Source organism: Clostridium neonatale (assembly GCF_900465025.1).
In the GTDB taxonomy this organism is placed as follows: Bacteria; Bacillota; Clostridia; order Clostridiales; family Clostridiaceae; genus Clostridium; species Clostridium neonatale.
Genome location: NZ_UICR01000003.1, coordinates 1 through 230686, shown reverse-complemented (window position 1 = coordinate 230686; position 230686 = coordinate 1). Strand labels below are relative to the sequence as shown.

Here is a 230686-nt window from a genome sequence, read left to right as displayed (position 1 = left end):
ACATCAAAGGCAACTGACATAAATAAGATGAGAGAAAAAATGGGAATGGTATTTCAACAGTTTAATTTATTCCCACATAAAACAGTAAAACAAAACATCTGTCTAGCGCCTATGAGAGTTAAAAAGATGTCTAATGAACAAGCAGAAGCAAAAGCAAAAGAGCTATTAAATAAAGTAGGGCTAATTGATAAAATAGATGCATATCCAGCATCACTTTCAGGTGGTCAAAAGCAAAGAATAGCTATAGCAAGAGCATTAGCTATGGAGCCAGACGTAATGTTGTTTGATGAACCAACATCAGCATTAGATCCAGAAATGGTCGGTGAGGTTCTAAATGTTATGAAGGATCTTGCAAAAGAAGGGATGACAATGGTAGTTGTTACTCATGAAATGGGGTTTGCAAGAGAAGTTGGAGATAGAATATTATTTATGGATGGTGGAAAAATCGTAGAACAAGGTACACCAGATGAAATATTTAAAAATCCTAAGAATCCACGTACAATAGATTTTTTATCAAAGGTGCTTTAAAATAAAGATTTATAAACAGAGAGAGTTATATTTAAATTTTAGATATAACTCTCTCTGTTTTTTTGCAAGTATAAGTTCAGAAGTTATAGTTTTGAAATTTTATAATATATATTTTTGCTTGTAAAATTTAATGATATAATAATAATCTATTATGTAGTTAAATAAAACGATAAAAGAAATATGGAAGGAGAGAATTATCATGGGAGCACTTTTAATTTTATTTATATCAATGACTGTAATTAGTATTTGTGCTGCATTAATGTTATTTATAACTAAAGAAAAAAATAAACAAAATATAGCATTTATTTTTGCAGGAGCAGTTAGTGTTATTATAACATTATTGAATGTAACATCTTTACCTACAAATTGGGTTATGGAAAAATGTATTGCTTGGTTGATGGGAGTACCAGCTATTATTGGATTAGTACTTTATTTTGTAGTAAAAAAATATTATATGTTAAGTAAAATTCTTATAGTATCTTCAATGATACTAGGAATTATAAAAATATTCTTCTGATTTTTAAATATTAATGTAACTTATGAAAACAAATAATATATTTGATTTTTATTTATTAACAAAAGCTTTATGAATTAACTTAGTAATTTATAAGCACATATTTGTAAAAGATTTAAATAGCAAATAAATAATCTAAAATCCTAGAGCAAAAAGACTCTAGGATTTTTGCATTATAAAGATAAAAATATAGATAATAGAAATATTAAGTTCTTTTTAATAGAAGTTATGAATATAAAGATGTTATACTATATATACAAGCTTAATTTAAGAAGATGAAGGGAGATGGTTAAAGCCTATGATTAATTTAAAGAGAATGGTTAAGGTAATATCATTTACCATGGCTTTTATGACAACATTTACGCTATTTTCAACAGATGCCAAAGCCGCTAATGAGAATATTAATAATTCTTATATAAATAAGCAAGGGATTCCATATGATTTTGAAGATATCATATGGAGTAAATATAAGCCGCCTGCAAGCTCAAGCAGTAATAGGACAAGATCTGTTTTAGATAATGGAAAAGAAACAAGTTCAGGATACCAAGATGATTTTTATGGTTCTATCAATAATGATTGGATTAATGGAGTAAATCAATATATTACACCTGATCTTCAGGAAATCAGTTATTATACGTATCTTACAGCGAAAAGTACTGTAGACGTGAGAGACATATTTAATGAAATGTTGAAGGAACAGTCTAATTATTCATCAGATACTGTTGAATGTAAGATGATTAATTTATATAATAACATACTTGATACAGAAGCAAGAAATAGACAAGGTGTAGATGGTGCCCAAAAGTATGTTGATAAAATTAAAAATGTGAATTCAATTAATGAGTTAACAGAACTTTTATCTACTAATGAAATGGACATATTTAATAATTTATTTAGATTTAAAGTATCACCTTTATATACAAATAAGAGTCATCAACTATATATACAGCCAACTTTACTTGGATTAGTTAATAGTAACGATTATTTTAGTGATACTGAAGAAAGTAAAGAAAGAAAAGAAAAATATATTAATTATATAGAAAGTACTTTAAAACTAAGTGGATATTCTGAAGATGAAGCTAAAAAGAAAACTGATGATCTTATATCGTTTGAAGAAAATATAGCAAAGAGTATGATAGGAATGAATCAGTTATATGGAGGAGAAATTGACTATCAATCACTTAATGTCTCTGTGACTATGGATGAATTAAATAAAATGGCTCCTAATTTACAATTGTCTAAGGTTATGAATGGACTTGGTATAGATAAAAGTAAGAATACGATAATAGTTCAGCAGAAAAAGTGGCTTCAAAGTCTAAATGCTTTATATACAGAAGAAAATCTTCCGAAAATAAAAAATTATATTGAAATTACAATACTACAGGCATTAGGTAAATTTCTTGATGATGATTTTGTAAGATTAAATGATGAATATATAGCTTATTTAAACCAAACTGAAAGTAATAGTACACAATCGGCTGAAAATGATGCTTACGAGACTATATATGCTAATTTTACAGAAGCACTTGGAAAGTTGTACACTGATAAATACTGTAATGAAGAAGAAAAAAGAGATGTTGAATTATTAGCAAAGGAATTAGTTTCAACTTATAGAAAGAGAATAAATAATAATGATTGGATAAGTGATTTAACTAAGAAAAATGCATTAAATAAGTTGGATAAATTGAAATTTAATATAGGATATCCAGAAACTTATGAAGATTATTCGGGTGTAGAAATTAAATCATTTGCTGAAGGTGGTTCATTAGTTGAAAATATGATGAATATTACTGAACATCAAAGGAAAAAAGAATTTGCTGAACTATACGAGCCTTTAAATGATGAAATTTTTTCGGGAACAGTTACGCCACAAGGAGTATTTGCAGAATATCATTTTGAAACTAATAGCTTAGTTGTTACAGCGGGTCTTTTAGAGCCAGATTTCTATAATATTAATGATTCTAAGGAAAAAAAATTAGCAACTGTTGGGTTTGTTTTAGGTCATGAAATTAGCCATGCCTTTGATGATCTTGGTGCATTATATGATGCAGATGGAAACTATCAAAACTGGTGGAATATAGAAGATTATAATAAATTTAATGAGAAGGCAGAGAAATTTAAAGAATTTTATAGCAATATAGAAGCTTTACCAGGTCAATTTATTAATGGTGAAAGCACACTAGGTGAAAATATTGCAGATATTACATCAATGGCATGTTTATTAGATATATTAGAAACAATGCCTAATGCAAACTATAAAGAATTCTTTGAAAATTATGCAATAGGATATAGATGTGCAAGGTCACCTGAATATGAACAACAAATGTTAAAGTGGGATACTCATTCACCATATAAATACAGAGTAAATGCAGTTTTATCACAATATGAAAAGTTCTATGAAACATATGGAATTAAAGAAGGCGATAAAATGTATGTTAAGCCCGAGGATAGGTTAAAAATATGGTAACTTTCAACAATATAAATATATTTTGTAGAATCAAAATTTAGTGGATAGCAACCGAAATTCAATATATATAAGCTCGATTGTAGGGAAATTTAAGCTAAAACTTATAAAGACAGAGGTTGTGCCCAAAAATGTTTGCTCCCAAAAAACAAGTTTTGGACAAACAATTTTGGAACAACCTCTGTCTAATAAGTTAACAGCTTAAATTTCTTAATACAATACTACGCTTATCATATATTGAATTTCTTTGTTTTCCTCTAAAATTATAGATATCTAACTTATTTTAGCTAGAATATATGTTTTATGAATATTACATGACTAAAAATATAGTCTCAATAAATTGTAGTAATTTATAAAGTTACTTATTGAATCACTATATCACAAATAAATAAGCAAATCTGTAAGAGTTTATCTTCCTACATCTATAAATTAGTACATTAAAAAAATTATAGAATACTGACTTTTTAAATCTTTAACATGTATAAATAACTATTCATTAATTAAAAAATGTATTTATGTATAACAACAATATCTGAAACTCTGAGTTTAGATGAAACAAAGAAATAAAGCTCTCATATTGGGCGGAGACTTGCCTTCAAAAATGAAGCTTTAGAATTTTTACATTAATGATTGTTCCAAAATTGTTTGTCTAAGGCATATTAAAGGAACCATCTTCATCGGTAGATAAAGATGGGCTATACTGCTAAGTTCGTACCTTACTAAGCATTATATGCCTTGGAGCAAACGGTTTTGGGTACAATCATTGATGTTTAAATTTTTAGTTTCATTTTTGTATCAAGCGAGCCAAATTTGAGAGCTTTATTTCGGTTATTTCACTAAAACTTACTACGTCCCTTATTTATATTGAGAACTGATAATTTATAATTTTATACATAGTGCTTATCAATTGTGATTACACAATTATAGCATGGGTGTATTTTTTTAACTCTTTCAGAAATTAAATCAATTAATGCTTCATTGCTTAAATGAGAATCTTTTGTAACATCTAAAACTACATCAAAAATTAAATTTTTTATTTTGCCTTCACCAACGACTCTAAAATCATGTATAGACTCTATAAAATCATATTCATCGATAACTTTTTGAATCTCATCGTAAGCTTCTTTTACTTCCCCTTCAATATTACAAACTGGATCTATATGAATTACTAGATATATTTTAAGTTCAGCAGATATTTCTCTTTCAGCCTTATCTATTATTTCATGTATAGCAACGACACTTATGTCACTTGGAATTTCTGCGTGAATAGATGCCATACATTTTCCAGGACCATAATTATGAACAATTAAATCATGAGTTCCTAATATATTTTCATATGAAAGAACTTTTTCTTCTATGGATTTAACTAATTCAGGGTCTGGAGCTTCACCAAGTAAAGGATTAATAGTATCTTTAACAAGATTAAATCCGGAATAGACTATAAATATAGCTACAGCTAAACCCACATATCCATCAATTGGAAGAGCGGTGAATTTTGAAGCTAGAAAAGAAAGTACAACACAGCTTGTAGTAAATACATCTCCTAAAGCATCAACAGAAGCGGCCTTTAATGCAGAAGAATTTATTTTATCGCCTACATACTTATTAAATTTTGAAAGCCACAATTTAAGAAATATAGAGACAAATAATAATATAAATGGAATAAAATCAAATATAACAGGTTCAGGATTAACTATCTTATTAAAAGAAGTTTTAATAAACTGTAATCCAACTAACATTACCATAAATGCAACTATTAGAGCTGATAAATATTCTAATCTACCATGTCCAAAAGGATGTTCTTTGTCAGCAGGCATACTGGATAATTTGAATCCCAATATAGTTATTAATGATGATGCTGCATCAGAAAGGTTATTAAAGGCATCGGCAGTAATTGCAATACTCGATACAATAACACCGACTGATAACTTTATTATAAATAGAAGTACGTTTACTAATATGCCTACTATTCCTCCAAGTAGCCCATAAGAGTTTCTTACTTTATCGTTTTTAATATTATTTTTGTCTTTTATAAATTTGTTGATAAGTAATTCAAAAAACATTTTTTCACCTCATATAAGTCCTAAATTTAAATATAAAAATTATTATGATTTAGGATATTTATAAATATTTATTATTTTTGTTCAAAGTATATTAAAGTATAACCATAATTATATCATGAATGTTCAATTAATTCATATTGACTTATGAGCTAATTTGGAAAAGAATCTTGTATTTATGAAATTTGATTAACAGTAAAATTTTATATTTGTGTTAATTAACTTAGAAAGTTAATTTGTCATATGGATATTTCATAATCTAATTAATTTTGATAACAGTAGTATATGCTAAAATATAAAATTTTAATAGATTTTTAGTATATTTTTTAAGCATTCAAAATTCACATATTCTTGTATCAAGATGTTTACATTAGCTTGATACAAGCGATTTTTCTTGATTTTTAAACTAGCAACATTTTTTTAAAACATTTATATATACATTATGTTAAAATATATAAATAGAAAATACTAGAATAAATATGCATAAAATATCACAATATATTATTTTACTATGATATAATTTACTTATGAATTTTAAATATAAAATATATAAAAATGATTGAATTATTTAAAAAATGGGGAAAAATTTTCTATATTGATAATTTTTCTTTATAAAATAAATTAATTATATAAGGATTAACGATTTGGAGGCATGTTTTATGAAGAAAACAATATTTACTGGTGCAGCAGTTGCAATAGTTACACCTTTTAATGAGAATGGAATTAATTTTGAGGAATTAAAAAGACTGATAGATTTCAACATAGATAATGGTACAGATGCAATTGTAATTGCTGGAACTACAGGTGAATCATCAACTATGTCAGATGAAGAGCACAAAGAAGCCATTAGATTTACAGTAGAATATGTAAAGAAGAGAATTCCTGTAATAGCAGGTACAGGTTCAAATGATACAGCATACGCTGTTGAACTTTCAAAATATGCTGAAAGTGTTGGGGTAGATGGAATATTAGTTGTGACACCTTACTATAACAAAGCAACTCAAAGTGGTTTAGTTAAACACTTTACATATATAGCAGACAGAGTTAATGTACCAATGATTCTATATAATGTTCCATCAAGAACTGGTGTTAATATTCTTCCAGAAACATATGTAGAATTAGCTAAGCATCCAAGAATAGTTGCTACAAAAGAAGCTAGTGGAGATTTATCTCAAGTAGCTAAAATTAAAGCTTTGTGTGGAGATAATCTTGATATTTATTCTGGAAATGATGATCAAATAGTTCCTATATTATCATTAGGTGGTAAAGGAGTTATTTCCGTATTATCAAATGTTATGCCTAAGGAAGCACACGAAATTTGCAGCCTTTACTTTGAAGGAAAGATAGAAGAAAGTGCAAAAATGCAGACTGATTATTTAGAACTTATAAATAATTTATTTATTGAAGTTAATCCTATACCAGTAAAGACTGCGTTAGGACTTATGGGATACAATGTTGGAAATTTGAGAATGCCTCTATTTGCCATGGAAGGTAAAAATTTAGAAACATTGAAAGATAGCTTAAAGGAATATGGATTAATTTAGAAAAAGTATTAAAGTTGTGTATATATAACAGAGTAGGAATTAGGTTAATGATTTGTATAAAGTATATTCAAACAATAGTCATACTCTTTTATACTTAATGTAAAAAGAACAGAATTGATAATTCATTTTTTGTATTACCTTCAACATAGTATTCTTTCATAATATAATTTTTAATATATAAATCTCCTTTAGGATACTACATGCACTATCCTAAAGGAGATTTTTTGCTTTGTTTAAATAACACTCTGGTAATTGTTTTATTTCACTGTGAGTATTTATATGTATGGATTCAATTTATATTTTATATTAATCATCATACTCGCTGTCGTATTTTTCTATTGCTCCAGTTGATGAATTTATGTCATAGTCATATTCCATATTTCCAACTTTAAAACTTATTTCGTAGACTTTAATTCCATTCTTATAGTCATAATCTAAATCTAAATCTCTTATTGAATTTGAAGATACTTCAGCATGATTAAATGCTGTTTGTTTTGCTTTTTCTAGACCAATATCTGTTGATGAAGTACTATTTTGTGGTATATTTATATAATCGTCATCTATTTCATTATCATATTTTATAATTTTTCCTGTTGAAGCATCAATGTCATAATCATATTCAATGTTTCCAGATTTAAATTCAATGTCATAAGACTTAGCTCCAAATATATAATCAACACCAACAGTAACATAATTTACAGCATTTGAAGATACTCCAGCATGATTAAATGCTATTTGCTTTGCTTTTTCTTCTCCTATATCTGTTGCTGAGTTAGCATTTGTAGTTATCCATTGACCATTACCATTTACATAGTATCCGTTAATTACAGTATCGTGAGCCATATATCCTTGTGAATTAAAATAATACCATGATCCATTTATATATCTCCATCCTGTAGCCCATGAATTTCCTTCTGAATACCACCATCCATTTTTATCCTTTATCCATGCTGCATCAGCTTCTTTAGGAGATATTGAAGCTAATGACAATGATAGTAAACATAATGCTATTAATTTTGATAAATTTTTCTTTTTCATTTTATTCACCTCTAAACTTAAATTTTTTAATAATATATTGAAATTATTTTTTATATATAAGTTCCAATAAAGTTACTTCATATGAACCATATATCCTTTTGGGTTTAGGGCAGATTTTAATGAAGATTCTTAATTAGAACATATATACTTTATGTTCTGGTATTTACTTAGCATAAAGTAATCATAAACTTAATTTTAATATATATGTTACAAGATCATTCTTTCATAAAATTAGACATAGATTATGCTGTTATAGTGTAGATTTAAATTTTCAACATATATATTATAATTTATAATAATATTTTTATTGTAGTGTACACTTTTTCAGTGCTAAAAATATTAATTTTACCTTTGTAATTAGTAACTATTTGATTGGCGATAGATAGACCTATACCATATGAATTATTATTTACTCTTGATTTGTCCACTTTATAAAATTTATTTAAAACATATTGAATATCATTTTGGGGGATTCCCATTCCATTATCAGTAATAGAAAGTTCTTTCCTACCATTATTTTGGGTTAAGCTTATTTTTATTTTACATATTTCTTTGTCGTTATATTTAATTGAATTATCAATAAATATAACTAAAAGTTGTTTCAAGTGTTCATGAGTGATTTTAATGCAGTCTTCTTCTTTTACATCAATATCAAATTGAATGTTTTCATTTAATATTTTATAATGATTAACACAATCTAAAATTATTTGCAATACTTTAATTTCGTTTATTTCATCTAAATTAATTATTTCTCTTTCACATCTTGTAAGGAGCAATAAGTCATTTACAATCTTAATTAACCTATCTGTTTCATCAATGCATATATCAATGGATTTTTCCATTCTTTCTTTATCATTTTTTCCCCATCTTTTAATCATTGAAAGATGACCTTTAAGAGCTGTAAGTGGAGTTCTAAGCTCATGTGATGCATTTGAAATAAAGACTTTTTGTTCTTCAAATGAGCATTCTATTTCATCCATCATAGAATTAAATAATGTTACTATTCTATCAAACTCATCATTTGAATTTGACTTATTCATCCTATGGCTTATACCAAATTCCTTTACTTCTTCTATATCATTAGATAATCTATTGAGCTTTCTTAAAAATTTTTTAGATAAATGAATAGATCCTAAAATACTTAAAATAATACCAAATATAAATATGGCAAAAAATGTTGGGTAGTATGATTCTAGTAAATCTTCACCAATATATTCATCCGATACTATTTGTAAAATATATCTTTCTCCATTTATATATATTGGACCACTTAGTACAGAATAGATATCATCTGATATATATTCTGTTTCAATTTTAACATCTCTTCCAAAATAAAAATCAATATTTTCCCATATATCTTCATCATAATTACTTGCAAAACATTCACTGAAATCTTCTTTATACATACGAATATTTTGTTCATCATATCTAGCTATATTATTTATAGTATATTCATCAATATTAATATTAGAAAGTAGAAAGCATAGAACTTCATATCTATTTTCAATAGAGTCTTTTTGATGCTCTTTACTAAATAGAGTTATTAATGCAACTTGAGCTATTGTATATATTACAATTATTGCTGTTATTATGACTAATGATATAATACTGAATTCAAAAAATATATGTATTTTTCTTTGCATAGAACTATAGTTTCATAATATATCCTATAGATCTGACTGTTTGGATATACTGTTCCTTATTCTTTTCATCTAATTTATTTCTTAAATAGCTGACATACACATCTACAACGTTAGTACCTGCATCATAGTCATATCCCCATACTTCGTTTAATATATCATATCTGCTCATAACTGTATCTTTATTATTTATTAAAAGAATAAGGAGTTCATATTCTTTATTAGTTAGAGTCAAAACTTCACCAGCTCTACAGACTTTCCTTGAATTTAAATCAATAACTATATCTTTAAAAACTACTTTATAACTTTTTTTAGAGTTCTCTCTTCTAAAAACTACTTGGATTCTTGCAAGTAATTCTTCTATTGCAAAAGGTTTGGTAATATAGTCATCAGCTCCAATCTGAAGGCCTGCTACTTTGTCCATAACGTCATCTTTGGCACTAAGCATTATAATGGGGGTATTCTTTTTTCTTTTCAGTCTTCTGCATACTTCAAGTCCACTTATAATTGGAAGCATTAAATCTAAGATTATTAAATCAAATTCATTATTAAGTGCAGATTCTAAACCTGATTTTCCATCTTCACATATAAATACCTCATAGCCTTCATATTCAAGTTCCATTTTTATGAAATCTGATATATTTGCTTCATCTTCAATAATTAATATTTTTTTCAATATAACACCTCACATGATTGAATATTATAATTTGTTAATCAAAATCAATTATTGCACCTGTCTTTGAACTTACACTTACTTCACGAACTATATTGTTTTTATCAATAATATCAAATTTGTATTCTAAAATTCCATCATCAATTTCTTTTTCTCTTCTAAGTATGGCACCATCTATTAATTCTAGTGCAATATTTTCTGCTTGACTTTCAGTGTAATTCAAGTTAGATTTTACAAATATATAATAGCATATTAAAGACATTATAATCATTAAGAATGATATGATTGAGAAGATAATAAATATCTTTTTTATTTTTTGGGGATTGTTTTTTAATATTTTAAGCACTGGATTTATAAATTCACCACCAATCTTTATATTTTTTATTAGTATATCTATATAATAATATAAATAATAAGTTAAATAATTAATTAACATTTAAATAATTATTAAAATTTTTTAATAATTATTTAAATGTATGAGGCATTTTCTTTAGTAAGGTTATAAGTATTATTTAAAAGTACACTTTTCTTTGATAAAGTATAGGGATTGGATATAATATATATATATTAAAATTAGAAAAGAGGTATGACACATGAGTAACTCAAGACAATTATTAGACTTTATAAATAAAAGTAAAACTGCATTTCAAGCTGCTTATGAGGTAAAAGACATATTAGATAGAAATGGTTATACTGAATTAAAAGAAAGTGACAGCTGGGATTTAAAAGAGGGTGGAAAGTATTATGTTATGAAAAATAATTCTGCTCTTATAGGATTTGAAATAGGAAATGGTGAAATTGAAGAAGAAGGATTTAGATTAATAGGTGCTCATACAGATTCACCAGGTTTTAGAATAAAGCCTAATGCTGAAATTAAAGCAGAAGGAACTTATATTAAATTGAATACTGAAGTTTATGGTGGGCCAATACTTAGCACTTGGTTTGACAGACCTTTATCAATTGCTGGTAGAGTAACTTTAAAGAGCGATAATGTATTTAAACCAGAAGTAAGATTAGTAGATATTGAAAAACCAGTTTTAATAATTCCAAGCTTAGCTATTCATATGAATAGAGGAGTTAATGATGGGTATAGTTTCAATGCACAAAAAGATACATTACCATTATTAGGCCTCGAAAATGAAGAATCAGGAAAGTTTTTTGCAGATGCAGCTAAAGCTGATCTTGAAAAGGATGGATATTTATTAAGCCTTTTAGCAGCAACATTAAATGTTGAAGCAAGTGATATATTAGATTTTGACTTATTCTTATATGAATATGAAAAAGGCTCATTAGTAGGATTAAATGAAGAATTAATTTCAGTAGGAAGATTAGATGACTTATGGATGGTATTTGCTGGACTTAAAGCAATTACTGAAAGTAAAACAATTAATGCAACAAAAGTATTAGTTGCATTGGATAATGAGGAAATTGGAAGTTTAACAAAGCAAGGTGCAAATTCTAATATATTAGAAAACATACTTGAAAGAATAGTTTTAGGATTAGGTAAAGGAAGAGAAGAGTTTAGAAGAGCAGTATCAAATTCAATAATGATTTCAGCTGATTTAGCTCATGCAGTTCATCCTAATTACGGAGAAAAGTGCGATCCAACAAATAAACCTGTACTTGGAGGAGGACCAGTTCTTAAAATAGCTGCAAGTGGAAGTTATTCAACAGACAGCTATGCATCAGCAATATTTAAGGCTGTATGTGAAAAAGCAAACGTACCATGCCAGGTATTTGTAAATCGTTCTGATATGAAAGGTGGAACTACAATAGGGCCAATATCAGCAGGAAAACTTAATATACCTGTAATTGATATGGGGGCTCCACTTCTTAGCATGCATTCAATAAAAGAATTAGCATCTGTTAAGGATAATGAATATACAATTAAGGCATTTACTGAATTCCTATCATAATAAGATAAGTTTTATAAAATTACCTTTAACATTAAAGACTTAACTTATTTAATATTTTTTATGGTAAATAGGCGGATTATACCTATCAAACCTTATATAAATAATAAGTAAATATAGTAGAGAAAAATTCGTTGATACTCTGAAATTTAGAATGTAAAATTTATATCAGATAAGTTAGCAATGGCGCTAAGATTCTTAAGGAATTCTTAGCGCCTTTTTTAGTACTAACTTTATAAAGGAATTAAAGAGAAATTTTATAAGTTAATATTTTTATAATAATATTTTGATTTTAGTAGGATTTGTTTAAGTTCTAAGGCAGATGAAAATAAATGACAACTTTGGACTTGTTATTTTTATGAATGTGCCTAAAATACTTTTCTTTATATTTAACTCTTACACTTTATAAAGAAACATGTTCTTATCGAATTTTAGTTAAAATATGACCTAAGATTCATGCACCCCATTAAGCTAAGAATCTTAGGTTTTAATTTTATGAATTATTTTTTGAGAAAATGGCTAAAATAACTCTATTCCATAAGTTAATTTATAGTTGTACTTGGGAAGGGAGTTTTTTTATGTCACAAAAGAAAGATTCACATAATCTAAAAAGGAATATTTTAAATGAGCTTTCACAAAGCTATTCATCTATACATAAGAGTTATAAATATTTTAAGAAGTTATCTAAAAATAAGTATAAGATAATTGAATCTGCTAACTGGGTTCTTGATAATTTATATTTAATTGAAAGAGAATATAAAAACATAAAGCAATCTATTGGAAATGAATATTTTAAAACTCTACCTACATTAACTAGAAAGAATAATGATAGAGAAGTATATAATGTTCCACGTATATTTCATATAGCTCAGAATTATATAAATAGTAGTGCAGAATTTAATATAAAAGAAGTTTCAGATTATATTAACAACATTCAGGAAATAAAATCCGAAGAAATTATGTCTATTAGTTATAATATATCTAATAAAAATTTATTACTTAATATGAGTGAATTATGGGCTTTTCCACTTATGCTCAAGATAAATTTAATTTTAAATTTATCTAAACATATAGAAGAATTAGTTCTTATACAAAAGAGAATTGTTTTAGGGAGAAATATTGCAGAAAAGTTAATTGATAATAAAAATGTAGAAGAACATATTGAGGAAGATAAGCATAAAGACTTTTTGTTAAAGGAATTTTTTATTACTTTAAGAAACAACTCTATAAGTGATAGTGTTGGATATAAATTCCTAAATGATAGATTTAATATAAAAGGTGAGTTTAATGAACACCTATTTAAAAGTAATCTTAAAGAAAAGATTCTTAATCAAAAAATGAGTGAGTATTTTATTAATATAAGAAAAGTTGAAAATATACCATGGGAAGTTTTTTTTGAAAATACATGCGTGATTGAGAAATTTTTAAATATGGATCCATCAAATACTTATAGCAGTATGGATTTTGACTCAAAAGATTATTATAGGCATAAGATTGAAGAAATGTGTGAAGTAATCAATTTTAGTGAATATAATCTTACTAAGGATATTCTAACTAAGTGTATAAATGCACAAATTAACAATGAACCAGAATACAAGCATCATGTTGGTTATTATATAATAGATGAAGGTGTCAAAGAACTTAAGGGATGTTATCATAACTTAAATGAAGTTATATCGCAGGGGGGATACTTAGGTATAAATATTTTTGGAAGTATACTTCTTTCTATTCTTGTGTTATTTATTAGCATGATTTTTGGAACAGTATTTACAAAAGCAAAGTTTATAGTGTCCTTTTTACTTATTTTAATTCCTATGAGCGAAGTTATAACGAGTGCTGTGAACTGGATTGTTTCAAAAAGTGTTTCAATAAAATTTATTCCTAAACTAGATTTTAGTAAGGGAATTTCAGAAAATAATAAAACAGTAGTTGTTATTCCAACAATATTAAATAGTAAAGAACGTGTTAAGTTACTTATGGAAAAATTAGAAGTTATGTATTGTGGGAATAAAGATAAAAATTTATATTTTGCACTTTTAGTAGATTTTAATGACTCTAAGAATGAATATGAAAAAGAAGATATAGAAATAACACAATATGGTGTAGAGTATGCTAAAAAGTTAAATGAGAAATATTGTAAGAAAAATCACGATGATTATAAGTTTTTCTTTTTAAGCAGAAAAAGAGTATATAATGATAAGCAAAAAGTTTATATGGGTAGAGAAAGAAAGCGTGGAAAGTTAATGGAGTTTATATCTCTTATAAGAGGCAGTGATAATAATACATTTGATGTTATAAGCAGCCATATAAAAATTTTAGCTGATGTCAAATTCATGATTACGTTAGATGATGATACGTTTATGCCAAGAGAGACTGCAAGCAAGCTAATAGGTGCCATGGCGCATATATTAAATATACCATATGTAAAAGATAAAAAAGTTGTACGTGGTTATGGTATTATGCAGCCTAAAATAGGAATATCTTTAGAAGCAAAAAATAAAACTTATTTTTCTAAGATTTTTGGTGGAGATTATACAGTTGATCAATATTCTACTGCTTATTCTGATACATATCAGGATCTTTTTGGAGAAGGTTCATTCACCGGAAAAGGTATAATAAATATAGATGAATTCTATAACATGGTAAATGGTGCAATAAAAGAAAATAAGATTTTAAGTCATGATCTTCTTGAAGGAGGCCTTGCAAGAAGCGCATTGGTTAGTGATATTGAATTTATAGATGGCTATCCATCAACATATATATCAAGTTGTTCAAGACTTAAGAGATGGGTAAGAGGTGATTGGCAGCTAATAGGATGGTTGTTTTCTAGAAGATTATCATCTTTATATAAATGGAAGATATTTGATAATTTAAGAAGATCGTTAATTGCACCAATAATGCTTATAACAATCATACTTTCATTAACTTATTTGAGAAGTAACAGAGTAGTTCTGCTTAGTTTTTTAATTTTAATTATTCCATTGGTATTTAGAATAACGGATTTTGTTGTTACACCTAAATATAAATTACAAGGTACATTTAAAAGCTTAGAACAAATAGTTTTGATAGTATCATTTATCCCATATCAGGCTTTTTTAATGCTTGATGCTATTTTAATAACATTATATAGAGTTATTTTTTCTAAAAGGAATTTACTTGAATGGAAAAGTTCTGCTCAAGTTGAATGTGAAAGAGAAACCATAAGTGGAAATTCATTTAAGGGGTACCTAAAAGAAATGTGGATAGCTCCTGTAATGGGATCTGTTCTAATATATCTTTCAGTATATATTAGCGTTCCAATAGTTCTATATAGTGTGATTGTTGCAACTCTATGGGTATGCTCACCTTATTTTGCATACAACATAAGTAAAAACATTGAACATAAGCAAGAGGAAATAGGAGAAGAGGATAAGAATTATTTAAGAACAATTGCTAGAAGAACATATGCTTATTATGAAGATTTTTCTAATGAAGAAAATAATTATTTAGCTCCAGATAACTATCAGGAGAGTCCGTTTAAAGGAGTAGCATATAGAACATCACCAACTAATATTGGAATGGGACTTATGTCACATGTAATAGCATATGACATGGGCTACATAACATTATTTGATCTTGTAGATAAGATAGATATTACTCTTTATAATATGAGGGATTTAGAAAAAGTCAAAGGACATTATCTAAATTGGTATGATACAAGAAGTAAAAAAACACTGTATCCAAGATATATATCAACTGTTGATAATGGAAACTTTTTAGCTAACTTGTGGGTTGTAAAATCTACTTTGCAGGAAGTGAGAAATAATCAGCTTATAAGAAAGGAAGAAGTCAAAGCAATTCATGATATATATAGGATAATAGAAGAAGAAAATCCCAGTGTTAGTTGCAGATTTAATGATGATATAAATATTAATGAATATACTTCAACATTAAGCGATATATGTGTTAAAATTACAAATTTTAAGGAAGAATTATGTGAAGATGATAAAAATAAATCTGAAATTAATTATTGGATATATAAAATAATTAAAGAAATAAATAAGAAAATAAATAATTATGATTGCATATTTGAAGGGTTAGATAAGCTTTATAGCAAAGATTTTCTTGAAGGTGTCCCAAACATTCATGAGATAATTAAAAGAATTGAAGATCATAAACAAAGTAATAATGGAAGTATTAGCGGAGAACTAAATGCTAAACTACTATATTTAAAAGATTATGAAAGTAAGATAGATAATATAATAAGTGAAATAGATGAAATAACAAATGAAATGGATTTTTCTTTTCTTTATGACGATGAAAGGAAACTATTTTACATTGGATATAATGTTGACGAAGACTCATTTGGAGAAACTTATTATGATCTACTTGCATCAGAAGCAAGAATTGCATCATTTATATCAATAGCTAAAAATGATGTTCCTAAAGAAAACTGGTTTAGCTTAAACAGATCAATAACAAATGCTTTTCATACCCATACTCTTGTTTCATGGACTGGTACAATGTTTGAGTACTTTATGCCTTCATTAATTATGAAAGCTTATCCACAGACATTACTTTATGAAACTTATAAAGGTGTAATTAAAGCACAAAGAGTTTATGCAAAGCAAAAAAAGATTCCATTTGGAATATCAGAATCAGCTTTTTATAAATTTGATATAGAAGATAATTATCAATACAAAGCTTTTGGAGTACCTGGCTTAGGATTAAAACGAGGACTTGAAGAGGAAGTTGTTGTTTCTCCATACTCAACATTTATGATTTTGCCTTTTAATCAAGGTATAGCTATAAAGAATCTTAATAGACTTAAAAAAATAGGTGCTGTTGGCAGATATGGATTTGTAGAATCTGTCGATTTTACAAAAGCAAGGGAAGATAGAATTCTACAAAATTATTCAAAAACATATGAAGAACATCAAAGTGAAAATAATACACAACTTGTACATGAATGTGCACATAGTGTTAATAAACAGTACAAAAATGTGGATAACTCTGTGGACAGTGTGCATAACTCTATGAATAATTATAAAAAAGTGTATAAAACTAATGATGTTCATTGTGTAAATAATGTGGATAACTTAAAAAATCACAAAAATGATAGAAAAAAGATGCTCTATAATTCTAATGATGAGGGTGAGAATAATAATTCATCAAACGACAATTATGTGAATAACTTTGTGGATTGTGTAGAAAAAGGTTGTGGATTATCTGAAAAAGAAGGAGAAAATTGCACAGGTGTAAATGATCAGTGTGAATATATTTATAATGATGGTTTGAGACCATACATTATAAGAACATATATGGTACATCATTTAGGAATGTCCTTTATGGCTTTAGATAATGTTTTATTAGATAATATATTAATTAATAGATTTCATAAGTTACCAGAGGTTAAGGCGACTGAGTTATTGCTTAAAGAAAAAGTATCTCATAGTGTGACATATGAAAGAGGAGAGGATTATTCAATAAAATATAGATATATAGAGAGCGAAGAATTGGTACCAAGAACCTTTAACAGCATAAACTATAAAAATCCACAGGTACTTTTAATGTCCAATGGAGAATATTCATCTATGGTAACTTTCACTGGAAGTGGGTATTCTAAAAAAGATGATATGATGCTATATAGATATAAAGGCGATTCAACTGCCGATGATAGTGGTATGTTCTTTTACGTAAAAAATCTAAATTCTAATGATTTTTGGAGTGCTTCATATGAGCCTTGCAAGAGTTTTGGAGAAAACTATAAAGTAACCCTTGAACTTGATAAAGCTAAGTTTGAAAGAAAAGATGGTAATATTGCAACAAAAATGGAAAGCGTTATTTCGTATGAAGATAATTATGAAGTAAGAAAAATCACAATAAATAACTTGAGTGATAAAGGCAGAAGCATTGAAGTAACAAGTTATGGTGAAATTACTTTAACAACATTTAGTGCTGATATAGTTCATCCAGCCTTTTCAAACTTATTTGTTCAAACAGAATATGATGAAGAAGAAAATTTATTGATAGGAAGCAGAAGAAGCAGAGTTAAGGGTGGAAAAGTTCCTTATATATTCCACAAGGTAGTAGTTAATGGAGCATCAGAGGGAGATATAACATATGAAACTTCAAGAATAAATTTTATAGGAAGAAATAGAGAGCTTAAACATCCAAGAGCAATGGATAATGACAGAACTTTAGAAAATACAGTAGGTACAGTTCTAGATCCTATAATGAGTTTAAGAGTCAGAGTAAGACTTGAAGGTAAAGAAAAGAAAGCAATATATTTTGTAACAGGAACTACAAATTCAAGAGATGAAGCTATAAACATTTCAAAGGAAAAGTGTAACGTTACAGCTTTAGAAGAATTGTTTAATAAATATTCCATTGCAATTCAATTAGAATTAATGAATTTAAGAATAAAAAGTACTCAAGCAAATCTATATCAGACATTAGCTTCAAATATTTTATTTTTAAGTAATAATAGAAAAGATAGAGAAGAAAGTATAAAAAATATTTCGAAGCATCAAAAGGATTTATGGGCATATGGAATTTCAGGAGATTTGCCAATTATATTCACAACAATAAGAGATGAAAAGAATGTGCATATTTTAAGCTCAGTGATAACCTTTCATCATTATCTAAAGATAAAAGGTATAAAGAGTGACCTTGTCATATACAATGAAGAAGTTGCATCTTATGATGAGCCACTGCAAAAAAGTATAATGCAAGAGATATCTTTAAATAATGAAAATAATAGTATTAATGTGGCTGGAGGAATATTTATTCATAATAAAGCTACTATGATAAATGATGTAAAAGAATTATTAATGGGAATATGTAGAATTTATATAGACTGTGAAAAAGGATCATTAATAAATCAATTTAATAGTGAGGAATTAATAGATAATAGTACTTCTTTAACTAATAAACTAGAGCGAAATAATGCCATAGAAGATGATTCGAAAATAAAAGATAATTTGAAAATAGAAAATAGCTCAGAAGAAGAAAATGTTCTACTAAATAATGAGAGTGAAATTGAATTTGTCGAAGATGAGGAATTTGATTTAGAAGATATAGATGAGGAAACATTATTTATAGATGAGATGAAAGCAATAGATTCTGAGTTACAAGAAAATCATAAGAATTATGATATTGAAGAAAAAAATATTTTAGATAATGGTGTAAATAATAATTTAAATAAAGTTAGTGATTCCAATAAAATAAATTATGAAGAATATGATCATGATGAAGAAGTTATCCATACAGACGATGTTATTGCAGGAATGAATAATACTGGTAGTATAAAACAAAGTATTAAAGCTAACAATGCAAAATCAGATTTGAAAAAACATGATAACATAGAGTCAGTATTACATGAAAATGAGCTTCTTAGTATAGATAGATTATTTAATAAGGATAATTTAGATTTTTATAATGGCTATGGTGGATTTGATAAAAAGGATGGAACATATTTAATTAAGTTATCTAAATTTAAAAATACTCCAGCACCATGGATTAATGTTATTTCAAATAAAGATTTTGGATTTCATATTTCGGAAAGTGGAGCATCATATACTTGGTGTGGAAATTCAAGAGAGAATAAAATAACACCATGGAGTAATGATTATATACGAGATCCATTAGGTGAAGCGTTGTATATTAGGGAAAATAAAAGTGGAAAATATTTTTCTATAACACCTAAACCAGTTCGTGATGAAGGAGATTATTTTATAAGACATGGTTTTGGTTTTTCTGAATTTACGCATAAAGCTTATGATATAAATGGTAAACTTGAAATATTTGCACCAGAAAATGAAAAAGTGAAGATTCAGATTGTTACATTAGAAAATTTAGGTGATGAAGATAAAGAAATATCAGTTTTCTATTATGCTAAATTAGTTCTTGGAGTATATGCTTATGACAGCGAAAGATATATATCAACATATATAGAAGATGATTTCATAGGTGGAGTAAATCCATATAGTGAATACTTTGGAAGACTGAATGCTTATTTAAGTATGATTGGTACTGAAGAAACTTCATTTACTGGAGATAGAAGAGAGTTCTTAGGTGTGGGTGGAGAATTGGCATCACCACAAGGTTTAAGTAAGAGTGCTCTAAGTAATAGATGTGGGAGCATATATGACCCTTGCTTAGTCGTGGAAGGTAAGATAACTCTTAAGAAGGGTGATAAAAAAGAAATAGTTATACTTTTAGGCGAAGATGAAAAAGAAAATGTAGAAATCATAATTAATAAGTATAAAAATATAAAAAATTCTAGAATTGAATTAAATAATGTAAAGACCTATTGGAGAAATTTCCTAGGAAATATACAAGTAAAGACACCAGATGACTCAATGAACTATCTTTTAAATGGATGGCTCTTATATCAGACATTCAGCTGCAGATATTTAAGCAGAACGGCATTTTATCAAAGTGGAGGTGCATATGGATTTAGGGATCAGCTACAAGATTCTATAGCACTTGGAGTTGTAGCTCCTGAAATAACAAAGAATCAAATCTTAATAAGTGCATCAAGACAGTATTTGGAGGGAGATGTCCAGCACTGGTGGCATCCTGTTGTAAACTCCGGAATAAGAACGCGTTTTAGCGATGATTTATTATGGTTACCTTATGTTACAGCAGAATACATAAATAATACTGGTGATTATAAAATATTAGAAGAAAAAGCACCTTATCTTGAAGATGAACCTTTAAGAGAAGGCGAAGATGAAAGATACACAATAGTTAATAATTCATCAAAAGAAGGAAGTATTTATGAACATTGTTTGAAGGCAATAAACAAAGCATTAAAATTTGGTGAACATAACATTCCTCTTATGGGAAGCGGTGACTGGAACGATGGAATGAGCACAGTTGGAAATAAGGGAAAAGGAGAAAGTGTATGGCTTGGATGGTTCTTGTATTCAATTTTAGATAAATTCTCAATTATAGCTAAAGAAAAAGAGGATATTAAAAACAGTGAATATTTTATTAAGCAAAAAGAATTTATTAGAGAAAATTTAGAAAAGAATGCCTGGGATGGCGGCTGGTATAGAAGGGCATACTTTGATGATGGTACTCCGCTTGGATCAAGAGAAAATCCAGAATGTCAAATTGACTCACTTGCACAAAGCTGGTCTGTTATTTCTGATGCTACAAGAGTAAAGGATAATGGGAAATATGAAGAAACAAAGAAACGAGGAGTAGAGTTTTACAGTAAACGTGCAATAGAAGCTATGGATGCTGTTACTAATAACCTTGTTAAAAAAGATAAATCAATAATTCTTCTTCTTGCACCACCGTTTAATAATTCATATTTAGAACCAGGATATATAAAAGGATATGTACCTGGAGTTAGAGAAAATGGAGGACAGTATACACATGCTGCAGTTTGGGTAATATTAGCCTTAACTAGATTAAATTTAGGAGATAAAGCTGTTAAGTACTATAATATGATAAATCCAATAAATCATGCAAAAACAGAACTTGAATGTATGACTTATAAACTCGAGCCTTATGTAATGGCAGCAGATGTGTATATAAGAGAGCCGCACGGAGGAAGAGGCGGCTGGAGCTGGTATACTGGAGCAGCAGGTTGGATGTATAAGGTAGGAATAGAAGATATCTTAGGACTCAAGAAACATCATGAAAAAGGATATATAATTGATCCATGTGTACCAAGCGATTGGAATGAGTATGAATTAAAAATAAAAAATGAAAATGAAGATTATAGTATAAAAGTAATAAGAAGTGATAAAAATATGATTATCATAAATGGCGAAGTAAAAGAAGAGATGATAATTCCTAGAAACTTAGGTAAACTTAAAATAGAAGTACATTTTAAATAAGGGACGTAGAATCAGAGTTTAGAGGATAACACCCGAAATTCAATATATGATATGCTCGTATTGTAGGAAAATTTGAGTTAAAAATTCTACAGACAGAGGCTGTGACCAAAAATGTTTGCTCCAACAACAAGTGTTTGACAAACAATTTTGGAACAGCCTCTGTCTAAGAATTTAATAACTCAAATTTTCAATACAATACTACACATAAGCAGAGAACCCAAATCTTTGATTTGGTGTGAATCGCTTACCCAACGAACGAATGTGAGTCGGGTATTCATATATTGAATTTCTTTGTTTTCCTATAAAATCATAGACATCTAACTTTTTTAGTTATAATTTATGTTTTAGGAATATTCTATGCCTAAAAATATAGTTTTCAATCACTTATAATAATTTATGGAACTACTTATCTCCCTGTATCCCCCAATAAATAAGAAAAGATCTGTATTGCAGCATAGCTGTTCCTTTTATAAGTGCACATTTTTAAGAATATATATCCTTATATTTATAAATTTATACCTTTTAAAAAATGATAAAATATTAACTTTATTAATTTAAAAATGTATCTATTCACGACAATAATAGTATTAGATACTATGAGTTTAGATGAAACAAAGAAATAAAGCTCTCATATTGGGCGGAGAGTTGCCTTCAAAAATGAAGCTTTAGAATTTTTACATTAATGATTGTTCCAAAATTGTTTGTCCGATGCATATAATGCTTGGTAAGATATTATCCTTGCAGTATAGTCATCTTCATATACTTATAAAGATTTTTCCTTTTTGTATCGGAGCAAACGGTTTTGGGCACAATCATTGATGTTTAAATTTTTAGCTTCATTTTTGTAGCAAGCGAGCCCAATTTCGGTTATTTCACTATAAACTTAATGCCTCCCTTATTTAATTTAAGAATAATTTAAGCATAAATATTTGAAAGCAATTATCAATTATTGTATAATGAAGGATGTGATTAAATAAGGAGGATACTAAATAGATGATCAACTTAAAAAAGACGTCAAGCTTAATTGCGATGGCTTTACTTGTAAGCTTTTCCACAGTATCTACAGAGGCAAAGGCTATTGATAAAGAAAAAAGTGTACAAGTAGCATCATCACAGGGGAAAGAAGATAATACGATATCTTCAGAAAGTGGACAATCAAATAAAAAAGAAACTACTGAAAAAGTGGTATCAAAAGATAAAGAAAATGTTAAAGAAGAGAATAACGAAGAAGAAAGTTTAAATAATGAAAAAAGTACAGATGAAGATAAAAATGAAGATAAAGATAAGGATGGGGAAGAAGTACCATCATATCAATGGTTAAAGGTTCATGATAAGCTATTTTATTATGTAAATGGTAAGCAATACAATGAGCCAGGATGGTTTAACGAACATGATATTAATCCAGAAGCTGATGAAAATAAGATGTATTACATAGAAGATGATGGAACTGTAGCTGTAGGGTGGAAAGAATTTTCAGATAAATGGTATTACTTTGATGAGAATGGTGTTATGCAGACAGGATGGCAGCAAATAAAATATTCTTGGTATTATTTTGATAAGTATGGAGAAATGAAACAAGGATGGATAGAAGATAACGGTGACAAATATTATCTATATGAGTCAGGAAACATGGCTGTAGGCAAGAAATACATAGATGGAAATTGGTATCGCTTTGGTCAAGGTGGAAAACTTTTAGTTGGAAGATACTATGATAATGGAAAAATATACTATTCTAACAAAGATGGAGTTATGGTATCAGACAAGTGGATCTCAATAAATGGAAATGATTATTATGTTAAAACAGACAGCTCTCTTGCTGTTGGTAAAGTAATAATAGATAATAAGTTAGAAATTTTTGATGAATCAGGAAAACATATAGACACTAAAGATCTTGATGACGATTATTTGTTTGTAAAACAATTAGATGTTGGGGATGCTGACTGTGCATTTATAAAGCTTCCAAATGGTGAAACTGTATTAATTGATACAGGTACTCCTGAATCTTCTGAAAAATTAGTTAACTTTTTAAAAGAACAAAATCTTAAAAAATCAAAGGATAAATATGTAATAGATCATGTAATAATAACTCATGGACACTCAGACCATATTGGAGGATTACGAGCTGTTTTAGAAAACTTTAAAGTAAAGAATGTGTATATGCCTAAAATAGCAAAAATGCAAAACTGGGCAGCTGGCGTAAAAGAAACAGATGAAAATAAAGAACAATTAGAAATGTTAAGATATGACTATAATGTGTATAAAGATGCTATAAAAGCAATGGATGAATATGGAATTGACTTTACTGATCCAGTAAAAGGTGAGTACATAGATAAAGAAAATATACTTCAATTTGTACAATCTGATTCATATTTTGGACCTGCTGGGCCAGATAAGCTTACAGCAGATTATTGGGGAATAAATAATAACTCAGCAATAGTTTATTTAAATTATGGAGATTTCCAAATGCTTTTTACAGCTGATATGGAATGGACAGCTGAAGCAAACTTTATAAATAATGACTTATTAGATGGAAGACAAGTTGATGTATTAAAAGTTGGACATCATGGAAATGATACTTCATCAACGGGGAATTTTGTAGCATATGTTAAAGCACCAATTGGAATAATAAGCAGAGCAAAAGAGAGTGTTACTGAAAACAGAGCTTATAAAGATTTGATAAATGGTGGAGTAAGCTTATATGAAACAAGTGCTAATGATGGAGTTTCAATATATGCAACTGAAGAAAATTGGACTTTTGGAAAATAAATATAGGATGTAGAATCAAAGTTTAGTGGATAACAACCGAAATAAAGCATTTATATTGGCTCGCTTGCTGAAAAAATGAAGCTAAAAATTTAACCATCAATGATTGTGCCCAAAAATGTTTGCTCCAAGGTAAATGGGGAATATTTCTATTATTAATATAGTATATTATTGTAAAATTTGTATTTCATCAATGATTAAATTCCTTGGACAAACAATTTTTGAACAATCATTAATGCAAAAATTCTACAGCTTTATTTTTCAATGCAAGACACCGCACCAAATAAGTGTTTTATTTCTTTGGTCAATCTAAACTCATAACCTCTATATTATTGTTGTCAATAAATATATTATTTAATTAGGAAATGTTTATATATACAATATCCTAAAATATGATTAACAAAACTTAGAAACTATGGGTTTAGAAAAAACAAAGAAATTAAATATATGAATAGGCGTAGTATTGTATTGGAAATTTCAGCTTTTAAATTCTTTGGCAGAGGCTGTTCCAAAATTTGTTTGTCCAAAACTTGTTTTTGGAGCAAACATTTTTGGGCACAGCCTCTGCCATTAGAATTTTTAGCTGAAATTTCTCGACAATCGAGCCTATCATATATTGAATTTCGGTTATTTTTCACTAAACTCTGATTCTACGTCGTTTATTTTTAATGGGTTTTAAGAAAAATATACATGGGGTATAATATATAATGAATAGTATAAAAATATGGAGGGCTTTAATGTGGATGTATTAAAAGATATAAGATGGAAGCAGAGATTCGAAAATTTTAATAAGGTATATATTCTTTTGGAAAAATATTCTAAAGAGCAAAATCTATCAGAACTAGAGCAAGCAGGAATAATACAGTTTTTTGAAGTGACATTTGAGCTAGCATGGAAAGTGTTAAAAGATTATTTAGAGAAAGACGGATTTATAGTAAAAAGCCCTAGAGAAACAATTAAACAGGCATTTCAAAATGATTTAATAAATGATGGTCATATATGGATAGAAGCGTTAGCTAATAGAAATTTAACTACTCATACTTATGATTCAGAGCTTGCAAATAAAATAGTTCATGAAATAGTTGATAGATATTTTCCGGAAATAAAAATCATGCATGATAAATTAGAAAAGGAATTATAGAATAATGTGTGGATTAACAGATAAAGATTTAATTTATATTGTAGATGGAATAAAAAAGTATAGTGAAATTGATAAAGCTATAATTTTTGGAAGCAGAGCTCTTGGTAATTTTAAGAAAGGATCAGATATAGATTTGACTATATGTGGAGCAGAAATAACTAAAGATATTTTAAATGAGTTATATGACTATTTAAATGAAGTATGTCCATTGCCATATTTTTTTGATCTGTTACATTATGAAAGTATAACAAATGATAATTTAAAGAAGCATATTGATGAATATGGAAAATTAATATATAAAAAATAATGAGCTTTTGAAAATTCAGTAGCTCATTATTTTTTATGCGCTGATTAATGTAAAAACTTAATAAGTATCTTAAAAATATACATTTATATACTTCTAATTAAATAAGCTTTGACTATTAATTTAGAAAATTTATCTTAAACATTTTTCAAGAACACTTTTAGTGTTAATCCCAAATTTAATTTTTATCTATATCCTTACCTATATAAAATTTCTTATATTCTGATGGGGAGATACCAAATTTATGTTTAAATTCTCGTGAAAAGCTTAATGGATCTTTATAGCCTACAGAAGTAGCTATTACATTAAACGGAAGATCCTCATTGTCTATTAAATCTCTTGCACAATAAAGTCTATACCTTATAAGATATTGCTGTGGTGATTCACCTAAACGAGCTTTAAATAATCGATATAGATGTGATCTATTGATGTGCAATTGTGTAGCTATTTTATCAATACTAAGTTCACTATCATAGTAATTATTATTTATTATGAATATAGCAGATTCAAGAATATCTTTATTATCTGCATGTAAGTCATTTTTTTTAGAGCAAGGATAGCATTTAGAAAAAGTATATAAAAAATTATACAATTCTGCTGTTGATTTCAAATTATTAATGGAATAAGATCTATAATTAATAATAATCTTTTCTGCTAATTTATGTATTTCAGAATCTAGTTCAAAATTAAAAATTGGGTTGTCTTCATTAAGTGATATATTTTGAAAATAATTATTAACTTGATTACCTACGAAACCAATCCATAGATATGTCCAAGGTTTATTTTGAGATGCCTCAAAACGTATAAGAGTATTAGGTATAATTAAAAAGCCTTCTTTTGATTTTAAATGATAAAAATTTTTACCAAGTTGATAAGTGCCTTCTCCATCTAATATAAAGTAAAACATATATCCACGTCTAACAGTTGGACCATAAGCATGTCCAGGTAAGCACTGTTCTATTCCACATGTATAGCAGCTCAGATCTCTTGTTAATTGGCCAGATAGATTAGAATATTTAAAATTTTCCATGATTTATACCTCCAAGATGCAACATTATGCTATGAACTAGCAACATGAAATCGTATTCTAATATATTATAAACCATTATAATAATAATTGAAAAGAGCAAGTAGTACAATTTAATAACACTCTCGAGAGAAAAAAACTATTTTATTTAATTATTTAGGAAGGGACGTTTTTATTATGGAAAAATTTAATAAAATATTAGAAAAATTTATTATGCCATTATCAATTGCTATATCGAATAATAAATATTTAATTGCTTTAAGAGACGCATTTATGTTGGCATTTCCAATTACTATGTTTGCATCTATAATTGTAATTATTCAAAATATACCTTCTGCTTTGGGATTTGATAAATATCTACCAGAAGCATATACAAACTTTATGAATAATTTTATAGGTTCAGTACCTAATGCAACAATGAATATTATGGCTATATTTGTTGTTTTTGGAATTGCATATTATTTAGCAAAAGAAACTAGTAATCAGCCAATTTTTGCAGGTGCAGTATCACTTTCATCATTTATACTTTTAATACCATTTTATACAACAGAAGATGGAGGTACATATATACCTATTAGTAAGCTTGGTGCTCAAGGAATGTTTGTTGCTATTGCAATAGGTATTATTGTAGGGAAACTTTATTCTAAACTTGAAGGAGGCAAAATTAAAATAAAAATGCCTGAGCAAGTTCCTCCTGGAATAGCAAAATCATTTGAAGCAATTATTCCTGCTTGTATTGTATTATTTATATTTACAATTATAAGATTTATTTTAACTTTAACACCATATGGCAATGTTTTTGATTTAGTTTATAAAGGTTTCCAAGCTCCATTGGAAAACTTAGGTGGAAGCTTACCATCAACTTTAATTGCTATTTTTATGGCACAAACTTTTTGGTGGTTTGGTGTACATGGACAAGTTCTTGTAAATTCAGTTATGGATCCAATCTGGAATTCTTTACAATTACAAAACTATGCTGCTTATACAGCTGGTGAGCCTATTCCACATATTATAAGCACACCATTTATGGGAGTATTCCCTATTATAGGTGGAAATGGTATGACACTTGGTGTAATTATATTAGCAATATTTATTGCTAGATCAGCTCGTTTAAAACAATTCTCAAGAATGGTTTTTCCGGCATCTATATTTAATATATCTGAACCTATTACATTTGGATTGCCTGTTGTTTTAAACCCAGTAATTATGATTCCTTGGATAATAGGACCAATGATAGCTGTAACTATTGATTATTACGTTATTAAGATGGGACTTGTACCAGCACCAATTGGAGTAGCAATTCCATGGCCTACTCCAATATTTATAGGTGGATGGTTAGCTACAAACTCAATTAGAGGTGGATTATTACAAATTTTCAATGTAGTTTTAGTTACATTAATATGGGTTCCTTTCTTAAGAGTATTGGATAATCAATTCTTGAAAGAAGAGCAGGCAGAACTTGATAAAAATGAAGAAAGTAAAGTTAAAGAAATGAAATAGTAATATTTTAAATATAATATGGTGGTGAGATAGTCTATGAAATATAAGAAAGAGGTAAATGTTCCAATTGAGAAATTTTTTGAAAAAATTATAGAAGTGCAGAAAGAATATTTTTCTAATATTGATTCTAGTATTAAAAAAATTGAAGCAGGTACATGTGTAAATACTAAGTTGAAGACAAAACTAAATACTGTTGTCCCTGCTAAATTGGAAGTTCTCAAGATTAATTATCCTTATGAGTATGAGCAACGTACTTTATATGGAGATAATGATATGATTCATCAAGCTTTTTCATTAAAAAGTGTAGACGAATCTCACACTATAGTAACTTATTCAGAAGATAGTACTTTTAATGATAAAACAGCTACATATAGCTATACAGTAACTTCACTTTTCTATAAGTATATTTTTAATAGACAAGTGAAAAAAAGAATAGATTATATTGTAGGTAAAATTTAATTTAGACATTTGGAGGGTTAAGCAACATGATTATTATAGATAAAGAGAAAAAGTTCTTTCATTTAAGAACTAAAAAAATGAGTTATGTTTTTAGAATTTTAAAAAATGGAAGTCTTGGACACTTATATTATGGAGAGCCTTTAGCAGAAAATGAGAATTTTGATTATCTTATTAATGATGATAATAAAGCTGCTGGAACAATTAAGTATTATCAAAATGATAGTAAATTCTCATTAGGGGCACAAACTTCTGAATTTAACATTAATGGAACTAGTGACTTTCGTCAGCCAGCTATAGAATTAAGAATTTCTAATCAACTATGTTATGGTGAATTTGCATATGTTGAACATGAAATTACTTGTGGAAAAGAAAGAACACCAGAATTTCCATGTGTATATGGTGATGAATATGAAACACTTACAGTAACACTATATGATGAAAATCTAAAATTATATTTAAAATTAAATTACAGCATAACTGAGGAATCATCAGCAGTAGTTCGTAGCAGTAGTTTAGTTAACAATAGCCAAGAGACATATACTATTTCTAAATTTATGAGTGGTACATTAGATATTCCTGATGCTGATCTTGATTTTATTTCCTTATCAGGGGCTTGGCTTAGAGAAAGACATTTAATTAAAAGACCATTAAGAATGGGAAGTCAGTTAATTGAAAGTACTCGTGGCGCTAGTTCTCATCAACATAATCCATTTGTAATGTTGGCTGACAAAGATGCTAATGAATTTGCAGGAACAGTATATGCTGCATCATTAGTATATAGTGGTAGTTTCTTAGCTCAAACTGAAGTTGACGAATGGAATGTTTCAAGAACACTTATTGGAATTAATCCTATGAATTTTGCATGGCAATTAGAACCTAACACTGAATTTAAGACACCAGAATGTATTTTTGCTGTAACTAAAGAAGGATTTAATGGTATAAGTCGAACATTCCACAATTTAATAAATAATAATGTTGTTGCAAAAAGATGGAAAAACTCTAAACGTCCAATTGTAGTAAATAGCTGGGAAGCAAGTTATTTTAAATTTAATGAAGATTCTCTACTTAAATTAGCTGATTTAACTAAAAAAATTGGAGCAGATACTTTAGTTGTAGATGATGGATGGTTTGGAGAACGTGATTCAACTCAAAAATCACTTGGAGATTGGTTTGAAGATAAACGTAAATTCCCTCATGGAATGGAATGGTTTGCTGAACAAATTCATAATAAAGGGCTTAAGTTAGGATTATGGTTTGAACCTGAAATGGTAGATCCTGATAGTGATTTATTCAGAGCACATCCTGAATGGGCAATTGGAAGAAGTGATCTAAGACGTTCTTTTGGAAGAGGACAGCTTGTTCTTGATATGGCAAATCCAGAAGTTGTTGACTACTTAATATCAAGTATTGATAAGATGATTGAACGTGCAAAATTAGATTATATAAAGTGGGATATGAATAGAAACATAACAGAAGCTTTTTCAAATTATCTAGATAGTGAACATCAAGGGGAATTGTTACATAGATATATGATGGGAGTATATAGATTAATGTCACATATATGTGAAAATCATCCTAATATAATTATAGAAAACTGCGCAGGTGGTGGCGGTAGATTTGACTTAGGAATGCTATATTACTCACCTCAAATTTGGACTAGTGATGATTCAGATGGAGTAGAGCGTTTAAAAATTCAATATGGAACATCTATGTGTTATCCTCTTAGCACAATGAGTAATCACGTAACTGCAGTTCCAAATCATCAAATTGATCGTGTAACTCCATTAGATTTTAGAAATAATGTATCTACATTTGGTGTTTTAGGATATGAACTTGATTTAGCAAAATTATCTGAAGAAGAATTAAATGAAATTAAAGCTAAAACAGATGAATATAGAGAGAGACAAAAATTAATGCTTTCAGGAGAGTTCTGGAGATTAAGAAGTCCGTTTGATGGAAATGAAACTGCTTGGCAAGTAATCTCTGAAAATAAGGAAGAGATACTTGTAGGATGGTACAAAGTTTTGGCTAAGCCTAATCAACGTAATCAAAGCTATTTGAAATTAGTTGGATTAGAAAATGAAGCTTATTATAAAGTAAATGATGATGATATTATATATTCTGGTTCTGCATTAATGAATATAGGTATACGTCTACCTTATGATTTTAATGGAGCAAATCAACAAACAGCTGAAATATCTGGCGATTTTCAAAGTAAGCTATTTACATTAAAAAAAGTAAATCTATAATAAATATATAAATCATAAATCTATATAATTTAATTAAAATACTCGTTCTAATTTTAATATTGGAATGAGTATTTTTTATATATAAGTTCTAATAAATTTTCTACATTCAACATATACATCATGACTAGCTTCAGTAGGGATTCAAATGAAAAGTCATAATTAGAACATATATATATTGCAATAATAAACTTAGATTTAGGATATTTAGAGTTTAAGTAAATATAAGGATGTATAATGTAGAAAACTAATTTTAATATATAAACAAGTTAGTAAGTCACGACCTTTACTAATTAATACTGTTAACATATCACAGTATTCAAACTACATTTATTAGTAAATTTATTTCTAGAATTTTTTATACTTACTTAGAAATAAAAAATTGCCTCCCTAAAGGGGAGGCCTATGAGTGCTGTAAACAGTCACTCTATTTGAGAAATTAGAAAAAATGAAAAAAATCTAATTTCAACATATATGGTATTATGGGGTACATTAATATTGTTACCATATATAACTAATAATATTCATATTATTAAATTAATTCCTATTTTTCTTTCAGTATTTTCATGAAATTCTTTGATTGTATTTTATAAAATTAATTTAATATGTATTTTTTCTTTTAGCAGAGTTTTTCTCATTAATAAAAGACTCTTCAGTATCTAACATACTTTCTGTATAATCAAACTCCTGATTAGCGATATTATTAACAACGATTGAATCTACAGCGGGATTTGGCATATTAATAGAAAAGTCAACTCCAGTTGCACTTTCAACTTCACTTTCTGCTGGATGATAGTTAGTTCTTTGTTTTGGTAAATAATTAGAATCTTTTTTATTCATAATATTTTTTTGGTGTTGCACTCAATAAATTTAATTAAAAATTGACAATTGATGCCCCTCGTGGGTACACAGAATGCAATGTACATTGATATGTATTTTAGCTTGTGCAACAGCCCCTAACCTCCTTATATTTCAAATTAATAACTAAAATAATTCATAGAAATAACTATTTTAGCTATTTAAGATAAAATTTTTATATTCTTAGTATTTCAGTTTTAGTAAAAAAAATGTATTATTTATATAGTAAAATATACCAAGAAAATTGTCATAAAAATGATACCAATATGACCAAATTTTATTGTATAATATAATAAATCTAAAAAATTTAGGTTATAACTAATGAAAAATATACAATTGGAGGTATAATTATGCAAAAAAATGCAAAACGTATAATTGGAGCAGCCCTTGCAATTAATGCATTATCAGCAATAATTCCTGCAAGTAGTTCAAATTTAATGATGACAGAAGTACAAGCTGCATCAGAATATGGAATAACTAATCTAAAGTTATGCAAAACTTCAGGTTCAAAGACTATAACTTTATATGAAGATTCTGATTATGAAGATTCAGTGAAATTTAAAAAAAGTAGAACAAAATATTATGCAAAAACAGATTCTAGTTCAGTTAATGTAAGAGTAACTGAAGAAGATGGATATGAAACAAAAATATTTAAAACTTCAAGTTCAAGTGCAGATGCATTTGATCCAGAAGAAAAAATAAGCATTAAATCTGGGACAACTACTTTATATGTAAGAACTTATAAAGATGGTGAATTTGATGAAGATAATGTTAAAGATAATGTAGTAAAAGAATACAAGGTATATGTTAAAAAGGTTTCATCATTAGATGAGGATGACGACGATGATGATTATGATGATATATATTTAGATGATTTAACATTGACATATAAGGATGATGATATAGATTTTGATTTTGAAGAAGATAAATCTACATATAATATAGAAGTAAAAAATAGCGTAACATATGTTAAGGTATGTGCAGAACCAGAAGATGAAGATTATTCAGTTAGAATTAACGGATCAACAGTTGATGAGGATGATGACTGGGAAAAGAAAGTAAATCTTGAAGAAGGAAAGAATACAATAACTGTTAAAATAAAATATGATGGTGATGAAAGAGTATATACTTTAAATATTACAAGAAAAGCAAGCTCATCATCAAGCAATACAGATAATGATAATTCAAACAATACAACTGATTCTAATAATGGAACAAGCACTGTAAAAGCAAATCAATGGGTGACAGTAAATGGAAAATGGCAATATAATGATGCATCAGGTAATCCAATAAAGAATACATGGTTTTATGATAGAGGATATGGACAAACTTACTATTTAGATGCTCAAGGCAACATGGTTACTGGATGGCTTTACAAGGATAGCCAATGGTATTATCTTGATAATAGTGGAGCTAAAAGAACTGGATGGCAATTAGTTGGTGGCGAATGGTACTATTTAGATTCAGCAGGAGTTATGAAGACAGGCTGGTTAAAAGATTTAGATGGTAAATGGTACTACCTAAAAGAAAGTGGAAAGATGGCACGTAATGAGACTATTAATGGATATAAGCTTGGTTCGAATGGGGCATGGATTAAATAGGAACGCATTTTCTAAACAGAAATGTGGGCTATATTGCTAGACTCATACTTCGTTAAGTGACTCTATGCCTGGCTAAAAATACTACTATTAATGGCTATAAATTAGCCTCTAATGGGGATTAAGATAAGATATAAAATAACGCATATCGCATATAATTAAGTATTATTTAACAGATAAGATTCTAAACTAGATAGAAGTTTAGAATCTTATCTGTTTTTTAATACTATCAACTGGTATGTATAATCTTTACTAAAATAATATTCAGATTAATTTTATATGGATCATTATATTACTAATAATATTTATTTACTATTAATGTAAATACTAATATCATTAATTTATACATTAATGAATTAGAATATTTATCTATGCCTTTATAAATTGGTAGATACAACATTAAAAATATAAATATAGCTATACATATAAATATAAATATTTAAAGTTAAAGTATTATAAATTTAAAGAGTTAATTATAAAATTAAAATAGCTATAAAAACATAATTAAATTTTATGATATATACAAAATATTTATTTATATGGTAAAGTATGAGATATAATATATAGTATATAAAATAATTTATTTTATAATTAATGGCAAATTAATACTAAATTAAGAAAATGTTAATAATTTTATTACATTTAAAAGATACAATAGAATTAATATAAAATTGGAGGAATTTTTATGAATAAGAATATAAAGAGGATAATAGCTTTAGTTATATCGCTAATTTCAGTTTGTAGTATAGGAAATGTTACAGGAGTAAAATTATTTGAAAAGGCAAATGCAATATCAAGTGTTGTTCATGTAGGAGAATTAAAAGATTTGTCAGTTAAAACTATAGAAGGTGAAGAACTAGATCTTTTAAGCAGTTTTGATGAAGATGATGTTGTAGAATATGATAGCCAAGATAAAGAATATAAAATTATTTTACCAAAAGACAGTGATGGAATAAGAATAAGTGCTGCAGTAAAAAGTGATGAAGATAAAGATGATGATAATGGTGGAAAATATGTAGTAAAAGTTTTTACATCTGATAAGGGTGATGCTAAAGCATATGATGCAGGTGATGATTTAAGTATTGAAGATGATAGTACGACTATATATGTAAGAACATATAAATCAAAGAGTAAGTTTAATGATGTATATAATGATGAGAGAGTAACACAATGTGCTGAGTCTTATAAAATAACTGTTAAAAGAGAAGGAAGCATAAGCAAAGATGAAACAGAAGGCATAACAAATAGTAGTACAAGTATTGTATTACCTAAAATTAATGTAACAGATATAGCTAAGACTACTGAATTTAAAAATCAATGGGTACAAAAAGGTGATTATTGGTTACGCTATGATGAAGAAGGACAAGCGCTTAGAAACACATGGTTTAAGGATTCTAATGGAAAATGGTATTACATGCAGACTAATGGATATATGACAACTGGATGGAGATTTATAGATGGAGATTGGTATTACTTCAATCAAAGTGGTGCAATGACTACAGGATGGGTTAAAACTGAAGATGGTACTTGGTATTATTTAAAGGAAAATGGAAAGATGGCGCGTAATGAGACTATCGATGGATATGAATTAAATAGCAAAGGCGAGTATATTAAATAATTATAAATAATTTAATAGAAATTATTTGAAACATATAGATTAATTATATGAATACATTATATTTTTAAATATGATTTATAAGATTCTACTATCATATAGAAAATTTATGATTAAAACATAAAGAAGGGAAAAGTGCCATGAATAGGAATGCAATTAAAATAATAGCGTTAACACTTACAATAAGTGCAACATCATCAGTGTTGCCATCAACATTAAGTATAAGTACATCAGAGGTTATGGCATCAAGTCTTTTTACAGGGGTTGAGTCATTATATGTTTGCAAGGGAGAAAGTTCATCTTCATTAACTTTATATAAAGATTCTGAATTTAAATCTTCTACAAATATAAAAAGTAGTATAACTAAATATTATGCTCAACTTCCTGAAAATACGAGCAAGTTTAATATAGAGGTAGAAGAAGATGACGGATATACTGTTGAGATAACAGCAGATGGAAAAAGATATAATTCAAAAGATGGAATACCTATATCAAAGGGATCTTCAATAAATGCAAAAATAAAAGTATATGATGATGAAGATGATTCTTTAGTTAACACAATAACAATAAATGTTACAAGAGCTGGAGAAGGATCATCAGACAGTGATGACGATGATGAAGATAACTATGATGCTATATATTTAGATAAATTAAAGATAAAGAGTAATGACAAAGATATAGATTTTGATTTTGATAGTCACAAAGAAAAGTTTTCTGTAAATGTAGGTAATACAGTTGATAAAGTAACAATTGTTGCTGAGCCAAGCAATGATGACGATAAAGTAAAAATTAATGGAATAAGAGTTAACGAAGAAGATGATGATTATGAAAAAGATGTTAATTTAGGTATAGGAAATAATACTATAAAAATTACAGTAGAAAACAAAGATGATGAAAAGAGACAATATACAATAAATATAAAAAGGGAAGGAAATACATCAATATCAAATACTACATCGACTAGTGATAAATCAACAAATAATTCAATAGCAACAATAGTTGATGGAAAAACAATGGCTACAGGAATAGATATTGCTGATTCTTCATTCTATGATAAAGGAACAAATAATTTATCGTATGTTGGATATGTTAATAAAATTGTAGATGCAAAAAATAAGTGGGTTAAGAATGGAACTAATTGGCAGTACTTTGACAACAGTGGGAATCCTTTAAGAAATAAATGGTTTAAGGATTCTGATGGCAAGTGGTATTACTTCCAAACTAATGCTTATATGACAACAGGATGGAGATTCATTGATGGAAGCTGGTATTATTTTGATAAGACAGGATATATGTTATCAAATAAATGGGTAAAAGACACTGATGGAAAGTGGTATTACTTTACAGGTACTGGTGAAATGGCACGTAATGAAACTGTCAATGGATATAGAATTGGTTCGAAAGGGTATTGGATTGAGTAGAAACGCATTTCCTAAAGAGAAATGCGGGCTATATCGCTAAACTAATACTTCGTTAAGCGGCTATATGCCTGGCAAAAAGCACTACAATTGATAGATATATACTTAATACAAAAGGACAAATGATAGAATAATAATTTGAAATAAGAAAAGATTTAATGATTTAATTTTTAAAGGTTTCTTGGTTAACAATAATAGATTTAAACTAAGAAGCCTTTAATCTACATATATATTAAGGAGGTATTCGCTATGAAAAAATCATTTAAAATATTATTAGCAGCTTTAACTATAACTCAAACAGTATCATTCTGCGCTAATGCTGTTACATATAAATATTACAACTTATCTGAAATTGATGATGAGGTATATAATAGTGCTTTAAATAGGGAGCCAACGTATTCGTTTATCTATTCTGGAGATAAAGATGATATAAAAGAATCTTTAATTAAAGAAATACAAAATACATACTCAAAGGATGATTATTTAAACAAATCATGGAGTAGAATAAGATACAGTGCATCAAGCGATGATGGAAAGAATATAAAGGTTACAGTTAATACTGATTTTATGACAACAAAAGAAGAAGAAGATTATATTGATGCAGAGCTGCAAACAATTACTAATTCTATAATTAGAAATAATATGAGTGATTATGAGAAAGTTAAGGCTATCAATGATTATTTAGTAAATAGATATGAATATGATTATGATCTTTTAGACAGAGTTACAAAGGTAAATTCAGGTGCAGTAACAGATGAAAATTATATTGAGGAAGTGTACAATAGAATAAATGTATATTCAGCATTAAAAACATCAAAGACAGTATGTCAAGGCTACTCTATGACTGCCTATAAAATGATGAAATATGCTGGACTAGAATGTAGAATAATTGAAGGAACATTAAATGGTGGAGAACATGTTTGGAATAAAGTAAAAGTTAATGGGATTTGGTATTATCTAGATATAACAAATAATGATACTACTAAAAGTAATAAATATTTTTTAGTTTCTAAAGATTATTTACAATCACAAGGCTATATTTGGCAAGAAAAATTATAAAAAAGTACTAAAAGCATTTAAAAATATTGTATAATATGGTAGAAGGAATTTTTTAAGGATAATTTAAGAAAATCCAGATTTACAGTAATATTGTACAATGATAGAATTATAATTAAGATATTAAAAGGGAGGAAAGAAATAATGAATAGAAAGAATATTACTAAAATAGTTGCTGTTGCGTTAACAGTAAGCGCTTTTTCTGCAATAGCACCAACAACACTACCATTTAATCTTGGTACAAAAGCAGCATATGCTTCTTCTGATAATGAAGGTATCAAAGATATTAAATCTAGTAAGGGAACAATGTATAAAAAATCAGACTATTCTTCAAAGACAAGCTACAAGGATAGTATAGATAAATATTATATAAAGTTATCAGAAAGTACAAGCAAATTTAAAATAACTGCAACAGCAAAAAGTGACTATACAGTAGAAGTCGTTGATAAAGATGATGATGATGAAGATATCAATAAAGAGGATATTTCTATCAAAAAAGGAAAAACAAAAACTCTTTATGTAATAAGTAAAGATAAAGATGGAAAAGAACAATCTAAAGTTACTATAAAAGTAAAAAGAGCAGATGGTGATGATGACGATGATGACGATGACGATTATGATGATATTTATTTAGATGATTTATCTTTAGAATATGATGGTGATGATATAGATTTTGATTTTGATGAAGATAAGTCAAGCTTTGATATAAAAGTTAAAAACAAAGTAAGTTATGTTAAAGTAACTGCAGAGCCAGAAGATGATGATTATACAGTAAAAATAGATGGTACTACAGTAGATGATGATGATGATTGGCAAAGTAAGAAGATTTCATTAAAAGAAGGAAAAAATGAAATTGTTGTTAAAATAAAAAATGATGATGGAGATAAGAGGGACTATACATTAAATATTACTAGAGAATCAAGTTCTTCATCAAATTCAACAAATAATAATTCTTCAAATAATGGTACAACCAATAATAATGTAAAGACTGGATGGGTTCAATCAGGTGGAAAGTGGTATTATAATGATGCTAATGGTTCGCCTACAAAGAATACTTGGTTCTATGATAGAACTTATGGACAAACATATTATCTACAAGCAGATGGTTCTATGGCAACAGGATGGTTATTCAATAACTCTAAATGGTACTACTTAGGTACAAATGGAGCTAAAACTACAGGATGGCAAAATGTTGGTGGAACTTGGTACTATTTAGATAGTACTGGTGCTATGCAAACAGGATGGTTTAAAGATAAAGATGGAAAATTCTATTATCTAAATGCATCAGGAGCTATGCTTAAGAATACAACTGTTCAAGGATATAAATTAGGGCCTAGTGGAGCATGGATAAGATAAAATAATATTAATAAAGCTGTTTCAATAAAGAGAATATCTTAATCTGAAGCAGCTTTATTTTAAAGTATAATATATGTATATATTATTACATATAATGTTATGATATATTTGTAATTTAGGAGGGGGAAAATATGAATAAAAGATTAAAGAAAATATTGGGACTAGCTATAGCTATTAATATAATTTCAGGAGTTGTTCCTACAACATTATCTATAGGTGCACAAGAAGTACAGGCTGCAACTAGAAGTGGATATTTAGAGGGGATTGAAGTAGAAACAAATAAAGATAAAAATGTAACATTATACACTAAGAGTAATTGTAAGAGTGATTATAAATTAAGTAAGTTAGATGATGACGATAAAATTCCTACAAGTCTTTATGGAGAAGTATCTGACAGTGTAAAAAAACTTAAAATAACAAAAGTTGATTTAACAGATAATAGTAAATATTCTTATAAGATATATAAGGGTAGTGATGAGATTGATTTAGATGAAGAAGTAAAAGCTTCAAGCAATACTACATTAAAAGTAAAGGTTTTTGAAGGCGATACTCTTAAAGAGACTTACAGCATAAAAATTGAAAAAGACGATGACGATGATGATGACATAGATGATGATATCTATCTAGATGACATTACATTAACTTATAACTATGATACTGTAAAACTTGGATTCAAACAAAAAACAACTGAATATAATATAGAAGTTGAGAATAAAGTAAACTTCCTTAGAATAGCCGCAGAGCCTGAAGATGATGATGACAGGGTTAAGGTTAATGGAACTAGAGTTAAGGATGAAGATGATTGGGAAACTAAGGTATCTTTAAAAGAAGGAAAGAATAAGATAGAGATAGAAGTAAGTGATGAAGATCAAGAAAATGAAAGAACATATGTTATAAATGTTACTAGACTTTCAACAAATGGAACTTCATCAAATAATACTACATCAAACACAACAGGTACATCTAGTAACACTAGCTCAGCTAAGAACAATGGATGGAAGTATACAAATGGAAAATGGCAATATTATGATGTAAATGGAAATCTATATAAGAATAGCTGGTATACAGATGCAAGGGGAAAGAGCTATTATTTAGGCGCTGATGGTAATATGGTTACAGGATGGGCTAATGTAGGTGGAAATCAATATTATTTTGATTTAGTTAGTGGCGAAAGAAAAACTGGGTGGATATGTTTAGGAAAAACGTGGTATCAATTGGACAGCAGAGGTGCATTGGTTAAGTAGTGACAATGATCAATAAAATGTTATAAAAAAGTTTAATATTTCGGAGCTATTGATTTAGTGTATATTCTATAAAAGTTTATAGAATATACACTAATATATTTGAATCGCTGTTAAACGTATACAGAATATTGTATAATTATATAATAGAGGTGATGAAAATGAAAAAATATATAAAAAGAATAACTGTATTTATAACAGTAGTAATGTCATTTGGAGTAATGACTAATATTAATCTACTGGATTTTAACAATGCTGTATATGCTGTATCATCTGATGTTATATCTCAATTAAGATTAAAGTCAGGGGAATCAGGAGTTGGGCTGTATTCAAGTCGTAATTATAAACGTGAAAATAAAATATATCAATATGATAAGCTTCCAGAATTTATATATTGTCATTTATCAAGTAATCAAAAAACTATAAAAATTGATACTATAGAGACTGGAGCAGCAGATATTAGAGTATTTGTTGGGGAGGGTAAAGAAAAATTAAATAGCATAAATGATGCTATCAATATAAAAAGCGATAGTAAAGAAAAAATATTTATAAGAATATATGATTCCAAAGCTGCATCTGATGATGATGATATTAAGGAGTATGAGATTGTAGTTGATCGTGATGAAGGTGAAGATTATGACACTTATGTTGAAGAAGAAGAAAATCAATTAGATGGCGCTAAAGGTGATGTATATTTAGATAGAATATCATTACTTAATGATGGTAAGAAGATTGACTTTTTATTTGATGAAAATCAAACTATATATAATATTAATGTAGATGAGAGTATAGGGTATCTTACAATTAAAGCTGTGCCTAAAACAGATGGGGATAGAGTAAAGGTAAATGGTGATACATTAGATAAAAAAGGCGATGATAAATATAAAAAGGATGTTAATCTTGAAAAAGGGAAAAATGTAGTTAAGGTATCTGTAATTGGTGACAATTATGTAAAAAGAGAATACTTTTTAAACATAGTTAGAGGTAAAGCTGTAAATAATGTTACTACAAATAAAAATGATAATAATAATGTATCTAAGGCTGATACTGTAAATAATTCATCACAAAATACAGTGATAAAATATAATGAGAGTAATAATAAAGCCATAAATGTTCAGCAAGCAGCATGGCTATATAGAAATTCTGATGGAACATTAGCTAAAGGCTGGAAAAATATAAATAACGAATGGTATTATTTTGATGAAAATGGTGCAATGAAAACAGGATGGATTCAACTAGAAAATAAATGGTATTATCTAAATACAAATACAGGATCTATGACTAAGAATACTGTAGTAGATGGATATAGATTAGGAAATGATGGTGCTTGGGTAAAATAATAAGAGAAAAACAGTATGGAATGTAGAAATAGAAAGTTATTATCATGAATTAATAAAAATTTTTAAGGTTTAGTTACAAATAAAAAATAGAGCTGAATGAAGGCTATTAACCAATTTTCATTCAGCTCATTATTTTGACTTAATTAGCTTTATTAAGCTTTAGCATTTTTTCTGTTCATATAATTTACAGCAACTCCAACCCCTAAAAGAATCCAGAATATTGGAGCAACACTTATGACTGAATCGTTGAATACTCCAGCTAATAAATATCCTATAACACCTAGTGATATAGCAGCTCCAAAGAGCTCAGAAGTTTTATATTCTTTCTTTAATGCATATAATTTTAAGCTGTCAATAATGTATATTAGCATTATTCCAAGGAAGGCAATTAATGCAATTAAGCCATTATTTAATGCTATTTGTAGATATAAGTTATGAGGTTTATCTACAGTCATATTTGGTGTATCATAAGCGTAGTATTTGCCTATAAGGTCATTTTGAGGAAATTCAAGTACAAATGTATCAGGACCTTTACCAAGTATTAGATTATCTTTAAGCAATGGAATAGATCTTGACCAAATGTAACCTCTCATAGAACCTAATTTTTCTTTTCCTGCAAAACCAAATGTTTTAGGAAATTCTATATCCATATCTTCATAAGTAGCTGGATTTATTAAATGTATGCTACCATCTTCTTTTACTTTAAATAAGAATGATATTTTGCTATCACCTGTAGGTGATAATTGTAGTATATCCATTTTATCAGCTGCTTCAGACGATTTAAAAAGCTTGAATGAAACATTAGCAAAGGCATTACTATTTAATAAATAACAGTCCTCACCTTTAGAGATTGAAAGTCTGTTATTAGAAGAATCAGTAAATTTATATTTATTATCTTCAAATGAAATATTTAATGTTTCATTTTGGAAGACTACTTGAACAGCGCCATTTTCATTGGTTATATCTTTAACAGGAACTAAATCTTTATAGTTAACACCGCTTGTATTACTAAAAATACTGAACGCATCTTTAAAAAGCGAAGGAACTCTTGAAAATACACTTCCACCTGTCATAAAGTTAAGACCTATAATGATAACAGCGATAGAGCCTATACCTATTAGAAGCTGTTTTTTATTTTTAAATATTAATTTCCCAAACATTATAATGGCAATGAATATACTTCCTAGTACTCCAACTAAGCCACCACGAGATGTACTACCAAACAATAACCAAAGTGCAGCTAAAAAGCCTATTCCAATTACTATTTTATATATAACATCATCTTCAATAAACATTGAACAGAAAATAACTGGAAGTAGAACGGCAACAAAGCTTCCTACATAGTTATAGTGAAATAATGTACCATAAAGTTTACCACCTTCACCATATAGTAACTTAAACTGCCCACCAGTTTTTTCAATAATACTGTTTGGAACTGAAATTAGTTTTCCTAGTTCAGTATTTATTAAATCCTGACCAGCGTATTGAAACATTCCTAAAAATGCATTTATAAGCACTACAATCAATATTGGAATTATAATAAATCTATAATTTTCAGTGCTTTTAAATGTATAAATTGAATATATAAATAATAATAAGTAACAAGTAATAGTTATAAAACCTTCAGCTCTATTATATACACCCCAAAATGCTATATGCTTATAAGGAGAAAAAATAGATGAAAGCAGACAGAATAATAAAAATACAACACTTAGTGCTAATATAATATGTATTATTTTATCTTTCTTTTCGAAAATTTGTTTAAAACAAATTGCTGAAATAATGATTAAAATTATGGTAAATATAGCTAGTAAAAGAAATTTATTTTGTGAAAATAATTCATACTGGGTAGAAACACCCCATATTGTTTGAGAAAATTCATCTAATTTAACTTCTTTTGCACGAACTATTAATGGAACTATAGCTAGCACAAAAGATATAGGCAAGAAAAAACCAATGGGATTTTCTTTAAGATACTTTTTCAAATTTTCCAAAGTCAACACATCCTATTTCTTATATTTTATTTTTGAGAAGTCATATTCAACATTAATAAGTAATTATATTACATGTATTAAATATGCTTAAACTATTTTCTATTATAGCATTTTGAGTAAAGCTTGACTATTATATAGTTATCTTATTTATATATTTTTAAGATACTCTTAATAAAGTTATTTAATTAATAATTTAGATTATAAAAATGGATATATGAAAAATTTTTATTTCATATATCCTAAAATTTATCTTATAGCTTTTAATTGAGCAATATCTGCCCAGTTTTTTGCAGTTGCGACTTCCACTCTATGCATATCTTGGGTCATTTCTTCAATATTAGATTTTATGGAAGCTACTGTGATTTTAATATCCTTTTGACCTTGTTCTAAATTATCAATCTTAGTATTCATAATTTTGATTTCGGATTTTATGTTAGAGACATCAGCTTTTAATTCAGTGATATCAGCTTTTAATTCAGTAATATCAGATTTCATGCTATCAATAGATGAAGCATTTTGATCTAATTTTGAATTCATAGATTGTAGTAATTCTAAGATTTGATTATCCATAAATAAAAACCTCACTTTACATTATTTTAATAATAATTTCTAGTTTATCTTTTGTAAAAACAATTTCTAGTGAGAATATTATAGCAAATAATATGTTAATAGTATATACATTAAAAAATAGAAATATTCTATCTTTTAATAGTTTTGTTTTGTGATATTTCTTTGTGTTTAAGCTCTAGCTTTTCATTATTCTTAATACCTTTAAATACAGTTTTAAACAAAATACTTATTTCCATAAAAATGCTCCAATTTTCAATATAATAAATGTCATATTCTATTCTTTTCTTAATTGAAGTATCACCTCTATAGCCATTAACCTGAGCAAGTCCTGTTATGCCAGGTTTAACTTGGTGCTTAACCATATATAGTGGAATTTCATCTTTAAAGGTATCAACGAAATGTGGCAGCTCAGGTCTTGGACCAACTAAACTCATATCTCCTTTTAATACATTAAAGAATTGAGGAAGCTCATCTATAGAAAACTTTCTTATAAATGATCCAAACTTAGTTTTCCTATGATCAACGTTTGTGCTCCATGCTGTATTAGATTCTGAATTAATTCTCATTGATCTGAACTTATACATAATAAAAGGATTTTTATTCAAGCCAACACGAGTCTGTTTGAATATAACAGGACCAGGAGAAGTTAACTTAATTGCTATTGCTGTAAATAACATAATTGGACTAGTAATTAAAATTAAAAATAATGAACCGAATATATCTAAAGTTCTTTTTAAAAAAGCATTTCCTAAATTGTCTAAAGGAATTCTTCTAATATTAATTAATGGCATGTGTCCAATTACATCTATGTATGGCTGACTTGGTATGTATTTATAACAAAAAGGTACTATAGAGATCTTTGTACCACTTTTTTCGCATGCAGATACAATGTCTTCTAGATATTTGGCATCTTCAACATCTAGTGCACAAATAACCTCATCGGGTTTCTGTTTTAATAAAATATCTAATAAGTCGCAATAAGTTCCAAGATTTTCGCCATCAAAATCAAGATTATTAGAAACATACCCAACATAGTTGTATCCATATTCTTTATTATTTTTTATTATGTTAAGATATTCCTTTGCAGTTTGGCCTGATCCAATTATAATAACATGTTTTAGATTTAAACCTTTTGATCGTATATTCCATAAGACTTTTCTAAGAGTATATCTTTTTACTGAGATCAGGGCTATATTTATAAAATAAAATATAACTAATACTAATCTAGATAAATGTACCAGCTTAACAGTAAATAGTATAGAAAGCAAAGCAACAATCAATATAGTATTTGCTTTAACAATGTTTGAAAGTTCTTTTGAAAATGATTTTGTCCTAAAAGAATCATAAAGATGTAAAAAGTAATATATTATAATATTTATTGGTATTATTATAAGTGTAAATTGCAGATATTTATGTAAGTCTATATAAGCAACTCCAGGAGCAGGATTAAGAATGAAAAAACGAATAAAATACGCTAAAGATATTGAGATAAATAAAATTAAAATATCGCTTAAAGCATTTATTCTGTTTAATAATGTCTGATTTTCTTTTATCATCTCTTGAATTCAGCCTCCTTTAATGATTTTATAATATTAATTGTAAAGGTGGATTTAGATTTTGTAAATTATATATCATTAATCTCATTTATCATTATTCTAGTAATTTCAGTAAACACAGATTCCAAAGAATAATTTTTTGATAAGTCATGACTAGAAATTTTCATATTATTTAATAAATTTCTATCATTATATAATACCTTCACATGGTTACAAAATTCATTAATATTATTATATTCATATAAAAATCCGTTTTCTCCAGGATTCACTAAGTCTATATGACCTTTTATTTTAGATGCTATCACAGGCAGACCAGTAGACATAGCTTCCATTATATTAAAAGGTAATCCTTCAATTCTGCTTGAAGAAACGCAGATATCTGAAATTTGATAATAATTACATACTTCTTTTATATATCCTTTAAAGATAATATTATCTTCAATGCCTAAAGTTTTTGAATACTGTTTCATATTATCTAAAAGAACCCCATCACCAAGCAAAAGCAGTTTTACATTATTATATCCTTCACTAATTAAGCCTTTCAAACTTTCGATTAGAAATTTTTGATTTTTTCTTTTAGAAAATTCAGCTACATAAATTAATAAGAAATCATCTTTGGGGATATTATATTTTTCTCTTAAATATGATTTGTTTTCTTCTGTAGAAAAAGGAAACTTTGATGCATTTATTCCCATACCATTTATTGAATACAAATTCTTCTTATATAGATTATACTTTTTGGCAATTTCATAATCAGTTGAATTCATTACTAAAATAGTATCTGTTACTGGACGAACAAATTTTTCGGCTAGAATCATAATTACTTTTTTTATAAAATTACTATTTTCATCAAATAAATATCCATGAACCGTATTAATTACTAAAGGGTGCTTTTTTAATGAAAGCATTATACCTAAGCGAGTGAAAAATGAAGCTAATATTGTATGTGTGCTTATAGTAGAATATTTTTCTTTTTTAATAAGTTTAGAAATTTTAAATGCACTAATGAAGTTTTTTAAAGAAAACATATTTTTTTCAAAATTTATGGGAATAACTTTATCTACATAAGGTATAGGTGATTTATTATTTCCTTTTCCCATAATATGTACTTCAAAATCATTATCTTTGAAATATTTCAAGTATGGAATATGGAAGTTTTCTATGTGAGATAAAGTTGATGCTGCAAAAAGTATTTTTTTCATAATTAAAAATCTCCTAATATATTTTGATTTACATATATTATAAATTGAATCTTAAATTAATTGTAAGTGTATATAAAATGTTTGTAAATAGATATACAATTTACATTGTAGCAGATAATCTTAAAGATTTATTAAATATGAGTGAATAAGCAATATTAGTTTATTTATATAATGAAATATGTTAAAATAGAGAAAGAATTGTATAAAAATAGATTATGAAAGAAGTGAGATATTTTGACTAAGGGTATAATACTTGCAGGTGGTAGTGGTACAAGACTTTATCCATTAACTATGGTAACGTCAAAACAACTATTACCTATATATGATAAACCAATGATATATTATCCATTATCTACTTTGATGCTTGCTGGAATAAGAGATATATTAATAATATCTACACCACAAGATTTACCTAATTTTGAAAAATTATTAGGTGATGGATCAAGATATGGAGTTAATCTATCATATAAAGCTCAGCCGTCTCCAGATGGGTTAGCACAAGCTTTTATTTTAGGTGAAGAATTTATTGGTAATGATAACTGTGCTATGATTCTTGGAGATAATATATTCCATGGAAATGGACTTACAAAGCAGCTTAAAAAAGCAGTTGAAAATGAAGGAAGAGCGACTGTATTTGGTTATTACGTTGAAGACCCTGAAAGATTTGGAGTAGTCGAATTTGATAAAGATGGAAAAGTAATATCACTTGAAGAAAAACCAGAAAATCCAAAGTCAAATTATGCTGTTACAGGGCTTTATTTTTATGATAATAAAGTATGTGAATATGCTAAGAGTTTAAAACCTTCAGCAAGAGGAGAACTTGAAATAACTGATTTAAATAAGATTTATTTAGAAGAAGGAAGATTAGATGTACTTACATTGGGCCGTGGATATGGATGGCTTGATACAGGAACTGTGGATAGTTTATCAGAAGCTTCTGAATATGTTAGGGTTATTGAAAATAGACAAGGACTAAAAATATCTTGTTTAGAAGAGATTTCATATAAAAATGGATGGATAGATAAAGAAACGTTACTTGAAAGTGCAAATGCTTATGGAAAAAGTCCGTATGGTCAGCATTTAAAGAATGTGGCAGAAGGAAAAGTTATATATTAAACATTAGTTATCATAGTTTATTGAAAGAGAGTGTTTAAAAAAATGAAGTTAACAGAAACAAAAATTAAAGGTGTATATATAGTTGAACCACAAGTTTTTAATGATGAAAGAGGATGGTTTATGGAAACCTACTCTGCTAGAAAGACTCCAGAAATAGCTTGTGATTTTGTACAAGACAATCAATCATATTCAAAAGGAAAAGGAATATTACGTGGAATACATTTTCAAAATGGAGAACATGCTCAAGCTAAACTTGTCAGAGTAGTAAAAGGTGCTGTTTTAGATGTTGCTGTAGATTTAAGAAAAGGTTCACCAACATATAAGGAATGGGTGGCAGTTGAGCTTTCAGCGGAAAATAAAAAGCAGTTATTTATTCCAAGAGGATTTGGACATGGATTTGTAACATTAAGTGATGATGTAGAGTTCGTTTATAAAACAGATAATTATTACAATCATGAAAGTGATAGAAGTATTAAGTTTGATGATCCTGAAATTGGTGTTGAATGGGGAATAGATAATCCAATTCTTTCAGAAAAAGATAAAAAAGCACCACTTTTAAAGGATAGCGATTGTACATTTATATATGAATAATTATTGATTAAGGAGAATATTTTATGAAAATTGTTGTAACTGGTGGAGCAGGATTCATAGGTGGTAATTTTGTTCACTATATGCTTAATAAATATAATGATTATAAAATAGTAGTAGTAGATAGCTTAACATATGCAGGTAATATGGAGACATTAGCACCTGTAAAAGATAATCCTAATTTTTCTTTTTATAAAATTGATATAGCTGATAGAAATGCTGTATATGATATGTTTGAAAAAGAGCATCCAGATATGGTAGTTAATTTTGCTGCAGAAAGCCATGTGGATAGATCAATAGAAAATCCAGAAATATTCTTACAAACTAACATTATAGGTACAGCTGTACTTATGGATGCATGTAGAAAATATGGGATAAAGAGATACCATCAAGTATCAACAGATGAAGTATATGGCGATTTACCATTAGACAGGCCAGATCTTTTCTTTACAGAAGAAACTCCAATACATACATCAAGCCCATATTCTTCAAGTAAAGCATCTGCTGATCTTTTAGTAGGAGCATATCACAGAACATATGGATTGCCGGTAACAATTTCAAGATGCTCTAATAACTATGGACCATACCATTTTCCAGAGAAGTTGATACCTTTAATGATAGCTAATGCTTTGAATGATAAAGAGCTACCTGTATACGGAACAGGAGAAAATGTTAGGGACTGGCTTTATGTTGAAGATCATTGCAGAGCAATTGATTTAATCATTCATAATGGAAAAGTTGGAGAAGTATATAACATTGGCGGACATAATGAAAGAAGCAATCTAGAAGTAGTTAAAACAGTTTTAAGAGAATTAGGTAAGTCAGAGGATTTAATTAAATATGTTTCAGATAGAAAAGGGCATGATATGAGATATGCTATTGATCCTACTAAGATTCATAATGAACTTGGCTGGTTACCAACGACAACATTTGATGAAGGAATAAAAAAGACTATTAAGTGGTATTTAGATAATAAAGCTTGGTGGGAAAATATTATTAGTGGAGAGTATCAAAATTACTATGAGCAAATGTATGCAAATAGATAAACCACTAGTTTCAATATTATTAGCTGTTTATAAGCCAAATGAAAAATGGCTTATAGAACAGCTCATTTCGTTAAATGAGCAAAGTTACAATAATTTGGAGTTAATAGTATATGATGACTGTCCAGAATATCCAGTCAATGAAGAATTATTTGCTAGTAATATTACTAACTTTTCCTTTAAAATAATTAGAGGGATAGAAAACAAAGGATCAAATATTGCCTTTGAAGAACTTACAAAGATGGGCAATGGTGAGTATTTTGCTTATTGTGATCAGGATGATATTTGGAGAGAAGATAAAATTGCATTAATGATGAAAAAATTCAGTGAAGAAGATGTGACTCTTGTATGCTCAGATCTCTCTATAATAGACGAAAATAGCAAAAAGACACATGAAAGTATACGTGATATTAGAAAAAGAATTATTTATAAAAGTGGATATGGGTTAGCAAAAGATTTGCTTATAAGTAATTTTGTTACTGGATGTGCTATGATTGTAAGAAAAGATATAGCATTAAAAGGAATGCCATTTTTAGATGAATTAGTGCATGATCAATGGATTGCCATTATAGCAGCTTTAAATGGAAAGATAGAATTTGTAGATGAAAGACTTGTGAGATATAGGCAACATAGTGATAATCAGACTGGCATATTAAAAGATGTATATGATAAAGAAAGCTATTACAAAAAGAGAATACATGATTTTTATTATAGGTATGTTGCTTATAAAAAAAGGCTTGCAAGTTTTGATGAATTAAGAAATTATATAGAAAATAGTATAAAATGGATTGAAGCAAGAAAAAATTATTCGACTAGAGTTTCAATTAAGGATTTGAAAATTATGATAAAATATAGGGATTTTCACAAGGTATCTATATTAATAGAGATTGTATTACCTTTTATACCGAATTTTATATTTAAATATATTATTAAGTTAGCTAAAAAAGGAATGTTGTAAGGAGGAAAGATAATGATTTTAGTAACTGGAGTTAATGGACAATTAGGCTATGATGTGGTTAAAGAACTAAATAAAAGAAATATAGAGTGCTTAGGAATAGATAAAGATGAATTAGATATAACAGACTCAAAGGCTGTTAATGAATATATTATAAAATTAAGACCAGAAGGTGTAGTACATTGTGCAGCATATACAGCTGTTGATAGAGCAGAAGATGAAGGAGAAATATGTAAGAAAGTTAATGTAGATGGTACTGAAAATATAGCCAAGGCATGTAAAGAAATAGATGCTAAGATGATTTACATATCTACAGATTATGTTTTTGATGGAAAAGGTGATGAACCTTTTGATGTGAATGGACATATAGAACCACATTCTGTTTATGGTAAAACAAAATATGAAGGTGAATTAAAAGTACAAGAAATATTAGAAAAATATTTTATAGTGAGAATTTCTTGGGTATTTGGTATTAATGGAAACAACTTCATAAAGACTATGCTTAGACTTGGTAAAGAAAAAGAAAGTTTAAATGTAGTATGTGATCAAATAGGAAGTCCAACATATACAGCTGATTTAGCACCACTTTTATGTGAGATGGTTGTATCAGAAAAGTATGGAGTATATCATGCAACTAATGAAGGTTTTTGCTCTTGGGCAGAATTTGCTCAAGAAATTATGAATAAAGCAGGGATGAACTGTAAAATAAGTGCTATTCCAACAAGTGAATATCCTACTAAGGCTACTAGACCATTCAATTCTAGAATGTCTAAAAATAGCTTGATTGAAAATGGATTTAAATTATTGCCAAGTTGGGAAGATGCTTTGAATAGATATTTAGTTGAGATTATAAAATAACTAAGCTAGTTGTTCAGGTAAATAGGATAATTTAGTAACTTTATTGTTTAATAATTAAAATAGTAGAGGAAATAGTATCAAATAAGAAATAAATTTTAATATAGAAAGTGATATGAGTATGAGAAAAAGAAAATTTATAAAATTAATAATATTGCTATTTTTAATTATTGTATCAAATCTATTGGTATTTAATTATTGCAATCTAGAAAGTAACAATATAACTTTAAGTTATAGATTAATATCTGATAAACAAGATACTTATCAAGTGTTTTATGGAAATAATTCATCATGGGTAGAGGAACAATCTCAAAAAAAGATCTATACTCATGCTAATATTCAAGAAACACTAAAGTATGCAATCCCTAAAGATACTAAAGTACTAAGATTGGATCTTGGTAATCAATCTTCTAATATAAATATATATGATATTAAATTATCATATTTTGGAAAAAATATGGCTATAGATATTAGTAAATTATTAGATAATAATAATCAGAATGAAATAGAGAAAATACAGGATACAGGAAATGGTTTAAACATAGAAACTGCAGGCAATGATCCGTATATAATATATAACTTGGATTCAGATATGGTTTTAAGCCTTCTTAAACATGAAAATATCATAAATAATATACTAAAGATATTTATTTGTATAGTTATAGATATATTAGGATTCATGCTTGTAAAAAAATCAAGAAGTCTTGCTGCAATAATTCAAGAATTAAAAAATAATAAGACACTTATATGGAATTTATCTAAAAATGATTTTAAGACAAAATATGCAGGATCATATTTAGGAATAACATGGGCTTTTGTGCAGCCAATAGTAACTATATTAGTATATTGGTTTGTGTTTGAATTTGGATTAAAAGCAGGATCGCCAATGGAAGGAGTGCCATTTGTAGTATGGTTAGTATCAGGAATTATACCCTGGTTTTTCTTTCAAGAAGCATTAATTAATGCTACAAATTGTATGCTTGAGTATAGCTATTTAGTTAAAAAAGTAGTATTTAAAATAAGTATACTTCCAATAGTGAAAATAATATCAGCTTTATTTGTACATTTAGTGTTCATAGGATTTTTATTTTTTGTTTGTGCAATATATGGTTTTTATCCATCACAGTATACAATACAATTAATATATTATTCATTTTGTACATTTTGTATGATACTTGCTATATCATATGCGACAAGTGCAATAGTAATATTTTTTAAGGATCTTGGACAAATAATTAATATATTTTTACAAATTGGAATGTGGATGACACCAATAATGTGGAGTTATACAATAGTTCCAAAACAATTTCAGTGGATAGTAAAATTGAACCCAATGTACTATATAGCAGAAGGATATAGGGATACATTTATAAATCATGTTTGGTTTTTTCAAAGATATTTCCAAACAGTATATTTTTGGGTGTTAATATCATTTATATTTATTTTAGGAACTACAATTTTTAGGAGGTTAAAGCCACACTTTGCAGATGTACTTTAAAAGGAGATAACATATGTCAAATATAGCAATTAGTATAGAAAATTTAAGTAAAGTCTATAGATTATATAATAAGCCCATAGATAGGTTAAAAGAATCATTAAGTTTAACAAAAAAAAATTATTATAAAGAACATTATGCTCTTAGGAATATTAGCTTTCAAGTTGATAAGGGTGAAGCAGTAGGGATATTAGGAAAAAATGGATCTGGAAAATCAACTTTATTAAAAATACTTACAGGGGTGCTCTCACCAACAGATGGAACAAAAATAGTAAATGGAAAAATATCAGCGATACTAGAATTGGGAGCAGGATTTAATCCAGAGTATACAGGAATTGAAAATATTTATTTAAATGGTACAATGATGGGATATTCGAAAATTCAAATGCAAGATAGGTTAAATGAAATAATTGATTTTGCTGATATAGGAGATTTTATAAATCAACCAGTAAAAACATATTCTAGTGGAATGTTTGCTAGATTAGCATTTGCAGTAGCTATAAATGTAGAACCTGACATTCTAATAGTTGATGAAGCATTGGCAGTAGGAGATACTAGATTTCAAATAAAGTGTATTGATAAAATGAAGGAATTAAAAGATAGTGGCACTACAGTTCTTTTTGTTTCTCATGCAACAGAACAAGTAAAGAGGTTTTGTAATCGTGCAATATGGATAGATAGTGGGGAAGTAATTGATATAGGAGAGTCGAGTGCAATAGTAGATAAGTATGAAGCATATATGATTCAAGGTGAGAAGATAAAAGGTACTATTGATAAGGAAGAATTTGAACTGGAAAAGGTAGAAGAAATAGAAAAAGAAGAAAATATTATTAGACCTTCAAAAGATGTATTAGCTAGAATTACTAAGATTGATTGTAATTTATTGGGAATCGAAACTTTTGATAGATTAGAAGTAACAATTGATTATGATGTGTATGAGAAGGAAATACTTGGACTTTTAATAGGAGTAGCATTATATACACCTGATAGACAATATATTTTTGGACCTAATTCCTATTTAGATAAAGTAGATATACCTAATAAATATGGTAAGCATAGAATTAAGTATATAATACCTAAAGTTCCTTTGCTGGGTGGAAGTTATAGTTTAGATGTAGGTATTTTTAATAATGAAGGAATTGTATGTATTGACTATAAGACAGATATAAAAAGATTATTAATAACTAATAAGAATTATTTTTCAGAAGGAAAAGTATTTATAGATCATGAATGGGAGGTAATTAAATAATGAGGGTACCTTTTGACCAGTATCAAAGATATAATAACACTAAAAAATTAATTGAATTGGTAAGAGATGGAGAAAAAAGAGTATTTAAGATTTTAGAAGTTGGTGCAAATGAACACCAAATGTTGGAAAAATTTCTTCCTAATGATGATATAACTTACCTAGATATAGAATTACCTAAAAATTTATTAAACAACCCTAAATATGTACTAGGGGATGCTACGGATATGTCTTTTAAAGATAATGAATATGATATTGTTATTGCATTAGACGTATATGAACATATTCCTATAGAAAAAAGAGAAAAATTTATAAAAGAATTATATAGAGTTAGCAAAATATGTTTTATAGTGGCAGCACCATTTTATTCACAAGAAGTAGAGGCATCAGAAAAAAGATTAAATGAGCTATTTAAAGTCATTTATAATACAGAATATAGATGGCTTCAAGAACATATAGAAAATACTTTACCTATGCTAGAAACAACTAAAAAAAACCTTGAAGCAATGAAAATTCCATATTATGTTTATGAACATGGAGATTTGAGGATTTGGGAAAAACTAACTAGAATACATTTTTTATCAGTAATAGATAATGAATTAGGAAACTATAGAATGTATATAGATGAATATTATAATCAGTATATAGAGCCATATGATTATGATTATAATAGTTATAGAAAATTTATAATAGGTTATAAGCAAAATATAAATATGAATACTACAGAATTTAAACATTCAAAAATACCACAAGAGAATCTTGAAAAGCTAAACGAATTAGAAGACGAATTTAATATACTGTTTAATAATAAATTATTAAAACAAGATAAAAATGATATAGTTACAATTTTAAAAAATTTTATCAATGAAAAAGAGACGGTAATGTTTAATAAATTAGAAGAATTAAGCATAAAAAAAGAAAAAGATTATGTACAGATATATATAAGGGATGAAGATAGCTATAATGAAGAAAAAAGTATAATTTTACAACTAAATGAAAATAGGAATATTTTTTATAAGGAACTAGAAATAAAAAAACTAAATAATCTCAAAGGAATACGCATTGACCCGAGTGTGAATCAGTGTGCTATTAAAATTTTATTATTGCAAGGTATATTAAGTAATGGTGAAATTATTGATTTTTCTAAAAATGTAAAAACAAATGGAGAAAGAATATTAAAAGACGATATTTATATATTTAAGGTTAGTGATCCTCAGATATTAATTGAAAACAATGAAAATATAAACAATTTGAGTAAAATATTGATAAAAATTGAGTATATCACAAAAGACATTAATACAATTATATTACTAGAAGAATTGTTTAAAGAGAATGAGAGATTGTATAATTTAAGTAATAAATTAGAAGCTGAAAATAATATTTTGATAGAAGATATGAAAATTTTTAGAGACATTAGCGAAGAAAAAGAAAATATTGAAAAATATTTAAATACAACACTAGAACATATAAGTAAGTTAGAAGTAGTATGTAAAGAACTTACTCTAAAAGGAAGAATTAAAAAGATATTAAAAAGAATAGGGATAAAAAAAACTTCTTTAGTATATTGGATTTTTAAAAATCCAAAACTTATTTTTAAAGGACTATCAGAATTAAAAAAATCAGGGATACAAGGTGTAAGAGCTAAAATTAAAGGAAAAAAACTTTCATTAGAGGGAAATTCAAATTATGAGAATAAACAAAATATTCAAAAAGAAGAAATATCAATTGAAGAAATAAATAATAGAATTGAGAAATTTAGTTATAAACCTAAATTTTCAATAATTATGCCTGTATATAATGTCGATATAAAATGGTTAGATAAAGCAATAAATTCTGTGATTAATCAAACATATCCATATTGGGAGATATGTATTGTAGATGATAACTCTACAAAGAATGAAACAATAGAATATATAAAAAATATAAAAGATGACAAAATTAAAAAATTAATATTGGAAGAAAATAAAGGGATATCATATGCATCTAATAGTGCAGCTAAAATGGCAACTGGTGAATACTTAATACTTATGGATAATGATGATGAAATGAGAGAAGAGGCATTATATCATATAGCTACTGCTATTAATGAAAAGAAACCTGATATTCTATATTCTGATGAAGATAAGATTACTCTAGATGGGGTTAGAAGATTTCCATTTTTAAAACCAGATTGGTCTCCTGATTTATTATATTCACAAATGTATATCTGTCATCTACTAATTATAAAAAAAGAAATATTTGATAAAGTAGATGGCTTTAGAAGTCAGTTTAATGGAAGCCAAGACTACGATTTAATGCTAAGAATGAGTGAAATAACACAAAATATATATCATATACCTAAAGTATTGTACTCATGGAGAGAAATTCCAAGTTCAACAGCTATGAATCCAAATTCAAAACCATATGCTCATATAGCAGGACTAAAAGCATTGGATGAACATTTAAAGAAGAAATATGGAAATGATGCATATGCAAATGAAACAGATCATTTATTTGTTTATGATGCAAGATTTGGATTAAAAGAAGAGGCAGTAAAAGTATCAATTATAATTCCAACAAAAGATAAATTAGAATTACTAAAACCATGCGTAGAAAGCATACTATCTAAAACAAGTTATTCAAATTATGAAATAATAATATTAAATAATAATTCCTCAGAAGATGAAACATATGAGTGGTTTGAATACATTCAAGATAAATATTCTAATGTAAGAGTAATTGATGCATTCTATGAATTTAATTGGTCAAAGCTTAATAATCATGGTATTAAAGAAGCAAATGGTGATGTATATGTATTTTTAAACAATGATACAATTATAATTAGTCCAGATTGGCTAAGACGATTAGCTGAAAATGCAATGAGAGAAGATGTTGGAACTGTTGGTGCACTACTTTTATATGAAGATGGAACAATTCAGCATGCAGGAGTTGTTTTAGGCATGGGAGGTTGGGCAGATCATGTATTTAAAGGAATGGAACCTGTACATTTTGGTTCACCATATGTATCACCAATGGTTAATAGAAATGTATTAGCATCTACAGGCGCATGTTTAACAATATCTAAGAAGGTGATAGAAAAAATTGGAGGATTTGATGAGAAATTTATAATATGTGGAAGTGATGTAGAAATTTCTTTAAGAGCTAGAAAATATAATTTAAACAATGTTTATAATTCAAAAGTAAGATTGTATCATTTAGAATCTAAATCAAGAGATTCATATATTCCACCAATTGACTTTGAAATGTCTAAGATTCATTATCATGAATATTTAGAAAATGGAGATCCATATTATAATTCACAACTTGATCTTGAAAGTACATCTCCAAGAATAAAAGGGTAAGAGAGGAAAATTGTATGATAGATAGTATAAAAAAAATAATAAAAAAAAATAAAAATGTTGAGAAAGTATGTAGAGAAATTAATAATAAGGTTTCATTTAATTCTAATATAGGGGAAATAACACCATTATGCGCAAGAAAAAGTGAGATGTCGGAAAAAAGGTTAAATTTATTAGTACCATCCATTAATCAAGAGCATATATTTGGTGGAATTTCAACTGCAATAAAATTTTATGAACAGTTAGCAGATTCATTAGGATGTAAAAGAAGAATTATAACTACCGATGCATCACCATCATATGATGATATGATTCACTTTAAAAATTATAGTTTAGTAAATGCTAATGAAGATGAAAAAAAAGATTATCAAGTGGTAGTTTTTAATGATAGATATAATAAGACAATACCTATAGGTGAAAATGATATATTTATGTCAACTGCTTGGTGGACTGCATATGCAGCACATAATCTAATAAAATGGCAATCAGAAGAATATAAAAATGAAGTTAAGAAATCCATTTATTTTATTCAAGATTTTGAACCAGGTTTTTACGCATGGTCGAGTAGATATGCATTGGCAGATAGCACATATAGAAGTGAATTACCACAAATAGCAATTTTTAATACAAAATTACTAAAGGAATATTTTAATATAAATAATTATAAATTTTGTGAAGAATATTCATTTGAGCCAACTCTAAATGAAGGATTAAAAAATATATTACTAACATTTAAAACATTTAAAAAGAAAAAGCAAATACTTATATATGGAAGACCATCAGTACAAAGAAATGCATTTGAATTAATAGCAGAATCACTTAGACTTTGGGTATGGAAACAACCAGATGCGAGAGAATGGAGGATATATTCTGTAGGAGAAAAACATCCAGAAGTAAACTTAGGTAATGGAATAAAAATAGAATCTTTAGGAAAATTAACTCTGGAAGAATATGCTAATTTAATGGCGGAATCTTATGTTGGAATTTCACTTATGATTTCGCCACATCCAAGTTATCCACCTTTAGAAATGTCTACTTTTGGTATGCAGGTAATTACAAATAGTTATGCAAATAAAGATATAAGTAATTTTAATGATAATATTATTTCATTAAACAGCTTAAGTCCTGATATTATAACTAATGAATTGATAGGAATTGTTGGTAAATATAAAGAAGCTGTAGATAATTGCAAGTTTAATGAAAATTATGTTGAGAATATTCAAGCATTTAGTTTCATAAAAGATATAAAAATTTAGTCTAATCTATATAAAAAATTTAAAATTGAATAATTATTTATTCAATAACTTTAATGGGAAGTAATAATATCAAAAATAATAATGAATATTATGAAAACAATGAAAGTTTAATTATTAGTTTTAGGCATTAAATTTTTAATATATGAACTTTACAATAATAATGAAAATATTTTGTTTTACAATAGTTTTTTGTAAATTTCAAATGCAACTTCATATTCATAAGCTATTCTATATTTAGAATAAATACATTGTAATTATTATCTAGTTATTAAATTTATAATAACAATTATTACTAAAATATTGTACTGAATATGCTATTGTAGTAGCGTAAATATAACAAAATAATCAAATTATTTTTAATATGATTTTTATTTTTATAATAGATTGTTATAAGCTAATTTTAAACTTTATCATGTTTCTTTTTATTTAAAATTTTAACTTTTGATTTATATATTATTGTTAATATATCTGTATATGATGATGTTACATAGAAAATAGACATATTCATGAATGAAATTGATATGTTAAAAAGGTTGAGAAAAAGCTTTAACAGGTAATTTATATTATAATCTGAATTGGAGATTATAATAAAGAATATTTTTGTTTTAAAAAGTTAAAATGTATTTTATTGTGAAAAGGAGTCGTGCTCAAAAAATGAATTTACATAGTATTAATAATAAATTTTTAAAACTAGCATTAGTATATAGTATTCTTTCTTTTATTATAATATTACCACTAACAATATTATTAATAGAAAGTGATACTAAAACTATAACAGTTCCGCAGGTTGATGTTAATTCATATGAAATATTAGCTGGAGATTCAATTACTCAAGATATAGTTATAGATAAAGGATTAAAAAAAGTTTCACTATTAGTAGCAAATGGAGCTAGAGCAATTAATGAAGGAACAGTTGAAATATCTATCTCTCAAAATAATATAGTAGAATCTCAAAAATTTAATATAAACTCAATAGGAGATTGGGTAAATATTGATTTAAATATGGATTATTCCAAATTTAAAAATGGAATAGCAACAATTAAAATTAAAAGTATAGATACTGACGCAGGTAAATCAATATATTTTAATTTCGTGGGTTCTGATAATATATCTGATTTGCCAAAAGCTAAATTGAATGGAGAAGATTTGCAAGGTCCTCTATGTATAACATATGAAGAATATACAAAGAGTCTAGATCATGAATATAGAATAGTTATATTAGCTCTTATATTTATTTTTATAGGAATATTAGCTTATAGTATGGCTTACAATGATTCAAAAGAATATATTTTCATTTTTACAATGATAATAATTGCTTTGGCAACATCATTTAAATATCCAACATTAACATTCAAAGCTGAAGCATGGGCAGAATCAGCAGTACATTTTTATAAATTAGCAAGTGAAGAAAGTGTAATAAAAAATTTAACAGCTTTAGAAGGCGGACTTTATATATCACTATTTAATGCATTACTATCAACAATTTCTGTAAAGCTACTTTCTTTAGGAAAAAATTATATTTTATTCACTCAACTGTGTGCTTTAGTATTTTCGGCAGCATGTTCTTCAATATTTTGTTTAAAATATTTTAGAAGGTATTTTTCAGATTTGTCTAGAGTACTTCTATCAATTTTTGTGGGAGTTTTTTTATTTGATGGTGAATTTAGAGCTTTTATTGGAATATCTTATTTTGCAATAGTTTTTATAATAGGTTCATGTTTATATGATATGAAGCAAATGAATAAAGTAAAATATATAATGTTATGCTTATTAACTGTAATAATATGTTTATCTAAAATGAGTTATGTTATTTTATTTCCTACAGCTATAATTACTTTGATTTTATTTTTGAAACAGCTAGATATAAGAAAGCGAAATTACTTAATTATAATAGCAGTAAGTTCCTTTTTAGAGGGATTATTATCGCTAGTAATAAAAAAACTTAATAGTACATCATTAATTGGAGGAACAAATTTAGGAGACATATCGACTCCGCCTATATTTGAATTAATAGAAAAAACAATATATTATTTTATTCAAATAGTATATTCTGTGTTTATAAGAAAAAATAATCTGAATTATCCATATATGATTAATTTATTTTTAATGTTAGTTTTGTTATTTAGTATAAGCTCATCAATGTATTGGATTTATAGAAAAAATAAGTATGAAATATATGGGAGAATTATACTTATCTTATATGTTCTAGGAATAGCTCAATGTGGATTATCTTTGGTTAGCAATGCAAGTATCAATCCACTAAGTGATATAAATTGGAATAGTAACGTTATTATTTATCAAAATAGACATTTTATTTTTTCATATATATCAATTATTTTTATTTCTATTGTTTATTTATTTATATTAAAAGAGTACATAAGTGATAAGATAAGACCTAATATTAGTAATAAATTTATTAGTTATGCTGAGATAATACTAGTTGTATGTGGTATGGTTATATACTGTAACTATTATGAATTGAGTAATGTAGCGGATTTTACCAATACTGAATTAAGTCATAGTGATTGGAAAAGTTATTCAAAAGCTTTAAATAAAGATACTTATTGTATAAGAGTTGCACCAGAAGGGTGGTTTTTAACTAAAAATAGTTCAGTTAGCTCTATTAATAATGATAATAATATATATAATGAAGTAGATATTAGAGAAGTAGGCGATAAATCTAAACGTGTCATAGCGATATATGCCAATAAATATTTATATACAAATCAATTGAAAAATAGGAAATATATAATGACTATGTATGATAGTAATAACAATAAGATATCTGAAGTAATGCAATCAAATGATGAGTACAGGCAATACATAGGATTTATTATTGATAATCCTTTAGAGAATGTAGATAAAGTTGAGTTTACTTATGAAGATGGGGAGCCAGCATATTTACAAAACACATTATATGTAGCTAGAGAAGGAGATTAGAATACCTTCAGTAAATTAAATTTTAATATAATGAGGAATAGTGATTATGATAAATAAATTTAATCTTAGAGATTTATATAGGTATGAGAAAATAATTAAATTTATATTAAGTGGTTCTGTAAGTACAAGTATAGATTTATGCATATATATGATATTAAGTAGTGAAGTTAATATCATATTATCAAAAATAATATCGACAACAATAGCATGTATTATTTCTTTAATAATTAATAAGAATTGGACTTTCCAATATAATAAAAATATGAGTTTGATATTAATATTAAAATATATTATAGTACAAATAATTAATATAATATGTAATGTTACAACGAACACAATAATATATAAAATTACGCAAGAAAAGTTGATTTCATTTATTATTGCAACATTATGTGCTATGATTGTAAATTTCTTGTTACAAAAATATTATGTATTTATAGTCAAGGAGGATTAATAATGAAATATTCTATTATAATTCCATGTTATAATGAAGAGGAAAATATAGTACCATTAATCACAAAGCTTGATGAAATTTATAAAAATAAAAAAATGCAAATTGTATTGGTTAATAATGGATCAATGGATAAAACACTATATGTTTTGGAGAAAGAATCAAAAAAATATCCATACATTAAGATAGTTGATATTAAGATTAATCAAGGATATGGATATGGGCTGCTAAAAGGATTAGAAAGCGCAGATGGAGAATTTGTCGGATGGATTCATGCGGATATGCAATTAGATCCAAGTAACTTATTGAAAGCTATTTCTGTTTTGGAAAAAGAAGAAAATCCAGAGAATGTTTTCATTAAAGGAAAAAGAAAAAATAGGCCTTTCCTAGATAATTTATTCACGTTTGGGATGAGTATTTTTGAAACATGCTTATTTAAAAAGAGACTATATGATATTGGAGCAATTCCAGTAATTTTCCATAGAAGTATGATTAAAGATATAAAATTTCCACCAAGAGATTTTGCAATTGAATTATATGTATATTATATTGCAAAAAGTATAAATAAGAAGATAATAAGAGTACCTATTAATTTAGGGGATAGAAAAGCAGGAAAATCATCTTGGAATACAGGATTATTATCTAAATTAAAACAAAGTATGAGAATAATAAAAGCAAGTTTAAAAATTAAAAGAAATAAAATAGAAAAATATATTTATAGCATAAAAGTTAATAGTTAATAAATATAATATTAATCGTATAAGGAGGATAATTATGAGTAAAGTATTGATTACAGGAGCAGCAGGATTTATAGGATCTCAACTAGCATATAGATTATGGAAACAAGGATCAGAATTAATTTTGATTGATAATTTTTCATATGGATCAAAGGATAATTTAGTATTTAGTGATCATGATTTTAATAATGAGATAATTAAAATGGACATACGTGATAAAGAAGGAATAGAAGATATCTTTAAAAATAATGATGTAGAATATGTTTACCATATTGCAGGAATAGCACCATTACCAGATTGTCAAATTAACCCACAAGAAGCTATTGATGTTAATGTAACAGGAACAGTAAATATACTTGAAAATGCCCGCAAATTTGGGGTGAAAAAAATTATATTTGCTAGTACTAATGCAATGTATGAAAATGTAACTCAATTTCCAACTAAGGAAGAAGGATTCGAATTACCTACATTAATATATCCAAATACTAAATATGTTGCAGAACGTTTTTGTGAGTCTTATTGCAAAACATATGATATGAATGTTACTTGTTTAAGATTTGCGAATGTATATGGACCACATATAGATTGTTTAAGAAAACAACCTCCATTTGTAGGTTATATGATAAGAGAATTATTTTATGATAGAGTACCAGTTTTTCATTCAGATGGAAAGCAAAGAAGAGATTATATATATGTCGATGATTTAATTGATTTGGCTATTTTAGTTCAAAATCATAAAGGATTTGACTGTGTTAATGTATGTTCAAATACAAACTATTCAGTAAATGAATTATATGATATTGCATGTAAAATAATGAATAAAAATATAAAAGCGGAATATATGACATCAGACAAGTATTGGAATAAATATCCGGAATTATACAGTGGTGAATATCCAATAAAGAATGAAATTTTAGAACATGAAGTAAATAAATATTCATTGTGTGATAACACTTATGCTAAAGAAGAGTATGGTTGGGTACCTAAAGTTTCTATAGAAGAAGGTTTAAGAAATTCTATTAATTATGAGATTGAGTTATTATCAAACTTAAAGTAATAATTTATTAAGCAAAGGGGAATGTAGAATGAAGACTAAAATTAATTTAATTATGCCAATGGGAGGGAAAGGTTCAAGATTTACTAAAGAAGGATTTGAAGTTCCTAAGCCGTTAATAAAAATTAAAGATAGACCATTCTTTTATTGGGCAACACAATCAATAAGAAAATTTGTTGAATTAGAAAGTTTAACATTTGTAGTGTTACAAGAACATATAGATAAATTTTCTATAGATAAAGAAATATTAAAGTATTTTCCAGAGGCAAGAATTGAAATAATTAAGGAAGTCTTAAATGGTGCAGTATTAACATGTATTGAAGGATTAAGAAATATAAAAAATGATAAACCTATAATATTTAATGATTGTGATCATCTTTTCTTATGTTCATCATTTAATAATTATTGTAATAGTGGTAAATTTACAGAATTAGATGGAGGATTATTAACATTTAAGTCAGATGATCCTAAATTTAGTTATTTACAATGTGATGTAAATGGAAATGTTATAAAAACTGTGGAAAAGAAGGTTGTCAGTAATGATGCAATTTGTGGAGCATATTATTTTAGGAGTAAAGATATATTTATAGAATCCACAAAAAAGTATCTAGAAATATGTGATTATAGTGAATATTTTGTAAGTGGTGTATATAATGTTATGGCTGAAAATGGATACATAATTAGAAATTTTGATGTTGATTATCACTTGCCTTTTGGTACACCATTAGAGTATGAAGAAGCTGTTAAGTCAGATAGATTTGAGGGGTTAAAATAATGGAAGTAATAACATTAAGTTTTGCAATAATAGCATTATTTTTAGGACATTACTTTAAAATGTTAAGATGGAGACAATTTGTAGAAATATATGAAAGGCCTAAAAATGATAATTTATTAAAATCACTGACAATCGGATATCTATTTAATTTTTGTTTTCCATTACGTATAGGGGATATTGTTAGAGCAATTTTATCTGGAAGAAAGATGAAAAATGGTATTTGTTTTTCTATTGCTACCGTAATAGTAGATAAATATTTGGATGTTATAGTAGTAGGTTTTTTATTCATATTATTTTATCTATTCAATATAAATAATAACTCATTACTATATTCAGTATTATTTTACTTTGGTTTTTCTATAATATTGTTAATATTATCAGTGTTAGCTATAAAATATAATAAGTATTTAAAAATATTAGCTAAAAAAATTAGTTCAATATTTAATGATGATATAGAATTAAATTTATTATATTTTTTCTGGTCTATTATATCTGTATTTAAAGATATGTATAAGAAAGTAGAAAGAAAAAAGATAGCTATAAATACTATAGGTATGTGGGGATTATATATAGTTTCATATTATTTGTTCAGCTTATTTTTATCGACTTTTAAAGAAAATATAAATTTAGTTGATGTATTTAATTTACTATTCAATAGCAGTAATATATTCATGTCAACAATAGGGGTTTCACAAAATATTGATAATTTAGTAGTGAGATTTCCTTTAATTATAAGTATCTATATACTAACTCCATTAGTAATTTTATATATAACATCATTAGTTGATGGTAAAAATAGAAATATATTAACTGATAAATTAGAAGATGAATTTGATGCTAAATATATAAAAATGTTACCACATATTAATTCAGAAGAAAAATTAGCTTTTTTAGAAGCGTATTTTTCTGGTTTAGATAGAGAATATTTTAGAAAATATTTATCAATAAATCGTAATATTTCTATTATACATGATTATTCAGCAGGATCAAATGCAACTACAATGTTGTGTACGGATGGAAAACAAACCTTTTTTAGAAAGTATGCTTTTGGAGCTGATGGAGAAAAATTATATGATCAAATTAAATGGTTGCATGAACATGAAAAAGTATTGACTTTACCTAAAATTATTTCTGAAGATAATGGTAAAGGGTATTGTTACTATGATATGCCGTATGATAATTCTTGTGTTGGATTTTTCAACTATATTCATTCAATGTCTGTAGATAAAAGTTGGAATATTATGAGAGAAGCTTTAGGGGAACTTGAAGATAAACTGTATTGTATAAATAGTAGAAAAGCTGATAAGGACACCATACATAATTATATAGAAACGAAAGTGTTAAAGAATATTGATAAGATTACAAAAGCAAAAGGATTAAAAAATCTTTTAGAATATGATGAATTAATAATTAACGGTGTGAGATATAAAAATTTAAAATATTTTTCAAAATATTTTAAATTTGATTATTTATATAATATTTTTAAAGATGATATGTATTCAGATATACATGGTGATTTAACTATTGAAAATTTAATATGTAGAAGAGAATCTGAGAAAGAGAAAGATTATTATATAATTGATCCAAATACAGGAAATGTACATGATTCGCCTAATTTGGATTATTCTAAGCTTTTACAATCCTTACATGGGGGATACGAGTTTTTAATGAACACTAAAACAGTAGAGGTGAATAAGAATCAAATTAATTATCTATACATAAAATCAGCAGCATATAATGAATTATTTGAATTATATAAGAAGTTTTTAGAAAATAAATTCTCGTATAATAAAGTAAAGAGTATATTCTTTCATGAAATAATACATTGGTTAAGACTTATGCCATATAAAATAGAAAAGGATTCTAAAAGAGTGGCTATGTTTTATGCAGGATTAATAATAGTAATTAATGAAGTTATAAATACATATGGGGAGAAAGAATAATGAAAAATAAATTAGCTATTTTTGATTTAGATGGCACGCTATTTAATACAGAAGATGTTAATTTTGCAGCATATTCATCAGCATTAAATTATTATGGATATGAGTTAGAATATGAACATTTTTGTAGAGAATGTAATGGACTAAGCTATAAGAAGTTTTTGCCACCAATAATTAATAATGATGAAAATTTACTAGAAGAAATACATAAACTAAAAAAAGATTTATATTCAAAAAATTTAGGAAAAGCAAAAGTTAATGAACATCTCTTCAATATTATTGAGTTAATAAAAAATGACTATTATTTAGCAGTTGTCACCACTGCCTCGAAGAAAAATTGTTTAGATATATTAGAATATTTTAATAAGAGAGAATTATTTGATTTAATTATATCGCATGAAGACATAAAAAATGTTAAGCCTGATCCAGAAGGATTTATAAAAGCTATGAAATATTTTAATATTAGTCCAAAAGAAACTATCATATTTGAAGATTCTTATGTTGGAATAGAAGCAGCTAGAAATAGTAAAGCTAATGTATTTGTAGTAAATAAATTTTAAAATATTTAGGAATTCAAATAGACAATAAAGAAATAAAAAAGAAAATAAGACTATCAATATAATTTGAATTTTTACCAATTAGTATCCATATATAGCCAATAGAAATAAAATCATTTTAAGAGAGTAAAGGAATAAGAAATGCCAGATAGAAACTTTCTAACAGCTCCATATCCAAATCCAGAAGAGCCAAAGGTATTTCAGTTAGCTTTAGAAATGGAAAAAGTTACAAAAATTTAAAGAGGCTATAATGGATAAAGTAAACAGTATATTAGGGTAATGTATTTATAGTAGTTTTTGAGCAAAATCCTAATAATCACCTATGAGATAATAAAATACATAATAAGCCCCCCCTTGGCAAATTTTCCGAGGGGGGCTTTAAATTCCTCTGCTTTTTGTTTAAGAAAAATATGTTATGGGATATAATATAAACAAGGAGTGATAAATTTGAACTTAGAAGAAAAAATAGTTAATCTTCAAATATTTCTTTTAAATCTATAGTTAAATCTTTAAATATACTGCTTTTGTATGCATCACCACTTTTAAAAGTATTTGTTATTTGGTATTGCTCATCTATTAAAGTATATTGAACAATAAATCCATTTTGTTCAACAATGTTATACTCAAGAACTCCAAATTTTTGATATACATAAAGTTTAGTAATATAATCATGATTAGCAGTACTTCTAGAAACTATTTCAAATACAATTTTAGGAGGAGATATAAAGCTCTCACCTTGCTTTTTAGGATTATCACACATAACAAAAACATCAGGTTTATATTTATGGAGTTCAGATTCATTTTTGAATATAACTTCTATTTGTTCATCGTATGGTTTGCAATTAGTTCCTTTAAAATACATAATTAATGACGCTAGAATACTTCCTTTTATAGAATTATGTTTAATTGATGTATTAGAAGATAATACGATTTCACCATTTTCATATTCAGCCTTTCCATCAAATTTAGATTGAATTTCTTCAAATTGTGTTTCGGTATAATATGAATTTATATTGTGTGGTATATTCATTAAATTCACCTCCATATAGAATATTTTCACATTTATATTTTCTGTTCTATAAAATATCTATTACTTCATTGTATTTATATTATATACTACTATTTATTAATAATAAACTAGAAATAATGGTATTTCTAATGAAATTAAACTATAATAGTGCAAAAATACTCGAATAATTTTAAAACTGAATAAAATAAAAAAACACTTATGATAAATCCTTGTTATAATTATTGTAAGGATATACTTTAAATAGTATGTATCAATTTGATAAATGCAATTATTTTTGTTTTAAGAAGAGTAAATATAGGATATAATATACATAAAGTTAAGGAAAACACTATAATACCAAGGTGGGAATGTATATGGGAGTAGATATTAAAGAAGATTTTCTTCAAAAAGAAGAGTGGATAGATACAGTAAAATATATGTCGTCAAGACCTAGATATAATCATATAGAATTACAGGGAGAAGTATATATACAATTGAAACAGTATTTTAGGAAAAAATGTAATGTTTCAATTGAAGCAGCGTTATTTTTAACTAAAGAAAGTCCTAGTGATATAAAATCTGATAAGAACAAAATAGATAAATTAGTTAAATCTAAAAAAGCAGAAATAGCACCAGATGTTGCTGTTTACTGTGATAAAGAACAAATTTTTTATAGAGGATATATTGGGATTCCACAATTAGTTGTTGAGGTTTTAAGTCCTTCAAATTCAGATGATGATTTGATCGTAAAAAAGGATTTATATGAAAAATATGAAGTACCTGAATATTGGATTGTATCACCAATGAGTAAAAAAGTATGGATTTATTCATTAGTTGATGATAAGTATGAATTAAAACATAGTTGTACATTAAATGATAAATTCAAATCTATAAGATTTTCTGATTTAGTAGTAGATTTATCTGATGTTGAATTGATAGAAGAGAATGATTAACTTTTAATATGGAAGTATTATCCTTGCCTTGAAGAATCTTATGTGATAGATTAGTAATAAATGCAAGTATTAGAGGTGATAAGGCTATGTTTGACTATGAAAAGATTCAAAGTTTAAACGATTTAGAACTTTCGGTGTATAATTATATAATACAAAATTCACATGAAGTACTAAAAATGACAATAAAGGATTTAGCAAATAATGCACATGTTTCAACCACAACTGTATTGAGATTTTGTAAGAAAATGAAATGTGATGGTTATTCTGAATTTAAAGTTAAATTTAAGCTTTATTTAGATGACCAAAAGGATATAGATATAGAAGATGACTTAGATGAAATCATCGATAGTCTTAAAAAATATAAAGAAGTAGAATTTCAGAAAAGTATAGAAAACATAGTAAATATAATTGAAAACTCTAATGGAACCTTGTGGGTTGGTCTGGGAACTTAAGGAGTATTATGTAGATATGGTGCAAGATATTTACCTGGTACAGGAAAGTTTAGTTTAGCAATTGATGATCCATACTTTCAAATTGAAGGAAATGTTTTTGAAAAATGTACCGTAATAGCTTTATCAGTTTCAGGTGAAATAGATCAAACAATTAGAATCGTTAATACTCTAAAATCTTTAAATTGTAAAGTTATAAGTATTACCAATAAAACAAATTGTACATTGGCTAAAATTTCAGATTATAACATTTCATATTACGTTCCTTATCTCAAGCATAACATGAATGATATGACTACGCAGATGCCTGTAATGTACATTATTGAAAGCATAGGTAAACGATTATTTAAGAGAAAATTTGTTTAGAATATTTTTATTCTAAACAAATTTTTTTTTGAATCAAAATAAAAAATATATTTTTTATTTTGTAATAAATTATTTTGAAGGCTACATTGATTTATATGGTGTCTGAATTACTGACAAGAAAAATAATATTATATATACTAATTCATGTAAACGAATTTAGAAACTAAAGAAAGGGGGATTACTTTATGAAAAAATTTGAAAATAAGATTATGTTAATTACTTATGCAGATTCTTTAGGGAAAAATTTAAAAGAATTAAGCTATGTATTAGATGAACATATAAGTGATGCAATAGGAGGTATACACGTACTACCGTTCTTCCCATCTTCGGGTGATAGAGGTTTTGCGCCTATGACTTACAGAGAAGTTGACAAATCATTTGGAGATTGGAATGATATAAATGAATTAAGTAATAAATATTTCTTAATGTATGATTATATGATAAATCATATTTCAGCTCAAAGTTTTTATTATAAAGATTTCCTAAGTAAAAAAGACAATTCTGAATATAAGGATTTATTTATACGTTATAAGGATTTTTGGGAGAATGGAGAACCAAATCAAGAACAGGTAGATGCTATCTATAAGAGAAAGCCAAGAGCACCTTATGTAACAGCTAAGTTTGCGGATGGGACAGAAGAAAAGGTTTGGTGTACCTTTGATGAAGAGCAAATAGATATTGATTGTGAATCTGAAACAGGTAAAAAGTTCATTAATGAAAATCTTAAATTTTTAGCTGGTAATGGAGCATCATTAATAAGATTAGATGCATTTGCTTATGCCACTAAAAAAGCAGGAACAAGTTGCTTTTTTATAGAACCAGGAGTTTGGAATCTTTTAGGACAATGTGATGAGGTTTTAAAAGATTATGGAGCATTACTATTACCAGAAATACATGAACATTACTCTATGCAATTAAAGATTGCTGAAAAAGGATATTTTGTATATGATTTTGCACTTCCTATGTTATTAATACATGCTCTTTATTATGGAGAAGGAAAGTATTTAAAAAATTGGCTAGAAATATGTCCTAGAAAGCAATTTACAACACTTGATACACATGATGGTATTGGTGTGGTTGATGTAAAGGACTTGTTACCAGATGAAGAAATTAATAAAACTAAAGAAGATATATTTAAATTTGGAGCAAATGTTAAAAAGATATATAATACATCTGCATACAACAATTTAGATATATATCAAATTAATTGTACATATTATTCTGCACTTGGAGACAATGATAATGCATATTTGTTGGCTAGAGCAATTCAATTTTTTGCGCCAGGAATACCACAAGTTTATTATGTCGGAATGTTGGCTGGTAAAAATGATTTAGAGCTATTAGAAGAAACAAAGGTTGGAAGAAATATTAACCGTCACTATTATACTAAAGAGGAAGTAGAGATGGAAATCAAAAGACCAGTTGTTCATAAATTGCTAGAATTAATGAGATTTAGAAATAATCATCCAGCATTTAATTTAGATGGATCATTTAAGGTAGAATTAGAAAATAGTAATGAATTAAAAATTATAAGAGAATATAAAGAAGATTATGCTATATTACATGCAAACTTAAAGACATTTGATTTTACAATAGAACATTCATAAAAAGAAAGGATATGTTTTTATTATGAAAGATAAAATTAATAAAATAATGAATGAGATTATAATACCTAATATGATGAAATTTGTTAATATAAAGCCAATAGTAGCTTTAAAAGATGGAATATTATTTACCCTTCCTCTACTTATGATTGGATCAATATTTTTATTAATAGCCAATTTCCCATATGCTCCTTTTACAGAATTTCTTTCTGACAAAGGCTTAACAGGTCCATTAGCACAAGTAAATGGTGCGACTTTCTCAATTATAGCATTAGTAGCAGTTATTGGTGTTACTTATTGCTATGTTAAAAATGAAGGCTATGAGCCAATGTCAGCAGGATTTATTGCTTTTGCTGTATTTTTAATTACCACTAATTCATATGCAACAAATGCAGATGGAGCAATTGTAGAAAATGTAATATCAAAAGAATGGACATCTGGGCAAGGAATGATTACTGCTATAATCATTGGATTAGTTGTTGGTAGTATATATTCTTGGTTCATGAAAAAGGAAATAACAATAAAAATGCCTGAGGGAGTACCATCTAGCGTTGCAAATTCATTTGCATCTTTAATACCAGGAGCATTTTTAATTACTGGAGCTTTAATAATTTATATATTCTTTAAAAATGTAATGGATACAACTATGGTTGAATTTATTTATAAAATAATACAAACACCATTACAAGGAATGACCGATTCTATTTATGGAGTTATTGCTTATTGTTTAATTGCAACTATACTTTGGTGGTTTGGAGTGCATGGAGGAACTATTGTAACAGGAATTATGTTGCCAATATTATTATCAAATATATCTACAAACCAAGCTATAGTAGATAGTGGAAATGCATTAACTATTCAAAACGGTGCACATATTGTAACAGACCAATTTACATCAGCTTATATTAATCTTACAGGTACAGGAATAACATTAGGACTTGTTATTTATATGGTGTTTTTTGCAAAATGTCAACAGTTTAAGCAAATGGGTAAATTAGCATTAATACCAGGAATATTTAATATAAATGAACCAGTTATTTTTGGAACACCAATTGTTATGAATCCATTCCTTTTAGCACCATTTGTATTAACACCAACAGTAGTCGGAATACTAATGTATTTAGTTGTTGGAAGTGGCCTTGTACCACCATTTAGCGGAGTAGTTGTACCATGGACATGCCCTGCTATTATTTCAGGATTTTTATTAGGTGGATGGAAAATGGCATTATCACAAGCAGTTATTTTAGTAATATCATTCTGTATTTATTTTCCATTTATAAGAAAAGTAGACTTAATTAATTTAGAAAAAGAGAAGGAGAACGCAAATGCATTACAATAAACTTAAAGCTTTCCCTGAGAATTTTTTATGGGGAGCATCTACTTCAGCATATCAAGTTGAAGGCGCATATAATGAAGATGGTAAGGGATTATCAGTTCAAGATACAAAAAAAATTACTGAAGGTACAACTGATTTTAAGATAGCAAGTGATCATTATCATCGTTATAAAGAAGATATAAAACTATTTGCAGAAATGGGATTTAAAACATATAGATTTTCAATTGCATGGACTAGAATAATTCCAGATGGTACTGGGGATGTAAATCCATTAGGAGTTCAATTTTACAGCAATCTTATAGATGAATGTTTAAAATACGGTATTGAACCATTAGTAACTATGTATCATTTTGATTTACCAGATACATTAAATAATATAGGTGGATGGGGAAATAAAGAGACAGCAAATGCATTTTGCAGATATGCAAAAGTATTATTTGAAAGCTATGGAGATCGTGTAAAGTACTGGCTGACAATCAACGAGCAAAACATGATGACATTGCATGGAGCAGCAATAGGAACTGTTAATACTAAGGTAAGCAACATAAAAAAAGAACTTTATCAGCAAAACCATTATATGCTTGTAGCCCAAGCTAAAGTAATGAAAATGTGCCATGAAATGTGTCCAAATGCTAAGATAGGGCCAGCTCCCAACATTAGTGAAGTATATCCAGCAACATCTCGTCCAGAAGATTTTATTGCAGCACAAAATTTAAATGCAATTAGAAATTGGCTGTATTTAGACATTGCAGTTTATGGAAGATATAATCCAATTGCTTGGAGCTATATGGAGGAAAAAGGCGTAATTCCTGAAATTGAAGAAGGAGACTTTGAAATATTAAAAGAAGGGAAACCAGATTTCATAGCATTTAATTATTATAATACATCTACAGTAGCAGAAAGCTTAATCACTGATTCAAAAGTTGGACCAGATGATGGTGATCAACAAATTGAACTTGGAGAAAAAGGTGTCTATAAAGCAGTATATAATGAATATTTAGAAAGAACTCCATTTAATTGGGAAATTGATCCTGTAGGATTTAGAAGTACATTAAGAAGTGTATATGAAAGATATCATTTACCAATAATCATAACAGAAAATGGATTAGGTGTTTATGATGAAATGGATGAAGAAGGAAATATAAATGATGATTATAGAATTGAGTATTTAAGAAAGCAAATAGAACAAGCTCAATTGGCTATTACAGATGGTGTTGATCTGTTTGGATTCTGTCCATGGGCAGCTATTGATTTAGTAAGTACACATTCTGGATTTAAAAAGCGTTATGGATTTATATACGTAAATCGTGAAGATTTTGATTTAAAGGATATGAGAAGAATTAAGAAAAAAAGTTTTTACTGGTATCAAAATGTTATAAAAACAAATGGAAAAGAATTATAAATTTTAAAATAGAAATAATCCACAGTTCATTGATGAATTGTGGATTATTTTACATTAAAAGAAAAAGAAGCTAATAAAAGATGTATTCATAGAGAAGAAAGGGAACCGTATAAGATTTTAAGCCATAGTCCTGTTATTGTTAAATAGCGTATATTCTTGTATAATAAAGGTAACAATAAATTGATAAGGGTATTAGAAGGCTGGTGATGTTTTTGGAAAAAGAAAAAATAGAAAAAATCATATTAGAAACTTTGCCACAAGATAAAACAGAAGCTATATATATTTTTGGAAGCTATAATACTCAGTTTTTTCACGATGATTCTGATATTGATATAGGATGGTTTTGTAATAATGTAAGTGAAGAAGAACGCGTACTTCTAGAATATGAATTAGAACAAAAAATAGGAAGAGAAGTTGATCTTGTATTTCCTAATAAAAACAAAATACTAATTTTAAATGAAATACTTGCAGGAAAACCAATAGGAAGATTATCAAAACATTTTTGTCAATGGTTTGATAACAATATTGATGAAATAATGTATATTTCGGCTGATTTGATTTCAATGATGTAAGAGGCAGTTATGGTTAATGGGTATTATAATTTTGGAAGACTTAAAGGAATAATTGCAAATTTAAAGGAAAGCATAAATGATATGGAGAAGGCTTTTAACAGTTAAAAATAATCTATAAAAATCTATTAAAATATGCTAAAAATTATCATAATAAAAATAGAAATAAAGATTTACGTATATATGTTCTGTTTTTTTCATTAACATTGATAAAAACACAGTGTATACTAAACTTATAAAAGTGAGGTGATACACTATGATAAAGACATTAAAGATAATGCTGATTCCTAATAATAAACAGAAGTCTAAATTATTTCAATCGGCAGGCGTAGCCCGTTTCGCTTATAACTTGGCATTAGGCAGAGAACAAGAGAATTATAAAAATGGTGGCAATTTTCTATCTGATTATGATTTAAGAAAAGAATTTACAAAATTAAAATCTACAGAAGAATATAAATGGATTAATGATTATTCTAATAATATAACTAAACAGGCAATAAAAGATGCTTGCTTAGCTTATAAAAGATTTTTTAAAGGACAATCTGCTTTTCCTAAGTTTAAAAGCAGAAGAAAATCAAAACCAAGCTTTTATATGGATACTGATAAAATTCAGTTTACAGATAAAACTGTTAAACTTGAAAAAATAACATTAAGCAGAAAGAAAAATAAACAGAAACTTAATTGGATAAGGCTTGCTGAAAGAAATAAAATACCTATAGATGGTAAATACATTAATCCAAGAATAACATTTGATGGTATCAACTGGTGGATTAGTGTAGGTATTCAATATGCTGATAATGCAGAACCACCAGTTAATGATGGTGTAGGAATAGATTTAGGTATCAAGGATTTAGCAATATGTAGTGATATTGATAAGCCTTATAAAAATATAAATAAAACTCAAAAGATAAGAAAATTAAAAAAGAAAAAACGTAGATTACAACGTCAGATATCTAAAAAATATCTAATAAGCAAGAAAGGAGATAGTTACTGTAAAACAAGTAATATTATAAAAGCTGAAAAGAAATTATTAAAACTTAATCACCAATTAACAGATATTCGTCATGATTATTTACATCAGACAACTACTGAAATAATAAACCGAAAACCAAAGTTTATTGTTTTAGAAGATTTAAATGTAAAAGGTATGATGAAGAATAAGCACTTATCAGAATCCGTAGCAGAGCAATGCTTTTATGAATTTTATAGACAAATAGAATATAAATCATCATGGAATAATATTAAATTCATAATTGTAGATAGATTCTATGCAAGCAGTAAAATATGTTCATGTTGCGGAGCAGTAAAGAAAGATTTAAAACTTAGTGACAGGATTTATAAATGTGATAATTGTAATACTGTAATTGACAGAGATAAGAATGCAAGTATAAATTTATATAACTATGGTAAATCAATAGCTTAGTTACCTAAACAACACTATTGATATGTACCGATACGTTAGTCGGGAATTTACGCCTTTGGAGTATTATATCAAATGTAAGTAGTAATAGTTTTTCTATTACCAAAGCAGATACGTCGAAAAAGGAATGAAACATAAGATTTTATAGATTTTTATAAGTTTTCAGTAACGGCACTTAAAGCTTATGATACATTAAATGATTCAGGTTTTGAAGATATTATAGCCAATGGTATAAGAATGAGCTTTGTGCAAATAAGAGAAGAAGTTTTTTCTGCTGTATCAAGTATTCTGAAAAGCTCAGGAATATCTGTTAATAAGTTTTCAAATAATATGGACATGATAAATGAGTGCAGAAAGAATGGGGTTTTTACTAAAACTGATGATTCATTTTTTATAATACTTAATAAATATAGAAATTCAGCATGTTATAGATATAAGCAGCCAAGTGTTGAAGATATAAAAAACTTTTACGAAAATAAGAAGATTAATATTGAGTTTATAATTGAAGATTTAGAAAAAATAATTAATGCAACAAAAACTGACAATAATATAATGAGGTAAATGTTAAAGTACTTATTGAATAACTAAAAAATCACCAAAGAGATTACCTCTAAGGTGATTTTTTTAGTTTAAGCTACTTCAAATTTAGTAACTTTTCTTTCAGTTAATTTAGCACTATCTTTGCCAATAAGTGCACCAGCATCAACTAGAAAGATGTTTTTAGAAATTATTAAATCCATAAGGCTGTTTGCCTCAAGAGAAGTTATGTCACTTTTTACTCCGCTTATGCTTAAAGTTGTGTTTTTCCCACCTTCAGTTGTAAATGTCATTGCTAAAATATACTCCATAAATTACACCTCTTTCATAAATTTTGATTTAAGTGAGAGCCCAAATTTTATATTTGGCTGCTCGAACTTACTCCTACTAATGTATATTAGTAGTGAGTTTCATTAAAAAGATAAAAATTAAGCGTTTTCTAAAACTGAACTTACATTAACAAAGATTTCACGAGTCTGTGTATCCATAAGGTCTTTTATAGCTGAAGCTACTGCATAGATTCCTTCTGGATCAGCATCATTTTTTACATTAGAAAAAGTCTTTTTAGTGAATGTGGCGTCTCCTGCCTTATCTGTCCCGTTTTGTACCTCAATGCTTAGTGATGTTGAGTCGATGATTTTGTTTACTGCCATAATAAAATCCTCCTTCATTTTTTATAATTTTAATTTAAGATTTAGGATTAGTAGAAGTTAAAGATCATCATTTGTATCAATGACCATACCTACTTTAGTAGAAATTATAGTGTTTAATTTATTGATTGAATTGGATAGTGTAATAATTTGTTTTTCAAGTTTTATCAAAAGATAGCTGCTTACTGCAACAGGAAAACCAACATTGCCTATTATCCCAATCAGTTCATTAAATTCCATGAATTTCACCTCCCATTAGAGATATACGCGCGAAATGAAAAAAACACATAATTTTTTTAAAAAATTTTTTGGAAAAATTTTTAGATATTGTGTAAACCTATATGAGTTGGAGATTCGGGTTAAAAATAAATTTTTAAATTTTTAGAAAGTTTATTTAAAACAGTACTTTTTCTTTGAAGTGCAGTTGAATAACAAATATTTTTTAGGCTTGCATACTCTTTGGTTGTATTTTCATTAAAAAAAATGAAATTAATTAATTCTTTTTCCTCAGAGCTAAGTTTGTTAATAATAGTATTCAAGGCTTCATATTCAGCATTGTTGCAAACAACCTCTTCAAGGTTTAATTCTTTTGAATCCATATTTTCCATACCATCATCATGTATTGAAAGAGCTTCAATTCCATCACAAACACACCGCCTTTTACTCTTTCTTGCAATAGTGCAGATACCATTTTTTATGCTATTAGTTGCATATGATATAAATCTATGTGTTTCTGAATTATATGAAGATATACATTTTAATAAAATTTTATAACACTCACTTTTAATATCTTCAAATTCATATCCATAAATGAATGATTTTAGAGCGTGATTTACAATAAAAGGTGTAAATTCATCAACTAACTTTTCTTTTGCATTATAATCTTGATTTTTTGCCTGTAATACCAACATTTCAATATAGTCATAGTCCATATAAAAACCTCCAATACAAAATATTGTAGAGAACATAAATAATACCCTACATATAGTATATACGCGCGAAATAGAAAAAACTGTAAAAATTTAGTGTGAAAGTTTTTAGTGTTTAAATTTATTTGCGCGTATATCTCTTATGGAGGTGATTTTTAATGAAAAACTTTATTATAGCTGTTGGTCATACTGCAAGCGGAACTAAGGGGTGCGGCGTTATTTCAAGGCTTAATGAAAGTAACTGTACAAGAGAAATCTGTGCTCTTTTATTTAAAAATCTGAAGATGAAGGGACATAATGTATATCTTTTAAGAGTTGATCATGGGAATACTTATAATTATGAAGACTGCTATGTCAGAGTAAATGAAGCAAATAAAATATTTAAAACAAAAGAAGTTAATCTTTATGTAGAAATTCATATTAACGCAGGGGGAGGCACTGGAACAGAGGTATGTATCACAGGAAAGTCAGATTATGCTAAAGCTTATGCAGAAAAAGTAAGCAGCAGAGTATCAAATTCATTAGGAATAAGAAATAGAGGTGTAAAGATAAGAAGTCTTATTGTATTAAATAGAACAATCATTCCAGCAATTTTAGTAGAATGTCTTTTTGCAGATAGTGATGATGCAGCAAAATACAATCCAGACAAGATTGCAAATGCTATATGTGATGCATTATGTAATACAAATGATACCACAAAAGAGTGGAAGCTTGGCTGGAATGAAAATAATATTGGATGGTGGTACTGCACAGATTTAAATAATAAATATTATTACACATCAAAGAATGGATGGCAGCATATTGATAATGAATGGTATACATTTGATAAAGATGGTTATGCTTTATGTTTATCGTGGTATTTTGATGAAAATAAGAAATCTTGGTACTACTTAGATAAAAGATGTAAAAGAGTTACAGGTACTAAGGATAAACCATTATGGCTTTGGATTGATGGATTTTGTTATGGATTTGATGAAGAAGGAAAGATGTATTATGACTGCATAACATCTGATGGATTTGAAGTTGATAAAAATGGGGCATGGATTAAGTGATTAATAGATTAATAAGTTAAGATTTGTAATGAGATTTAATTACTATTTCTTTTAAGATAAACATAAATGGGATATAATGAAGATAGGATTTTATATAGAATGAGAGAGGTGATTATATATGCTATTACCTAGTGAAGAAAAAAAATATACTTATAGAGAATATTTACAGTGGCCAGAAGATGAAAGATATGAACTTATAGAAGGAATTCCGTATATGCAGGCGGCACCATCATGGCAACATCAAGCTATCTCAAGGGAATTAATAATTCAATTTGGAAATTATTTAAAAGGGAAAAAGTGTAGTGTTTTTTCGTCACCTTTTGATTTAATACTAACTAATGAGGAAGACAAGATGGATGGCAAAAATGTATTTCAACCAGATTTATTAGTAGTTTGTGATTCTAGTAAATTGATAGGAACAGGGTATACTGGAATTCCAGATTTAGTGATTGAAATTGTATCACCGTCTACGGCTAGAAGTGATAAATTTTATAAATTTAATATGTATGAAAAGTTTGGAATAAAAGAATATTGGATAATAGAACCTGATATAAAATTACTTAGTGTTTTTACATTAAATAAAGACGATAGGTATGGAAGACCAGAGTTATATAGTGAAGTTGATAAAGTTAAGGTTCAAGTACTAAAAAATTTAGAAATAAATTTATCAGATGTATTTAATTATTAAGTAATAATTATAGATATAAAAAAATAGGAGCTGTCGCATTAAGAAATGTAGCCACAACATTTTGTTGTAGAATTCAAAGTTCGAATACAATATATTGTAGTTTTTATTCTTTGTGCGACAGCCCCTATTTTTTATTCTTTAGGAAATTATATTTATGGACAATCTGTGTATAAACTGTTTTTAAAAATATTGCAATAAACTAATATTATTTAACCTAAAGAATAAAAAAGAAAATATATGCGCCTGACCTTTTCTTCGGCAAGCTCAGAAAATTCAGAATGCGCTGAAAAAAATCGACGGCTAAAGGATTTTTTTGAATTTAAGTTACCATATTCTATTGGATTTATATTTTATATGGCGTTATATCATAGTCGCCTTGGCGATTTTTTTATAGTGAACTTTTTTTGAAAACAAAGAATATATAAGGCTTTTAAGACTTTTGTTTGCTGACAGTAAAAAAATGACGATAAATAGTTATGATATTTGAAGAGAATAAGAAAAATAAGGTAAAAAATACAACAAAATAATCAGATATGGCTGAAAAATGAATTGAAAATATTTCCCAAATATGAGATAAATTAAATAACATAAATATTTAGGAGGTAAAGATAAAAAATGAAAAAAATTATTGTGAAAAACAACATTGAAGAATTAAAAATGAGAAATGAAATGACGTATAGGGAAATAGCAGAGATAGCAAAAGTATCTGTAGCATATATATGCCAGTTAGCTAAAGGCAAAAGAAAAAATCCTAGTTTTTCTGTAATGGAAAGAATAGCTTTTGCATTGCAAAGTACAGTATATATGGTATTTAAAATGGGATATAAATCTCAAATTATGGCCTAAAGGATATGAATTTTAAGATTTTTAGAGCTTATAAAATTATATGCATTGAACTAAACACTAAGCCTTCATTTGAAGGCTTAGATAAATTCAGAAAATTCTATTTGTGGGAGTGTGGGAATAATGGGAGAAGGTAAGTGGATAAAAACATATGTAAATAGTTATGATGATACACCAAGTAAGATGATAGATGCACGTGATGATAGAGATGTTATTCATTATATTAGAGGAAGGCTTAATGCACTTGCTGGAAAGGTTAACAGAAATGGCGAATTATATATGACAGAAACAAAGCCATATACAATTAAAACTCTAGCAATAGAATTTAACAGGGATTTTGAAGTGGTAAAAGAAGCAGTAAAGGTACTTAAAAGTCTTGAAGTTATTGAAATAACAGAAGATAGAGTATTAAAAATTAGCGATTGGGAAATAGATCAAAATATTGAGGGACTTGAAAGAATAAGAAAGCAGACTAGTGAAAGAGTAGCAAGACATAGGGCTGCAAAGAAAGCTAACGAATATAATAAGCTAGTTGAAGAAGAAAAGAAACCTGAACTTCCTAAAAGATCTAAAGAAGATAGTAAAGGAAATTATGAAGGAAGTAAACAGAAATTAATACAAGACCAAGGCTGTTTGGACGAAGAAGATACGCTTGATGATCAATTGGATTGTATAGATGAACTTAATTATGGATGTGATAATAATGTTGAAAGTAATGCTTCTTGTAATGGTGAGGAGCTTAATAATATAGAAGACAACATAATAAATAATAATAACTCAGAAAATGAAGTACATTACATAAATGAAATAAGAGATTTAAGTAGTGTAATAGATAATATTGATTCAAATAATCAAATGCTTAGTAAAGATAAAGCAGAAAATACAAATGATAATGATTCAAAGCGTAACGTTACAGTAACGCAGCAGAATAAGAGAAGAGGAAAGAAAAGAAGTAAGAAAAAAGATAAGAGAGAGAGTAAGAAAAAAGAGAATAGCAGTTTAATAGAATTTTCATGTGATAGTAATGAGTTTGAGATTAGTGATGATAATGTTGAAGATTTGTTTTGTGAAAGCTTTGTAAGTGAAGAATCAGGGTTTGGTGATGAGATAGGGGATGACAATAACACAATTTTTTTTGATGTTTCAGAAAGTTATAAACCTGATGAGCAGTCTGTAACCTGTTTTGAAATGAATGGTGCCATTAGCTGTAAAGAGCAGTTAATAAAAAGTATTGAAATTTATAATTCTAGGGATGAGATTGGACAAGAAGTAAATAGTTTTGAAGTTTCTCATGTTAGGAATAGTAATAGACAAACGGTAAATAGCTTTGAAGTTTCGTATGCTGGACATAATAGTGAAGAACCTGTAAGTAGTTTTAAGACTTTCGATTCTGAATATAAGAGTGAAGAAAGTGCAAAAATACTTTTGAAGTATTGTAATGACATTGTTACATGTATACCGGAAAATATTACGCTTAATGCATTGAAATATGCTATTAATACTCATACTGAAAGGTATGTAAAAATGGCTATAGATAAATCAATGGAAGCAGGTAAATTTAATATGGCATATATTAATGGCATACTTAAGAATTGGAAAAGAGAGGGGTATCCAAATGAAGATAGTAAGGGGGAAAGTATAAATGGAACAAACAGCTATGGAAAAGGTAATATCCAGGATACAGGAAAATTTGAAGGATTCAAACCAAAGGAACCAAGAAAGCTTACTGAAGAAGAACGAAAGTCTGCAGAAAAAAATCTCATATAAATGTGAAAAATGCCATGATACAGGATGGATTTTGGTAAAGCAAGATAATGCTCAGCCTTTAGCTTTATATTGTGAATGTACTAAAATGGGCAGAATAAAGAAGCAATGGAAATCATGTGGCTTAAATTCAGAAATGGTGAATTATAAGTTTTCTAATTATCTAGTATGGAATGAATCATCTAAAATGGCTAAAAGTACAGCTATTGCTTATTATAATTATTTTGAGAAAGTAAAAAACACTAGAAAAAACAGCATTTTGCTTTGTGGACAAGTTGGCAGTGGAAAAAGTCATTTAAGCATTGCTCTGGCATTAAACTTATTAAATAGAAATATAAGGGTTCTTTATATGCCATATAGGGATATTGTAACAAAAATTAAACAAAACATGATTGATGAAGAATATTATCAGAGAATGATTTCAAAGTATCAGACATGTGAAGTACTTTTAATTGATGACCTATTTAAAGGAAGAGTAAATGAAAGTGATGTGAATATAATTTTTGAAATAATAAATTATAGATACTTAAATTATCTACCTATAATAGTAAGCAGTGAATTTACCATAGAAAAGCTTCTTACTTTTGATGAAGGTGTTGGTTCAAGAATATATGAAATATGTAAGGATTATGTTGTTGAGATTAAGAAGGATATGAGGAATAATTATAGATTAAAATGAGGGAATAGAAAATGCTTTTAAAACTTTAGCGAAATTATACAAGTAACCTAGAAACTTACTAAGTATATGGTAAAAATAAGATTTTATACAATAAAGTAATATAAATACTTATTATTTATATTATTGACAAATTTGTTAATTAGTATAGAATAGATAACATAACGACGAGGTTATAACTTAAGTGATTAAGTTATAACCTCGTTATTTTTTTATAAAAATGTAGGAGGGGAAATAATGAAAATCACAAGAAAAATATTAGCAATAATATCAATAATAGCTTTAACTTTTAGTTTAACTGCTTGTGGTGGAGGAACAAAAGATTCTAAGGCTGAGGGAAATAATGAATCAGTAGAAGATACATCCACATCTGGAAGCCCATTAAAGGTTCAAATTGATGCTGAGATTGCATCAATGGATCCACAAATAGCAACAGATGGTATTTCTTTTGAAGTATTAGCAGCAGTTACAGAAGGACTCTATTCTTTAAGTGATGATGGTTCAGCAGTTGAAGCTATAGCAGATAAAGTTGAAAAAAGCGAAGATGGTTTAACTTATACTGTAACACTAAAAGATACAAAATGGTCGAATGGTACTCCAGTAACAGCGAAAGATTTTGTATTTGCGTGGAGAAGGCTTGTTGATCCAGCAACTGCAAGCGAATATTCATTTATTGCAGGAATAGCAGGAATAAAAAATGCAGATGCCATTGTAAATGGAGAAATTACTCCAGATCAATTAGGGATTACAGCTAAAGATGATAAAACTTTAGTTATAGAGCTAGATATTCCAGTGCCATTCTTTGAATCATTAATGGCATTCCCTTCATTCTTCCCAGTTAATGAGGAATTTTATAATAAATGTGGGGATAAGTTTGCAACAACTGTTGATACAATTCTTTGTAATGGAGCATTTAAAGTTGCTTCATATGAGCCAGCAGCAACTACAATCAACCTAGAAAAGAATACGAACTATTGGGATGCTGATAAAGTGCAATTATCAGGTATTCAATATCAAGTAATTAAAGATTCTCAGCAAACTATGCTTTCATACCAAAATGGTGATTTAGATGTAGCTACCCTTTCAGGAGAACAAGTGGAACAATTCCAATCTGATCCTGAATTCAAAAATATTATGTCAGGATATTTATGGTATATTGCATCAAATAAAAAAGTTGCAGGTTTAGATAATGAAAATTTACGTAAGGCTATATCACTTTCTTATGATAAAGAAGCTATCGTAAACAACATATTAAAAGATGGTTCTATAAAGGCTGACTTTTTGGTACCAACATTACTTGCGACAGGTCCAGATGGAAAAGATTTTAGAGATGGCACAGATACGTATCTTTCAACAGATAAAGCTAAAGCTTTAGAATATTATGATAAGGCAAAAACTGAACTTGGAAAAGACTCATTTGAATACACTATGTTAATTGATGATGCAGAATCAGCTCAAAATGTAGCACAATTTATTCAAGCAGAAATTCAAACTAATCTTCCAGGAATGAAGATTAATATTGAAACTTTACCAAAGAAAAATAGATTAGAAAGACTAAGGGCAGATGATTTTGAACTAGGATTAACTAGATGGGGACCTGATTATGCAGATCCAATGACTTACTTGGATATGTGGATCACAGGTAGTCCCAATAACTATGGTGCTTGGTCAAATACTGAATATGATTCATTAATTCAATCTGCTAAAAAGGGAGAACTTGCATTAGATTCAGAGAAAAGATGGGAAGCTTTAAAGAAAGCAGAAAAAATGGTAATGGATGAGGCTGTTATTTGTCCAGTTTATCAGCAAGGAAATGCTGTAATGATTAAAAAAAATGTTTCGGGAATTGAATTCCACTCAGTTGGGATTAACAGAGTTTATAAAAATACAACTAAAAATTAAATAATATTTCTAGAAAAATTAATAAAAAAATTACTTATACCCCATGAATAATGATGAATTATTCATGGGGTTGTTTAAATTAAGCTGCATTATGACTATCTATATGAATAGGATTTTCTATAGAGCTACAATAGATTATTTTCAATATTATAAGGATATATATGGAAGAAAGCCAATAATGATTTTCTACATAAGACGGTAGGTGACTGTCACTGTATTAATCGTAATATTGTAATTAGTAAAATGACAATATGGATGCAGAAATATCATAATTAATATAACAAAAAGATAATATTTTAATAAAAATATTATAAAAATGAAATAAAAATATAACTTTTATTGACAAATTTATTTATTTCTTTATAATATATAATATAACAACGAGGTTATAACTTAATTAATCACTTAAGTTATAGCCTCGTCATTTTTTATAAAAATATAGGGGGCATAATTAATGAAAAGCATAAAAAAAATACTAGCAATGTTATCAATAACGACTCTAGCTTTTAGTTTTACTGCCTGTGGTGGTGGGACAAGTACTCCTAATGCGGGAGCTACTGCAGAAAACACTTCAGCAGCTGGGGATCCGTTAAAAGTTCATATTGATGTTGAAGTAGCATCAATGGATCCACAAGTAGCAGTTGATGGTACTTCTTTTGAAGTATTGGCAGCAGTTACAGAAGGGTTATACTCTTTAGATGCAGATGGTTCTGCAATCCCAGCTATGGCTGATAAGGTTGAGAAAAGCGAAGATGGGTTAACTTATACTGTTACTTTAAAAGATGCAAAATGGTCAAATGGTACACCAGTAACAGCTAATGACTTCGTATTTGCATGGAGAAGACTTGTTGATCCTAAAACAGCAAGTGAATATGCATTTATGGGTGGAATAGCTGGACTTAAAAATGCCGATGATATTTCAGCAGGTAAAGTATCACCAGACCAATTAGGAGTTACAGCTAAAGATGATAAAACTTTAGTAATTGAATTAGATACTCCAGTTCCATTCTTTGAATCACTAATGGCGTTTCCTTCATTCTTCCCAGTTAATGAAGAATTCTATAATAAATGTGGGGACAAGTTTGCAACAACTGTTGATACAATTCTTTGTAATGGGGCATTTAAAGTTACTTCATATGAACCAGCAGCAACTACAATAAACCTAGAAAAGAATGCGGATTACTGGGATGCTGATAAAGTAAAATTATCAGGTATTCAATATCAAGTAATTAAAGATTCTCAACAAGCAATGCTTGCATACCAAAATGGTGATTTAGATGTAGCTACACTTTCAGGAGAACAAGTAGAACAATTCCAAGCTGATCCTGAATTCCAAAGCATCATGGCAGGATACTTATGGTACATTTCACCAAACTTAAAAACACCAGGTTTAGAAAATGAAAACTTACGTAAGGCTTTAGCACTTTCATATGATAAAGATGCTATTGTAAATAACATCCTAAAAGATGGTTCAATTAAAGCTGATTTTGCAGTACCAACATTACTTGCAACAGGACCAGATGGAAAAGACTTTAGAGACGGTACAGATACTTATCTTTCAACAGATAAAGCAAAAGCTTTAGAATATTATGATAAAGCAAAAGAAGAACTTGGAAAAGATTCTTTCTCATACACAATGATTGTTGAAGATACAGAATCAGCTCAAAATGTAGCACAATTTATTCAAGCAGAAATTCAAAAAACTCTTCCAGGTGTAACAATTAATATTGAAACAATGCCAAAGAAGAACAGAGTTGAAAGAATGCAAGAAGGTACATTTGAACTTGGATTAACTAGATGGGGACCTGACTATGCAGATCCAATGACATACTTAGATATGTGGACAACTGATAGTCCTAACAACTATGGTTTCTGGTCAAATGCTGAATTTGATCAAATTATTCAATCAGCTAAAAAGGGTGAACTTGCATTAGATGTAAATGCAAGATGGGATGCTTTAAAGAAAGCAGAAAAAATGGTAATGGATGAAGCTGTTATATTCCCAGTTTATCAAAAGGGTAATGCAGTTATGATTAAGAAAAATGTTTCAGGAATTGAATTCCACTCAGTTGCAATTAACAGAGTTTATAAAAATGCAACTAAAAACTAGGAAAATATAAATTTTTCAAATTATAATTGACGATGAACAATTGATGCCCATTGTGGGTACACAAAGTGCAATGAAGGAAGAAATTCTTAATTGTTAATTGTTCATTGTCAATTGTTAATTATATAAGGAGCGATTATGAATGAAAAAATATCTACTTAAAAGAATAGCAATATCTATCGCGACATTATTAGCAATTTTATTAATATTATTTTTAATGTTAGAGTTTATGCCTGGTTCTCCATTTAATGATGAGAAGTTAACGGTGGATCAAATTGCATTATTAAATGCAAAATATGGGTTAGATAAACCTATTTTAATAAGATTTTTTAACTATGTGAAAAATATGCTTACAGGAGACTTTGGAGTTTCTTATACAATTTCGAAAAATACACCAATTTCCACTTTGCTTCAAACACGTCTGCCAATATCAATAAGAATAGGTGGCCAGGCTGTACTTCTTGGAACAGTAGTTGGATTGGTTTTAGGAATAATTGCAGCTTTAAAACATAATACAATTTGGGATACATTAACTACTATAATTTCAGTTTTAGGTGTAAGCTTGCCTTCATATGTATTTGCATTAGCATTATCATATTCATTAGGATTTAAGTTAACATTATTTCCACTTCTTTATTCAGCGGACACTCCGTTTAAATCATCAGTGCTTCCAACAATAGCATTATGTATGTTTACTATTGCAACAATAGCACGTTTTACACGAACAGAGATGATTGATGTTTTAGGTTCTGATTATATACTTCTTGCAGAAAGTAAGGGAATAAGCGGTGTTCAATTAATAGTAAAACACCAATTAAGAAATGCTTTGATACCTATAATAACAGTTTTGGCACCATTAATTGTTGGGCTTATGACAGGAAGCCTTGTAATAGAAAAGATTTTCTCAATTCCAGGTATAGGTAGTTTGTTAGTTACTGCAATTCAGTCAAATGATTATAACGTTATTGTTGCAATAGCATTTATATATAGTGCTATGTATATAGGAATAATGCTTGTTGTAGATATATTATATGGAATTATAGATCCAAGAATAAGATTAGCAAAGGGGGATGACCATGAGTAGTAATATTGTAGAAAAAGATGTTCACTATGATTTCTTAGCTGATGATTTTAAGTTAGTTGGTGAAGAAAATGTATCTCATGTAGATAAAAACTATGCTAGTCAATCATATTGGAAAGATGTTTTAACTAGATTTATAAAAAACAAGGGTGCAATAATAGGATTAATATTCATAATATTAATCACAATAATGGCAGTGATCGGTATTCATTTAAATGGACATACATATGATTCACAGATAATATCACATCAAAATTTAGCACCAAGAGTTCCAGGTTTAGAGAACATAGGAATATTGGATGGTTCAGAAACAATGAATACAACAGCTGGTCCTGTAGAAACAAATAAATATGTACAAGAAGGAAAAACAACAGGCCTTGAAGATACATATTATTGGTTTGGAACAGATGTACTTGGAAGAGATATCTTTACAAGAACATGGATGGGAACAAGAATATCATTATATATATCATTAGTTGCGGTTGCAATTGATATTTTATTTGGATTAAGTTATGGACTAATATCAGGATATTTTGGCGGAGCAATTGATAATGCAATGCAGCGTTTTGCCGAAATATTAAATGGTATACCAAGTCTGGTAATTGTTACATTATTAATAATAGTATTAAAACCAGGATTACTTACAATAACTTTTTCACTTATGATTACAGGCTGGATTGGAATGAGCCGTATAGCAAGGGCACAAGTGCTTAAGCTTAAAGAGCAGGAATTTGTATTAGCATCAAAAACATTAGGTGCAAAAGATTTCTTCATTATATTTAGAGAGATACTTCCTAATATTTTTGGACAGATAATAACAAATACAATGTTTTCTATACCTAATGCAATATTCACTGAAGCATTTTTAGCATTTATAGGTCTTGGAGTGCCAGCACCTATGGCATCACTCGGAACATTAATAAGTGATGCATTTAAATCTTTCACAACTCATCCATATATGATAATTCCACCAGTAGTGGTTCTTGCGCTATTAATGCTTGGATTTAATATGCTTGCAGATGGTCTTCGTGATGCATTTGATCCTAAGATGAAAGAAATGTAGAAGGAGGTTTAAGATAGATGAAAAAAGAAAAAGTACTAGAAGTAAGAGATTTATCAATATCCTTCACTACATCAGCTGGAAAGGTAAATACAATAAGAGGCGTAAACCTGGATTTATACAAAGGTGAAACACTTGCGATAGTAGGAGAAAGTGGAAGTGGTAAATCAGTAACAATGAAAGCTGTTATGGGAATACTAAGCAGCAATGGAGAAATTAATTCTGGAAATATTAAATTCTCATATTATAGGGATAAAGAAAAGGTTGATGTTGATATATTAAAGCTTTCAAAGAAGGAAATGAGACAAAGGATTAATGGAAAGAGAATAGCTATGATATTCCAAGATCCAATGACATCACTTAATCCAACAATGACAATAGGTGCTCAAATAATGGAAGGAATGATATGGCATTATAAGACACCTAAAAAGGAAGCACATGATAAAGCAGTTGAACTGTTAAAACTTGTTGGAATTACTGATGCTGAAAATCGTATGAAGAATTATCCTCATCAGCTTTCAGGTGGTATGAGACAAAGAGTTGTTATAGCTATTGCACTTGCATGTAATCCAGATCTTTTAATTTGTGATGAGCCAACAACAGCTTTAGATGTAACAATACAAGCAAAAATATTAGAATTAATAAAAGACATTCAAAAGAAATTAAATATATCAGTTATTTATATTACTCATGACCTTGGTGTTGTCGCAAAAGTTGCTGATTATGTTACTGTAATGTATGCAGGTAAAATAGTTGAAAAAGGAACAATAAATGAAATATTTTATGATCCAAGACATCCGTATACATGGGGCTTATTATCAGCTATGCCTGATTTAGAGACTAATGATGATAAACTTTACACAATACCAGGAAGCCCTCCAAACCTTGCAAATAAGGTAGAAGGAGATGCTTTCGCACCAAGAAATATCTATGCTTTAAATATAGATAATAGACTTGAGCCTCCAATGTTTAAAATAAGTGATACTCACTATGCAGCAACTTGGCTTTTACATGAAAATGCGCCAAAGATAGAAATGCCTGCTGAATTAAAACAAAGAATAGACAGAATGTTAAAGGAGGCTGAGTAAAATGGAAAATAGAGAGCCTTTATTAGATGTCAAAGATTTAAAACAACATTTTAAAGTGAGCAGAAAGTTTACTGTAAAAGCAGTAAATGGAGTTTCATTTCAAATATATCCAGGAGAAACATATGGTTTAGTTGGAGAATCAGGTAGTGGTAAATCTACAATTGGACGTTCAATAATAAGACTTTATGATCCAACTGCTGGAAAGATGATTTTCGATGGTTCAGATATATCAGGAAAGTTATCAGAAAAGGATAAGAAACATTTAAGAACAAATATGCAGATGATTTTCCAAGATCCAATGGCATGTTTAAATCCACGTAAGAAAGTTTTAGATATTATAGCTCAAGGCCTAGATATTCATAAATTATATAAGACTAAGGAAGAACGAGAAGAAAAGGTATATAAGATATTAGAAAAGGTAGGATTATCAAAAGAACATGCAAATAGATATCCTCATCAATTTTCAGGTGGACAAAGACAACGTATTGGTATTGCGAGAGCGCTTATAATGAATCCTAAATTAATTATAGCTGATGAAGCAATAAGTGCACTTGATGTTTCAATTCAAGCGCAGGTTGTAAACTTAATGAAGGATATTCAAAAAGAAACTAATACTGCATTTTTGTTTATTGCCCATGATTTATCAATGGTTAAATATATTTCAGATAGAATTGGAGTATTACATTTAGGATATTTACTTGAAACAGGTACTACAGAAGAAATATTCTCAAATCCAATTCATCCATATACAAAATCATTAATATCAGCAATTCCACATCCAAATCCTAAAGTTGAAAAAACAAGAAAATCAGAAACTTATGATTATTTTACAAGTGGAATTAAATATGAAGATGGAATAAAACAGCATGTGGATGGAACACATTATGTTTTAGCGACTGATGAAGAATTAAAAAAGTGGAGATAGTAAAATCAGAGTTTGGCGGATAACAACCGAAATTCAATATATGATAGGCTCGATTGTAGGGAAATTTCAGCTAAAACTTCTAAAAAGATAGGCTGTGCCCAAAACAATTTGTTCCAACAGCAAATATTGGACAAATTATTTTGGAACAGCCTATCTCTAAGAAGTTAAAAGCTTAAATTTCTTAATACAATACTACGCCTAAGCAGAGAACCCAAATCTGTGATTTGGTGTGAATCGCTTACCCAGCGAATGAATATGAGTCGGGTATTCATATATTGAATTTCTTTGTTTTATCTAAAATCATAGACATCTAATTTGTTTTTTATACATATGTAAATGTTTTAATAAAATGTTGTTATTAAATATGAGATTTTTGTAGATAATAATTTGTAGTTAGTTAATATTTCACAGTTACTAGTGTTCAAATTCTAATTTGTGTGACATCAACATGGATATTATGACTGAATATATATAACAACATTTATTTAAAACATAACTATATAATGACAAAAACATTTATTTAACCAAGTTTAATTATGTAATAATGTAATTAAATCGGACTTGCCAACCATTTTATTATAGTTATATCTTTTTGGATTAATTATATAATTGTGTAATTAGATTTAGTAGATTTATTGGATCTAGTTGATTTAATTTTTTTTATTTAGTAAAATGATTTAATAGATAATAATTATTAGTTAACAATAGGTAATTAATTGATCTAGAAAGGAGAAACTTATGGATTATAAGAGAATAGCAGAAGATATTCTTAAAAACCTTGGCGGAAAAGAGAATATTAATGAATTAACACATTGTATGACAAGATTAAGAATCAAAGTAATTGATTCTTCAAAAGTAAATAAAGATAAATTATCAAAAATTGAAAGCGTAATAACTGTAGTTGAAAGTATGGGGCAGATTCAAGTTGTTATTGGAAATAAGGTTACTAAAGTTTATGAAGAAATAATAAAGCTTGCACCGCAAGAAGGAAGTAATGAATTAAATAAAAGTTCTAATAAGAAAGATAATACAAACTTAGGAAATAAGATATTATCAACAATAGCAGGTATCTTTACACCAGTTATTCCAGCAATAGCAGGTTCTGGTATGATAAAAGGTATTTTATCAGTTCTTGCAATGTATTATATGAATAAACATGGGATTAATATAAAAGAAACTCAAAGCTACATTATATTAAATGCACTTTCAGATGCAGTATTTTACTTTATGCCTATTATTTTGGGATATACAGCTGCAAAAGTATTTAAGACAAATGAAATAATAGCTATGATAATTGGAGGAACTTTATGCTATCCAGCATTTACTGCACTTATGACAGGTGAAGAGCTTGTAAGTTTCTTAGGAATTAATGTGACAAAAGCTACATATACTTCATCTGTAATTCCAATTATTATTGCAGTTTGGGTATTATCATATGTAGAAAGATTTTTAATAAAATATATTCCGGAAGTAATAAAGATAATTGTAGTACCAACACTAAGTTTATTAATAATGCTTCCAGCAACATTATTTATATTTGGACCAATAGGAATATATTTAGGAGAAACAATAAGCTGGATATATAAATCTATTTATGGATTTAGTCCAACATTATGTGGAGCATTTATTGGAGGGCTTTGGTGTGTATTAGTTATATTTGGAGCTCATAGGGCATTATTGCCTATTGGCATTAATGATGTAGCACAAACAGGAAGACAAAATTTATTAGCTTTTGCTGGTGCGGCTAACTTCTCTCAAGCAGGATCAGCACTTGGAGTATTCTTTAAAACAAAAAATAAATCACTTAAGACAATAGCTATGTCTGCATCTATTACTGCATTATTTGGTATAACTGAGCCGGCTATTTATGGTACAAATCTTAGATTGAAGAAGCCAATGATATGTGCTGTAATATGTGGAGCAATAGGTGGAGGAATAATGGGATTTGGTGGAGCTTATGGTAATGCTTTTGCTAACCAAGGAATTTTAACAATACCTGTTTATGCAGAAGCAGGTATGACTGCCTTTTTAAGTTACTTGGGAGGATGCGCTATTGCATTTTTTGGATCAGCAATTTTGACTTATATTATTGGATTTGAAGATATAATTGAGTAGTATATAATTTTTTAAAAGGTTGTAGGTTAATAGTTTAACTAAAGATACAATAAACTAACTAAATATAATTTATTTAATTTGTGAATAAAACATTTTATATTATAAAGAGAATATAATTAAGATATTGAAAAGAGAATATAATTAAGATATTAATATATAAAGTTTTAGGCTCATAATCAAAATGTGCACTTGACATTTTCGAATCCCATAAATATAGATTATACTAAGTTCTAAATATATGAACATGATTTTGTCAAGAACAGTTTTCAATATTGAGCTAATTTTCAATTATATATATGTTGCAATTACTTTTCAACGTTTTGTATGCTAGTGTTTACTTAGCTTGTAGACATCTTAAATGAAATTTTATTATTGCAACATATATATGTATAAAATTACTGACAGATAAAAGATAGGAGAATATATATGAAAAAAGTATTTCCAGATGACTTTTTATGGGGAGCTTCTTCCTCTGCATTTCAAATTGAAGGTGCTTATGATGAAGATAATAAGGGATTAAGCGTTGCTGATTTTAATTCATTTAAAAAATCACATATTCAAGCAGATACAAAGGTAGCAGCTGATTTTTATCATCACTACGAAGAAGATATTGATTTGATGAAAGAACTTGGAATGAAAACTTATAGATTTTCAATAGCATGGACACGTATAATTCCTGATGGTGAAGGTGAAATAAATTTAGAAGGAATAAGCTTCTATAATAAAGTAATAAATAAATTAATTGAAAATAATATCGAGCCATTTGTTACCTTGTATCATTTTGATTTGCCATTTGCATTAGTTGAAAAATATAATGGATGGGAAGGCAGGGAAACAGTATATGCCTTTGAAAGATTTGCAAAAATCTGTTTTAAGGAGTTTGGAGACAGAGTAAAGTACTGGCAGCCGCATAATGAGCAAAACTTAATTGTAAGAGTTAATGAAAGAATTAATATTTATGATGAGAATGATGAATATAAGATAGATAAAATGAGAGCACAAATGGATTACAATATGTGCCTTGCACATGCACTTGCTGTTAATGCATGTCATGAAATGATACCAGATAGCAAAATAGGTACTGCTGTATCGTCTTCAGTAACATATCCATTAACTTGCAAGCCAGAAGATGTTTATGCAGCACGCATGAATGATAACTTTAAAGTTTACTATATGCTTGATATGCATCAATATGGAGAATATCCAGGATATTATATGAACTATTTAAAAGAAAGAAACATAATGCCAGTAATGAAAGAAGGCGATAAGTCAATATTAAAGAAAGCTAAAATGGACTTTATTGCAGTAAATTATTATAGAACTAATTGTGCAGAAGCACTTAAGGCGAATAATGAGCATCCTTTTGGAAGTAGAGAAGGTACTGTTGATTTTAATATGTATGGATTATTTAAGATGTCAATGAATCCTAATTTAAAAGCAACAGAATATGGAGCAGCAATAGATCCATCTGGGCTTAGAGTTGCACTTAATGAATATTGGCAGAGATATCATCTTCCACTTATAATTACTGAAAATGGACTTGGAACACCAGATATTTTAACTGAAGATTGTAAGGTTCATGATGAATATCGTATTGATTATTTAAGAAGTCATATTGAAGCATGTGCTTTAGCAATAGAAGATGGAGTTGAGATGATTGGATATTGTCCTTGGTCATTTATGGATCTATTAAGTTCAGCACAAGGCTTTAGAAAGCGTTATGGATTAGTTTATACAAATAGGACAGATGATGAATTATTAGATTTAAAAAGAATTAAAAAAGATAGCTTTTATTGGTATCAAAATGTAATAAAAAATAATGGATTATAAAGTTTTAAATAGAATAATTTATTATTGGATTTATTAATTATACAAATAAGTAAGAGCAGGTAGGACATAGGGGCCTATCTGCTCTTAAATTTAAGAAATAATTAACTTTAATTTAGATGCATACGATATTCTAAGAAAAAGCGAGTAAATTAAAGAAATTTAATTACCAAGATGGAATTATAAATTTAGGTTTATTCAAATGGTGATTCTTCAAATTTTATAAAGTATCCTTGTGGATGTGCACATACAGGGCAAGCTTTAAGGGCTTCAGTACCTTCATAAATGAATCCACAATTTGTACACATCCACAAAGTTTGAGTATTATCTTTAAACAATGTACCATTTTCTAATCTATCAGCATAGTTTTTAAATCTATCAGAATGTACTTTTTCAATAGAGCCTATATTCTCAAATAATATAGCAACATCATTAAAGCCTTCTTCTCTTGCTATTTTTGCAAATTCATCATAAATAGCACTGAATTCATCATTTTCATGCTTTTCGGCCAATCTTAGTAATTTTAGTGTATTTGTTTCAACTTCAACTGGATAGCCTGCATTTATAACTATATCTTCACCAGAGAATTCTTTTAGTTTTCCCATAAACTGTTTAGCATGCGCCTTTTCTTGATTAGCAGTATAGTTAAATAAATCTTCTAGTATTGAATAACCTTCTTTTTTGGCAGCTGATGCCGCAAATGTATATCTATTTCTAGCTTGGCTTTCTCCAGCAAAAGCTCTCATCAAATTTTCTTTTGTTTTACTTGTATTAAATTCAACCATTAAGATATCATCCTTTCATTGTGCTTTTAATAATGGTAATAGTAAATACTCAAAATTATTTTATACAATATAGAAATTTTTATACTTAATAGAAGTTTTCATATTCACTTTATTCTACATATTCGATAGGTGACTGTCACCAGCGCTAGCCATCAACGTTATTACAAAATAAATATATTGTGTAGAATCAGAGTTTAGTGGGAAATAACCGAAATTCAATATATGATATGCTCGATTGTAGGGAAATTTAAGCTAAAACTTCTAAAGACACAGGCTGTGCCCAAAACAATTTGCTCCAACAGCAAGTGTTGGACAAATTATTTTGGAACAGCCTATATCTAAGAAGTTAAAAACTTAAATTTCTTAATGCAATACTACGCCTATCATATATTGAATTTCTTTGTTTTGATCTAAAATCATAGATGTCTAACTTTTTTTAGTTATAATTTATGTTTTTAGGAATATTACAAGTCTAAAAATATAGTTTTCAATCACTTGTAATAATTTAGGAAGCTACTTATAAAACACCAGTATCCACAAATAAATAAGCAAAGATCCGAATTGCAGCATAGCTGCTCTTCTTATAAGTGCACATTTGTAAGAATTTAAATTCATATATTCATAAAATTACACCTTTTAAAAAATGATGAAATATTAACTTTTTAAATCTTTACCATATAAAAATAGATATTCCTTAATTTAAAGATATATTTATTTACAAAAATATATCTGGATACTCAGAGTTTGTATGGAACAAAGAAATAAAGCATTTATGTTGGCGGTGTCTTGCATTGAAAAATGAAGCTTTAAAATTTTTCATCAATGATTGTTCCAAAATTGTTTGTCCAAAAACTTGCTTTTTGGAGCAAACATTTTTGGGCACAATCATTGATGGTTAAATTTTTAGCTTCATTTTTGTAGCAAGCGAGCCAACATAAATGCTTTATTTCGGTTGTTATCCACTAAACCATGATTCTATGTCCTTTATTTATCTTATGTAATATGAATTTTTCATATAAATTATAGTATATTCTTTTTAATACATATATAGATGTTTTAAGAAAATGTTGTTATTAAATGTTTTAACAAGTATTAGTATTATATTACTTTACCTAAGAACATTTATTTAAAATATAATTATATAGATATCAGAGTTCCTATTATAATAAATATGCTTTTGATACTTTAGAAGTATTTATGAAAAATATAAAGTCTTATTTTTTAATAATCGTATTGTTTAAGACCAGATATAAATAGGGTATAATATTGATATAAATTAATTGAAAGGTGGAATTGATGTGGCAGTTGCAGAAAATATATTTATTTCATTAGAGCAATATGAGGATATGAGGAAAGAAAACAATAATATAATTGAATATATTGATGGAATAGTATATATGTCACCTTCTCCATCAACAAAGCATCAAAGAATATCAAGTAGGCTTCAAATAAAGATAGGAATATATTTAGATGGGAAAGAATGTGAAGTATTTGATGCACCATATGATATACAATTGAAAAAGGATAACATAGAAGGAAATAAAATAGTAATTCCAGATTTAAGTGTCATATGTGATAAAAGCGGATTTGAAGAAAATAAATATGTCGGTGTTCCAAAATTAATTGTAGAAATATTAAGTCCATCAAATCAGTCCCATGATTTAATAACTAAATTTAATTTATATATGAAATATGGGGTAGAGGAATATTGGATAGTAAATCCGATGCTAAATTCTATCATAGTATATACATTAAATAATGATGGAATGTATGAGCAGTTTGACATGAAAACATTGAATGGAAAAATTAAATCAAAAGTTTTGGAAGATTTCTCGGTAAGTCTAGAGGAGTTATTTTAGAGAAGAGCTTAATAAAATACAATTTTTAATATAAATATGGAGAAAAAAATGGCTTTTAACATAGATTTTTTAGAAAAAGATATTAATAGCAAAATAAAAGGAGCTAGTGCAAAGGTTGCAGAAAAGTTTATTAAAAATCATAGGGCAGTAATTTCTGATGTGAGATATAATGAAAATTCTAAACTTATTAGAATAGAGGGAAAGGTTTTGTCAGAATATGGATATCCAACTTATGCAAGTATATTGGTGGATTCCAGAACTAGTAAAATAAAAGAATGTGATTGCAGATGTCAGCCATATAGTATTTACAAGAAAACAATAAAAGAGCAAATTTGTGAGCATGTGGCTGCATTAGTAACATTATATATTTCTGAGGTAAGAAGAAGACAAAAAGAAGAAAAAGAAGCATACGAAAATATGGGGAAGAATCTTCTTAAAGAGCTTAATGATTTGGATAGGCCTAAGGAAAAAATAAAGCTTGAAGCTAATTTAACAAAATATGAACATGATGATTTTATCGAAGTCAGCTTTAAAATAGGAAATAAAAAAATGTATGTGTTAAAAAGCATACAAGATTTTATAAATTCTAGAAACAATTATCAGGATTTGACTTTTGGAAAAGCATTTACATATTCACCATATAAAAATTGTTTTGATGCAGTAGATGAAGCATTATGTGATTACATGGAAGAGTGTTTAATTAATGAGGAGCATTCTGAAAGCTATAGAAAAAGTTTTGTAAAAGGAAAATTATTGTTTATTTCTGATGTGTCTTTGAGAAGATTTCTATTACTCCTAAAAGGCAGGGAAATAATCTTAAATGATGAAAAATTTAAAATTATTGAAGAAGATATTCCATTAAATTTTCAATTAAAGCAGAATGAAGATAAGTATCTCTTGGATATGATGGATAAACATATTGTAGTATTAACACCGAGAAATGATGTATTTGTATATAATGGAGCGATATATCTTCCATCAAAAAAACAAATAAAGATATTGGAGATTTTTTTTAGGTATATAGCTAAATATAATAGAATAGAATTTAAAAAAGAAAATGAAGTCGAAATGTTTAATACTGCAATATCAAAACTAGACGGTGCTGTATCACAGGTTAAAATAGATGAAAGCATAGAAAATTTAGTAAAAGAAGAATTGCAGGCAGAGTTTTTCCTTGACGTAAGAAAAAATTTTGTTATCTTAAATGCAGATTTAAAATATGGAAATGAAACTGTAAAACTCTATTCAAATATTGATAAAACAGAGAAAATAATTATTCGTGACATTAAAAAGGAAAATAAAATTCTAGATACATTAAATGAATTAAATTTTTCTTATGATAAAGATAAGTTTATATTTAATGGAAATGATGATGAATTATATTTATTTTTGAAAGAAAAATATAAACATCTTGAAGAACTTGGAGAAGTGTATTATTCTGATAAATTCAAAGAAAGAAAAGTTTATAATAGTCCTAAAATAACTGCAGGAATAAATGAAACAGATAATAATTATTTAGAATTTAACTTTAATATTGAAGATATAAGCCCATCAGAATATAAGCAGATTTTAGAAGCAGTAAGAAATAAGAGAAAATATTATAAACTCAAAAATAACAGTTTTGTAAATTTGGAAGAAAAAGAAATTAATGATTTCCTTGAACTTGTTGACAGTATTGATCCTAAAAATAAAGATGGAAATATTAAATTGAGCAAAAATAAAGCTGTAATTGTAAGTGATTATTTAAAAGAAAAAGAGCTTTCATTTGTTAAAGGTAAGGAAATAATCGATGATATATCAAAAAAAATCATTAATATTGATAAAGTAAATTATGAGCTACCAAAAGAGTTAAAGGCAGAATTAAGACCTTATCAGATTACTGGATTTAGATGGTTTAAAAATTTAAGCTATCTTGGATTTGGTGGAGTTCTTGCAGATGAGATGGGACTTGGAAAGACAGTTCAGACAATAGCATTTTTACTTTCAGAGAAGAAGAAAAAATCTCTTATAGTAGCACCAACTTCACTTATTTACAATTGGAAAAATGAGTTTAAGAAGTTTGCTCCAACTATGAAAATATGCGTTCTTCATGGAGATAAAGATGAAAGACAGGAAATGTTAAATGATGTGAAAATTTATGATGTTATTTTAACAACATATGGAACATTAAAAAATGATGAAGACAAATATGAAAAATTAAAATTTGACTACTGTATATTAGATGAAGGGCAGAATATAAAAAATCCATTAGCTCAAAGTACAAAAAGTGTTAAGAATATTAAGGCTGAAAATAAATTTATACTTACAGGAACTCCAATTGAAAATAATTTAATAGAATTATGGAGTATTTTTGATTTCATAATGCCAGGATATTTAGACAATGTACATAATTTTAAAAATAGATTTATAAATAAAGAGAATACAGCAATTGAGCTTCAAAAATATATAAAGCCATTTATGCTTAGAAGATTAAAGAAAGATGTAATTAGAGAGCTTCCAGAAAAGATTGAAAAAAATTATTATGTTGAGCTTACTAAAGAGCAGAAAAAAGTATATGCATCATATGTGAAGGATATAAAAGAAAAAATGGAGAATGATGAATTTAGTGACGATAAAATAACAATATTCTCTTACTTAACAAAGCTTAGACAATTGTGCTTAGATCCTTTTGTAGTATTGGATGATTATAATGGGAAAAGCGGAAAGATTGAAGAGGCTGTTTCTATTATAGAAAATAATGTTTTAGATAATCATAAAATACTGTTATTTTCACAGTTTACATCAGTGCTTAAAAATATTTCAAAAAGATTATGTGAAAAGAATATTAAACATTTTTATTTAGATGGAAGTACAAATGCAGGTAAAAGAATGGAGCTTGTAGAGCAGTTTAACAATAATGATGAAACTAAAGTGTTTTTAATATCATTAAAAGCAGGGGGAACAGGTTTAAATCTAACAAGTGCAGATATAGTAATACATTTTGATCCATGGTGGAATCCAGCAGTAGAAGATCAGGCAACAGATAGAGCACATAGAATTGGGCAGGAAAATGTTGTTCAGGTATTTAAACTTATTTCAGAAGGAACAGTTGAAGATAAAATACTAAGCCTTCAAGAAAAGAAAAAACAACTTATAAAGGATGTTCTTGATAGTGATTATAAACATGATAATATTTTAGGGTCACTTTCTAAAGAAGAGTTGATTGAGCTGTTTGAATAAAAATTTAATTAATTATCGATTATCTAACCATAGGAATTTAAATAATATTTTGAGTATTATTTAATTCTTATGGTTATTTTTTATATGTATTTTGTTTTAGAGTACCTAAAAGTGGGGTATAATTTTAATATAAATTAATAATGGTAAGGTGAGAAGATGGATTTACGCTTTGATCATTTTATATCTTTAGACGAATTCGAAAAAATACATGAAAGCAATTTTCAATGAAGGATGAGTTTGTCGCATTAAGAAATGTAGCTACAACATTTTGTTGTAGAATTCAAAGTTCGAATACAATATATTGTAGTTTTTATTCTTTGTGTGACAGTCCCTAAAAATAATTTTTAAGAAATTATAAAAGAATTTCTACATTGATTGATAATTAAAAATTGATAATTGATAGTTAAATTAAGGGAGCTGTTACTATGAAATACTTTTTCTTTGATATTGATGGAACACTAAAGCCATATGGGCGTCATATATCTGATACAACAAAGAATACTATAAGAAAGCTTAAAGAAAATGGACACAAAGTATTTTTAGCGACAGGTAGAAGATATAGTGAAATTATTAATATAATGAAGGAATTAGAAATAGCTGATGCTGTATGTTCAGGTGGAGGGACAATTGTTATTAATAATAATATAGAAAAAGAGATATTTTTTCATAGATATAAATTGAAGAATATTTTAGATGAATGTAAGAAATATAATATAATAATGGTTAGTCTTTCAAATGAAAAATGTTATACATCATACAATGGCTTGAAACTAAAGCCATACATTTTATTAATGAAGTTATTGCAAAAAACAAGATTTTTTAAAGTTGGATCAGTAGATGGAAATGTACTTAATAGTTATAAAAACATTAGTCATATAGATGAAGAAAGTTTTTTAAATAAACCAACACAAAAGCTTATGTTTTATAATTACAGAAAAATTAAAAAGGTAGAATCTATTAGAAATTTTACTATTTACAATAATATTTTTTGTACCTCAATTGAATTTGAGTTTAAGGAAAATGGTATAGAATACATAAGAAACAAATATAATTTGAAGCTAGATGATATTGTTGTATTTGGAGATGGAAGAAATGATATAGGGATGTTTGATTATGCAAAAAACTCTATTGCGATGGGAAATGCAAGAAAAGAGATAAAGAATAGAGCTTCTTTTATAACTAAAAAAGATGTAGAAGAAGGAATTGAATATGCATGCAAGTATTTTAAATGGATTTAGACAATATAAATATATTGTGTAGAATCAGAGTTTAGTGGGAAATAACCGAAATTCAATATATGATATGCTCGATTGTAAGGAAATTTCAGCTAAAACTTTTAAAGACACAGGCTGTGATCAAAACAATTTGCTCCAACAGCAAGTGTTGGACAAAGTATTTTGGAACAGCCTATCTCTAAGAAGTTAAAAGTTTAAATTTCTTAATACAATACTACGCCTAAGCAGAGAACCCAAATCTGTGATTTGGTGTGAATCGCTTAACCAGCGAATGAATATGAGTCGGGTATTCATATATTGAATTTCTTTATTTTGCTCTAAAATCATAGATGTCTAACTTTTTTTAGTTATAATTTATGTTTTTAGGAATATTACGAGTCTAAAAATATAGTTTTCAATCATTTGTAATAATTTGGAAAGCTACTTATAAAACACCGGTATCCACCAATAAATAAGAAAAGATACGAATTGCAGCATAGCTGATCTTCTTATAAGTGTACATTCGTAAGCAGAGAGCCCCAATTTTATATTTTCTGCGAATCGCTTATACCTACGAATTTATGTGAGTAGGTATTTCCTTAAACTCAGTACGTCCCTTATTTATGTTATGAGAGACATTCTTTATTATTTGAAATATATTAAATTTCTCAGAATCATATCAATATTTAAAGATGTTTTGAAAGAGTATTGAAATGGATTTCATTAAAGATTAATATAGATTTGATAAATTACTTTATTAAACAAAGATTGAAAAGATTACATTTATGAAAAGAGGTGAATTTCATATTTATAAAGTACTTATACTAATCTAATAGGGGGAATGAATTTAAATGGGAAAAATAAGAAAACGTATTAAAAGTATTATTGCAATGACATTAGTTGTTACTACCATAATAACAAGTGGACTTAACTTTAAAATAGTAGCGAATGCCGAAACTGTAAATAATACAGTTACAAGCAACTATGGACTTGCTGGTAATACAGAAGATGGGGTAATACTTCATGCATGGGATTGGTCTTTTAATACAGTAAAAGATAATCTAGAGGATATAGCTAAAGCAGGCTATACATCAGTGCAAGTATCACCAATACAACCAAGCAAAAATGATAATTATACAACAAATTCTAAATGGTATATTTTATATCAGCCAATTGCATTTGAAATTGGAAATAAGCAGCTTGGAACAGAAGAAGAATTTAAGGCAATGTGTGATGAAGCTGATAAATATGGGATTAAAATAATAGTAGATGTTGTAGCAAATCATACTGGAAATAATGAAGGGGATGGAAATACTACTATAGCCCCACAAGTCAAATTCCAAGGGGCAGGGTTTGAAGACTATTGGCATAATCCACTTCATGGAGTTACAGATTGGGATGATAGAAAAGAAGTAACACATGGTGGAATTGGACTTCCAGATTTAAATACTTCAAATAAAGATGTTCAAAAAATGGTTAGAAATTATTTAGAAGAATGTTTAAAGGATGGAGCAGATGGATTTAGATTTGATGCAGCTAAGCATATAGAGCTTCCAACAGATAAAGAAGGTATTAGTAGTGATTTTTGGCCAAGTGTATTAGATGGCCTAAAAACTACAGATGGAACTAATCCTTATATATATGGTGAAGTATTACAAGGTGGAGCTGATAATTATGCTGAATACACTAAAATAATGCATGTAACTACAAGTAATTATGGAAACAATATAAGAAAAGCTGTTGGTTTGGGAACCAGTGCAAACGTTTCTAATGCTATTGATTATGATGTACCACCAGAAGTGAATCCATCAAGATTAGTTACATGGGTAGAATCTCATGATACTTATGCAAATGATTCAGAAGAATCAACTGGCATGACAAGTGAGCAGATAAAAGATGGATGGGCAATAATTGCTGCACGTGCTGACTCAACACCATTATATTTTAACAGAACTGCAGGCAGAAAAAAACTTCAAGGTAATATTGGTGATGCAGGTAATGATGATTGGAAGGACCCAGATGTAGTAGCAGTAAATAAGTTCCATAATGATATGGCAGATGAAGATGAAAATTTAGTTAAAGTAAGCAAAGAAATTTTGATGATAGAACGTGGAAATAAAGGTGTTGTTATTGTAAATCTTGCAAACGATTGCTCAATCAATCAAGATATCAATCTAGAAGATGGAATTTACAACAACTGTGCTACTTCTGGTGGAACTTTTTCTGTAAAGGGTGGAAAAATATCAGGAACTTTATCAAAAGGGATTACAGTTCTATACAAAGATGGAGTACCAGAAAAGCCTTCCACATCTCCTAAAGTTTCTATATCTGAAGAAGATTGTTCATTTGAAGGAACTTTAGATTTAACTTTAAATGTAACAAATTCTACTAATGCAACTTATTCAATAAATGATGGTCAAGAGATAGTCTACACAAATGGACAACAAATAACAATAGGGCAAGATGCTGAGGCAGGAGATAAAATAAAAGTTGTAGTTAAAGCAGTAAATGAAGATAGAAAAGCTAGTGAGGAATATAATTATATAAAGAAAGATAGTAATTCTGTGGCTACACTTTATTTTAGAAAGCCAGATGGATGGATGGCACCATATGTTTATATTTATAATGAACTTGATGAAGAAGATTGTGCATGGCCAGGAAATAAGATGACAAAGATTGATGATGATTTATATAAATATGAACTAAAAGGATTTACGGATTCAAAAGTAATGTTCAATGATTGGTTCTATGGTGGAAATAAAACCGAAGAGCTAGATTTAACAGCTACAGGAAAGATGCTTTATGATTCTAGTAAATCTGATAAATGGAGTGCAACAGAAGATATAGAAGCTAATCCGAATGTTAAACCTGATGTAGAAGAAAAAAGTACTTCAAAAGTATATTTAAAAAAACCAGCAGACTGGGAAAAAGATGATATATATATTTACTTCTATAAAAATGGTGCAAGTGGACCAGCTTGGCCAGGTATACCAATGGAAAAAGTAGAAGGAAAAGATGATTTATATACTTATACTTTACCTAAGGGTCTTGAAGGTGCAATGGTTTTATTTAATTGTGATGGTGGTTCTGTTCAAGTGCCAAAAGACACTGGTTTTAAAGCGCCCGCTAATACTACAATGATATATGATGAAAGCTGGAAAGAATATACAGAAAATTCATCAAAGGTTTATTTTAGGAAACCAGCTGAATGGGGAGAACCTAATGTATATGCTTACAAAAGTTCAGGTGGAGAAAATGAAAAATGGCCAGGTGCAAAGATGGAAAAGGTCTCTGCCACTGAAACTTTATATTCTTATACTTTGCCAGAAAACTTTGGCGATTGTAATGTAATATTTAATGATGGTTCTAATAAATACCCATCAAAGGAAGGATATGCATTATCAGTAGGTGATGTTAAAATCTATGATAATGATGGATTAAGAGATTTTACTTTAGATGATTTAGAAGAGCCAGAACAACCAAGTGATGATGAGGAACAAGGAGTAACAAAGGTCTATTTTGAAAATACATTTGGCTGGGATAAAGTAAAAGTATATGCTTATAATGATGGAACTTCAGATGAGGTTAAAGCATGGCCTGGAGTAAATGCAAAGGATGAAGGTGATAATCTTTATAGTTATACTTTACCAAATGGATTTGAGAGTGCTACAGTTATTTTTAACAATGGCAGTGGTGGAGAAGGCAATCAAACAGGAAACTTAAAAACTGAAGCTGGTCATACAATGATATATGATGCAGAAAATGATGTTTTAAAGAGTTTAAGTAAGGTTTATTTTAAGAACACCGAAAAATGGGATAAAGTAAAAGTTCATTATTGGATAGATGGTGGAGCAAGTACTAATTGGCCAGGTATGTCTATGACATATGAAGGTGATGATTTATATAGCTATACATTACCTGATGATTTTCAAAATGTTAACGTTATATTTAATAACAACTCTAATGGAATGCAAAGTGAAACTGTAAAGATTAAAGAAGGAGAAACTTTAATTTTTATACCGTCTTTAACTGGTTCAGATGATAATCGTGAAGGTGAATGGAGAGTTTTTGAAAAAAGTGATATTTCAAATTCAAGTACAAATCCAGATCCAGATGAACCAGATACTGATGAGGAAGTAGGATCAACAGTTTATGTTAAACTTCCAGAAGGATGGAGTGGAATTCCTAATATGCATTATTGGAATGTAGTAGGTGGACAAACTGAATGGCCTGGAAAAGCTATGAAAGATGAAGGAAATGGAATATATAGCTGTGAAATTCCTAAATCATTTGGAGATGTTAGCATAATTATTAATGATGGAAAGAATAAATTAACAGATTCAGAAGGTAAGAGTGAGTTTCCTGTCAAACTTGGAAGTTCAATAATATTTGAAGATGGAATCTGGAGAGATTATGTTAAACCAAATCCAGATCCAGAAGATCCGGATGATGGTGATAATGACAATAAAGAAGTATCAAAAGCACCTAAGATAAATGGTGATATTTATACAACAACTACAAATGTAACTGGTACAGCTGGTGCAAATGCAGAGATGATTTTAACTGTAGATGAAATAGTGGAAACTACAACATCAGATGGAGTTACCTTAAAGACTATAAAAGATGTAGAAAAGAAAGAAATTGGTTCTGCAAAAGCTGATGAAAATGGAAGATGGTCAGCTAATATCTCTAAACAAGAAAAAGGTACTGTTATAACAATAACTGCTACCGAAGAAGACAAAGAACCAGCTTCAATTGAAGTTACAGTTAAAAAGAAATCTTCATCAAGTAGTTCAGGATCAACTTCAAGCTCTAGCTCAAAGAAGAAAACATCAAAGCCTATAACAATATCTAGAGTAGAAGATGCACTATCAAATGCAATAAAAGGAAATATAAATATAGATTCTAAGAAACCGTATATTGAAAAAGATGTATTTGATTTCTTAGCTAAAAATCCAAATAAGACAATAACTTTAATAGGGAATGGATATTCGTGGACATTTAAAGGTAGTGATATTAATTCTTCTATGGTTTTGTCTGAAGATATTGTTACAACAATAAGTAATGTTTCGCCAAAACAAGAATCAATAAATAAATTGGCAAAAGGTAATGACATTTTAACTTTACATTTTGACTATGAAGGATTATTACCAGGTAAGGCTAGTGTTCAAATAAATGTAGATTCTAAATATAATGATTCAATAATGAATTTATATATTTATAATGAAAAGTTAAATAAATTAGAGTTGCTATCTGAAAATATAGAAGTGAAAAATAATAATATAAATATTGAAGTACTTAGAGGTGCAGATTATATTTTAAGCAAAACAAAAATACCTGGGGTTATCAAATCAGGATGGAATCTAAATGAAAATAATGCATGGATATTTATTGAAAATAGTGATCTTGTTAAGGGGTGGAAACTAGTAGATAATAAATGGTATCTTATGGATGCCAATGGGATAATGAGAACTGGATGGAATTTAATAAATTCTAAATGGTATTACTTAAATGAGTCTGGTGCAATGGAAACAGGGTGGTTATGTATTAATGATAAGTGGTATTATTTGGCTAATAATGGAGTGATGTTATCTAATACAACAATAAATGGATATATACTTCGAAATGATGGAGTATGGATTAAATAGTCATATGAAAAGAGGGATTAAAAAAATCTCTCTTTTTTATATAATAAATTCATTTTAATTTTTGAGAGTAAATAAAAAAATAGTTAAAAAAGTACCAAAAAACAAAATATACTTTGTATTATATAGCGTAATTAGTTAATAAAGGTATTTTAGGGATAAAAAAATATTTTAGGCAAATAAAAATATTTTTTATAAATTTTCTAAAAAAGTACCAGAATATTATTTTGATATTGTATAATATAACGTGATTTAGATAATTAAGGTATTAAAGTTAATTTAAATAAAAATTAATAAAAAGTACCCAAAAAAGAAATTACGTTTGTATAGTATAGTGATTTCAATAAAAGTTATTTAAATCCATATAAGATATAAATATTACATGTTTACATAAAAGTACAAACATGTTATAATTTATCTGAATTATGAAAAATTAGGAGGGAAAGAAAACTTATGTTTAGAAGATCAACAAAAATCACAAGTTTAATAGTAGCTGCTGCTTCTGTAGTAACTATGGTTCCAGCTATGGCTGCAGACGTTAAAAAAGTAGACTCACAAGATGGTACTGTTTATAATGCAGTTGCATATAAAGATGGACAAATCTATATTGATGGTGAATTAGAAGATAAAGATGAAGCTGCTTACTATTTAGCAAACGGAAAATATACTGACTTAGATGATATCGACTCAGGAGATAATGTAAATCCTTATGGAGATAAATATGTAGAAGTTGATGATGGAGATTATTATCTTGATCTTTCAACTGGTAAAGTAACAGATGATGACGTTAAAGGTGATCTTGAAGATGATGCAGCAACAGCTTTAAGAAAAAAAGTAAAGAAAGATAATGATGGCAGATATTTAGAAGCTGACGAAGATAAAATATTCGATACAGATACAGACGCTAGTTATGTACCAACAAATAAATTCGGTGAAGTATGGTTTGAAACTTCTTACGGAGTTGATGGGATTGACGCTGATAAAAATGGTAGAGCTACTGACTTTACAGTATATACTGATGTAAGCGGTAACTATATTGATGCTGATTACAATCTAGGAAAAATCAATGTAATTAATGTTAGTACAGATGATTCAGCAACTTTAAAGAATACAAATGATGATGATGATAATGTTAGAGGTGCTATAAAGCATGTAAAAACAATTGCATCTGATAAGGATTATATCTACAGATTAGCTGAATTAACAATTTCATATAATGGTAAAGATGTTACTGCTGAAGCTGGATTTGGTAGTAAAAATAATCCAATAAATGTTACTACTGATAATGCAGTAAGACTTACTTCAATACCAGTTATTCAAAAAATATCAAAAGCTCAAAATAGTGATGATGTTGATGGTGCAAAATATGCAAAAACAGTTAATACTTATTTTGTAACTAATGATGAAGGAAAAGCTAAGGATTTATATGATAAATTCTCAGTTGTTGATGGTAAATTAGTAAACTATGAATATGATGGTGGAAAAGTATATGCTAAAGCTATTACTTTAAAATCTAAGAATGGTTACTACTATACTGATATTTCAGATGGAGCAGACTGTGATGTAGAATCTTCAAATGCATATGGTGTTGGCGTAGACGGAACTCTATATATCTTAGATTCTGGTTATGTTAAGACATTTGATAATGATGAAGATTTTGATAAGATATATAAAGTTGATGGATCTATGGATGAATTATCAGTATATGACAAAAACAATATAGTTGTTTGGAATGAAGATGATGAAACTTATTCTATAATAGCTGGTAAAGCTACAGAAGAAGATACTACAACTGATGATGCAGTAACTACTGGATGGGTACAAGATGCTACAACTGGAGCATGGTCTTATACAAAAGCTGATGGAACAAAAGCTATCGGCTGGTTCCAAAGCCCAACATCAGGATTATGGTACTACATGGATGCTAACGGAGTTATGCAAGCAAACGGATGGATTCAAGATGGTGGTTCTTGGTACTTCTTAGATTCAACTGGTGCTATGAAGACTGGATGGGTTTACACTGGAGGAGCTTGGTACTTCTTAAAGAACACAGCTGGAAACTTAGGTGCTATGCAAACTGGATGGATTCAAACTGGTGGAAAATGGTACTACTGTAATGCTTCAGGAGCTATGCTTTCTAACACAACTGTAGGTGGTTATGTTTTAGGAGCAGATGGAGCTTGGATTAAATAGTATTAATTAAGATTAATATGTACAAGCATCTATAAAGATGTGATATATAGAAGTGAGGCTTTATGCCTCGCTTTTTTTAATGGAAGTTGCTCTAGAATGATTTTTAAAATAAAACTAGGGCAGCTATTTTTATATATTAAAATGAAGATATCTACAACCTTATAATGCGTAATAATGTATTATATTCATAACTTGTATTAGTAATTTAATTGAGTGATCTATAAGAATTGTAATTCTTATAAATGATGTTAGATAAGAAAATACGAAAAAATATACGATGTAGAAAAAATAAAATTAATAAAAAGTTTAATAAGTTAATAAAAAGTTCATATACAAACTAATATATAGCTGAGTTGGCATCAAAATTGCTATAAGTTGGGACTTTGAAAGAATATACTTAAATGTAAACAAGTTAATAAAATATTCAAAAATCACATTATTTTAGATCTTTTGAAAACATTTAACATCTCTAAAATTAAGGAGAATATGAAGGTTATGGAAATTTGTTTCGTGGTAAAGTTTTCACTTTTTTGTAACATTGACTAAAAAAAACAGATGGTTATAATAGGACTATAGACTCAATGTGTAGAGTTATTTAATTCTAGCATGTAGAGTTATTAAACTCTATATTGATAGAGATAGAGTTATGAAACTGATATTTAGGAGGAAAGAAATATTATGTTAAAAAGAACAACAAAAATCACAAGCTTAATAACTATAGCAGCTACAATGGCTACTATGGTTCCAGCTATGGCAGCAGATGTTAAAAGAGCTGAGGATTATGACGGAACAGTTTACAATGCAGTTGCATATAAGGATGGTAAATTCTACATTGATGGTGAATTAGAAGATATGGATGAAGCCGCATATTATAATGATGGTGGAAAATATACTGACCTAGATGATATAGATTCAGGTGATTATGCAGAAGCATATGGAGATAAGTATGTAGAAGCTGAAGAAGGAGATTATTATCTTGATCTTGAAACTGGAAAAGTAACTGATGATACTGTAAGAGAAGATGCATTTGATGATGCATCAACAGCTTTAAGAAAGAAAGTAAATAAAGATGATCCATCAGATAGATATGCTGATCCTGATGTGTTACCAGATTATGATGAAGATAACTATGTAGTTGATTCTTCAAATTTAAAAGTTGAATCTGGAAAAGATGTATCAGATTTAGTTGCTATTCCAAAGAACAAATTTGGTGAAGAATGGTACATGGCAAAATATAACAGAGCAGCAGGCTATGATAGTAATTACATTAATGGTGATGATCAACCATTTGCAGTTTATACTGATAAGGATGGAAAATACATTGATGCAGATTACAATGTAGGAAAAATATCATTTACAACTACAGATGGAAGTGCTTCTTTAAAGAATACTGATGATGATGATGCAGGAGCTAAAGTTGCAGTTCGTCATATAAAGACAATAGCATCAGATAAGGATTATATCTATAGATTAGCTGCAGTAGTAGTAACTGATTTAGATGGTAATAATGTAACTGATGAGGTAAAATTTAAAAATATTGACGATGATGTAGATATAACTACAACTGATGCTGTTGGATTCAAATTAAATGATGGTGGAAAATTTGTTTTAGCTATTCAAAAAATTTCTAAGGAACAAGATTCAAGCGATATAGATGACGCTAAATATGCAAAAACAGTTAATACTTATTTTGTAACAGATGAGGATGGTAAGAATTCAGATGACCAAATAGCAGTAGCTTATGATGATAATACTAAATTCACTGTTGCTGATGGTAAACTTATAGCTTATACAACTGAGGATGATAGTGTACAAGCATATGCTTATACACTTAAATCTAAAAACGGATATTACTATGTAGATTCTTCAGATGGAGATGATAATGATGCAGAAACAAGAGAATCAGATCTAGATGGAAGAGAATCAGAAGCAGCTGTAGATACAGACGTAGATGGAAATCTTTATGTATTAGATGGCGGATATGTATATAAATTCGATAATGATGAAGAATGGGAAAAAGTTGCAAAAGTTGATGGGGCATGTACAGATTTATCAGTATATGATAAAGATAATATCATAGCTTGGAATGAAGACGATGAAGCATACTCTATTGTAGCTGGTAAAGCTAAATCAGACGATGCTACAGATGAAGATACAACAACTACAACTACTGGTTGGGCTCAAGATGCTACAACTGGAGCATGGTCTTATGTAAAAGCTGATGGAACAAAAGCTATCGGTTGGTTCCAAAGCCCAACATCAGGATTATGGTACTACATGGATGCTAACGGAGTTATGCAAGCAAACGGATGGATTCAAGACGGTGGTTCTTGGTACTTCTTAGATTCAACTGGTGCTATGAAAACTGGATGGGTTTACACTGGAGGAGCTTGGTACTTCTTAAAGAACACAGCTGGAAACTTAGGTGCTATGCAAACTGGATGGATTCAAACTGGTGGAAAATGGTACTACTGCAACGCTTCAGGAGCTATGCTTTCTAACACAACTGTAGGTGGTTATGTTTTAGGAGCAGATGGAGCTTGGATTAAATAGTATTAATTAAGATTAATATGTACAAGCATCTGTTGTAGATGCGATATAAAAGGTGAGACTTATGTCTCGCCTTTTTTGTACAGAAAAATATAGAATTTCTATATATAGAATATTGTTAACCAAAGATTGTATGTGAAATTTACAATATCTAATTGATGTCTCTTGTGAATGAACAAAGAATAATATACATTGAAAGAGACTTTATTAAGTTAAAAAATATGATATAATTAACTACTCAATATTATTATGTCAGGTGAAATAATTGGATAAAGAAATTTTAGAAATTTTAAAAAGATTAGAAAATAAAGTAGATAATCTAGAAAATGGTCAACAAAGACTAGAAGGTGGCCAAAAGAGAATAGAAAAGAAAATTGATATAACGTATGAGAAAGTAGCAAGAACAGCTGAAGATATTACAGGCATAAAATCTGATTTAAATACAGTTGAAACAATTACAGCTAAAAATTGGCAGGATATAACTAAATTAAAAGCAATAAAATAAATAATATTTTGATTATATACAGGGTATTTTGAAAAAAAGTACTCTTTTTTATTGCATAAATCATAGGTTTATTTAATCGTTAATTATCAGTTACAGAATGTAATGATAAAAAAATTAAAAATTACAAAGAACTTTTGATTGGCATTAAGCATTGAATATTTATAATTGATTATTATTATATGGTATAATTTACTTAATATAATTATAGATGGAGGGAAATTAATGAATTACGAAAAAACTGCAAAAGCTGCTAGCGCATTAGTTGTAATTGCATCTGTATTTTCAGCAATTCCGGCAGAGGCAGAAAGCTATAAAAGAATACAAGAGAATGAAGGAATAGTATATGATGGACTAGCCTATAAAGATGGAATATTTTATATTGATGGTAAAGTAAATCAATTAGGGGAAGGAAACTTCCATTTATCAGATGGTAAATACATAAAATTGAAAAAAATAAATTCTGGGGATAACTTCAATCTATATGGGGAAAAGTACTTAGAAATTGAAAATGGGGATTATTATGTTGACTTAAATACAGGAAAAATAATTGATGATAATATAGAAGAAGATGAAAAAGACGATGCATTAACAAATTTGAGAAAAGAAATAAGAAAAGATAATGATGGCAGATATTCAGAAGATGAAGATGTAAGAAATAATGATATATATATTATTGAAAACAATAAATTTTTGGAATCTTGGTATTATACTTATTTAAAAGATACTAACTCTAAAGAAGTTATGGTATTTACAGATAAAGAAGGAAACTACATAGATGCTGACTATAACATTGGAAAAGTTTCATTATATTCTAAGAAATTAATAAATAAGAATAATGGGAGAGTATCTTTTGAAAATACCAAAGATGAACAAGAAAATTTAAAAGCTAATATATATAATGAAAAAGTTTTATGCCAAGATAAAAATTACATCTATAGATTAGCATATTTATCTATAATATATAATGATAACAATGTAATAAGTAACGTTACAACTGACTCAAGTATTACTTTTGGAGGATATAAAAACAATAATAAAGTAAATACTGTAAAAATAGAAAATGCAGGAGAAGAACTCTATGCTATTCCAGTGATTCAAAAAATATCAAAAGAACAAGCAGAAGATGATATTGATGGAGCTAAATATCCTAAAAGTGTAGAGATATATTTTCTTACTGGAGATGAAGGCGGAAACCTTGAAACTGATAAATTATTAGAAAACTATACTGTTAATGATGGAAAAATAATTACTTATGGTTTTGAAAATGATAAATTAAAAGCTTATTCTATTTCCCTGAAATCAAAAAATGGATATTATTATACTGATTTTAGTGACGGGGTTGACATTGATTCAGATGATGTAAAAGACATGGATGTAAGTACAGACGGTGAGCTTTGGATTTTAGAATCAGGATTCATAAAAAAATTTAATGATGATGATGATTTTGAAAAAGTATATAAAGTTGATGGGTCAATGAATGAACTTTCAGTATATGATAAAGAAAATATCTTAGTTTGGAATGAAGATAATGAGATTTATTCAATAATAACAAAAGATATATTAAATAAAAGTGAAGAAATTAAAGAAGAAAATAAAGTAACTGATAACTGGATTCAAAATGATGATGGAACCTGGAATTATTTAAATGATGATGGAACAAAAAAAGTTGGATGGGTCCAAAGTTTATCAAGTAAGCTTTGGTATTATATGAATGCAGATGGAGTTATGGTATCTAATTGCTGGATTAAAGATAATGATAAATGGTATCACTTCAATGAAAATGGAGCAATGCAGACTGGATGGAATTATATTGATAACAACTGGTACTGCTTAGAACAAAGTGGAGCAATGAAAACAGGATGGATTAATGATAAAGGCACATGGTATTATTGTAGTGAAAGTGGAGCAATGCTCCATAATACATTTGTTAATGGATATTATTTAGGAGATAATGGCGCATGGACGCGATAATCTTCTGATTATAAAGTGCCAAATATAAATGGATGATGCGTGATAATTTTGATAGGGAAAAATTAAAAAAATATATTAAAGAAATTCCGAAAAAATTTCAATCACCATTGATCATTAAGCATTGGTGATTGAATAATTAAAATAATCTTAATTTTAATTATTCAATCAAACAAGTGTTCATACTATAATGAAAGATATGGTATAATTATCTTATAATATAAATAATCATGTAAATATGGAGGGAAAAAATGTTTAGAAGAGTCAAAAAAGCAACATCACTTTTAATTTTAGCAGCATCTGTAGTTTCAATAATGCCAGTTAGCGCATTAGCTGCAAGTTATACAAAAATTGACGATGTAGAAGGAATTATTTATAATGCAGTTGCTTATAAAGAGGGGAAGTTTTATATAGATGGAGAGCCGAAGAAAAAAGATGAAGCTGTTTACTATTTAGAAAATGATAAGTATACTGAATTAAAAAAGGTTGATAATGAAAGTGATATATCTTTATATGGAGATAAATATATAAACATTGAAGAGGGTGAATATTATCTTGATTTATCATCAGGAAAACTTACTGAGGATGATCTTAAGGAAGACAATACAGATGAGGCATCTGAAGCATTAAGAAAAAAAGTTAAGGATGATAATGATGGAAGATATCAAAGTACTGATAGTAAGAATTATAAGAATTTAACTACAATACCAACATCAAAGTTTGGAGAAGTATATTATAAAACAGAGTATGAAACATCAAAAGCTAAGAATTCAATCAATGGTGATGCGAATAGTTTTACTGTTTATACTAATGCAAATGGTAAGTATGTTGATGCTGATCATAATTTAGGAAGTGTAAAAGTAAAATTAAAGGATGGAACTACGGCAAAAATAGCAAATACAAGTGATGACGATGATGATGTACGAGTAAATGTATATGATACTAAAGAAATAGGACAAGACTCTTCATACATTTATAGAATTGCTATGATGTGTGTAGATTCATCAGAAGCAGGTAAAGAAATTGAAGAGGTAAATGGAATAGAGGTTGCAGGTAATACAGAATTATTCCAGATAGAGGATAGCGGAAAAAAGGTTGACTTTAAAGTGATTCAAGCAATTTCAAAGGATCAAGCATCAGGTGATATAGATGGAATAAAGTATGCTAAGACAGTAAATAATTATTTTTTAGCAGATAAAGATGGAGATGCAGAAAAGTTATTAAATGAAGAGGAAAATAGTTTTTCTGTAGTAGGAAAAGATAAGATTCTTAATTATAAAATAGATGGTGATAATGTATCTGTTCAAGTTATTAATTTAAAGTCTAGAGGATCTACATATTATGTAGAAGTTGAAGATGGAGAAGACTTAGAACTTAATGATGGAGAAACATCTTTTGATAAAGACTGTTATGGCAACCTTTGGGGAATTTCAGAAGACTACATATATAAGTTTGATAATAAAGATGAATGGAAAAAAGTATATAAAGTTAATGAAGATTTTGTATCATTAAGTGTATATGATGAGAACAATATAGTTGCATGGAGTGAAGATGATGAAGTTTATTCTATAGTTTCTTCTAAAGAATCTACTACAGATAAAGACAATAACAATAGTGATAGCAATAATAATTCCAATGCTGATAATAATAATAACAACACAACAGCATTAAAAGGCTGGGTATTTGGACAAGATGCTAAATGGTATTACTATAAAGAAGATGGAACTAAGGCCGTTGGATGGTATAAAGATGGAGCTACATGGTACTATTTAAATGCAAATGGTGATATGAAGACAGGCTGGTTATATTCTAATGGAGCTTGGTACTATCTAAAAGAATCAGGAGCTATGGCAATTGGATGGATCAATGATGGTGGTACATGGTATTATTTAAATGCTTCAGGTGCTATGCTATCTAATACTACAGTTAATGGATATAAATTAGGTCCTACAGGAGCTTGGATTAAATAAAAATAATAAATATAAAATTATGTAATTTAAAGTTATTTTAAAGAGATTGATAAAAGACCTCTTTAAAATAACTTTTTTTGTTCAAATTTCATAAATATATTAAAAATTTAATATATTTAAAATAAAATTTGATTATATGAAAATAAAATAAAAATATGTTGAAAAATACTAACAAACCCAAGAATTTTAAAAATAAATATAATAGAATAAAAAAACATTACGAATAATGACAAAAAAATACAAAAATAGCATAACAAGTTTGGACAAGTAATGACAAGCCTGTTATAATGAACTAGCAATAACTTAAAAGGTAGACTTGAGGAGGATATAAGAATGATAAAAAGATTAAATAAAGTTACATCATTAGTAGTTGCGGCTGCTGCAGTTGCTTCATTAGTACCTGCTACAGGAGCTATGGCTGCTGATTATAAAAGAATACAATCAGAAGACGGTGTAATATACAGCGCAGTTGCTCACAAAGATGGTTTCATTATTGATGGAAGCATTGTAGATGAAGATACAGATGCAGTATATTATTTATCAAATGGAAAATATACTGAATTAGAAGATATTGATTCAGGTGCTGAATTTGAAGTATATGGAGATAAATATGTATCAGTTGATGATGCAGATTATTATGTTGATTTAACAACTGGAAAAGTAACTGATGATGATGTTGCTGAAGATGCTCAAGATGATGCTGAAGTTGCTTTAAGAAAGAAAGCAAAAGATGTTGATAGATATGATAGCAAAACTGGTTTACCAACATTAACAGAAATCAAAGGAACTAAGTTTGCTGAAACATGGTATTCAACTGATTTCTATGGATATGATGTTTACACAGATGCTAAAGGTAATTACATTGATGCTGACTATAACTTAGGAAAAATCAAAGTTACTGATACAACTGGTGACTCTGTTACTATAAAAAATACTGAAGATGAAGAAAAATTAAGTGGTTCAGTAAAAGTTAAAGCTTCATTATCAGATGTAGAATATTTAGGACAAGATAGCAGCAACATCTACAGATTAGCTACAATCAACTTTACAGGTGCTAACATAGCAAAAGTATATGGAAAAGATGGAAATGCTATAACTACAGGTGAAGCAGCTAAAGTTACAGTTATCCAAAAGATATCTAAAGCTCAAGCTTCAGATGATATTGATGATGCTAAATATGCTAAGACTGTAACAAACTATGTTATAGCTGACGAAGATGGAAAAGTATCTGAAGATGCAGAAAAATTAGTAAAATTAGCACAAGAAGAAAAAGCAAACTTCAGCGTTGTTGGCGGAAAAATAATAGTTAGCATTGATAATGAAGATGGTACAGTAACAGCTCAAGCTGCTACATTAAAATCTAAGAATGGTTTCTACTATGTAGATGCTGAAAAGCAATCAACAGAAGACGCAGTAGCTTACGATACAGATGTAAACGGAAATGTTTATAGATTAGATGGCGGATATGTTTACAAATTCGATAACACTGATGACTGGGATAAGCTATATAAAGTAGACGGATCTATGGAAGAATTAAGTGTTTATGATTCAAACAACATGGTTCTTTGGAATGAAGATGATGAAGTTTACTCAATAATCACTGGAAAATCTGCTACAGATGAAGAAGATAAAGAAGAAGAAACTACTACTTCAACAGGTTGGGTTCAAAATGCTGATGGAACTTGGAACTACTTAAATGCTGAAGGAAACAAAGTAACTGGTTGGTTACAAAGCCCAGCTTCAGGATTATGGTACTACATGGATGCTAACGGTGTTATGATGTCAAACGGATGGATCAACGATAATGGTACTTGGTACTACTTAACTTCAACTGGTGCAATGAAAACTGGTTGGTTAAACGATAGAGGAACTTGGTACTACTTACAAGCTAATGGTGCTATGAAGACTGGTTGGTTAAATGACAACGGTACTTGGTACTACTTAAATGCTTCAGGAGCTATGCTTTCTAACACAACTGTTGGTGGTTATGTTTTAGGTGCTAACGGAGCTTGGATCAAATAGTAATATTTAAAATTAGACGAGGTAAATACCTCGTCTTTTTTGTCGTATTTTAATGAGGATTTTTTTGCTATATGAATTTGATATAAAATAAATTTAATTTAATTTAAAAAAATAATAATTTTTTTAAAAAAGGTACCAAGTTATAGAAAAGCTTTTGTATTATATGATGTATTCAAGCTTAAGAAAATTAATTATAAAAAATTAGTTCATTAAGCAAATATTAAGAAACTACTGATAAATTGATATTAGTAGTTTTGATACAAAAACAAATTTAAAGTAAAAAAACTATTTACAAAATTCGACTCGTGTGTTAGAATCAAAAATGTGGTCGAAAAGTTAATAAAAAACATAATAAGTAATTTATGTAAAAACTATTATGTTCTAATTTTACAAAAGATAATTACACAGGGGGAAAAGAATATGATAAAAAGATTAAACAAAGTAACTTCTCTTTTAGTAGCTGCTGCTGCTGTAAGTTCATTAGTACCAGCAACAGGTGTTATGGCTGCTGATTACAAGAGAGTAGAATCAAAAGACGGAATAATTTATGAAGCAGTTGCTTACAAAGATGGTAACTTCTACATAGATGGTAACTTAAAAGATGGTGAAACTGATGGGGCTTATGTATTAAGCAACGGTAAGTACACTGAAATTGATGATGTTGATACAGGTGCTGACGTTAAAGTATATGGAGACAGATACTTAAACGTTGATAATGGAGATTACTTCTTAGATTTATCAACTGGAAAAGTAACAGACGAAGATTTAGAATCAGATGCAAAAGATGATGTTGCTTTAGCTTTAAGAAAAGCTATAAGAAACAATGCTGATGACAGATATTCTGATCACGCTAAATTAGATGCTGACTCAATTTCAGAATTAAAAGGAAACAAGTTCGCAGAAACTTGGTATGAAACTTCATATAACTTAGCAGATAAAGAAGATGCTATATCTAGAGTTTACACAGATGTAAAAGGAAACTACATAGATGCTGATTATAACTTAGGAAAACTTAAGTTAGAAGTAGGAGCTGATACAACAGCTGAAAGTGTTACATTAACAAACACTGAAGATACAGAAAAACTTAAGAAGAGTGATGCAAAAGTAGGTGCAGAAGTTAAATCTGCAGAAGTAGTAGCTCAAGATGCTAGCTATATCTACAGAATTGCAACTATCCAATTAACTTCAACTAGTGATGTTGTATTTAACACAGTAAATGGTGTTGAAGTAAATTCTGATAACACTATAACAGTTATTCAAAAAATATCTAAAGCACAAGCTTCAGGAGATGTAGATGGAGCTAAATATGCAAAAACTGTAACTACATATGCATTAGAATCAGATCAAGTAAAATTATTTGAAGATGCTGAAGGTGTTAGTGCATTCGGAAACAAAGTTGTAGTTTATGATGTAGCAGGTGAAACTGTAACAGCTCAAACAATTGATTTCAAAACAACAAGAGGAAACTATATTGTTGAAACTAATGATGCAGATGAATTAGAAGATATCTCTGCTTATGATGTAGATGCTAATGGAAACCTTTGGGTATTAAAGAGTGGATTTGTTTACAAATTCAACAATGATGAAGAATTCGTAAAAGCATACAAAGTAGACGGAGCTATGGAAAAATTAAATGTTTACGATGCTGACAACATGGTTGTTTGGAATGAAGATGATGAAGTTTACTCAATCATTTCAGGAAAATCAGCTACAGATGAAGATGGTGCAGACGAAACTGTAAAAGCAGGTTGGGTACAAAATGCTGATGGAACTTGGAGCTACTTCAATAACGATGGAAGCCAAGTTAAAGGACAATGGTTAAACTTAGGTGGAGTTTGGTACTACATCAAAGCTGATGGAATCATGGCTACTGGTTGGTACAAAGATAATGGAACTTGGTACTACTTACAATCAAACGGAGCTATGAAAACTGGTTGGTTAAATGACAACGGAACTTGGTACTACCTACAATCAAACGGAGCTATGAAAACTGGCTGGTTAAATGACAACGGAACTTGGTACTACTTACAATCAAACGGAGCTATGAAGACTGGTTGGTTAAATGATAATGGTACTTGGTACTACTTACAATCAAATGGAGCTATGAAGACTGGTTGGTTAAATGATAACGGAACTTGGTACTACTTACAATCAAACGGAGCAATGGCTAAAAACACTACAATAGATGGTTACAGATTAGGATCTAACGGAGCTTGGATCAGATAATCTATAACATAGATGACATTAGAGTAATGACAGAATGATATAATATATATAGCCTTATTGGGATAAATTCCTGATAGGGCTATATTTTTTGCTGAAATTTTCCTATAATCGAGCCTATCATATATTGAATTTCGGTTTTTATCCACTAATCTTTGATTCTACGTCCATTATTTATATTGAGCGCTCATTTCTATAAATTTTAGATTAATTCAAGTTAAAAATTTCACATAAATTTAAGATAATTAAAGTTTACACTAAAATTTTAAAGTGTTAACATAAATATAATGAGAGAAAATATAACTTGTAAATGTGTAAAGGGGGAAGTAAATGAGGAGAAAAATATTGAAAATATTTATATTATTCTTTACACTTGGTCTGACCATTAGTAGTATCCAATATTTTGATGAAAGTGGGTTATTTATTTCTACAGTGTACGCAGATGAAACGGATGAAGTTGATTATTTATTAAAAGATATTTATATAGCTGGTGATTATTCCATTAATTTTAGTCCAGATGTATTTACCTATTCTTTAGATGTTTCGGCATTCGATGAAGATATATTATTAAAATTAGAGCCTAAATATCGAAGTGATAAAGTATATCTTAATGGAGTAGAAGTTCTTAAAGAGGATAAGTATAGAATATTTGCAAATTTAGAATATGGGAAAAATATACTTAATATCGATGTTAAGGATTCATATGATGGGACAACTTATAGATATGTGTTGTATGTATATAGAGGTGGATCAGATTATATAACTTTGGATGATATAAATATAGATGATAGAAATATTGGATTCAAGCCTAATAAAAGATTTTATAATATAGAGCTTGATGAAGATGAGGAAATAATTAGATTAAATTGTGTTCCTAAAGAAGGAAATTATTCAGTGAAAGTAAACAATACTTTATTAGGTGAAAAAAATACCATAAGATTAAAATTTGATGGTATAAATAAGTATGTAATAAATGTTACATTAATTGATGATGACACAAAAAAAGAAAGTAAGTATGTCTTAAATTTTTATTTGGGAATACCTATATCACCAGATGTTACAGGCTCAATTAATGCTATACTAAAGCCTAATCAATGGATACTTGTAAATGGACGATGGAGATATAATGATTATAAAGGGGATTATTTAAGAGACACATGGTTTTATGATAATCAGTACTACAAATGGTTTTATTTAAATTCAAGAGGATATATGCATACAGGCTGGCTAGAGTATGATGATGGTAATACATACTATCTAGATAACCATGGAGCTATGCAGACAGGTTGGGTTATTGACAATGGTAAATGGTATTACTTAGATGAAAATGGCGTAATGCGAAAAGGATGGATTAAAGATAAGAATAAGTGGTATTTCCTAGGTAATAAAGGCGAAATGAAAACAGGATGGATGCAGGATAGAGGCACTTGGTACTTTTTAAATAAAGATGGAAGCATGAAAACTGGATGGATCATATATGATGATGAATATTATTATTTAAATAATGATGGAGCTATGCAGACTGGCTGGTTAAGATATAATAATGAATGGTACTATATGGATAATAAAAACGGGGCTATGAAAAATGGTGAGTGGATATTTAATCAAGGTAATTGGTATTATATAAACTATTCAGGAACAATGAGAACTGGCTGGTTATCTAAAGATGATAAATTATATTATCTTAATAGTGATGGAACAATGAATACAGATACTAAAATTATAGATGGTTATATATGTAGATTTAATAAAGATGGTTCAGTAGATGTTGATTAAAAATTATTAAATAATAAAAAATAAAAAGACCCAAAAGAAAACATAAAGTTCTTTTGGGTCTTTTACGAAAAAGTACTAAGAAGAAAAGCAAAATTTGTACTATATAGTGAAAATACATATAAAAAATGATATTATATAAGTAAAGCTTGTCTAAAGGCGAGATTACTTATGATATAAGCAAGGGGAGGACATAGTGTAATGAAAGGTAAAGCAAACGTAAGGAAGGTTATATCATACTTATTAATGTTCGCATTAATATTTTCAACTTTCCAATTTGGGAATATGAGTGCATCTTATGCGGATGATGGAGACTCAACACTTATGCCAGAAGTTGTATTAATGGCAGATAGTAAGGAATTAACTGTAGATTATGTCAATGGAAAGCATATGGTTCAATACATTAATATGGGAACAGAAACTTTTACAATTAAGCCGGATAAAACCTATGATAATGGTGCATGGTCAATAAAAAATGTAATAAGTTCAGATTCAAGTATGGTACAAAAAACTACTGGTAGTGGTGAAAATATATCATATCAATATAATGCGGGAACTGATAAGGCAAACGGATTTACACTAACTATAGAGCTTGAAAAGAAAGATAGTTCAGGAACTGTTGTCGATTCTAAAAAATATGTTGTAAATATGTATTATCAAGTAGATAATACTGTGAAATTTAGCAAGATTATAGTAAGTGATGCAGATAACATTACTGATTATACTAAAGTAGAATATGATTCAATTAATGAAGGTGGGTATTATCAAACATCAGTTGGAAAAGATACCTCAAAAGTAAAGATTGAAGTTTATGATAATGATGGATACATTGTAAGCCAAGGAATTACTTATAATGGTTCATCTAGTAATACTGTTAATGTAACTGGTGGAGATAATCAAATTAAAATTACTATAACAAAGGGATCTATACAAACAATCTATAATTTAGTAGTTACTAAAAGAGGTGAAGCGTTCTTACAATCATTAACTCCGTCAACAGGAACACTATCGCCATCATTTAATAAGGATGTATATGATTATGATATTACAGTTCCAACAACAGTAGAAAAGATAGCATTTACTCCAGTTTCAGTGGACAACTCTTCAACAATAAAAGTAGATGGCATAGTAGTTAAAAGCGGAAAGAAAAGTCAAGATATTTCTTTAGATGAAGGAATGAATAAAATAGACATAATGGTAACTACTAAAGAAGGTGAAGTTTCAACTTATACTGTTGCGGTAACAAGAACGCCAAAAAATAGAAGTTCATATTTAAGTGCATTAACTTTAAGCAGTGGATCTTTAAATCCAGGTTTTAATAAAGAACTTTTGGAGTATAGTGTAACTGTTGAAAATAGCGTTACTTCAATTTATGTTACTCCAACTGCTGAAGATGCAAATGCAACAATTAAAGTTAATGATAAAAAAGTATCAAGTGGGGTTCCTTCAAAGTACATTAATTTAGATGAAGGAGCAAATAAAATAACAATAAAAGTAACTGATGACAAAGATAATTCTTCTACATATATATTAAACGTAAGTAGAAGGTATGGTAAGGATAATGTAAATTTAAGTTCATTATCTCTTACAGAAGGGAAGCTCTCACCTAAATTTGATCCGGAAACATATGCATATAGTGCAACTGTAGACAGAGGCGTAGATAAGGTAAGAGTTAAGTTTACATGCCAAAATGATAAAGCTAAGATTACTATTAATGGTAAGGAATATGTAAGTGGACAAGAGTCTGATGCTATAAAACTAGATATTGGAGCAAACTTAGTAACAGTTAAAGTTGTTGCAGAAGATAATAAGACAACAACTACTTATAAGATAAGTGTAATTAGAGGCGATATTGAAGGTAAGAATGATTGGATTTTAGTTGCTGGGGAATGGACATTCTATAATGGATATGGTCAACAAGTAAAAAATCAATGGGTTAAATATGACAACAAATGGTATCATCTAGATATAAATGGTCATATGGAAAAAGGATGGCTAAAAATAGGTGATAAGTGGTATTTCTTAAATGAATATGGAATCATGCAAACAGGCTGGCTATATGAAAAAGGATACTGGTATTATCTATATGGTGATGGATCTATGGCTAGAAATTCATGGATAACTCTAAATGGAAATTGGTATTTATTTAATGATCTTGGAGAAATGCAAACAGGATGGACATTATTTGGAGGAAAATGGTATTTCTTAAATGAAAAAGGAGTTATGCAAAAGGGTTGGATAACTTATGATAAGAACAAGTATTATTTAAATGATGATGGTACTATGAGAAATGGATGGATATTTACAGGAACTACATGGTATTATTTAGATTCTACAGGAAAAATGGTTAGAGGATGGCAGACTATAAATGGTAAGAGATATTATTTTGATGCTAAAGGTGCTATGAAAACAGGAATGATATTCTTAGATGGTAGATGGATAAATTTAAATAATGTATAGTAGAATGGACATAATGTATGTTCATTCAGATTGTTTACAAAATGGTTCAAATGCATAAGCATTTGAACCATTTTATCTTATATTCCCAAGTATCAAATGATATTTTGGCGATTTTTTATTAAAAAGTTAAGTCGAATTATAAAAAGTTATATAAATTTCCAATAATATAATTTTTATGCTATAATATCATGGATGGTTTGCAAATTGAAAAGGAGAGATTTAATGTCAAAAAGTTACAAATGGAAAAGAGTGATGAAAAAGCTAGGAGTTTCTATAGGTGCTTTAAGCATATTTGGAATCTTAATTATGAATTTTTCAAGTTACAAGGCAGAAGCTGCTACAGCGAATAAAGAAATAGTTTGTTCAGCTACAGCTTATGCAGCAGGAACTATGACAGCTAGTGGAATAAAATCAGTTAGGAATGAAAATGGCATTAGCACAGTGGCTGTAGATCCTAGAATGATTCCGTATGGAACATATTTATATATTGAGGATTATGGATATGCTGTTGCAGCAGATACTGGTGTTGCTATTAAAGGTTATAAACTTGATTTGTTTTTTAATAGTTATAGTGAAGCCTGCAACTGGGGGAAAAAGGATGTAAAGGTTATAATTTTAGGTGACTCTACTAATTTATAAATACTTCATGTTGGTTTTAAACTTATTCAAAATAAATATCTTGTATAGATATCTAGATATTTTAAAATTTTAAATTTATTATTGTGCATAAAGTTTTAGTAATTTGACAGAATTTTAAATCATAAATATAATATGTACTAAAACTATTTATAAGGGAGGATAAATTTTGGTAAGCAGATTAAAAGACATTGCTAAACAGATTTTCCACAACAGTAAAATGGTAAAGTATAAAACGATTATAATTGTGATTACTTTTTCAATTATAGTTGCAACTATAATTACAATTGGATGTATGCGAAAGAGAATAACAATTAGTGTAGATGGTAAACAAAAAGTCGTTGTAACATATAAAAATACCGTCAAAGATGTTCTTCAATCAAATAACATAGAATTGTCAAAGAAAGATAAAGTGCAACCATCGTTAGATTCACAACTATCAAATAATGAAAATATAGAGATAAAAAGATCAATTCCGATTACAATTAAAGGAAATGGTAAAACATTCAATATTGACGCTTTGGAAGGATCAGTACTTGAAATGTTAGAATATAATAAGAAAGATTTAAATGCTAATGGAATTGAATTTGACAAAGATATGGATGAAATAACTCCAGCCTTAGACTCTAAATTGGAAAAAAATCAAATTGTTCAAATAGTGAAAGTAAAAAAAAGTATTGTCACTGAAAATGAGCCCATTGCATATGACACGGTAATTGAAGAAAATTCCGATTTGGATGTCAATTATAAAGTAGTCAAATCTGCTGGAATAAATGGTGAAAAGCAAGTGACATACGAGGTAATATATAAAGATGGACAAGAATATTCAAGAACTGAAAAAAGCGCAAAGGTATTGGTGAATCCAAAAAATGAAGTTATTATAAAAGGAACCACTAATTTTTCTGTTAGCAGAGGAGGAATTAGTTCTGGAAGAGTAATTTCATGTTCTGCTACTGCATATAGTGGAGGATGGGGAACATCGTCTGGAAGAAAGCCTGCGCGTGTAGAAGGTGGATTGAGCACAATAGCTGTAGATCCATCAGTTATTCCTATGGGAAGTAAAGTATATGTTGAGGGCTATGGTTATGCTGTTGCAGCAGATACTGGGACAGCAATTAAGGGAAATAAAGTAGATCTTTATTTTAACTCTTATAAAGAGTCGTGTGATTGGGGATTGAAGCAAGTAAATGTAACAATAATTGCTGGTCCTGGGGAATGGTAAAAGAAATACTGATTGAAAAAACAGGAAAAAGGATTGTAGGATTAGTGGTAATAGCCTCTTCCTTATGATAGAGACATGAAATAATAAAGATGTCTATCGTAAGGAGGGGCGTTTTTTATTTTTTATCAAATTATAATAAAGTCAAATCTGTGGATAACTTTTGAAAGTAGCAGAGACATATAGTCTGTAAAATATATTTATTTTTTTATTTTAATACAAACTTTTTTAAAATGAATATCGTCTATATAATGGAACTTATTTTTTTGTGGGAAATTAGCAGAACATTAAAGAATAATGATGTGATTTTATGAAAATAAAAAATAATAGACATAAAATGGCAGTTGAATGGTGAGATGGTTAGTATAGCACCTAGCTCAACTGATTAATTTTTTCATAAAATAAAATTAAGAAATAATATGAACTAAGAAATGATGGTAAAATACGCAAAGATTGTTTTTTAATAGCGTATTTAATCTAGTTGTCGATAATCTCAACTAAATTATTGTATAATATGATTAAATTCAACTTATCATGATATATGTGTTGCAAGAATGAAATTATTTAAGATATTCGCTGTTTAAGTAAATATGAGAATATAACAATGTAGAAAATTAATTGAAAAATATATAAATAAAAATTTTGATATATTTATTGACGATAGAGGGATTAAATATTAGTATTGGAAAAACTAATAGGAGGGATATAATTATCATGATAAAAAGAAGGCAGTTACTGATATTTTTAATTATAAGTTATATATCTGCTAGTATATTTAATAAGGTAAATATATTTACTAATGATATTGGTGTTGTACATGCAATGACTGATGATGGACATGTTAATAGGAATTATCTTATAAAATGTGAGCAGATTGATGTCACTGAAGTAGAAAATAAATTGAATGAAGCAGATAAACTTAGGAAATCTCAAGAATATATCAATGATAATGGTGAAATTGATTATAAGAAGTTTTTTAAAAATACTGTTTTCATTGGAGATTCAATAACAGAATATCTGAAAGTAGTTGAAATGTTACCTGAAAATAATGTCTACGCTGAAAAAGGGAAGACAGTTATTGATGTAGACAATGATATTGAGAGGCTTAAATATGCTAATCCAGAAAGAATTATTTTATTATTTGGAATGAATGATGTTATATATTTCCAAAACAAAGAGGATTTTAGAAGTAATTATTTAAAATTAATAGACAAGTTGAAGAAAGTAGTTCCAAATGCAAAAATATATATAGAGTCTCCGACACCAATTCAAGTAAAGGCTGAAAGAAAGAATGATGGATTTACTAATGAAAGATTATCACAATTTAGAGAGATTGCTAAAGAAGTATCTGATGAAACTGATTCAACTTATATAGATTTGACTGGCATTGTTTCAAATAATGATTGTTTTGAAACAGATGGAATACATTTTAAAAGAAATTTTTATGAGCTATTATTTAAAGACTTAACTACCATAATAAATAAGGAGGAGAAAAGCTGATAACTATGAAATTTAAATATAAGATATATTATCGTTTATTAGCAGTTCTGGTTGTTGTTGTATTTGTGGGTTTATATAAAGTTTTGGAAGTTAAAGATATAAATATATCTGAGATCAGAAATGCAATAATTAATTCAACTGATGTAAGTGTTATGGATGAAGATGATGGAACAAAATTAAGGAAACTTTATGGTGTAAATAAGTATGATTTAGATCAATTTATTTATTACGGACCTAAAAGTAATATGGAAGCTAATGAAATACTTATTATAAAACCTAAAAATGATTCAGATACAGAAAAAATTGAAAAGGCTATAACAAATAGAATAAATACACAATCGGATAGTTTTAGAAATTATAATAAAGAGCAGTATGAAATACTATCAAATCATATTTTAGAAAAAAAAGATGGGTATATAATACTATTGATTTCTAAAGATAATGAAAAAATTAAACAATCATTAGATTATGTATTTAAGTAAAGTAAAAGTGTGTTTTTGGAGTGATTATATTTGGTATTTAGTAATTTATTATTTATGTATGTATTTTTCCCATTCACATTAATTATATATTATTTTTCTCCTAGGAAAATGAGAAACTTTGTAATATTGTTAGTGAGTTTACTGTTTTATAGTTGGGGAGAACCTATATATATTAATCTAATGTTGGCTTCAATTTTAATAGGATATATAGGAACAATTTTTATTGATAAATATAAAGAAGATAAAGAGAAATCGAGATGTATATTAGTAACGACAATTGTCATTATTTTAAGTACACTTATATTTTTCAAATATTACGGATTTTTGGTAGATAATATTAATTTGATTTTTGGATTAAATTTGAAAATTAGGACATTGCCATTACCATTAGGAATTTCATTTTATACATTTAAACTTATTTCATATGTTGTTGATGTATATACAAGAAAGGTAAAAGTTCAAAAGAATTTTATAAATTTTGCGACCTATGTTTCAATGTTTCCTCAACTGTTATCAGGACCAATAGTTCAATATTCAACTATTGAGAATCAATTGACTAATAGAAAAGAATCAATACAAAAATTTTCTGATGGGGTTGAAAAATTTATAAGTGGTCTTGGAAAAAAAGTTATTATTGCTAATAACATAGGTTTAATTTGGGATCAAGTTATAGGTAATTCTATTTCTGAAATTTCAATTTTGACAGCATGGATTGGAATAATTTCTTTCACCTTTCAGATATATTTTGATTTTAGTGGTTATTCTGATATGGCTATAGGTCTTGGAAAAATGTTTGGATTTGATTTTTATGAAAATTTTAATTATCCATATATATCTAAAAGCATTACTGATTTTTGGAGGAGATGGCACATATCTTTAGGCACTTGGTTCAAGGATTATATATATATTCCTTTAGGAGGAAATAGGACTGGCAAGGCAAAACAAATCAGGAATATATTTATAGTTTGGCTAATAACAGGACTTTGGCATGGTGCTAGTTGGAATTATATAATATGGGGGTTATACTTTGGAATAATTTTATTTATAGAAAAGAGTGGCTTTCTTAAAATATTAAAAAAACTTCCGGGATTAATAAGAAATATCTATACAATGTTTTTAGTAATAATAGGCTGGGTATTTTTTGAATTTACTAATGTAAAAGATGCATTTACATATATCAGAGCCATGTTTGGTGCAAATACGACAGGGTGGTATGATAGTTTATCACTATACTTATTGGGTACTAATAAAACATTTTTAATATTAGCTTTTATTTGCTCTACACCAATAATTGGGGTATTTATTAAGCTTTTTAAAAGAAATAGAATTGGAAAAATAATTACTATTATTTTTTATATATTAATTGTAATTATTGCAACTGCTTATTTAGTAGGTGCAAGTTATAATCCTTTCTTGTATTTTAAGTTTTAATAAAGGAGGGCTAATAAGTGGAATATACAAATGAAAGAAGAACTGTAAGGAAAAAGAGAAAAAAGGTAATAAAAAGGAAAAGAAAGAAGAGTAAATATTGTATTACATTGAGTTTGACATTTTTATTTTTAATTAGCCAAATATCAATTATGAACATTATACATAAAAATAAACAAATATCAGTACTGGAAAATAGAACATTACAACAAATGCCAAAGTTTTCAATGAGTAGTTTTTTTGAAGGAGATTTTTCTAGTAAATTTGAAAATTATATATCTGATCAATTTCCAGGCAGAGACTTTTGGATAAAGCTTAAAGCAAAAACTGAAATTATGGTTGGTGAAAATAAGATAAATAATGTATACCTAGGAGAGGACAATTATTTAATTGAAGATTTTAAAAAGAATGATAATAGTATATTAACTGAGAAAATAAATAACATTAATAATTTTGCAAATAAAAATAATGGTTTAAATGTATCCTTTATGCTGGTACCTACAGCCTCTGAGATATTGAAAGATAAATTGCCAAAGTATGCACCAGTAGATAGTCAAATAGAATATATTAATAATGTGAAAAAAAATCTAACAGCTAATATTAATTTTATTGATGTAGTTGATGATTTTAAGGAACATAAAAATGAAGACCTCTATTATAAGACAGATCATCATTGGACCACTAAAGGTGCATATATAGCATATGTTCATATGTGTAAGCAGTTAGGAATTAAATATTTAACTGAAGATAAATTTGATGTAGAAGATGTTACTAATGATTTTTATGGAAGTTTATATTATAAAATGGGGACTGGAATAGGAAAGCCAGATACAATTAAAATTTATGCTCCAAAATATGAAAATAATATAGTTGTCAATTATGTAAATGAAGAAAAAAAAGTAGCAAGTTTATATAATAATTCAAAGCTAGATGGAAAAGAAAAATATGAAGTATTTACAGATGGAAATCACCCTCTTATAAATATTAGAACCGATGGAGATTATAAAAAGAAATTACTTGTTATAAAAGACTCATATGCAAATAGTTTTATTCCTTTTTTAACAACTCATTATGGAGAGATAGATGTAGTAGACTTAAGATATTATGTAGATAATTTAGATTATCTTATAGAGAATGATGGTATTACTGATGTGTTGTTCCTATTTAATGTTAATACATTTGATGAGGATAATTCAATTTTAAATATTTCAGAGTAATAAAATATATAGAATGATTAATCTTAATTATATAAAGGAGATTATAATTAAGAAATGACTAGATGTTGATATGATAAAATGAATCTTATTAGATTTGTATTACAAATCTAATAAGATTCATTTTATATTTTTTCAAGTTGATTTTTTCCATTACATATATAGAATTTAACAAAATTTCCGATAATAAATTAAAAGATTAGATAGTAAAATAAACATTAGGAATTAGGAGGTTATCTTAATGAAGCACAATTTTCTAAAGAAGTTAATAGCTACAAGTGTAATAACAAGTAGCATTTTTTCTATATGCCCAACAACAGTACTAGCTGCAGGTGTAAATTATGCAGGAGTGGGACAAACTAATGGACAATGGTCTAAGCAAGGAGAAAACTGGTACTATTATGTAGGCGGACAATTACAAAAAGGATGGATATATGATAGAACAGGATGGTATTATGCAGATAAAAATGGTGTAATGCAGACAGGAGTAGTTCAAATAGGTGGAAATATTTATCTTTTAGCTGATTCGGGTGTCATGCAAACAGGAACTGTAGTAATAAATGGGAAAGTATATACAGCAGGATCAGATGGAGTATTTTATGGAGATGATTTACCGGTGCCAACAAAATCATTTGATTGGTATGGAACAAATGATAATATCGCACACCCTTCACAAGTGATAGACTCATCAGAAGATGATTCAAGCTCAACAAATCCAGTAACAGCATATGATCCTTTAGCACCAAAAGAGAAATTCCAAGTTATATTTAAAGATGATGATGGCGAAGATCTTAAGATTAAAAATGCTAAAGATGGGGATACCATAACTCTTTATAAGCCAACTAAGAAAGGCTATGAATTTGTAGAATGGAATACTAAGAAAAACGGCGATGGAGAAGACTATGACTATGATGATGAAATAAAAGTAGAAAAAGATATTAAATTATATGCTGTATGGGAAGAAATTGAGGTTACTGATGATAATGCAGAAGATTTAGGAATAGTAAAAGTTCAAGATATAACTATTGCACCAGAAGGCAAGAAGAAGGAAATAACTACTGATAAGGGAACATTGAAGTTTAGCGTTGATGTATTACCGGTAAATGCTGATAATAAGAAGGTCGATTGGTCAGTAGAAAGTGAAACTGGAAAGGCTACAATAAGCGATAATGGATTATTAACTGCTGAAGAAAATGGCGTGGTTATTGTTAAGGCAACTGCTAAGGATGGATCAGGAATAACTGATAGTATTAGAATAACAATAAGTGGACAAAAATCAGGAAGCGGATCTGGAGAAGGCGGCTCAGGAAACGGATCAGGTTCAGGAAGTGGCTCAGGTTCTGGATCAGGAACAAATAATGGTGAATTACCAGTAATAGTTGGTGATGAAGCTATTATAAATAATAGTACAAGTACAGAATTAATGAAGGGTAACACGTATAGTACAATAAGAATAGCAACAAATAATAAAGAAATTACATTACAAAATATTAAGGCTAATAAGATTGTAATAAATGGTGGAGACAATATTATATTAGATAACTGTCATGTTAATTACATTGAAGTATTAAGGCCAGGAACAAATTCTACAGTTACACTTAGAAATGGAAGTACTGCACAAATAGTTAATATAGAAAGAGGAGTAACTCTTTCAGGTACAGGATATAATAAGGTAAATGTTAAGACTGATGAAGTTGTAACAATAAATAGTGGTGCAACAATTGATACATTAAATCTTACTGAGCTAATTTCAAAGATTAGGCTAAATGGAACAGTAAATACAGTTAATGTAGCTTCAAGCGCAGTTAATTCCGTAATTGAAGGTAATGGATCAATTGGTAAATTAGTAACTGATGCAACTAACATTAAACTTGGTGTTTCTAGTGTTGGAACAATTGTAGGTAATGCAGAAAATACATCATTAGGCGGATTGATTGATAAGGCTAAGGAATTAGAAGATATAACAAAAGAAGTTGAAGCAGCAGAAAAAGCTAATTCTACAAATAATGCAGCTTTAATTAAGAAAATTGAAGATAAGATTAATGCAAATGATCCTTATAGAAGTGAATATGAAACATTGTTGTTTAGGGTTGAACAGTTAGGAACAAATACTTCAGCAGCAGCAAATCTTAAAGAAGCTAGAAGCTATGTATCTGCATTAGAAAAGGTATCTAAGCTTGATCCTACTAATACAATAGCATTTAATATATTGCTTGAAAATGATGGCTCAGCTAAAGTTACGATTTCTGGAGAAGGTGACTCATATACTATTGATCAATTAAGAACAATAGCATTAGAAAAAGTTAAATCATTAACACCAGGCTTAATAGATAGAACAAATCTTGAGAATAGAATAAAAGCTGTTGATACAGTAATTACACAAGGCAAGAAATTAAATAGTATGATTAGTAATATAGAACAGTCAACTACTGGTGCTGCTGTTAATTTCGAAGCTGATGATTATAAAGTTATCGGAATAGATAATGTTACTAAGAGTTATGTTCCAATTTCAAATAAATATGTTTCATTGTTATCAAATAAAACAAAATTTAAAGATTTCAAGAGTGTTCCAGCATCATTATCCGATGATAATATTTCAGAATTAGTAAATATTCTTGAAACTGATAAATCATTAATAAAATCACAAGTAGTTCAAGCAGTAACTATTATTAAAACTAAACAGAAATTAGAAGAAGATATTGACAGCTTTAATGATTATATTATTAATAATGGATTAGATACAGGTGAAACAGTATCCTTAACTAAGCTTGAATCAATTAGAGACAAATATAATTCAATTAATGAAGCATTGAACAAATTACAGAAAGAAATTACTGATGGAAATATTGTTTCAGATGATTTAAAACTTAGAGATGAAAATGGTGGACTAATTGGAAATGGATATAATGAATTGGCTGCAGAAGGAAGTACTTGCAAAGATAAATTATCAAAATATACACTAAAATTTGTTGATAAGAGTATAAACTCTCTTTACATGAGTCCAGTAGTTAGTGAAGGAGTAATTACTACGAATATAGATTCGGCTAAAATTTCATCATCATTAACAAATAATGATCTTGTAGAAGTACGTAAGACCTTAAATACTATAAGAACTAACTATACGGATATAATAGATAGTGCTAAAATACAAGCATATATAACTGCATTAGAAAAGGCACAGACTCAATATGAAGAAGTACAAAAGGTATTGGATGCATTAGATGGTGGAATTAAGGCAAGTGGATCTACTGCTATTAGAACAGATAATGGGTATATTCTTACAGTGAAATTCCCAACAACTGGTTATAGTATAGATGCAGATAATTGTACAATTACAGCAGGAAGTAGTGCACCAAAATTTAATGTTAATGTAACAACAGGTAGTGGAGCCGAATTAGTAATGAAGACTACTCTTGAAGCTACTAATACGGCATATACTATATCAGCAACAAATCAAAATATAGATAATAAAGTAGGATCTCTTGTAATAACAGAAGAGTCAGGTAAAAAGAAAGGAACAATTATATTTACGGATCTTATTTATAATACTACATTTGAAGTGAAAGATAGCGCTGCATTATCAAAAACATATACATTTAAAGTTAATGTAACAGGTAAGATATCATCAGGTGAGTATGTTTATACAGTTACTGTAAGCAGAATTTAATATATTTAAAAACAAAAAATAATTAAGTAAGCTTTGCCTTAAGGCTATATTAGATATAATAAAAGTATTTAATTTAGTTTTAAGGCAGTTTTTTATTTTGTTATGTATGTTACTAAACTTATGTATGGTATTAAAGAATTTTTCAATGGGTGCATCTTATAGAATGATTTATATTTAATGATATTTCAAGAAATAAATGCATAATAATCCTAAAAAATTACAAATAAGATTGTTCGCGCTAGATTACAGAGGGATAACTAAATAGTATCGATTTACAACTATTTCGATTTGTGTATTACTATTGTTTATTTTTACATGGTGAAGTGTTTTAAAAATATAATAGAACTACTTTATTCTGCTTTAATCTAAAATATTTGAACTAGCATACTTTTCTTAGATGTGAAATGATTTAAGATGTGGAAAGACTTTATTTTAGTAGCATTGTTGCTTTTGCAAATAATGTACATTGAAAATTTATTATGATATAATATTTCAGTTAAATAGTATTTTTAGCACATATTTTATGTGAGAAGCAAAGATTAATAGTACTAGGTTATTACAGTTTTTATGTATTTGAAATATTTTAGATAGGGGAATTTATGCCAATGTGATATTTTTAATAAAGTGTTTAAGAGATTTGTGATATTTTTAATAAAATGTTTAAGATATTAAATAGATGATTAATATATACTATATAAGATTTTAGGAGGAAAAAACGTGGCTGATTATAAACAAGAAATTGAAAAAAGAAGAACCTTTGCGATTATATCCCACCCGGATGCTGGTAAGACTACACTTACAGAAAAGTTTTTATTATATGGAGGAGCTATAAGGCTTGCAGGTTCAGTTAAGGCGAGAAAGGCTTCTAAGCATGCAGTATCTGACTGGATGGAAATTGAAAAGCAAAGAGGGATTTCTGTTACTTCATCTGTTATGCAGTTTAATTATGGTGGACACTGCATAAACATATTAGATACTCCGGGTCACCAAGACTTCTCAGAAGATACATACAGAACTCTTATGGCAGCAGACTCTGCAGTTATGGTTGTAGATGCAGCAAAAGGTATAGAGGATCAAACAAGAAAGTTATTCCACGTTGCATCACTTAGAGAAATGCCTATCTTTACATTCATAAACAAGATGGATAGAGAAGCTAAGGATCCATTTGGTTTACTTGATGATATAGAAAATGAACTTGGAATAAAAACATATCCAATGAACTGGCCAATTGGTTCAGGTAAGGAATTTAAAGGTGTATATGAAAGAGATAACAACAGAATCATAGCATTTAATGGTGGAAACCATGGTCAAAATGAAGTTGAGGCCATTGAAGGAACACCAGATGATCCTAAATTCAGAGAAATTTTAGGTGAAGCACTTCATGATAAGTTAATGGAAGATATTGAACTTTTAGATATAGCAGGTGATGAACTTGATATTGAAGCTGTAAGAAAGGGAGAATTAACTCCAGTATTCTTTGGATCAGCTTTAACAAACTTTGGTGTTGAGCCATTCCTTGAACATTTCTTAGAAATGACAACATCACCACTTCCAAGAAATTCATCAGAAGGACTTATTGATCCATTTGATAAGAATTTTTCAGCATTTGTATTTAAGATACAAGCAAACATGAATAAGGCTCATAGAGATAGAATCGCATTCATGAGAATTTGTTCAGGTGAGTTTAATAAAGGTGAAGATGTTTATCATGTTCAAGGCGGTAAGAAAATAAAACTTGCTCAACCACAACAATTTATGGCTGAAAACAGAGAAATTGTTGAAGAAGCATATGCAGGAGATATAATTGGTGTATTTGATCCAGGTATATTCTCAATTGGAGATACTTTATGTAGCCCATCAAAGAAGTTCCAATTTGAAGGAATTCCAACATTCTCTCCAGAACACTTTGCTAAAGTAAGACCAGTTGATACTATGAAGAGAAAACAGTTCATTAAAGGTGTTACACAAATAGCACAAGAAGGTGCAATACAAGTATTTAAAGAAATCCATATTGGTATGGAAGAAATTATTGTTGGTGTTGTTGGTGTTCTTCAATTTGAAGTGTTAGAATACAGATTGAAAAATGAATACAATGTTGATGTTAAGATGGAAAGAAACTCTTATAGATATGTAAGATGGATTGAAAACAAAGATGTTGATATGGATTCATTGAATTTAACTTCAGATACAAGAAAAGTTAAAGATATTAAAGATAGAAATCTTCTTATATTCCAAAATGACTGGGGTATAAGCTGGGCTCTTGACCATAATGATGGATTAATTCTTTCTGATGTTGGTAAGAGTGAAGCATAAGCAATTTACAAGGAACCTCTTGGATATTCATAAAAGTATCCAAGAGGCCTTTTAATTTTTATTCATTATCAGAAACTTCATTTTTAGAGTCATTAATATCTTTACTTAATAAAGATATATTCTTATTTATAGCATTCAGAATACTATTACTTAATTCTTGAAATGAATCTTCAACTTTTTTATCAGATGAATCTGTTTTATCATTAATTTGATTAATCTTATCAGAAATATGCTTAGCAATATCAGAAAAGTCATCAATTGTATTATTTGTGTCTATAACAGCCTTTGATTTTGAAGTGCCAAATGTATCTTTTATTGTATCCATCATAGATATAATATTTCCAAAATCTAAGATAGGGGAATTGTGGTTAACCATATCAAATAATTTGCTAAGTTTATCATCAGAGCTTCTTACATCTTTTTTGGGAGTATCAGTTTTATTGTTCATATTTTTTATGATATTAGACAAGTCATTAATAAGATTACTAGATGATGAAAAGCTATTGTCTAATATATTAGCTGTATTATTAAGATTTTTAATTATATTAGTTAAATCTTGTAGTATATCATTAGATGATGAAAAGTTATTATCTAAAAGATCAATTTTGTTATTAACACTTTTAATAATGCTAGATAAATCTTGAATAATGTATTTAGAAGAAGAAAGGCTATTATTAATTATTTCTGTTTTATTATTTAGATTATCTACCATATCTGATAATTCATTAAGAATGTTATTATAATTTATAAATTTAGTATCAAATCTAGATAATTTCTCATCTATATTAGTAATATTATTGGTTAGTATATTATAGATATTATCTATTTTTTCTATTATCTCATTAAAGTTATTGTTATTAGGATGAAGATCATTAGAATTATTATCGTTGGAGTCGTAATCAAAATCAATATTAAGATGACTATCTGTGCTATATTCATTATCTTTAAAGTTTACATAATTTGATGTATCTATATTATCTTCACTATCTAAATTAATGTTATCAATTATATCATTTGTTATTTCATAATTATTACTTTTTTCATTGTAAGTATGTTCATCACTTAAAGCTTTAGCATCGTCATAAGAATTCTCATAATCTAATGTTGTATCTTTAGTATAAGTATTTTTATTATTTGATGTTGTGGCATTATCATAAGTATTCTCAGTACTTAATTTTGAGTAATCATCTTCAAATTTTTCTAAAACTAGATATGGAGGATTATTTGAATTACATGAGCTAAACTTAACAAAAGTACTTGTTGATGGTGTTATAGGAGAAATTAATAAATTATAGTTTATATCAAATTTAGATAAATTGTTTATAAGGTCTGTAACATCAAATTTAATGTATGAATTTATTTGAGAAACAGAAATTTCTATGGAGAGTTTATTAGATAGACTGTCTCCAGAATAGTTATTCCAATTAACCTTTTCTATATCTATATAGTCAAAATCACTAATAATATTCAATTTAGTAGATTTATTTGTAACAGTTTTAATATCTTCCAAAAACAAATATAGATAAGCATGATTAATATTATTGAATTCTAAATTAAGAGCAGGAAAAGCTAATAAAGAAATACTTGCATTTACTTTGGAATCTTGTCCTTTCAGTAAGCTAACAATTAAGCTTTTATCATTTGAATAGTTGGTATTTGAATGAGATTTGCTAACATAAGTTGAATTCTCACAATTAACCCGAACTGAATATGCCAAATCCGTTATCTCCTTAAACATAGTTCTATATAGCCATAATATGATATTGATAGTATTAGGTTCATGCATCAAAGTAAATTATTATACAATAGCATTTTTAAGTGAATTTTTTAACACGAAATTTAATATATCAGAATATTATAAAGTATGATTTCTGTCTAAATTTATTTACAAGTTATAGGAAAGTAATTAAATAATACTTTGTGATTAAAAAGAATAATATACAAGAAGATAAACTGGGGAGGATATGATATGAAAGTAAATGATAAAAGATATAAAGAAAGAATTAAAGATATATGTGAAGAATGTGATATGATGCTTGATGAATGTGACACTACATCATCTTGGAAATCTGATATGACATCATCTGAAGGATGTGATGTAACATCATTTGAGAAATGTGATATGACGTCATCTGAAAAATGTGATGTAACATCATCAGATGAGTGTGATACTACATCATCTAGAGAATGTCATATCACATCAGATGACTATGATATGACGTGTACAAGTCATTGCAGAAATAAAGAAAAACCACATATTTCAATAAAATGTAATTTACGAGTTGAATTAGATAATAAGAATAGAGCTATTTATTTATGTCCTAGAAGAGTTCAATATTTTACATTTAAAGTATTGAAATCATGTGGAGAAGTTTGGATTAATCACAAAGGAGATCGTCATTGTTCAGAAATGGTTGGAAGGCTTGGACGATATAAAATAGTTGGAAACGGAGTAGTTGTATATACTAAATGCAAATTAAATCCTAGGGATGTTGATATTTTACACTTTACAGTAATAGATAAGTGCACAGATAGTTGCGTTAATTTTGCAGCTGTATTTAGCTATAATCCATGTAATTGCTGTAAAGAATGTAATAAATAATATGTAAAAAATAAGTAACACTTTTATAAAGAAAACCATATTATACAATATAGGGAATATCTAAAATACAACTTAGGAGGAAAAGATATGGAAATAAATGAAAAAGATGTACTAGTAAAGGCAGAAGATGGAACTGAAGCTGAAGTGACAGAAACAACTGAGATAGCTGAAGGAGAAAAAGGTTATTACCATCCTTCAACAAAAATAAACTGTGCATTAGATGTTGAACTTGATCCAAAGAATGTAGCAATTTATGTATGTAAATCATCAACACAATGTTTTAAATTTAAAGCATTAAAATGTTGTGGAAGCGCAGATATTAAGATAGAGCCTGCTTATGGTGAGGGCTGGTACTACAATCCTTATAAAAATGAATGGAAAAAAGTAGTCCATGATTTTGGAACATTCATATTTGGAAATGGTGGATTATGCTTTAAACCAGATGAAGATTTAGAACCAGGAGATTCAAAAACATTAACATTTAAAGCAAAATCATGTGGTAATGAAGTTGAATTCGATGCAACATTTGTTTTTGATCCATGTAAATGTTGTTGTGCTGGGAAGTCTTGTAAGTCTTGTTGCCGTAAATAGATTATAGGAAGATAGGTTAATCAAATAGTATAATTATAAATGAGTTTATGAAGGCTAGTTTAATATAAAAAGTTGGGCGTATGAAGAACATTGAAAGATTTTTCTGCGCCTTTTTATTTTACATAAATATATAATTATAGATTACTTATAGATTACTATATTAAACCTCATAATAATTAATCAGAAGGCTATATTTCTATAACTCGTACGCATATTATATTAATTATCTAATTTATTTGCTTTTTGTGCCTATTTAAATTCTTTTAAAAATGAACTATAAGCAAATTATTGTTTAATAGTTAAAAGTTATATATTATAATATGAATATAAGAAATATATTTTAATTTGTAGAATATAGTAGAGGGGGAAGGTCTTATGGATATAATCAAAAAAAAGGGACATAAAGAAGAATTTAATATTTCAAAAGTAAGACAATCAATTTTAAATGCATCAAATGAAATTAATCAAACATTATCAGATTCAGATTTAAATGTTATTGAAAAAGAAGTCCTTAAGAAATTAACATTACTAAATAGAGAAATAACTTCATCTTATGAGGTATTTTCTATTGTGTTATATGCATTAAAAGAATTAGGCTTTAATAAAGTTGGAGATGCATATTTTAAGGGATCAATTGAATTTTAATAGTAAGTAGTAAACAGCTGTTTTAAGAAAAAATAAATCTTGAAACAGCTATTTTATTACTGCATAATATTAAAATTTTCTTAATAATGATAAAATAGTTTATATTTTTTAAAATTCTCTTTAATCATATATCATTTTTTGCTAAAATCTAATAAGAGAGGGGGAGAGCCATTTTGAAAATACAAAAAAAACTTATTACTTTTGTAGTTATGTTTACAATGTTACTAAGTATGGTTCCGACATTAAATGCAAAGGCAGCTAATATTAGTGATATTTCTATAATATCGGATACAGATGTAACTGAAAAACAAGCAGCTAAATGGGCTAAATCGAAGGGCGCAACTGATACTTTTATAGATTTAGCAGAATTATATTTTGAATATGCAGAAGATTGTGGTGGTGTAAATCCAGCAATAGCATATGTACAAGCTGCTAAGGAAACAGGTTATGGTAAATTTGGTGGAGTTATAGATGAGAGTTATCATAATCCATGTGGATTAAAGACATCATCTGGAGGCGGAGATTATGATGCAAGTGCTCATCAAAAATTTAATACATGGGATGAAGGCGTACAAGCTCACTTGGATCATTTAGCTCTATATGCTGGGGCAAAGGGATATCCTAAAAGTGATACATATGACCCTAGGCATTTTGCAACTATCAAAGGAAACGCAAAAACTGTTAATTCTCTAAGTGGAAACTGGGCACCTAGTAGTACGTATGGAGAAGAAGTAAACAAATTATATAGAGATTTACTTAAATATTCAGGCGTAAGCATAGGTGATGAAGAAATAGAAGATGATTTCGATGACGATAGTGACAATAGCAGTAATCAATCATCTAGTACCCCATATCCTGCTAAACCAGAAAGTATTCCAAGCGGATTGAATGCAACAGAAGTTATTCAATTAAAGAAAGTGGAAGAAACTCAAGATACATCACCTAATGAAGAGTCAACAATTGGATGGAAAAAAGAAAATGGTGTATGGTTTTATTATAAATCTGATGAAACCAAAGCAACTGGATGGCTTAAGGAAAATAATAACTGGTATATGATGAAAAATGATGGAGTAATGCTAACAGGATGGCTAAATGACTATGGAAAATGGTACTATTTTGATGAAGCAGGACCAATGGTAAAGGGATGGAAAAAGATAGATAATAAATGGTACTATTTTAAGCAATCTGGAGAAATGGCAACAGGAACATTATATGATGGAAATAACCTTTATTATTTTGATGGTTCTGGAGCAATGAGTGAAGGCTCAGGATGGAAAGAAATAGGTGGAAAATGGTATTACTTTGGAAATGGTGGAGCCTTAAAGACAGGCTGGCTTAAAGATAATAATATGTGGTATTATCTTCAAGGTGATGGAACCATGGTAACAGGATACAAAATTATAAATTCTAAGACATATGCATTTGATAATGGCGGTAAAATGCTAACTGGCTGGATAAGTGTAAATAATGTATGGTATTATTTAAATTCAGGCGGAGATATGGCAACAGGCTGGATTAATGTAGGAGGTAAAAAGTACTACCTATATGATACAGGAGCAATGTCTAAAGGATGGATTAATTTAAATGGATCATGGTATTACATGTCAAATAGTGGTGCGATGACAACAGGATGGGTTGAATCTAATGGGGATGAATATTATTTAGATACAACAACAGGAAAACTTGTTACTAATACAACAATTGATGGATTTAAATTGGGTTCAGATGGTAAGAAAGTTAAATCATCTAGTAATGATGGAAAGACAGATGCAACACCAGGAACAGGAAGTGATTCATCTTCTAATAATTCATCATCAAACAATAATAATAGTAACAGTGGTAATACTAACAATAATAATTCGACAATAATACATGATAAGCCAACTGCTGGCAAAAAAGTAATAGTAGTTGATGCGGGTCATAATTATGGCGGAGATGATGGAGCATATGCAACTCATAATGGTATTAACTATTCAGAAAGAGATTTAAATATGCAAACTGCATTAAAGTTACAGTCAGAACTTCAAAGCAGAGGATATACTGTTATTATGACAAGAGAAGAGAGTGATAGAAGTACTACAGCTGAACTTCAAAGCTTAATTAATAGGGTTAATATTGCAAACAATATTAATGCTGATTTATTTGTAAGTATACACCATAACACAGCTGGAGCAACAGCAAAAGGTGTTGAAGTTTATTATAGTTCATCTGCACAAGATGATACTTTTGGTGGTGGATACAGTGCTGAAAGACTTGCAAAGAGTAAAGACTTAGCAGCAGCGGTTTCAAGCAATATAGCAAGTGCGGTTGGAACACCGAACAGAGGAGCTAAAGATAGTGCATTTAAAGTAGTTAGAAATACTAAAATGCCATCAATATTAATTGAAACAGGATTTATATCTAATCCAGAAGAAGCTGCAAGATGTGCTGATTCAAATAGTCAAACAAAAGTAGCAAAAGCTATAGCAGATGCTATATCAGCTAGATATTAAAAATTAAAATTTAATATTTGTATAAGAGTTAATCAGATTAATATGCTCATCTTATAATGGACAGAAAAATAATACTGTTTATTATAAGATGGGCATATTTTTATATGAAGAAAATTGATTATTAAATATACAATATAAGTTAAAGCCATAAAAGGAATTTAGTAGTAATATAGTTAAAATCATTGCTAGATATGTATTTATATTAAAAAGTAATATATCTAAAAGTAACATATTTGAAAATAAAATATTAATAAAAATTATAATTAAATAATTATAATGAAGAAAAATGTATCATGTAAAATTATTATAGAATAAATAAATAGACTTAAGTATTGAAAATTTTAAAATCATAGGAAAACGTGTAATACAAGGTACCAAAATTTGATGTTATACTTGTATAGTATATATGTAGAAAAGTATCGAGATTTAGAGTTTATTACTTTAAACAGATATCTTAATCTAAATAATCATTGGGAAGTGGTAATTAACAAGAAGGATTGGAGGAAGCGATTTTGAAGACTAATAAGACTGTGACAGCACTTTTTCTCGCATTTGCTATGGTGCTAGCTTTAATTCCTATGAATAAAGTTGACGCTGCAACATTAACAGATATAAAAATAATTTCTGAAACTAATGTTACAGTAAAGCAAGCAGAAAAATGGGCGAAATCGAAGAATGCAAGTGAAGAATTCATTGAACTTGCTCAAATTTACTTTGACTATGCAGAAGAGCATGGCGGTGTAAATCCAGCAGTAGCATATGTACAATCAGCTAAAGAAACTGGATATGGAAATTTTGGAGGTGTATTAGATTCAACATACCATAATCCATGTGGATTGAAAACAAGTTCAGGTGGAGATGACTATAATCCAGATGCTCATCAAAGATTTGATACATGGGAGCAAGGTGTAAAGGCACATTTAGATCATTTAGCTCTTTATGCAGGGGCTAAGGGATATCCAAGAAGTGATACAGAAGATCCAAGGCATTTCGCTACAATAAAGGGAAAAGCAACTACAGTAAATTCATTAGGTGGAAACTGGGCTCCAAGTACTACATACGGAGAAGAAGTTAATAAATTATATCGTGATTTATTAAGCTACTCAGGGGCTACACTTACAGAAGATGAGGAAATTAAAGATAATTCATCAAATTCTGATAAAAATGATAATAGCTCAAATAATGGTTCAGAAACAACAAATAATCCACCAAATTTTAATGTTGTAATTCCAGAGGCAGTTCAAGCTACTGAACCAGTAGCAAAGCCGGTAAATGAACCATCAAATATTTCATCAACTATAGGATGGAAAAAAGAAAATGGAACATGGTATTACTATAGATCTAATGGAAGTAAAGCTACAGGATGGATAAAACCGGGAAATGATTGGTATTATCTTTATAGTAGTGGAGCTATGGCAAGTGGTTGGAGTAATATAGGTGGCACATGGTACTATCTAAAGCCAAGTGGTGAAATGCAAATAGGATGGCTTAAAGATGGATCAACATGGTATTACTTAGAAGGAAATGGAGCCATGTCTACAGGAATGAAACTTATTAATGGTAAGAAGTATTTCTTAGATACTAGTGGAGCAATGAGAACATCATGGTTTAAAATAAGCGGAAATTGGTATTATTTCTCGGGAAATGGAGATATGGTTACTGGATGGATAAGACCTGATGGTAATTGGTATTATATCCATGATAATGGAACAATGGCAACAGAATGGGTAAAAGTTAAAGATCAGTGGTATTATTTAAATTCAAATGGTGCAATGGCGACTGGATGGATTGTATATAATTCAGATTATTATTATTTAACAAGTTCTGGTGCTTTAGCTGTCAGCACAGTTATTGATGGATGGCAAATTGGATCAGATGGTAAACGAGGAGATAAAGTAAGTTCTGGTGGTCCATCTTCAAGTAAAGTAATAGTTGTTGATCCAGGTCATAACTTTGGTGGAGACGATGGAGCATATGCAACACATAATGGAATCACTTATGCTGAAAGAGACTTAAATATGGAAACATCTCTTAAATTGAAAACAAAGCTTGAAGAAAAAGGATATACTGTATTATTAACAAGAAATCCTTCAGATAGAGAAATATTAGGTGTAACTCAAAGTTTAACTAACAGAGTTAATTTAGCAAACAATTTTGGCGCAGATTTCTTTGTAAGTATACATCATAATTCAGCAGGAGCTGCTTCAGCAAATGGTGTTGAAGTATACTATAGTTCAAATGGTCAAGATGCAAGCTTTGGTGGAGCAACAAGTTCATCAAAAGTTTCTACAAGTAGAACATTAGCAACATCAATTGTAAATTCAATATCTAATCAAACAGGAGCATATAACAGAGGGGCTAAGGATAATAACTTCTTTGTATGTAGAAATACAAAAATGCCATCTGTTTTAGTAGAAGTAGGATTTTTGACTAATCCGACAGAAGCAGCAAATTGTGCAAATCCAATTTATCAAGATAAGGTTGCAACAGCAATAGCCAATGCAATAGCTTCAAATATATAAGTAAAAAGAGTATCATTAGAGATTTAAAAATCATAATGATACTCTTTTTTGGTTGATAGGTTTAAACTTAATTAAATAGATTTATAAATGGTTGCTATATTTATGGAGTTTAGCTTTGATAGATCTAATTTGTATTTAGTTAAGGATATTCAGTCATTAATCAATTTTTTAAATGTAGTTCTAATTATATATAATTATATCCATTTATCTAATAGTATAGTTTTAGTATAGTTTTTATTAGACGTAATAAGTTTAGTCCTAATATACTTGATCATATTATAATCAAATTGCATAGGAATATGTTTTAAATAAGTGTTGTTATGTTTAAAATATACATAATGTGGAAAGTATCAAAATGAGGTGATTATTTTGATACAAGAAGATGTTAATTTTGAAAAGCTAGAAGGACATTTTGGAAAACTATTAAAGTGTGATATTTATAAAAATAGATGTATTGATGAGTGTTTATATTGTAAGAGTAAAAATTATATAAAATTTGGTACATATAAAGGAATTCAAAGATATAGATGTAAAGAATGTGAAAAAACTTTTTCTAAAACTACAAAATCCATGTGGAGTTATTCTAAAAAGCAGCCAGAAGTTTGGGTGAAATTTGTAGAACTTATGTTGCAAAAAAAGTCTTTAAGGGCATGTGCAAAAATTTTAAAGATAAATATCAGAACTGCATTTATATGGAGACATAAAATTATGAGGGAGCTCACATCAGATGTTATGGCAGAACATTTAGAAGGAAAAGTATTTATAGCAAAGACTATTGAAAAAGAGAATTTTAAGGGATGTAGAAAAATTACTGTTTTAGAAAGAAAAAATATATGGATTGTAGCAGCAAGGGATAGAAGAGATTCAATGATAGCAATGCCAGTATGTATGCAATTTTGGAATGAAGATAATTTTAATAAGATAATCTATTCAAAAATAACAGAAGATTCATATATAGTACCGGATAATGATAGATATATGATGAATATTGCTAAAAATCATAATAAGGGAATAGTTTTAAATTCAAAGCTAGAAAAATCTGTAAGGAATTTTAGGCGTAATTTAAGAAATTGGATTGGAATATTCAGGGGAGTGGCAACTAAATATTTGGAAGGGTATTTATCATATTTTGTACTATTTAATTTATACAAAAAATTTAATAGTCTTGATTTTACATATAATTTATGCTTAAAAATATTATAATAATTTTATATAAATAATAATAATAACATTGAAAATTCATCGTAAAATGTAAATTTAAATCTATGATTTAACAACATTATTTTAAAACACATACATATACTTTTTATAATTGCTATATATTTATAAGTATTATATATTAAAAGTAATGAAATAAAATATACATGATACTCAAAAGAAAGCAATAATAATTTATTTTATTGTTTTAAGATTGTTTACAAATTACTTATTGATATAATATATTAAAAAGTATATAGTGAATTTGAACATAATAATTGAAATATATGAATATAGCTTAGATAAATTAGAAATGGGATTTGGAGGTATTTTTGAGATGAATTGGTTAAGAAAATTTATGTATGGAAGATATGGAGTAGATGAATTATCTATAGCTTTATTAATAATATCTTTAGTGTTAATGCTAATAGGAGGATTTTCTTCAAAATTATTTATATTAAGGTTAATATCAGATGTATTTATAGTTTTATATATGTTTAGAATATTTTCAAAAAATATATATAAGAGACAGCAGGAGTATTATAAATATTTAAATGTAAAAAATAAGATAGTTGCATTTGTTAAAGGAAAATCTAATAGAGCAAAAGAGTTAAAAACATATAAATATTTTAAATGTCCAAATTGTAAACAAAAATTACGTGTGCCAAGAGGAAATGGAAAGATAACAATAACTTGCTCTAAATGCAAGACGCAATTTAAGGGAAAGTGTTAAAGGACATATATAATTAGAGATTGATAGAGTCATTAATTAAAAGTATAAATTATTTTAAAATAGAAAAAAGACTGAAACATTATCAAAATATTGTTTCAGTCTTTTTTGAAATCTATAATTCATCTATAAAAATAACCATATTAAAGTTACTGCTGAAATTATTTGTAGTAGACCTACAAATAATCCATAAAGAGATACAGCTTTCCCTTGCTTAATTAAATCTTTAACATTTACCCTTAGTCCAATTGCTGCTAAAGCGAATATCTCAAGTTTATTACTTGCTGCCTTACAAAGCAAAGAAACATCATTTGAAATGAATCCCATAGAAAATAAAGCACATGTTATAAAGAATCCTATAACATACCAAGGAACATTTATTTTTCCTTTCTTTACATCCTGTACTTCTTCTTCAACTATCTCTTCATTGGTTTTGTGTTTTATATGACCAAATATCAGTACAACCACTACTAATAATATAACTCTTACTATTTTAAATATTGTAGAAAGATCTTTTACACTTTCATTTACCATGGCACCACTTGCCACAACTTGACCTACAGATTGTAATGTACCACCTATTAATGCTGATGTTGGCATCAATGAATGTTTATATAAGAATTGAGCAATTATAGGCAGTAAAAACATTAAGAATATTCCTGTTACATTAACTATAGTAATTGCAATTCCTTTTTCTTTATCATCTGCATCTATAACTGGTGCGGTTGCTGCTATAGCAGATGATCCACAAACTGCGTTGCCACTAGCCATCATAAATCTAAAATTTTGTCCAAATCCAAGCTTTTTTCCTATATATAAAGCCCCAACTATTGTTATAGTCATTTGAACAATTATAAATAATATTCCACCAGCTCCTAATTCCATTAAAGTGGAGATACTCAATGTTGCTCCTAATAGAACTATAGAATATGATAAAAGATCAGTTTCTGAAAATTTGTATCCTTTTTGGAAAATATCTTGACTTAAAAATAAATTTCCAACAAGCATACCTAAAAAGATTGATATAGTTGCTGCGCCTAATTTAGGAACAAATCTAGATAAAAAAATACTTAATAGTCCAATGCATACTGATACTAAAAGTCCAGGCAGTATTTCTTTTATATTCTTCATTATTTAATTCATCCTTCCTTTATAATTATAATGCATGAACTTATTATTCCTCTTTTTTCATTTATAAGTACAATAATGATATAATCATAAGTAAAATAAATATTAAAAATGATAATCTTATTAGATATTTCTCATATATCACTCCAAAGAATATTACAATTTCAAAAGCTGTTCAGGTTTTTATTGAAGAACTAAATAATTATTATAAAGAAACTTTTAAATAATTCGATTATAAACTTATAAAAGAAACAATTTTTATTTGGGAAAGTTTAGACTAAAACAGTTTGGGAGGGTGACAACAAATGAGCAAGAAAGGCAAGAGAATCTTATCACTATTTGTATTCTTTGCGACTATAATTTCATTTTTGCCTATTAATTTAGCAATTAATGAAGAAAAGGCAAATGCAGCAGTTCAATATAAAGATGTGACTGTTGTTGGGCAGACTACTCAAGGGAGAGAAGTACAGTCTATATCAAAAGGTGACAAAGAATTTGAATTAAAACAAGGTATGCCTTATGTATGGGTAGCAGTGGAAAAATCTAAATATAATGGTGTAAGTGACAGTGAATTATTAACTAAAATGAGTGCTGGAGAAACTGCAGTTACAGATCAACAATTAATACTTACAGCAATAAACGGTGTTGATGTATCTGGAGCATCTAGTTACGAGATGCTTAACTCAAAATTAAAGGACAAATTAGGATGTGAATTGCATGTAGATGGAGATGCTAGTGTTGTGGATGCAGCTAAAGCACGATTTGGATCGCATACTATGACTATTGGTGGAAAACAATACATAGGTATAAGTATTGCAGGTTTACCTTATGGTGTTAACTCAGTTTCATATAAAATCAAAGAAACAAGTGTAACTAAAGTAAAGTTAGAAGATGGAACTGAAAAATTAGAAGCACCAAAAACAGAAACTTATCCAAGTGGTAAAAGTGAAACAATTACTATTTATCATGCTACACAAATAATAAGTAGTACAATACAAGATATTGATATAATAAGTTGGATTGGAGAAAATGAGCAGGATTTTAATAATTCTGACCAAACAAATAATGTAAAGCCCTTCAAATATAATGATAAAGCTGAAAAAGTTGAAGGATATCCATTAAAATATATATTTAATATTCCTGACTCAACAAGAACATTAAAATATATAATTAATTTTAATGGAAATGTTAGTGGAAATGCCGAATTATTACTTAATGGAAATGAAATTACATCACAAACACAAGGTAATCAAGTCTCAGGATATTTAGAGAGTCAATTTGATAAAGCAATACTTATAATAAGATTTCAAAATAGTATAGGTGGAGATGGAAATAATTTGGTTAAATCTTATGCTATGGAAATTAACTACAACCAATTAAATGTGGATAATGATTATACATTAAGAGATGCAGGTTTAACTAAATATGAATATGCAGATGAAAAAGATGTCATAGCATATGTAGAAAAAGAATTTACACGAGATCCAAATGAAAGTGATTTAACTTATGTTGGTAACATTCATATTGATCCTAGAGCTAAAAAGATTTCTATAGATCCAAAACTTGGAGTGACTGAAGGAACAATAGCTTTTAAATATAAAGATGAAGATACAGTAATGAAGGATGGGAAACTGTTTGTAGACTTTAATGGATTGAATAAAGTAATTACAATAGAAGGATTTAAAGCTCAGAATGGTGCTATAACAGATTATAGCAAGGTTTTAGTAAGATATAGATTCAATGTTATAACTGATGGTAATGGTGATGAAAATCCAATTAAATTAGATTTTGGAGACTCAGCATATTTAACTCAACCTGGAAGAGAAACTAAAATAGATTTTAATGAAGATAGATATACTTATGATATGTATTCTAAGGATAGAGTCGACGTTACATTAACATCACCACAAACAACTAAGAATGAGTATATAAGAGTTTGGTTTGGCAAAACTACTTCAAGCTCTCAATTAGTAGAAGCTAAAGAATCAATAAAAAATAATGAAAATAGTACCCCTGGAAGCAAAAAAAGTAATTCATTATCTAATATAGATGTAGCTGATTATCAAAAAATGGTTGTACAGTCATACTATGATAAGATTGAATATGAAAAAGATGAAAATGGTAATGACACAACAGTAGTTAAAAGTATTACCCCATATAAATTAGGACATGAGTATGTATTTTATATTCAAAAGAATATAGATGACTCTGACAATAATGAGGAAATATCAAGCGATGCATCATTAAAAGATTTAGAAGTTGAAAGTGGAAAGTTAGTAGATTCAGATGGAAATAAAGGTTTTTCTAGTGATAAGTATGCATATACAGTAACTGTACCTAAGAAAAATGAATCAACAGAAATTACAGCAGTTGCTAATGCTAAAGTACAAGAAATAACAGCTACTATTAGTGAAACTGGTGATTCTTATGATATGGAAAGTGGAAAGGCTCTTAAAATACCATTAAATAGTTCTGGCAAGACAACAGTTAAAATAAAAGTTACAGCTACAGATAAGGTTTCAACTAAAACATATACTTTAGTAATAAATAATAATGACAAAGGTTCAGATTCTGGATTAAGTAACTTAATTGTTGATCCAGGTGAATATGATTTTGATCCAGATGAAAAGACTACTAAAGTACGTGTTGAGCTTAATGTATCTAAGGTAGAAATTACACCAATACCTTCTGATAGTAAATCGAAGGTATATATAGATGATGAAAAATTCAATGGTTCGCCAAAAGTAATAAGTTTAAAAGGACAACAAGAAACAGAGGTAGAAATAGAAGTTGTTTCAGAAGATGGAACTACAAGCAAGACATATACTGTAAAAATAGTAAGAAGAGATTCTGATGATGTTGTAGAAGATACTGATGATGATGATGATGATGTATTCTATGATGAATATAATGAATGCTGGGTAGATACATCTAAGTATGAAGAATGGGGAAAAGTAAAAGGCAAAGATGTTTATTTCGATAAAAGAGGTAGACAAGTGAAAAACTCATGGATTACAGTTGGAAAATATGGAGACTATAAATATTACTATTTAGATGCTAAAGGATATAAGCAATCTGGATGGATCACAGATTCTACTGGAAAGAGATATTACTTAGACCCAGTTACAGGAGAAAGAAAGAGTGGCTATATATTCCAAGATGGAAAGTGGTATTATCTTGATGAAAGTGGAACTATGCATACTGGATGGTTATATGATAAAAAAGACAATGGATGGCAATATTTCTTACCATCAGGGCAGATGGTAACTAACACTAGTATGTCTATTAATGGAAAAGTTTATAATTTTGGAATTGACGGAAAGATATTTTAACAATTATCAATGATCAATTCTCAATGAAGGAGTGCTGCCGCATTAAATAATTTGCGGCAGCCTTTTTCTATATACATTAAAAATTGGATTTTAACTATTAGAAGTAAAACTAATAAGTGAGAATTGGATATGATTAAAAAATCTTTCGGATTTTAATTTGATAATTGACCATTGATAAATGACAATTGCTAATTGAGCAGGACGCGTTGACAAATATAAGAAATAATAATATAATTATCATAGTTCAAATAATGAACGGATTAAATATGGGGGATTAATTTATGTTAGAGGATAGATTGGAAGTACTTAAAACTTTAAATGAAAATTTTAATATAAATCAAAGAGAACTATCAAAGAGAACTAATATGTCACTTGGTAAGGTAAATTCAATACTTAAAGAGTTCACAATTGATGGACTTATAGATAGAATAAATACTAATAAAGGAATATTATATAAAGTCACAGAAAATGGAATGAAGGTATTGGAAAAGAGTCTTGCTAATGCTAAGAATACAAGATTAAAACTACATGAAGAAGAAAAGAAAATTATAAAGCAAGCTGTAATATTAGCAGCTGGAAGAGTAGAATCATTTGGAAAACCAACTGGAATGCTTGGCATTGAAGATTTTAAATTAATAGATAGAACAATGAATATTCTAAAGGAAAATGGAATAACAAAAGTAGTTATTGTTACTGGATATGAAAGCAGTTATTATGAAAAATATTTCAAAAATAGTAAGAATGTAAAGCTTGTTAAGAGTGATAAATATAAGTGGACTGGTACAATGCATTCATTATCTTTAGCTAAAAAATACATAACAGATGACTTTTTACTTATTGAAAATGATTTAATTTTTGAAAGTCGTGCTATAAGAGAACTATGTGAAAGCAATGAGAGAGACTGTGTACTTATAACTAATGAAAGTGGATCAGGAGATGAAGCTTTTGTTGAAATAAGAGATAATCACTTATATAAGATGTCAAAGGATATTCATCAATTTAACCGAATAGATGGAGAAATGATAGGCCTTACTAAAATATCTTACAAACTATATAAGATGATGCTCGAAGAGTTTAAAGATAATGTCAATCCATATTTAAATTATGAGTATGTGTTATTGGATGTTGGCAGAAACTATAATATAGGATTTGTTAAAATAGATGACTTAGCTTGGGGGGATATAGATTCTCCAAAGGGATATGAAAAGATAAAAAATCATTTATATCCAACAATTCGTAGAAGAGAAGTTGCATATGAAATGAATAAAATAAAGAATATAGTATGCGAAGCATTAAAAGTTAATTCAGATGATATAACAGAAGTTACACCAGCTGGAGGTATGACTAATAAGAATTATAGAATATGCGTTAAGGGAACAAGATATATATTAAGAATTGCTGGTATAGGAACAGAAGAAATGATTAATAGAAATACGGAAATGTTCAATTCAGCAATTGCGTCAGAAAGAGGATACAACGTTGAGGTTCCATACTTTAATCTTGAAACAGGTGTTAAGATATCAAAATTTATAGAAAATGCAGAAACATTAACTCCAAGAAGTGTTAAAAAAGAAGAAAATTTAAAACAAGTAACTACTATACTTAGAAATCTTCATAAGGATAAACATTTTCATATGGATAATAACTTTAATATGTTTAGAGAAATTGAAAAGTATGAAGATATATTAAAGAAAGATAATGGAGATTTTTTTGAAGATTATGATGTAGTAAGAGAAAAGGTCATGGATCTTGAAAAAGAATTAGAAAGATGCAATAGAGTATTTGTACCATCTCATAATGATTTAGTTGCAGCCAATCTAGTTAAGGATGCAAATGGAAAAATATTTTTAATCGACTGGGAATATGGTGGAATAAATGATGATATGTGGGATCTAGCTGCATTATCTTTAGAAAATGATTTTTCAGAAGATGATATTGAATTAATGTTTAGGTTGTATTTTAATGGAAAAGATGCAGATGACGATTCAAGAAGAAGACTTATTATACATCAAATATGTCAAGATTTTTTATGGGCAGTATGGACATTAATAAAAGAAGCTGAAGGTGATGACTTTGGAACTTATGGAATGGATCGATACAATAGAGCAAAAGAATATTTAAAAAAATTATAAACAAAAATATTATACAAATAAGTTTAAATTTAATATAAATCTGATTTTATAAAACATAAAAATGGAAATTAAATAAATAAGCATTAGTATTGGAGAGATAGAATATGAGAGCAATTCTTATGGCAGCAGGAATGGGAACTAGACTTAGACCTCTAACAAATAATACGCCTAAATCATTAATTGAAGTAAACGGAATGTCATTACTTGAAAGACAAATTTTAAATTTAAGAGAAATAGGTGTTAATGAAATAATAGTTTTGACAGGATATCTTCACGAAAAATTTGATGATTTAGTTAAAAAGTACAATTTAATTAAAGTAGTAAATGATAAATATGATGTTTATAATAATATATATACTATGTATTTGGTAAGAGAATATTTAAGAGATGCATTTGTAATTGATGCAGATCAATATATAACAAGAAACTTCCTGCCAAAAGAAAAGCCTGCACATTCAACTTATTATTCTGCATGTAAAGAAAATATAGTTAACGAATGGATATTAAGATATGATGAAAATAATAGGGTGGTTAAAGTTGATATAGGCACAGAAGATGATGAACCAAGTTATATAATGTCTGGAGCATCTTATTGGACTGAAGAAGATGGAATTCTTATAGGCAAAGCAGTTGAAAGAGCAGTTGAAAAAGTAGGAGATATGACTATCTATTGGGATAACATTGCAGTAGATAATTTACCTAATATGGATGTAAGAATTGAAAAGATAAATCCTAACGATATATTTGAAATTGATTCATTAAAGGATTTAGAATATTTAAAAGAAAAGTTAAATATTTAGTTAAGATAAATTTATATAAAAATAGCGTTATGTGGAATTGTAGAAATTCTATATAACGTTATTTTTTATAATCATATGAATAAATAAGATTAAAGTTATAATTTATTACTTAATAACAAATTTCGCATTATACCTGCTTTCATCAGAAGGAACTTAAATTTATTTTTCTTAAAATAAATATTATTTTTAAGATTTTCTATGAAAAAACATTTATTAATATATAAATCCTTTGAATAGCTATAAGCTTTGTTAGCCATTAATGTAATTTTTAATAGATTTAGATCATAATCCATATGTTTATATTTCAATAACTCTACTTCCATTACATTTTTTAATCCCCATAGAAGTAAATCATACTTCATATCTTTAATATATTTGTGAAATGAAGCGTCATGTAGGTAATATAGTATAATTCCAATTTTATTATGGAAATTTTTATTGCACTTGTGTGGCATCCATTGATTAGATAAGATATCTAAAAGGAATTTCATCCTTTCATGTTTAGTATCGTTTTCAGAAGGAACAAATAAAACTAATGTAGAATTTTCTATTTGTGATGCAATGAAATGGAAATATTCTAAACAAGTGGGCATATTTAGCGACCAATCATATGGATTTGATGAATGATATTTATCAACGAGAATATCTTTAATAGATAATAAATCTTTAAAAAAAATAGAATTTAAATGAATTTCAGAAATGACATTATTAGAATACCTGTTTAATTCATCTATAAATAAACTGGCATAGTGATTTGCAGTACTTTTTTCATTACTCTCATAAACTACTAAAATTTTCATTAAAAATTCAACCCCTTAAAGAATAATAATGTTTAAAATCTAAAATATGTTTCTTTAATACAATGTTATACTTATCCCCTAAATTACTATCATATTTATAAAATAATAAAAATACTGGAGAATAGAATTTTAAAGCTAAAATATATGGATCTTCATTAATAAAGATGTCTTTATTGATCAAATATGCAAATAAATTTTTCTGATTCTCTAATACATCATCAATAAATAGTTTGTTGAATAGTTGTGATGCACTTTCATTTTTATATTGTTCGATAGTAAGGATTTTTCTTAACGTCACACAATAATAATCTTTTAATAGAAAATCAAAAACTTTCATGCTTTCTTGCAAGAAAATCTCATCTGTTATATCTTCTTCATTGTTTTTTAAAAGACTGTCTTTGGTTAAAAGTTTAAATGAACTTTTAATATATGCTGAATATTTAGAAACTGTGCTTTTAAAGATTTCTTCCTTACCGTCAAAATGATTATAAATAGAACTCCCTTTAATACCAACATTTTTAGCTATATCTCGAATGGAAACAGAATCATATCCATTAATTGCAAATAAATTCAAGGATTCTTCTATGATATTTTCTTTAGTATTCATTTGACCTCCTATATAAATTTCCAAACAAATATCCATATAAGTGTTTAAAAAAACAAGTATATACAATAAAAATACAATTTATATTTAAAACTAACAATTGTTAGTTTAATTATACCATAAATGTACAATTATGTACAAAGTATATTTGACATTTAATTTATTGATTTTTTCTATTATAAGATAATTTTTATTTATAAGAGTCGCTTCATGACATTAATAATCAAAGATAAGTGAAGTTTATATTGTTATATTTTTACATTTAAAATGATTACAAAAAAATTTAATATACAAATACTTGATTTAACATGTAGATTATAAGACTCAATACTAAAAACTATGCTTGACAATATGAAGCAAGAATTTTTTAGAATGTAATAAACATGCGTTGACATCTTAATTCTGTCAAGAGCACATTTTGTTGTTGAGCCTATTATAAAAAAATAATTATTTAGCTATGAAATTTTATTTGAATATACTATGATTTGACATTAAAACTGCTAAACTATACAATAGTAAAAGCAAAGTTAAATGGAGGCTAAGTTATGGCTAAATCAATTTCAAAAAATGCTATTTTTAAAGCAGCATTAAACATGTTTAATCTAATATTACCAATGCTAGTAATGAAGGTAGTTACAGTAGCTATTGGTGATGTAAATTATGGATATTTTAGTTATGCTGAATCATTAAATAACTACTTTTTAATATTTGCAGCATTTGGTCTTTATCAATATGGATTGAGAGAATTAAGCAAAATTCGTGAAGATAAAACAAAATTAAGTCAAACATTTACTAGTTTATTTGTGTTTAGTTTATTCACTAATTTTTTAGTAACTGCAATATATATGACATTTATATGGATCAACTATAGAAGTCAGCCGTATTACTTAACTTGTTTCATATTAAGTTTCAATATAGCAGTTAACGCATTTTATGTGGAATGGGTAAATGAAGCTTTAGAAAATTATCAATTTATAACTATTAAGACAATGATAATAAGAATAATTTATTCTGTACTTATTATTTTGGGGGTAAGAAGTGGTGAGGATTTTTACTTCTATTTATTAATAGTTGTAGGATTTAATTTTATAAATAATATAATAAGTTTTGTATATGTTAAAAGAATAGTTAAATTTGATTTTAGTAACCTAGAATTTAAAAAGCATATAAAACCAATGTTTTATTTAGTTATATTATCTAACACAGGTATACTTTATACTCAATTAGATAAATTAATGCTTAAAAATAGTGTGGGTGGCACAACATATGTAGGATATTATAATTTAGCGCAAAAAATAATGACTATGGTAAATACAGTAATGCTTACAATTATCCAAGTAACAATGCCAAGATTATCAAATTATTTAGGCAATAACAAAAAAGATGATTATCTAAATTTACTTAAGAAAGTTATAAAAATTTATTTTATATTGTTATTTCCATCAGCAATTGGATTGTTATGCGTATCAAAAGAAGCAATATATATATTTAGTGGACCGGAATATATGCCAGCAGCATCAGCTATGATAATTTTTTCTATATATATGATAAGCTTAGGTATAGAGCAGATAATTGCAAATCAAATGATTTATCTTCATGGAAAAGAAAAAACAGATGCTTATTTGGTTTTAACTGGTGGAGTAATAAACTTGGGATTCAATGTATTATTATCTGTAGTAGGCAAATTTACTATGGAAACAGCTATTATAACAACGCTTTTATCAAATACAATAGTTATATTCTTGGAGTATAGACTTGTTAAGAAAGTGATAAAGCTAGACGTAAAGCTATTTTCATTAGAAAATATGAAATATTTATATTATTCATTGTTATTTATACCTATATCATTTGTAGTTAAGATGTTTGTATCAAACATGTTGCTTTCATGTGCAATACAAGTAGTCTTATGTGGTTTATTATATTTGGCTATACTTGTTGTTACAAAAGATACAATATTTTTTGAATTGTTTGATAAAATATTGAGAAAATTGAAATTAAAAAAAATAAAGTAGTTAACATATAATTTATTAAAATAAAAAAGATAAGAATTAAAATGTATTTTTTTAGTTCTTATCTTTTTTTGTATAGATATATATATAATTTTTTAATGATTTTGAAAAAAGGATAAGTTTTATGTTGATTAGTATACGCTAGATGAAAAAGTTGCTTCCTTGTAAAAGTATAGAAATATTGTATAATTAATATGTAAATATTTTACAATTGGAGGAGAGAGAATGTTAGTTAGAAGTAAAAGATTTATAGTTATATGTGTGCTATTTTTAGGTATATTCTTATTTTTTCAGTATTCAAACAATAAATCGTATGCATTAGCTGTAAGTAAAAATGAATACAAGATAAATGATTTGAAAACTTTAACTGGGGAGGAAATCAAGCAGGAAGGCAATATATACAAAATAAATGTTTGTAATAATCAAAATAAAGTAGAAATTATTTTTAATATAGAAAATAATAATGACAATTCTAAGGAAAAACTTTTAAAGTATATGAATGACTTGGTTGCTATAGGAGAAGATAATGCTATTGCAGGAGAGATAGATTATAGTGATGATATGACAATGATAGTAAACTTAAATGAAGGTAATAATTTAATAAGGATTAAAAACAAAGAAGATAATAGTGAAATATTGAAACTAAGTATAAATTACACTAAAGTGAAAGTAATAGGAATTCCTGATAATATTAATGTAGGAGATAATTTTGATTTAAAATGCTCTATTAATAAAGAAATGTATAATGATACTAAGTGGTTATCTTATGGTATTGATACATTGATAGTAAGTGAGGATGGACATGTAACCATTGTAAACGGCGGAACAGGGAGAGTAATGGGCACCATATATAAGGACAATAAGATTGTAGGTAGTATTAATATAAGTATGTATGCTTTGGGCGAAGGAAAATTAGGATGGATAAAAAATGATGATAAATGGTACTATATTGATCCAGTAAAAAAGCACTTTAAAATAGGTTGGCTGGAAAGCAATAATAATTGGTATTACATGAATAAAGATGGCTCAATGAAAACAGGATGGTTAAATGATAATGAGCATACCTATTATTTTAATGAAAAAGGTGAAATGATAAAAGGTAAGGTCACTATAGATGGAAAAGAATATAACTTTAATAATAGAGGAGAACTTATATAGACATAATATAAATAGGGGACGTAGAAAGTTTAGATTGGAATAACCGAAATAAAGCTCTTATGTGTGGCTCGCTTGCTACAAAAATGACGCTAAGAATTCAAACATGCAGACATTGTACCCACAAATGTTTGCTCCAATGTAAAATTGGACAAACAATTGTGGAACAAGTCTACATGAAGAATTCTAAAGCGTCATTTCTGAATGCAAGACACCGCCAACATAAGAGCTTTATTTCTTTGTTTCATCTAAATTCATAGTAGTGGTATTATTGTTGCTATACATAAATACATTTTTAGATTAAGGAATAGTTATTTATAGATGTTAAAGATTTAAAAAGTTAATATTTTACATTTATAAAAAGATATAAATTTATAAATATCAGAATATAAATTCTTACGAATGTGCACTTATAAGGAAACCTATTCATCATTAGATGAATAGGGGCTATACTGCTAAGTTCGTACATCACCAAGCATTATATGCCAAAGAGCAGCTATGCTACAATTCGGAATTTTTCTTATATATTTAGGAATACATGGCTTTTCTAAGCAACCACATAAATTATAACAAAAATAAATTAGGTATCTATGATTTTAGAGAAAACAAAGAAATTCAATATATGAATAGGCGTAGTATTGTATTGGAAATTTCAGCTTTTAAATTCTTTGGCAGAGGCTGTTCAAAAATTGTTTGTCCAAACACTTGCTTTTGGGAGCAAACATTTTTGGGTGCAGCCTCTGCCATTAGAATTTTGGTACTCTATAAGTGTAGATACAAATCATAAATATATGATTTAACATCTGCACTTATTTTAATTTATAATAAAGGGAGTAATTTGGTATGACGACTTTAGAATTGGGTTTTAACATCCGTAGCTAAAACTGTCAGCCATCCCTTATTATAAAGATTCGATTAAGCAGGTTGAAACCGTACGGCTTTCGTGTAACTAACCAAAATGAATTGTAATAAGTGTGGGTGGATTAAAATTACAATAATTTTTTAGGAGGATTAACATGATTAGTGTTGGAATTGATGTTTCAAAAGGAAAAAGTACAGTATGTATATTGAAAGAATATGGTGAGGTTATTAGTGAACCACATGAAATAAATCATACTGAAGCTGATTTAAAAGCATTAGTTGAATCTATTTCTGAATTAAATGAAGAAACTAGAGTTGTTATGGAAGCGACCGGTCAATGTCGTCAACTTAAGAAAATATAGAAAATTTAATAAAAAACACTTGACAATAGGTAAAAAAATGCAGCCTCGCTATAGATATTAAATTTATAGCGAGGTTTGATTTTATGAAAAATATTAAATTACTATCACAAATTTTAAAACGAACAAATAAATTAATTGTTTCAGATGAATATAAGCAGTCATATAGTTTAGGAAATTCTTTTTCAAGGAAAAGAAAACTATCGTTTTCTAATGTAGTTTATTTAATTTGTTCTGTATTACGAAAGTCTATACCTTTAGAAATAGATAATTTTATTGAAAATCATACATGTTTAAACTTTCCTAATATATCAAAGCAAGCATTTTCTAAAGCAAGACAAAATATTTCACCTGAAGCCTTTAAAGAACTATGTAGATTATTTGTTGATTCTTTTTATAATTCAAAAAAGAAATTGAATAAATGGCATGGATTTAATATTCTTGCAGTTGATGGAACATCTATACAAGTTCCTGATACTATTGAATGTGGTAAATACTTTGGAGTAAGTAAAAATCAAAATAAAACTCAAACAGCAGTTGCGACGGCATCAGCCTTATATGATATATTAAATGATATTATAATTGATGCTTCAATAACTAAATTTAAAACTAGTGAAAGAGAATTAGCAAAACAACATCTAGATCAAATCAACAATGAAAAATTATCAAAAAACAGTATTGTAATATTTGATAGAGGATACCCTTCTTATGAGATGTTTGACTATTTAGATACTAAAAATATGCTTTTCTTAATGAGAGTACCATCATCATTTAAAACAGTACAAAATATTGATTCCAATGATTGTATTTTGGAATATAAAATAAAGAGAAAATACAGAAAATTGCGTGTTATAAAAATAGAGCTTTCAAACAACATTACAGAAATATTAGTCACTAATATTTTTGATGAAAACATTAAATATGATGAATTTAAAGAGTTGTATTTCCTTAGATGGGGAGTCGAAAGTAAATACAAAGAGTTAAAAAGTAGTATTCAGATAGAAGAATTTTCGGGAACAAAACCAATTTCTATAGAACAAGACTTTTTTGTTTCTATTTATTTATCAATGGTTGTAGCTCTTATAAAAGATGAGGCCGATGCTGCGATAGCAGATGAAATTAAAGATAAGAATTTAAAATCAATGTATCAAGCAAATCGAAATTTTATACTTGGGCAAGTTTTTAATAGAATTATTAATTTATTAGTTAATGCTAAATTAACAAGAAAAATTTTAGAAATAATATTAGAAAAATCTAAAAAAATTCGCTCACAAATACGTCCCAATCGTTCTCGTGAGCGAAAAAACAAACATCCAAGGAAAAAGCATCATCACAATAAAAAATCATGCATTTAAATTACAAATAATTGCATATTTCAAAATTCACTTTAACCAGTGGATTTATTTAGTGTACCATTTTTTAGAAGAAATTTAAATATATCATCTAAAAATAATCGTGATTTATATTTACAAATTACTTAAGTTGACGACATTGAGCGACCGGTGCATACCATTTGCCACTACTTACTTATCTTAAAAATCATGGTATATTTGTAGCCGTAATAAATCCATTAATTATGAAAAAATATTCTGCTATAGGATTAAGGAAAGGTAAAACTGATAAATTAGATTCTATCAAAATAGCTAATTATGGAATTGATAATTGGTTTAAATTAACTGACTATGAAGCAACAGATGAGGTGTATTCTGAATTAAAATTATTAGGTAGGCAATATTCTCATTATATAGCTATGAGAATAGAGAGCAAACTTGTACTAAGTAATCTATTAGATAGAACAATGCCAGGAATTAAAAATCTATTAAAAAATAGATCCGATAAGCCAGAGAAAGATAAATTAAATGATTTTGTTAAAGAATACTGGCATTACGATAATATTACCAAGAAAAATGAAAAGCAATTTATAAATAGTTATTTTAAATGGGCAAAAAATAAAGGATACCATCAAAGTGAAACAAAAGCAAAACAGATATATGCTTTAGCACAAGAAGGCATCCCTACACTATCTTCTAGTACCCCATCAACCAAAATGTTAGTATTAGAAGCTGTTCGAGTTCTTAGCGAAATAGATAGAACTCTATCTATGATATTATCACAAATGCAAGAATTAGCAAGTAGTTTAAAGGAATACAATGTTGTTAGAAATATGCCTGGAGTTGGAGATACATTGGCTCCACGCTTAATTGCTGAAATCGGTGATTTAAAACGCTTTTATAATAAAAAGGCTTTGATAGCTTATACGGGTATTGATTCACCTCCTTTTGAGTCGGGACAGTTTGTTGCAAACAAACGTCGTATTTCTAAAAGAGGTTCTGCATTATTACGAAAAACTGGATATGAAATTATGAAATGTATCAAAAGTGCCAAACCAAAGGATGATCCTATATTTTTATATATGTTAAAAAAAGAAGCAGAAGGAAAACCTAAAAAAGTTGCTAAAATTGCTGCATTAAATAAGTTTCTAAGAATATACTACGCTAGAGTAAAAGAAGTCTATAATACTTAAATTTAGATAGTATCTATATCTAAATTAAACAGAATTTCTGTTTAATTTATTTGTCATGCAAAAAATATATAAAAAACCTGCTAAAAAAAACTTGATTTTTCTTAGCAGGTTTTAGCTGAAATTTCCCTACAATCGAGCCTATCATATATTGAATTTCGGTTATTTTCCACTAAACTCTTATTCTACACAATATATTTATTGGAAGTAAAATATAGTGTATAATAATATTATTAATTTGTAATTGATTTAGCTATATTGTTAGAAGCGAGGAACATAAGTTATGAACAAAAATGAGAACTATAAATTAGGAGTATTTAGTGGGATGTGCTCAGCTATAATGTGGGGAACTGACACTGTTTTAATGGGAATAGTTGGAGCAATGACTATTTTTTCACCAGTAGAAGCTGCTTTTGTAGCTGCCTTTGTTACAGCATTTTTTCATGATGCATTTTCTGCTATTTGGACCTTTTTATTTCTTGCAGCCAAAAGACAATTAAGTGGTCTATTCAAAGCGCTGAAAACTAAAAGTGCATTATATGTAGCTATAGCTGCATTGATGGGTGGGCCAATTGGTATGACAGGATATCTTTTAGCCATCAATTTAATCGGACCATCGTATACTGCTATTATTTCATCTTTATATCCAGCAGTTGGAGCTATATTGTCATATTTTTTATTGAAGGAAAGGATAAATAAAAAAGCATGGATTGGTCTATTATGTGCAGTTATAGGGGTGATCTTACTTGGATATGAACCAGGAGAAAGTTCTATAAATATAGCTGGATTTTTATGTGCTTTTCTTTGTGTTTTTGGATGGGGAAGTGAATGTGTAATTTGTGCTTATGGCATGAAGGATGAAATTGTAACATCAGAATATGCACTTCAAATAAGACAGTTAACATCAGCTATTGTATATGGATTAATATTAGTTCCAATTGTAGGTGGAATAGGGATTAGTTTAGAAGTTCTAAAGGATAATGCTTTCTGGTGGATTGCAGCGACTGCATTTACAGGAACTGTTTCATACTTATGTTACTATAATGCAATATATAAAATAGGTCCAACAAGAGCCATGGGAATAAACATAACTTACGTTGTGTGGTCAATAATCTTTGATAAGTTATTTTTAACAAAGGGATTTGACCTGACTAAAGATATAAAAGTAATAGCATGTGCCTTATTAGTTATTGTAGGTGTTTACTTTGTGGCAAAGGAACCTAAATAGTAATATATTGTTCTAAAATTGTTATTAAATAATATAACAGAATAGTTATTGAGATGAGTACTGATAGAATTTTCTGTATAGTGCTCATTTTATTATATAAAATCTAATCAAGATATGGGCACTTATAGAATTTATATTGGTGGGTACTTAAATGGTGGATTTATGATAATAAATATGATTATGAAATATCAAAAATATTTTACAGAGCATAAAGGAAAACAAATTAAAAGGATTTATGACTATGGATATTAATGAATATTTAATCTGTTAGTATCCATTTTGTCTACATAAATTAATACTTAAATGGCGTATGATATGATTCTATAATTTTTAGTAATAAAAATATAGAAATGATAAATGATTAGTTTAATTTTGTTTTAAATATTGCAGATTTATGCAGAAAGATGGAAAATGACTATAGCTAAAGCAAGATAATATATAGATAAAGTAATGTGTATATGCTATTATATAATATATATTTTAAATTATTATTTGGTTTATCGGAGTTATATGTCGAAATCATATAAAGGGAGTAATAAGCATGAAAAGAATCGAAGTAATATTAGAAAAATTGAAGGAGATGACCGAATTAAATCAAAATGGTGTATCTGCAATAGAAGTTGCAGAAGCACTAAACCTTAATAGAGCCAATGTTAGTAATGATTTAAACAAGCTTGTTTCAGAAGAAAAAGCATCAAAGATAAAAGGAAAACCAACACTATTTAAGTATCTAATTAAAGAAAACGTTAACCCTAAGAAATCTATATTGGATAGATTTTCAGAGCTGAATCCAAGCCTCTATTCTGCTATAGAACAAGCGAAAGCTGCTATATTATATCCACCAAATGGAATGAATATGTTAATATTGGGTGAAACTGGGGTTGGTAAGTCAACTTTTGCTTCATTAATATATAAATATTCTATAGAATCAAAAGTAAAAAGTGAAAATAGCCCATTTATAACATTTAATTGTGCTGATTATGCAAATAACCCACAATTACTTTTGGGGCAAATATTCGGCGTTAAAAAAGGAGCTTATACTGGTGCAGAACACGATAAAGCAGGGCTCTTAGAAAAGGCTGATGGGGGAATTTTATTTTTGGATGAAGTTCATAGATTACCTGCTGAAGGTCAGGAAATGTTTTTTACATTTATAGATAAGGGAATATACAGAAGACTTGGTGAGACTGAAAGTGAAAGAAGTGCTAAAGTTCTTATAATAACTGCTACTACTGAAGATCCAAATGCAACGCTATTAAGGACGTTTACAAGAAGAATACCTATGGTGATAAGTATTCCACCTTTAAGAGATAGATCTATGGAAGAGAGATTCGATTTAATAAAAGGTTTTATGATTGATGAATCTGCAAGACTTAAAAAAAGCATTAAGCTTTCAGTAAATTCAATAAAAGCATTTTTATCATATGATTGTCCAGCTAATGTTGGTCAGCTTAAATCAGATGTTCAATTAGCTTGTGCAAAAGCATATGCAGATTTTTTGTCATCTAAAAATAGTGAAATAAGAATAAGCAGTTTGGATCTTCCACCATATATTAGAGAGGGATTATATAAAGAGGTAGAGCACAGACAATTATGGAATAAGCTTATAGACATAAATAAGAGATATTGTATATTTGATAAAGATGAAGATGGAATGTTCTTTGATGAAAATTCAAATGATGAAAATATATATGAAATAATAGATAGAAGAACAAGGGAACTTAAAAATAAAGGATTAAAAGGTATAAGTTTAGAAGATGAAATAGAGAAAGATATAGAAGATTATTTTACTAAATATGCAAATAAAGATAGTTATAAAATTGATATAACAAACATCAGAAATATGATTGAACCAGAAATTATGAAGGCCATTGAAGAAGTGATTTTATTTTATGAAGAAGAATTAAAAATAAAGCTAAATAAGAAAATATACTATGGATTGGCTGTTCATATAAACAACTCAATAGATAGAATTAGACGTCATAAAAAAATAATAAACCCACGATTAAATACAATAAGGCAAAGCTATGAAAAAGAATTTAACGCTGCTTTAGAATCACTAAAGATACTTGAAAGAAGTATTGATGTAAGTATGCCAATTGATGAAGCTGGATTTATGACAATGTTTTTAGTATATAATGATAGGACAGAAAAAATTGCTAGCAATAATATAATGGTAATAATAATTGCTCATGGAATAAGTACAGCAACATCAATGGCAGATGCAGTAAGCAGCTTACTTGGATGTAAAAATATTTTTGGAATAAATGCTCCTATAGAAGAAAAGCCAAAGAGCGTTTTAGAAAAAACTAAAGAATATATAAGAAAGAACTCAATTGAATCTGATATATTATTTCTAGTTGATATGGGCTCATTAACAACGTTTGGAAGAGAAATTGAAAAGGAATTTGACATAAGAACAAGAACTATACCGTTAGTTAGTACTCTTCATGCAATAGAGGCTGCAAGAAAATCTATGATGGGATATCCTTTAGATGAAGTATATAAAGAAACATTAGAAGTTAATAATTTATATGATAATAACATATTAGACTATGAACCAGATACTAAAGAAAAGAAACTAGCCATAATGACAGTATGTACAACTGGAGAGGGAGGAGCAAAAACTATTAAAGTAATGCTTGAAAAGAGTTTAAACTTTGATAGTAATTTAATTAAGATAATACCAATTAATTTTATAGGTAAAGAGAATATTTATGAAAGAATAAATAAATTAAAATTTAGCTATGAAATAATTTGTTTTGTTGGCCCTTTTGAATTGGATGTTGAATACCCTCAGTTTATGCTTGATGATATAATGAGTGGTAAATGTATCCCTGAAATACAAAAGCTTATTGATGTGGAGAAAACTCTTATAAAAATGGAAGAAACACTTGATTCAAAATTAAATCATGTTGATGGAAAAGGAATAATAAAAGATATAAAGAAGTTTAATAATACAATTAAAGAAGATCTTAATGTTTATTTGAACAATAATATATTTATAGGAATAACATTGCATATTGCATGTATGATAGATAGGATTATGGATAATCAGCCAGGAGATGAATTTGAGAATAAAGAAACGTATATAAAAGAAAATATGGAGTTATATAAAGCTGTTAAAAATGCATGTACTCCATTAAACACAAAATATTCAATAATTATTCCTGATGATGAGATATGCAGGATAATGACATTTTTAAAAGAGGGCTCTACAATAAAATAATACATTTTCATTTTTATGAAAGGAGAAAATCATGAGGACAATAACATTAATATGTGCAGGTGGATTCTCTAGCAGTATGTTATTAAGCGAGATGAAAAAAAGTGCTGATAAAAAAGGATTGGATATAAAGTTTAATGCAATTTCTGAATCAAAGTTTGAGCAATATAAAGATGAAACTGATATTTTATTACTTGCCCCTCAGATTAGATACCTAGAAGAACAAATATTAAGTAAATATAATATGGATAAGATTAAAATTATGATTATAGATAGTATTGATTATGGATTAATGAATGGAGAAAAGGTATTAACTGATGCTTTAAATTTATAATTGAAACACTTTTGTTTGAGATATCACATATATAAAACACATTTTTAATGTGTTTTATATATGTGTTTTTTTATATGAAACATATAAAATATAAAAACAATAGATAGAAAACTTAGAAATGGCGCAGATTTATAAAAAACTTAAAAAATTTTTTGCATTTTTAAAAATTGGCACGCAACTTGCTTTATATATTAGTGTAAGACACATCAAAAAAATAATTAGAAATTAAATATATATTTTAGGAAAGAGGTAATTAAAAATGAATGAATTAGAAATGGCAATTATGAACATAATCGTTAATGCAGGAGATTGTAAAAATCATTGCTATGCAGCACTTAATCTTGTAAATGAGGGAAAGTATGATGAAGCAGATGAAGAAATGAAATTAGCAGATGCAGCTATAGCAAAAGCTCATGATGGTCAAACATTCTTCTTACAAAAAGAAGCAGGCGGAGAAAAAATTGATTTCTCAGTATTATTTGTACACGCACAAGACCACTTAATGACAGCAATTTCAGAAAAATCATTAATAACTCAAATTATGGAATTGAGAAAAGTTGTTAATACATTAGTTAAATAATAAAATTTTTAATTTACTTATTAGCATAGATAATAAATTAGGAAACAAATAAAAGCAATAAGGATTTTAGGAGGAATAAATTATGGTAACAATTAGATTATTTTGCGCAGCAGGAATGTCAACAAGCTTATTAGTAAATAAAATGAAAGAAGCTGCTACTAAAAAGGGAATAGAAGCAGATATAGCAGCATTCCCGGAAGGACAAATGCATGAGCATTTAGAAGGAGTAAATGTAGCATTACTTGGACCACAAGTAGGATATAGATTAGGAGCAGCTAAAGAAATATGTGGACCTAAGGGAGTACCAGTAGATGTAATTCCAATGGTTGATTACGGAATGATGAATGGAGAAAAAGTATTAGATTTTGCTTTAAAATTAGCAGGAAAGTAGTACTATAAACCATGTTGCTAATGAGGAAGAAAGTTTTTATTTATAAATTTAAGAACATTACATAAAGATATAGATATAATCTTACCTTCTTCATTAATAACTAAGGAGTGTGTAACTTTAGAAAAAGATAAATCCAATGACTAACTAATATCTTATAAGGTATAAATTTAATTAATATATGAATTTATATATTTAGTTATCATTGATAAATTTATAAACTTTAAGTAAACGTATACTGAAAGTATGCGAAAGAAACAAAGGAGGAAGACACGTATGTCTATAAGTCAAAAGCTTAATGAAACAGTAATACCAGCTGTAATGAAATTTGTAAACTTAAAACCGGTGGTAGCATTAAAGGATGGTATATTGTTTATATTACCATTAACATTAATAGGATCAGTATTTTTATTACTAGCTCAAATACCATATCAACCATTTAATGATTGGATGGCAAGTATGCTGAGTTCAAACTGGACAGAGCCGTTAATGCAAGCATATGGTGCATCATTTAAAATTATTGCATTAGTTGCAACTATGGCAATTGCGTATGTGTATACTAAAAATGAGGGGCATGAACCTTTTTCAGCAGGAGTTATATCTTTAGTAGTATTTTTATTAACAACTAATTCTTATGTTACACTTGAATCAGGAGAAAAAGTGAGTGAAGTTATTCCTAAAGCCTGGACAGGTGGAGAAGGAATGGTTACAGCAATTATTATAGGTTTATTGGTAGGTATGATTTATTCATGGTTTTTAAGAAAGAATATCACAATTAAGATGCCAGCTGGAGTTCCACAAGGTGTTGCGAATTCTTTTGCAGCTTTAATTCCAGGAGCAGTTATTATTGTAGGTGCTACTATAATATATACAATATTTAAATATGGTTTAAATACAACTTTTATTGAATGGATTTATAAAATGATTCAAACACCACTTCAAGGATTATCAGATTCACTTGGTGGAGTAATTGTTATGTGTTTCTTAATACCATCATTATGGTGGTTTGGAGTTCATGGTTCAACAATTGTTGGTGGAGTAATGGATGGTATATTAATTACTAATGCTACATCTAACCAAGCAATCATTGATTCTGGATTACCTTTAACAATAGAAAATGGTGGACGTATAGTTACACAACAATTTAAGGATTGTGTAGTTAACTTATCAGGTGCAGGTGCAACAATTGGTCTTGTAATTTGTATGCTGTTCCTTGCTAAATCAGCACAATCTAAACAGTTAGGAAAACTTGCAATAGTTCCAGCATGCTTTAATATAAATGAACCGGTTATTTTTGGTACGCCAATAGTTATGAATCCATTTATGGCAATTCCGTTTATAGCAACACCAGTTGTTATAGGTGTATTACAATATTTAGCGATTTCAATGGGATTAATTCCATTATATACAGGAGTTGTAGTGCCTTGGACAACACCACCAATAATCAGTGGTTTCTTAACTGGTGGATGGAGAACAGCATTATTCCAAGTAGTTGTAATTGCAATTTCAACAGCTATCTACTTCCCATTCTTTAAGAAAGTAGATAACATGAACTATGAAAATGAAAAGTCAGCACAAAACTAAGCATTAGAATTAGATATATTAAATAATCCAAACATAAAAAATTATATAATATATAAATATCTTCATTAATATTAATGATGAAATATATAAGAGGCCTTATTCTTGGGGATAAGGTCTTTTTATTTGTTTTATTTCAAATATTAAAATATTCTTTTTGATTATAATTTTTATTTATTGGTTCTATGATAGATTGAAAAATCTTATGTTAAAAATATAAAACAAAACTAAAATTAACTTTAACATAACCATAATAATTTATTAACTTTACAAAGATAAAATTAATCCTGTAGATAAAAACTAAATCATTCAAAATTTAGAAATGAGGTAAAGATGATGAAAAAGAAATCATTAAAAGTAATATTGACTACATTAATAGTTGGAATGATGGGATTTAGCATGATTGCATGTGGAGGCAGCGATGGTGCTAATAAAGAAGGGGATAACAACAAACAAGCACAAGAACAACAAGAAACTCCAAAGGAAGAAAAGCTAAGTGGGGCAATAACAATAAGTGGTTCATCTGCATTGCTTCCTTTAATGGAAAAATCAATTGAAAAGTTTAATGAAAAATATCCAGATGTAGAAATAAGTGCACAAGCAGGAGGATCAGGTACAGGACTTTCTCAAGTATCAGAAGGAAGTGTAGATATAGGAAATTCTGATGTATTTGCAGAAGAAAAATTAGATGCAGATAAAGCTAAGGAATTAGTTGATCATCAAGTTGTAGGACAAGGGTTTGGAATAGTAGTAAGCAGTTCTCTTGGAATTGATAACTTAACTAAAGATCAAATTAAAGATATATTCTCAGGAAAAGTTACTAACTGGAAGGAAGTTGGCGGACCAGATAAAGAAATATTTATAGTTCATAGAAAATCAGGCTCTGGTACAAGAGCTACTTTTGAAAAAACAATTTTAGATGGTGATGCTTCTTTAGAAAATGATTCACTTGGAGTAATGCAGGATTCAAATGGTGCAGTTCTTGAAGCAATGAAAGCAAATGACGGTGCAATTAGTTATTTAGGACTAGCTTATATGAATAGTGATGAAGCTAAATCAGCATTAAAAGTAGTAAGTATAGATGGAGTAACTAGTGAAACTAAAAATATCTGTGATGGCTCATATCCATTCTGGTCATATGGACATATGTATACAAAAGGAGAAGCAACTACTCCAGCAAAAGAATTCATTGAATTTATTACAAGCAGTGATAATGTTGATAGTTTAGAAAGTTTAGGATTTATAAATGGATCAGAAATAAAAGCTAAATAGTAATTAGAAGTTTAGTATGAAATAAAGGTCTCAATTCTGCTCATTTTGCAGAATATGAGGCCTTTATTTTTGCTTAATCTAAAATTATATATACATAACTTTTTTATTCATACTCATGAAAATTAGTTTATATAGAGATAAAACAATTATTATATAGATTAAAACAGGATGTTTTTTTTTATAACAAATAACAACAATAAGGTAAGTGTTACTAAAAGGTAAAAATAGAAGTAATTATTTTTAAATTATGATAATGTAAAGGTATAACAAGGCTATGCATAGCTAATAAACTTAAAATTTAATTGTAAATCGTGAATTGTGAATTGAAGAAGGGGGACTTAAGCATGATAAAGGATAAAATTAAAATAGTTACTATAGGTGGAGGATCAAGTTACACTCCAGAATTAATTGAAGGATTTATAAAAAGAAAAGATGAATTGCCAATAAAAGAAATATATCTTGTAGATATAGAAGAAGGTAGAGAAAAATTAGAAATAGTAGGAGCAATGGCTCAAAGAATGGTTAAGGCAGCAGGTCTTGATTGGAAAGTAGTATTAACTCTAGACAGAAGAGATGCATTAAAAGGTGCTGATTTTGTTACTACTCAATTTAGAGTGGGTCTTTTAGATGCAAGAATAAAGGATGAAAGAATACCTTTAAGTCATGGAATAATTGGCCAGGAAACAAATGGGGCAGGAGGTATGTTTAAGGCATTCAGAACAATTCCAGTAATACTAGATATCATTGATGATATGAGAGAATTATGCCCAGATGCATGGCTTGTAAACTTTACTAATCCATCAGGAATGGTTACAGAAGCTGCCATTAAATACGGTGGATGGGAGAAGACTGTAGGTTTGTGCAATGTTCCAATAAACTGTATACATAGATGTGCAGAAGTTTTAAATAAGAATACAGAAGATTTAACATTTAAATTTGCGGGATTAAATCATTTCCATTGGCACAGAGTTTGGGATAAAGAAGGAAATGAAATAACTGAAGAATTAATAGGAAAATTGTATGATCCAGATCAAAAGCAAGAACAAGAAGATTCTGGTGTAGCCAATATAAAGGATATTAAATTTAACTATGAACAAGTTAAAGATTTAGGTATACTACCATGTCCATATCATAGATATTACTATATTACAGATGATATGTTAAAAGATGAACTTGAAGAATATAAGAAAGGTGAAACAAGAGCAGAGGTTGTTAAGAGAACTGAAGCTGAATTATTTGAATTATATAAGGATCCTAGTTTAGATTATAAACCAGAACAGCTAACCAAAAGAGGTGGAACACATTATAGTGATGCAGCTTGTGAGCTTATAGCTTCAATATTAAATGATAAGAAGACAAACATGGTAGTAAGTACAAAGAATAATGGTGCTATTCATGATTTACCATATGAATCAATTGTCGAAGTTTCAAGTATAATTACTTCAAGCGGTCCACAACCAATTAACTGGGGAAATTTTGATTCAGCACCAAGAGGAATGGTTCAAGTGATGAAAGCTATGGAAGAATTAACTATATCTGCAGCCGTTACAGGAAACTATGAAAGAGCACTTCAAGCATTCACAATTAATCCATTAGTACCAAGTGGTGAAATAGCAAAAGAATTATTAGATGAAATGCTAGTTGCACATAAAAAACACTTACCACAATTTGCAGATAAAATAGCAGAAATTGAAAATAAATAATTTAGAATAGACAATATGTATTTATCATATAAATACTTTTTTATAAGTAAGTCCTATAATATAAAATTTATATAAAAAGCATAGGTAGCCACTTTTTATGATATTATTTCATAAGATAGCTACCTATTCTTTTTTTATAAAAAATGAAACACATATATGCTGTGTTTCGTTTTTTTTATTTAAAATAAAACACATTGAATAGAATAAATAATGAAGTTCAATAGATGTAAGCCTAGAAATATAGGGGATAAAGAAAAAATAATGATTTTATAGAAAGTTGGCACGAATATTGCTATATAATATAGTATAAGATAAAACAAAACAATTTAAAATTCAAATTTAAACGTTTTAATAAATGTAAAAGATAATTTATATTATAGGAGATGATTTTTATGGTAACAATTAGATTATTTTGTGCAGCAGGAATGTCAACAAGTTTGTTAGTAAATAAGATGAAGGATGCAGCTAGCAAAAGAGGACTTGAAGCAGATATAGTGGCATTCCCAGAAAGCCAAATGCATGCAAATTTAGATGGCGTAGATGTAGCATTACTTGGACCACAAGTTGGGTACAGATTGGCATCAGCTAAAGAAATATGTGGACCTAAGGGAGTTCCGGTAGATGTTATTCCAATGGTTGACTATGGAATGATGAATGGTGAAAAAGTTTTAGACTTCGCTTTAAAATTAGCAGGCAAATAATAAGTAAATTATTATTGATACTTTACTATTATTATAAAATTCAAGTAAAAAGGGAATTATATTTTAAAAATATAATTCCTCTTTTACTTTATATATGCAAAGTGATAAAACGTAGTGTTTTATCATAAAACAAATAACATAAATCTGTAAGATGTCACTAAACAAGGTATATGGCACAATTCTTATTTATTAGATGGTATAATCAAATCAACTAAATAAGTATATTAATTAAGAATGGAGTTGTTTTTATGTTTCATAAAAAATTAAAAGAATTTCCTAAAAACTTTTTATGGGGAGCATCAACATCAGCTTATCAGGTTGAAGGTGCATCTTTAGAATATGGTAAGGGACCTTCGGTTCAAGATATTAAAGAAATACCAGAAGGAACGCCAGATTTTAAGGTTTCAAGTGACCACTATCATCATTATAAAGAAGACGTTGCATTATTTGCAGAAATGGGATTTAAAGCTTATAGATTTTCAATTTCATGGTCAAGACTTATTCCGAATGGAGTTGGAGAAATAAATTCACAAGGAATAGAATTCTATAGCAATTTAATAGATGAATGTTTAAAATACAATATACAGCCAATAGTTACAATGTATCATTTTGATTTACCAGCAGCACTTCAAACAAAAGGTGGATGGTCAAATAGAGAAACTATTGATGCATTTGTGAATTTTGCAAAAGTTATGTTCGAGAACTATGGTGACAGAGTTAAGTATTGGTTAACTATAAATGAACAAAATATGATGACTCTTGTTGGTGATGTTATTGGAACACTTGATGGAATTGAAACGGATAATGTTCAAAAGGAATTATACAAGCAAAACCATCATATGCTAATAGCTCAAGCAAAAGCTATGAAGCTATGTCATGAGATGTGTCCAAATGGTAAAATAGGACCTGCACCAAATATAAGTACTGTATATCCAGCAAGTTCAAAACCAGAAGACATACTTGCAGCAAGCAATTGTTCAGCAATAAGAAACTGGCTATATTTAGATATGGCTGTACATGGAAGATATAATGCAACAGCTTGGAGCTATATGGTTGAAAAAGGTATAGAGCCTACTATAGAAGAAGGTGATATGGAAGCTTTAAGAAGTGGTAAACCAGATTTTATAGCATTTAACTATTATAATACATCTACAGTAGAAGAATTCAAAGGTGAGATAACCAATGAAAGATCTGGCGGAGATCAACAAAGTGGACATGGTGAAAGTGGAATATTTAAAGGCGTTTCCAATCCAAACTTACAAAAGACTGAATTTGGTTGGGAAATAGATCCTGTAGGATTTAGAAATACATTAAGAGAAGTTTATGAAAGATATGCACTTCCAATAATTATAACTGAAAATGGTTTAGGCGCTTATGATAAACTTGAAGAAAATGATACTATAAATGATGATTACAGAATTGAATACTTAAGAAAGCACATTGAACAGGCACAATTAGCTATATCTGATGGAGTCGATTTAATTGGATACTGCCCTTGGTCAGCTATTGATTTAATAAGTACTCATGAAGGATTCAAAAAAAGATATGGATTTATATATGTTAACAGGGATGAATTTGATCTTAAGGATTTAAGAAGAATAAGAAAGAAGAGTTTCTTCTGGTATAAGAATGTAATCTCAACAAATGGAAAAGAGTTATAATAAATAACATTTAAAAGGATTGTGGACCTGGCTAAAGCAGAAATTATATTTCTATTTTTAGCAAGATCCATAATCCTTTTTTAAAATTATTTAATTAGTTTAACCTATTTTTTTAAGATTAATTCTGAATATTAATTGTATTTTTTAAGAATTAATCTTATATTTAAGGCTGTATTAATAGTATTAGTTATATAGAAGTTTTAATTAGCATTGTTAAAATACCAGATGGAAATAAAAGAATTTAATGTGAATTATCAATTAGAATATATTTTTTAGAAATAAAATATACAATTATTATAAAAAAATAGGGGAAAATTATTGAAAAAAGTAAAAATGCATAGTAATCTTATATTATAAAATAAATAAATGTTAATATATAGAAAAAAGTATGCTGAATTGGATAATATTTAAAATCATACTAAAAAAGAAAGGGGAAAATATAAAACTTATGAAAAGAAGCTTTTTAAAAAAAATTATTGCAATGTCTATAATGGTTAGTACAGTTTTAATGCCAATTAGTGCAAATGCAGAATGGAAACAAGATTCTAATGGCTGGTGGAATACAGAAGGTGGTTCATGGTCTGTAGGTTGGAGAAATATAAATAATAACTGGTATTATTTTAATCCAAGTACAGGATATATGCAGACTGGATGGATTAATGACAATGGAACTTGGTATTTTGCAAGTCAAGATGGTGCTATGAAAACTGGATGGATTAATGATAATGGAACTTGGTATTTTACAAATCAAGATGGTACTATGCAGACTGGTACAGTAGAAGTAGATGGAAATATATATTGTTTGGCAAATAATGGTGCTATGTTAAAAGGAAATGTAATGATAGATGGCAAGGTATATACTTTTGATGAGAGTGGAAAGAACATAAGTAATGAAGAACCGAAAGTAAGCAAAGTATTTACTAAAGACGAATCTGGTTCAATTAAAGAAAGTACAAATAATGTGAATGGAGATACATCTAATAGTACAAGCAACACAGATAATACTTCATCAAGTACTTCAAACTCATCAAGCAGTTCAAGTTCATCAAGTAGTTCAAGCTCAAGTAAGCCCAAAACTACAAAAATTGATAAGATCGAAACTGTAACAAATGGAGTTATAAAAGTTTACTTAAATAATGCAACATCTAAAACTCTAGATAAAGAAGCATTTGCTATATCATGCCCAGGCTTTAATGATATGACAATTTTTAGTGTTGAAACTCCAACAGGAAAAGATAAGAATAAAGTGTATACTTTAAAAACTGCTTATTATGATGACAAAATATATACATTACATATTACATTACCATCAGGAAAGACTATAGATAAAGATTTTGAAAGTAAATATGATTGTCCATTAATAACAAATCAAAAGGTTAGAAGATTAAGTGATGATGTAGCAGATTTAAGTTATATTTCTGATGCAGAAGGAATATTCTATTATGTTTTAACTGAAGACAAGCCAAGCAGAAGCTTCTTTTCATCAAATGCTAATTTGACTGTTAATGATATATTAGATTTAGGATCACAATCAAAAATGAAGGTTGGAAGCAATAAAGTTGATATATCAAATTTAGAAAAAGGTCGCTCATATACAATACAATATGTAGCTCAAGATGTAGAGGGAAAAGTTACACCGATAAAAACTGAAACTATAAGTTCAGAAGTAATTTCTGACTCTCAAAGTTCTGAAATTCAAATAGAGGATATAAAGCCTAATAAAGAAATAATTCCAGGTGATGTTTTTGCCTCAAAATATTGGTTTACATTTGAACTTAATAAAGCTACAGATAAGCCGCTTAACATAGAGAATTTTGTAGTTACATGTCCAAAAGGAACTTTGACATTAGGGAATGTTGAAACAAAAGATAACAAAGCTTATAATGTATACATGAAATCAGGACACATTCCTTTTGATAAGACTTCATTTACAGGAAGAATAACTTTTGAGGATGGTACTACTGCAGAAAAAGACTTTTATGTAGATTTATCTGCGCCTACTACTCTAAGAAAATCTATTTCTAGAACAACAGAGGATGCTGTACAATTAGAACTTAGATTTGATGAAGGTGGTACAATATATTACTCTATATTAGATCATGTTTCAGAAGATACAAGTGTAAAAGATCCGAGTGATATTTATGAAAATGGAACTAAGGAAGATATTAGTTATGGTACAAATATAATTAATATAGAAGATAAAGATATTGCAGATGGAAAATATATTGCTTGGGCAACAGAAGATGAATATAAAAATAGATCATTATACTTTGAATATATAAAAATTCCAGAGTATAAAGAAGAAGAAAATAAACCAGAAGAAGAAAAACTGAAAATAATAGATGCAGAAGCAAATATAGATGACGAGGGATACCCATATGTTCAATTTAGATTAAATAAAGTTGTAAATATTTTTTCTGATATAACAAGTAAAGAAATAACAAATCTTAGTGGAAAGGCAACATTTGATTTTGTAGATCCTATTAATGGGGCTATGGATAGCGATATTATTAGAATGACGATTATGAATGGAGTAAAAATTAATAAAGGTAAGCACCAAATAATATTAACAGTTAATGGTGAAAGAATAGTATATGAATTTGAAACAACTGAAGAAATAGGTTAATAAATATTTGTATTTATTAACTAAATTATAAAAGACTACTAATTTTGAATTAGTGGTCTTTTATAATTTAAGTACTGAATTTCCTGAAAATTATATATATGTTGCAATTACTTTTATACATTTTGTATGCTGGTATTTACTTAGCCTGTAAACATATTAAATGAAATTTTATTATTGAAACATATATATTAAAAATAAATAAGTATTGAAATTAAGTGTTTTAAATATACTTATATCTAAAAAGTATACTTACAATTTATAATAGATATTATTTTGGTAATCAATACTAAAACAATACGTTATAGAAAAAAACAAATGACTACTTCTAATTATACGTTACTAAAACTTGAATTGATGAGAAAAAGGAAGTCCATTATGTTATAGTAAAGTTAGGTAATTAATAGTGCAATTTGAAGTTATGGGGGGATTAAAATGAAAGATGTAAAATCTTTTATTAAAAGTGTAATAGGCCTTTCAACTGCAGCAATTGTGATAAATGGTGGATGGAGAATATTTGTAAACATATTTGGAGCCAAGGGTGGCTGGATTTCAGCTTTGACTCTCACAGGAAGTATGTGGTATATAAATCACTATTTAGGGTTAACAAAAAATAAGGAAAATGCAGTATTTATTGATATGGGAGTTGTTGTAGGACTGTCTCTAATAACTAGAGATATTATACTTAATGGAATCAGTAGTCTTAAAAGCTCATTTCCTACATTAATTTGTGTATCTATTGGTGGAATAATAGCTGGAATAGTTGGTGGATGCATACAAAAAAATAAAAAGACAGGTGAATCTTAAATGACTTATGGGGAAGTATTATCAACTATATTTGGAAGTGCAATATTTGGAATATTAGTAATATTATTTTGGAGAAAATTTGTAGATAAATTAGGATCACCTGGAGGATTTATAGCTGCTTTAATCATACCAGGAACTATGTGGGTATTAAATCATGGCATAGAGAATTCATTAATAAAGCAAAGTGGAAGTGTCTGGATTGATATGGCGATATCAGTTGGAATTGCTATGCTTATATCATCTAAGATACAAGGGGGAAAAATAAAAGAAGCCCAAGGTACATTAATTGCAGTAATAGTAGCTACAGTGTTAAGTGGATACGTTTTAACAGTAATAAATTAATAATTTGGATGCATCATAGTATGATAGGAAGAATTGCAGCAACATTAACGACATTAGGATTTTTACCACAAGTAATTCAGGTGGTAAAAACTAAAGATACAGAAGCAATATCACTTGGTATGTATTTTATGACTACTATAGGAATATTTCTTTGGGCTGTTTATGGAATGATTAATAAAGATATACCAGTACTCATGGCTAATTCTATATCATTTATATCAGCGAGTATAATACTATATCATAAAATTAGATACAATAAAAAATATAGTTAATTAATAAAACTTAATTTATAGATAAATCACAGCTAGAAAAGGAGAATTAATTATGGCATTTAGTAAAGATTTTTTATGGGGTGGAGCTGTAGCAGCACACCAACTAGAAGGTGGATGGAATGAAGGCGGAAAAGGTCCTAGTACAGCAGATGTTATGACTGCAGGTGCACATGGAGTTCCAAGAAAAATAACAGATGGAGTTATTGAAGGATTGAATTATCCAAATCATGAAGCAATAGATTTTTATCATAGATATAAAGAGGACATAGCATTATTTGCAGAAATGGGATTCAAATGCTTTAGAACATCAATAGCGTGGTCAAGAATATTCCCAAATGGAGATGAACTTGAACCAAATGAAGAAGGATTAAAATTCTATGATGACATGTTTGATGAGATGCTTAAATATGGCATTGAACCAGTAATAACATTATCACACTTTGAAATTCCATATGGAATATACAAAAACTATGGCAGCTGGAGAAACAGAAAAGTTATAGATATGTTTGTAAGATATGCTACAACTGTTATGGAAAGATACAAGGATAAAGTTAAGTATTGGATGACTTTTAATGAAATAAATAATCAAAAACAAACAGGAGTAGATATATTCGCTTGGACTTGTTCAGCAGTTCAATTTGAAGAAGAAGATAATAGAGAAGAAGTAATGTATCAAGCAGCCCATCATGAATTAGTTGCAAGTGCATTAGTTGTTAAGAAAGGTCATGAAATAAATCCTAATTTTAAGATTGGATGTATGGTTTCATTTGTTCCAATATATCCATACTCATGTAATCCAGATGATATGATGCTTTCAGTAGAATCAATGCGTGATAGATATTTCTTCAGTGATGTTCATGCAAGAGGACATTATGGTTCATATGCTATTAAGGAATGGGAAAGAAAGGGCTATAACATAAAAATGGAACCAGAAGATGCTAAGATTTTAGCAGAAGGAACTGTTGATTATATTGGATTTAGTTACTATATGTCAAATGCAGTTAAATCTGATGCTGAGAATACTGAAGATTTATTATCTGGACATTCTGCAAGCGTTAAGAATCCTTATGTTAAGGCAAGTGATTGGGGATGGCAAATTGATCCAGTGGGATTAAGATATTCATTAAACACATTATATGAAAGATATGAACTTCCACTTTTTATTGTTGAAAATGGATTTGGAGCAATAGATGTTAAAGAAGAAGATGGAACATGTAACGACGATTACAGAATTGATTATTTAGCAGCTCATATTAGAGAAATGAAAAAGGCAATTGAACTTGATGGTGTTGATTTAATGGGATATACTCCATGGGGATGCATAGATTTAGTATCATTCACTACTGGAGAAATGAAGAAACGTTATGGATTTATCTATGTTGATAAAGATAATGATGGTAATGGAACTTTAAATAGAAGCAAGAAAAAATCATTTGATTGGTATAAGAAAGTTATAGTTACAAATGGTGAAGAACTTTAATAGATAACAGCAAAATAAATTAATATTTTATAATAAATCATGTTTATATCTTAGATGAAACAATATATGTACTTAAACAAGTATTTATAAAAAATTAGCCTATAGATTAGATTTTAATTATCTAGTCTATAGACTTTTTTACTTTGGAGTGTTTCTATGTACTGGTAAGCAATATGTTTATTTTATTAAAAATAAAATGCTAGATACATCAGAAAAATTATAATAATGAAACCAAAATTTGTAAAAGTAACAGATTGTATTTTCTTATATATTTTTTATATGATAATTGAGTTTATCGGCAATGTAGATAGATTTACGTAAACGAATCCATCTGAATTCTATCGATAAGTTAACATTGCTTTAGTATCGGTTATGAAGTACTTTAGCAATATTTTCAATTATATACATTACAGGAACTTGTGTAGTTATATCTGCTATTCCGACTTTTTCTTGATGTATGTAATATGAAATATTTAAATCAGATATTTTGGAAATTGTACAATTTTCGCTGTTAGTTATGCTGACAATTGAACAATTTTCTCTTTTAAAATTATTAATTAAATTTATAACAGATTGAGTTTCTCCTGATACTGATAAAACTATAATGACACAATTTTCATATGTCTTATAATTTGTTGGAAAATATGGATCATCAATATAAGTGGCAAATTTACCAATAGCTGAAAAATATCTAGCAGCATATTTGCAAATTATACCTGATGTTCCAGAACCTAAAAATACAAGATTGCTTGATGAATTTATTAATTCACATATAGTTTCAATTTTTTCATCAAGCTCTTCAGTATTTAGTTTTTTGAAGTAATCAATAATTATTGATTTATCGCCATTAACTTTCTTATTATCATTATTTTCAATGTATAGTTTTAATTTTACTTTAAATTCAGAGTAACCGTTACAATTAAGCTTTTTACAAAATCTTAATATAGTTGTTGTTGAAACATGAGCTTCATCAGCCAATTCTCTAATTCTCATATAGACTACTTTTTCTATGTTTTTCATTATATATCTGTATAGCATTAGCTCTAGGTCATTCAAGTTTTTTATTATTTCATTACTAAACATAATAATCAACCTTTCTCATTATAATGATCAATTACGTTAATTATATCATTAACATAAGTTGATGTCTTTATTTAGAAGAGAAATGTTGTATTAAATAACATATATCATTGTCAGTGAATTCAATGTTATACTTATTTCTTATGAATATGATACTTTCTTTTATTATATTATAAAGAGAAAAGTTTTCTTTTATATAATTTTCCTTATTAGGATATACCACAGTTTTCTCATTATTTCTAAGCCTTCCAATAAGGAATGATAGATGAAGTGTTATACCAACAAGCTTTTCAGAAGTTAAATGAATGGAAAGCTTAGTTTGTAGTTCAGATAAAAATAAATTAATATCATCGGTTAACTCCGTTCCTGAAATGTTTGGAATATTTTCATTCAGTATCATAGGAATATTTGATAGTGCTATTTTAGTATTAATTAAATTCTGCATTTCATTTAATGATTTACCACTAATGGTGTCAGACATAGAAAATTGTTTAACTCCTAAAGAATCCACAGGAAAAGAGGATACTAAAAATAGGACCTCATTGTAATATTCGTAATTATGAACCATCTCTATAAAATCATTTTTATCAAGGCAGTTTAAACATATTATATCAATTAAATCTTTAGGATATTGTAAATTTACAGTTAAGAAATCTTTTATAGCAGCAGAGCCACCTTCACCAGTTAAACAGGCTGTGATAATTAAGCGTTTGTTACTTGGAACAGAATGATTATTTAAATTCTTATGTAATTGTAAGTAAGAATTAATCATAATTACATCATTATAAATTTCATTTAAGGATAATCCAAGTAATGCTTTACGTGTGGCTTCTAAAACATGTAGAGTTGAAGCTAGTGATATAATTTTTAATTTGACACCTAACTCATCACGAATTGTATCTGCAAAGGTTAATAAAGAGCCCATGTCAACTAGTAATAAGTATCCTGAATCAGATGGATTTTCATTTATAATAAGTTTTAAATGATCAAGGACCTTTGATGGGGGGATATCTATTGGTGCATTAATTGGAATAGCATAGTTCTCACCAAGTAAAGTATTAACTACATTACACATAGAAGTAGCTGTTGATTCACCGTGAGCAATTAAAATTATTTTAACCTTATCAGGAATATTATTTTTTATAGTAACATCAGGTATTAAAAATAATGTAATATATCCAGCTTCATCAATTGGAATTGGTCGATGCAAAAAGTCTTCTAACATTTTTTTTACTTCTAATGCAATAGAAAATTCCACTGGATACAAATTTCGTATTTTATCTAGATTAGGGTTATTTATCATTTTTCTGCTATGAACTCTTTCAATTAAGGTATTAACATGAAGAGCAAATGCTGTATAAAGATTGTTATCAAATGTTAAACTCAGATTCTCAGAAATATAAGATACAATATCATCATAGCATTCTAGTACATCTGGAGAAATTATTGTCAAAAGATTTTTTTTATTAAAATCTTTTGATATCATAGAAAAATTGTTTTGAAAGTGTTTTGCAATATCTTTTTCTAGTATATTTTCAATATCTATATCAGAAATATCAAGAGATTTTAATTTTTCTAGCTTATTTTCAATAAAATCATATATGGTATTTTCATTGCTACTAAATAATTCATCATTATCTGTATTATTTCCATTAAATCTGAAAAATTCGATTTCTTCACTCATTAAATTATTCCATAATACTCTATGCTCCTTTTCCTTATAAAGACCTTCCTTTATATAAGATGGAAGGGTGCTGCTATTGATTCTAACATCAATTCTTACATTAGTTAAAAATTCAGAGTATGCTTTTGCACAAAGCATTTGAACATCACTTTTCAATTGTCCTATATTATTTGTACATTCATAGGAAAGCAATGCCCTAAGAGTATTTAATGATACATATAATTCTTTATTTAAACGAATACTTTCATGCTTAAAAAAGCTTTTTATCAGAAATAAACGCTCTTCTAGGGTTCTATCTTTAAGAGAAGGAATATTTATTATAATAGGAATTCTTCTTCTAAATGTATTTAAAAGTGCAGAGCTAGGATCTTCGGTTGTTGCGGAAATTATTAAAACATCAGAAGATCTAGTTTGAGAATCGCCAATACGTCTAAAGTTTCCGGTATCTAAAAATATAAATAATGCTTCTTGGCCCTCAGGTGGTAATCTATGGACTTCATCTAAAAAAAGTATTCCACCATTAGCTTGTTCTATAAGACCTTCTTTATCACTTTCAGCACCAGTATAGGCCCCCTTTTTTACCCCAAAAAGCTGTGAGGTTAATAGTTGAGGATTATTAGAGTAATCAGCACAGTTAAATGTAATAAAAGGAGAATCTTCAGATTTTACATTCATTTCTATGGCGTAATTATGCATAAGTGAAGCAAACATTGATTTACCAACACCAGTTTCACCCAAAATCAAACAATTCATTCCTTTTGGAGGGTAAAGAATAGATGCTTTAGCTTGTTCAATTGCAGGTTTTAATGAGATATTATTTTTAGATAATAAATCTAATTGTGAATCATTATTTGATTTTTTTTGGGAAGCTAAGAAGTATAATACAGGCCTCCCAGTAGATTTTATTAGTTTACCCTCTTTACACAATTCATTTAGTTCATGACTAAGATTTGCTCTAGACATGTTCGCTATTTCGGATAAACTTTTCGTATCTATTCCTTCTGAAAATTGCAATTGGAGAAATTTTTGATATATTAACTCTTTCTTTGTCATTTGGAACCTCCATGAAATATTAAATTCATTGATAACTATTACATTACATGAAAATAATAACATAATTTAAATTAAAAGGTCAATTATAAATATTTTAGTGTTTAAATATATGACTAAAATTTAAAACACTAAAATATTCTCACACACACTAAAAAGAAACTAGAAACACTAAAAAATACGTTATAAATTATAAAATTTATAACAAAATAATAATATTGGACAAGTATAGAAATACCGAGACTTTTAAATAAATTGCTATTAAAAAATAAACACAGTGGATAGTGTTTGGCACATGAATTGCTCTATATATGAGTGTAAGAAGCGATAGAAGAAACTAGGAGGTATAGTAATGGAACCATTAGAATTAGCAATAATGAACATAATAATAAATGCAGGAGATTGTAAGAATCATGCATATATGGCATTAGGTAAAGTAAATGAAGGTAAGTATGATGAAGCAGATGAAGAAATAAAATTAGCTAATGAAGCATTATCAAAAGCTCATGATTCTCAGACAGAAATGCTTCAAAAAGAAGCAGCAGGAGAAAAGGTTGATTTTTCTATATTGTTTGTACATGCTCAAGATCATTTAATGACAGCAATTACTGAAAAAAATTTAATAGAGCAAATTATGGAGTTAAGAAAAATAATAAACACATTAGCTAAATAATTAATTAAATCAATAATAACAATAAAATGATAGTCTATTAAATATATTATATATAAAAATAAAAGGGAGGAATTAAATATGACAAAGATTAAATTATTTTGCGCATCAGGAATGTCAACAAGTGTATTAGTAAGCAAAATGAGGGAAGCAGCTAAAGCAAAGGGAGTAGAATGTGAGATAAATGCATATCCAGAATCTCAAATTGATCAACATTTAGATAGTATGGATGTAGCATTACTTGGACCACAAGTAGCTTACACACTATCAAAAGTAAAGGAAAAATGTGACCCAGCTGGTGTACCAGTTGAAGTTATTCCTATGATTGATTATGGAATGATGAATGGGGCAAAAGTATTAGAATTAGCTCTAAAGCTAGTTAAATAATTATTAATCAACTATACCAATGAAAAAATATTTCTAAGAATCATAAAAAATTGAGGTAGGCGAATGTATTCTTGGAAGTAAAGGGGTTAAGGGGTAGATATCATATAAGGGATAATAATAACAAATTATTTATTTGTAATTATTTATAAAAAATTTAAATTATATTTTAAAGGAGGAATTTATCATGTCTTTTAATCAAACATTAAACGAAAAAGTAGTTCCAGTTATAATGAAATTCGTTAACATGAAAGGTATTATAGCTTTAAAAGATGGTATGCTTTACACATTACCATTAAACATTGTTGGATCGTTATTTTTATTAATAGCTGCTTTTCCATTGGAATCATTCACTAACTTTATGGCAAATACATTTGGTCCAAACTGGAATGATCCATTATACAAATGTCAAGGTGCTACAATGAATATAATGGCACTTGTAGGTCTTATAGGTATGGCTTATGTTTATGCAAGAAATGAAGGCGTTGAGCCAATGTCAGCTTCAACAATTGCATTAAGTACTTATTTAATTCTTAATAATAATTTTGTTATGTTCACTCCAGAAGGCGCTACAGAATCTGTACAAGTTGGAAGCGTAATTCCAATGACATGGACTGGTGGACAAGGTATGTTTACAGCTATATTAGTTTCTTTATCTGTTGCAGCAATATATGCTTGGTTTATCCACAAGGATATAAGAATTAAAATGCCAGAAGGTGTGCCAGAAGGTGTTGTTAACTCTTTCTCAGCATTAATTCCAGCAGCTGCAATCCTTATAGGTGCAACTTTGATTTATGGAATATTCAAATTTGGATTTAATACTTCATTACCAGAAATGATTTATAAGTTTGTACAAACACCATTACAAGGAGCTTCAGATTCGTTAGGTGGAGCAATGTTAATCGCATTCTTCGTTCCATTTTTATGGTTCTTTGGAATTCATGGGGGAGTTACTGTTGGTGGAATGGTTGGTACTTTATTGACAGCTAACACTATGGACAATGCAGCTTTACAAGCAGCAGGTACATTAGATTTAGCTCACGGTGCTCACATAGTTACACAGCAATTCCTTGACAACTTTATCAACTTATCAGGTTCTGGTCAAACAATAGGTATAGTTATATTTATGTGTTTCCTAGCAAAATCAGCTCAATTTAAGCAACTAGGTAAATTATCAGCACCATCAGCTTTATTTAACATTAATGAACCAATATTATTTGGTACTCCAATAGTAATGAACCCAATAATAGGTGTTCCATTTATAGCAGTACCAGTTGTAAATGCAATATTATTATACTTAGCAATTAGTACTGGAATACTTCCTCCAATGGGTGGACAATTACCACCATGGACAACTCCACCAATACTTTCAGGTTTCATTTTAGGTGGATTTAAATATGCTTTAGCACAAGCAGTATTATTGGCAGTTGGATTTGTTATCTACTTCCCATTCATTAAGAAGATAGATACAATGAACTATCAACAAGAACTTGATGCAGTAAATGGAGTTCAAGCTTAATTAAAGCCCTTTTATTAACAATTTAAAATATATTAAGATTAAATTTCTAAAAGTAAAGTCCTATGTTTGAAAAAACACAGGGCTTTATTTTTAAATTTAAAATTATGAAGTGATAAATGAGCCACCGTTTATATGAAGAACTTCGCCAGTAACATAAGTTGAATCGTCAGAAGCTAAATATACATATGCAGGAGCAAGTTCAACAGGTTGACCAGCTCTTCCAATAGGGGTATCAGTACCAAATGTTGTTATATACTCAGCAGAGAAACTTGAAGGCTGCAGAGGGGTCCATATAGGACCTGGAGCAACAGCATTAACATTTATTCCTTGGGAAATAAGTGAAAGAGCCAGTGATCTGGTGAATGTGACTATAGCACCTTTAGTTGCTGAATAATCAATAAGAAGCTTATGCCCTTTATAAGCAGTAACAGATGCTGTATTAATTATTTTGGAACCTCTTTTAAGATATTTTAATGCAGCTTTAGTAAGATAAAACATTGAAAATATATTTGTGCGGAAGGTATCTTCAAGCTGTTTTGATGAGATGTCTTCTAATTTGTTTTGAGGATATTGAACGCCTGCATTATTAACTAATATATCTAAATGTCCAAATTTAGAAATTGTATTTTCTATTACTTGGCTGCAAAACTTTTCATCTTTTATATCTCCTGAAAACAGAATACATTTTTTACCTAAAGACTCAACATAATTTTTGGTATCAATTGCATCTTTATGCTCATCGAGATATACAATAACTATGTGTGAACCTTCTTTTGCAAATGCTACAGATACAGCTCTTCCAATACCACTGTCTCCTCCAGTGATTACAGAAACTTTATTAGTTAATTTGTTACTTCCTTTATAGTTGGGATCATCGAAAATAGGAGGTGGGTTCATTAAGTACTCAAGTCCAGGTTGCTTATTTTGGTGTTGTGGTAAAAAAGAAATTGGCTTTTTTTTACATTCCTCTTTGTATCCTAAATATTTATATTTAAAAGACAAATTTAATCCTCCATATATATTAATCTAATAAAATATATGCAGAGGATTAAACTCTAAATACTTAACAACAACATTATTATTATTATTATTATTATTATTATTAAGCTATAAATTTAGTTTGTATATTAATTAGATTCATATACACGTACATAATCTACGTACATCTTTGCAGGAAATTTTGTTGTGTTATCAGGTGATTTTGGCCAGTTTCCGCCTACAGCAACATTTAGTAATAAGAAAAATGGTTTGTGAAAAGCTTCATTATTTTTAATAGTATCATTTGGGATATAGTAGCTACTATTATTTAAGGACACAGGGCCTATTATAGCTGTGTTGTATAAAACATCATCTACATACCATTTAATATAAGAAGGAGTCCATTCTATTGCATAGACATGGTAATCTTCAACATTTTCTATAGATAATTTTGAACCAAAAGTATTTGGTCCATTATTATTCCAATGGATAGATCCATATATATCTTTTTGCTTACTAACATTCTCCATAATATCTATTTCGCCACAATATGGCCAGTCTTCATCGCCATTAAAGCTACTTCCAAGCATCCAAAAAGCTGGCCATATTCCTTGGTCGGATGGAAGTTTCATTCTAGCTTCAATTCTTCCATAAGTAAATTCTTGAAGTCCTTTAGATTTTAATCTAGCAGAAGTATATTGGCTATCACCAAAATTTTCTTTCTTTGCTTCTATTATTAAGTTACCATTTTCAATTCTTGAATTATCATTTCTGTTTGTATAATATTGCAATTCATTATTTCCCCATCCGCTATTACCTTTCCCAATATCATAGGTCCAATTATTAGTATTTATAGTGTCTCCATCAAATTCATCACTCCAGATAAGCTTCAAGCTATTATTTTTATTAGAATCGGCTATGTCATCAGCATATGTACAGTTTGTAAAAATAATTTGTGATGAAATAATTAGAACTGAGATTAGAATAGATTTAATGTTAAATTTCTTCATGTAATACCCTCCAAAGCACTTTTAGTATATGTTAATTATACATTATTAATCTCATATAAAATACATATTAAAGAAGATTTTTCTATGAACTTATTGTGTTGAACAGTGAACGTTGATAATATTAAGATGTTCAAAAAATGAACTCAAGAACAAATTAGGGGGATATGGTATGAATAAAATATTAAAAAGATTAATTACACTAGGAATGATAACAATTATTGGTAGTAGTTTTATAGGATGTGGAAGAAACACTAGTATTAATGCATCGAATGAAAACAATGCAAAGCAAGATGGAAAAATAGTTGTAGAATACTGGTATGGCCTTGGTGGAAAACTAGGTGAAAATATGGAAAGCATAATTAGTGATTTTAATAAATCACAAGATAAATACATAGTAAAAGGTGTAGCTCAAGAAGATTATGATACTACATTTAAAAATCTACAAGCTGCTATTGCAGGAAATAAAACTCCAGCATTAGTATTATTAGAAAGCGATAAAGTTAAAATTCTTTCAGATAAAGATTTGCTTTCAGATTTAAGCAAATGCACAACAAACGACTCAGATTATAATGATGAAAATTATTTAGAGTCATTTATGGATATAGTAAAAAAGGAAGACAAATTGATTGGATTTCCTGCGTATGGAACTACACAACTTTTATATTATGACAAGAAGAGTTTTGAAGATGCTGGAGTAAATCCAGAAGAAATTAAGACATGGATGGATCTTGCAAAAGCAGCAACAAAATTAACTAAAAAAGATGGTGATGAAGTAAAATTTTATGGATGGGAACCAATGTGGGGACCAGATAATTTAGTTGATGCATCATTAAGCAATGGTGGAAGCTTATTAAGTGAAGATGGAAAAACAGTAACTATTAATTCAGATGAATGGGTTGAAGTTTGGGAAAGCTTTAGAAAATGGATTCATGATGATAAAACTATGAAAATTCATTCATCTGGACAAGGTTGGGAGTATTGGTATGCAACAATAGATGATGTAGTTAAAGGTAAAGCAGCTGGATATACTGGATCATCAGGGGATCAAGGAGATTTAGATTTCACAAAACTTGGAGCAATGGAACAACCTGCATTTAAAGAAGGTAAGGAAGCTAAACCAGTAGCAGAAGGAAGATATTTTTCAGTTCCAGCAGGTGTTAATGAAGAACAGGTTCAAGGTGCATATGAATTTATAAAATATTTCACAAATCCTGAAGTAAGTGCTAAATGGTCAATAGCATCAGGATATATATCAGTTAATAAATTGAGTGCAGATACAGATGCTTTTAAGGATTATATTTCAAAAAATCCGCAAGCAGCATTCCCAACATCACAAGCATCACATGCTAGTTCTGTATTCAGTGACCCGACAGATGGTAAGATTTATGATGCTCTAAAAGTAGCAGCTGATAAAGTTGAAATAGAAAATGTGTCAGCTAAAGAAGCATTAGATGAAGCGCAAAAAATAGCACAAAAGGCTCTTTATAGTACCAATAAATAAGGGACGAAGAATCAGAGTTTAGTGGGAAATAACCGAAATTCAATATATGATATGCTCGATTGTAGGGAAATTTCAGATAAAAATTCTAATGGCAGAGGCTGCGTCCAAAAATGTTTGCTCCAAAAAGCAAGTGTTTGGACAAACAATTTTGGAACAGCCTCTGCCAAAGAATTTAAAAGCTGAAATTTCCAATACAATACTACGCCTATTCATATATTGAATTTCTTTGTTTTCTCTATAATCATAGAAATCCAACGCCTGCTAGTTATAATTTATGTTTTTAGGAATATTCAATGAGTAAAAATATAATTTTCAATCAATTGTAGTAATTTATGAAACTACTTAGAAAATCTCTGTAATGCCCAACAAATAAGAAAAGATCCGAATTGCAGCATAGCTGCTCTTCTTATAAGTGCACATTCTTAAGAAGTTATATTCTTATATTTATACCTTTTAAAAAATGATAAAATATTAACTTTTTTAATTTTTAACATGCATAAATAACTATTCTGTAATTAAAAAATTCATTTATTTACAAAAATAATATTTCTGTTGCTTTACTCTAAACTTAGTACGTACATTGTTTAAATTATACTTTGATAAAGAAAAAGCATGAACATATTGTATTGAACAATGAACGATGATAGTATTAAGATGTTCAAAAAATGAACTATAAGAAGAGCGGGTGAATTTTATGATTAATCAAAGCAGAGTTAATGGAAAGATAAAAAAAATACTAACTATTTTATTATTTGTTTTGCCAGCAGCAGTTCCTTTGAGTATATTTTGGATTTATCCTATGGTTAAATCCATATTTATAAGTTTTACTGATTGGGATTATATGAGCTCAATTTATAATATAGTTGGGTTAGATAATTATAAGGCATTAGCGTCAGATGAGATGTTTTATCAGGCATTAAAAAATACATTAGCATTTATGATAGGGACTGTAATACCAACAATAATCATAGGACTTGCTTTAGCTGTTCTATTAAAGAAATCAATAAAAGGTGGCGCTTTTTATAAAGCTATAATCTTTTCTCCATGGATTACGCCAACAGTTGCAATTTCAATAGTATGGTGTTGGATTTTTGAGCCAGAAACAGGACTTGCTAATTATATACTTCAACTATTAAGTCTACCTAAGTCACAATGGCTACAAAGTTCAAGTACAGCAATGGTTGGAGTAATTATAGTAACAGTATGGAAGCAAGTAGGATGGGCTATGGTTTTTTACTTAACAGCTTTAGAAAAGGTTCCGAAGAGTTTATATGAAGCATGTGATGTTGATGGAGCAAGTAAATGGAGAAAATTTAAAAGTATTACATTACCACTTATATCACCTACTACTTTCTTTTTAAGCATAATTTTAATGATAGATTCTCTTAAAGCTTATGATCAGATTAGAGTTTTGACTCAAGGAGGACCATCAGGAAGTACAAGAACAATTTTATATATGTATTATCAAACAGCATTTGAAAATTTTAATACAGGACAAGCTACAGCAATAGCAACTGTATTGTTAATTATTGTTGCAATACTAGCAATATTGCAATTTGGAGCATCAAAGAAATGGGTACATTATTAAATAATAAGGTGGGATTAAAATGGATATAACAACAAGTCCATTTAGGAATATTAAAGAAAATGAAGAAATCGAAGAATTATATATACCAAGAAAGAAAACTAACAAAGAAATAATATGTGAAAGTCTTAGGCATATTATGCTTATTTGTATAAGTATAGTTACTTTTTTTCCTTTCATATGGATGATGACTAGTTCATTAAAAACTAAAGATGAAATATTTCAATTTCCACCTAAATTATTACCACAGGTATTTAACTGGAGCAATTTTCTAGAAGTTTTCAAAGAAGCGCCTTTTGAAGTATATATTGGAAATAGTTTTTTTGTGGCAACAATAATTGTTGCTTTTCAAATAATAGGAAGTGCAATGATTGCATATGCACTTACTCAATTTAATTTTAAGGGGAGAAAAATATTATTTGCAATTATAATGGGGACATATATGCTGCCATCAGCAGCTACTTATGTACCGTGTTATATGATTTTGTCTAAAATTAATTTAATAGATACACTGACAGGAATTATAATTAGTAATCTTGGAAATGTATTTGGAATATTTCTAATGAGACAGGCTTTTTTGCAAATTAATAAAAGTCTAATTGAAGCTGCCAGAATAGATGGCGCTAGTCATTGGAAAATATTATGGAAGATAGTATTTCCATTAACTAAGCCTACATTTATTACTTTTGGACTAATAAGTTTTGTGACTTACTATAATGATTATATGTATCCTTCATTAATAACAAAGAGCCCAGAAAAGTTTTTGATTTCAGCTGGACTTAGACAATTCTTTATTCAAGGGGGAGCGTACGGAATCAAGTGGCCAGAAATAATGGCTGCAAGTACCATAACAGTTTTACCATTATTAATACTATTTTTAGTGGCTCAAAAGTGGTTTATGAAAGGTGTTGGTGATACTGGAGTTAAAGAATAATATAAATAAAATGCGAAGCATTTTATAATGATCAATTTTCAATGATCAATGCTTAATTATGGATGATTTTTTTGAAGAAAAATCTATAATATATAAAAATAGGAGCTTTAGGGATTTTGTCTAAAGCTCCTATTTTAGACGTTTAAAAACGGTTGATTTTGCAAAAGCAAAATCAATGAAATAATAAATTTCAAGAAAAACTGAAAGTTTTTCTACCTCCATTGATAAATGATAATTGACAATTGATCATTATAAGTTACTACGTCCCTTATTTATTTTAGGTGAAATTCTATTGTATTTTTCTATTTAAATAATTATTATGATATAATATAAACGGATATTTATGAAAATATGAAAGGCAGGATTTTTTATGGATTATAAAATAAGCGTAATAGTGCCTGTATATAAAGTAAGAGATAGAATTATCAGAACTTTGGAATCTTTAAAAGAACAAACTTTTAAGGAATTTGAAGTTCTATTTATTGATGATGGTTCACCAGATGACAGTAGTGAATTTGCAGATGCATATTTAAAAGATAGTGACGTTAATTATAGAATAATAAAAAAGAAAAATGGCGGAGTAAGTTCAGCAAGAAATCTTGGAATAAAAGAAGCTAAAGGTGAATATGTTCAATTTTTGGATTCAGATGATTACATAGATAAAAATATGTTATTAGATTTTTATACTAAACTTAAAGAGAAAGATCTTGATGTAATATATTCTTCATATGTTTTTGAAAATAATGATGGTACTCCAATAACTGATAATAAGAATGATTTAAAAGAAGGAATATATTCTGGTATAGAAAGTTCAATTGGATTAGCTTATGGAATCTCCTACACTCATATTATGGCAAATATGTTTAAAAGATCTTTACTTATAGAAAATAATATTGAATTTGATGAAAATAGAAAATTTGCAGAAGATATTTCATTTATGATAAAAACATATGCGCATTCTAAGAAGATATATTGCTTAAATAATATTTATGCTCATTATGTGAAGTGGGAGCAATCAGCCATGAATACTGTTTCTATAAATTATTTAGATGTTTACTATTCAAATATTGAAACGTTACAATACATAAGAGATAAAATAAAAAATTTAGAATTAGAAAAGGCTATAATTCAAAATAGAATTCCAGCCGGAATAGTAAATATTTTTGCAGCCTTTTGTGTTAAGGATGAATTGCGTGAAAAACTTTATGAATTTATAAATAAAAAAGAAGTACGAAATGCTTTAGGAAAATATAAAATGGTTAGATTTGAAAAAGATAGATTAAAATATTTAGTATTAAGTAAAATGATACTTATAAGTCCTAACGTTGTAGAAAAATATTATTTGAAAAAATAAATTCAATGCTAAATGAGCAATTCTTAATTATTGCTAATATGGTATACAGAGTTCAATTAATGACAATTTTGCAAAGCAAAATTTAAAAACAAATTTTAGAAATTCCATGAGCAAAAAGTGTTTAGTATGCGTAAAGAATTAAAATTTTAGAAATTCCCCATGGAATTTCAACATTAATTGATCATTGAGCATTGATAATTGATAATTAAAAAGTGAGGTTAATTTATGAATAAAAATTTATATAATGATGATGAATATGTTGATTTAGGGCTTAGAGATGCGCAAAAGTTAATGACAGAAATTTTAAAAGAAGTACATAAAATTTGTGAAAAACATAATATAAAATATTTTCTAGATGCCGGAACTTTAATTGGTGCAGTAAGACACAAGGGGTTTATTCCTTGGGATGATGATTTAGATATAGGAATGCTTAGGGAAGATTATAGAAAATTTTTAGAAATTGCAAAAAAAGAATTACCAGATAATTTATTTTTGCAAACATTTGATAGTGATGAAAATTATGATATATATCAAGTTCCGTGCAAGATAAGATATAATAATACATTATTTATACAAAAAGTAATTGCAGAAAATCCTGATATGCATAATGGAATATATATTGATGTTTTACCTTATGACAGTCTTCCCAAAAGTAAGCTTATTTATAAGATTCAAAGAAAAATCAGTAATAATATAATAAAAAGTTTTGTAAGAATGCGTGAAATGCCAGAAAAATTAACTTTAAAAAATAAAATAACTCATTCTATTTATAAAATAGTTGTGAATGTATTAAAAGATAAAGGCAGACAAAGATTATTTTATAAGTTAATCAAATGGAACGATGTAAATTCTCCTTACATGGCATATGGCGTTGATACACCTTGGGATGAATATATATATAAGAAGGAAGATTTTTTTGAGGTTAGTAAATTAGAGTTTGAAGGTGAATATTTTTATGCGCCTAAAAATCCAGATGCAATATTAACACAGTTATACGGAGATTATATGACCTTACCAAAGGAAGAAGAAAGACAATGGCATGCTAAAATAATTAAAGCTCATAAATCTTTAATTAATTAAGAGAATATTAATTAAGGATAATTAAAAATGAATATGAAAATTTACTTAATAAATATGACTATATATTGCATATAAAATGCAATGTGAGTATAATTCAAAGTAGTTATATAGTTTACAATTGACATTTGAAGTTATATATATGTATCTTGTTTATTTGGGATTAGTGTAATTTTTATTAAGCGTTAAAAATTTTAGATAATAAGTATAAATTTTAACTATAAACTGTCAATGATTAACTACCAGCTGATGAATAAGGAGCGTATGGCATTGATAAATGTATCTATAATTACTCCCGTATATAATGTAGAGAAATGCATTGAAAGAAATATAAAATCAATAATAAATCAAACAGATAAAAATTTTGAATTACTTCTTATAGATGATGGTTCTCCAGATAAAAGTATTGAAATTGCAGAAGGATTACTTAAAAATAGTGATATTAATTATAGAATAATAACACAAAAAAATTCTGGAGTAAGTGTTGCAAGAAATAAGGGGATAGAGGAAGCTAACGGTGAATACATAACATTTTTAGATTCGGATGACTATTTCCATGAAAACTTTATTGAGCATATGTATAATAAGGCTAGAGAAACAGAATGCGATATGGTTTTTTGTGATTATAGTGAAGTAAATTCTGAAGGTGATACTTTAGTTAAGAATAGAACAAACTATTTAGAAAATTACATAGATGGTAAGAGTGCTGCATTTAAGCAGTTAAGCGATGATATTACAATAGGGATGAGAAGTGCAATATATAAAGCTTCAATAATTAAAGAGAATAATTTGTTTTTTGATAGTAATAGAAAATATGGAGAAGATATGATCTTTATAGTAAAGGCTTTAATGCATTCAAAAAAAGTTATATCAGTAAATGAAGTATTGGCATATTATGTTATTTGGGAAAATTCAATAACACAAAATGTATCTTTAAAGCATTTAGACTGCTATAATTCATATGTTGATTTACTTGAATACGTAAGAAAAAGTGGAGAATATAAAGAAATTCAAAAATTCTTAGTTGAATTTAAAATTCCATACTCCATTTCACATATATTCTCTGTATTTTCAAGAAATAAAGATTTTTATGAAGCTTTATTTGAATTTTTAAATAAGACAGATGTTAAAAAGTATCTTGAGAATTATAAAATTCAAAGATTTGATAAAAATAATATAAGATACTTTATTCAGTGTAAAAGTATAAGATATTGTCCAAAACTAATGTTAAAGATATTTAATGTTTTAAGATAGAAAAATAATTATTATTTAATTGAACAATGATCGATGATTTAATTTATTCATTGTAGAGTGAGTAAGGAGTTCGTTATGAGGATTTGGAAAACACTAACTATTATGATAATTGATTTATTTATGGTTAATATGGCATACCTTTTTGCCATAAATATAACTCAGTTAGGTTCATTTACTGAAATTGCAGGAATTTACTCAAAAGATGTAGTAGTGTTAAGCTTAATATACTTAGTATGTTTCTATTTATTTAAAATGTATGATAGTTTATGGCACTTAACAGGTACTGATGAATTTTTGCTTGGAGTCGGAGGTAATATTCTAGCTAGTATATTAACTATAGCATATACTAGACTGTTTGGAGCAACAATACCATTAAATGTATGTGTAGTAGGTACATTGCTGGCAATTTTCTTTGTTTTAGGATACAGAATTCTTTATAGAGTCTATAGAAGAATCCTTTTATATGTACCATACAAATATTCAGCAGATCAGCAAAGAGTTATGGTTGTTGGGGCAGGTTCAGCAGGAACAATGATTATAAATGAAATACTTTCAAGAAGAGAGCTTAAGTATAATCCTATTGTTCTTATAGATGACGATAGAGATAAGCTTGGAAGAAGAATTTCTGGAATAAAAATAGAAGGTAATAGACATGATATTCCTTATATTGCAAAAGAACAGGAAATTGATTTGATATTAATTGCTATTCCTTCTCTTGATAATAAAAATAAAGCAGAAATAATAGATATATGTAAAGAAACAAACTGTAAGCTTAAAATTATACCAGGAATGTATGAAATAATTAATGGTGATGCTACGGTTAGTAGAATTAAAGATGTAGACTTAGAAGATTTACTTGGAAGAGATCCTATTCAGCTTGATAATAGAGGAATAGCAGAGTACATAGAAGGAAAGACTATTTTAGTTACTGGAGGCGGTGGATCTATAGGCTCAGAGCTGTGCAGACAAATCGCTGTATTTAATCCTAAAAAACTTATTATATTCGATATTTATGAAAATAATGCATATGATATACAAAATGAACTTAAAGATAGCTTCCCTGATCTAGAGCTTAAGGTACTTATTGGGTCTATTAGAGATAGAGATAGACTTCATGAAATATTTACGAAAAATAATATTGATGTTGTATTCCACGCAGCAGCACATAAGCATGTTCCTTTAATGGAAGATAGTCCAAAGGAAGCTATTAAAAATAATGTTTTTGGAACATTAAATTTAGCACTTGAAGCAAGTGAAGCCCAAATAGATAGGTTTGTAATGATATCTACAGATAAGGCAGTTAATCCAACTAATATAATGGGTGCAACTAAGCGATTATGTGAGATGATTATTCAAGCGGTAAATAAAGAATCAGAAACAGAATTTGTAGCAGTAAGATTTGGTAATGTTCTTGGAAGTAATGGTTCTGTAATTCCATTATTTAAAAGGCAGATTGCTAATGGAGGCCCTGTAACAGTTACTCATAAGAAAATAATAAGATATTTTATGCTTATTCCAGAGGCAGCTCAACTAGTGCTTCAAGCAGGAGCATTTGCTAAAGGTGGAGAAATATTTGTATTAGATATGGGTAAGCCTGTTAAAATATATGATTTAGCGTGTGATTTAATACGTCTTTCAGGTCTTGAACCTAACAGAGATATTAAAATAGTATTTACAGGATTAAGACCAGGAGAAAAATTATATGAAGAACTTTTAATGAGTGAAGAAGGCTTAGAAGACACAGTTCATAAAAAAATCCATGTAGGTAAACCAACATTTGAAGATATGAATAGTTTGACAATAAAGCTTGAACAATTACGTAAATTATTAGAAGTTGATGATATAAAAGAACTTAAACGACAGATGCAGTTAATAGTGCCAACATATCACTATAAAAACGAAGATGAGGTAGCTGCTGAAAATGCAGATAAGGAGTAAATATGACGAGAGAAAATAAATCTACAATAATATTATCATTAATTGTTTGTGGAATAGCTGCAATATTAGGAGTTTTGAATAAGAGTTATCTAGTTTCAGGAATGTATATAGGAACAGTTATTTTGGCAAGCATAATAATGAGAGAAAAAGAAATATATGATCAATTATATGCAATACTTTTAATTTCATTGTGTTATGATTATGTGTTACATGTGCCAGGAATAGAAAGTGTATATATGTTTCATATAGTTTTAGCTATATTTACATTAATGTCACTTTATAAATTTTTTAGAGAGCATGAAGTATGGGAAAATATTAATAAAGTTATATTATGTATTTTTGTAATATGGTTTATTTATATGTGTATAAGTGTAACATGGGCTTTAAATAAAAGTTTAGCAGTAAAATATATAGCAATATATATTATGATGTTTGCGTTTATAGTAGATTTAATGATCTATAACATAAATCGAAAAAGATTAGAAACTACAATTAAAGTTGTTTTGGGGATAATATCATTAACTGTATTAGTTGGATTTGTTGAAGTATTACTTGGACATCAGCTTCCAGTTAAGCATTATGCAGATTCATTTGAAAATTTATCACAATTACATAGAAATATGATTAATGCAAGACCAATAGCCTTTTCGTTTAATACAAATAACTTAGCAGCAACATTAGCTATTCTTTCTCCATTATGTTTTTATGCAATTTATAAATTCGAAAATATAATATTAAAAGTATGGTTCATAATAGTGTCTATTGCAGCTTTTGGCTTAATAGTTGTAACTACTTCAAGAACTGGGTCTTTTGCCTTTATATTTGGATTTATAGTTTATATAATATATTCAATATGCAGTATAAGACGATTAGGCGTAAAACAGATAATATTTCCACTTATATTAATAGGAGGATTTTATATAGCTTATAATTATAGTGGATACTTAGTAAAGGTTGCTCCAGTAGATGGAGAAAAAGTGGAAAATATTACACTTTCAGATAAAATTCATGCATTAGAAGAGATGCAATTTGAAGAAGGTGGAGAAGGATCTGTAAATGTAAGAGGAACAATAATAAAAGATGTACTAGTTGAAGGATTAATACATAATAAGAATTATTTAGGATATGGTGTAGGAAATGTTGAACAATATGTAAGAAATCAAGGAAATACAGGGACTGTATTCAGTCCTCATTGTTATCCAATTGAAATATTAGCTGACTTTGGTGTTCCAGGTGTAATATTATATGGAGTTTATTATTTATACTTATTAATATCTAATATAGTTATTGGAATACAGAAAAAAAGTGTAATGTGCTTTGCAGCAGTTTCTGGTCTTATAGCATTTGCACCAGCAAGTTTTGGACCAAGTTCAATAACATACGTATTTTCTTATTGGCTTTTAATTGCATTTCTATAGCGTGTATCAAGTTTATAGAAAAGAAGATACAGGTTCTTTTAATGGAACAACTTGCAAAATTTAAATTTTATTAAAATTAAGTAATGTTTCAAAGAAAATTTATATTCTTTGGAACATTTTCACAATAGATTATAATAAAATAAATGAATTTTGAATTAATATGGTTATCTTAAAAGATATTCATGGAATATTGATAGAATAATGGGGAATAGGATATGATTGAAGTAAAAGTGATTTAGAAATGTCATTAAAAAAAGATCTGGGTGAAAGGAATTATAGGAGATTGATAGATATGGTTATAGGAAAAGGGAGATAGCAGTTTATTTTTAGTTATTTCTATATTTTTTGTGACTACAAGTGGATTTAATAAGATCTGATTATAAAAGCAGAAAATTATAAAGGAGCCATCTAGTTCAAATAAAAATGATATTATTATTAATAAGAATAGAAAGAACTTTCAAGAAGAAGAAATTTTAAATCAAAAGCAAAAGGAATGTGGCTGATATGACATTGGAACAGAAAATAGAGTCAATTATTTGTTATAGAATTTAGAAGATGTAAATAATGGATTGGAAAACTATGGTCTTTACAGAATCTATAAAGAAAATATTAATAAATATAATGTTGGAGGAATAATATTATTTCAAAATAATGTAAAGAAAGAAGAACAAAATAAAATTATTGATAAACAATATTAAAGATAATGAAGTAATATACCTTCTAATTTATTTCAGTAGATGAAGAAAGGTGGTCATTTGATTATTAAGATTATCTGATATACCACATCAATGAATTTATAAATTTGAGAAATATAGCTGATATAGGAGAAAGAAAAGAGACTAGGGAATGGAATAAATTATGAAATGTATAAAGGAGTACAATTATATTAGGAAAGAGATACATAAGACTTGGTTTTAAGTTAGATTTTTCCAATAGCTGATGTTATTACAAATCCAGATAGTAGAGATAGGAAGAGAGGCATTTGGTCTGAAAATTATATTCCTGGGGTGCCTAAATATGGTAAAAGCTGGTTATAAAGGACTACAAGAAAATAAATGTTTCAAATAGATTAAAACATTTCCAGGACACTTTTGTTATATTTTCTTTAGATCAGAGGCAAATTAATAATAGATTTTCTTACACAAACTTTACAGAAGGTATAGAAAAAAAGTTGAGAATTTTTTGCCTTTTATATCAGGAATGAAGAGGAATTAGTGGATTTTATAATGATATCTCATATTTCTGCACCTAATGTGACAGGATAATACTCCTTCTTCATTATCTAAAACAATAATAACTGATTTTTTAAGAAAGAACTTATGATATGAGAGAAATATTGTTACTACTGGTGCGCTTAATTAATAACCAAGAGAAGCCATATCGCTATTATTACCAAAAGATGCAATAATAGCGAAAGTCAATGCAGGCGCAGATGTAGCTATGACACAGATTTTCAAGATGTATTAATTTATTTAAAAATGAATGCGTAAAAAGGAAATGGAGACTGTTCAGGGCTTGTTCCTGAGAAAGAGAATAAATAAATAAATGAATCTTAGATTTTAAAACGAAACCACATAAAAAAATAAAGAAATATAATTTCAAATTAAAACTATTTAATCCAATAGTGGGAAGGAGGGAAAAAATTAATCAGAAAATAATTCAAAGAGGAAAAATCACAAAAAGAATTCATTATTAATATTACAGTTAGCGAAAATAATTCCATCCAAGTGAATTTCAAGATTAAGTCTACAACTATTCAAAGTCTTAAGAAGAAAAGCTTGGAAAGGCTGGCACATCTGACTTTGTATCCAGAAAACTAAAAGGGTATATACTTTTTTCTAAAAGGCTAATATCAACACGGATGTAATAAAAGGAAGTCAAATTTTGAACTAGAGTCATTTTAGGCCGTAAGTTAGAGAGAACTATCACTTTCTAATGTAAAAGAAATTGTGGGAGAATTAGCATATAGTTAAAAGTATGAAAATGAATAAATTATATAGAGTTATACAGCGGAGTGCTGAATTTAAGTTTTATTTGTATTTAGAGATCCCAAAGATGGGTAGAAAGTAATGATTTTGTGTTAGATCACTATTCTGTTTTGTATCCTAAAGGGGACAGGGGAATAATATAGCGGATAGTCCAGGTAGGGAATGGTAATAAATAATGTGAATGGGATGTATACTAGTTTTATTAAGTACATATCCCACATTTCATAAATTATATTAGCCTAAGTATTTTCTATTATATCAGTAATGAAGTTAGAGGAGATCTCCATTACCAAGAAGCGGATGCTGGAGAACCGGTAGGATTAAGGTTTTCAATTGCATCTAGTATTTTTGTTCAGATCCTTGTGTGTTTTTATGGGATTTATTATGGAACAACTATATATTACATGAGATTTGCGACTGTTTTCAATCCATTTCTGTTTCATTATCATTTGTAATGCATGGTTTCTTTAAAGAGTAGAAAAGGATTCTTTTAGAAATCCGTTTTGCTTCTCTGTTACAATTTTTGTAAATTTTTTTGAGAGAAATCATTTCCTAAGTACCCAACAGGATTAATTATTTTAATCTTGTAGGTCAAATAAGTTTAGAAATTATATTCATTTATAAATTTTTGGTTCTAGAATTTGAAGTGGCAATATTATTTTTTTTTGCAAGATTCACTCAAAGCACTATTATTGAGTTAATCTTTCAGTGCTGTTTTGTATTTTCAATCTATGTATAGTTGATAAAAATGGCTTTTAGGAACCCAAAATCTAATTTTTTGTGTTATGCTTAGAGCGGATCTTTTGCTAAATTTGTTTAAATGGATTAATGGAGGGATCATACGCAACATCTCAGTGGATATGAAACACCTTTTGTTATTAATTTCTTTAGATAAATTATCAATTGATGAGTTTGTGTTGAGATTTACAGATAATGGAGATTAAGTGTTGATAGTGTTGAGTAAGTCCTGTTTGTTCCTCAGGCATTTGCCGTATTAAAGCTTCTAAGTCCTGCTTCGACGCAAATAAATTGCAACTGGAATTAATAGCACTTGGAATAATTATTGGACCCATACTAAAGTTGAATTTGTATCACCATATGAACTAAAACCATCTGGTTTAATCTTTTTAAAAATATAAATTAAAGGAATAGTGCGTACTGCTTCCTGTTTGATAAGCCGGGATAACAGTTAGAAGAACCAATGCATAAATTATAGTCAGGTTTGGAATTATAAATAAGAGCTGAATTCTTAAAAGAGATATCAGACATATTATTATTATAGAGAATCCTTGACCACTATGTGACTAATATTTAGAAAGGATATTACCATAATCTTCTTACTTTGTGTTTGGAGCTGCTTGGTGATTTAATAAGCTGTAGTCCTGAATTGCACCTATGATTAGTTAAATATTTCCTTAAGAGATTGCCTATATGCTTAAGTTTTTACTTAATAAATATAAAGATGTTTATCATATATACTGACAAAGCACCAACATAAAATGGGGACGTAGAGAAGCATGGTTTAGTGGATGACAATGTATTACAGAATTCAATATATGATATGCTCTTGTGTAGGAAAATTTGGAGTTAAAAAAAAAATTCACAGACAGAGGCTGTGCCCAAAATGTTGCTGGAAATTTGAAGGCAACAGCAATTATTTGATGGAAACAATTTTTAAAGAACAGCCTCTAATCCTAAATTAATAACTCAAATTTTCAATCCAAACTCTATATATTCATATAGTAATTTCTTTATTTTTTTTAAAATAATAATTAGATATCTAATTTTTTTTTAGCTATAATTTATGTTTTACAGGAATATTTCATGCCCCTAAAAATATATTTTTTCAATCACTTATAATGAATTTATGGACTTCACTTACATCCCCTGCATTACCCATTAAATAATGAAAGTTCCAAATTGCAGCATAATAGCTGCTCTTTATAGCAAATAATACTTGGTGAGGTACAGACTTGGCAATTATAAGCCGCTATTCATCTAATGATGAATAGGTTTCATATTGAGTGCACATTCTTAAGAATATATCCCTTATATTTATAAATTTATACTTTTAAAAATGATAAAAATATTAAATGCTTAAATCTTTAGCATCTATAAATAGCTATTCCCTTGAATTTAAAAGGAAATGTATTTATGTATAGCAACAATGCGTACCACACTCTATTATTTATATGGAAACAAAGAAATGAAGCGCTTATGCAAATGGAGGTATCAATGCATTTTTTTTTTTAAAATGGCCTTTAAAATTGTTCATGTAGAAATTTCATACAATTGTTTGTCCAATTTTACATTCAGATGAAACACATTTATTAAGAGTACAATATCTCGTGTTTAAAGAAATGTTAATTTTATGTAAAAAATTTTACATAAGAGCTTTATTCAATTATTCAATCTAAACTTTCTGCATCCATATTTATATATTTGAATTTTTAAATTAATAAAAGGTAGGAAAATCGGATTTACAATATTAATCTGAGTTAATACCTGGACCAGTATGGACACCAAGCATGGGAGCTGGTATCCACCTAAATTATTTTATTCAACTAAATTATCACTTAATCTTTTATTGGCCATAAAGCACCAAGTTGTGCTTTATCACACGAGCATTAAGATCCATGATCAAACTTTTGCATAAATAGCTATATCTGGCATGTATGAGGTTTTTTTTTTTTTTTTAGTAATGATGCTAATTTTTTGATGTAAGTTATATTAATACCTTTATTTTATTAAACTTACTATGATATATTGTATCAATTACCTACTGTAATTATAGGAAATTTAAGTTAAGAACCTTGGCTATAGTGCCAGAACCTTTCCGATTCTGCCTCCTTTAATTGGAGTACCTCTAAATGTTTCCATAGAAGAAGATAAATCGGGTTTATATTTAATAAAAGTAGGAAGGAATTTTTATGGATTTGGATTAAAGGTCTCCATAATTTATCATATTTAAACACAAAATTTATTGCACCCTGGGACGACAGCAGGTGTATCATGGGAATCAAGGACAAAGTATTAATCTCAGGAACACTTTGTAGCGAAGATAATCTTGCTGGAGTTAAAACTACCAAGATAGACCGCTTGGAATTATAGTGTGTATTGCGTAGCCATAGCCGTTTTTTTATTGCAGTTTTTAAAGGCAGAGCTATAGGAGTATATTTTAAAGACTTGGAGAGTTAGTGGAACCTTTCTTTTAATAAAAAAATCATAAAGAGTATCAGAATTGATGTCAACACAAAATATTATATTTCTTTATCTGAAAATATGACCTTAAAGAAATTTTAATCAGTAAAATGTGTATTAAGTTTTGCAAATCTTGCTTTATATCAAACTTCTGTCAACTATTGAAAAATGCTATTTTCTCCATGTATAAATCCTCCAAATATATTATAATTGGATACAAATGTATAAAAGTTGTAGAAATAACAATTATCAATGATGATATAGTTATCAATATTATTAACTATAAAATTATTTTTTCATAATTATAATAAATTAGTTATGCTTTAAAAGAGTATATTATATTGTTTATATAATGAAATATATGAAGTATATAATTAAAGTAAGGTTTATTAATAAAGAAGGTTAAAAGCATTGTATGTAGAAGTAGATATTAAATTAGATTATATAAGTAATGTAAAATACAAGTAGTTATGGGGATGAGATGATGGAAAGAAAATAAAATAAAATGGAAAAATAATGCAGTACTTTAGATGAGTATCTGCCAAAATTGTATGCCTTATAGATAAAGTCCTCGTATGAAATAAAGCATTTTAAATAGTATAGAAATTTACAGAAGCAGTATGAAAGATACCGGAACATAAAAGGCATTATGGAAATAATGGCATGAGATATACAGTATATAATTTATATGAGATTTAAATTTAATATAAAAGGGATCTATCTCAACTAAATATGGAACAAAGATGAGTATTTCCAGAAGCAATAAAAAATATTATTGTATTTAAAAGGAAAATAACATACAGTATATGAGATATTTCTTTAGATGATATGATAAGACAGATGGAAATAGAAGTTGAAGTATTAATAGAAAGAAGATCCAAGTAATAGAAATATAGGAAGTCAATTAGAGTCGAAAAAAATACTTAACATGGACTAAATTTAATAATTTTACAATGGGAGAAATAATAAATATTTTATCTTAAAAGCAGATGTGGCCATTTAGAGTGGGTAGGTGCAGTAAGACTAAGTAAAAGAAATGCAATGGCTTAGTTTAAAGATAAATCCTTGGGATAGTAAGGTTGATAGGTAGAGAGAAGGAAGTGCCAGTTATCTTATAGGGTGAATATAGATTTAAGAGATAGGAAGTAATAAGAACTAAAAAAATGGGAAACATGGTTTATTGATTTTGCTAATGTTGATGGATTTAGATTAGATTTATTTAATTCAATAAAGCATATTTAATTACTTCTTAATGTATTTAATATCTATACTAAGAAAGAAAGTGGAATTGATTATTTTCCAGTAGGTGAGTGTTGGAACTCAGACATAAAATGTAGCACTAAAATGCATAGACAGAAAGAGCAGGACATAGAGAATTTTCATTGTTTGATGTACCATTGCATTTAGCACAGTGCATGAAGAGTAATGGAAACTACGATATGTAATATATTAGAAAGGAACTTTGTAATGGAAAATCCTTGCAAGCTGTGTTACATTTAGCAGAAAATCACGATACCCAAGTTAGACCAATCAACTACAGTCAGATGTATTAGAATGGGTTTTAAGCCAATGGATAGCCATTAGTAAAATGGAGACAAAGAAGGATATCCATGTATGTATTTTATAGGGATTATTATGGAACTAAAATAATAAATCAAAAAATTAGAAATAAATTAGATATACTTTTAAAATGAGAAATATAAATAAATTGGAAAATAAAATGAGATTATTTTCTTTTATTATTTTAAAACAATATAATTGGATGGACAAGAGGAAATTTAATTGATTATGAATATAGAGATTCAGTAATTTACTGTGTACTATTTAATGGTATGAGGTGGAAATAAAAGAATGTATATAGAAACAGTTTTCAGGAAAAATATTTTACATTGCATAGGGAGGCATAAGGGAAGGATTTTAATAGATGAAGTAGAAGGATATGGATATTTTTCATGTTGATGGAGGAAATGTTTCTTTTGGATAAAAAAACATAAGAAAGTTTGAACACAGAGATTTTTATGTCATTGATTATCCACAAATTATTTGTGTTAAATTTTTTTATAGAAAAGTGAGTGAAATCTCTAGACATTTATTATGAGTTTATTTTCAGCCAGCCTAGCCCATCATTTATATAAATTTTAAATTTTTTCTCTGTGATATAATTGTAAGTTAAAGATTAAAATAAAGATGTATTTTAATTATAGAATGAAATATTTATACTAAAATCTAAGTAGGAGCTATGGAATAGAAGTAGACTTTTAATTAAAGAGGAGAAATTATAAATGTCAATATCTTAAGTTATTAATTGATTAATAGAGGTTCTGATTATGATGGAGATGGAATTTAGACCATATTATGAGAATGAGGAAAGTATAGGATATAATGTAAGCTATACTTGGAGCAGATTTTCCTTGCCAAGAAAAGAGAATCAGTTGTACAACTAAGATTTTCAAGAAGAAATAATAGATGGAATTACATATGTAGGTAAAAACACCCAGAATACAAAGAGTAGCAGGTAGGAAAATAAAAGAACATATCTATGGATTTATATAGAGTGAGATACAATTATAAAAGATAGCAGATAAATATAAACCAGATGCAGTTACTTAAGCATCATCAACATATCCATTAGATATATATCAGAACATAAAATTGAAAAAGATGTAAATGCTAAATTATGTTTTAGGATACATGATTTATAGTACATTAAATCAATAAGAGTGGAGGCTTTTCAGAAAAGAACCCATTAACAATAATTTATGCTTAAAATAGGCAGAGATTTTGAATTTTAAAATTCAGATGTTATAGTTTCCAATGCTTGAATTTGGATAAAAATATATAAAGAAAAGAGAGTTAATACAGATAAAGTTGTTTATATTTCCAAATGGAATAATGAAAAATGAAATGATGAGGAAAAAAATCCACCTAAGGAAAAGAAAATAGAAAGATTATAAAATTAAAAGAAAGAATGATATAAAAAATTTCAAATAGGATATATACAGGGAAATCACATCACATGCTAATGTAGATACATTAATTGATGCAGGAAAAGGAATTTTCTACAAAGATGAAAGGTTAATATATAATAGAGTAGCAAATGCTAAAGATGAAAAACTTATTGAATATGGGTAAAATCTAATAAATATAAAATAATGTAGAATTTTTTTAAATCCAATAATAAAGGATAATCTGGATAATGCTCTTCAATTTATTAGATTTATGTTTTCTAAGTTTAAGAAAAAAATTTATTTAATTATAAGGTAAGTTATAAATAAAATATTTGATTAAGAGGATGGCTGCAAGACCAGTAATATATGCTGTTGAGGCTTCAAATGATCCAGTAAAGATTGTAGGTGTGGAATAGAGATTCCCCAGAACAGAGATCCAAAGCCCAGTAAAAAGAAGCTGTAAATTAAAAGGTAAAATTTAACAGATTTAATTTTAAAAAAAAGAAATGGGATAAAGAAAAGAATATATTTTAAAAATAATATATACCATCCATTAGCAGAGAAAAAAATTGGATTAAATGCACTTAAAATAAATTGCAGAAAAATTTTATAAGATATATTTAACAGAGTAATTAAGAGATATTTGATATAACTGCTTCAGGACTTAAAAGAATAATAGTATTGGACTATCCCCATGCAGTTATAATTGCTTTGAAATTATAAAAAAGGAATATGATGAGTTGAATATTTTTTAAAATTTTAAATAAAATAGTAGAGAGAAAAACCGAAAAACTTTGAAATGCCAAATATAGAACAATGAAGTGAGTGGATACAGAAGAATTAGGGCGTCAAATTACAGTTAGAGTAGTAATAGTTATAACTAAAATAGGTAGATTTTTAAGAAAATAATCCATTAAGATGAACTTACCATGAATGTGCCAACTTATCAATGTTTTAAAGAGCTGGCGTATGCTTAATTGGACCAAAATTTAGAAGTTCAAGATATGTTAGAAATGTACTAATGAAAGAACAAAGAAAAGTTTTAGATGTTAAATAGAGGGATAACAGATTTAGCATCAATAAGATATAGGGATTAAAATGAACTATTAGGTACTATCAGAGGATCCAGATGAGTATATATATAAATACTAAAATTAACAGATAACATCTGGCTTTGAATCTAGAATATATAAATAAGAGCAATGTATTTTTGATGTTATATACTTCCAAACAATGATTTAAAATGCATTTAGTCAATTCACAATTCAAGATGCTAATTCTGAGAATTAATGTAGAGAAATCCTGCCAAAGTTTCATCACTAATTAATGAATTGTAGATGAATTATGAATTGTATAGAAAGGGATTGATAAGATGAAAAAATTAAAAGATTTACCATAATTAGTTTTTATATTCACTTTCACTTGGAATTCTCTAAAATATCTTATAAAGAAAGTAGAGCTTTAGTAAATAATAAAGGAAGAAGTAAGATTAGTTTACTCACGTGCTGATGTATTTTAGAAAAGGCTGGAAACAAAAGAGGCGAATACATAGAATCCATGAATCTGGGTCAGAAAGTGTAATGTACATATACTGATTATAAAAGAAATGATTAGAAAAATCAGATTTAGATGTTATTACAATAGCTTCTACAGAGAGATTGGGTATCATGCAGAAATTGCCATATATATATAGAGCATAAAATAAACACTTTAATAGAAAACCACAAAGTATTTATTGAGTGATGCTAGTAGAATGAAAAGTTAAATTTCTAAAAGAAATGAGGATATTTAAATTTTGTATATGCCATAAAATGGATTTTAATAGTAGTCACAAAATTAAGAGAGCTATGGGAAATAGGTGGGAGATTTGGCAAATTAGTAAAACAGGTACTGCAAGAATACTTTGGAATGAAATATAGGATACTAGCAAAACCAAGCCTACATGAAGCACTTGGAAACTTTAGATGGAGTGGAACATTAATAAATCAATGAATTAATAATATAGATTCTACTTCAATGGATGATGGGCGGAAGTGGAAAGGTATATGCTAGATGTGATATAAAAATTTCTTAAGAGATAATAGAGTAGAAGATTTTGAGTGCTATACTAATAAGATTTAAAATGGAGCCAATTGGAATTATTTGAAGGAGTTATAAGATGTATATTTATCAAAACCTTGAAAGGGCATTAAAGCATTTTTTAGTAAGAATGGAGCGAAGTAGCTATTGGAGAGTCTTGCCAACAATGAACTTGAAACATGGGAGATTCAAGAAGGCATATATCATGAAGAAGAAATATAAAAGAAATGAAATGTTAAGATAGATAAATATTTATGGGAAAAGGTCAAACACCATTATTTAAAACATTTAATTTATGCTTTAAATGATGATAATCTAAAGGGAACCACTTGTATTTGAAGAGAGTAAAAAAAGAAATATCAATTATACTTGCAGCATATAAAGAAGCAATTAAAAAAGGAATGGATATTTCAATTCCATTTAAAGATTTCAAAAAAATATATGATATGGAGAAAGATTTATTTAAAGGAAAAGAATAGAATTTAGAAAATAATAAAATTATTTAAACATGCATACATTTTAAAATGTATATACGTTTTATATAATAATTTATATAGAACTTTTAAAGCAATTATCTATATTTGTAGAGTTTTTTAGGTCTGTATAAATTGACATATTAATGTACAACAATTGTTGGAATGAATAAAACAAAATCCATCATTGTAGGCAATTATAAGCAAATCAATAATTGGAATTAATTTTAATTTCTAAGGATACTAAATATTAATGATGTATATATCCAATGCATTACAGGATTTTGGTATTATTTGGACACTTATTTAATAAGACTTGTTACTATTAATGTAATTTGCTACAGGATATAATATATTTAGTATTGGACCAATATTGATACTATCTTATCATTTCCAGATTTGCCCTAATAGTACATATTATAGAAATAGCTTAAGTGTTTTATTAAATTTATATAAGTTTTTCCATTGGATATTTCTTCAAAGGGTCAGCACCTTAACTATTATAATAATCCAATTGAGTTGTTAAACAAGCAGACCTACAGCGATACCAATTATTATAGTTCCAAATCTTCAAATCAGGAATGCTCTTTGGGATAAATAAAGTAGGCTTTTTTTAGTCAGTTCCTTTTTATTTCATTAAAGTAGCGCTGTTTTTTGGGCTTTATAAGAACATTAAAGCCTCCGCTGAAACAAAATAGGAGGACCTTCTGTTCCTAAAATGCACTTGATTTGTGGTCATGCTAGAAGTGCACTTCTTTTTTGGATGGCCTTTTCTATTATTTTCTTTTACTTTGCAATCATAGAAACCAAATAATGAAATCCAGCTCAAGCATCCATTGTTTGATATCCCTCAATTAGTCAGATGATAATGCAGAGTATAATTGAAGTAATAGTTGGTTAATATAATAGGAAATAAGAGATTCCTTTGCACATATAAATGCTAAGTATTATCAATAGTAATGGGAGTTAAATATTTACCAATAGTATCTATAACAGATGATTTTTTTAGAACAAAAGGAAATAGATTAATTCTAGAAGTATATAATCACAAGCCAAGTTAGTACTTGGCCTATATTTGGGAATGTGCAGGCTTATTGTACTAATATGTGCTTGCAGCTGTTCTAGGGATTGCAAGCATTGAATATATGGATAATAAATATTATAATTGGAAATATAAGAGGCAAATTTTTACCCTTTCATTTTAGAAATGCCTGTTTTCCAAAGGTTTCATATTCTTTATAGTAACTGACTAATATAGAAATACAGCAGGTACTCCTGCACCTGTACAAACGAGCCTATTATTCAATTATATACTTGTTTTGAGTTCATGACCTAAAATTAATTTGGGAAATATAAGATTTTAGCACCGAAAAGAAACTTATAGTAGAGCAGAACCCTATCACAATGATATCTTTAATATTTTTTTCATAAAAAAATCTCTCATATAGAATAAGATTCAAATTGATTCAAAAGCTTTGTATAATAATATGAGTTAATTTCCTTGTATTTATGAAATTAGATTTGCAATGAATTCATGAAGATATAAAATAAAAAACATTAAATAATAGAAAATTTAATGGAAATAGCTAGATTAAATATTATCATAAAATTATCAAACTATCAGCATAAAAAATAGGACAATGTATTCTACTTGTACTTAGAAAGTAAATCTAAAAAATTATTAAAATTAAATGTATAATAAAAAAAAAAAAAATTTAATAATGCTCATGTTGACTGCACTTAAAAGAGATAATTTCTTTAAAAGCTAAATTGAATTTAAATTAATAGAAATGTTAAAATTTTATATAGAGTAATTAAATATTTAATGAGAGGACGATATAGTTATGAGAAGTTAAAAGGCTATTATATACCTGCGGAGTCTAGGAACAAGATTTTTTACCCAGCAACTAAAGGCTCAACCAAGAAATGCTACCAATAGTAGATAAGCCAACTCTTCAGTACATAATTATGAAGAAGCAATTTGCCTCAGGAATTGAAAGGAAATCCTTATTATAACAGGAAGGCAATAAAATGTATAGAAGATCATTTTGATAAATCTATAAATTAGAATTAGAGTTAAAGAAGAGTAGAAAATCAGATTTACTTGAATTATTAGAGATATATCTATGATAGTTTGATATACATTACATATCAACTCAAAATTTGAACCAAAGGGATTAGGTCATACGATTCATTTGCTTACTTTCCAAAAGCGATTTGCCAGAATCTGAACCTTTTTTAGTTTATTAGGTGATGATGTGGTTGATGAAGTAAAACTCCTTGTCTTAGAAGCTAATGGGTGTTTAATGAATGCTTACAACTATTTTAGGAGTTCAGACTGTACCAGAAGAAAATGTATCTAAAATATAGGTATAGTTAATGCGATTCATGTGAGATAGGGTTTATAAAATTTAAGGACTTAGTTGAAAAACCATCATTAGGAAGAGAAGCACCAAGTATTTGCTTCGCCGTATTTTAAGAAGATATATAATTACACACAGATATTTGATATTTTTTAAAAAATGCTGCGCCTGGAAACTGTGGAAGTTTCATTAACAGATTTTCATTAAAAACTGAAATCAATAAAATAAAGAAACAATGTATGCATATAATTTTGGGAAGGTAAAAGGTATGATGCTTGGGATAAGCTTGGATTTTATAAACAACTACTAGAATTGCTCTTAAAAGGTAGATTAATTCAGAGATTTTATAAAGTTTAGAATCTAAACCATTTTCGGAAAATTAATAAAAGTAATTGAAAAAATAAAGGTTATATTAAAATAATTAGATTTTGAGAGTAACCTTTATTCAATAATATTGAATCTTACTATTGATAAAATGAAAATATTAATAATCTAATTAAGTAATATTGGGGAATCTTTCCAAAATAGTTAGTAGAGATTAATGTGTATGAATAAAATTTTGTTGCTGTTGAGTTAAAAAATATTCCTAATAAAAATACAGATATACAGAAAGTGTTAATATTGCATAATAATTTTGATACATCCTCTATGCTATGAGTAGAATAACATAGAGATTTTAAAACTTATTATTTTAGCTTGGGAGGCTAATAGTGTAGAAAATATGCTATTTATCAGATTATAAATGAGTACTCATACTCCTTGAGATTTTTAAATTATTTTGTTAAAAGGATGTAGTATTCATGTTATTTCTCTTGGAAGGAGGCAGCTGTAGTAGTGTTAAAGAAATTACATTCTTTGGATATATAAAGATAATGTGATGAAAGGAAATAAGAAAGGTAAAATTGGATATTTAAAATTTTATAAAAAATAAAGGAATTAATTAAGCCAAGAATAAAACCGGCTATAGCTTCATGCATTATACCTGGTGTAGTTATGGATTATTAGGGGCTTTAGCTAATTTATCATCCATGCATAATTTCAGTATGGGAAGTATCTAAATTTTCAATAAAATCAAATGCATAAAATGTTTATAAAATATAATTTAACGAGGCGGAATTATATTTTATCAACAAACAATGTTGTCATGAAAAGAGACAGAAAAGTATACTAATAAAGATAAAAGTAACTCCATTTTGGTGTGAGTATGAAATGATTTTTGTCTGGTAGAGTTTGGTGGTGATCATGTGTAGGGGACGGTGGGCATTTGGAGTCGAGTGTGGGGTTGCGGCATGTAACATTTGTATGCTTTTCTGTCTCTTTCATTGCATTAACTCTTGATAAAATATAATCTGCTAGCTCTTTAAATTATTTGCATAATCATTTTATGTATTGAGATTTTATTGAGTCATGGCATCTACATGCCAATTATAACATGGATGATAGTAGCTAAAGCCTAATAATCATAACTACTGTAATGTGCATGAAAGTATATCGATTTTATTTCATTAAAATAATTCCTTTACTTTTATCTTTTAAATATCCAACTTGCTTTTCTGATTTTCCTTTCATCACGTGCTCTTCTATATCCAAAGAATGTACTTTAACACCATTATTCACTTTCAATTGCATGAATATCATATCCTTTTAACAAGATAATTTAAAATTTATGCATATGAAGCACTATTTATATCTGCTGAAATAACGTATTTTCTGTTCAGCCTCAGCTTAAAATAATAAGTTTTAAAGAATTGCTTGTATTATTTTTACCGTAAGTAGAATGTGTAGTGTATGCTCTTTCAATGGCATCATGTATCTGTATTTTTTATCTGAATATACTTTCTCAATAATTTCTAATAATAAGCATTGATATTAGCTATTTGAATTCCTCAATGTACTAATTGAACCATATTAATATTTTCTGTTTTATCAATATTAGACTTATTAATAATAATTTGCCAAGGTTGTATCAGGGTGGTATTTTAATATAACCTTTATTTTTCAGTCTTCTTTGTATTATAAGTACCGTAGTTTAATTCTGAAATATTCATAAAATCTTTATAATAATTAAATACTTTTGAGAAAATTCTATGGTGCTTCATAAAATCGAAACATCTCCTGACATCATGCCTTCACCCAAAGTACTGTGCATTTCATTAGCCTAACATTTATTAGAGTTTCATCTGTTAATTGAATTTCTCCGCCTTTCTGTCTTGATATTTTCTGAATATCGCGTGTCTCTGGTAATGATTATGTATTCCTGGGTAAGTGCTTGGTGTCTTTCTATTATGATGGTTTTCGGCTGTGAGTCATGACTTTATAGGCCTGCGCTTCGATATGGGCCATTGACTATATGGCATATTTAGATGCATTTTCTTCTGTTTTGATCTGAACTCATTCATTGAGAACGATCTGTTAACAGCGAGATGAGTTTGCTATCGGCGTCATCACCCTGATAAGGCTTGCGAAAGACTGCATTTCACCGCAGGCGTTTTGGCACTGATGATCGTGACTAATCGCTTTGGTTTCTTTTACGTCTTGTGTGATATTGTATCGGCCGTTTTCGATATAGCTCTCGCTGATTCGAAGCCAGTGCGATTTTCTATTCTCTGGCTCTGATTGTTCTTAGATTTGTCAGAGATGATCTTCTGCTCATTTTTTATTTTCTTGCCTGTTATATCAAGGTTTGTTCGATTCCTGGGGGAATTTAACGCTTCGGTGTGTGCTGAATCAGTTGACATCTGCTTGTGGCATTTCTTTGGTTGAACCTTAGTTGCTGGTAAAGAAATCTTGTTCTGAACCTGCAGCTTGGTATAATAGCCTTTTTTTAACACTGTAACTATATCAAATATGTCTCATTAAATATTTAATTACCTATATATAAAATTTTAACATTTTCTAATAATTTAAATCAATTTTGCTTAAAGGTATCTCTTTATGTGCAGGGTGACATTATTTTAATTTTTTTATTATATATCTAACTTTGTGTTTTTAGATTTACTTTCATAAATAAAATTCAGAATATTGGTTTTATGTTGATAATTTGATATGTTATGATAATATTTAATCTGAATTATTTTACATTAGTCTGTGCTAATATTTTTTTATTTTATATCTTTCCTGAATCATTTAATCTAATTTCATAAATTGAAATTAATCATATTATTATACAAAGCTTTTGAAATTTTTCTTATTCTAAGGTGAGATTTTATTATCAAAAAAAATATTAAAGATTTCATTTTATAGGGTTCGCTCTATTTGCTATGTTTTTCGGTGCTGGAAATCTTATATTTCCACCATTTTTAGGTCATGAACTTTGAAACAAGTATATAATTGGAATAATAGGGTTTGTTTGTAAGGTGTAGGAGTACCGCTGCTTTCTATATTAGCGGTTACTAAAGAACATGAAACCTTTGAAAACATGGCATCTAAAATCGGTAAAAAATTTGCCCTTATATTCTCCACTATATTATTTATTGCCATAGGACCAATGCTTGCAATCCCTAGAACAGCTGCAAGCACATATGAGTTAACAATAAGCCCAATATTCCCAAATATATCCGCATTAACATGGATGATTATATACTTTGTAATTAATCTATTTTTTGTTCTAAAAAAATCATCTGTTATAGATACTATTGGTAAATATTTAACTCCATTATTATTGGTAATACTAGCATTTATAATAGTTAAAGGAATTTTATTTCCTATTGGAGAAATAACTAATACTAATTATACTTCTGCATTATCATCTTCTCTAATTGAGGGATATCAAACAATGGATGCTTTAGCTGGATTATTATTTGCTTCTATGATTGCAAACTCAATAATAGAAAAGGGCTATCCTAAAAAAGAAGTATTTAGCATGACCATTAAATCAAGTATTTTAGCAATAGCAGGTCTTGCTTTTGTTTATGGAGGTTTAATGTTCTTAGGAGCTCAAACAACAGCATCATTTAATGGTGAATTGACTAAAACAAGCCTACTTTTATTTATCTCAAAGAGTATTCTTGGAGATTTTGGAACTATAGTAATTGGTATCGCTGTAGGTCTTGCTTGTTTAACAACTTCAATTGGATTATTATCAGCAGGTGCTGAATTCTTTGAAGAAATATCCAATGGAAAACTTACATATAAATTTAATGCAGTTGTTATTTCTATAATAAGTGTACTAATAGGGCAACTTGGAATTGATAAGATAGTATCATTATCTGGTCCAATACTAAATATATTATATCCTGTAGCAATTACATTAATAGTAACAAGTCTATTAAATAAGTACTTAAATAATATAAATGCTGTACGTATTGGAGTATATACATCATTAATATTTAGTATCCTTAGCTTAATTCCAATTATTGATTTAAGCTTTATACCGCTTGCTAATGATGGATTTGCTTGGCTAATTCCAACAATTGTTGTAACATTAATATGTCAATTTATACTTCCCAAAAACTCTACTAATATAGATAATTAAGCTTAAAAACCACATAAATTATTATACAAAAAAACGTACATACATTTTAAAATGTATGTACGTTTAAATAATTTTATTATTTTCTAAATTCTATTCTTCCTTTGAAATCTTTCTCCATATCAGTAGTTTTGAAATCTGTAAATGGGAATTGAACTGGCATTCCTGTTTTTCTTGATTTATATGCTGCAAGTATAATTGACATTGCTTTTTTACCTTCTTCGCCAGATACAAGTGGTTCTCTATCATCATTTATAGCATCAATTAAATCTTTAAATAATGGTGTATGACCCTTTCCATAAACATTATCTATCTTAACATTTACTTCTTCTTTTATAGCTTCTTCATCATCGCCTTCAAATCTCCATGTTTCAAGTTCATTGTTGGCAAGACCTCCAATAGCTACTGCTCCATTCTGACCAAAAATGCTTAATGTCTCTTCAAGGTTTTTTGGATAAACACATGCTGAACCTTCAACAATTCCAATTGCTCCATTTTTAAATCTTATTAGTATAGCACCAAAATCTTCACCTTCAATATCTCTTAAGAAAGTATCACATTCAGCATATACCCTCTCCACTTCTCCGCCCATCATCCATTGAAGTAAATCTATATTATGAATACATTGATTCATTAATGTTCCACCATCTAAAGCCCAAGTGCCTCTCCATGGTGCTTGCTCATAGTATCCCATATTTCTATTCCAAAGTATTCTTGCAGTACCATTTACTAATTTGCCAAATTTACCTGCTTCCATAGCTTCTCTTAATTTTTGTACTGGCTTATTAAATCTATTTTGATGGCATACACAAAGCTTAACATCATTTTCTTTAGCAACTTTAATCATTTCATTAGCATCATCAATAGACATTGCCATAGGTTTTTCTATTAAAGTGTTTATTTTATGTTTCATAGCATATATGGCAATTTCTGCATGATACCCACTTTCTGTAGCTATTGTAACAACATCTAAATCTTCTTTTTCAATCATTTCTTTATAATCAGTATATGTACGTACACTTTCTGACCCAATATTCATGGATTCTATGTATTCGCTCTTTTTTGCTTCAGCCTTTTCTAAAACAACATCACATGTAGCAACTAATTCAGCTTCTTCTTTATTATTTACTAAAGCTTCAACATGCTTATAAGATATTCTTCCACAACCGATTATGGCAAATTTTAATTTTTTCATCTTTATCAACCCTTTCTACAATTCATAATTCAGAATTCACAATTCACAATTAGTGATGAAATCCTTACAGGATTTCTCTACATTAATTGTGAATTGTACATCTTGAATTGTGAATTGACTAAATGCATTTTACTATTGTTTTAAGTATTATATAAACATCAAAAAATACATTGCTCTTATTTATATATTCTAGATTCAAAGCCAGCTTATCTGGCATTATAGTATTTATATACATATCATCTGGATCCTCTGCAGTACCCAATAGTTCATTTTCATCTCTATATCTTATTGATGCTAAATCTGTTATCCCTGGCTTAACATCTAAAACTTTTCTTTGTTCTTCATTATACATTTCAACATATCTTGGAACTTCTGGCCTTGGTCCAACTAAGCTCATGTCGCCTTTAAAAACATTGATAAGTTGCGGAAGTTCATCTAATTTATATTTTCTTAAAAATCCACCTATCTTAGTTATTCTATTATCATTTCCAACTGTAATTTGACGCCCTAATTTTTCTGCATCCACTACCATTGTTCTATATTTAAGTATTTCAAAGTTTTTTCCCTTTTCTCCTACTCTTATTTGTTTAAAAAATACTGGACCATCAGATTCCTTTTTTATAATTAAAGCAATTACAATCAGTATGGGGCTCAATACTATTATTCCAAGTCCTGAAGCAGTTATATCAAATATTCTCTTAATTACTCTGTTAAATATATTCATAAAATCCCCTTTCTGCAATTTATTTAAGTGCATTTAAGAATTTTTCAGCTAATGGATGGTACATATGATTTTCTAAAACATATTCTTTTCCTTTTTGTCCCATTTCTCTTTTTTCTTCATCTGTTAAATTCTTAATCTTAATTACAGCTTCGGCTACCGCTTTTGGATCTTCTGCTGGTACAGTTATTCCACACCCACAATCTTTTACTGGATCATTTGAAGCCTCAACAGCATATATTACCGGTCTTGCAGCCATCATATAATCAAATAATTTATTTGGACTTACTCCATAATTAAATAAATTTTGTTTCTTTAAACTTATAAAACATACATCTAATAATTGAAGAGCATTATCCATATTATCCTTTAATATAGGATCTAAAAATTCTACATTAGTTACATTATTAGATTTTGCATATTCAATAAGCTCATCTTTAACATTTCCGTTACCTATTAATATATATTTAACCTTTTCATCAGTAGTATTCTTTCCTGCATCAATTAATGTATCTAATACATTAGCAGGTGAATGATTTCCTGTATATCCTACTAAGAAGTATCCTTGTTCTTTTAATTCTTGTAATCTTTCTATTGTCTTTTCCATAGGTGGATTTTTTTCCTCATCATTTACTATTATTCCATTTGGAACATAAACAAATTTATCTGTACTAAATCCTCTTTCTTTTATATGTTTATCCGCATCTGGAAGTATTGAAACTATAACATCTGAATTTTTAAATGCAAAATCTTCTGCTCTTTGAAGTACAATTATTGCTGGGTTCTTTTCTGAAAAGCCTCCAATTTCCATTGGACTTAATGGCCATAAATCATGTATCTCAAAACATAATTTAGCATTACATCTTTTTGCAATTCTATGTGCTGGATATATATCTAATGGATATGTTGATGATGCTATAACTGCATCTGGTTTATATTTATCTGCTATCTTTTTATAATTGCATCTTAATTTCCACATAAATGTAGATATGTTCTTTATTCTTCCTACTCCGTTACCTTTGTATTCTGGTGTTTTTACCCATACATATGTAATTCCATCTATTATTTCTTCTTGAAAATCTTCTTGTACAACTGGATTCTTTTTTCTTAAGTGCGAAAAATCTGCTCCAAGTATTGTTACATTATGTCCCATACTTTTCCATTCTCTTGCCATATAGTATGGTCTAAATTCCATTCCATGATAATCAGAACCTGCGTAATGATTAATAAGTAAGATATTCATTTATAATTTCTCCTCTTTAATTAAAAGTCTACTTATTCCATAGCAATCTACTTACTTTTAGTATAAATAAATTCTATAATTAAAATACATCTTTTATTTTAATCTTTAACTTATTAATTATATCACAGAGAAAATTTAAAATCTATATAAATGACGGGCTAGGTTTAATGAGAAATAACCCATAATAAATGTCCCAGATTTCACTCACTTTTCTATAAAAAATTTAACAAATAATTTGTGGATAATCAATGACATAAAAATTCTAAAGTTCAAACTTTCTTATGTTTTTTTATCCAAACAGAAACATTTCCTCCATCAACATGAAAATATCCATATCCTTCACTATCTATTAAAACTTCTTCCCTTATGCCTCCTATGCAATCGTAAAATATTTTTCCCGAAAACTGTTTCCCTATATACATTCTTTTACTTCCACCACAATTATCAGTCATAATAACAGCTAATCCTGAGTCTTCATGTTCATAATCGCCTTCTCTTGTCCATCCAATTATATTGCAATCATCAAAATAATCATTTTGCTTGCCATAAGCTTTATATTTTCTCATTTTTAAAAGTATATCTAATTTATTTCTAATTTTTGATTTATTATTTTTAGTTCCATAATAATCCCCATAAAACACACATGGATATCCTTCTGCTCTTAACAAAATTAATGCATATGCCAGTGGCTTAAACCATTCTAATACATCTGACTGTAATGATTGTCCAACTTGGGTATCGTGATTTTCCACAAATGTAACAGCTTTGCAAGGATTTCTTTCCATTAAAGTTCCTTTCAATATATTACACATATCGTAGTTTCCATTACTTCTTGATGCATTGTAAAAGTTAAAATGCAATGGTACATCAAACAATGAAAATTCTCCTCTAATTTCGTCTATGTATTTTAAAAGCACATTTATGTCTGAGTTCCAATATTCACCTACTGAAAATAATTCCATTCCACTTTCTTTTCTTAGTATAGATATTAAATACATTAAGAAGTTATAATTCATATGCTTTATTGCATCTAATCTAAATCCATCAACATTAGCAAAATCAAGATACCATCTGCTCCATTTTTTTAGTTCGCATATTACTTCCTCATCTCTTAAATCTATATCTGCTCCCATAAGATAATCATAATTTCCGTTTTCACTATCAACTCCATTATCCCATGATTTATCTTTAAACCTAAATATTGCATTTCTTTTACTTAGTTCATCATAATCTACTCCATCAAAATTATTATGATTCCACTTAAAAGATGAATATTTATTATTTCTCCCATTAAAATTAAATTTAGTCCATGCAAGTATTTTTTCGACTCCACTGACTTCCATGTTTCTATTACTTGGATCTTCTTCTATTACTTCAACTTCCTCTACTTCATCTGCTCCTATCATATGATCTAAAGAAATATCTGCATATACTTGTATGTTATTTTTGTGTAATATTTTTATTGCTTTCAAATACTCATCTTTTGTTCCATATTTAGTTGAGACAGATCCTTTTTGATTAAATTCTCCTAAATCATATAAATCATATACTGCATATCCTACGTCATTATTTCCATCTGCTCCTTTATAAGCTGGTGGAAGCCATACTGCTGTAATGCCTATATCATTTAAATGCTTTGCTTCATACGAGACTTTATTCCATAAGGCACAATTTCTTGGCAGATACCATTCAAAGTACTGCATTATTGTTCCATTTATTTTTATTTTCTTTCCCATCATCTCATCCCCATAACCATTTGTATTTTTAATATTACTTATATAATCTAACCATATTCATTTTTTACATACAATATTTAACCTTCTTTATTAATAAGCTCATATTAATTCTATACTTCATATATTTTCATTATATGACAATATAATATCACTTTAAAGCATAACTAATTTATTATAATTGTGAAAAATAATTTTATAGTTATCAATATTGATAACTATATCACTATTGATAATTGTATCAACAATGTTATAATATTTGTAGATTATAATATATTTGGAGGATTTATACATGGAGAAAATAGCATTAATAGTTGACAGTGCTTCTGATATAAAGCAAGATTTTGCAAAACTTAATAACATTACTATTGTACCTTTTAAGGTCATATGTTCAGATAAAGAATATATTGATGGTGTTGACATCAATTCTGATACTCTTTATGAGTTATTAAAAAGAGAGGTTCCATCAACTTCTCTTCCAAGTGTTGATAGTTATGCTTCTGCCTTAAAAACTGCAATAAAAAACGGCTATACACATGCAATAATAATTACAATTTCAAGCGGTCTATCTGGTAGTTTTAACTCAGCAAGATTAGCTGCTGAAAGTGTTCCTGAGATTAATACTTTTGTCCTTGATTCTATGACACTCACAATGTCCCAGGGTGCAATAGCTCTAGAAGCTTTAAATATGATAAATTCTGGCAGACCTTTTAATGAAATCATAAAAATTCTTCCTACTTTTATTGATAAAGTCGATGTATTCTTCACTATGGAAACATTAGAGTACCTAATTAAAGGAGGCAGAATCGGAAAGGTTTCTGGTACTATAGCCAGTGTTCTTAACTTAAAGCCTATAATTACAGTAGGTACTGATGGAATATATCATACAGTTTCTAAAATAAGAGGTATTAATCAATCAATATCAAAATTAGCATCAATATTAAAACCTTACACAGATGAAGGTCCATGCAAAGTTTGGATCATGGATGGTAATGCTCCTGATAAAGCACAAATGCTTTATGAAGCAATAAAAGATTATGATAATTTAGTTGAATGTAATTTAGGTGGATGCATCAGCCCTGTCCTTGGTGTCCATACTGGTCCAGGCTTAATTGGATTAATAGTAGAGAAACTTTATTAATTTAAAATTCAACATATAAATAAGGGATGTAGAAAGTTTAGATTGGAATAACCGAAATAAAGCTCTTATGTGTGGCTCGCTTGCTACAAAAATGACGCTAAGAATTCAAACATGCAGACATTGTACCCACAAATGTTTGCTCCAATGTAAAATTGGACAAACAATTGTGGAACAAGTCTACATGAAGAATTCTAAAGCGTCATTTTTGAATGCAAGACACCGCCAACATAAGAGCTTTATTTCTTTGTTTCATCTAAATTCAGAGTAGTGGTACTATTGTTGCTATACATAAATACATTTTTAAATTAAGGAATAGTTATTTATAGATGTTAAAGATTTAAGAAGGTAATATTTTATCATTTTTTAAAAGTATAAATTTATAAATATAAGGATATATATTCTTAAGAATGTGCACTTATAAGGAAACCTATTCATCATTAGATGAATAGCGGCTATACTGCTAAGTTCGTACCTCACCAAGCATTATATGCCAAAGAGCAGCTATGCTGCAATTTGGAACTTTCCTTATTTATTGGGTGATGCAGGGGGATAAGTAGTTCCATAAATTATTATAAGTGATTGAAAAATATATTTTTAGGCATGAAATATTCCTAAAACATAAATTATAGCTAAAAAAGTTAGATATCTATGATTTTAGAGAAAAACAAAGAAATTCAATATATGAATATGCGTAGTATTGTATTGAAAATTTGAGTTATTAAATTCTTAGACAGAGGCTGTTCCAAAATTGTTTGTCAAATACTTGTTGTTGGAGCAAACATTTTTGGGCACAGCCTCTGTCTGTAGAATTTTTAACTCAAATTTTCCTACAATACGAGCATATCATATATTGAATTTCGGTTGTCATCCACTAAACCATGATTCTACGTCCCTTATTTATGTTGTGCTTAAGTTTGTATATATGATAAAATGATTTTATATTTATTAAGTAAAACTTAAGGAGGCAATCTCTATGAAAATATTAACTGTCATAGGTGCGAGACCACAGTTTATTAAAGCTGCTACAGTTTCAAACAAAGTAAGAAGAAATGGTAATAGTGAAATATTAGTTCATACTGGTCAACATTATGATAATAATATGTCTGATATCTTTTTTGAAGAATTAGGAATTCCAAAACCTGACTATAATTTAAGTATTGGTTCTTCTAATCATGGCCATCAAACAGGAAGCATGTTAATTGCTCTTGAAGATATATATTTAAAAGAGAAACCAGATATGGTTTTAGTATATGGTGATACAAATTCAACTTTAGCGGGTGCATTATGCGCAAGTAAGTTATTAATTCCAGTTGCTCATGTCGAAGCAGGACTTAGAAGCTTTAATATGGCAATGCCTGAGGAACAAAATAGAATACTAACAGATCACATTTCTAATTTATTATTTGCACCAACACAAACTGCAATTGATAATTTATCTAAAGAAAACATAACAAAAGGTGTTTACAACACTGGAGATGTTATGTATGATGCTATTAATCTATTTAAAGAAAGAGCAAAAGAAGTTTCTACAATAACACAAAAATTAGATTTAGCCCCAAACAGCTATATTTTATCAACTATACATAGAGCTGAAAATACAAACAGCATTGAAAGATTAACTTCAATAATAAAAGCTTTGAGTGAATCTGGTAAAAAAATAATATTGCCACTTCACCCTAGAACCAAAAAATTTATAAATGAATATAATTTAAACGTTGGAGACAACATTAAAATAATTGATCCTGTTGGGTACTTAGAAATGATTTCTCTTCAAGAAAATGCATGTAAAATTGTAACAGATAGCGGCGGAGTTCAAAAAGAAGCTTACTTCTTAAAGAAACCATGTATTACAATGAGAGATGAAACAGAATGGATTGAAACAGTACAAAATGGATGGAATATAATAGTTGGAAGTGATTCGAGCAAAATACTAGATGCAATTGAAAACTTTAATCCTACCGGTACTCCAGCATCTGCTTTTGGTAATGGAGATACCTCTTCAATCATTACTGATATAATAGAAAAATACTTAGGCTAATATAAATTTAAAGAAATGGGATATGTACTAATAAAACTAGTATATATCCCATTTCAATATTATTTATTACCATTCCCTACCTGGATCATCTGCCATATTATTCCCCGTTCCCTTAGGATACAAAACAGAATAGTGATCTAACACAAGATCATTTTCACCATTTTGGGATTCTTTAAATACAAATAAAATCTTAAATTCAGCACCTGCCGTATAACCTATAATTTGTTCATTGTCATACTTTGAACTATATGCTGGTTCTCCTAACACTTTCTTTACATTAGAAAGTGATAGTTCTCCTAACTTACTATCAAATGACCTAGCTTCAAAAATTTGATCTCCTTTATTACATCCAAAAGCTACATTAGCCTTAGAAAAAGTATAATACACCCCTTTAGCTTCTGATACAAAGTCAGATGTGTCAGCCTTTCCAAGCTTTTCTTCTACATCTTGAATAGTTGTAGACTTAACTTGAAATTCACTATTAATTATTTTCCCTTTCTTTGCTAACTGGGTAATATTATCAATTAATTCTTTTTGTGAATTTTCCTCTTTTGAATTATTTTCTGGATTAACTTTTCCTCCTTCACTATTTGAAGAAGTTTTATAATTTGAAATTATATTTCTCTTTATTTTAACTTTTAAAATTCTTTCTACAGATTTATTTATTCTTTCTTCTGAAATAGTTCCATTTTTTACGCATTCCAATAAATTATCATATACATTCTGAAAATCTGGTGTCATAAGAAGTACATCTGCGCCTGCATTGATTGCCATTATTGCAGCATCTTTTGGTGAATAATAGTTAGATATGGCTTTCATATTAAGCGCATCAGTAGTAACAATATTTTCATATCCAAGTTCTTTTCTTAATAAATCAGTTATTATTGTTTTAGATAACGAAGATGGAGTATTATCCCCTGTCACATTAGGTGCAGAAATATGAGATATCATTATAAAATCCACATCTTCTTCTATTCCTGATATAAAAGGCAAAAATTCTGTTTTTCTCATACCTTCTAAAGTTTGTGGTGTGTAAGAAAATTCATTATGCGAATTTGCCTCTGATCCACCATGTCCTGGGAAATGTTTTAATGTAGCTGAAACATTATTTTCTTGTAGTCCTTTTACAACCTCTTTTACCATATTAGCTACAACTTCAGGGTTCGAACCAAATGCTCTTCTTCCTATCTCTGTATTATTCGGATTTGTAATAACATCAGCTACTGGTGCAAAATCTAAATTAAAACCAAGTTCATGTATCTCTTTCCCTATTGTACTTCCTACAGCATAAGCTCTATTGTAGTCTTTCTTTTCTCCTATATCAGCCATATTTTCAAATTTAGTAACTCCTATTGATGGTATATCAGATAATCTTGATACTATTCCACCTTCTTCATCTACTGAAATAAATAAAGGTATATTACTATTATCTTGAATATTGTTTATCAATAATTTTACTTGTTCTCTATCTTTAATATTATTTTGAAATAATATTATTCCTCCAACATTATATTTATTAATATTTTCTTTTATAGATTCTGTAAAGACCATACTTTCCAATCCATTATTTACATCTTCTAAATTTACAATAAATAATTGACCTATTTTCTGTTCCAATGTCATATCAGTCATTATCTCTTTTGCTTTTTGATTTAAAATTTCTTCTTCTGATAGTTCTTTCTCTTTCTTATTATCAATAATATCATTTTTATTTGAACCAGATGGCTCCTTATAATTTTCTGCTTTATAAACAGAGCAACCACTTGTAGTCAATAAAAATATAGAAATAACTAAAAAATAAATCATTCTTCTCATAACCATTCATCAATTCCTTTATAATTTTTCACTCAGATTTTAATATTTTCATATGACTTTTACTTTCAAGTATATCCTATTCCCTATTATTCTATCAATATTCCATGGAATATCTTTTTAAGATAAACTTAATATTAATTCAAAATTCATTTATTTTATTATAATC

150 protein-coding genes and 4 pseudogenes (1 of these 154 cut by a window edge) are annotated in these 230686 nt (G+C 28.1%); 123 read left to right on the top strand and 31 right to left on the bottom strand.

What is annotated here, in order from left to right:
* The 3 genes from CNEONATNEC86_RS19290 to CNEONATNEC86_RS19280 form a co-directional block, all read left to right on the top strand.
* Nucleotides 1-528, top strand: partial view of an amino acid ABC transporter ATP-binding protein gene (locus tag CNEONATNEC86_RS19290; protein WP_058296767.1) — the 3' portion only. It extends 195 nt beyond the left edge of the window; the window shows 528 of its 723 coding nt (coding positions 196-723); its start codon lies off the left edge, out of view; it ends in the stop codon at nucleotides 526-528.
* A gap of 199 nt (nucleotides 529-727) precedes the next feature.
* Nucleotides 728-1045 (top strand): hypothetical protein, encoded by a 318-nt coding sequence (locus CNEONATNEC86_RS19285; protein ID WP_058296766.1) that lies wholly within the window; start codon nucleotides 728-730, stop codon nucleotides 1043-1045.
* Nucleotides 1046-1340: 295 nt separating this feature from the next.
* A complete protein-coding gene (locus CNEONATNEC86_RS19280; RefSeq protein ID WP_159136686.1) occupies nucleotides 1341-3509 on the top strand; it encodes a M13-type metalloendopeptidase in 2169 nt (722 codons plus the stop codon).
* Nucleotides 3510-4393: 884 nt separating this feature from the next.
* Here CNEONATNEC86_RS19280 and CNEONATNEC86_RS19275 read toward each other — a convergent pair.
* Nucleotides 4394-5569 (bottom strand): cation diffusion facilitator family transporter, encoded by a 1176-nt coding sequence (locus CNEONATNEC86_RS19275; protein ID WP_125147780.1) that lies wholly within the window; start codon nucleotides 5567-5569, stop codon nucleotides 4394-4396.
* A gap of 656 nt (nucleotides 5570-6225) precedes the next feature.
* Here CNEONATNEC86_RS19275 and dapA point away from each other — a divergent pair.
* Entirely contained in the window at nucleotides 6226-7110 is an 885-nt protein-coding gene (gene dapA / locus CNEONATNEC86_RS19270) for a 4-hydroxy-tetrahydrodipicolinate synthase (RefSeq protein WP_125147779.1), read from the top strand.
* 306 nt (nucleotides 7111-7416) lie between these two features.
* On the opposite strand, the gene CNEONATNEC86_RS19265 is transcribed toward dapA, so the two are convergent.
* The 4 genes from CNEONATNEC86_RS19265 to CNEONATNEC86_RS19250 form a co-directional block, all read right to left on the bottom strand.
* A complete protein-coding gene (locus tag CNEONATNEC86_RS19265; RefSeq protein ID WP_125147778.1) occupies nucleotides 7417-8148 on the bottom strand; it encodes a PepSY domain-containing protein in 732 nt (243 codons plus the stop codon).
* Between the two features lie 290 nt (nucleotides 8149-8438).
* Complete coding sequence (locus CNEONATNEC86_RS19260) at nucleotides 8439-9791, bottom strand: sensor histidine kinase (RefSeq protein WP_058296761.1); 1353 nt, start codon at nucleotides 9789-9791, stop codon at nucleotides 8439-8441.
* Nucleotides 9792-9795: 4 nt separating this feature from the next.
* Complete coding sequence (locus CNEONATNEC86_RS19255; RefSeq protein ID WP_058296760.1) at nucleotides 9796-10464, bottom strand: response regulator transcription factor; 669 nt, start codon at nucleotides 10462-10464, stop codon at nucleotides 9796-9798.
* Nucleotides 10465-10498: 34 nt separating this feature from the next.
* Nucleotides 10499-10684 carry a PepSY domain-containing protein gene (locus CNEONATNEC86_RS19250; protein WP_159136685.1) on the bottom strand — a complete coding sequence of 62 codons (186 nt, stop codon included), beginning with the start codon at nucleotides 10682-10684 and terminating at the stop codon, nucleotides 10499-10501.
* Between the two features lie 370 nt (nucleotides 10685-11054).
* Here CNEONATNEC86_RS19250 and CNEONATNEC86_RS19245 point away from each other — a divergent pair, with 370 nt between their 5' ends.
* The 5 genes from CNEONATNEC86_RS19245 (at nucleotide 11055) to CNEONATNEC86_RS19225 (ending at nucleotide 26421) form a co-directional block, all read left to right on the top strand.
* Nucleotides 11055-12377, top strand: a complete 1323-nt coding sequence (locus tag CNEONATNEC86_RS19245; RefSeq protein WP_159136684.1) for a M18 family aminopeptidase — start codon at nucleotides 11055-11057, stop codon at nucleotides 12375-12377.
* Nucleotides 12378-12952: 575 nt separating this feature from the next.
* Nucleotides 12953-22210, top strand: coding sequence for a GH36-type glycosyl hydrolase domain-containing protein (locus CNEONATNEC86_RS19240; protein ID WP_200848550.1), 9258 nt, complete (start codon nucleotides 12953-12955; stop codon nucleotides 22208-22210).
* Between the two features lie 993 nt (nucleotides 22211-23203).
* The gene (locus CNEONATNEC86_RS19235) at nucleotides 23204-24976 is read left to right on the top strand and encodes an MBL fold metallo-hydrolase (protein WP_159136683.1); all 1773 of its coding nucleotides are present in this window, start codon (nucleotides 23204-23206) and stop codon (nucleotides 24974-24976) included.
* A gap of 736 nt (nucleotides 24977-25712) precedes the next feature.
* Complete coding sequence (locus CNEONATNEC86_RS19230) at nucleotides 25713-26114, top strand: nucleotidyltransferase substrate binding protein (RefSeq protein ID WP_159136682.1); 402 nt, start codon at nucleotides 25713-25715, stop codon at nucleotides 26112-26114.
* A 4-nt stretch (nucleotides 26115-26118) separates the two neighbouring features.
* Nucleotides 26119-26421 (top strand): nucleotidyltransferase family protein, encoded by a 303-nt coding sequence (locus tag CNEONATNEC86_RS19225; protein ID WP_159136681.1) that lies wholly within the window; start codon nucleotides 26119-26121, stop codon nucleotides 26419-26421.
* Nucleotides 26422-26596: 175 nt separating this feature from the next.
* Here CNEONATNEC86_RS19225 and CNEONATNEC86_RS19220 read toward each other — a convergent pair whose 3' ends face one another.
* A complete protein-coding gene (locus CNEONATNEC86_RS19220) occupies nucleotides 26597-27448 on the bottom strand; it encodes an AraC family transcriptional regulator (protein WP_159136680.1) in 852 nt (283 codons plus the stop codon).
* A gap of 174 nt (nucleotides 27449-27622) precedes the next feature.
* Here CNEONATNEC86_RS19220 and CNEONATNEC86_RS19215 point away from each other — a divergent pair, with 174 nt between their 5' ends.
* From CNEONATNEC86_RS19215 to CNEONATNEC86_RS19205, 3 genes are read left to right on the top strand one after another with little or no spacing between them, the layout of a single operon-like run.
* On the top strand, nucleotides 27623-28945 hold the full coding sequence (locus CNEONATNEC86_RS19215) for a PTS sugar transporter subunit IIC (RefSeq protein WP_159136679.1): 1323 nt from the start codon (nucleotides 27623-27625) through the stop codon (nucleotides 28943-28945).
* Nucleotides 28946-28981: 36 nt separating this feature from the next.
* Nucleotides 28982-29404: a DUF3284 domain-containing protein gene (locus tag CNEONATNEC86_RS19210; protein ID WP_159136678.1), complete on the top strand. Its 423-nt coding sequence runs from the start codon at nucleotides 28982-28984 to the stop codon at nucleotides 29402-29404.
* 26 nt (nucleotides 29405-29430) lie between these two features.
* The gene (locus CNEONATNEC86_RS19205; protein WP_200848549.1) at nucleotides 29431-31653 is read left to right on the top strand and encodes an alpha-galactosidase; all 2223 of its coding nucleotides are present in this window, start codon (nucleotides 29431-29433) and stop codon (nucleotides 31651-31653) included.
* Nucleotides 31654-32250: 597 nt separating this feature from the next.
* Here the strand turns inward: CNEONATNEC86_RS19205 and CNEONATNEC86_RS19200 are convergent.
* On the bottom strand, nucleotides 32251-32490 hold the full coding sequence (locus CNEONATNEC86_RS19200; protein ID WP_159136677.1) for a hypothetical protein: 240 nt from the start codon (nucleotides 32488-32490) through the stop codon (nucleotides 32251-32253).
* A gap of 368 nt (nucleotides 32491-32858) precedes the next feature.
* Between CNEONATNEC86_RS19200 and CNEONATNEC86_RS19195 the strand changes: the two genes are divergently transcribed.
* From CNEONATNEC86_RS19195 to CNEONATNEC86_RS19165, 7 genes are all read left to right on the top strand, one after another.
* Nucleotides 32859-34109: an N-acetylmuramoyl-L-alanine amidase family protein gene (locus CNEONATNEC86_RS19195; RefSeq protein WP_159136676.1), complete on the top strand. Its 1251-nt coding sequence runs from the start codon at nucleotides 32859-32861 to the stop codon at nucleotides 34107-34109.
* Nucleotides 34110-34791: 682 nt separating this feature from the next.
* The gene (locus CNEONATNEC86_RS19190) at nucleotides 34792-35724 is read left to right on the top strand and encodes a hypothetical protein (protein WP_159136675.1); all 933 of its coding nucleotides are present in this window, start codon (nucleotides 34792-34794) and stop codon (nucleotides 35722-35724) included.
* A gap of 137 nt (nucleotides 35725-35861) precedes the next feature.
* Nucleotides 35862-37142: a cadherin-like beta sandwich domain-containing protein gene (locus CNEONATNEC86_RS19185; RefSeq protein ID WP_159136674.1), complete on the top strand. Its 1281-nt coding sequence runs from the start codon at nucleotides 35862-35864 to the stop codon at nucleotides 37140-37142.
* A 246-nt stretch (nucleotides 37143-37388) separates the two neighbouring features.
* On the top strand, nucleotides 37389-38198 hold the full coding sequence (locus tag CNEONATNEC86_RS19180; protein WP_159136673.1) for a transglutaminase domain-containing protein: 810 nt from the start codon (nucleotides 37389-37391) through the stop codon (nucleotides 38196-38198).
* 141 nt (nucleotides 38199-38339) lie between these two features.
* Complete coding sequence (locus CNEONATNEC86_RS19175; RefSeq protein ID WP_159136672.1) at nucleotides 38340-39551, top strand: N-acetylmuramoyl-L-alanine amidase family protein; 1212 nt, start codon at nucleotides 38340-38342, stop codon at nucleotides 39549-39551.
* Nucleotides 39552-39682: 131 nt separating this feature from the next.
* Nucleotides 39683-40795, top strand: a complete 1113-nt coding sequence (locus CNEONATNEC86_RS19170; protein WP_159136671.1) for a cadherin-like beta sandwich domain-containing protein — start codon at nucleotides 39683-39685, stop codon at nucleotides 40793-40795.
* 158 nt (nucleotides 40796-40953) lie between these two features.
* Nucleotides 40954-42132, top strand: a complete 1179-nt coding sequence (locus tag CNEONATNEC86_RS19165) for a cadherin-like beta sandwich domain-containing protein (RefSeq protein ID WP_159136670.1) — start codon at nucleotides 40954-40956, stop codon at nucleotides 42130-42132.
* Nucleotides 42133-42284: 152 nt separating this feature from the next.
* Here the strand turns inward: CNEONATNEC86_RS19165 and CNEONATNEC86_RS19160 are convergent, their stop codons facing one another.
* The 4 genes from CNEONATNEC86_RS19160 to CNEONATNEC86_RS19145 all read right to left on the bottom strand — a co-directional run bounded on the left by CNEONATNEC86_RS19160 (nucleotide 42285) and on the right by CNEONATNEC86_RS19145 (nucleotide 47454).
* Nucleotides 42285-44135, bottom strand: coding sequence for an O-antigen ligase family protein (locus tag CNEONATNEC86_RS19160; protein ID WP_159136669.1), 1851 nt, complete (start codon nucleotides 44133-44135; stop codon nucleotides 42285-42287).
* Between the two features lie 237 nt (nucleotides 44136-44372).
* Entirely contained in the window at nucleotides 44373-44696 is a 324-nt protein-coding gene (locus CNEONATNEC86_RS19155) for a V-type ATP synthase subunit I domain-containing protein (RefSeq protein ID WP_159136668.1), read from the bottom strand.
* Between the two features lie 128 nt (nucleotides 44697-44824).
* On the bottom strand, nucleotides 44825-46252 hold the full coding sequence (locus tag CNEONATNEC86_RS19150; RefSeq protein WP_159136667.1) for an undecaprenyl-phosphate glucose phosphotransferase: 1428 nt from the start codon (nucleotides 46250-46252) through the stop codon (nucleotides 44825-44827).
* A 68-nt stretch (nucleotides 46253-46320) separates the two neighbouring features.
* On the bottom strand, nucleotides 46321-47454 hold the full coding sequence (locus tag CNEONATNEC86_RS19145; RefSeq protein WP_159136666.1) for a glycosyltransferase: 1134 nt from the start codon (nucleotides 47452-47454) through the stop codon (nucleotides 46321-46323).
* 234 nt (nucleotides 47455-47688) lie between these two features.
* On the opposite strand from CNEONATNEC86_RS19145, the gene rfbA reads away from it, so the two are divergent.
* The 16 genes from rfbA to CNEONATNEC86_RS19065 all read left to right on the top strand — a co-directional run bounded on the left by rfbA (nucleotide 47689) and on the right by CNEONATNEC86_RS19065 (nucleotide 67803).
* Nucleotides 47689-48570: a glucose-1-phosphate thymidylyltransferase RfbA gene (gene rfbA, locus CNEONATNEC86_RS19140; protein WP_159136665.1), complete on the top strand. Its 882-nt coding sequence runs from the start codon at nucleotides 47689-47691 to the stop codon at nucleotides 48568-48570.
* A 42-nt stretch (nucleotides 48571-48612) separates the two neighbouring features.
* Nucleotides 48613-49161, top strand: a complete 549-nt coding sequence (gene rfbC, locus CNEONATNEC86_RS19135) for a dTDP-4-dehydrorhamnose 3,5-epimerase (RefSeq protein WP_159136664.1) — start codon at nucleotides 48613-48615, stop codon at nucleotides 49159-49161.
* A gap of 23 nt (nucleotides 49162-49184) precedes the next feature.
* A complete protein-coding gene (gene rfbB / locus CNEONATNEC86_RS19130) occupies nucleotides 49185-50204 on the top strand; it encodes a dTDP-glucose 4,6-dehydratase (RefSeq protein ID WP_159136663.1) in 1020 nt (339 codons plus the stop codon).
* A complete protein-coding gene (locus tag CNEONATNEC86_RS19125) occupies nucleotides 50179-51159 on the top strand; it encodes a glycosyltransferase (RefSeq protein WP_243145366.1) in 981 nt (326 codons plus the stop codon). Before rfbB ends, CNEONATNEC86_RS19125 begins: the two co-directional genes overlap by 26 nt.
* 12 nt (nucleotides 51160-51171) lie before the next feature.
* Nucleotides 51172-52014, top strand: a complete 843-nt coding sequence (gene rfbD / locus CNEONATNEC86_RS19120) for a dTDP-4-dehydrorhamnose reductase (RefSeq protein ID WP_159136662.1) — start codon at nucleotides 51172-51174, stop codon at nucleotides 52012-52014.
* 118 nt (nucleotides 52015-52132) lie between these two features.
* Nucleotides 52133-53509: an ABC transporter permease gene (locus tag CNEONATNEC86_RS19115; protein WP_159136661.1), complete on the top strand. Its 1377-nt coding sequence runs from the start codon at nucleotides 52133-52135 to the stop codon at nucleotides 53507-53509.
* A gap of 13 nt (nucleotides 53510-53522) precedes the next feature.
* Entirely contained in the window at nucleotides 53523-54755 is a 1233-nt protein-coding gene (locus tag CNEONATNEC86_RS19110) for an ABC transporter ATP-binding protein (protein ID WP_159136660.1), read from the top strand.
* Nucleotides 54755-58093 carry a glycosyltransferase gene (locus CNEONATNEC86_RS19105; protein WP_159136659.1) on the top strand — a complete coding sequence of 1113 codons (3339 nt, stop codon included), beginning with the start codon at nucleotides 54755-54757 and terminating at the stop codon, nucleotides 58091-58093. The genes CNEONATNEC86_RS19110 and CNEONATNEC86_RS19105 overlap by 1 nt, the downstream gene beginning before the upstream one ends.
* Nucleotides 58094-58107: 14 nt before the next feature.
* Complete coding sequence (locus tag CNEONATNEC86_RS19100) at nucleotides 58108-59346, top strand: rhamnosyltransferase WsaF family glycosyltransferase (RefSeq protein ID WP_159136658.1); 1239 nt, start codon at nucleotides 58108-58110, stop codon at nucleotides 59344-59346.
* 654 nt (nucleotides 59347-60000) lie between these two features.
* Entirely contained in the window at nucleotides 60001-62286 is a 2286-nt protein-coding gene (locus tag CNEONATNEC86_RS19095; RefSeq protein WP_159136657.1) for a hypothetical protein, read from the top strand.
* A 46-nt stretch (nucleotides 62287-62332) separates the two neighbouring features.
* Nucleotides 62333-62740: a GtrA family protein gene (locus tag CNEONATNEC86_RS19090; RefSeq protein ID WP_159136656.1), complete on the top strand. Its 408-nt coding sequence runs from the start codon at nucleotides 62333-62335 to the stop codon at nucleotides 62738-62740.
* 2 nt (nucleotides 62741-62742) lie between these two features.
* A complete protein-coding gene (locus CNEONATNEC86_RS19085) occupies nucleotides 62743-63477 on the top strand; it encodes a glycosyltransferase family 2 protein (RefSeq protein WP_159136655.1) in 735 nt (244 codons plus the stop codon).
* A 34-nt stretch (nucleotides 63478-63511) separates the two neighbouring features.
* Nucleotides 63512-64531 carry an NAD-dependent epimerase/dehydratase family protein gene (locus tag CNEONATNEC86_RS19080; protein ID WP_159136654.1) on the top strand — a complete coding sequence of 340 codons (1020 nt, stop codon included), beginning with the start codon at nucleotides 63512-63514 and terminating at the stop codon, nucleotides 64529-64531.
* A gap of 28 nt (nucleotides 64532-64559) precedes the next feature.
* A complete protein-coding gene (locus CNEONATNEC86_RS19075) occupies nucleotides 64560-65303 on the top strand; it encodes a glycosyltransferase family 2 protein (protein WP_159136653.1) in 744 nt (247 codons plus the stop codon).
* Nucleotides 65303-67246 carry a lysylphosphatidylglycerol synthase transmembrane domain-containing protein gene (locus tag CNEONATNEC86_RS19070; protein ID WP_159136652.1) on the top strand — a complete coding sequence of 648 codons (1944 nt, stop codon included), beginning with the start codon at nucleotides 65303-65305 and terminating at the stop codon, nucleotides 67244-67246. The genes CNEONATNEC86_RS19075 and CNEONATNEC86_RS19070 overlap by 1 nt, the downstream gene beginning before the upstream one ends.
* A complete protein-coding gene (locus CNEONATNEC86_RS19065; RefSeq protein WP_159136651.1) occupies nucleotides 67246-67803 on the top strand; it encodes an HAD family hydrolase in 558 nt (185 codons plus the stop codon). Before CNEONATNEC86_RS19070 ends, CNEONATNEC86_RS19065 begins: the two co-directional genes overlap by 1 nt.
* Nucleotides 67804-68269: 466 nt before the next feature.
* On the opposite strand, the gene CNEONATNEC86_RS19060 is transcribed toward CNEONATNEC86_RS19065, so the two are convergent.
* Complete coding sequence (locus CNEONATNEC86_RS19060; protein WP_159136650.1) at nucleotides 68270-68830, bottom strand: Uma2 family endonuclease; 561 nt, start codon at nucleotides 68828-68830, stop codon at nucleotides 68270-68272.
* A gap of 353 nt (nucleotides 68831-69183) precedes the next feature.
* Between CNEONATNEC86_RS19060 and CNEONATNEC86_RS19055 the strand changes: the two genes are divergently transcribed.
* From CNEONATNEC86_RS19055 to CNEONATNEC86_RS19020, 9 genes and pseudogenes are all read left to right on the top strand, one after another.
* Nucleotides 69184-69762 (top strand): Uma2 family endonuclease, encoded by a 579-nt coding sequence (locus tag CNEONATNEC86_RS19055; protein ID WP_159136649.1) that lies wholly within the window; start codon nucleotides 69184-69186, stop codon nucleotides 69760-69762.
* Nucleotides 69763-69848: 86 nt separating this feature from the next.
* Entirely contained in the window at nucleotides 69849-70214 is a 366-nt protein-coding gene (locus tag CNEONATNEC86_RS21680) for a MurR/RpiR family transcriptional regulator (RefSeq protein WP_243145365.1), read from the top strand.
* Between the two features lie 21 nt (nucleotides 70215-70235).
* Nucleotides 70236-70577, top strand: a pseudogene (locus tag CNEONATNEC86_RS21675) (SIS domain-containing protein); the annotation flags it as partial.
* Nucleotides 70578-70762: 185 nt separating this feature from the next.
* Nucleotides 70763-72184 carry a sucrose phosphorylase gene (gtfA, locus tag CNEONATNEC86_RS19045; RefSeq protein ID WP_058296719.1) on the top strand — a complete coding sequence of 474 codons (1422 nt, stop codon included), beginning with the start codon at nucleotides 70763-70765 and terminating at the stop codon, nucleotides 72182-72184.
* 22 nt (nucleotides 72185-72206) lie between these two features.
* Nucleotides 72207-73520 carry a PTS sugar transporter subunit IIC gene (locus CNEONATNEC86_RS19040; protein ID WP_159136648.1) on the top strand — a complete coding sequence of 438 codons (1314 nt, stop codon included), beginning with the start codon at nucleotides 72207-72209 and terminating at the stop codon, nucleotides 73518-73520.
* Nucleotides 73507-74919 (top strand): glycoside hydrolase family 1 protein, encoded by a 1413-nt coding sequence (locus CNEONATNEC86_RS19035; RefSeq protein WP_159136647.1) that lies wholly within the window; start codon nucleotides 73507-73509, stop codon nucleotides 74917-74919. The genes CNEONATNEC86_RS19040 and CNEONATNEC86_RS19035 overlap by 14 nt, the downstream gene beginning before the upstream one ends.
* 212 nt (nucleotides 74920-75131) lie before the next feature.
* Nucleotides 75132-75491: a nucleotidyltransferase family protein gene (locus CNEONATNEC86_RS19030; RefSeq protein WP_230140564.1), complete on the top strand. Its 360-nt coding sequence runs from the start codon at nucleotides 75132-75134 to the stop codon at nucleotides 75489-75491.
* Between the two features lie 253 nt (nucleotides 75492-75744).
* Nucleotides 75745-76911, top strand: a complete 1167-nt coding sequence (locus CNEONATNEC86_RS19025) for an RNA-guided endonuclease InsQ/TnpB family protein (RefSeq protein WP_159136646.1) — start codon at nucleotides 75745-75747, stop codon at nucleotides 76909-76911.
* A 243-nt stretch (nucleotides 76912-77154) separates the two neighbouring features.
* The gene (locus tag CNEONATNEC86_RS19020) at nucleotides 77155-77469 is read left to right on the top strand and encodes a hypothetical protein (protein WP_159136645.1); all 315 of its coding nucleotides are present in this window, start codon (nucleotides 77155-77157) and stop codon (nucleotides 77467-77469) included.
* A 68-nt stretch (nucleotides 77470-77537) separates the two neighbouring features.
* On the opposite strand, the gene CNEONATNEC86_RS19015 is transcribed toward CNEONATNEC86_RS19020, so the two are convergent.
* The 4 genes from CNEONATNEC86_RS19015 to CNEONATNEC86_RS19000 all read right to left on the bottom strand — a co-directional run bounded on the left by CNEONATNEC86_RS19015 (nucleotide 77538) and on the right by CNEONATNEC86_RS19000 (nucleotide 79027).
* Complete coding sequence (locus CNEONATNEC86_RS19015; protein ID WP_159136644.1) at nucleotides 77538-77756, bottom strand: DUF2922 domain-containing protein; 219 nt, start codon at nucleotides 77754-77756, stop codon at nucleotides 77538-77540.
* 117 nt (nucleotides 77757-77873) lie between these two features.
* A complete protein-coding gene (locus CNEONATNEC86_RS19010) occupies nucleotides 77874-78098 on the bottom strand; it encodes a DUF1659 domain-containing protein (RefSeq protein WP_159136643.1) in 225 nt (74 codons plus the stop codon).
* Between the two features lie 57 nt (nucleotides 78099-78155).
* Nucleotides 78156-78335, bottom strand: coding sequence for a YvrJ family protein (locus CNEONATNEC86_RS19005; protein WP_058296712.1), 180 nt, complete (start codon nucleotides 78333-78335; stop codon nucleotides 78156-78158).
* Nucleotides 78336-78454: 119 nt separating this feature from the next.
* On the bottom strand, nucleotides 78455-79027 hold the full coding sequence (locus tag CNEONATNEC86_RS19000; RefSeq protein ID WP_058296711.1) for a sigma-70 family RNA polymerase sigma factor: 573 nt from the start codon (nucleotides 79025-79027) through the stop codon (nucleotides 78455-78457).
* A 155-nt stretch (nucleotides 79028-79182) separates the two neighbouring features.
* On the opposite strand from CNEONATNEC86_RS19000, the gene CNEONATNEC86_RS18995 reads away from it, so the two are divergent.
* From CNEONATNEC86_RS18995 to CNEONATNEC86_RS18935, 13 genes are all read left to right on the top strand, one after another.
* Nucleotides 79183-80076, top strand: coding sequence for an N-acetylmuramoyl-L-alanine amidase (locus CNEONATNEC86_RS18995; protein WP_159136642.1), 894 nt, complete (start codon nucleotides 79183-79185; stop codon nucleotides 80074-80076).
* A 118-nt stretch (nucleotides 80077-80194) separates the two neighbouring features.
* Entirely contained in the window at nucleotides 80195-80764 is a 570-nt protein-coding gene (locus tag CNEONATNEC86_RS18990; protein ID WP_159136641.1) for a Uma2 family endonuclease, read from the top strand.
* A 615-nt stretch (nucleotides 80765-81379) separates the two neighbouring features.
* Entirely contained in the window at nucleotides 81380-81610 is a 231-nt protein-coding gene (locus CNEONATNEC86_RS18985) for a transcriptional regulator (RefSeq protein WP_058296708.1), read from the top strand.
* A 120-nt stretch (nucleotides 81611-81730) separates the two neighbouring features.
* On the top strand, nucleotides 81731-83374 hold the full coding sequence (locus CNEONATNEC86_RS18980; protein ID WP_159136640.1) for a phage replisome organizer N-terminal domain-containing protein: 1644 nt from the start codon (nucleotides 81731-81733) through the stop codon (nucleotides 83372-83374).
* Nucleotides 83265-84050, top strand: a complete 786-nt coding sequence (locus CNEONATNEC86_RS21670; RefSeq protein ID WP_370468824.1) for an ATP-binding protein — start codon at nucleotides 83265-83267, stop codon at nucleotides 84048-84050. The genes CNEONATNEC86_RS18980 and CNEONATNEC86_RS21670 overlap by 110 nt, the downstream gene beginning before the upstream one ends.
* A gap of 234 nt (nucleotides 84051-84284) precedes the next feature.
* Nucleotides 84285-85949 carry a peptide ABC transporter substrate-binding protein gene (locus CNEONATNEC86_RS18970; RefSeq protein WP_159136639.1) on the top strand — a complete coding sequence of 555 codons (1665 nt, stop codon included), beginning with the start codon at nucleotides 84285-84287 and terminating at the stop codon, nucleotides 85947-85949.
* A 454-nt stretch (nucleotides 85950-86403) separates the two neighbouring features.
* Nucleotides 86404-88059 carry a peptide ABC transporter substrate-binding protein gene (locus CNEONATNEC86_RS18965; RefSeq protein ID WP_159136638.1) on the top strand — a complete coding sequence of 552 codons (1656 nt, stop codon included), beginning with the start codon at nucleotides 86404-86406 and terminating at the stop codon, nucleotides 88057-88059.
* A gap of 139 nt (nucleotides 88060-88198) precedes the next feature.
* A complete protein-coding gene (locus CNEONATNEC86_RS18960) occupies nucleotides 88199-89140 on the top strand; it encodes an ABC transporter permease (protein ID WP_159136637.1) in 942 nt (313 codons plus the stop codon).
* On the top strand, nucleotides 89133-90200 hold the full coding sequence (opp3C, locus tag CNEONATNEC86_RS18955) for an oligopeptide ABC transporter permease (RefSeq protein ID WP_058296703.1): 1068 nt from the start codon (nucleotides 89133-89135) through the stop codon (nucleotides 90198-90200). The genes CNEONATNEC86_RS18960 and opp3C overlap by 8 nt, the downstream gene beginning before the upstream one ends.
* 17 nt (nucleotides 90201-90217) lie before the next feature.
* Nucleotides 90218-91285, top strand: a complete 1068-nt coding sequence (locus CNEONATNEC86_RS18950; protein WP_159136636.1) for an ABC transporter ATP-binding protein — start codon at nucleotides 90218-90220, stop codon at nucleotides 91283-91285.
* A gap of 1 nt (nucleotide 91286) precedes the next feature.
* Complete coding sequence (locus CNEONATNEC86_RS18945; RefSeq protein ID WP_159136635.1) at nucleotides 91287-92210, top strand: ABC transporter ATP-binding protein; 924 nt, start codon at nucleotides 91287-91289, stop codon at nucleotides 92208-92210.
* 738 nt (nucleotides 92211-92948) lie between these two features.
* On the top strand, nucleotides 92949-94325 hold the full coding sequence (locus CNEONATNEC86_RS18940; protein WP_159136634.1) for a PTS transporter subunit EIIC: 1377 nt from the start codon (nucleotides 92949-92951) through the stop codon (nucleotides 94323-94325).
* Nucleotides 94326-94751: 426 nt separating this feature from the next.
* Complete coding sequence (locus tag CNEONATNEC86_RS18935; protein WP_159136633.1) at nucleotides 94752-96155, top strand: glycoside hydrolase family 1 protein; 1404 nt, start codon at nucleotides 94752-94754, stop codon at nucleotides 96153-96155.
* 191 nt (nucleotides 96156-96346) lie between these two features.
* Here the strand turns inward: CNEONATNEC86_RS18935 and rbr are convergent, their stop codons facing one another.
* Nucleotides 96347-96937: a rubrerythrin gene (gene rbr, locus CNEONATNEC86_RS18930; RefSeq protein WP_159136632.1), complete on the bottom strand. Its 591-nt coding sequence runs from the start codon at nucleotides 96935-96937 to the stop codon at nucleotides 96347-96349.
* A gap of 1298 nt (nucleotides 96938-98235) precedes the next feature.
* Here rbr and CNEONATNEC86_RS18925 point away from each other — a divergent pair.
* From CNEONATNEC86_RS18925 to CNEONATNEC86_RS18825, 21 genes are all read left to right on the top strand, one after another.
* Entirely contained in the window at nucleotides 98236-98796 is a 561-nt protein-coding gene (locus tag CNEONATNEC86_RS18925) for a Uma2 family endonuclease (RefSeq protein WP_159136631.1), read from the top strand.
* A 48-nt stretch (nucleotides 98797-98844) separates the two neighbouring features.
* A complete protein-coding gene (locus CNEONATNEC86_RS18920) occupies nucleotides 98845-102015 on the top strand; it encodes a DEAD/DEAH box helicase (RefSeq protein WP_159136630.1) in 3171 nt (1056 codons plus the stop codon).
* Between the two features lie 425 nt (nucleotides 102016-102440).
* Nucleotides 102441-103253, top strand: a complete 813-nt coding sequence (locus tag CNEONATNEC86_RS18915) for a Cof-type HAD-IIB family hydrolase (protein ID WP_058296695.1) — start codon at nucleotides 102441-102443, stop codon at nucleotides 103251-103253.
* An 827-nt stretch (nucleotides 103254-104080) separates the two neighbouring features.
* Nucleotides 104081-108877: a starch-binding protein gene (locus CNEONATNEC86_RS18910; protein WP_159136629.1), complete on the top strand. Its 4797-nt coding sequence runs from the start codon at nucleotides 104081-104083 to the stop codon at nucleotides 108875-108877.
* 450 nt (nucleotides 108878-109327) lie between these two features.
* Nucleotides 109328-111067, top strand: a complete 1740-nt coding sequence (locus CNEONATNEC86_RS18905; RefSeq protein ID WP_159136628.1) for an N-acetylmuramoyl-L-alanine amidase family protein — start codon at nucleotides 109328-109330, stop codon at nucleotides 111065-111067.
* A gap of 678 nt (nucleotides 111068-111745) precedes the next feature.
* A complete protein-coding gene (locus CNEONATNEC86_RS18900; RefSeq protein WP_159136627.1) occupies nucleotides 111746-113620 on the top strand; it encodes an N-acetylmuramoyl-L-alanine amidase family protein in 1875 nt (624 codons plus the stop codon).
* Nucleotides 113621-113882: 262 nt separating this feature from the next.
* Nucleotides 113883-114122, top strand: coding sequence for a hypothetical protein (locus tag CNEONATNEC86_RS18895; RefSeq protein WP_058296691.1), 240 nt, complete (start codon nucleotides 113883-113885; stop codon nucleotides 114120-114122).
* Nucleotides 114123-114344: 222 nt separating this feature from the next.
* The gene (locus CNEONATNEC86_RS18890) at nucleotides 114345-116093 is read left to right on the top strand and encodes an N-acetylmuramoyl-L-alanine amidase family protein (RefSeq protein ID WP_159136626.1); all 1749 of its coding nucleotides are present in this window, start codon (nucleotides 114345-114347) and stop codon (nucleotides 116091-116093) included.
* Between the two features lie 248 nt (nucleotides 116094-116341).
* Entirely contained in the window at nucleotides 116342-118060 is a 1719-nt protein-coding gene (locus CNEONATNEC86_RS21875; protein WP_159136625.1) for an N-acetylmuramoyl-L-alanine amidase family protein, read from the top strand.
* Between the two features lie 333 nt (nucleotides 118061-118393).
* The gene (locus CNEONATNEC86_RS18880) at nucleotides 118394-120082 is read left to right on the top strand and encodes an N-acetylmuramoyl-L-alanine amidase family protein (RefSeq protein ID WP_058296688.1); all 1689 of its coding nucleotides are present in this window, start codon (nucleotides 118394-118396) and stop codon (nucleotides 120080-120082) included.
* 420 nt (nucleotides 120083-120502) lie between these two features.
* Nucleotides 120503-122308, top strand: coding sequence for a PspC-like choline-binding domain-containing protein (locus CNEONATNEC86_RS18875; protein WP_159136624.1), 1806 nt, complete (start codon nucleotides 120503-120505; stop codon nucleotides 122306-122308).
* Nucleotides 122309-122635: 327 nt separating this feature from the next.
* The gene (locus CNEONATNEC86_RS18870; RefSeq protein WP_159136623.1) at nucleotides 122636-124081 is read left to right on the top strand and encodes a cadherin-like beta sandwich domain-containing protein; all 1446 of its coding nucleotides are present in this window, start codon (nucleotides 122636-122638) and stop codon (nucleotides 124079-124081) included.
* A 198-nt stretch (nucleotides 124082-124279) separates the two neighbouring features.
* On the top strand, nucleotides 124280-126538 hold the full coding sequence (locus tag CNEONATNEC86_RS18865) for an N-acetylmuramoyl-L-alanine amidase family protein (RefSeq protein ID WP_159136622.1): 2259 nt from the start codon (nucleotides 124280-124282) through the stop codon (nucleotides 126536-126538).
* A gap of 222 nt (nucleotides 126539-126760) precedes the next feature.
* Nucleotides 126761-127177: a 3D domain-containing protein gene (locus CNEONATNEC86_RS18860; protein ID WP_058296684.1), complete on the top strand. Its 417-nt coding sequence runs from the start codon at nucleotides 126761-126763 to the stop codon at nucleotides 127175-127177.
* Nucleotides 127178-127343: 166 nt separating this feature from the next.
* Complete coding sequence (locus CNEONATNEC86_RS18855; RefSeq protein WP_125147652.1) at nucleotides 127344-128396, top strand: 3D domain-containing protein; 1053 nt, start codon at nucleotides 127344-127346, stop codon at nucleotides 128394-128396.
* Between the two features lie 711 nt (nucleotides 128397-129107).
* Nucleotides 129108-129893 (top strand): GDSL-type esterase/lipase family protein, encoded by a 786-nt coding sequence (locus CNEONATNEC86_RS18850; protein WP_125147651.1) that lies wholly within the window; start codon nucleotides 129108-129110, stop codon nucleotides 129891-129893.
* 5 nt (nucleotides 129894-129898) lie between these two features.
* Complete coding sequence (locus tag CNEONATNEC86_RS18845; protein WP_058296681.1) at nucleotides 129899-130375, top strand: DUF4358 domain-containing protein; 477 nt, start codon at nucleotides 129899-129901, stop codon at nucleotides 130373-130375.
* A gap of 108 nt (nucleotides 130376-130483) precedes the next feature.
* Nucleotides 130484-131806 (top strand): MBOAT family O-acyltransferase, encoded by a 1323-nt coding sequence (locus tag CNEONATNEC86_RS18840; RefSeq protein WP_321023733.1) that lies wholly within the window; start codon nucleotides 130484-130486, stop codon nucleotides 131804-131806.
* 17 nt (nucleotides 131807-131823) lie between these two features.
* Complete coding sequence (locus CNEONATNEC86_RS18835) at nucleotides 131824-133020, top strand: DHHW family protein (protein WP_058296679.1); 1197 nt, start codon at nucleotides 131824-131826, stop codon at nucleotides 133018-133020.
* Nucleotides 133021-133258: 238 nt separating this feature from the next.
* Nucleotides 133259-136684 carry an InlB B-repeat-containing protein gene (locus CNEONATNEC86_RS18830; RefSeq protein ID WP_159136620.1) on the top strand — a complete coding sequence of 1142 codons (3426 nt, stop codon included), beginning with the start codon at nucleotides 133259-133261 and terminating at the stop codon, nucleotides 136682-136684.
* Nucleotides 136685-137401: 717 nt separating this feature from the next.
* Nucleotides 137402-138997, top strand: coding sequence for a peptide chain release factor 3 (locus tag CNEONATNEC86_RS18825; RefSeq protein ID WP_125147648.1), 1596 nt, complete (start codon nucleotides 137402-137404; stop codon nucleotides 138995-138997).
* A gap of 58 nt (nucleotides 138998-139055) precedes the next feature.
* On the opposite strand, the gene CNEONATNEC86_RS18820 is transcribed toward CNEONATNEC86_RS18825, so the two are convergent.
* Entirely contained in the window at nucleotides 139056-140714 is a 1659-nt protein-coding gene (locus tag CNEONATNEC86_RS18820) for a DNRLRE domain-containing protein (RefSeq protein WP_159136619.1), read from the bottom strand.
* A 252-nt stretch (nucleotides 140715-140966) separates the two neighbouring features.
* Here CNEONATNEC86_RS18820 and CNEONATNEC86_RS18815 point away from each other — a divergent pair, with 252 nt between their 5' ends.
* From CNEONATNEC86_RS18815 to CNEONATNEC86_RS18785, 7 genes are all read left to right on the top strand, one after another.
* Entirely contained in the window at nucleotides 140967-141599 is a 633-nt protein-coding gene (locus CNEONATNEC86_RS18815) for a hypothetical protein (RefSeq protein WP_159136618.1), read from the top strand.
* Nucleotides 141600-141686: 87 nt separating this feature from the next.
* A complete protein-coding gene (locus CNEONATNEC86_RS18810; RefSeq protein WP_125147645.1) occupies nucleotides 141687-142190 on the top strand; it encodes a hypothetical protein in 504 nt (167 codons plus the stop codon).
* Nucleotides 142191-142565: 375 nt separating this feature from the next.
* Nucleotides 142566-142835 carry an ATP cone domain-containing protein gene (locus tag CNEONATNEC86_RS18805; RefSeq protein ID WP_058296673.1) on the top strand — a complete coding sequence of 90 codons (270 nt, stop codon included), beginning with the start codon at nucleotides 142566-142568 and terminating at the stop codon, nucleotides 142833-142835.
* A gap of 173 nt (nucleotides 142836-143008) precedes the next feature.
* Nucleotides 143009-145327 carry an N-acetylmuramoyl-L-alanine amidase gene (locus CNEONATNEC86_RS18800; RefSeq protein ID WP_159136617.1) on the top strand — a complete coding sequence of 773 codons (2319 nt, stop codon included), beginning with the start codon at nucleotides 143009-143011 and terminating at the stop codon, nucleotides 145325-145327.
* Between the two features lie 512 nt (nucleotides 145328-145839).
* Complete coding sequence (locus CNEONATNEC86_RS18795; RefSeq protein WP_200848548.1) at nucleotides 145840-147849, top strand: N-acetylmuramoyl-L-alanine amidase; 2010 nt, start codon at nucleotides 145840-145842, stop codon at nucleotides 147847-147849.
* Between the two features lie 369 nt (nucleotides 147850-148218).
* Nucleotides 148219-149052 (top strand): IS1 family transposase, encoded by an 834-nt coding sequence (locus tag CNEONATNEC86_RS18790; RefSeq protein WP_125147643.1) that lies wholly within the window; start codon nucleotides 148219-148221, stop codon nucleotides 149050-149052.
* Between the two features lie 331 nt (nucleotides 149053-149383).
* Nucleotides 149384-149779 (top strand): hypothetical protein, encoded by a 396-nt coding sequence (locus CNEONATNEC86_RS18785; protein ID WP_058296670.1) that lies wholly within the window; start codon nucleotides 149384-149386, stop codon nucleotides 149777-149779.
* Nucleotides 149780-149902: 123 nt separating this feature from the next.
* On the opposite strand, the gene CNEONATNEC86_RS18780 is transcribed toward CNEONATNEC86_RS18785, so the two are convergent.
* On the bottom strand, nucleotides 149903-150907 hold the full coding sequence (locus CNEONATNEC86_RS18780) for a YeiH family protein (RefSeq protein WP_058296669.1): 1005 nt from the start codon (nucleotides 150905-150907) through the stop codon (nucleotides 149903-149905).
* A gap of 302 nt (nucleotides 150908-151209) precedes the next feature.
* Between CNEONATNEC86_RS18780 and CNEONATNEC86_RS18775 the strand changes: the two genes are divergently transcribed.
* The 3 genes from CNEONATNEC86_RS18775 to CNEONATNEC86_RS18765 all read left to right on the top strand — a co-directional run bounded on the left by CNEONATNEC86_RS18775 (nucleotide 151210) and on the right by CNEONATNEC86_RS18765 (nucleotide 157168).
* Complete coding sequence (locus CNEONATNEC86_RS18775) at nucleotides 151210-154236, top strand: N-acetylmuramoyl-L-alanine amidase family protein (RefSeq protein WP_159136616.1); 3027 nt, start codon at nucleotides 151210-151212, stop codon at nucleotides 154234-154236.
* A 281-nt stretch (nucleotides 154237-154517) separates the two neighbouring features.
* Nucleotides 154518-156368: an NTP transferase domain-containing protein gene (locus tag CNEONATNEC86_RS18770; RefSeq protein ID WP_125147641.1), complete on the top strand. Its 1851-nt coding sequence runs from the start codon at nucleotides 154518-154520 to the stop codon at nucleotides 156366-156368.
* 104 nt (nucleotides 156369-156472) lie between these two features.
* Nucleotides 156473-157168, top strand: coding sequence for a sugar phosphate nucleotidyltransferase (locus tag CNEONATNEC86_RS18765; RefSeq protein WP_058296666.1), 696 nt, complete (start codon nucleotides 156473-156475; stop codon nucleotides 157166-157168).
* Between the two features lie 95 nt (nucleotides 157169-157263).
* Here CNEONATNEC86_RS18765 and CNEONATNEC86_RS18760 read toward each other — a convergent pair whose 3' ends face one another.
* Entirely contained in the window at nucleotides 157264-157968 is a 705-nt protein-coding gene (locus CNEONATNEC86_RS18760; protein WP_125147640.1) for a hypothetical protein, read from the bottom strand.
* Between the two features lie 7 nt (nucleotides 157969-157975).
* Entirely contained in the window at nucleotides 157976-158575 is a 600-nt protein-coding gene (locus tag CNEONATNEC86_RS18755) for a TetR/AcrR family transcriptional regulator (protein ID WP_125147639.1), read from the bottom strand.
* A gap of 542 nt (nucleotides 158576-159117) precedes the next feature.
* Here CNEONATNEC86_RS18755 and CNEONATNEC86_RS18750 point away from each other — a divergent pair.
* The 20 genes and pseudogenes from CNEONATNEC86_RS18750 to CNEONATNEC86_RS18655 all read left to right on the top strand — a co-directional run bounded on the left by CNEONATNEC86_RS18750 (nucleotide 159118) and on the right by CNEONATNEC86_RS18655 (nucleotide 183675).
* Nucleotides 159118-160584, top strand: a complete 1467-nt coding sequence (locus CNEONATNEC86_RS18750; protein ID WP_058296663.1) for an oligosaccharide flippase family protein — start codon at nucleotides 159118-159120, stop codon at nucleotides 160582-160584.
* 222 nt (nucleotides 160585-160806) lie between these two features.
* Nucleotides 160807-161739 carry an N-acetylmuramoyl-L-alanine amidase family protein gene (locus CNEONATNEC86_RS18745; RefSeq protein ID WP_125147638.1) on the top strand — a complete coding sequence of 311 codons (933 nt, stop codon included), beginning with the start codon at nucleotides 160807-160809 and terminating at the stop codon, nucleotides 161737-161739.
* A 1013-nt stretch (nucleotides 161740-162752) separates the two neighbouring features.
* Nucleotides 162753-162932 (top strand): annotated as a pseudogene (locus tag CNEONATNEC86_RS18740) (IS110 family transposase); the annotation flags it as partial.
* A gap of 110 nt (nucleotides 162933-163042) precedes the next feature.
* On the top strand, nucleotides 163043-164311 hold the full coding sequence (locus CNEONATNEC86_RS18735) for an IS4 family transposase (RefSeq protein ID WP_125147759.1): 1269 nt from the start codon (nucleotides 163043-163045) through the stop codon (nucleotides 164309-164311).
* A gap of 140 nt (nucleotides 164312-164451) precedes the next feature.
* Nucleotides 164452-165480: pseudogene (locus CNEONATNEC86_RS18730) on the top strand (IS110 family RNA-guided transposase); the annotation flags it as partial.
* Nucleotides 165481-165760: 280 nt separating this feature from the next.
* Entirely contained in the window at nucleotides 165761-166705 is a 945-nt protein-coding gene (locus CNEONATNEC86_RS18725) for a DMT family transporter (RefSeq protein WP_058296661.1), read from the top strand.
* Nucleotides 166706-167246: 541 nt separating this feature from the next.
* Nucleotides 167247-169934 carry a sigma-54-dependent transcriptional regulator gene (locus CNEONATNEC86_RS18720; protein WP_125147637.1) on the top strand — a complete coding sequence of 896 codons (2688 nt, stop codon included), beginning with the start codon at nucleotides 167247-167249 and terminating at the stop codon, nucleotides 169932-169934.
* 31 nt (nucleotides 169935-169965) lie between these two features.
* Nucleotides 169966-170265, top strand: a complete 300-nt coding sequence (locus CNEONATNEC86_RS18715; protein ID WP_058296659.1) for a PTS sugar transporter subunit IIB — start codon at nucleotides 169966-169968, stop codon at nucleotides 170263-170265.
* Between the two features lie 259 nt (nucleotides 170266-170524).
* Nucleotides 170525-170845: a PTS lactose/cellobiose transporter subunit IIA gene (locus CNEONATNEC86_RS18710; RefSeq protein ID WP_058296658.1), complete on the top strand. Its 321-nt coding sequence runs from the start codon at nucleotides 170525-170527 to the stop codon at nucleotides 170843-170845.
* Between the two features lie 82 nt (nucleotides 170846-170927).
* Nucleotides 170928-171236, top strand: coding sequence for a PTS sugar transporter subunit IIB (locus CNEONATNEC86_RS18705; protein WP_058296657.1), 309 nt, complete (start codon nucleotides 170928-170930; stop codon nucleotides 171234-171236).
* 273 nt (nucleotides 171237-171509) lie between these two features.
* Nucleotides 171510-172817 (top strand): PTS sugar transporter subunit IIC, encoded by a 1308-nt coding sequence (locus CNEONATNEC86_RS18700; RefSeq protein WP_058296656.1) that lies wholly within the window; start codon nucleotides 171510-171512, stop codon nucleotides 172815-172817.
* A gap of 333 nt (nucleotides 172818-173150) precedes the next feature.
* Nucleotides 173151-174086, top strand: coding sequence for a phosphate ABC transporter substrate-binding protein (locus CNEONATNEC86_RS18695; RefSeq protein ID WP_159136780.1), 936 nt, complete (start codon nucleotides 173151-173153; stop codon nucleotides 174084-174086).
* 344 nt (nucleotides 174087-174430) lie between these two features.
* A complete protein-coding gene (locus CNEONATNEC86_RS18690; protein WP_159136615.1) occupies nucleotides 174431-175789 on the top strand; it encodes a 6-phospho-beta-glucosidase in 1359 nt (452 codons plus the stop codon).
* A 392-nt stretch (nucleotides 175790-176181) separates the two neighbouring features.
* Nucleotides 176182-176490 carry a PTS sugar transporter subunit IIB gene (locus CNEONATNEC86_RS18685; protein ID WP_058296653.1) on the top strand — a complete coding sequence of 103 codons (309 nt, stop codon included), beginning with the start codon at nucleotides 176182-176184 and terminating at the stop codon, nucleotides 176488-176490.
* 248 nt (nucleotides 176491-176738) lie between these two features.
* Complete coding sequence (locus tag CNEONATNEC86_RS18680; RefSeq protein ID WP_159116964.1) at nucleotides 176739-178151, top strand: glycoside hydrolase family 1 protein; 1413 nt, start codon at nucleotides 176739-176741, stop codon at nucleotides 178149-178151.
* A 448-nt stretch (nucleotides 178152-178599) separates the two neighbouring features.
* Nucleotides 178600-180777 carry an N-acetylmuramoyl-L-alanine amidase family protein gene (locus CNEONATNEC86_RS21355; protein WP_200848547.1) on the top strand — a complete coding sequence of 726 codons (2178 nt, stop codon included), beginning with the start codon at nucleotides 178600-178602 and terminating at the stop codon, nucleotides 180775-180777.
* 432 nt (nucleotides 180778-181209) lie between these two features.
* Entirely contained in the window at nucleotides 181210-181581 is a 372-nt protein-coding gene (locus CNEONATNEC86_RS18670) for a Lin0368 family putative glycerol transporter subunit (protein ID WP_058296650.1), read from the top strand.
* Nucleotides 181582-181923: a Lin0368 family putative glycerol transporter subunit gene (locus CNEONATNEC86_RS18665; protein ID WP_058296649.1), complete on the top strand. Its 342-nt coding sequence runs from the start codon at nucleotides 181582-181584 to the stop codon at nucleotides 181921-181923. It begins immediately after the preceding gene.
* Between the two features lie 20 nt (nucleotides 181924-181943).
* Nucleotides 181944-182195 carry a SemiSWEET transporter gene (locus CNEONATNEC86_RS18660; RefSeq protein ID WP_159136614.1) on the top strand — a complete coding sequence of 84 codons (252 nt, stop codon included), beginning with the start codon at nucleotides 181944-181946 and terminating at the stop codon, nucleotides 182193-182195.
* Nucleotides 182196-182247: 52 nt separating this feature from the next.
* The gene (locus tag CNEONATNEC86_RS18655) at nucleotides 182248-183675 is read left to right on the top strand and encodes a 6-phospho-beta-glucosidase (protein ID WP_159136613.1); all 1428 of its coding nucleotides are present in this window, start codon (nucleotides 182248-182250) and stop codon (nucleotides 183673-183675) included.
* Between the two features lie 360 nt (nucleotides 183676-184035).
* Here CNEONATNEC86_RS18655 and CNEONATNEC86_RS18650 read toward each other — a convergent pair whose 3' ends face one another.
* A complete protein-coding gene (locus CNEONATNEC86_RS18650) occupies nucleotides 184036-184758 on the bottom strand; it encodes a MurR/RpiR family transcriptional regulator (RefSeq protein WP_125147614.1) in 723 nt (240 codons plus the stop codon).
* Between the two features lie 67 nt (nucleotides 184759-184825).
* Nucleotides 184826-187492 (bottom strand): sigma-54-dependent transcriptional regulator, encoded by a 2667-nt coding sequence (locus tag CNEONATNEC86_RS18645; protein WP_159136612.1) that lies wholly within the window; start codon nucleotides 187490-187492, stop codon nucleotides 184826-184828.
* 349 nt (nucleotides 187493-187841) lie between these two features.
* Between CNEONATNEC86_RS18645 and CNEONATNEC86_RS18640 the strand changes: the two genes are divergently transcribed.
* The 3 genes from CNEONATNEC86_RS18640 (at nucleotide 187842) to CNEONATNEC86_RS18630 (ending at nucleotide 190062) form a co-directional block, all read left to right on the top strand.
* Entirely contained in the window at nucleotides 187842-188162 is a 321-nt protein-coding gene (locus CNEONATNEC86_RS18640; RefSeq protein ID WP_058296644.1) for a PTS lactose/cellobiose transporter subunit IIA, read from the top strand.
* A 78-nt stretch (nucleotides 188163-188240) separates the two neighbouring features.
* Entirely contained in the window at nucleotides 188241-188546 is a 306-nt protein-coding gene (locus tag CNEONATNEC86_RS18635; protein WP_058296643.1) for a PTS sugar transporter subunit IIB, read from the top strand.
* Nucleotides 188547-188730: 184 nt separating this feature from the next.
* Nucleotides 188731-190062, top strand: a complete 1332-nt coding sequence (locus tag CNEONATNEC86_RS18630; protein ID WP_125147612.1) for a PTS sugar transporter subunit IIC — start codon at nucleotides 188731-188733, stop codon at nucleotides 190060-190062.
* Between the two features lie 102 nt (nucleotides 190063-190164).
* Here CNEONATNEC86_RS18630 and CNEONATNEC86_RS18625 read toward each other — a convergent pair whose 3' ends face one another.
* Nucleotides 190165-191064: an SDR family oxidoreductase gene (locus CNEONATNEC86_RS18625; protein WP_159136611.1), complete on the bottom strand. Its 900-nt coding sequence runs from the start codon at nucleotides 191062-191064 to the stop codon at nucleotides 190165-190167.
* Nucleotides 191065-191189: 125 nt separating this feature from the next.
* Nucleotides 191190-192050 carry a glycoside hydrolase family 16 protein gene (locus CNEONATNEC86_RS18620; protein WP_159136610.1) on the bottom strand — a complete coding sequence of 287 codons (861 nt, stop codon included), beginning with the start codon at nucleotides 192048-192050 and terminating at the stop codon, nucleotides 191190-191192.
* A 169-nt stretch (nucleotides 192051-192219) separates the two neighbouring features.
* Here CNEONATNEC86_RS18620 and CNEONATNEC86_RS18615 point away from each other — a divergent pair, with 169 nt between their 5' ends.
* The 9 genes from CNEONATNEC86_RS18615 to CNEONATNEC86_RS18575 all read left to right on the top strand — a co-directional run bounded on the left by CNEONATNEC86_RS18615 (nucleotide 192220) and on the right by CNEONATNEC86_RS18575 (nucleotide 213806).
* Nucleotides 192220-193551: an ABC transporter substrate-binding protein gene (locus tag CNEONATNEC86_RS18615; RefSeq protein ID WP_159136609.1), complete on the top strand. Its 1332-nt coding sequence runs from the start codon at nucleotides 192220-192222 to the stop codon at nucleotides 193549-193551.
* 694 nt (nucleotides 193552-194245) lie between these two features.
* Nucleotides 194246-195139, top strand: coding sequence for a carbohydrate ABC transporter permease (locus tag CNEONATNEC86_RS18610; RefSeq protein ID WP_058296638.1), 894 nt, complete (start codon nucleotides 194246-194248; stop codon nucleotides 195137-195139).
* Between the two features lie 19 nt (nucleotides 195140-195158).
* Nucleotides 195159-196070, top strand: coding sequence for a carbohydrate ABC transporter permease (locus CNEONATNEC86_RS18605; RefSeq protein WP_159116957.1), 912 nt, complete (start codon nucleotides 195159-195161; stop codon nucleotides 196068-196070).
* 370 nt (nucleotides 196071-196440) lie between these two features.
* Nucleotides 196441-197424, top strand: coding sequence for a glycosyltransferase family 2 protein (locus CNEONATNEC86_RS18600; RefSeq protein ID WP_159136608.1), 984 nt, complete (start codon nucleotides 196441-196443; stop codon nucleotides 197422-197424).
* Between the two features lie 225 nt (nucleotides 197425-197649).
* Nucleotides 197650-198504, top strand: coding sequence for a LicD family protein (locus CNEONATNEC86_RS18595; RefSeq protein ID WP_159136607.1), 855 nt, complete (start codon nucleotides 197650-197652; stop codon nucleotides 198502-198504).
* 267 nt (nucleotides 198505-198771) lie between these two features.
* Nucleotides 198772-199755: a glycosyltransferase family 2 protein gene (locus CNEONATNEC86_RS18590; RefSeq protein ID WP_159136606.1), complete on the top strand. Its 984-nt coding sequence runs from the start codon at nucleotides 198772-198774 to the stop codon at nucleotides 199753-199755.
* Nucleotides 199756-199830: 75 nt separating this feature from the next.
* Complete coding sequence (locus CNEONATNEC86_RS18585; protein WP_159136605.1) at nucleotides 199831-201693, top strand: polysaccharide biosynthesis protein; 1863 nt, start codon at nucleotides 199831-199833, stop codon at nucleotides 201691-201693.
* Nucleotides 201694-201695: 2 nt separating this feature from the next.
* Entirely contained in the window at nucleotides 201696-203111 is a 1416-nt protein-coding gene (locus CNEONATNEC86_RS18580) for an O-antigen ligase family protein (protein WP_159136604.1), read from the top strand.
* 10551 nt (nucleotides 203112-213662) lie between these two features.
* The gene (locus CNEONATNEC86_RS18575; RefSeq protein ID WP_159136603.1) at nucleotides 213663-213806 is read left to right on the top strand and encodes a hypothetical protein; all 144 of its coding nucleotides are present in this window, start codon (nucleotides 213663-213665) and stop codon (nucleotides 213804-213806) included.
* A 3854-nt stretch (nucleotides 213807-217660) separates the two neighbouring features.
* Here the strand turns inward: CNEONATNEC86_RS18575 and CNEONATNEC86_RS21870 are convergent.
* Nucleotides 217661-217792, bottom strand: a complete 132-nt coding sequence (locus tag CNEONATNEC86_RS21870) for a hypothetical protein (protein ID WP_276508236.1) — start codon at nucleotides 217790-217792, stop codon at nucleotides 217661-217663.
* 1581 nt (nucleotides 217793-219373) lie between these two features.
* Here CNEONATNEC86_RS21870 and brnQ point away from each other — a divergent pair.
* A pseudogene (gene brnQ, locus CNEONATNEC86_RS18570) lies at nucleotides 219374-220637 on the top strand (branched-chain amino acid transport system II carrier protein).
* A 76-nt stretch (nucleotides 220638-220713) separates the two neighbouring features.
* On the opposite strand, the gene CNEONATNEC86_RS18565 reads toward brnQ, so the two are convergent.
* The 4 genes from CNEONATNEC86_RS18565 to CNEONATNEC86_RS18550 all read right to left on the bottom strand — a co-directional run bounded on the left by CNEONATNEC86_RS18565 (nucleotide 220714) and on the right by CNEONATNEC86_RS18550 (nucleotide 225532).
* Nucleotides 220714-221829 carry a Gfo/Idh/MocA family protein gene (locus CNEONATNEC86_RS18565; RefSeq protein WP_125147605.1) on the bottom strand — a complete coding sequence of 372 codons (1116 nt, stop codon included), beginning with the start codon at nucleotides 221827-221829 and terminating at the stop codon, nucleotides 220714-220716.
* 118 nt (nucleotides 221830-221947) lie between these two features.
* The gene (locus CNEONATNEC86_RS18560; protein WP_159136602.1) at nucleotides 221948-222553 is read right to left on the bottom strand and encodes a sugar transferase; all 606 of its coding nucleotides are present in this window, start codon (nucleotides 222551-222553) and stop codon (nucleotides 221948-221950) included.
* 19 nt (nucleotides 222554-222572) lie between these two features.
* The gene (locus CNEONATNEC86_RS18555; RefSeq protein WP_058296628.1) at nucleotides 222573-223793 is read right to left on the bottom strand and encodes a glycosyltransferase family 4 protein; all 1221 of its coding nucleotides are present in this window, start codon (nucleotides 223791-223793) and stop codon (nucleotides 222573-222575) included.
* 269 nt (nucleotides 223794-224062) lie between these two features.
* Complete coding sequence (locus CNEONATNEC86_RS18550; protein ID WP_243145364.1) at nucleotides 224063-225532, bottom strand: alpha-amylase; 1470 nt, start codon at nucleotides 225530-225532, stop codon at nucleotides 224063-224065.
* 286 nt (nucleotides 225533-225818) lie between these two features.
* Between CNEONATNEC86_RS18550 and CNEONATNEC86_RS18545 the strand changes: the two genes are divergently transcribed.
* Entirely contained in the window at nucleotides 225819-226667 is an 849-nt protein-coding gene (locus CNEONATNEC86_RS18545; protein WP_159116953.1) for a DegV family protein, read from the top strand.
* Between the two features lie 973 nt (nucleotides 226668-227640).
* Nucleotides 227641-228705 carry a non-hydrolyzing UDP-N-acetylglucosamine 2-epimerase gene (wecB, locus tag CNEONATNEC86_RS18540; protein ID WP_058296630.1) on the top strand — a complete coding sequence of 355 codons (1065 nt, stop codon included), beginning with the start codon at nucleotides 227641-227643 and terminating at the stop codon, nucleotides 228703-228705.
* A 66-nt stretch (nucleotides 228706-228771) separates the two neighbouring features.
* Here the strand turns inward: wecB and CNEONATNEC86_RS18535 are convergent, their stop codons facing one another.
* Nucleotides 228772-230520 (bottom strand): glycoside hydrolase family 3 N-terminal domain-containing protein, encoded by a 1749-nt coding sequence (locus CNEONATNEC86_RS18535; protein WP_159116950.1) that lies wholly within the window; start codon nucleotides 230518-230520, stop codon nucleotides 228772-228774.
* Nucleotides 230521-230686: the final 166 nt, after the last annotated feature.

Excerpts from the sequence above, each read along its gene's own strand:
- CNEONATNEC86_RS19285 (WP_058296766.1), top strand. The coding sequence starts at position 728 with ATGGGAGCACTTTTAATTTTATTTATATCAATGACTGTAATTAGTATT.
- CNEONATNEC86_RS19280 (WP_159136686.1), top strand. The coding sequence starts at position 1,341 with ATGATTAATTTAAAGAGAATGGTTAAGGTAATATCATTTACCATGGCT.
- CNEONATNEC86_RS19275 (WP_125147780.1), bottom strand. The coding sequence starts at position 5,569 with ATGTTTTTTGAATTACTTATCAACAAATTTATAAAAGACAAAAATAAT.
- dapA (WP_125147779.1), top strand. The coding sequence starts at position 6,226 with ATGAAGAAAACAATATTTACTGGTGCAGCAGTTGCAATAGTTACACCT.
- CNEONATNEC86_RS19265 (WP_125147778.1), bottom strand. The coding sequence starts at position 8,148 with ATGAAAAAGAAAAATTTATCAAAATTAATAGCATTATGTTTACTATCA.
- CNEONATNEC86_RS19260 (WP_058296761.1), bottom strand. The coding sequence starts at position 9,791 with ATGCAAAGAAAAATACATATATTTTTTGAATTCAGTATTATATCATTA.
- CNEONATNEC86_RS19245 (WP_159136684.1), top strand. The coding sequence starts at position 11,055 with ATGAGTAACTCAAGACAATTATTAGACTTTATAAATAAAAGTAAAACT.
- CNEONATNEC86_RS19240 (WP_200848550.1), top strand. The coding sequence starts at position 12,953 with ATGTCACAAAAGAAAGATTCACATAATCTAAAAAGGAATATTTTAAAT.
- CNEONATNEC86_RS19235 (WP_159136683.1), top strand. The coding sequence starts at position 23,204 with ATGATCAACTTAAAAAAGACGTCAAGCTTAATTGCGATGGCTTTACTT.
- CNEONATNEC86_RS19225 (WP_159136681.1), top strand. The coding sequence starts at position 26,119 with ATGTGTGGATTAACAGATAAAGATTTAATTTATATTGTAGATGGAATA.
- CNEONATNEC86_RS19220 (WP_159136680.1), bottom strand. The coding sequence starts at position 27,448 with ATGGAAAATTTTAAATATTCTAATCTATCTGGCCAATTAACAAGAGAT.
- CNEONATNEC86_RS19215 (WP_159136679.1), top strand. The coding sequence starts at position 27,623 with ATGGAAAAATTTAATAAAATATTAGAAAAATTTATTATGCCATTATCA.
- CNEONATNEC86_RS19210 (WP_159136678.1), top strand. The coding sequence starts at position 28,982 with ATGAAATATAAGAAAGAGGTAAATGTTCCAATTGAGAAATTTTTTGAA.
- CNEONATNEC86_RS19205 (WP_200848549.1), top strand. The coding sequence starts at position 29,431 with ATGATTATTATAGATAAAGAGAAAAAGTTCTTTCATTTAAGAACTAAA.
- CNEONATNEC86_RS19200 (WP_159136677.1), bottom strand. The coding sequence starts at position 32,490 with ATGAATAAAAAAGATTCTAATTATTTACCAAAACAAAGAACTAACTAT.
- CNEONATNEC86_RS19195 (WP_159136676.1), top strand. The coding sequence starts at position 32,859 with ATGCAAAAAAATGCAAAACGTATAATTGGAGCAGCCCTTGCAATTAAT.
- CNEONATNEC86_RS19190 (WP_159136675.1), top strand. The coding sequence starts at position 34,792 with ATGAATAAGAATATAAAGAGGATAATAGCTTTAGTTATATCGCTAATT.
- CNEONATNEC86_RS19185 (WP_159136674.1), top strand. The coding sequence starts at position 35,862 with ATGAATAGGAATGCAATTAAAATAATAGCGTTAACACTTACAATAAGT.
- CNEONATNEC86_RS19180 (WP_159136673.1), top strand. The coding sequence starts at position 37,389 with ATGAAAAAATCATTTAAAATATTATTAGCAGCTTTAACTATAACTCAA.
- CNEONATNEC86_RS19175 (WP_159136672.1), top strand. The coding sequence starts at position 38,340 with ATGAATAGAAAGAATATTACTAAAATAGTTGCTGTTGCGTTAACAGTA.
- CNEONATNEC86_RS19170 (WP_159136671.1), top strand. The coding sequence starts at position 39,683 with ATGAATAAAAGATTAAAGAAAATATTGGGACTAGCTATAGCTATTAAT.
- CNEONATNEC86_RS19165 (WP_159136670.1), top strand. The coding sequence starts at position 40,954 with ATGAAAAAATATATAAAAAGAATAACTGTATTTATAACAGTAGTAATG.
- CNEONATNEC86_RS19155 (WP_159136668.1), bottom strand. The coding sequence starts at position 44,696 with ATGGATAATCAAATCTTAGAATTACTACAATCTATGAATTCAAAATTA.
- CNEONATNEC86_RS19150 (WP_159136667.1), bottom strand. The coding sequence starts at position 46,252 with ATGATAAAAGAAAATCAGACATTATTAAACAGAATAAATGCTTTAAGC.
- CNEONATNEC86_RS19145 (WP_159136666.1), bottom strand. The coding sequence starts at position 47,454 with ATGAAAAAAATACTTTTTGCAGCATCAACTTTATCTCACATAGAAAAC.
- rfbC (WP_159136664.1), top strand. The coding sequence starts at position 48,613 with ATGAAGTTAACAGAAACAAAAATTAAAGGTGTATATATAGTTGAACCA.
- rfbB (WP_159136663.1), top strand. The coding sequence starts at position 49,185 with ATGAAAATTGTTGTAACTGGTGGAGCAGGATTCATAGGTGGTAATTTT.
- CNEONATNEC86_RS19125 (WP_243145366.1), top strand. The coding sequence starts at position 50,179 with ATGAGCAAATGTATGCAAATAGATAAACCACTAGTTTCAATATTATTA.
- rfbD (WP_159136662.1), top strand. The coding sequence starts at position 51,172 with ATGATTTTAGTAACTGGAGTTAATGGACAATTAGGCTATGATGTGGTT.
- CNEONATNEC86_RS19115 (WP_159136661.1), top strand. The coding sequence starts at position 52,133 with ATGAGAAAAAGAAAATTTATAAAATTAATAATATTGCTATTTTTAATT.
- CNEONATNEC86_RS19110 (WP_159136660.1), top strand. The coding sequence starts at position 53,523 with ATGTCAAATATAGCAATTAGTATAGAAAATTTAAGTAAAGTCTATAGA.
- CNEONATNEC86_RS19105 (WP_159136659.1), top strand. The coding sequence starts at position 54,755 with ATGAGGGTACCTTTTGACCAGTATCAAAGATATAATAACACTAAAAAA.
- CNEONATNEC86_RS19100 (WP_159136658.1), top strand. The coding sequence starts at position 58,108 with ATGATAGATAGTATAAAAAAAATAATAAAAAAAAATAAAAATGTTGAG.
- CNEONATNEC86_RS19095 (WP_159136657.1), top strand. The coding sequence starts at position 60,001 with ATGAATTTACATAGTATTAATAATAAATTTTTAAAACTAGCATTAGTA.
- CNEONATNEC86_RS19090 (WP_159136656.1), top strand. The coding sequence starts at position 62,333 with ATGATAAATAAATTTAATCTTAGAGATTTATATAGGTATGAGAAAATA.
- CNEONATNEC86_RS19085 (WP_159136655.1), top strand. The coding sequence starts at position 62,743 with ATGAAATATTCTATTATAATTCCATGTTATAATGAAGAGGAAAATATA.
- CNEONATNEC86_RS19080 (WP_159136654.1), top strand. The coding sequence starts at position 63,512 with ATGAGTAAAGTATTGATTACAGGAGCAGCAGGATTTATAGGATCTCAA.
- CNEONATNEC86_RS19075 (WP_159136653.1), top strand. The coding sequence starts at position 64,560 with ATGAAGACTAAAATTAATTTAATTATGCCAATGGGAGGGAAAGGTTCA.
- CNEONATNEC86_RS19070 (WP_159136652.1), top strand. The coding sequence starts at position 65,303 with ATGGAAGTAATAACATTAAGTTTTGCAATAATAGCATTATTTTTAGGA.
- CNEONATNEC86_RS19065 (WP_159136651.1), top strand. The coding sequence starts at position 67,246 with ATGAAAAATAAATTAGCTATTTTTGATTTAGATGGCACGCTATTTAAT.
- CNEONATNEC86_RS19060 (WP_159136650.1), bottom strand. The coding sequence starts at position 68,830 with ATGAATATACCACACAATATAAATTCATATTATACCGAAACACAATTT.
- CNEONATNEC86_RS19055 (WP_159136649.1), top strand. The coding sequence starts at position 69,184 with ATGGGAGTAGATATTAAAGAAGATTTTCTTCAAAAAGAAGAGTGGATA.
- CNEONATNEC86_RS21680 (WP_243145365.1), top strand. The coding sequence starts at position 69,849 with ATGTTTGACTATGAAAAGATTCAAAGTTTAAACGATTTAGAACTTTCG.
- gtfA (WP_058296719.1), top strand. The coding sequence starts at position 70,763 with ATGAAAAAATTTGAAAATAAGATTATGTTAATTACTTATGCAGATTCT.
- CNEONATNEC86_RS19040 (WP_159136648.1), top strand. The coding sequence starts at position 72,207 with ATGAAAGATAAAATTAATAAAATAATGAATGAGATTATAATACCTAAT.
- CNEONATNEC86_RS19035 (WP_159136647.1), top strand. The coding sequence starts at position 73,507 with ATGCATTACAATAAACTTAAAGCTTTCCCTGAGAATTTTTTATGGGGA.
- CNEONATNEC86_RS19025 (WP_159136646.1), top strand. The coding sequence starts at position 75,745 with ATGATAAAGACATTAAAGATAATGCTGATTCCTAATAATAAACAGAAG.
- CNEONATNEC86_RS19015 (WP_159136644.1), bottom strand. The coding sequence starts at position 77,756 with ATGGAGTATATTTTAGCAATGACATTTACAACTGAAGGTGGGAAAAAC.
- CNEONATNEC86_RS19010 (WP_159136643.1), bottom strand. The coding sequence starts at position 78,098 with ATGGCAGTAAACAAAATCATCGACTCAACATCACTAAGCATTGAGGTA.
- CNEONATNEC86_RS19005 (WP_058296712.1), bottom strand. The coding sequence starts at position 78,335 with ATGGAATTTAATGAACTGATTGGGATAATAGGCAATGTTGGTTTTCCT.
- CNEONATNEC86_RS19000 (WP_058296711.1), bottom strand. The coding sequence starts at position 79,027 with ATGGACTATGACTATATTGAAATGTTGGTATTACAGGCAAAAAATCAA.
- CNEONATNEC86_RS18995 (WP_159136642.1), top strand. The coding sequence starts at position 79,183 with ATGAAAAACTTTATTATAGCTGTTGGTCATACTGCAAGCGGAACTAAG.
- CNEONATNEC86_RS18990 (WP_159136641.1), top strand. The coding sequence starts at position 80,195 with ATGCTATTACCTAGTGAAGAAAAAAAATATACTTATAGAGAATATTTA.
- CNEONATNEC86_RS18985 (WP_058296708.1), top strand. The coding sequence starts at position 81,380 with ATGAAAAAAATTATTGTGAAAAACAACATTGAAGAATTAAAAATGAGA.
- CNEONATNEC86_RS18980 (WP_159136640.1), top strand. The coding sequence starts at position 81,731 with ATGGGAGAAGGTAAGTGGATAAAAACATATGTAAATAGTTATGATGAT.
- CNEONATNEC86_RS21670 (WP_370468824.1), top strand. The coding sequence starts at position 83,265 with ATGGAAAAGGTAATATCCAGGATACAGGAAAATTTGAAGGATTCAAAC.
- CNEONATNEC86_RS18970 (WP_159136639.1), top strand. The coding sequence starts at position 84,285 with ATGAAAATCACAAGAAAAATATTAGCAATAATATCAATAATAGCTTTA.
- CNEONATNEC86_RS18965 (WP_159136638.1), top strand. The coding sequence starts at position 86,404 with ATGAAAAGCATAAAAAAAATACTAGCAATGTTATCAATAACGACTCTA.
- CNEONATNEC86_RS18960 (WP_159136637.1), top strand. The coding sequence starts at position 88,199 with ATGAAAAAATATCTACTTAAAAGAATAGCAATATCTATCGCGACATTA.
- opp3C (WP_058296703.1), top strand. The coding sequence starts at position 89,133 with ATGAGTAGTAATATTGTAGAAAAAGATGTTCACTATGATTTCTTAGCT.
- CNEONATNEC86_RS18950 (WP_159136636.1), top strand. The coding sequence starts at position 90,218 with ATGAAAAAAGAAAAAGTACTAGAAGTAAGAGATTTATCAATATCCTTC.
- CNEONATNEC86_RS18945 (WP_159136635.1), top strand. The coding sequence starts at position 91,287 with ATGGAAAATAGAGAGCCTTTATTAGATGTCAAAGATTTAAAACAACAT.
- CNEONATNEC86_RS18940 (WP_159136634.1), top strand. The coding sequence starts at position 92,949 with ATGGATTATAAGAGAATAGCAGAAGATATTCTTAAAAACCTTGGCGGA.
- CNEONATNEC86_RS18935 (WP_159136633.1), top strand. The coding sequence starts at position 94,752 with ATGAAAAAAGTATTTCCAGATGACTTTTTATGGGGAGCTTCTTCCTCT.
- rbr (WP_159136632.1), bottom strand. The coding sequence starts at position 96,937 with ATGGTTGAATTTAATACAAGTAAAACAAAAGAAAATTTGATGAGAGCT.
- CNEONATNEC86_RS18920 (WP_159136630.1), top strand. The coding sequence starts at position 98,845 with ATGGCTTTTAACATAGATTTTTTAGAAAAAGATATTAATAGCAAAATA.
- CNEONATNEC86_RS18915 (WP_058296695.1), top strand. The coding sequence starts at position 102,441 with ATGAAATACTTTTTCTTTGATATTGATGGAACACTAAAGCCATATGGG.
- CNEONATNEC86_RS18910 (WP_159136629.1), top strand. The coding sequence starts at position 104,081 with ATGGGAAAAATAAGAAAACGTATTAAAAGTATTATTGCAATGACATTA.
- CNEONATNEC86_RS18905 (WP_159136628.1), top strand. The coding sequence starts at position 109,328 with ATGTTTAGAAGATCAACAAAAATCACAAGTTTAATAGTAGCTGCTGCT.
- CNEONATNEC86_RS18900 (WP_159136627.1), top strand. The coding sequence starts at position 111,746 with ATGTTAAAAAGAACAACAAAAATCACAAGCTTAATAACTATAGCAGCT.
- CNEONATNEC86_RS18890 (WP_159136626.1), top strand. The coding sequence starts at position 114,345 with ATGAATTACGAAAAAACTGCAAAAGCTGCTAGCGCATTAGTTGTAATT.
- CNEONATNEC86_RS21875 (WP_159136625.1), top strand. The coding sequence starts at position 116,342 with ATGTTTAGAAGAGTCAAAAAAGCAACATCACTTTTAATTTTAGCAGCA.
- CNEONATNEC86_RS18880 (WP_058296688.1), top strand. The coding sequence starts at position 118,394 with ATGATAAAAAGATTAAATAAAGTTACATCATTAGTAGTTGCGGCTGCT.
- CNEONATNEC86_RS18875 (WP_159136624.1), top strand. The coding sequence starts at position 120,503 with ATGATAAAAAGATTAAACAAAGTAACTTCTCTTTTAGTAGCTGCTGCT.
- CNEONATNEC86_RS18870 (WP_159136623.1), top strand. The coding sequence starts at position 122,636 with ATGAGGAGAAAAATATTGAAAATATTTATATTATTCTTTACACTTGGT.
- CNEONATNEC86_RS18865 (WP_159136622.1), top strand. The coding sequence starts at position 124,280 with ATGAAAGGTAAAGCAAACGTAAGGAAGGTTATATCATACTTATTAATG.
- CNEONATNEC86_RS18860 (WP_058296684.1), top strand. The coding sequence starts at position 126,761 with ATGTCAAAAAGTTACAAATGGAAAAGAGTGATGAAAAAGCTAGGAGTT.
- CNEONATNEC86_RS18850 (WP_125147651.1), top strand. The coding sequence starts at position 129,108 with ATGATAAAAAGAAGGCAGTTACTGATATTTTTAATTATAAGTTATATA.
- CNEONATNEC86_RS18845 (WP_058296681.1), top strand. The coding sequence starts at position 129,899 with ATGAAATTTAAATATAAGATATATTATCGTTTATTAGCAGTTCTGGTT.
- CNEONATNEC86_RS18840 (WP_321023733.1), top strand. The coding sequence starts at position 130,484 with ATGAGAAACTTTGTAATATTGTTAGTGAGTTTACTGTTTTATAGTTGG.
- CNEONATNEC86_RS18830 (WP_159136620.1), top strand. The coding sequence starts at position 133,259 with ATGAAGCACAATTTTCTAAAGAAGTTAATAGCTACAAGTGTAATAACA.
- CNEONATNEC86_RS18815 (WP_159136618.1), top strand. The coding sequence starts at position 140,967 with ATGAAAGTAAATGATAAAAGATATAAAGAAAGAATTAAAGATATATGT.
- CNEONATNEC86_RS18810 (WP_125147645.1), top strand. The coding sequence starts at position 141,687 with ATGGAAATAAATGAAAAAGATGTACTAGTAAAGGCAGAAGATGGAACT.
- CNEONATNEC86_RS18805 (WP_058296673.1), top strand. The coding sequence starts at position 142,566 with ATGGATATAATCAAAAAAAAGGGACATAAAGAAGAATTTAATATTTCA.
- CNEONATNEC86_RS18785 (WP_058296670.1), top strand. The coding sequence starts at position 149,384 with ATGAATTGGTTAAGAAAATTTATGTATGGAAGATATGGAGTAGATGAA.
- CNEONATNEC86_RS18780 (WP_058296669.1), bottom strand. The coding sequence starts at position 150,907 with ATGAAGAATATAAAAGAAATACTGCCTGGACTTTTAGTATCAGTATGC.
- CNEONATNEC86_RS18775 (WP_159136616.1), top strand. The coding sequence starts at position 151,210 with ATGAGCAAGAAAGGCAAGAGAATCTTATCACTATTTGTATTCTTTGCG.
- CNEONATNEC86_RS18770 (WP_125147641.1), top strand. The coding sequence starts at position 154,518 with ATGTTAGAGGATAGATTGGAAGTACTTAAAACTTTAAATGAAAATTTT.
- CNEONATNEC86_RS18765 (WP_058296666.1), top strand. The coding sequence starts at position 156,473 with ATGAGAGCAATTCTTATGGCAGCAGGAATGGGAACTAGACTTAGACCT.
- CNEONATNEC86_RS18760 (WP_125147640.1), bottom strand. The coding sequence starts at position 157,968 with ATGAAAATTTTAGTAGTTTATGAGAGTAATGAAAAAAGTACTGCAAAT.
- CNEONATNEC86_RS18755 (WP_125147639.1), bottom strand. The coding sequence starts at position 158,575 with ATGAATACTAAAGAAAATATCATAGAAGAATCCTTGAATTTATTTGCA.
- CNEONATNEC86_RS18750 (WP_058296663.1), top strand. The coding sequence starts at position 159,118 with ATGGCTAAATCAATTTCAAAAAATGCTATTTTTAAAGCAGCATTAAAC.
- CNEONATNEC86_RS18745 (WP_125147638.1), top strand. The coding sequence starts at position 160,807 with ATGTTAGTTAGAAGTAAAAGATTTATAGTTATATGTGTGCTATTTTTA.
- CNEONATNEC86_RS18735 (WP_125147759.1), top strand. The coding sequence starts at position 163,043 with ATGAAAAATATTAAATTACTATCACAAATTTTAAAACGAACAAATAAA.
- CNEONATNEC86_RS18725 (WP_058296661.1), top strand. The coding sequence starts at position 165,761 with ATGAACAAAAATGAGAACTATAAATTAGGAGTATTTAGTGGGATGTGC.
- CNEONATNEC86_RS18720 (WP_125147637.1), top strand. The coding sequence starts at position 167,247 with ATGAAAAGAATCGAAGTAATATTAGAAAAATTGAAGGAGATGACCGAA.
- CNEONATNEC86_RS18715 (WP_058296659.1), top strand. The coding sequence starts at position 169,966 with ATGAGGACAATAACATTAATATGTGCAGGTGGATTCTCTAGCAGTATG.
- CNEONATNEC86_RS18710 (WP_058296658.1), top strand. The coding sequence starts at position 170,525 with ATGAATGAATTAGAAATGGCAATTATGAACATAATCGTTAATGCAGGA.
- CNEONATNEC86_RS18705 (WP_058296657.1), top strand. The coding sequence starts at position 170,928 with ATGGTAACAATTAGATTATTTTGCGCAGCAGGAATGTCAACAAGCTTA.
- CNEONATNEC86_RS18700 (WP_058296656.1), top strand. The coding sequence starts at position 171,510 with ATGTCTATAAGTCAAAAGCTTAATGAAACAGTAATACCAGCTGTAATG.
- CNEONATNEC86_RS18695 (WP_159136780.1), top strand. The coding sequence starts at position 173,151 with ATGAAAAAGAAATCATTAAAAGTAATATTGACTACATTAATAGTTGGA.
- CNEONATNEC86_RS18690 (WP_159136615.1), top strand. The coding sequence starts at position 174,431 with ATGATAAAGGATAAAATTAAAATAGTTACTATAGGTGGAGGATCAAGT.
- CNEONATNEC86_RS18685 (WP_058296653.1), top strand. The coding sequence starts at position 176,182 with ATGGTAACAATTAGATTATTTTGTGCAGCAGGAATGTCAACAAGTTTG.
- CNEONATNEC86_RS18680 (WP_159116964.1), top strand. The coding sequence starts at position 176,739 with ATGTTTCATAAAAAATTAAAAGAATTTCCTAAAAACTTTTTATGGGGA.
- CNEONATNEC86_RS21355 (WP_200848547.1), top strand. The coding sequence starts at position 178,600 with ATGAAAAGAAGCTTTTTAAAAAAAATTATTGCAATGTCTATAATGGTT.
- CNEONATNEC86_RS18670 (WP_058296650.1), top strand. The coding sequence starts at position 181,210 with ATGAAAGATGTAAAATCTTTTATTAAAAGTGTAATAGGCCTTTCAACT.
- CNEONATNEC86_RS18665 (WP_058296649.1), top strand. The coding sequence starts at position 181,582 with ATGACTTATGGGGAAGTATTATCAACTATATTTGGAAGTGCAATATTT.
- CNEONATNEC86_RS18660 (WP_159136614.1), top strand. The coding sequence starts at position 181,944 with ATGATAGGAAGAATTGCAGCAACATTAACGACATTAGGATTTTTACCA.
- CNEONATNEC86_RS18655 (WP_159136613.1), top strand. The coding sequence starts at position 182,248 with ATGGCATTTAGTAAAGATTTTTTATGGGGTGGAGCTGTAGCAGCACAC.
- CNEONATNEC86_RS18650 (WP_125147614.1), bottom strand. The coding sequence starts at position 184,758 with ATGTTTAGTAATGAAATAATAAAAAACTTGAATGACCTAGAGCTAATG.
- CNEONATNEC86_RS18645 (WP_159136612.1), bottom strand. The coding sequence starts at position 187,492 with ATGACAAAGAAAGAGTTAATATATCAAAAATTTCTCCAATTGCAATTT.
- CNEONATNEC86_RS18640 (WP_058296644.1), top strand. The coding sequence starts at position 187,842 with ATGGAACCATTAGAATTAGCAATAATGAACATAATAATAAATGCAGGA.
- CNEONATNEC86_RS18635 (WP_058296643.1), top strand. The coding sequence starts at position 188,241 with ATGACAAAGATTAAATTATTTTGCGCATCAGGAATGTCAACAAGTGTA.
- CNEONATNEC86_RS18630 (WP_125147612.1), top strand. The coding sequence starts at position 188,731 with ATGTCTTTTAATCAAACATTAAACGAAAAAGTAGTTCCAGTTATAATG.
- CNEONATNEC86_RS18620 (WP_159136610.1), bottom strand. The coding sequence starts at position 192,050 with ATGAAGAAATTTAACATTAAATCTATTCTAATCTCAGTTCTAATTATT.
- CNEONATNEC86_RS18615 (WP_159136609.1), top strand. The coding sequence starts at position 192,220 with ATGAATAAAATATTAAAAAGATTAATTACACTAGGAATGATAACAATT.
- CNEONATNEC86_RS18610 (WP_058296638.1), top strand. The coding sequence starts at position 194,246 with ATGATTAATCAAAGCAGAGTTAATGGAAAGATAAAAAAAATACTAACT.
- CNEONATNEC86_RS18605 (WP_159116957.1), top strand. The coding sequence starts at position 195,159 with ATGGATATAACAACAAGTCCATTTAGGAATATTAAAGAAAATGAAGAA.
- CNEONATNEC86_RS18600 (WP_159136608.1), top strand. The coding sequence starts at position 196,441 with ATGGATTATAAAATAAGCGTAATAGTGCCTGTATATAAAGTAAGAGAT.
- CNEONATNEC86_RS18595 (WP_159136607.1), top strand. The coding sequence starts at position 197,650 with ATGAATAAAAATTTATATAATGATGATGAATATGTTGATTTAGGGCTT.
- CNEONATNEC86_RS18585 (WP_159136605.1), top strand. The coding sequence starts at position 199,831 with ATGAGGATTTGGAAAACACTAACTATTATGATAATTGATTTATTTATG.
- CNEONATNEC86_RS18580 (WP_159136604.1), top strand. The coding sequence starts at position 201,696 with ATGACGAGAGAAAATAAATCTACAATAATATTATCATTAATTGTTTGT.
- CNEONATNEC86_RS21870 (WP_276508236.1), bottom strand. The coding sequence starts at position 217,792 with ATGCAATTGAAAGTGAATAATGGTGTTAAAGTACATTCTTTGGATATA.
- CNEONATNEC86_RS18565 (WP_125147605.1), bottom strand. The coding sequence starts at position 221,829 with ATGAAAAAATTAAAATTTGCCATAATCGGTTGTGGAAGAATATCTTAT.
- CNEONATNEC86_RS18560 (WP_159136602.1), bottom strand. The coding sequence starts at position 222,553 with ATGAATATATTTAACAGAGTAATTAAGAGAATATTTGATATAACTGCT.
- CNEONATNEC86_RS18555 (WP_058296628.1), bottom strand. The coding sequence starts at position 223,793 with ATGAATATCTTACTTATTAATCATTACGCAGGTTCTGATTATCATGGA.
- CNEONATNEC86_RS18550 (WP_243145364.1), bottom strand. The coding sequence starts at position 225,532 with ATGATGGGAAAGAAAATAAAAATAAATGGAACAATAATGCAGTACTTT.
- CNEONATNEC86_RS18545 (WP_159116953.1), top strand. The coding sequence starts at position 225,819 with ATGGAGAAAATAGCATTAATAGTTGACAGTGCTTCTGATATAAAGCAA.
- wecB (WP_058296630.1), top strand. The coding sequence starts at position 227,641 with ATGAAAATATTAACTGTCATAGGTGCGAGACCACAGTTTATTAAAGCT.
- CNEONATNEC86_RS18535 (WP_159116950.1), bottom strand. The coding sequence starts at position 230,520 with ATGAGAAGAATGATTTATTTTTTAGTTATTTCTATATTTTTATTGACT.